Source organism: Nesterenkonia aurantiaca (assembly GCF_004364585.1).
GTDB classification, from domain to species: domain Bacteria; phylum Actinomycetota; class Actinomycetes; order Actinomycetales; family Micrococcaceae; genus Nesterenkonia; species Nesterenkonia aurantiaca.
Window position 1 is genome coordinate 1 of record NZ_SOAN01000006.1, and the last position, 225,281, is coordinate 225,281.

A 225,281-nucleotide genomic window follows, 5' to 3' on the forward strand; every position below is an offset into this window, starting at 1 on the left:
ACACTGGAGTGTGTGGGAGAGTAGGTCGCCGCCGGACACTATTTGGTAGAGAGGGTTCAAGCCCGGTCCCTTCGGGGACCGGGCTTGACCTGTATCCAGAGCAATTTCGCCTCTTTTGGTCGGGGGCGCAGTTCCTGGATAGGATGAACTTCTGCGCGGTGGAGGTCAACGGCCTCCGCAACGCAGGACCACGGGGTGTGGCGCAGCTTGGTAGCGCGCGTCGTTCGGGACGACGAGGTCGCAGGTTCAAATCCTGTCACCCCGACCAAAGAGAAATCAGGGCCGTTGACACTACAGAAATGTAGGGTCAGCGGCCCTGAGTCGTCTCCCCTCAAGTGCAGTCCGGGTCTTGTGTTCCAGGCGGCGGGGTTCCCCGGTCTCTGCCCGGAGCATGCGGGCTCCACTCGGCGTCCGTGCGTTCAACCCCTACCTGACCCCTCGTCCAGAGTCTGCCCATCCCCGCGATATATCCTTGAGTGATACCCAGCAGCATGAGCAGGAGGTCGTCATCGGCTCTGAACTCTCACGCGGTGAGCACCAGGGCACCGACGCCCAGCGCCGCATGCACCTCGCACTGCCCCTGCTCGCGTTCCTGCTGGGGTTCGGCCTGATGCTGCTCATCATGTTGCCCAACCTCTGGGCGCTTCTTGCCGGCACGATGGTCGGGGGTGCCGCCGCCGCGGGCACCTATGGGGCCGTGGTCGGGCGTGCGCAGAGCCGTCTGCGTCTGTCCGAGCGTCTCGATGACGATCGGGAGCGGCTGAACACAGAACTGGCGGAGATCAGTGCCACTGTGCGGAACCGGTCCGCACAGCTGCCGCCCTCGACCCAGGGGCAGCTGCGGATGATGGTGGTCGGACTTGAAGAGATCGTGGACCACTGGGACTCCCTGTCCCGCTATCCCGAACACCAGGATGCGGTGAACCGGACCATCCACCGGCACCTCCCGCGCACCCTGGAGCTGTTCCTGGGTCTGCCTGACAGCGAGAAGCCACGCCATGCGGCGGAGTTCAAGGCCCAGATCGGCCTGTTGGCCGAGGGGGTTGCCAAGACCCGTGACACTCTGGTCTCTAAGAACCTGCAGGCGCTGCAGACCAATCGGTGGCTGATCGAGGAGTCCACGACAGATCCGGATGAGAAGCTCTTCCGGGACAACGGCCTGTAGCCTCGGCTCGGCCCGGCTCACCGGTCGTGGCGCGTGCGACTTCCCAGCCCTGACCCCCCGTCCCAGACGCCCCAGCACCGTCGCCCCGATTCTCCCCTGATCCCGTGAGGACCTGACACCCTTGGCACTCTCCTTGGAGCTGATCACCGCGACTGCACGGTCGCTGCTGGTCCAGTACGGTCTCCAGGACGTCTCGATGCGTCGGTTGGCCAAGGAGCTCGACGTCGGCCCTGGGGCCCTGTACTACCACGTGGCCAGCAAGCAGGAGCTGCTGCGCAGCGTGGCCCACGAGATCCTCTCGCCGCTGCAGCACGAGCCCGGTGATGCACTGGAGCTGATGCTGCGCTTCCGAGAGCTGGTGCTGCCGCTGCGCGATGTGGGCGATCTGCTCCTGCTGGCCTACGCCTTGGACGAGAATCTCCCACCGGCGCGACTGCTGCCTGAGCGTCTGATGGCTGAGGGTTGGCCGCAGAGCTCGGCCGAGGAGACCTCTGCGGTGGTGATGCGCTTCGCCCTGGGTGCTGTGGCGACCGAGCAGAATCAGGCCCTGCTGCAAGGCCCGGCGGCGATGCCCACTCAGGCGCCGGACGCGCGGCAGGCCACGGCGGCAGAACAGATCTACCGCCGTGGCCTGCAGAAACTGCTGATCAGGGCATGAGCTCATAGGCCGGCAGGGTGAGGAAGTCGATGTACTCCTCATCCAGGACCAGCGCGCGCACGATCCCGGCCGCAGGCTCGAAGAACTTCGAGAAGGTCTCGGCATCCTCGATCTCTCCGCGCAGCCGCTCGATCTCTTCATCGAGCAGCCGGGAGACCAGCTCTGCTGTCACTTTGACACCGGTATCGGCGGTGACGGTGCCGTTGTGGATCTGCTGCCAGACCTGAGAGCGTGAGATCTCGGCGGTCGCGGCATCCTCCATCAGGTTATGGATCGCCACGGCACCATTGCCGGAGAGCCAGATGGCGGTGTAGTAGACCGCGACGTAGAGGTTCATCCGCACCCCCGCCTCGGTCACATCGCCCTCGGCGGCGGCGACGTCGAGCAGATCCGCGGAGGAGACGTCCACGTCCTCGCGCTGCCGGCCGAGCTGGTTCGGCTTGTCCTTGAGCACCGCGTCGAACTCCTCACGGCAGAGATCGACCAGGTCCGGGTGGGCGACCCATGATCCGTCGAACCCGTCGGCAGCTTCTCTCGACTTGTCATCGCGGACCTTCTCGATGGCCTGCGCGGTGACCTCGGGTTCACGGCGGTTGGGGATGAACGCCGCCATCCCGCCCATGGCGAAGGCGCCGCGCTTGTGGCAGGTCTTGACCAGCAACTCGGTGTAGGAGCGCATGAAGGGCTGGGTCATGGACACCTGCGCGCGGTCTGGCAGCACGAACTGCTCACCCGAGGCCCGGAAATACTTGATCAGCGAGAACAGGTAGTCCCAGCGTCCGGCGTTGAGCCCGGAGGCGTGGTCGCGCAGCTCATAGAGGATCTCCTCCATGTGGAATGCGGCGGGCAGCGTCTCGATCAGGACCGTGGCGCGGACCGTGCCGTGGGGGATCCCGAGCTTCTCCTCGGCGAAGCTGAAGACCTCGTCCCAGAGCCGAGCTTCCTTATAGTGCTCCAGCTTGGGCAGGTAGTAGAACGGTCCGCGGCCCTGTTCTGTGAGCGTCTTCGCGTTGTGGAAGAAGTGCAGCCCGAAGTCGACCAGGGCGCCGATGGTGGGAGTTCCGTCGAGCTGGAGATGCTTCTCCGGCAGGTGCCAGCCGCGTGGGCGCACCACCACTGTGGGGGTCTCGACATCCTCGCGCAGCCGATACTGCTTGCCCTCGGGGGAGGTGAACTCCAGGGTCCCCGAGGCGGCGCCGGCGAGGTTGCGCTGTGCATCGATCACGTTGAACCAGTTCGGGGCCAACGCGTCCTCCAGGCAGGCCAACCAGACCTTGGCGCCGGAGTTCAACGCGTTGATGGCCATCTTGGCCGGGGCCGCCGGGCCGGTGATCTCCACCCGGCGATCCTGCAGCGCGGCGGGGTGCTCCGCGACCGACCAGTCGGAGTCCCGCACCTGCGCGGTCTCGGCGGGGAAGTCCACGGTGCCGGAACTCGCGGCGGCCGCCTGGGCGGTGCGCCGATCCTCCAGCAGCTCGTTCCGGGTGCCGGCGAACCGGGTGTGGAGCTCTTCCAGGAAGGCCAGAGCCTCCTCGGTGAGGATCGCCTCGGTGCCCGGGACCTCGTAGGGGGCGTGGATGCTGATGCTCATGCGCTGCTCCTTTGCAGGGATGACGAACGTGGACGCTGGAGAACCCTGTGAGGCTGAAGACTATGCCTTGGTGCTCTCGCTCACACCATTCTTGGCATAGAGTTCGCATCATGGAAGCCACTGTCCGCGATGCGGACTCTCAGCGGGTGCAGGTGGTGGAACGCGCCTTCAACCTGCTCAACGTGCTGGCCGGCCTCGGCGGGTGCGCCACGGCCGGGGAGCTCAAGGCCGCGACCGGCCTGGCCGGACCTACGGTGCACCGGCTGCTGCACACCCTCACGGGCCTTGGGGTGGTGCACCAGCTCAGCGACCGGCGATACGCCCTGGGGGCGAACTTGGTGCCGCTGGGGGAGTCCGCCACCCGACAGCTGGGCGGACCCGCCGTGCCGCAGATGCAGGCGCTGGTGGCCGAGCTGGGCGAGAGCGTGAACCTGGCGGCCATGGAGTCGGAGATGATCGTCTACATCGGCCAGGTCCCCTCGCCGCATACGATGCGGATGTTCACCGAGGTCGGGCGACGGGCGCACCTGCACTCCACCGGCGTCGGCAAGGCGCTGCTGGCCGGAATGGACCCGGCGCGGGTTCGGGAGATCCTCACCGCCACAGGGATGCCCTCGCTGACCGAGAAGACCCTGACCCGCCCGGAGGCGCTGCTGGAGCAGCTGCCACGGATTGCCGCGCAGGGCTACGCCCTCGACGACGAGGAGCAGGAGATGGGGGTGCGCTGTCTCGCGGTCGTCGTCCCACACGGACCCTCGCCCATGGGCCTCTCGGTGTCTGGGCCGACGGGGCGGATGCATGACGGCTTCGTCCGGCACGCGGTGCCGCTGATGCGCCGCACCGCGGTGGAGATCGGGCGCCGGATGAGCCGGCTCAGCCCTCGCCGCGGTTGAGCCGGTCCAGCTGGTCGATGACGTCCCCGGGGGGATCGATCATCAGCGTCGCCTCATCGCGCAGGCCCTTGAGCTCCTCATCGATGAAGGAGGGAAGAGCCTGCTCCAGACCGATGTCGCGGTGCTCCCGCTCGGAGAGCCGCCAGCGGTGATCGATGAGCTGGTGCATGATCTCCGCGGGTTCGAGCTTATTGCGCAGCTCCTTGGGAATCTGGGAGATCAGCGGCTGAAAGACCTGCTGGGTCCACATATGGGCCGCCACCGCCTCGTCCCCGTGCGGATCGGTCTGGGCTCGGTAGGCGTCGATCGCGCCGAGCAGCCGCCGCGCCTGGTTCTCCTGCACGTCGAGTCCGGTGAGGTTCATCAGACGCCGCTGGTGGTGACCGGGGTCGACCACCTTGGGGCGCAGCAGCAGCTTGGAGTCCTCACGCACGGTGCGGATGTCGTACTCCTCGACGTCGAAGCCGAGCTCGTTGAGCCGTCGGATCCGCTCCTCGATGAGCCACTGCTGGTCCGGGTTGAAGGCGGTGTCCCCGGTGAGCTCCTGCCACAGCCCCCGGTAGGCGTCGATGAACTGGTGCGAGGTCGCGATCGGGTCCACGTCCTCATCCACCATGCCGCCCTCCATGAGGTCCATCAGCTCTCCGGCGATGTTCACCTGGGCCACGTCCAGGTCGTACTCGCGCTGACCGGTGGAGAGCTTCGGGTGGATCTCACCGGTCTCGGCGTCCACGAGGTAGGCGGCGAAGGCGCCGGCGTCACGCCGGAAGAGCGTGTTGGACAGCGAGACGTCGCCCCAGTAGAAACCGATCAGGTGCAGCTCCACCATGAGCAGCGCCTGGGCGTGGATCAGCCGCAGCAGCGTCTCCTTGCGCATCATCTGGTTGAACACCGCACGGTAGGGCAGGGAGAAGCGCAGGTGCCGGGTGACCAGGGCCGGGGAGAGCTCCTCGCCCTCCGGAGTGGTGCGCCCGGTGACCTCTGCCACGGGCTTCACGCAGGGGGCGCCGAGCTTGCCCAGCTGGCGCAGCATCCGGTACTCATGCCGGGCCGCCCGCTCGGAGGTCTCCTTGACCGCGATCACAGACCCGCCCAGGTAGGCGAACCGCACGATGTGCCGGGAGATGCCGCGCGGCAGGGCGGCGATGACATCCTCGGGCCATTCCTCCAGCGGGAGGTGCCAGGGCAGATCCAGGAGCTCCTGAGGGATGGTTCCTGAGGCGGTGAGTCCGAGACCGGGGAGCGTCGTCATGAGCAGTCCTTAGGAGGTCGGGCGGGTTTCCGAGCGGGCGGCGCTGCGCTGCTGCGCGATGAGGTGCAGCACACCGGCGAGATCCTTGGGCTCAGCGATCCGGTGGCCGGCGGCGGTCTCGCCCTCGCCCACCTTGATCCCGAGATCTTCACCGTGAAGGACCGCGAAGCCGTGTTCATCGGTGACGTCATCACCGGCGAAGAGCACCGCATCCGGGGAGGTGTGCGCGCGCAGATCGGTGATCCCCTCGCCCTTGGTGGCCAGGACGACGACGGACTCCAGCACCTTCTTGCCATTCTTCAGATAGGCGCCGTCGATCAGCGACAACGCTGCCCGGCCATGTTCGAGGACCCGTTCACCCAGCTCATCTCCCTCGACGTTGCGCACATGCAGCGCGGCGCCGGCGGGCTTGTGCTCCACCCAGGCGCCTGGGGCGTCGGCGGCCACCTCTTCCAGGGTGGAGATGATCTGTCCGCGAGACATGGTCTCGGTGGTGCTCAGCTCCAGGCCGGGGGCGTCCTCGCCGAGGTCCTTCTCCGCACCGTGGGAGCCGATGAGCAGCGCGCCCTGCGGCGGCTGCGCCAGCTCACGCAGCGATTCCAGGGAGCGCCCGGAGACGTAGGCCACGTCGACTCCGTCGAGGCCTGCCAGGGCGGCGATGGCCGCGGCGTTCTCCGGGACCGGCCGCGCGTCGGCGGCATTCGAGACCAGTTCGGCCACACAGCCGTCGAAGTCCAGGGCGATCAGAATTTGCCGGTGATCGGCAAAGCGCTCCAGTGCGCGACGCAGGGCCTCATCCATGTCCAGTGACGGCTCCATGCTCAGCCCTTCACGCTCGGGGAGCCGGTGAGCTCGCCCAGCCGGTCCAGGAAGTCGGTGGCCCAACGGCGGACATCGTGGTGGACCACCTGACGGCGCAGATTCTCCATCCGGGCGCTGGCGTCGTCACTGTCCATGGTGGTCGCGCGCAGGATGGCGGCCTTGAGCTCGTCCACGTCATGCGGATTGATCAGCAGCGCCTGACGCAGCTGATCGGCGGCGCCGGTGAACTCCGAGAGCACCAGCACGCCGTCGTCGCCGCGCCGTGCCGCCACGTATTCCTTGGCCACCAGGTTCATGCCGTCGCGCAGAGCGGTCACCAGCATCACATCGGCCGCCATGTAGAGCGCGACCATCTCCTCGATCGGATAGGAGTGGTGGAGGTAGCGGATGGCCGGGTGTGAGAGCGTGTCGAACTCCCCGCTGATCCGGCCCACGGTGCGTTCGATCTCCTCCTTGAGCAGCCGGTAGCTCTCCACGCCTTCGCGGGAGGGGCTCGCCACCTGGACCATGCAGACCTGGCCCACGGTCAGCGAGCCGTTCTGGAGCAGCTCCTCATAGGCCTTCATCCGGTGCCGGATGCCCTTGGTGTAGTCCAGCCGGTCCACTCCGAGCAGCACGGTCTCCGGGTTGCCCAGCTCCTCCCGGATCTTCTGGGAACGGGCGATGATGTCCTCGCGCTTGGCCAGCGCGGTGATCGTGGCAGTGTCGATGGAGATCGGGAACTCCTTGGCCTCCACCAGGCGGGCGGCTCCGCTCGGCGGGGCGCTCTTGACCCGCACCGCGGTGCCGCGGTCGGCATCGGCGTTGAAGCCGACCAGCGGGGAGCCGTGATCCGGGGCCTGGGTCTGCAGCGGCACGTGGATCATCGCGTCCTCCACGTAGTAGCCCATCCGATTGTGCACCGCCCGGCGGAAGTTCGAGGCGTCGGAGGCGCGCTGGAAGCCGATCAGGTCCGCGCCGAGCAGCCCGCGCAGCACCGAATGGCGCCAGGGCAGCTGCGCGAACAGGCCGGGAGGAGGGAAAGGGATGTGGTTGAAGAACCCGATGGTCAGATCTGGACGCAGGTCCCGCAGCATCGCAGGCACCAGCTGCAGCTGGTAGTCCTGGACCCAGACGGTGGCCTGATGGGCGGCGACTTCTGCGGTGTGCTCGGCGAAGCGCTGGTTGACCCGCCGGTAGGCCTCGAACCAGTGCCGGTGGAAGTCCGGACGGGCGATCACGTCATGGTAGAGCGGCCAGAGCGTGCCGTTGGAGAACCCCTCGTAATAATCCTCGATGTCATCGCTGCTCAACGGCACCGGGACCAGGTGCATGTCGCCGTGGTCGAAGGGCTCCAAGACGTCATCGGCGGCGCCGTGCCAACCGACCCAGGCGCCCTCGGAGCTCTCCATCAGGGGGGCGAGTGCTGTGACGAGGCCACCGGGGGAGCGTTCCCAGCCGGTGGTCCCGTCCTCGTTCGTGACGTGGTTGACCGCCAGACGGTTGGCCACCACCACAAAGTCATAGCCGTTGCCGTTCTCGGTATTCTCTGGCACGTGACACACCTTTCATGCGTAGCTGCAGACACCCCCTGGCGACAGCGATGCCGTCGTCATGAGCCTATACCCTGGCATCGCGCCCAAGCCTGACCCTGTATCTTGAGCACTGCCGCTCTCGATCACGGCACCATCACGACCACAGCCACACCGCGATCACGGTCTGCGAATCCCACCAGGCGTGATCCAGATCAGTCACCGGAGAACACCATGGCTCGCAGCTCAGATTCCACCCGCAGCGCCACCGCGCGCGAACAGGCCCGCAAGATCCAGCAGGAGCAGGAGCGCAAGCAGAAGCTCACCTCGGTGCTGCTGCGCGTGGGCGTCGTCGTAGTGGCTCTCGCCGTCGTCGTGGGGCTGACCCTCTTCGTGCTCAACCGCGACGACTCCGGCGCGGCGCCCAGCGAGGGCCCGGCCCCGGCTGCGGCCAATGAGCAGGGCGGGTTCGTGCTGACCTCTTCCACGGAGCTCGCGGAGGGCGACGAGCTCGGCCAGATCGATGCCTCCAATGTGGAGGACCCCGAGTCCGAGCTGCCCCCCGGCGTCGCTGAGCGTGAAACAGGTGAGGTGCCGCACATCATCATCTACACCGACGCCTTCTGCATCCACTGCGCGAACTTCGAGGCCGAGCACTCCGCGCAGATGAACGAATGGCTCGACGAGGGCCTGGTCACGGTGGAATACCGCTCGGTCTCCTACCTGAGCTCCTCCACGAACTACCCGGCCCGTGCGGCCAATGCCTTCGCCTGCATGGCCGAGGAGTCCCCGGAGAGCTACAGCGGCTACGTCGGGCAGGTCACCGCGAACCGGGTCAACAACGACGAGATGTCCAACGACCAGCTCACCCAGCTGGCCAGCGAGAGCTTCGACGCCGACCTCGGTGAGTGCATCGAGGACGGCACCTACCGCGCCTTCGCCAGCTACACCACCCGGCACGCTCAGGCCGCCGGCATCCAGGGGACGCCGAGCGTCTACGTGGACGAGGTCTCCTGGGCCGACTCCGAGCGCCCGTTCCGCGAACTGGTCGAGGAGCACATCGAGGAATACCAGTCCGAGAGCTGACGTTGAGGAACTGATACCATCAGTGACTGGCGCCCCGCCCTGCGGGGTGCCGTGCCTCCTTAGCTCAGCTGGTAGAGCAGCTGTCTTGTAAACAGCAGGTCGTCGGTTCGAACCCGGCAGGGGGCTCTGAAAACCCCAGAGTGGTATCACCCCAGTGGTGAACCGCTCTGGGGTTCTTTAGTGTTCTATGGAGGATCCGTGCCCGCTTCACCCAATACCGTCTCACCGCAGGTGAAGGCCCAGAGTGCCGGGCCGGCGCGCGAGGACGGCAAGCTGCCTTCGGCCGACAAGCTCACCATCGGCGCGCTGCTGGTCTCCACCTTCGTGATGATCCTCAACGAGACCCTGATGAACGTGGCGCTGCAGCCCCTGATGGTCGAGTTCCAGGTCACGGAGCCGACCATCCAGTGGCTCACCACGGCCTTCATGCTCACCCTCGCCACCGTGATCCCGATCACCGGCTTCCTGATGCAGCGCTACAGCCTGCGCGCGGTCTTCACCGCCGCGATGGGCCTCTTCATCCTCGGCACCGCGCTCGCCGCGGCCGCCCCGGGCTTCGAGGTCCTGCTGGCCGGCCGGGTGGTCCAGGCCAGCGGCACCGCGATCATGCTGCCGCTGATGATGACCACCGTGCTCACCCTGGTGCCGCTGCACCGCCGTGGTGTGGTCATGGGCAACATCTCGATCGTGATCTCGGTGGCTCCGGCCACCGGACCGGCGCTCTCGGGGCTGATCCTGCATCTGGCCGACTGGCGCTGGCTGTTCCTGGTGATCCTGCCCATCGCGGTGATCGCCCTGTTCCTGGGCCGGCCGCGGTTGAACAAGGATCCCGGCACGGTCGGCAAGCGGCTCTCCATCCCCTCGCTGCTGCTGGCGGTTCCCGGATTCGGCGGCGTGGTCTACGGCATCAGCCAGATCGGCGGCGGACACGGCACCCAGGAGGTCTCTGCAGACGCAGCGCCCGGCGTGGACCCGGTGGCCATCGCCGTGCTGATCATCGGTGTGTTCTGCCTGATCGGCTTCGGGCTGCTGCAGGTGAAGCTGCAGAAGACCGACTCTGCGCTGCTGAATCTGAAGCCCTTCGCCTTCACCATGTACACCCGGGCACTGGGGATGATGCTGCTGATGATGATCGCGCTCTTCGGTGCCCTGATCCTGCTGCCGCTGTTCCTGCAGACCATCCGCGGTCTGGACACGCTGCAGACCGGCCTGATCATGCTTCCCGGCGGACTGCTGATGGCACTGATGGCTCCCTTCGTGGGGCGCCTCTACGACCGGGTGGGGCCGAAGCCGCTGGTGATCCCGGGCGCCTCGATCCTGATCATCGCGCTGTTCTGCATGAGCCTGCTCTCGCCGACCACCCCTGTGGCGATGGTGCTGAGTCTGCACCTGCTGCTCTCCTCCGGGCTTGCGCTGCTGTTCACCCCGGCCTTCACCACGGCGCTGAACCCGTTGCCCAAGGCGCTGTACTCCCACGGCACCGCCGCGCTGAACACCCTGCAGCAGCTCGCCGCGGCCATCGGCACGGCCGCGCTGGTCGCCGCCGTCGGCCTGGGCACCGCCGCCGCAGTGAACTCGGGGATGAACCCCGAGGATGCCGCCGTCGAAGGCTTCCGGGTCGCGTTCCGGCTGGCCGCGGCGTTGAGCATCGGCACGCTGATCCTGGCCACGACCCTGCGAGCCACCCCCGCTGCCGACCCCGAGGTCACTGCCTCGGTCTCCCGCGGAGCCGCCCCGACGGTTGCAGACACCGATATCGAGGACCGCGCGCAGGCCAGCTCCGAGGCCGTCGTCCCGGAGGCTGCGGACACCGATATCGAGGACCGCGCGCAGGCGGGTTCGAGCACCCCGTCCTGAGCACTGGGCGCTGATCGCCTCAGCCCCGGCGAGCCCCGGTCGGCCTGCAGCTGCAGGTCCACCGGGGCTCGCCGCGTCTGGCTCCACAAGGGTGGCGCCTGATGCAGCTCCACCGGTGACCCGTCTGAGTCACCCCAGGGCGCGGATTCCGGCGGCGGCGCCGGCCCCGACCAGCACCACCACGATGAACGGGGCGCGCAGCAGCAGCGCGAGCGCCGCTGCCAGCAGTGCGCCGAGCCGGGCGTCTATGGTCACCGACGCTTCGGCGGAGAAGGTGTTCATCGCGACCAGGGCGGCGAGCAGGCCGATGGTGAGCATCGCCGAGACCCGCCCCACGGCGGGATGGACCAACCAGCTCTGCGGCACCAGGTAGCCCAGCAGCTTGGTGGCGTAGACCGCGGCACAGGCCGCCAGCACCCAGAACCACAGGCTCATGAGCGGGCCCCCTTGGACGTGAGTCCCCACACCACGGCCACGACGGCGGCGGCCAGCACCGGGATCCCGGGCGCCAGCAGCGGCATCGTGACCGTGGTGACCAGCGCGGCCAGGACCGCCAGCGCCCAGGCGTCCAGCGACTTCAGCCGCGGCCACAGCAGCCCCAGGAACGCGGCGACGACGGCGCCGTCGAGCCCCAGCGCCTCGGGCTCGGCGATCACATCACCGAGCAGCGCGCCCAGCACCGTGGCGAGGTTCCAGAAGAGGTAACAGGCGATGCCGGCGCCCCAGAAGCCCCGGCGCCGCTCCAGCGGATCTGGGGCCGACATCGCCACCGCCGCGGACTCATCGATGGTCAGCTGCGCGGCGGCGAGCCGCTTGAACCCCCGCGGGTTCAGCAGCGCCTTCATCTGCACCGCGTAGATGGTGTTGCGCCCGCTGAGCAGCGTGGCCGCCCCCAGTGCCGCCGCCCCGGTGCCGCCCGAGGCCAGGATGCCGATGAAGGCGAACTGTGAGGCGCCGCTGAAGAGCAGCGCCGAGAGCGCCACCGTCTGCCACAAGGTCATGCCAGCCGCGGTGGAGAGTGCCCCGAAGGACACCCCGTAGAGCGAGATCGCGGTGGCGATGGACAGCCCGGTCCGCAGGGCAGGGGAGCGGCGCAGCGGCACGGGCGCTGCAGGGATCATCGGCGGGGGCGGGGCGGGCACGCCACACAGTCTAAGGAATAGTGCAGTCGCGCAGACGTTGTGAGAGGAGAGCCGCCGGAAGCACCAAGATCCGGCGGACCCCGATTTGAACAGGCAACCCCTGATCGCGAAGGAGAACACCATGGCTGAATCCCAGCGCGTCGTCATCATCGGCGGCCACGGCAAGATCGCACTGCTGGCAGCACCGAAGCTGGTCGCGGCCGGCTTCAGCGTCGAGTCCCTGATCCGGGGCCCGGACCAGGCCCAGGACGTTACCGAGGCCGGCGCTGCCCCACGGGTCCTCGACATCGAGTCCGCCGACTCCGCAGAGCTGGTCGAGGCCTTCACCGGCGCGCACGCCGTCGTCTTCTCCGCCGGTGCCGGCGGCGGCGATCCCGCCCGGACCAAGGCCGTGGACCACGAGGCCGCGGTCCGCAGCATGGATGCCGCGCTCGAGGCCGGAGTCTCGCGCTACGTGATGGTCTCCTATGCCCGCAGCGAGACCGACATCAACACCGTGGACCCGACGAGCTCGTTCTACCCCTACGCGCTGGCCAAGCACCAGGCGGACAGGCACCTGCGCGGCACCAGCCTGGACTACACCATCCTGGGTCCGGGCGCGCTGACCCTGGAGCCGGCCAGCCAGAAGATCACGGTGCTCGACCCGGCCACCGCCGGCGAGGTCATGTCTAACGAGGACGCCTCCAAGGACACCTCCCGGGAGAACGTCGCAGAGGTCATCACCGAGACCCTGCGCAGCGGCTCCGCCGTGCGCGCCACGGTGAACTTCCTCGACGGCGAGACCGCGATCCCGGAGGCTCTGGCTTCGGTTTCGTCCTGAGTCTGAACAGGTGGTAATCTTCTGAGGCACGTGAACGCGGAATACCGCGTGCAGGTGCCTCAGGATCTGTAGCTCAGTTGGTTAGAGCGCTCGCCTCACACGCGAGAGGTCGATGGTTCGAGTCCATTCAGATCCACTTTCTTCGCCTGCACTCCAGGCAACATCACTCACACACCCCGCTAGGCCCCGGCATCTGCCAGGGTCCTTTTGTGGTTCTGTCGCCTGCGAGGAGGGTTCGTGGCATCCGAACACACGGAACGGCACCCCACGGGGGGCTACGTCGCCGAGGCGATCGACCCGGTGCGCTCAGAGCCCAATGCCGATGTCACTCATATCCCGGTGGTCCACTCCACCCAGGAGATCCTGGACGAGACCCCCACCGGATTCGTGCAGACGCTGCGCAGCTCCTTCGCCTCCTCCTGGCACGCCTCTGCCGAAGCCGAGGCGGCGCTGGAATGGGAGGAATACGACGCCGAGGCGGTGGCGCGCGCGGCGGAGCAGGACGAGAACGAAGCGGCCCGGCACGAGTATGTCGCCGACCCCAGCTTCGAGCAGTCCTACACCACCCCGCACAGCGCGACCGAGCCCACGGACCACTACGCCTTCCCGACCACCGGTGACTGGCACCAGACCGATGCGCTGGGTCCGCAGATCCCGACCGGCCCGCAGGAGACCACGACCTCGCATGCCCAGCGGACCGGCGCGCGGCAGGAGCCGGAGAGCTCGGGACTGATCAGCCTGCCGCACAGCGCGCCGGGCGCGCCGCTGCGGCAGTCCCCGCTGAGCCACTCCCCGCGGCGCCACGCCGTGCTGCGCCCCTCCTGGCTGAAGTCCCGGCTGGGCGGCTCGGGCCGACGTGACCCCGACTTCGACCCGGCGGTCTTCGACCGCAGGCCACGCTCGCCCCAGGTGCTGCGCCGCATCATGCAGGCTGAGCGTGCGGCGACCGGGACGGTGCCGATCATCGATCGGCTCGCCGGCACCCCGTTCGAGAACCCGTATCAGGCCGAGGCGCACGTGGAGACCGACGAGCTGGCCACGATCGCCTTCGTGCTGGACCTCGGTGAGGCGCTGTTCCGCTACGGAGCCGGCGCACTGGAGGTCGAGACCTCCATCATCGCGGTCACAGCGGCCTTCGGCATGAAGAACACCGACGCCGACATCACCAACCAGTCGATCAGCCTGAACTGGGCGCCTGACGGGAAGATCCCCTACTCCCGGGTGCGCGTGGTGCGGTCCTGGTCGAACAACTTTCGGGCGCTCGCCTCGGTGCATCAGCTGGTCACCGACATCATCTCTGGACGGCTCACGCGCAGCGACGCCGAGGCCCGGCTCCGCGAGATCATCCGGGAGCCCAAGCCCTATCCGCGCTGGATGGTGACGATCTGCGGAGCGATCTTCGCGAGCTTCTTCGCCGCATTCCTCGGGGCCCCGATCCTGGACGCCTCGCTCGGCTTCGCCGCGACGATCCTGGTGCTGTGGACCGTCCGGCTGCTCGCCACCCGGCGAGTCCCGGAGTTCTTCTGCCTGGCCGCGGGTGGATTCGTCGCGACCTCCTTCGCCATGGCGGCCTTCGCGATGGAGATGCCGATCCGCCCCTCCATGGTGGTGGCCGGCGGGCTGATGATCCTGCTGCCCTCCGCGCGGATCGTCTCGGCGATCCAGGACGGGATCAACGGCTTCCCGATCACTGCGGCCGGTCGCCTGATGTCCACGATGATCGCCTTCGCAGGAATGACCTCCGGGATCATGGCCGCCGTGACCATCGCCAACATGCTCGGCGCCCCAGAGATCGACCCGGCGGTGGGTCTGACGCGGATCTATCATCCCGCGGTCCTGGTGGCGCTGGTGTTCCTCGCGGCGGTGGCCGCGGCCGTCGTCGAACAGGCGAGCTGGCGGATGCTGCTGCCCATCGGTGCGGTCTCAGCCCTGGGGTTCTGCGCGTACTACGCCGCAGAGATCATCGGGCTGGGCGAACGGGTCACCCCGGTCTTCGGCGCCGTGGTCGTCGGTGCGCTCGGCCGGGTCCTCGCCCTGCGGATGGGATCGCCCCAGCTGGTGGTCGCCGTGCCGGCGATGATGTTCATGCTGCCCGGGTTGATGGTCTTCCGCGGGATGTATCAGATCGCCATCGAGTCCACCACGGTTCGCATGATGGACGGCCTCACGGAGCTGTTCAACGCCATGATCATCGTCATGGCGATCGCTGCCGGAATCGTGCTCGGGGATGTCCTGATGCGACCGTTCACCGCCGGTCTGCAGTCTCACGAGCGTTCCCGGACCCGACGCCGCTGACCGGTCTCGTCCCGGTGCACCCGGCTGCCCGGCACACCCCGGCCTGCGCGGCCCTGCCACCCGGCGGCCTGCGCGGCGCGGAGCCGATCAGGCCGCCGGGTCCAGTCGCCAGTCCACCGGTTCTGCGCCGAGTCGGCGCAGCGCCTCGTTGGCCTGCGAGAACGGTTGCGAGCCGAAGAACCCTCGCCGGGCGGAGAGCGGTGAGGGGTGCGGGCTGGTGATCACCGCCGTGTGCGCCCCGCGATCCAGCAGCGGGGCCAGCTTGCGGGCGTCGGCGCCCCAGAGGATCGAGACCAGCGCGGTGCCGCGCCCCACCAGAGCCTCCAGCGCCGCCTCGGTGATCGGCTCCCAGCCGATGCCGCGATGCGAGGCCGGTGCGCCCGCGCTGACCGTGAGCACCCGGTTGAGCATCAGCACCCCCTGCCGCGCCCAGGCCGTGAGATCCCCATGGGGGCTGCGTGGGATTCCCAGGTCCGACTCGAGCTCGGTGAAGATGTTGCCCAGGCTGCGGGGCAGCGGACGGACCTCGGGGTCCACCGCGAAGGACATGCCGATGGCGTGGCCCGGGGTCGGGTAGGGGTCTTGGCCCAGGATCAGCACCTTCACCGCGTCGAAGGGCTGCCGGAACCCGCGCAGCACCAGCTCCGGAGCCGGAAGCACCTGCTCCCCGGCCTCGCGGCGGCGGGTCAGCTCCTCGCGGACGGTCTCGAAGTGCGCGGACTGCCCAGCCAGGGCGCGCTGCCACCCTGCTTCCAGGGGGGCGATCAGTTCAGTCTCAGATGTCATCGCCTCCACGATAGGGCGCTCAGCCGGTTCAAGACACCGTCGGGTCCGTGCGCGTCGATATTCCGGCAATGCGCGCCGCCCAGCCGTAGGATGACGGTGAGATGATCACTGAACAGGAGAAGAAGATGCTCGACCTGGAGCGCCAGTGGTGGAAATACGCCGGCGCGAAGGACGAGGCCATCACCGAGACGCTCCAGATGTCAGCCGTGGCCTACTACCAGGCGCTGAATCGGCTGATCGACACGGAGGCGGCGCTGGTCCACGACCCGATGCTGGTCAAGCGTCTGCGCCGGCAGCGCGACGCCCGGCATCGCGCCCGTGCGACCCGCCGCTGAACGCCGTCGAGCATCGCAGCACCGAGCATCGCTCCCGCACCTTGAGGACAGGACCTATGAGCCAGCACCCGCACGACGAGTTCGACGACGTCCCGCCGTATCAGACGGGGGAGGCCGGCAAGCACCGGGCTCCAGGCGCAGCCGGAACGGGCGGGACCGGTGGCAGCGGTCTGCGCTGGATCGGACTTCTGGCGGTGTTCGTGCTTCTGGTCGGGGCCTTCGCCTACTTCATCGTGCCGAGGTTCTCAGACCCGGATGTGGACACCACCGCCGAGGACCAGGACGCGGTGACCGAATCCGAAGACCAGGCCGAGGGCGCGGCCGAGGGCGAGGATGCTGCCGAGGGTGACGCAGACCCGGAGGAGGAGCCGGCAGCCCCGCAGCCGGCCAGCGACACCGAGACCCCGGTCCAGGTGGCCAACTACCAGGGCGTCGAGGGCGGCGAGGCGTCGATGAGCGCGGAGCTCGAGGAGCTGGACTACAACGTGGTCTGGAACGGCGACTGGAACTTCGAGGAGCGCGCCGAGACCCCCGCCGTGGTCTACCCCGAGGACTCCGGAGAGGCCGAGCAGGCGATCGCCGCGGAGCTCGCCGAGAGCTTCGGGGTCGAGAACGTCGAATCCCACGACCAGGCCAGCTTCGTCACCCTGATCATCGGCGACGAGTACGAGGGCTGAGCGCCCCGGGGCGGTCCGGCAGGCGATGGATCGCTGAGACGGGCGTGCCCCGTCTCAGGTCCTGCGGTGCGGTGCGAAGGCGGAGACCCCGGTGAGTTCACGTCCGGCGATCAGCAGGTTGATGCTGTGGGAGCCTTCATAGGTGTAGATCGCCTCGATGTCGCCCGCGATCTTGGCCGCCTCGTGGTCACTGAGGATCCCGTTTCCGCCGAAGATCTCCCGCGCCGCGGAAGCAGACTCTCGTGCCAGCCGGGTCAGCGTGGCCTTGCCCAGCGAGGCATGCATCATGCTCAGCCCGCGGTCGGTCTGCAACCGGGTGAGCTCTGCCATGAACGAGGTCGAGACCGCCAGGTTTCCTGCCACCTGACCCAGGGCGGCCTGAATGAGCTGGAACGAAGCCAGCGGCACGCCGAACTGGTCGCGCTGCAGCGCATAGTCCCGCGCGATGTCCAGCAGGGCCTGCTGGGCCCCGACCGCCTGCCAGCCCACCCAGGCTCGTGAGTTGCGCAGCCCGTTGTTCGCAGCGGCGAACGAGGTCGCCCCCGGCAGCAGCGCATCCTGCGGCACGATGACATCGAGTTCGATGTCTGCGTTGGGCATGATGCGCAGACCGGTCTTGTGTTCGATCTTCTGGGCCCGGTACCCCGCACTCGACGTGGGCACCAGGAAGCCCTTGACCTGCCGGTCCGCGGTGTCCCGAGCCCAGACCAGAGCGACGTCGGCCGCCGTGCCCATGCCGATCCAACGCTTGGATCCCTGGATGCGCCACTGCCCGCCGCGCAGGGTCGCCGAGGTGGCCAGTCCGCCGGCCACGTCCGAGCCGTGGTCGGGCTCGGTGAGGCAGAAGGCGCCGAAGGACCGCAGCTCGCGCAGCGCCGGAAGCCATTCCTCGCGCTGACGCTGCGAGCCCAGGGCGTGGATCATGCCGAGGATGAGCTCATTGTGGATGCCGATGACCGCAGAGATCGAGACGTCGGCGCGGGCCAGTGAGGCGTGGGCAAGCCCTCGGAGCAGCGGCGAGGAGCCGTCGAGGTGCAGTTCGCCCAGCCCGATGCTGCCCAGTCCGGCAAGCATCTCGAGCGGAAGGCGACCCTCGTTCCAGGGTTCGAGAGACTGGCGTCGAATGTTGCGCTGCGCGTACTCGTCGATCACGCTCAGCCGGTCCCGCTCTGCCGGGCTCAGGTGGCGGGCCAGCTGCATCAGGTCCGGGTCTTCAGAGATGAGGTCTGCGGCGCCCTTGGCTTCCTGCATGGTCATCGAGGTCTCCTTGTCGTGCGGCGGATCCGGTCTGGGAGGTCCGAGGCATATCTCACTGCATGTACAACTGCATCTTTACCGACTATATGACTTCCAAGTATATTCTAGAGTGACCGGCATCACGTACACCTCGAGGAGGACCACCATGACAGTCACCGAAGAGTTCCGTGCGGCGCGGGACCAGCTCGTGGGTGCTCAGCAGGACTGGGAGCGCGCTCGACGGGATTTCGTCTGGCCCCGGTTCACCCACTTCAACTTCGGCTTCGACTGGTTCGATCAGGTGGCAAGGAGCCCCGAGCGATCGGGGCAGGATGCGCTGGTGATCTTGGAAGAAGACGGATCACGGCTCACCCGCAGCTTCGCGCAGCTGAGTGAGGACTCCAACCGGGTGGCCAACTGGCTGACCGGTATCGGGGTGCGACGAGGAGACCGGATCCTGCTGATCCTGGGGAATCAGGTCGAGCTGTGGGAGACGATGCTCGCCGCGATCAAGCTCGGCGCCGTGCTGATCCCCACCACGACCCAGATGGGTCCGCATGACCTGCAGGACCGGGTCAGCCGGGCCGAAGCGAGCTGGGTCGTAGGGGACTCCGAGACGCTGCGCAAGTTCACCGAGGTCCAGGGTGACTACGCGCTCCTGCACGTGCCCGGCGTGTACGCCGATCGGCAGCAGGCGCAGCGGCCGGAGGTTCCGGGGCGCACCGTGCATTCCTATCAGGAGGCCTACGCGGCCTCACCCGAGCTCGAGCAGCTCGTGCCGACCGCCGCCGATGAGACGATGCTGCTGTACTTCACCTCCGGCACGACGTCCAGGCCGAAGCTGGTCGAGCACACGCATACCTCCTACCCGGTGGGGCACCTCTCCACGCTGTACTGGATCGGGCTGGAACCCGGGGACGTCCATCTCAACGTCTCCTCACCGGGCTGGGCCAAGCACGCATGGTCGAACTTCTTCGCACCGTGGATCGCGGAGGCCACCATCTTCCTGTACAACTTCAGCAGGTTCGATCCTGCCGCCCTGATGCGGTCCATGGAGTCCGCCGGCGTGACCAGCTTCTGTGCGCCTCCCACGGTCTGGCGGATGCTGATCAAGGCGGATCTGGCGCAGCTGAGTCGGCCACCGCGGGTCACGGTCTCAGCCGGAGAGCCGCTGAACCCCGAGGTCATCGAGCAGGTGCAGCGGGCGTGGGGGCGCACGATCCGCGATGGCTTCGGCCAGACCGAGTCCTCGCTGCAGATCGCCAACACTCCGGGTCGCCGGGTGAAGTTCGGCGCCATGGGCGTCCCACTGCCGGGATTCGACGTCGCCCTGATCGATCCGGTCTCGGGAGCTGAAGCGGATGAGGGAGAGATCTGCCTCGCCCTGGACCCACGGCCGGTCGGTCTGATGAAGGGATACTACGGCGACGAGGCGAAGAACGCGGAGGTCTTCCGAGGCGGGTACTACCACACCGGTGATATCGCCTCCCGGGACAGCAACGGGGTGATCACCTACGTGGGGCGCGCCGATGACGTCTTCAAGTCCAGCGACTATAAGGTCTCACCGTTCGAGCTGGAGTCGGTGCTCATCGAACACCCGGCCGTGGTGGAGGCCGCGATCGTGCCGGCACCGGATGAGCTGAGGCTGGCGGTGCCCAAGGCGTATGTGACGCTGGCCTCCGGGTGGGAGCCGAACGAGGCCACTGCGGCGGAGATCCTGCAGTTCGCGCTGACCAGACTTGCGCCCTATCAGCGGATCCGACGCATCGAGTTCTCTGAACTTCCCAAGACGATCTCGGGCAAGATCCGGCGAGTGCAGCTGCGCCAGACCGAGGAGCAGCGCGCCGAGGCCGGGGCGGCACGGGAGGGATTCGGGGTGGAATACCGCGAGGCCGATCTGGGACTGAAGCGTCCATGAGGTGGCCTGCTGGGCGGGGCACCGGGGTCATGGTGCGGTCCGCAGGCTTGTAGCACGTCCGACCGTTGGTGATTCCCGGATAAACTCCGGTGCATCCAGAGAATGCTCGGACCGAGCACGAAAGAGGAGACGCCCTTCATGCACCCCCCGCTTGCGAAGGACCCGATCGCCGAGATCCAGAAGAACTGGGAGCTCCAGGGATGGACGGCTGCGGCCGCTCCGGCGGCGGCGGTGACCGCCATCATGCGGACCCAGCAGATCCTCCTGGGGCGAGCGCGGGACATCCTGAAACCGTTCAAGCTGACCTTCGCCCGCTACGAGGTGCTCGCACTGCTGGGGTTCTCCCGCGAGGAGCGGCTGCCGATGAACAAGGCGAGCCAGTTGCTGCAGGTCCATCCGACGTCGATCACCAATGCCGTGGACCGGTTGGAGTCCGCGGGTCTGGTGCGCCGGGAGCCGCACGACTCCGACCGACGCGCCATGCTCCTGGTCCTCACCCCGGAGGGCAAGCAGGTGGCCGAGCAGGCGACCAGGGCGCTCAATGAGCAGCTCTTCGAGCACACCGGGTTCGAGGCGCAGGAGATCGATCAGTTGAACACCATCCTGGCGAACTTCCGCCAGCGAGCAGGCGACTTCCCCTCCTGAGCCGCTGGGTCAGCGATGCCGCCACTGCGGTTCCCGCTTCTCGCGGAACGCGCGCATGCCTTCGGACTGGTCCTCCAGGGAGAACATCGCATGGAACATCCGCCGCTCGAGCGTCAGGCCCTGATGCAGCGTGGAGTCGAAGGCTGCACCCACGGCCTCCTTCGCCATCTGCGCGGCAGGCTTGGACTTCGAGGCGATCAGCTCCGCGACCTTCGTGGCCTGCGCGAGCGTGTCTTCATCGGCCACGACTCGGGAGACCAGACCGATGCGCTCGGCCTCCTCGGCATGGATGCGCCGGCCGGTGAGAATCATATCCATCGCCTTGGCCTTGCCCACCGATCGGGTGAGTCGCTGTGAGGCGCCCATCCCGGGGATCACCCCCAGGTTGATCTCGGGCTGACCGAATCTCGCGCCCTCCCCGGCCACGATGACATCGGCCATCATCGCCAGCTCACACCCCCCGCCCAGCGCGTAGCCGTTCACCGCGGCCACGATCGGGGTGCGCAGCCGGGTCAGGTCGTCCCAGCGGCGGAACCAGTCCGCCGCATACATCCCCTGATGGTCCTGCTCCGCCATCTCTGTGATGTCGGCGCCGGCCGCGAACGCCTTGTCCGAGCCGGTGATCAGGATCGCTCCGATCTCGGGGCTGGCGTCGAGCTCGGTGGCGGCGCGGACCACCTCCTCCATCATCGTGGTGTTCAGAGCGTTCAGGGATTCCGGCCGGTTCAGCGTGATCTTGCCGACCCGCGCGTCGGTGGAGACCAGGATCGTGGAATATTCGGTCATGCCTCAGGCTCCTGGGTGGTGGGAGTTGTCTCGGATGGTCTCGATGATGCCGGAGAAGTCCTGCCGCGCCCCGGGGCCCTGGGCGAACTCGGAGAAGATGGCCGCGGCGAGTCGTCCCAGCTGCGCGTCGACGCCTTGGTCCTGAAGCGCGTTGGTCGCGAGGGTGAGATCCTTGGCCATCAGGGCGCCGGCGAAGCCCGGCGTGAAGTCCCGGTTCGCCGGGGAGCTCGGCACCGGCCCGGGGACCGGGCAGTTGGTGGTCAGCGCCCAGCACTGGCCCGATGCGTTGGAGACCACATCGTAGAGCGCCTGGTGGTCCAGCCCCAGCCGCTCGCCCAGGACGAAGGCCTCCGCCACGGCGATCTGGCTGACGCCCAGGATCATGTTGTTGCAGAGCTTCGCCGCCTGGCCCAGGCCGCTGCCGCCGCAGTGGACCACTCGACCGCCCATGATCTCCAGCAGCGGGCGGATCTCTTCGAAGACCTCCGGCCGGCCCCCGGCCATGAAGGCCAGGCTTCCGGCCTCCGCGCCCACCACACCCCCGGAGACCGGCGCGTCGGCGGCCCGGAATCCGGCGCGCTCAGCCAGCTCCGCGGCCTGCTGCGCCTCGGAGATGTTGATCGTGGAGCAGTCCAAGAAGATCGTCCCCGGCCGGGCCGCGGAGAGCAGACCAGGGGAGTCCTGGTAGGCCGAGAGCACGTGCTGCCCGGAGGGGAGCATCGTGAGCACCACGTCCGAGGTCGCCACGGCCTCGAGGGGGTCGGTGACGGTCTCGATGCCTTTGGAGCGGGCGATCGCCACGGCTTCGGCGCTGAGGTCGAAGCCGGAGACCGCCACGCCCGCCTGGACCAGATTCGCCGCCATCGGGCCGCCCATGTTCCCGAGTCCGATGAACGCCACGCTGGGGTGCGCTGGGGTTCCGCTGGTGGTGCCGCCCATGGAAATGCCTCCTGGGTCGATTGCCATGGCTCAGCTCCCCTCAGGCATGGTGAAGCTGGCGCCCTCTTTGGTGCCCGAGGGCCACCGCGTGCTGACCGTCTTGGTCTTGGTGTAGAACTTCAGCCCATCCTCGCCGTGCTGATTCAGGTCACCGAACCCGGAGGCCTTCCAGCCGCCGAAGGTGTAGTAGGCGATGGGCACCGGGATCGGCACGTTCACCCCGACCATCCCCACCTCCACCCGGGAGGTGAAGTCTCGGGCGGTGTCGCCGTCGCGGGTGAAGATCGCCACCCCATTGCCGAACTGGTGCTCCGTGGGCAGCCGGAGGGCCTCCTCGTAGTCGCGAGCCCGGGCGATGCACAGCACCGGACCGAAGATCTCCTCCTGATAGATGCGCATCGCTGGCGTAACGTGGTCGAAGAGCGTGGCGCCGATCCAGTACCCGTCCGGGTGGCCCTCGACGACGACGCCGCGCCCGTCCACCACCAGCTCGGCACCCTGCTCGACGCCGAGCCCGATATAGCTCTCGATCCGCTGTTTCGCGTCCGCGCCGACGACCGGTCCGAAGTCGCTGGAGGGGTCCAGCGAGGGCCCGACGACGAGCTTCTCGATGCGCTCCAGGAGCTTGGCGCGCAGCGCCTCAGCCGTGGCCTCCCCGACAGGTACCGCGACGGAGATGGCCATGCATCGCTCACCGGCGGAGCCGTAGCCGGCACCGATCAACGCGTCGGCGGCCTGATCAAGGTCGGCGTCGGGCATGATCACCATGTGGTTCTTCGCGCCGCCGAAGCACTGGGCGCGCTTTCCCTGCGCGGCGGCCGCGGTATAGATCGACTGGGCGATCGGGCTGGACCCGACGAATCCGATCGCCTTCACCCGGGGGTCCTCGATGAGCGCGTCCACCGATTCCTTGTCCCCGTTGATCACGTTCAGCGTGCCCGGCGGCATGCCGGCCTCCAACGCCAGCTCAGCCAGGCGCAGCGGCACCGAGGGGTTGCGCTCTGAGGGCTTCAGCACGAAGGTGTTGCCCGCCGCCAGAGCGGTACCGGCCTTCCAGAGCGGAATCATGGCGGGGAAGTTGAACGGGGTGATCCCGGCGACGACCCCGAGGGGCTGACGCAGACTGTGGACGTCCATGCCGGTGCCCGCATCGTGGGAGAACTCGCCCTTGAGCAGATGGGGTGCTCCGGCGCCGAACTCCACGACCTCCACGCCGCGCTGGATGTCGCCCTTGGCGTCCTCGAAGGTCTTTCCGTGTTCGTCCGAGAGCGTCTCGGCAAGCTCATCACGGTGGGCGCTGATCAGCTCCACCCATTTGAGCAGGATGCGGCCGCGCCGCTGGGGGTTCATCGCCGACCACTCGCCGAAGGCGGCCTGGGCCGAGTCGATGGCCTGGGAGACCTCCGCGGCGCTTGCCAGGGGCACGTGGGAGGTGACCTCGCCGCGGACCGGGTTGAAGACCTCGCGGCTGCGCCCCGAGGTGCCGGCCACGTGTCTGCCATGGATAAAGTGGGTCAGATCCGTCATGGAGGTGCTCCTTCGCGTCGGGATCAGCCTCGGGGCTGCCTGCCCAGGTGCTGATCGACCTGGTGGCGCATGTGATTCAGCTCTCACCGTGTTAGCCTAAGCTCAACTTATTGGATGTGCAACTATCGCTCGTGCGACCGGTATCTGGGCCGGTGCGGCTGGAGCAACTCGAGGAAGAGGGAGATGGGAATGGAGCTGTCTGGAGCCAGTGCAGTCGTCAGCGGAGGCGCCTCGGGCCTTGGCCATGCCACCGCCCAGGCCCTGATCGCCGCCGGCGCACACGTGGTCGTCGTGGACCTGCCCGACGCCGGGTCCAGCACGGCGCGTGCGGATGCGGTGGCCTCGCTCGGCGAGCGCGCCAGCTTCTGGCCCGGAGACATCACCGATCCCACCACCTCCCGCCAGGCTGTGGCGGCGGCGGTGGAACAGGGGCCGCTGCGGATCGCGGTGAGCTGCGCCGGGGTGGCCACCCCGGGCAAGCTGCTCGGCCGGGACGGCCCGCTGTCTCAGTCGCAGTTCATGGGGGTCCTGGCCATCAACGTCGGGGGCACGGTGAACCTGATGAGCCAGGCGGCCGCCGCGATGCAGGACAACGAGCCCTCGGCCGGTGAGCGCGGGGTGCTGATCAACACCGCCTCGGTGGCGGCCTTCGAGGGCCAGATCGGACAGATCGCCTACGCGGCCTCCAAGGGCGCCGTGGCCTCGCTGACGCTTCCCGCGGCCCGGGAGCTCTCCCGCCACGCGATCCGGGTGATGACCATCGCGCCAGGTCTCTTCGAGACCCCGATGATGGCGGGTCTTCCCGAGGAGGCCAAGGAGTCGCTGCGTGCCAAGACGCTGCATCCGGCTCGACTCGGTGCGCCCGAGGACTATGCCCGGCTGGTCATGCAGATCGTGGCCAACCCGATGCTCAACGGCGAGACCATCCGGCTCGACGGCGCGATCCGGCTGGAGCCGAGATAGCCCAGGCGCTCGCGGTCCGGACAGGCCTCGAGCCGCCCGAATGCGCCCGCCCTTCGGAGGCTCAGTCGCTCCATCCGGTGTAGGAGTCCGCGAAGTAGGCCTGCCCGTGCACCGAGCCGGTGATCGCGTCGAACTCGCCGCGGCGTCGTCGGTGGGTGAAAGGGTTCTCCTCGGGGTGGCGGTGCAGCAGGTTCGTCGCCCAGTAGGAGAAGTTCTGCGCCTTCCAGACCCGGTCCAGCGCGGTGCGCGAGTAGCGGCGCAGCGCCGCCGGGGTCTCGATGACTGAGACGGATTCGCCGGACCCAGGCGCGCCGGACCCGGGCGCGCCGGACCCGGGCGCGCCGGACCCGGGCGCGCCGGACCCGGGCGCGCCGGACCCGGGCGCGCCGGACCCGGGCGCGCCGGACCCGGTCTCCGCCCGGCCGGCGCGCAGCTCGGCGATGAACTCCTCCACACACGGAACCAGCGCCCGCACATCAGCGAAGGCCAGATTCAGTCCCTTCGCCCCGGTCGGCGGCACCGTGTGGCCGGCATCCCCGGCCAGCGCCAGTCGACCATGGCTGAGCGGGTCACAGACATAGGACCGGAAGGGCAGCACGGTCTTCTCGATGATCGGTCCGCGCTTGAGCTGGACCCCGCCCTCATGGCCCAGCACCGCCTGGATGTGGTCGAAGATCGCGTCCTCGGACCAGCTCTGCGGATCGGTGTCCGGGTCGCACTGGAAGTACATCCGCTGGACCGTCTCATTGCGCTGGGAGATCAGCGCGAAGCCGAGTTCGGAGTTCGCGTAGATCAGCTCCGGGGCGGTCGGCGGGGCCTCGCACAGGATCCCGAACCAGGCAAAGGGGTAGGAGATGAAGTGATCGGTGCGGACCTGCTCGGGGATCAGCTTCCGACACATGGAGCGGGACCCATCGGTGCCGACGATCAGATCGGCCTCGATGCCGCGCTCCTGGCCCGCCGCATCGGTGAAGCTGATCCGCGGAGCCGCAGTCTCCACGTCATGGACCTGGGTGTCGGTGACGGCCCAGTGGATCTCCCCGCCCTCGCGCTCCCAGGCGTTGGCCAGGTCGAAGAAGACCTCGTTCTGCGGGTAGAGCCAGACCGAGCGTCCGACCAGGGCCTGGAAGTCGATGCGGTGCGCTTCGCCGTCGAAGCTGAGCACCGTGCCTTCATGCTCATGGCCCGCCGTCAGCACGCGGGACCCGACCTCGGCGTCCACCAGCATATTCACCGTGGCGGCCTCGAGGATCCCCGCACGCTGGGTGTGGTGGATCGTGTCCTTCGTGCGGGTCTCGATCACCGCGGCCGAGATGCCCCGACGCTTCAGCAGCAGCGCGGTCATCAGCCCCGCCGGGCCGCCGCCCACGATGCCGACGTCGACTCGAGTTCTATGTTCGGTCATGGGTCTCCCTCTCGATGGGCCGCCGCGGTCCAGGCGTCTTCCGGTCCCGACGGTTCGGCCCGATGCAGACCAGTCTGCTCAGCCGATGTGCTCGGCGCCACAGGAATCCCATTGAATGCGATGAGTGAAGGGATCCTGGGTCATGTCCTGCCGCTGATCTCACGCTGGATGCCCCGCGCGGCGATCTGCAGCATCTGCACCCAGGGTGCGGGGCGGCGGGCGACGTCGTCGTCATCGGTGACCACGCCCAGGGCGGCCACCACCGAGCGGCCGCGCTGCCGGATCGGCACCGCGACTCCGGTGACCTCACGCTCGATCACCCCGGTCTGCGCGCAGTAGCCCTGCTGGCGCACCTGCTCCAGCCGGTCCTCGGAGATGATCTGCGAAGGCGCGGCCTCCTGATGGTGGGTGCGGTAGAAGGTGCGGTAGAAGGTGCGGAACTCGGGCGAGGCATGGGCCAGCAGCACCAGGCCGGTGGCTGAGACATGCAGCGGCAGCCGGCCAGCCACCCCGCCGTGGATGCGCGGGGCCTCCCGAGCCGAGAGTCGATCCACGAAGAGCACCTCATGGCCTTCGATCACACCAAGCTGCACATGCTGGCCCATCACGGTGTGCACATCGGAGAGATAGGGCCGAGCGCGCACGGCGAGCTTCATGGTCGGCGCCGAGCGGTTGGTCATCTCCCAGAGCCGGGTGCCGACCATGTATCCGGCCGGCAGCGACTCCAGCCAGCCCAGCTCGGCCATGTCGCGGCAGAGCCGGTGCGCGGTCGCCGGCGGCAGGCCGGTGCGCCGGGCGATCTCCGCAGCGCTGAGCAGGCTGTCGGCCGCCGAGAAGGTCGAAAGCACCCGGTCCAGCCGGGCCAGGACCGAATCACCGGTGGGGGAGTTCGCCATGGATCACATGCTAGCTTCCACGTCCGGGCTCGACCCCGGTGCGGTCCCGCTCAATCCCGGACCGCGAGCGCCTCGGCGCGCAGCTCGCTCGCCGTGCGCTGGTGCAGCGAGATCCGCAGCACGACGACGGCGGCCAGCGCGACGATGAGCCCGGCAGCGGTGTAGCGCAGCCGCGGCGCGTAGGTCATCGGGGCGATCGTGTAGATGCCCGAGATGCAGCCATTGATGATCATGCCCAGCAGCACCCCGGCGACCAGCGCCGCCGGCAGCCAGGCGGTGGCGTTGATGAAGACGATGAACATCACCCCGGAGCCCACGGCGAAGACCGCCTGGACTCGACGCACGTCCCAGCGGGAGGCGAACACGCCGTAGAGGACCGCGCCGATGGTGCCGCCGATCATCAGCATGATCCCGCCCATGATGCCCTCGTCGGGTTGGACGCCAGCCCCTCGTGACCCAGGGCACAATCCCAGCCTGAAGTTGGCCCCTGGTGGCTCATTGAATGAGATCAGCCTTGCCCTTCCGGGTCGCGGCTAGGCTTGGGCCATGGCAAACTCGCCCAGCGGTGATGCGGTCCTGGATCGCGCGATGCGCATCCTCGCAGCACTCGAGACCCGGCCCAGCCTTCCTGCCGGGGAGCTCATCGACGCGGCCGGGCTGCCCCGGACCACCGGATATCGACTGCTGCGCACCATGCGCGCCCACGGACTGCTCGCCACCGCGGCCTCCGGGGAGCTGGTCCTGGGCCAGCGGCTCTGGGAGATCGCGCAGCGCGCCCCGATCAGCCGGACGCTGCGCACCTCGGCGCTCCCCTTCATGCATGACGTCAACGCGGTGGTCCGGCAGACCACCCAGCTCGCGGTGCTCGATGAGCACGGGGTGCTGATCGTGGAGCGGATCTCGCGCCACGGGGCGGTGGTCAACCCGGCGGAGGTCGCCACGACCATGCCGGCCCACCTGACCTCGATGGGGCACGTGCTGCTCGCTCATTCTCCGGCCCATGTGGTGGATCACTGGTGGGCTCCGAGGCAGCAGCTGATCGCCGAGTCCCGTCCGCAGCTGCGCCGGGAGCTCGCCGAGGCGCGGACCCGTGGCCATGCCCAGCTGAGCGGGATGATCAACGCCGAGACCACCGGGGTCTCGGTGCCGGTGCTGGGTGCCGATGGCCACGCGGTGGCCGCGCTGACCGTGGTGGTGCCGCGCGGCTCCCGCGAGATCCCGCAGTTCCTGATGGCGCTGCAGACCGCCGGGCGCGGAATCAGCCGCGCCCTGGACGGGCTGAGCCATTGAATGGCAATCGTGTGGCGGGTCGAGTCGTCCAGCCCGCAGACTGAACGAGAACCACGTCACACCTCGGCGATGTCCGCCGCGGATCCCCCTCGAGGAGCGAGAGCCCCATGGCCGAGAAGAACACCGACCCGGACGCCGCCGTCCTGTCTCAGGCGGAGATCGACGCGGAGATCGCCGCCATCCACGCGGAGTATCGAGCTCAGCGCGACGCCGGCGGTCCGGTGGAGACCAATGCCCGGCTCAACTTCGCCCCCTACCGCAGCTCGCTGCTGCGGCACCCCACGAAGTCCCTGCACCACGCGGACCCCGAGGACATCGAGCTGCACAGCCCCGCCTTCGGCCACCGCGACGTCTCCGCGCTGGAGTCCGATCTGACGATCCAGCACAACGGCGAGCCCATCGGGGAACGGATCATCGTGACCGGCCGGGTCCTCGACGGCGAGGGCCGCGCCGTCGCCGGCCAGCTCGTGGAGATGTGGCAGGCCAACGCCGCAGGACGCTACATGCACAAGCGTGACCAGCACCCCGCTCCGCTGGATCCCAACTTCACCGGGGTGGGACGCACCCTGACCGGGCCCAACGGCGAGTACAGCTTCACCACCATCAAACCGGCACCTTATCCGTGGAAGAACCACAACAACGCCTGGCGCTCGGCGCACATCCACTTCTCGCTCTTCGGCACCGACTTCACCCAGCGGATCGTGACCCAGATGTACTTCCCCGGGGACCCGATCTTTGCTCTGGACCCCATCTACCAGTCCATCACCGACCAGGCGGCCCGCGATCGCCTGGTCGCGACCTATGACCACTCGGTCTCCCAGCATGAATGGAACACCGGTTACCGTTGGGACATCGTCCTCTCCGGAAGCAACCGCACCTGGGCCGAGCAGGAGGAGGAGCACTGATCATGAAACTCACCCCGACCCCCGGCCAGACCGTGGGCCCCTTCTTCGGCTACGCCCTGCCCTACCCCGGCGGCGAGGCTCTGGTGGACCGCTCGCACCCGGGTGCCGTGCGGCTGCACGGCACGGTCTACGACGGCGACGGCGGGCCCGTGCCCGATGCGCTGCTGGAGATCTGGCAGCCGGATGAGCTCGGAGCAATCTCCCAGCAGCCAGGATCCCTGCACCGCGACGGCTACACCTTCACCGGGTGGGGCCGCGCCGCCGTCGACGGCGTGGGTCACTACAGCTTCACCACGCTGGAACCCGGCAGCACCGGTTCCGAGGTCGCGCCCTACGTCCTGGTCACCATCTTCGCCCGCGGACTCATGGACCGCCTCTTCACCCGGGCCTACCTGCCCGCCGACCCGGCCACGCTGGAGCGGGACCCGCTGCTGAGCTCGGTGCCCGCGGAGCGCCGGCACACGATGCTGGCCACCCGCGAGCCCGACGGCAGCCTGCGCTTCGACATCCATTTCCAGGGCGAGGATGAGACCGTGTTCCTGACCTATCCCAACACCCCGCAATTCACCGGCCCCGTGGATTGACCGACAGGAGCGAACCCCCCGCCATGACTGGACCCTATGGAATCCTCAGCCCGGTCTGGGCCGGCACCCCGACGGCGCGGCTGATGTCCGAGGAGTCCATCCTGCGGGCCATGCTGCGCGTGGAGGCCGCCTGGGCCCAGGCGCTCGCCGATGCTGGTGAGGCGCAGGCGGAGAGCGCCGCCGCCATCGCGGCGATCAGCCAGGACCCGGAGCGGGCCGGGATCAACGTCGAAGACATCGCGTCCCAGAGCCCCGGCGGCGGGAACCCGGTGATCCCGATGCTGGGTGCCGTGCGCGGTGCGCTGGCAGCGACCGGTGACTCCGACGCCGCGCTGCACCGGGGAGCCACCAGCCAGGACATCCTCGACACCGCCCTGATGCTGCTGTGCCGGGAGGCCGCAGCGGTGCTTCTGACCGATGCGCGCCGGGCGGGCGCAGCGCTGAGCCGGCTCAGCCAGGACCATCGCGGCACGCTCTGCGTGGCCCGCTCGCTGACCCAGCACGCGCTGCCGACCAGCTTCGGGCTGCGCTGCGCCGGCTGGCTCGACGGGCTGACCCATTCGATTCGACGACTGGAGCTCGCGGCGGCGGCGCTGCCGCTGCAGTGGGGCGGCGCCGTCGGCACACAGGCCGCACAGAGCGACGCGCTCGGCGCACAGCAGACCGCCGCGCTGAGCACCGATCTCGCCGCCCGCCTGGGGCTGTGCCCGATGCCGCGCCCCTGGCACACCCAGCGCCAGGTGATCCTTGACCTCGGCTCGGCCCTCGCCGGCCTGCTCGCCGCGCTGGGGAAGCTTGCTGGAGACGTGCTCACCCTGCAGCGCCCCGAGATCGCTGAGCTGCGGGAGCCGGCAGCGCCCGGCCGGGGAGGATCTTCTGCGATGCCGCAGAAGCAGAACCCGGTGCTCTCGACCCTGATCCGTTCCGCCTCCCTGGCCGGTCCCGCCCAGCTGAGCACGCTCTACCTCGCGGCCGCGGCGGCGGAGGATGAACGCCCAGCGGGGTCCTGGCACGCCGAATGGCCGAGCCTGATCGAGCTGACCCGGCTCAGCGGCGGCGCCGCCGCCCGGGCCGCCGAGCTGTTCGAAGGTCTCGTGGTGCGCCCCGATGCTATGGCGGCGAATCTGCGGCTCAGCGGCGACGCCGTGCTCAGCGAGCGTGTGATGGCCCGGCTGGGCGGCTCCTTCCCCGGCGGCAGGCCGGCGCTGCAGGATCTGGTGCGACGCAGCGCCGTCGAAGCTGTGCCGCTGCGAGGTCTGCTGCAGGAGAGCCTCGGTACCGCGATCACCGCGGCGGAGCTCGATCAGCTGCTCGACCCGCACCAGTACCTGGGCCGGGCGCAGGAGTTCATCGATGCCGCAGTCAGCGACTTCCATCGGCACGACGGTACTCAGCACGACACCACCCACCCGGACACCGCTCACCCCGACACCACTCACCCCGACACCACCCGGACCGCCGCGCCGTCGGAAGGACCCATCGATCATGCCTGAGCCCACCCTGCCTGAGCCCACCCTGCCTGAGCCCCCCGAGCCTGAGCCCACCGAGCCCGGGTCCGCCCTGAGGCTCGTCCCGCAGCTGCTCTGCGGGTCGGTGGAGGACCTGCGCAGCGGAACCCGCCCGGTCCTGGTGCTGGGGCCCTCCCTGGGGACCAGCGTCGCGGTCCTGTGGGAGGGCGCCCTGGAGCATCTGCAGCAGAGCTTCACCGTCATCGGCTGGGACCTGCCGGGGCACGGGGCCGCCGCGCCCTACACCGCGCCCTTCGAGATCGCCGACCTCGCCGACGCGGTGGAGGAGCTTCTCGCGCAGCTCACGAAGACCCACGGGATGCCGGAGGATCTCCCGGTCTACGCCGCCGGGGTCTCGATCGCGGGCACCGTCAGCCTGACCCTGGCGCTGCGCCCGCAGACCCGGTTCACCCGGCTGGTCGCGCTGTGCACGGCCGCGAAGATCGGTGACCCGCAGATGTGGAGCGAGCGCGCCGAACTGGTCGCCCAGGCGGGGACGCCCACCATGGTCGAAGGATCGGCCCAGCGCTGGTTCGCCCCGGGGTTCATGGCCCGTCAGCCTGCCGTGGTCACCGGGCTGCTGCGCTCGCTGCAGCACACCGATCGACACTCCTATGCCCAGGCCTGCCGGGCACTGGGGCGCTATGACCTGACTGCCGAGCTTGCCGGCGTCGTCCGACCGCTTCTGGTGATCAGCGGGGCGCAGGACCCGGTGTGCCCACCCTCGGCGGTCCAGGACCTCGCCGCCGCCCCACATACAAGGACCGCAGTGCTGGACGGCGTCGCTCACCAGGCGCCGGCCGAAGCCCCTGAGGCCACCGCACGACTGCTCAAGGAGTTCCTCAATGACTGATCCCAGCTACCAGGAGGGCATGAAGGTGCGCCGTGAGGTGCTCTCCGATGCCCATGTGGACCGCGCCGAGGCGAAGAAGGACAGCTTCACCGAGGACTTCCAGGAACTGATCACCAACTACGCCTGGGGATCGATCTGGACCCGTCCCGGTCTGGACCGGCCCACACGCTCGGTGATCACGCTCACCGCGCTGATCGCCGGCGGCTACTGGGAAGAGCTGGAGATGCACATCCGCGCGGCGCTGCGCAACGGGCTCACCGAGGACCAGATCAAAGAGGTCTTCCTGCAGTGCGCGATCTACTGCTCGGTCCCCGCCGCGAACACCGCATTCAGCATCGGCCGTCGGGTTCTGGAGGAAGAGCGCAGCGGCGCCTGAATGAGCTGACGGGACCGGCTCAGCGCCGCGACATGTACAGGTTGAACGCCTTGGCCAGCAGCGGATTGACCGGGTAGTCCCATTCGCCGAGGGTCTGGACCACATCGGCGCCCATGGTCGTCTTGAACCGGGTCAGCCCGGCCAGCGGGTACTCCGGGTCCAATGAGGGGCTGAGTCCGCCGAGGTCATACCACCGGCAGCCTGCGGCGAGCGAGTCTTCGATCTGGCGCAGCTGCAGCGCGCGGGGCGCATAGCGCTTGCGCTCCTCGGAGGATGACGCGCCATAGACGTACCAGGCGAACTGGCCCTGCCGGACATAGATGGCCGCAGCCAGGAGCTGATCCTGGAAATGCGCCAGGTAGAGCGTGCATTCGCTCAGCGGTGAGGCGTTGAGCTCGCGGTACATGTCTTGGAAGTAGGAGAGCGGCCGGCCGGTGAAGTCATCACGGTCGGCGGTCTCGGAGTAGAGCGCGTGCCAGGCGGCGAGGTCGGACTCGCCGCCGACGCTCACCTCGAGCTCGGAGCGGGTGGACTTCTTGGTCTGGCGGCGCGAGGACTGATCCATCCGGGCCAGCACGTCCTCGATGGGCAAGACGGCGCCGGCGTCGTCGGTGAGCGGGATGCGGGCCTGGAACTGCGGCTGTCCGGCCTCGAAGTCGGTGCTCGGCGCGGGTGCCTTGAAGCCCAGCGCGCGCAGCTCTCGCTGCCACTTCTCGGCCTGAGCGGCACCGGCCGGATCAATCTCGAGCGGGTCAAGCTCCTCGATGCTGGTGTTCTCCCCGGCGGCCAGGGCGCGACGGACCTCCTTGGCCTCCCAGCGACGCAGCACCGAGGGCAGGCCCATGCGGATCAGGAAGGCTCCGGAGGTCTTCAGGTAGGCGATCAGCGGCGGGAGCAGCAGCTCAAGGTCGACGACGACCGGGTCCATGACCGGGCCCTCAGCGAGATAGGCGAGCCGCTTGTTCCCGAGCAGCGGCACAGCGGCGGGGACCGGGAGTCGACGGAAGAGCACCAGCGTCGCGGCCACCGGCGCGGAGTCCGGCCCGGCGTCGGCGTCGAAGACTCCGAGGCTCTGGGCCTGCCACTCCTGCTTCACCGCGGGCCAGCGCGGGTTCTGCAGGAACGACGCGGTCTGATGATCAGCGAGGAAGCGGGTGTGCTCCTCGGGGCTGATCGGGCGGACCTGGTACACGGCGGCGACGCCTGAATCTCTATGCTCCATCACGCCTCAAGGGTACCGTCTGGTTCCTGCGCCGCTGGGAGATCAGGTTCAGGCCCGGTTGTGCTCCGTCACCCATACGCGGCGCCGCTGCGCAAGGGCGGCGGCACAATCTGCCCTCGGCGCAGAGGTTTGCACTCGGTAGGGGAGAGTGCTAAAAATTGGTTTAGCACTCTCGTGTCGAGACTGCTAGAGGAACCTGAGCAGGTGAGGCCATACAGAAGTTCCCGGTGACGCGGGAACGGCCGTCCGTCGCGGGCACCTGGAATGGTTCGACCCAGCAGACGCGAACACGTCTGAAAGTCACACACCACGGCTTGAGATCAGCCGAGTCCAGGAAGGACACGCGCCACTATGGCAAAGACTATTGCATTCGATGAAGAGGCACGCCGCGGCCTCGAGCGCGGACTGAACGTCCTCGCCGATGCCGTCAAGGTCACCTTGGGTCCCCGCGGCCGCAACGTCGTGCTGGAGAAGTCCTGGGGTGCCCCCACGATCACCAACGACGGCGTCTCCATCGCCAAAGAGATCACGCTTGAGGACCCCTACGAGAAGATCGGCGCTGAGCTGGTCAAGGAGGTCGCCAAGAAGACCGACGACGTCGCTGGCGACGGCACCACCACCGCCACCGTCCTCGCACAGGCCCTGGTCAAAGAAGGCCTGCGCAACGTCGCCGCCGGCGCCGATCCGATGGCGCTCAAGCGCGGCATCGACATCGCCGTGGAGTCGGTCACCGCGGAGCTGTTCAAGTCCGCCAAGGAGATCGAGACCACGGAGCAGATCGCTGCCACCGCCTCCATCTCCGCCGGTGACCCGCAGATCGGCGCACTGATCGCTCAGGCGCTGGACAAGGTCGGCAAGGAAGGCGTCATCACCGTCGAGGAGTCCAACACCTTCGGTCTGGAGCTCGAGCTCACCGAGGGCATGCGCTTCGACAAGGGCTACCTCTCCGGCTACTTCGTCACCGACGCCGAGCGCCAGGAAGCAGTCCTGGAAGATCCCTACATCCTGATCGCGAACTCCAAGATCTCCTCGGTCAAGGACGTCATCGGCGTCCTGGAGCAGGTCATGCAGTCGGGCAAGCCGCTGCTGGTCATCGCAGAGGACGTCGAGGGTGAGGCCCTGGCCGCACTGGTGGTCAACAAGCTCAAGGGCACCTTCAAGTCCGTGGCCGTCAAGGCCCCCGGCTTCGGTGACCGCCGCAAGGCCATGCTCGCCGACATCGCCATCCTCACCGGTGGCCAGGTCATCGCCGAAGAGGTCGGCCTGAAGCTGGAGAACACCACTCTGGAGCTGCTCGGCACCGCCCGCAAGGTCGTGGTGACCAAGGACGAGACCACCATCGTCGAAGGTGCCGGCGAGGCCGACGAGATCGCCGGCCGCGTGTCCCAGATCAAGGCCGAGATCGAGAACTCCGACTCGGACTACGATCGCGAGAAGCTTCAGGAGCGTCTGGCCAAGCTCGCCGGAGGCGTGGCAGTCATCAAGGCCGGCGCCGCCACCGAGGTCGAGCTCAAGGAGCGCAAGCACCGCATCGAAGATGCCGTGCGCAACGCCAAGGCCGCTGTGGATGAGGGAATCGTCGCCGGCGGCGGCGTGGCCCTGATCCAGGCCGGCGCCCGCGCCTTCGCGACCCTGCAGCTCAGCGGAGACGAGGCCACCGGCGCGAACATCGTGAAGTTCGCCGTGGAGGCCCCGCTGAAGCAGATCGCCATCAACGCCGGCATGGAGGCCGGAGTGGTGGCCGAGAAGGTCCGCGGACTCCCCGATGGCCATGGCCTCAACGCCGCCACCGGTGTCTACGAGAACCTGCTCGAAGCAGGCGTCAACGATCCGGTGAAGGTGACCCGCTCTGCACTGCAGAACGCCGCCTCCATCGCCTCGCTGTTCCTCACCACCGAGGCCGTCGTCGCCGACAAGCCGGAGAAGCACTCCGCCGGCGCCGGCGCCGAGGGCATGGACCCGATGGGCGGCATGGGCGGCATGATGTGATCAGCTGACCCGCTGATTCCTCGCGCCCCGCCGCTAGGGGAGAACCCCGTCGCAGACCTGGTCTGCGGCGGGGTTCTCTGTTCAGCGGAGCCTCCATCATGGACGCTCGCGCTGGACGCTTGCGATGGGCACGGCGAGGTCGTGGACGCAGGCTCCGTGGACGCAGGCTCAGTGCCCGAACATCCGGGTGTTCGCCGACTCGGTCTCCTCATACTGGGTGGAGGCTGCCGCCATCGCCTGACGCACGCTGGCCAGCGACTGCTCCACCTGGGCCTGAGTGCCCCGCCATTGGGTCAGCACATCCTGGAACGCAGTGGAGGCTGCGCCCTTCCAGGACTCCTGGAGCTGGCGCAGCTGAGATTCCATCGAACTGACATCGGTCTGGATGCGGCCCAATGTGGCTTCCACGGTCTGGCTCTTGGCCAGCAGCTCCGCGGTGTCGATCTGAAGTATCGCCATGGTTCTCTCCTCGGGTGACCGGCACCGTCGGTGCAGATCGGGTGCGGGCGGGGCCCGGTGCCCTGCCCTGGTCCGAGCCACCGTACCCAGGGCCGCGGCGGCGCAGCGCCGCCGGAGAGAAGCTGTGGAACGCCCGAGCCCTTCCCGGGTGCCCGGCCGAACTGGGGAAGACCTCGGGGGTGCTCTCGGTGCCGGCTCCGAGGCTCACTCGGGGGTGTGATGCTCCCGAGCCGCCGCGCGCAGCTGGTCCAGCTCGTCTTCGTCGATGTCGGTCTCATGATCGCTCTGATCATCGAGGGCCACCATGGGCAGCCGCAGCGTCATGGTGGCTCCGCCGCCCTCGGTGCTGCTGTGGCGCACGGTGCCCTGGTGCTGCGCGGCGATGGCGGCGCAGATGGCCAGTCCAAGGCCGGTGCCACCGGTCTCGCGCTGCCGGGAGTTGTCCGCCCGGTAGAACCGCTCGAAGATCTTCGCGGCGTCCTCGGCAGCGATCCCTTCGCCGTGGTCGCGGACCTCCAACACGGCGTCGGTCTCACCGTCGGCACCCTCCTGGGTGCCCACCGCGATCTCCAGCGGAGTCCCCTGCGGCGTGTAGCGCAGCGCATTGGTCACCAGGTTCATCACGATCTGGCGGATCTTGCCCTCGTCGCCCACAGCAGGGGCCGCTGCCGGGGAGCCGCCGTCGAGGCCGACGACCCGGGTCTCGCGATCGGGGGCGTTGACGGCCAGATCCATGATCGAGTCGTGGGCGATCAGGTTCAGGTCCAGCGGTGCCTTCTGCAGCGGCCGCTGCTCATCCAGGCGGGCAAGGGTCAGCATGTCCTCGACCAGCTGGCCCATCCGTTTGGCCTCGGACTCGATCCGGCCCATGGCCATGCCCACGGCCTCAGGGTTGTCGCTGACCCCGCCCTGGCGGTAGAGCTCGGAGAATCCACGGATGGTCACCAGCGGGGTGCGCAGCTCGTGGGAGGCATCCTGGATGAACCGACGCATATTCTCCTCCGAGGTGCTCTTGGCCTGGAAGGCGGTCTCGATCTGCTCCAGCATGACGTTGAGCGAGCGCGAGAGCCGGCCGATCTCGGTCTCCGGTGGAGCGGTGGTCTCGACGCGCTTGGAGAAGTCGCCGGCGGCGATCTCTGCGGCGGTCTTCTCCACGTGGAAGAGTGAGCGGAAGGCCCGGGTGACCAGTGCGTAGGCGATGGTGGAGGCGCCCAGGGTGGCCATCAGCCCGATGGTGGCCACCAGGAACGTCGCACGTTCCACCGAGGTCTCCACCTGTTCCAGCGGCAGGGCGACCGCCAGGCTGTCCTCTCCGTTCTCCAGCGGCATCACGTGCACGCGCCAGCCGCGGGAACCCTCCTGGGTGCCGGCCACATCGAGGACCTCGCCGTCCTGCCAGAGCTCGAAGACCTCGTCGAAGGTCATGCTGGGGATCTGTGGGATGTCGCCGCCGGAGCCGGCCGGTTGGGTGGAGGTGGCCTGCAGCAGCTCCCCCTCTGAGTCCATCAGGATCCCGTAGAAGCGCAGGATGGACTGGGTTTCACCGATCTCGGGGGCGCTGCGCCGGGTGAGGAACATCGAGACGTTGTTCGCGTTGGAGTAGATGTCCTCGTCGAGGTTGCGCAGCAGCTCCTGGCGGAACAGCGAGGCGGAGACGAAGGTGGTCACGAACAGGGTCAGCACCAGCAGTCCGGACATGATCAGCACCAGCTGGGTCCGCAGTGAAGCCTTGCGCCAGGTCTGGGTCACGGAGCTGAACGGGCGCATACCCAGACCTTACGTGCCGCAGGGGGTCAGGGTGGACACCCGCACAGCGTCACTCAGTCTGTTACAGGCCCTGCGAGCGCTGGCGGCGCTCCCAGGTCTGGAGCACATAGCCGACCCCGCGCTTGGTCTGGATCATCGGGGCGCCCTCGGAGCCGGACTCGATCTTCCGGCGCAGGTAGGAGATGTAGGACTCCACGATGGAGGCGTCGCCGTTGAAGTTGTACTCCCAGACGTGATCGAGGATCTGCTGCTTGGAGAGCACTCGATTGGGGTTCATCATCAGGTAGCGCAGCAGCTTGAACTCGGTGGGGGAGAGCTCCACCATCTCGCCTCCGCGGCGGACCTCGTGGGCGTCGTCGTCGAGCTCGAGGTTGTCCACCACGATCACGGCGTCCTCGTCCTCGAACGGCGCGGTGCGGCGCAGCACGGCCCGGATCCTCGCGACGACCTCATCGAGCGAGAAGGGTTTCGTGACGTAGTCGTCGCCGCCCACGGTGAGGCCGGTGATCTTGTCATCGGTGTCATCGCGTGCGGTGAGGAAGAGCACAGGGAAGTGCTTGCCGGCGGCGCGCAGCCGTCGGGTGACGGTGAAGCCGTCCATATCGGGCAGCATCACGTCCAGGACCGCAAGGTCGGGCTGGAAGGTCTCTGCGGTCTCCAGCGCCTCACGACCGTTTCCGGCCGCGGCGACCTCGAATCCGGCGAACCGCAGCGAGGTGGCCAGCAGTTCTCGGATATTGGGCTCGTCATCGACGACGAGGAGCTTGGCTTCAGGAGTCTTATCAGTCACCTGGTCAGTCTGCTCCCGGTATCTGGGAGATCGCTGGACACTTCCTGTTTGTTGAGTGGTGCTTCGGTTCTGTATCGCAGGCTGAGGGCTCGGTGGGTTCAGACGATGTCTTCGGCGTCGAGGATCGAGTACCCGTAACCCTGCTCGGAGAGGAACCGCTGGCGGCGGGCCGCATACTCCATGTCCACGGTGTCGCGGGTGACCACCGAGTAGAAGTGCGCCCGCTTGGGATCCTCGCCCTCGACGGCATTGCCGGGACGCAGCAGCCGTCCAAGGCGCTGCGCCTCCTCCTGGCGGGACCCGAAGGTGCCGGAGACCTGGATCGCCACGGAGGCCTGGGGCAGGTCGATGGAGAAGTTCGCGATCTTCGAGACCACCAGGACCTCCAGCTCGCCGGCGCGGAAGGCGTCGAACTGCTTCTGCCGGGCGGCCACGGAGGCCGATCCGGTGAGCACCGGAGCCCCCAGCTGCTCGCCGAGGCGTTGAAGCTGCTCCACGAACTGGCCGATCACCAGGACCTGCTCGCCCAGATACCTGTGGCGGGCCACCAGCCGGGCGACCACGGCGTCCTTGACCTCGGCCCCGGCAGCCAGCCGGTGCCTTTCCTTGTCTGCGGCGGAGGCATATTCCATCCGCAGGCTGCGCGGCATGTCGGTGCGCACCTCGATGCAGGTCGCAGGGGCGATCCAGCCCTGGGCCTCCATCTGCTTCCAAGGCGTGTCATAGCGTTTGGGTCCGATCAGCGAGAACACCTCGCGCTCCCGGCCGTCCTCGCGGACCAGCGTCGCTGTCAGGCCGAGCCGGCGGCGGGCCTGGAGGTCCGCGGTCATCCGGAAGATCGGGGCCGGCAGCAGGTGGACCTCGTCGTAGATGATCAGTCCCCAGTCGTGGCCGTTGAGCAGCTCCAGGTGGGTGAAGAGCTCGTTGCGCCGGGCCGCGAGCACCTGGTAGGTGGCGATGGTGACCGGACGGACCTCTTTCTTGGCACCAGAGTATTCGCCGATCTCCTCCTCGGTGAGCGAGGTGCGCTTGAGCAGCTCCGCCTTCCACTGCCGGGCGGAGACGGTGGAGTTCACCAGGATCAGCGTGATCGTTCCGGAGGTGGCCATCGCGGCGGCCCCGACCAGCGTCTTGCCGGCACCGCAGGGCAGCACGACGACGCCGGAGCCGGCCTGCCAGAAGTTGTCCACCGCCTCCTGCTGATATCCGCGCAGCGCCCAGCCCTCCTGGCGCAGCGCTATCGGGTGGGCGGTGCCGTCGACGAACCCGGCCAGGTCCTCGGCGGGCCAGCCGAGCCGCAGCAGCTGCTGCTTGAGCTCGCCGCGGGCCTGTCCGTGCACCGCCACGGTGTTCTCATCGATCTCGGGCCCGAGCAGCGAGGTCAGCGTCTTGGCGTGGCGCACCTCGCTCAGGATGCCGGGTTCCTGGCTGCGCAGCACCAGTCCATGGACCGGGTCCTTCTCCAGGCGCAGCCGCCCGTAGCGGCTCATCGTCTCGGCGATGTCCACCAGCAGCGCGTGCGGCACTGGGAATCGGGAGTGGTTGAGCAGGGTGTCGACCACGTATTCGGCGTCGAACCCGGCGGCGCGAGCATTCCAGAGCCCCAGCGGGGTGATCCGGTAGGTGTGGATGTGCTCCGGTGCGCGCTCGAGATCCGCGAAGGCCGCAACGGCTCGCCGGGCGGCATCGGCCGCGGGGTGATCGACCTCCAGCAGCACGGTCTTGTCCGACTGCACGATCAGCGGTCCATCAGCCATTGCTCTCCTCTAGGTTGCCTGGGTGCTCTGCAGATGCCTGCATGGAGCCCCCTTGCGGTGGGGTCTCTTGCGACGTGGTCTCCTCGACGGCGGCGATGCGGTGCAGCATCACCGTGGCATCGCCCTGATCGTCTCGCACCCGGATCCTGACCCGCCCGGCGTTCATCCCGGTGGGCACTCCGGTGAGCCGGTGCGTGCTGCCCTGCGGGGAGACCCGGATCAGCGTCAGCTCGCGCCGGCCGGCCAGTGCCGAGCGCAGCGTGCCGATCACGTCCTGGGTCGCGGCGGAGTCCGAGGACGACGACGGCGCAGCCCGCCCGGCCTGCCGCAGCGCGGCAGCAGTGGCGCGCAGCAGGTTCTCATCCTGCTCGCCCGGCTCCGCGCTGGTGATCCGCACCGGAGACTGCTCCCAGGGGGAGGTCTCCAGCGCCCAGGACGCGGTGTGCTCGGCCGATGTGCCCGCGGGCTCGCGGCGGTGACTCTCGGGTTCCGCCTCGGTGTGGCGCGCGGTGTTGAAGCCGGCCTCGGTCAGCGCCTGTTCCATCGCCTTAACGGGGGCTCGGCAGATCAGGATGTCCTCGGCCAGGACCTGCAGTCCGAGTCCGTCGAGCACCGGATGTGCCAGCATCGCCGCACGCTGGTCCGCGTCGGTGACCCGCAGCCAGGCGCCGGCCTCTCCGATCTGCACGCCGCGCCAGGTGCGCGCAGCATCTTCGACCTGGGTCCGCAGCGCGGCTGGCACCTCGGTGAGGCTGTGCGACTCGAGCCAGGTCAGCATCCCTGCCCCGGTCCATCCCCGGGTGAGGCCGCGGTGCAGCGATTCGGGGCTGAACCGGAAGGTCGGCACGGCCCCGTGTCCCTCGCGCTGGGCGAAATCGGCCAGCGCCGCGGCGCTGTCGGGGGAGAGCGCGCCGGTGGCGATCGCGGTCAGGTCCGACTGGACCAGGATGGTGTCCACCTGGGCAGGCATGGTGGATGCCAGCCGCTCGGCGAGGCGGCTGAGACCCGGTCGCCAGCGCGCGCCGGCGCTCGGCGCGGGGTCTTGGCGCACAGCCTCCCGCGGCAGCGAACCCTCGAGCAGCGCATCCCCTGCGGTGCTCAGCGTCCCCACGGCGAAGAGGCCCAGCCGTTCGGCCTCGCGCATCAGCCAGGGCAGAAGGTGCATGACGCGCGCGCTCAGCAGCGGCCGCCGCGCGGCGAGTCGGCGTGGCAGCGCGCCGGTCAACGCGTCGGGGCCCGGCAGGTCATCCTCGGGCAGGTTCAGCGCGTAGAGCTGTCCCTCAGGTCCGGAGGGCTCCTCGATGAGCCCTCTTGCGGTCTCCAGCAGCGCGCGCCGCAGCTGCTCGGCGTCCCCGCGCTGGCGGTCCAGGCCCAGCGTCGGGGCGATCCGACTGCTGGGGTGGGGTCCGCGCAGGAGCATCGGCGCGCGGGGTGCCAACAGCCATCCGGAGACCAGCAGCTGGTGCTGATGCTGGCGCGCCGCGGCTCCCCATTGCTGCGCGAACCGCCCCGGGGACCAGGACTGCCCGTCGGCGAGCTCGATGAGTCCGCAGGCGGCCGTCAGCTCCAAGAGCCAACCGATCTCTCCGACGCTGGCATCGGTGCCGGTCAGAGCCCCGAGGGTGCCCGCGCTTGTGCGGCCTCGGGCGGAGCTCGAGGAGACGGGAGGTCCCCAGCGCGCGGAGGCTGCGGCGATTCGGCGCAGTTCGCGCATGCCGACCCCACCGGTGCGCAGTGTGGTGGCGGGGGAGGCGGCGAGCAGCGCAAGCAGCTCCGCGACGTCGTCGAGCAGCTCGGTGATGGCGGCCAGCGACGCGTTCTCGATCACGGCGGCCGAGGCGCTGGCCGGACTGGGCCTCGGCGCGGAGTCAGCCGCGAGGGTGCCGGCGAGCTCCGGAAGATGCGCGGTGAGCGAATCGATGATGTGCGGAAGCCGAGCCGGTGTCGCCAGGCTCTGCGCCGAACCGATCTCGCTGAAGAAGAGTCCCGCGGCGTGCAGAGCCTCCACGGCGGCAGGGTCTGGTTCCTGCCCCGGGTCTGCCTGCGCCAGGTCTGGAGCCTGCGCCGCGGCGCGGGCGAGGGTCACGGCGGCGCCGAGCGTCGCGGCATCCAGGCGCTGCAGATGGGTGCGGATGCTGGCCTCAGACCCCACCCGCACGGCCAGCGTGGTCAGATCCTGCGGGCTGGGCGCCAGCAGGTCAGGGCGAAGCCGCAGCAGCCTCGCCAGGCGGTCTTCGTCCCAGGTCTCAAGGCGCGCAAGCAGGGCTTCCAGGCTGAGCAGGGACACTTCAGCCGATGCCGGTGCCGCGGCGGCGCCGGTTCACCGAGAGCAGCAGAAACGCGATCAGCAGCGCGAACCCCAGCGGAAAGCCCCAGAGAGCTGCGACATAGAACGCCGGGTGCGGATCGGTCTCCATGAAGTACAGGCTCAGGATGACCAGCAGGGCGATCCCGGACAGTGCGGTGATGAGCACCCCGGACCAGAGCAGCGCCTGGGCCGGACGGGAGCCGCTGCGCCGGTGCGCGCCATGAGCGGCGCTCGTCGTGGAGGACATGCGGCGATTCTACCGCGCAGCTCCGGGAGTCCGGCGCCCAAGTTCGGGCTCCAGCACGGACGGCGGTACTCTAGAGGCCTTGATCATCAGTATCCGTCTCCAGCGATTCATGAGGTAAGCGCACCGTGCCAACCGGGAAAGTGAAGTGGTTCGACGCCGAGAAGGGCTTCGGGTTCCTGACTTCAGATGACGGCCAAGAGGTCTTCCTGCACTCTTCTGCCCTGCCGGCGGGAGTGCCCAGCGTCAAAGCGGGCGCACGCATGGAGTACGGCATCGCCGACGGCAGGCGCGGCAAGCAGGCGCTGTCGGTGCGGCTGCTCGAGGAGGCTCCCTCCGTGGCCCGCGCCACCCGCAAGCCTGCCGACGAGATGGCCGAGCTGGTCCAGGATCTGGTCAACGTCTTGGAGAACTCAACTGGAGCGCTGCGCAACGGGCACTACCCGCAGACCGCGCAGTCGAAGAAGATCGCTGCGATGCTGCGCCGCGTGGCCGATGAGTTTGACGCCTGATCATGACTGAACAGACCCCCGAGCCGGCCACCGGCGAGCAGTCCGGTCCCGAGCAGTCCAGTGCAGATCACACCGCCGCCAAGCAGTCCAGCGCGGTGAAGACCAGGCCCGAGCCGGCGGCCCGGACGCGCCGTCCCGGCAAGCCGAAGCTGGATGCGCTCCTGGCTGAGGCCGTCGACCTCGCCCACGACGCGCTCTACGAGATCGCCGACCCCGAGCAGGTGGGAGCTCACCTCGGGGTCACCGCCGAGGGGGACCGGCTGCTCACGCACCGCTTCGCCGCGGAGAAATCTGGATACCGAGGCTGGGAGTGGTTCGTCACCGTGGCCCGCGCACCCCGTGCCAAGCTGGTCACCGTCTGCGAGATCGGTCTGCTTCCGGGCGAGGACGCGCTCATCGCTCCCGAATGGGTGCCCTGGCTGGAGCGTATGAACGACGAGGAGCGGCAGGCTCACAAGGCGGAGCAGGCCGAAGCCGACGAGGCCTGAGCCTGCCCCGCTTCGATGAATCGGGTCAGTGACCCAGCACGTGGTCGATGCAGTGAAGCAGCCGAGTCACGTCCTCGGGCTCGATGGCGGTGAACGTCGCGATGCGCAGCTGATTGCGACCGAGCTTGCGGTACGGCTCGACGTCGACGATCCCGTGGGCGCGCAGCGTCTTGGCCACTTCGGCGGCATCCACCTCTTCGGCGAAGTCCACCGTGGTGATCACATTCGAGCGCTCCGCCGGATCTGCGACGAAGGGCTGGGCCAGCTCATGGGCTTCGGCCCAGGCGTAGACCCGCCCCGCGGAATCTGCCGTGCGGGCGGCGGCGAAGTCCATTCCGCCGAGCTCGTTGAGCCAGCGGACCTGCTCATTGAGCGTGACCAGCGTCGCCAGGGCCGGGGTGTTATAGGTCTGGTTCTTGCGTGAGTTCTCGATCGCCGTGCTCAGCTGCAGGAATTCCGGAACCCAGCGGGCGGCCGCAAGCTTCTCGGCGCGCTCCAGGGCCGCTGGAGACATCATGGCCAGCCACAGCCCGCCGTCGGAGGCGAAGTTCTTCTGCGGACCGAAGTAATACGCATCGGTCTCGGTGACGTCTACCGCCAGCCCGCCGGCGGCGGAGGTCCCGTCGATGAGCACCAGTGCGCCGTCGTCGGCCCCCTGGACCCGTTTGACCGGGGCCGCGACTCCGGTGGAGGTCTCATTATGCGGCCAGGCGTAGGCATCCACGCCCGGCTCCGCCACCGGCGCGGGCAGGGTCCCCGCCGCGGAGGTGAGGATGCTGGAGGCGTCGAGGAAGGGGGCGGTGTCCGTGGCCTTGGCGAACTTGGAGCCGAACTCGCCGAAAGACAGGTGCTGAGCCCGCTTCTCCACCAGGCAGAAGGATGCGATGTCCCAGAAGGCTGTGGAGCCGCCCACGCCGAGGATCAGCTCATAGCCCGCCGGGGCGCCGAAGAAGGTGTGCAGCCCCTCACGCACCTCACCGACCAGCTTCTTGACCGGGGCCTGCCGGTGGGAGGTGCCCAGCAGCTCCCGGCCGGCCGCTGAGAGCGCCTCGACCTGCGCGGAACGCACCTTGGAGGGCCCGGCGCCGAAGCGGCCGTCCTGCGGAAGCATCTCGTGCGGAATGGTGACGCGCTGGGACATGGGAGACTCCTAGATCGGTGAGCGGCGGTGGGCCCAGGAGCTGGCCTGGGCGGTCGCATCGGTCAGCGTCGTTGCCGAGGGGTTCCGGTGCGGAACTATGCTGTACAGCAGCTGCTTCCACCAGGACGAACAGCGCCGAGGCTCACGTTATCAAGGCTCGGCGCAGGAGAGTGAGTCACACGTGACCGATCTGATCGACACCACCGAGATGTATCTGCGCACGATCCTTGATCTCGAGGAAGAGGGGATCGTGCCGCTGCGTGCCCGGATCGCCGAGCGGCTCGAGCACTCCGGGCCCACGGTGTCCCAGACGGTGGCGCGCATGGAGCGTGACGGGCTGCTGGTGCTCACCACGGACCGTCGACTGCAGTTCACCGAGTCCGGCCGAGACCTCGCGGTGCAGGTGATGCGCAAGCATCGACTGGCCGAACGCCTGCTCTCCGACGTGATCGGACTGGAATGGCAGTACATCCACGAAGAGGCCTGCCGCTGGGAGCACGTGATGAGCGAGCGAGTGGAACGTCGACTGGTGGAGATCCTGCAGTCACCGGTGGAATCGCCCTACGGCAATCCCATCCCTGGCCTCGACCAGCTCGGGGTGGTGCTCTCGGAGCAGCCCCCGGTGCCGACGAAGATCACTATGCGCCACGCGGCCGAGGCAGATCCGGAAGGGCGAGACGATTCGCTGTGGATCGTCAAGCGCCTGGCGGAGTCGATCCAGATGGAGCCCGAGGTCCTGGAGCAGCTGCTCGAGGCGGGACTGCGCCCCGGCGGGGCCCTGCGGCTGCGAGGGGTGAATCAGGCCTACGTCATGCTGGAGGTCGTGATCGCGCCCGACGAGCAGCTGGAGGTCGAGCTGCCGCTGGAAGTCGCCCAGCACCTGTTCGTGGAAGTGTCATCGACCTCCTGAACGCCCTCCCGGGGCCTTCCAACACGGCAATGTCACGGTGAGATGACGCACATTGTCACGAAATGACATACGCCGCTTGGACTCGTCGTGTCCTGTCGAGGATCCCGATATTCGTCTCTGACAAGGGATTATAAAGAATTTCGAGGCATCCCTCAGGTGTGGCGACCTGTGTCTCATGCCGGGTCCTCAGTAGTTTTCTGCACCGACCGTGACCTGAGCGTGACAATTTTATCGATCTGTTATAACGTCGTACTCGTGTTCGCGGCCGATGTCCGAAGTCGCAGCGCCTCCGTCAGATCTTCTCCTGCCGCTGACCGGAGCACGAAAACTACCGCAAGGCAGGGTGCGGGGCATCGCGGTCGATCGAGACCTGAAGAACGTGAGCTTCCCGGCTTGCACTTCACTGAGGCGGCCCCGCAACTACAGGGAGAGGTTTCCAGAAAAGTGACAGACATGACTTTCGTCTCACGCCGTGACCGGCGCCGCCAGGCCAAGCCTTCACTGGCCAAGGCCGTGGCATCCAACGCCGGCACCTTCGGGCGCGGCGCGGCAGCTGCCGTCGCAGCATCCGGCCTGGTGATCTCCTCGGGAGTCGCCGCGAACGCCGGCACCGACATCCAGACCCCCGAGGTCACCACCCTGGACGTGAACGCCTCCGGCCTCAGCGTGGAGCGCGCCAGCACCACCTCCGCCGTCACGGTGTTCGCAGCCCAGGACGCCAAGCTTTCCTTCGACCGTCCCGTCGTGACCTCCACTCCGGCACCTGAGCCTGCACCGGCTCCCGCTCCGGCACCTGAGCCTGCACCGGCTCCCGCTCCGGCACCTGAGCCTGCACCGGCTCCCGCTCCGGCACCTGAGCCTGCACCGGCTCCTGAGCCCGCACCGGCACCTGAGCCTGCACCGGCACCGGCACCGGCTCCTGAGCCTGCACCGGCACCGGCACCGGCACCGGCACCGGCTCCTGAGCCTGCACCGGCTCCTGAGCCCGCACCGGCACCTGAGCCTGCACCGGCACCGGCACCCGAGCCTGCACCTGAGCCTGCACCGGCTCCCGCACCGGCACCTGAGCCTGCACCGGCACCCGAGCCCGAGACCCAGCAGGCGCAGTCCAACACCGGTCAGCAGTCCCAGGGCAACACCCAGGTCGCCTCCACGTCTTCCGCACAGAACGACGCCCCGGCATCCTCCAGCGGCGGCAACGGCTCGATCGTGGGCGCAGCCTACGCCGGCCTCGGCAACCCCTACTCCTTCGGTGGCACCTCACCTACTTCGGGTTGGGACTGCTCCGGCTTCATCAACTGGGCCTACAACCAGGCTGGCGTCTCGGTTCCCCGCAGCACCTACGCCATGATGGGTTCCATGCGCCAGGTCTCCTCGCCCTCCCCGGGCGACATCGTCATCCAGAACGGCGGCAGCCACGCTGCGATCTACGTCGGCAACGGCCAGCTCATCGGCGCGAACAACCCTCGCGTGGGCACCATCCAGTACCCGCTGGACTCCCCGTACTGGTCCAACACGATGTACCTCAGCGCCAACTGACGCTTCTGCCGCCTAGGCGGTGCAACACACCTCGGCCGCAGGGCGCGATCCTCATCGGGATCGCGCCCTGCGGCGTTCGTGTCCCCGGACGCCACGTCATCAAGTGGGCATCATGCTCGCCACGGTCTATATTGAGCCTGTACAGGCAGAGCAGAACGCTGTGGAACCCTGTGAGGACCGCGCCGAGAAGCGCGCTGAGGCGCACCGACCGGCAGCACGACGAGCAGGGGTGAACGCACGGGAGCCCCGATATGCGAACACTGGTGCTCAACGCAGGCTACGAGCCGCTGAGCGTGGTCACCTCACGCCGCGCCGCCGTGCTGGTCATGCACGGCAAGGCCAGCGTGCTTGCCGAGGACCACGCTCCGATCACCACCCCCTCCTCGCTGGTCCCACGTCCGGCGGTGATCCTGTTGCACCATTACGTCAGAGTCTCCCGCCGGCGACCTGCGGCGCCGTCACGAAGAAGCATCCTGCGCCGCGACGGTCGTCAGTGCACCTACTGCGCCCGGCCCGCCGCCACGGTGGACCATGTGATTCCGCGGGCCCGCGGCGGAGACTCCAGCTGGGAGAACCTGGTCGCCTGCTGTGGGACCTGCAACGCGCGCAAGGGCAGCAAGACCCTGGATGAGCTCGGCTGGACCCTGGGCATCACGCCCCAGGCACCCCCTCATCACGTCTGGATGCCGGTGGAGCTCGACGCACCCCGGGACGCTTGGATGCCATTCCTGAGCCATGCCTCCTCGCACTGAGCTTCGCCCCGGCGCAGCCGCGGCCGCGGGGTCTGCGATCTCCGCGATCCTGCTCGCCGGAGGACGCGGGAGCAGACTGGGCGGGGTGGACAAGGCTCTGCTCCGTCGCGGAGCTCAGACTCAGATCGAACGTTGGATCCAGGAGCTCCAGGGTCGAGACATCGCCACCGTGGTGGTGGGCCCACCGGCACTGGAACCGCTGATCCCTGGCTCGGTCCCGCTGGTGCGCGAGGCCCCCGGCTTCGCGGGGCCGGCCGCGGGAGTCCTCGCCGGAGCCGCCGCGCTGCAACGCCTCGGGCCAGACCCGGAGTCCGTTGGCAGCGCCGGGTCTGCCAAGAGTGAAGGTGCAGGCGCTGTCCCTACCCGATGGACCCTGCTGCTGGCGGTCGACCTGACCGAGCCTGCCGCTCTTCTGGACTGGCTCCTCGGCGAGCTCGAGAAGCCCGACGTCGAGAAGACCCATTCCGAGAAGCTCGACGTCGACGCGCCCATCGCGGTGCTGCCCCGTGATGCTTCGGGTCGGCAGCAATACCTCAGCAGCGCCGTGCCCACCGACTGGCTTCTCGGCCGGGTCGCAGCGCTCTCACCCTCCGAGGCCGAGGACCGTCCGCTCCGATGGTTGCTGCAAGGCCTGGAGGAGGCCGCGACGCTGCGCCGGCCGGTGGCCCCGCCCGAAGTCAGCGAGGACGTGGACACGCTTCATGACGCCCAGCGGCTCGGAATGCGCCTGCCCTGAGGTGCTCGGTTGTGAGACTCTGGGAGCAGTGTCAATCAAGGAGTCGCCATGTCGGCAGAAGCAGCGCAATCGCATGAGTCCATCGAGCTCTGGATCAAGGAGCTCGCGCATCACCTCGAGGTCGACGGCATCGAGATCGACATCGACGCCGTCCTGGCCCTGGCCGGCCAGGCGGCGCACACCGTGGTCCGCCCTGCGGCGCCGGTGACCACCTACCTCATCGGCTACGTCGCCGGGTTGGCCGAGGCCACCGGGCAGGCAGATTTCCAGACCGCCTCCCGCGCCGCCTCCCGGGTCGCGGCACAGCTGCTCGAACGCCGATCCGGAGCTGTGGGTTGACACAGCCCCGCACCGCGATGATCACTTTGACGCAGGCTCGGGAGCGAGCGGCCGCCGCTGGTCCGCTGGCCGCTGACCGGCTGAGCCTCCAGGAGGCCATAGGCGGCGTGCTGCTGGACCCGGTCCGGGCGCTGCAGGACATCCCGCATGCCTCAACCTCCGCCATGGACGGATGGGCACTGGCCGCAGACCCGCTGCGAAGCTCGACCGGGGGGCCCGAGTGGGCGCTGCGCCCCGAGCAGGCACAGAGCCCCGCAGACCGACCGGCCCCGCTGCTGCCAGGAGAAGCCACCGAGGTGCTCACCGGCTCCGTGGTCCCAACGGGGACCCATGCGGTGCTGCGCACCGAGCACGGGATCACCGACGGGCCTCGGCTCCGAGCCCTGAGCACCAGCCCCGACACCGCCCCGCAGCGTAATGTCCGCCCCGCCGGTGCGGAATGCCGCGCCGAAGACCAGTTGGTGCCAGCTGGGGCGGTGCTCACCCCGGCGCGAGCCGCCGTCGCCGCCGTCGCCGGACATGACCACGTCACGGTCATCCGCCGCCCACGCGTGCACCTGGTGCTCACCGGCGCGGAGGTCACCACCAGCGGGATGCCGGCACCCGGTGAGGTGCGTGACGTCTTCGGTCTGGCGCTGCCACAGATGCTCCACGAGATGGGAGCCGCCGCGGTGACAACCCAGCGGCTCGGCGACGATCCCGAGACACTTGCCGCCACACTCCGGCAGATCTCCGAGGTCGGGAGCGTCGACCTGATCGTCACCAGCGGCGGCACCGCGCACTCCCGCGCGGATGCGCTGCGACCGGCCCTGCACGCCCTCGGCGCCGAGCTCACCGTGGACTCCGTGGATATGCGTCCAGGTCACCCGGTCCTTCTGGCTCGACTGTCCCGCCGCAAGGAGCCCCTGTACCTGCTCGGTCTGCCCGGGAACCCGTTGGCCGGATTCTCCGCGCTGACCGCGCTGGGAGTGCCGCTGCTGCGTGCACTGCGCGGAATCCCCGCCGCGGAGCGCACGCCCACCGTGGGCCTCACCGCGGGAGCCCGGCTCCCGGCGGCGCGGCGCGGCGTCCGGCTGTTGCCCGTGCGGCGCGGCCCCAAGGGCGTGCTGCCCGCCGGCCACAGTCGCTCTCACATGATGCGCGGCCTGGCCCAGTCAGAGGCACTGGCGATCGTGCCCGAAGGCGGACTGGCACCCGGGGATCCGGTGGACTGCCTCTTGGTGCCTGGACAACGAGGAGAAGATTTCGAATGGGACGACTGACCGATCGCCGGCGCGTGATCACCCTGCGTGCGGGCGGCACCCGCAGCAAGGTCGACCTGCTCGCTGTGGAAGAGCCGCTGGAGCTGCGCCTGGCCGGGGAGTCCTTCACCGTGACCATGCGCACCCCCGGGCATGACTTCGAACTGGTCGCCGGGTTCCTGGTCGCCGAGGGGATCATCAGCTCCCAGGACCACCTGCGCAGCCTGCGCTACTGCGCCGGCACCGACGAGCAGGGGAATCAGACCTATAACGTCATCGACGCCGAGCTCGATCCCGCTCTGGCCCCGACCTCGCTGCTGCGCACCCGCAATGTCCTGACCACCTCCGCCTGCGGGATCTGCGGAACCACCTCCATCGACGCGGTGGAGAAGACCCTGCCGCCACGCATGCCCGAGATGCTGCAGCTCAACCAGGAGACGCTGCTCGCGCTGCCAGAGCTGATGCGCGAGAGCCAGGCGCTGTTCGGCAAGACCGGGGGAGTCCATGCCGCCGGGCTGTTCGACGCTGCGGGCACGCTGCTGTGCCTGCGGGAGGATGTCGGGCGGCACAACGCCGTGGATAAGGTGGTCGGATGGGCCCTGACTCAGGGCCGGCTCCCGCTGAGCGGCACCGTGCTGCAGGTCTCCGGGCGGGCTTCCTTCGAGCTCGTGCAGAAGGCGGCCCTGGCCGGGATCGAGATGCTCAGCGCGGTGGGGGCGCCGTCCTCGTTGGCGGTGGACCTCGCCGACCGCTCCGGGCTGACCTTGGCCGGGTTCTCCCGCGGCGGGTCCATCAACCTCTACGCCCACTTCCAACGCGTCGAGATGCCGGACGAGCAGCCATGACCACGGCGCGCAGGCCGGATCACGAGCCCTCATCGAGACCGGTAGTGACCCCAGCCGATTATTAGCGTAGGCTGACGGAGTACTACAAGGGCTTCTACACCTATGCGGTCGCCCAAGTGGTCACCGCAATCGACCGGCCAGGTTGACTGCGGAACATGCATCGTGAGATCGATGCGTAGCAAGAGCAAGTATATTAAGGAAACATCATGGCTACAGGCACAGTTAAATGGTTCAACGCTGAAAAGGGCTATGGTTTCATTGCCCCCGAAGACGGTTCAGACGATGTCTTCGTGCACTTCAGCGCGATCACCACTTCCGGCTTCCGTTCCCTCGAGGAGAACCAGAAGGTTGAGTTCGAGACCGCCCGCGGCCCCAAGGGTCTTCAGGCTGAGAACGTCAACCCCCTCTGAGCTTCACTAAGTTCGCTGAGGATGGCTGCATAGCCTTCTGAAGCTGAGCATCTCGGGTTCGATGAACAGAACCTCACAGAGACCGGCCCCCTGAACTCGCATCAGCGAGATCAGGGGGCCGGTCTTCTTGCATGCCCGGGGTCTGCGCGGTCGACGGCGAGCAGGCCGGCGTCTCCGATGCGCTTCTGTGCACTAGATCACAGGGGCATGGCAGACTTGAGCCATGACCTCGCTGTTCACCGCCCCGGCACCTTCCCGCAGCTATGACCCGAGTCTGGCGCACCGCCGGTCCCAGACCACGCTCACCCTCAGCGACGCCACCGGTGCCCCGCTCGCCGACCGGGACGTGTTGGTGCGCCAGCGTGACCACGCCTTCGGGTTCGGCTGCATCGGGTTCGAGCTGATCGACTGGATCAATGGACGCTCCCAGGATGCCGCCGCGGACGCCGCGGTCGCCCAGCGCTGGCTCGCGCTGTTCAACAGGGCCACGCTGCCCTTCTACGGGGGCCGGTTCGAAGCGGTCCGCGGCGAACCGAAGACCGCCGAGCTGCTGGCGGCCGCGCGATGGTTCAAGGACCGCGGCATCGGAGTCAAGGGCCATCCGCTGCTCTGGCACACGCTGAGCCCGCCGTGGCTGATGGAGCTGGAGGTCGAGGAGATCGACCAGGCGCTGCGTGATCGGATCCGCCGCGAGGTCCGGGACTTCGCCGGGGTGATCGACACCTGGGACGCGATCAACGAGGTCGTCATCATGCCGGTGTTCCCCGTGGAGCCGAACGGGGTGACCACACTGGCCCGCCAGAAGGGGCGAGTGGCGATGATGCGGCTGGCCTTCGAGGAGGCGCGGGCGGCCAACCCAAACATCACGCTGCTGCTCAATGACTTCGACATGTCCACCGCCTACGAGTGCCTCATCGAGGCGGCCCTGGAGGCAGGGATCCAGATCGACCGGCTAGGTCTGCAGTCTCATATGCACCAGGGCACCTGGGGGGAGGAGCAGACGCTGCGCGTGCTGGAGCGCTTCTCCCGCTACAACATCCCGATCCACTTCACCGAGACCACGATCCTCTCCGGCACCCCCGTGCCCGCCGACATCTCTGACCTCAACGACTGGCAGGTCTCGCCTGAAGCGTGGCCCTCCACCGAGGAGGGCGAGGCGCGCCAGGCCGAAGAGGTCGAGGCCCACTACCGCCGTCTGCTGGGGCATCCGTCTGTGGAGTCACTGACCTACTGGGGTCTGCCGGACAAGGACATGTGGCTCAATGCGCCCGGCGGTCTGCTCCGCCGGGACGGCACCTCCAAACCGGCCTATGACAGGCTGCACCAGCTGATCAAGGGGGAGTGGTGGATGCCCGAGACGCCGCTGCGCACGGATGAGGCAGGGCGCCTGCAGTTCGAAGGGTTCCTCGGCGACTACGAGGTCGAACTCGACGGCGCCATCGCCCCGCTGACGATCCACGCGCCGGGTGCGGCGCACCTGGGTCTGCGCCTGCCACTCGCCTGAATCACCTGCGCCCAGGTCTGCGCGGGTCAGTTCTTCAGGGTCGCGTCTTCCAGCGCCGGGTAATCGGTGTAGCCGCGCTCGCCGCCCACGTAGAACGTGGTGGGATCGGGCTGGTTCTCCTCCAGCCCCAGCTCCCAGCGCCGGGCCAGATCCGGGTTGGCGATGGCGGAGCGGCCCACGCCCACCGCCTCGGCCAGATCCTGCTCCACCAGCCGGACGGCCTCGTCCCGCGTGGTCTGCACGCCGAAGCCGGAGTTGGCGATCAGCGGGGCGCCGGAGACCGTGCGGATCAGCTGCACGATCTCGCTCGCGGGGTCCGCGTTGAGCACATCGATGTGGTTGAGCCCGAGTGGGGCGAAGCCTTCGGCCATGGAACGGTAGGTGGCCAGCGCGTCCTGGTGGTCCTCTTCCATCGCGCCCTGGATGTTGTGCTGCGGGGAGAGCCGGATGCCGGTGCGGTCCGCGCCGATCGCCTCAGACACCGAGGCCGCGACCTCCACCGAGAGCCGGGCCCGGTTCTCCGGGGATCCGCCGTAGCCGTCGGTGCGGGTGTTGGAGCCCGGGGCGGTGAACTCGTGGAGCAGGTAGCCGTTGGCACCGTGGAGCTGCACCCCGTCGAAGCCCGCCTCGATGGCGTTGCGCGAGGCCTGGGTGAAGTCGGCGATGGTCTGTGCGACCTCCTCGGCGCTCAGCGCATGCGGCACCGGGTGCGGCGCCTTGCCCTCAGGCGTGCGGATCTCGCCAGGGGCGGCGAGAGCGCTGGGCGCAACGACGCGGCCGGTGCCCGAGATCAGCTCATGACCGATCCGCCCGCCATGCATGATCTGGGCGATGATCTTGCCCCCGGCGGCGTGCACCGACTCGGTGACCTTGCGCCAGCCGGCGACCTGCTCGGCGGTCTCCAGGCCGGGCTGCCCGATCCAGGTGCGGCCCTCCATCACCGGGAAGGTGCCCTCGGTGACGATCAGGCCGAGCGACGCGCGCTGGGTGTAGTACTCGACCATCATCTGGTTGGGCACCCCGTCCTCGCCGGCGCGGATGCGGGTCAGCGGAGCCATCACAAGCCGGTTGCGCAGCTCGATGGCACCGAGGGAGAGCGGCGAGAAGAGCTGGTCCTGCACCTGGCTGGCCTGGGCGGAAGAAGTCATGGAGCGGGTCCTTGTCTGCGAGGTTCTCGGCGCGGTTCGTTCCAGAGCCGCCCGATCTGTTCTTCCCAGAGCAACCGCGAGCGGAGGGCTTCGATTCCTGATCCGGGGCAAGGTCACATTCGACGGCGATATCCCGGGCCCATGGATCCCTGCCCCCGGCGGCCCTATCGATCCCGCCGCTAACAGACGGTGACCAGGCTGCAGGCAGCGCTGAGCGATGCCGGGATCGAGGCCGGTGATCACAGCATCGACGTGCTGACCGGCTTTGCCCTGGAGCCGAACGGTCGCGTCGTGACCATTCCGGCCAGACCGGGCCATGCGTGGAGGGGCCTGAAGATGGCACGCCCGGAGGAATGCTCCCGGCCTACCGGCTGATCGGGCGAGCCGAGCGGGCAGAGACGCTGCAGCGCCATCTCGGCCTCTGATCTGGGACGCCCCGGGAGGAATCGACCCTGTGCACACGTGATTCGAGGAAAGGTGCATCTCTGGTGCCGTCAGGACATGCGAGAGGGCCGGTCATCAGGGCCGGCCCTCTCACCAGATCTACAGCAATACACCAGTACCCACGCTGTTGCGTGACTCAGCCTCGAGTCGTGTAGTCCGTGTGTTCGTCTCCCAAGCCCTGCTGGTAGTTCTTGACCAGACGTAGTTCGCCTTCGAGTCTCTGGATCGACTCTTCCAGCGACCGAAGCTTGTGCAGGACCTCATCCTGGAAATTGGTCTCGGACATGTCGCTCTCCTCTAGGTAGCCCCGGTCCTGAGCGGGCCGGCTAGGTCTACTGTAGATGTGTTCTGCGACACTGCACCCGCTCGGAGGTCTCCGGATGGTCTGCGTGCCACCGGTGAGGAATCCTGGCCAGGCGAACCCTTGACCGACAAGCTGTGCCGTCGTCTTTCACGTCCAGGGTGGAGTCGGCCACCTGAATCAGAGGCGAAGAGCGGTCAACTCGGTGACACAAGGCGCTGACCAGTGGTTCTTCTGGTCCCCCCGGCAGGATTCGAACCTGCGACACCCGCTTTAGGAGAGCGGTGCTCTATCCCCTGAGCTACGGAGGGCTGCGCGGTGAGGATCACCGGCGGATGCCGTGAGTCCAGCGCGGCACCGCACCATCCTACCTGCGGCGCCGGGTCTCTGCGGCTGGCCTGGGCCTAGGGTCGTTCCAAGCCCCGGCGGAACAGGCTCATCACTACGGCACTGATCACCACGGCCCCCAGAATGATCAACAGCGCCCAGCTGGCCATGGTGAATCCCGAGGCGACCGCCACGAGGCCCTCATCCAGCGGCTGCATGGTGAGGATCCGATCGATCAGGAAGTTCTCGATGATGTCCAGCGCCGCGAAGAGCGCCGCGCCGGTGAGCACGAACCAGCGGAAGACTCCGCGGCGCATGACCAGCCCGACCACGGCCCAGCTGCAGAGCAGGAAGGACAGTGGGAACAGGATGCCTGCGGTGCGGTGCAAGAAGCTGAGCTGACCGGTGGCGTCGGAGTCCATGACGTTGCGCAGCCGCTCGATGTCATCCACCGAATAGCCGAACAGGCGGCTGTCCGGCATCGAGAAGCCGCCGGCGAAATAGTTCATCTGCGGCAGCGCATAGAGGTGCAGATAGGCGAAGAGGAAGACCGTCAGCCCCAGGAGCGCGTAGAGCAGCAGGTGCGGGTTGGAGTCGGTGCCCTCACCGGCGCGCTGACTGGCCGCACTGAGGTACCCGTCCTGGACGTCGTCGCGACGCTTCGGCGTCACGGAGAGGTCTCGACCCTCGCGGCGTGCCTGACGAAATGCCCGAAGCCCGCCCGGAGCTCCAGGGGCTCCTGAGGATTCCTGCTCCGTGACCTCACGTGCAGGGTTGCCCCGCACCTTCTTGCGCCGCTTGGACATGACCCTCCTGGATAGATCCGCTTCACCTCCAGTCTGGCAGAGGTTCGCCCGCCCTCGCGCCGAGTCGGTGTCAGCTCCGACGCTTAGACTGGGGCCACCATGGATTTCCTCTTCACCCCGCCGAAAGCCACGTCCGCCGATCGTCCGCGCCGGCCCACCGGCCCCAGCGCTGCAGCCAGCTCCGCCGCCCAGGACGACGGCGGCCCCGCTGTGCTGCAGCAGGACCAGGCGCCTGCCGCGCCGGCCCCCGCCGATGCGGTGGCCGAGTTGAACCCGGAGCAGCAGGCGGCCGTGCTGCACTCGGGCTCCCCGCTGCTGATCGTCGCCGGAGCCGGCTCCGGCAAGACCCGGGTGCTGACCCGCCGGGTGGTGCACCTGCTGCGCAGCGGGTCCGCCCGCCCGCACGAGATCCTGGCGATCACCTTCACCAACAAGGCCGCCCGAGAGATGAAGGACCGTATCGCGGAGATGATCGGGCCGCCTGCTGAGCGCATGTGGATCTCCACCTTCCACTCCTCCTGTGTGCGCATCCTGCGCGCGGAGGCCGCCCATCTGGGGCGCCGAACCACATTCACGATCTACGACAGCGCCGATTCGCTGCGGCTGATCACCACCATCGCGAAGTCCCACGACCTGGACCCGAAGCGGTTCGCCCCGCGGGCGCTGAAGAACAAGATCTCCGCGCTGAAGAACGAACTCATCGACGCCGACCAGTTCCAGTCCACCGCGGCCCACGAGCCGTTCTCCGAAGCGGTCGCCACCGTCTACCGGGAGTACAGCGAACGGCTTCGCGCGGCCAACGCCTACGATTTCGACGACCTGCTCGCCGAGACCGTCTACATGTTCGACGCCTTCCCGCGGATCCTGGACAGCTACCGTCGGCGATTCCGCCACGTGCTGGTCGATGAGTACCAGGACACCAACCACGCCCAGTACCGACTGGTCCGCCAGCTCACCGGCCCCACCAGTCCTGCCGGCTCCACCGAGACCACCGCGGACGCCATGGCCCAGGTGCCCACGCCCGGGGCGGAGCTGACCGTGGTGGGTGACTCGGACCAGTCCATCTACGCCTTCCGCGGCGCCGATATCCGCAACATCGTGGAGTTCGCGCGTGACTACCCCGACGCCACCACGATCAAGCTGGAGCAGAACTACCGCTCCACGCAGACCATCCTCAACGCCGCGAACGCGGTGATCTCGCAGAACCCGAACCGGACCGAGAAGAAGCTCTGGACCGCGCTCGGCGAGGGCTCTCCGGTGGTGCTTCACGTGGCCCCCTCGGAGAACGATGAGGCCGAGTGGATCGCGCGCACCATCGACTCGCTCGGTGACGAGCACGGGATCAGGCCCTCAGACGTCGCCGTGTTCTACCGGACCAACGCGCAGTCGCGCTCGCTGGAGGAACGGCTGATCAACCGCGGCATCCCGTATCGGGTCATCGGCGGCACTCGGTTCTACGACCGCAAAGAGATCAAGGACGCGCTGGCCTACCTGCGGGTGGTCAACAACCCCGACGACGACGTCAACCTGCGCCGGATCCTCAACGAGCCCAAACGCGGGATCGGGGAGCGCGCCGAGGGTGCCGTGGCCACGCTGGCCACCCGGGACCGCACCACCTTCCTGGAGGCGCTGCGCCGAGCCGAGGAGGCCCCCGGGATCGCGACCCGCTCGCTGAAGGCGATCGCCTCCTTCGTGCGGATGATCGATGACCTGATCCAGCTCAACCAGGACGGCCGGCCCTCGGTGGTGCTCGAAGCCGTGTTGGAACAGTCCGGCATGCTCGAAGCGCTGCGCCAGTCCAAGGACCTCCAGGACGAGTCCCGGGCGGACAACCTCGGCGAGCTGGTGGCGGTGGTCAAGGAGTATGAGACCGAGGCCGCCGCGGCTGACTCGGCGAGAGACACCGCCGGGGACACCGCCGGGGACACCGCCGGGGGAGTCGTCCAAGGTGATGACTTCCTCGAGACCGAGGCCGGGTCCACGGCGCAGGGCGAGGCAGGTCTCGCCGGGGCAGAGCCGCAGGAGGGCCCCGGTGCACTGGCGAACTTCCTGGAGCAGGTCTCCCTGGTCGCCGACGCCGACGCGATCCCCTCGGCCGGTGACGAGGAGTCCCAGCGGCTAGCTGTGGAGCAGGGACAGGTCACCCTGATGACCCTGCACACCGCGAAGGGCCTCGAGTTCCCGGTGGTCTTCCTCACCGGCATGGAACACGGGATCTTCCCGCATTCGCGGTCGATGTCAGATCCCGAGGAGCTCGCCGAGGAGCGCCGGCTGGCCTACGTGGGTCTGACCCGCGCCCGGCAGCGGCTCTACCTCTCACGAGCCGAGTCCCGGCACCTGTGGGGCCAGCACCAGTTCAACCCGCCGAGCCAGTTCCTCGGAGAGATCCCCGAGGAGCTCATCGAGGTCAGCGCCGGGTCCTCCACCTCCTCGCGCGGCCCCCGATTCGGCTCCCCAGGGTTCGGCGGTTCCATCCAGGGTGGCGCGGGCAGCCTCAGCGGCGGCTGGGGCTCGGGGTCGAATTCCTACGGCGCCGGTGCACCGCGGTCCGGCGCGACCATCTACGGCGCGGCCGACAGCTCGAAGACCTCCTCCTCGCTGCCCGGGGCCACCCGTGGCGCGGCGCCGAGCCAGGTGGATCCGGATCGTGAGATCCCCAGTCTGAGCCCCGGAGACCGGGTCAGCCACAAGCGCTTCGGGGTCGGTGAGGTGCTCGCGGTCGAAGGAACCGGCGCCAAGACCGTGGCCAAGGTGAGCTTCGCCGGGTCCGAGAAGCGACTCCTCCTGCGATATGCTCCACTGGAGAAGGTCAGCTGAGCGCTGCGCGTGAAGCGCGCCGCGCCGTCGGCCTTCACATGTAGAGATGACTTCGACGTAGAAGGACACACACGTGGACCTGTATGAGTACCAGGCGCGCGATCTCTTCGAGGCACACGGTGTTCCCGTGCTGGCCGGAATCGTGGCGCAGACCCCGGAAGAAGCGAAGGCGGCCGCCGAGAAGATCGGTGGCGTCGTCGTCGTCAAGGCTCAGGTAAAGGTCGGAGGCCGCGGCAAAGCCGGCGGCGTCAAACTTGCCAAGAGCGCCGATGAAGCGCAGCAGCATGCTGAAGCCATTCTGGGCATGGACATCAAGGGGCACACCGTGCACCGCGTGATGATCGCCCAGGGTGCAGACATTGCAGATGAGTACTACTTCTCGATCCTGCTGGACCGCGCCAACCGCGACTACCTCGTCATGTGCTCCAAGGAGGGCGGCGTGGAGATCGAGCAGCTCGCCGTCGAGCGCCCCGAGGCGCTGGCCCGGGTGAGCGTCGATCCGAACACCGGCATCGATGCGGCCAAGGCCAAGGAGATCGCTGAGCAGGCCGGATTCCCTGAAGACCAGCACGAGCAGCTGAGCCACGCGTTCATCCAGCTGTGGAACGTCTTCTCCAAGGAGGACGCCACCCTGGTCGAGGTGAACCCGCTGGTGAAGACCGGCGACGGGCAGATCATCGCGCTCGACGGCAAGGTCACCATCGACGAGAACGCCGAGTTCCGTCAGCCGGCACACGCGGAGCTCGTCGACGAGCAGACCGAGGACCCGCTGGAGGCCAAGGCCAAGGCCAACGATCTGAACTACGTCAAGCTTGACGGTCAGGTCGGCATCATCGGCAACGGCGCCGGTCTGGTCATGTCCACCCTGGACGTCGTGGCCTACGCAGGCGAGGCCCACGGCGGCGTGAAGCCCGCGAACTTCCTCGACATCGGCGGCGGCGCCTCGGCCGAGGTCATGGCCAACGGCCTTGACGTCATCCTCGGTGACGAGCAGGTCGAGTCCGTGTTCGTCAACGTCTTCGGCGGCATCACCTCCTGCGACGCTGTGGCCAACGGCATCGTGAAGGCCCTGGAGATCCTCGGGGACTCCGCCACCAAGCCGCTCGTGGTCCGCCTCGACGGCAACAACGTGGAGGAGGGACGCCGCATTCTCGAAGCGGCGAACCACCCGCTCGTCACCACCGCTGACACCATGGACGCCGGCGCCGACAAGGCCGCCGAACTTGCGCACTCCGCGCGGACTGACAAGTAAGGACCTGCTCACACAATGTCTATCTACCTGAACAAGGACTCCAAGGTCATCGTCCAGGGCATCACCGGCGGCGAGGGCACCAAGCACACCGCCCTGATGCTCAAAGCAGGCACCAACATCGTCGGTGGAGTGAATGCTCGCAAGGCCGGCACCGCCGTGTCCCACAAGGACAAGGCCGGCAATGATGTCGAGCTGCCCGTGTTCGCCTCCGTGGCCGAGGCCATGGAGAAGACCGGCGCCGACGTCTCGGTGGCCTTCGTGCCGCCGAAGTTCGCCAAGGACGCCGCCGTGGAGGCCATCGAAGCCGGCATCGGCCTGCTCGTGGTCATCACCGAGGGCATCCCGGTGCAGGACTCCGCGGAGTTCTTCAACCTCTCGCTGACCAAGACCGGTGCCGACGGCAAGCCCGTCACCCGGATCATCGGCCCGAACTGCCCCGGCATCATCACCCCGGGTCAGGCGCTGGCAGGCATCACCCCGTCCAACATCACCGAAGCCGGGCCCATCGGTCTGGTCTCGAAGTCCGGGACGCTGACCTACCAGATGATGTACGAGCTTCGCGACATCGGCTTCTCCACCTCCATCGGCATCGGCGGTGACCCAGTCATCGGCACCACCCACATCGATGCGCTGGAGGCCTTTGAGAACGATCCGGAGACCAAGGCCATCGTGATGATCGGCGAGATCGGCGGCGACGCTGAAGAGCGCGCAGCCGACTACATCAAGGCTCATGTCACCAAACCCGTCGTGGGCTACGTGGCTGGCTTCACCGCACCCGAGGGCAAGACCATGGGCCACGCCGGCGCCATCGTCTCCGGCGGCTCGGGCACGGCTGAAGGCAAGAAGGAGGCACTGGAGGCCGCAGGGGTGAAGGTCGGCAAGACGCCGTCCGAGACCGCTGCGCTGCTTCGCGAGGTCTTCAAGGGCTGAGGCCTGATCCACACCGCAGTGCGGGGCCGTTCCTGATCATCAGGGGCGGCCCCGTCCTCGTCTGTGCGCCCTGCCGGAGCGGGCCAGGTGTCGACCCCGGCCTCAGCCGCCCTCGGAGCCCTCGCCCAGCTCCCGCTCGGGATGCTCGCCGAACTGGAAATGCCGGCCGCTGATCTCCTCGGGACGGATCCGCACGAAGAAGTCCTTGATGGTCGGGACCCAGGGCTTCAGGTTCAGCTCCTCGGCCGCCTCCCGTTCGGCGGAGGTCTCCAGGCGGGTGGCCGTGCCGCGCAGCACCACGGACCAGGCCTGATCGGAGAGGATCCCATCGGCCTCGAAGACCACGCTCTCATTGACCGCCATCTCGGCGAGCTTCGAGCCCGGCGCGGTGCGCAGCACGATCGAGCGGTCCTGGACCGCGCAGTTGACCGGGAAGATATCGGCCCGCCCGCCCACCACGGTCACCAGGCGGCCATGCGCAACGCGTTCCAACAGACTCCAGCACTGGTCCTCGCTCAGTACCAGGACCGGTTCGCCCTCAGGGTGTTCAAACATCGTCGCCGCCTTCCAGCCGGTGATGCACCTCACTGTGCACCACCGAGTCTAGACCGTGTCCACAGCGCGCAGCAGAGTCGGCCGGGACCGGATCAGGCCATGGATCCAGCGCTGAGGAGCCCATTGATCAGACCACGGTGACCCCGAGGAGCGAACCCAGGAGATACGTCACTGCGGCTGCCCCGAGGCCGATGCCCAGCTGGCGCAGCCCGCGCTTGACCGGTGAGGCCCCGGAGAGCAGCCCCACGATGGCGCCGGTGCCCAGCAGCGCGACCCCGACCAGCGCACTGGCGATGATGATCGCGGAGGCCCCTTCGGCTCCCAGGAGATACGGCAGCACCGGAATGGTCGCCCCGACCGCGAAGAAGACGAAGCTGGACCCTGCGGCGTGCCAGGCCGAACCGACGGCGGCGTGGGCATCGGCGGGCTCCCCCGGATCGTGGGAGAGCTCGGGCTTGCAGTCACAGGCGAAGACGTCGAGCCGCTCGAGCGCACGGTGCTCGGCGTCGGCCTCGCTCATGCCGCGGGCCCGATAGACCAGGATCAGCTCGTTGTGGTCGAAATCGAGGTCCGGAGCGGCGCGCAGGGTGACCTGAGTGGGTCGGGTGGCGTCGAGCAGCTCGCGCTGGCTGCGCACCGAGACGTACTCACCGGCGGCCATCGAGAGCGCCCCGGCCAGCAGCCCCGCGATACCGGTGAGCAGGATGACGCCGGTCCCGACGCCGGTCCCGCCCATGCCCACGATCAGGGCCAGGTTCGAGACCAGGCCGTCGTTGGCGCCGAAGACCGCCGCGCGGAACCCCCCGGAGAGCTTCTCCCGGCCGCGGGTGGCCAGGGCCCGGACGACCTCCTCATGAATGGCCTCATCGGCGGCCATCCGGGCGGTCGCGTCGTCGTCGTCGTCATAGGGTGAGCCGCCCTCGGCGCGCTGGGCCAGCGCCAGGATGAACACCGACCCGAAGATCCGCGCCATCCAGCCCAGCAGCACCCGGTGGGCCGAGGGGGCGGGCAGCCGTTCGGCGTCGGGTCCCAAGAGCTCCCGCCAATGCAGCTCATGGCGCTTCTCCGCAGCGGCCAGGCCAAGCAGGATCTGGCGCTCCTCACCGCGCTTGCGCTCCGCGAGAGCGGTATAGAGCCGCCCCTCGGCCTGCTCATCGGCGAGGTATCTACGCCACCGGCGGATCTGCCGCGGGGTCGGGGCGGGGTTCTGCGTGTGTGACGCACTCGGGTCAGCCGAGTGGTCTGCGGGATCGGGGGAGCTCATTGAGCTCAGTCTTCCCGATCTTCGGTCGCCGCGGACCTCGCGACCGCCTGTGACGAAGTTCAGGAATGGCTAAACCGACGACGCCGCGCGCTGGCCTCACCGATCAGTCGACGGGCGAGGGCGGAGTCCACTCCGGGGCCCAGCCCCAGATAGTCCGGTGCCAGATGGTCGGGGGTGCGCCCGGCGGGCTCAGCATCACGGCCGAAGGCCAGATAGGTGCCGCCGGCGCGGCGGAGGATGAGCATCCCGGCTGCGATGTCCCAGGGCTTGGTGTCCACGCCGAGCACCACATCGTTCCATCCGGCGGCCGCATGGCAGAGCTCCAGCGCCCCGGAGACCACCCGGCGCACCGTGGAGAAACCCGTGACCATCTCGCCGAAGGCCTCCAGCGCAGGGGCTCCCTCTCGGGCCAGGACCTCCGCGGAGGGGTAGCTGGTCATCAGGTTCAGCTGGGCGCCGGAACGTGTGGCGCTGCCGCTGGTGGACCCCAGCCGGGTCTCGTGGCGCTGGGCCGAGCTGAGATAGGCGCCGTCGTCGTCGGCGGAGAAGCTGAGCTGGTTGACCGGGTCGTGGACCACCCCGGCGATGACCTCCCCGGCGAACACCGCGGCGATGGAGATCGAGAACATCGCGAAGCCGTGCGCGAAGTTGCTGGTCCCGTCGATGGGGTCGACGATCCATTCCAGCGCGCCGCGCCCGCGGGCACCGGATTCCTCGCCGGTGATCCAAGAGTCCGGGACCGCTGCGGTCAGCGCGGCGGCCAGGGCATCTTCGGTGGCCCCGTCATGGACCGTGACCAGATCATGGGTGCTGGTCTTGGTGGTGACCGCCATCCCCGGCTGCCGGGGGTCGGCGCGGAAGGCCTGCACCAGGGGCGCCCCGGCCGCCTGTGCGGCCTGAAGGGCGATCCCGCGGAGCTGGCGCGGGTCAGGGTGGGAGGCGATGGTGTGCGGCACGGGTTCACCCTACCCACCCGTGGGCTGCGGCAGTGGCCCAGCACACCAGCCGGTATGATCGAGCCGATGACGAACTCAGAGCCCACTGAGGTTATTCAGGACAATGCCGCCGTGCGGTCCCACTATCGCGATCGCACCCGGAACCGGGTGATGAAGGCCGAGGACGGCTGGCACCAGTTCCGTCTCGGCCTGGCACGCAGGCGTGGACTCAACGTCACGATGCTCGCGATGACCGGCTACGGCTGCCGACGCTGGGTCCGCGTGTTCTCCCGGGTGGTGATGGCCCCGGACTCCGATTTCGAGAACGGACTCCGTGTGGCCAAGGTCATCGCCGATGGGGTCCGTGGCTGGCGCAACTTCGTCTCGGCCCCGGTGCCCTTCGCGGAGATCACGGTGGAGATCGCCGGTCGTGAGTTCGAGGTGGTCGCTGACCGCGGCGGGATCGTGGACGCGGTGATCGAAGTGGACCTGGAGCCCGGCTGGCAGCAGGTCACGCTGCACGCCCCGGGCAGCGAGTCCACCACCGCCGAGGTGCACATCATTGATGACTCCACCGTGACCGGGGTGGTCTGCGACATCGATGACACCGTGGTGGTCACCACGCTGCCCCGACCGCTGCTCGCGGCGTGGAACTCCTTCGTGCTCGATGAGCACGCCCGCACCCCGACCCCCGGCATGGCGGTGATGATGGAGCGGCTGATGGGCAGCTTCCCCGGCTCCCCGGTCATCTACATCTCCACCGGCGCCTGGAACGTGGCGCAGACGCTGACCCGGTTCCTGACCCGGAATCTCTACCCGCGGGGGCCGCTGCTGCTCACCGACTGGGGCCCGACGGCGGACCGCTGGTTCCGCTCCGGGCAGCAGCATAAGGCGGAGCAGCTGGAACGGCTGGCCCAGGACTTCCCCGAGATGTCCTGGGTGCTGATCGGTGACGACGGTCAGCACGATCCCAGCATCTACGCCGACTTCGTCCGCCGCCACCCGGAACATGTCACTGCGGTGATCATCCGTGAACTGACCTACTCCGAGGCGATGCTGGCCGGTGGCCGCGCCGAGGACCCGGTGGGCAACGATCTGCTCAACTACGGCGACCCGACCGAACCGGCCGACGCGGTCCAGCTCGCCGGTGATCGGCGGATCCCCTGGATCTATGGTCCCGACGGCAAGGACATCGCGGCGAAGCTCTCCCAGCACGGTCTGCTCCGCAGCTGAGGCGGTTCCACAGTTGAGACGGTTCCACAGGTGAGCCTGCTCGGCCGCCTCGCAGATTCAACTGCAGAGCCTCAGCTGCAGGGCCTCAGCTGGTCGAGCTGGCTTCGGCAGCGGCCCCGGCCGAGGACGCGAAGCGTCGCGGCCGGGGGTGCATCGTGCGGACCCGCCGGTTGACCTCCACGGCGCGGGCATAATGCCCGATCAGCTCGTTGGACAGCGCCTCCCAGGTGCGGTCCTGCACGCTCTCGTGTGCGCGCCGCCCGAAGTCCCGGCGAGCCGCATCGTCGCCGATCAGGTGTTCCACCGCCGAGCGCAGACCGGTCAGGTCACCAGGCCGGTAGAGCCAGCCGGTGCGTCCGACGTCGACCAGGTCCAGCGGACCGCCCCGACCTACCGCGACCACCGGCACCCCGGCGGCCATGGCCTCCTGGATGGTCTGGCAGAAGGTCTCGGCCTCCCCGGGGTGGACGAAGACATCCAGGCTCGCCACATGGGCGCCCAGCTCCTCGCCGGACTGGAAGCCGGCGAAATGCGCGCGAGGCAGCGCCCGGCGCAGCGCGTCCTCCTGCGGCCCCGAGCCGATGATCACCAGGCGGGTGCCCGGCAGCGCATCGAGCACCGCCAGATCCTGCACCTGCTTCTCCGAGGCCAGCCGCCCGACGAATCCGATCAGCTTCTCGTCGGGGGCTGAACCGCTCCCGCCGGGCGCGGCCGCCCAGCCGCTGATCTGGGCCCGCAGCGCCTGACTGCGCCGTTCCGGGGAGAATCGTCGGGTGTCCACGCCCCGGCGCCAGGTCTTCAGCCGCTTGATGCCGCGCCGGGTGAGCTGCTCGCGGCAGAAGGAGGACGGCACCAGGGTCAGCGTGGACGCCGAATGCATCCGATCCACGTGCTGCCAGAGCAGCTCCGCCGCCCAGGGAAGCCCATAGCGCGCCGCGTAGGTCGGGACCTCGGTCTGATAGATCGACACGGTGGGCACCCCCAGCGCGCCCGCCGCCTGGATCGCTCGCCAGCCCAGCACGAAGGGCGAGGCCACATGGACCACATCGGGACGGATCTGTTCGAGCAGATGGCGGATCCGGGTCACGAAGCCCGCCGCGACCCGAACCTTCGGGTAGTCCGGCAGCGGCAGCGAGGGCACCCGGATCACCGGGAAGCCTTCACAGAGCTCCCTGACCGGGCTGCCGGGCTCGGTGCGAGCCACTGCGTCGAACATGGTGTCGGAGGGGGCGATGACGGTGACGTCATCGCCGCGGCGACGTAGGTGGGCGAGTACATGAAGCACGGAGTTCGTCACGCCGTTCATGTGGGGCAGGAATGATTCAGTCACCACGACAACTCTCACGCCCTCAGGCTAGGCAGGCCGGGCCAGCGTGGGTCGTCGTCCTCGTGACCGCACCGTGAACGCTGCTCAAACGTTTTCCTGCCCAGCGGATAAGGTGACCAGGTGGAAGTCCTGATACCGCTCGCCGTCGTCGGCCTGGTCCTGCTCGCCGCCGTCATCCAGCGTCTGGTGGGGCTCGGCTTCGGGATGGTCATGGCCCCCTTCCTCGTCGTGCTCATCGGAGCCCACGAGGGCGTGATGCTGGTGAACTTCCTGAGCATCTTCGCGCCGATGCTGGTGCTGCCGCGGATCTGGAGCGACATCGAATGGCGCAAGGTGCTCTGGCTGGGCCTGCCCGCGCTCGCGGTGATGCCCGCCGCCGCCTGGATCTCGGTGAACTCCTCGGCCGGTCCGCTCTACGTGGTGGTCGCGGCCCTGGTGATCATCGGTCTGATCACCTCGATGCTGCTGAGCCGGATCACCTTCGAGGCCGACGGCGCCGCCACCAGGGTGATCGCGGGGATCGGATCCGGAGCCGGCACCGTCATCGCCGGGGTCGGCGGCCCCGCGGTGACGATCTACGCGGTCCTCTCGCGCTGGCCGATCATGTCGATGATCGCCACGCTGCAGCCGATCTGGATCATGCTCTCGCTGGGCTCCTTCGGGATCAAGTGGTCCTTCGACGACGGCGCGCTGCCCGGTCTGCCCTGGTGGGCCTGGGCCGGATCGGTGGTGGCGATCGTGCTGGGGATCGTGATCGGGGAGTGGCTGCAGCGCCGCATCGACGAGGCGCTGGTCCGTCGGCTTGTGCTGATCCTGGCGTTCATCGGCTCGATCATGGCACTGATCACAGGTCTGCGACTGATGATCGGCTGAGGCCTGTTGCTCCAGCCGAAGACCAGGACCTGCTGGCACGATAGGACCGATGGCCACCACCGACACCGAATCCAGCACCGCCGCGAATCCCGCTGCGAAGTCCCCGTTGCGCGCCCGGCGCCGATTCAGCCTGCCCACCCCTCCGCTGTGGCTCATCGGGCTGGTCGAAGCTGCGCAGATCCTACTGATCACGGTCCTGCTGGTGGGCCTGCCGGTGCTGGTGATGAGCCTCGCGGGCGGATTCTCCGGTTTCAACCTGGACTTCGTGGTCTCCCTGGCGGCGCAGCTCTGGCTGGTGCTGCACGGGACACCGGTCGAGCTGGTGGTCACCCTCGACCCCGGCGCCCTGGGCGGGGCCCTCGACGTCCCGGGCGGAGGCTGGTTCCACCTGGTGCCGCTGGGCTTGACCCTGATCCCGCTCTGGCTGGGATGGCGGGCCGGCGGACGGATCGCCCGCGGCTCCTACTCCGATCAGCTCTGGCAGGGTCTGCTTCCGCTGGTCCTGGGCTATGCGGCCGGGGCGGCCGGCATCGCCTGGGTGGCGCAGGCGGAGGCCTTCCAGGTGATGCCCTGGCTGGCAGCGCTCTGCGCGGCAGTGCTGATGAGTCTGGCGGCGCTCGCCGGATGCTACGCCGAGGCGCGCAGCGCCGCACGGATGATCGGCACAGACCTCGAGGCCCGGATCGACGAGCTCTCGCAGCGGCTGCGCTGGGCCGGCTCCTACGCCTGGGCTGTGACCCGGGCTGGACTGGTCGGCTTCGTCGCCGCCTGCGGGCTGGCGGCGCTGCTGCTGGCCGGGCAGCTGGGCGTGCAGTGGATGCAGATCGCCAATGTCTATGAACAGCTGAACCCGGGGATCGTCGGGGTGCTGGGGCTGACCATTCTGCACCTGGGCCTGGCGCCGAACCTGATCCTGTGGGCCCTGGCCTACTCCACCGGGTCCGGCTTCGCGCTCGGCTCTGGCTCGGTGGTCTCCCCGCTGGGCACCGATCTGGGCGCGGTGCCAGCAGTGCCGGTGCTGGCCGCGCTGCCGGTGGAGGCCCACGCCTACGGGATCTTCGTGCTGGGTCTGCCGGTGCTCGCGGGTGTGGTCGCCGGCTGGTGGCTGCTGCGCGAGGGGGAGAACCACCTGGACGACTGGTTCACGCTGCGGATCTCCTGGCGCCCGCTGGCCGGGGTCCTCTCCACCCTCGCGCTCGGGATCCTCACTGGGCTGGTCACCGCGCTGCTCGCCGTGGGGCCGCTGTGGCTCTCACACATCTCCCTGGGAGTGGGACGAATGACCGATATCGGCCCCAATGCGCTGCTCAGCGCCGGGATGCTCGGAGTCTGGGTCGCGCTCGGGGTGATCCTGGGCTACAGCGTCTCGCTGCTGGGGCAGCGGCTCCGCCGCCGCTTCACCGGCTGAGCGGGACTCGCGTCGAGCGGATCTCAGCGTCCGAAGCCCGGGATCGAGCTCATCATTCCATCCTCGTACTCGAGCAGGCAGCGCTCCATCGAGCGTTCGGTCAGTGCGCTGGCCTGGCAGTCGTCGAACTCCGCCGTGGCCTGCCAGAAGATGGCCTGCGAGCCGGCGGTGAAGGTGAAGACTCCACAGCACAGCAGCGCCGCGATCGCACTGATGTGCATCATCAGCGGCAGCCGCTTGCGGAAGCATTGGACGAGCAGGATGATCCCGCCGGCGAAGCCGACCAGGCCGGCGACCACGGCGAGCAGTCTCCACGGCAGCGGCAGCTGCAGACCCAGATAACTCAGCAGCAGCGCCAGCACGAGCCATCCGGTGAACCGGCCGTAGAAGCGGAACGTCGACTCATCAAGGTCAGTGGCGCGGCTCCGGCCTGGTGATGGGGTGCTCATGGTCCACCACCCTATCCGGGTCCCCGCCCGGGGCGGGACTGCTGAGCCGCAGAACCCGCAGTAGGCTGGCGGTCATGCGAATAGTGGTCCTGGTCTCCGGTTCGGGGACGAATCTCCAAGCTGTCATCGATGCGGTGCAGGGCGGTGAGCTGGACCTCGAGATCGCCGCCGTGGGCTCCGACGTCCCAGACTGCGGCGGGCTGGTCCGCGCCCAGGCCGCGCAGATCCCGACCTTCGCGGTGCCGCTGGTCAAGGGCGGAGACCGCTCCGCGTGGAACATCGACCTGGCCGAAGCCGTCCGGTCCCACACTCCAGATCTGGTGGTCTCCAGCGGTTTCATGCGGATCCTGGGTGGGGAGTTCCTCGACGGCGTGGGGGCCGCGATCATCAACACCCATCCGGCGCTGCTGCCCAGCTTCCCCGGCGCACACGCGGTGCGCGATGCCCTGGCCCACGGGGTCAGGATCACCGGCTGCACCGTGCATCAGGTCGACGCCGGCGTCGACACCGGGCCGATCCTGGCGCAGGAGGCCGTGCGGGTCCGGGAGGACGATGACCAGGACTCGCTGCATGAACGGATCAAGGCCGAGGAGCGACGGCTGCTGGTGGACACGCTGCGAGCGATCGCCTCCGGCAGGATCACCGTGGGGTAGATCCGCCATAGGGGTTGTCCTGCGGGCTCTGCGGGGGCGGGCCCTGCTGAGGCGGAGCCTGCTGGTAGGGGTTGGCCTGATAGGGGCCCGACTGCTGCTGCGCCCAGCCCTGAGTACTCGGTGGCCCAGGCTGACCGGGCCCTCCATAGGGGCTTCCCGGTCGGGAGTGGTCCTTGAAGGCCTTGCGATCGCGCACATAGGTGTTGCTGGGGGGCAGCCAGAGTGCTACCAGCGCGGCGAGGCTCAGTCCGGTCACGATCAGGAACCCGCCGCCGAAGAGGATCAGGAACACGCTGCCGGCCAGGAAGATCGTCGCGAGGATCCGTCCGACGTTGCCGGTCATGGTGCCCACGAAGGCGAAGACCGTGTAGAGCGCAGCCAGGATGATCCCGCCCAGGATCGCCATGACCCCGAACCCGAGCATCAGGTCCTCGACGCTGAGCTCTTCGGGGCCGGGCCCCTGCTGGGTCTGAGACTCTTCCACCACCTGGGACCAGAAGGGATCCACGTCCTGGGGATCCATGGAGGTGAAGTCGAGGAAGCTCAGAACGCTCAGGGTGAGTGCCGCGGCGCCGGCCAAAAGCATCAGCACCATGGCCAGGATCAGCGTCAGCGGTCGCTTCGGCTTCCTGGTGGGAGCGGCTGCCGGGCCGAGGTCGCTCTGGCGCCCGGGGCCGGGTTGGCCGTAGCCGGGCTGAGGCTGGCTCTGCGGCTGTCCATAGCCGTACGGTCCCGCGCCAGGCTGGCCGGAGCCCGATTGGCCGTAGCTCGGGGGCTGGCCATACCCGGCAGACTCGCCATACCCGGCAGACCGGCCGTAGCCCGAGGACGGAACCTGGCCCTGATGTGGCGCCTGGCCTGGGGGAGATCCCAGGTCGGGAGAAGACCCCGGGTCTGGCTGCGGGTTCGGGACCGAGCCCTCGGGTCGGCGCTGACCCCAACGGGGCTGCTCCGGCGGGCGACTCTCTTCGGGTGTGCTGCTCATGCTGTGCCTCCTCTGCGTCCGGTCCTGGGCAGCGCGCTCACGGCGCCCGCAGGACGCGCGACGCTGCCACGGTCCGATCTCAGCACTACTGTATCGGCGGCCGGGTTCGCGCCCCACCCTGGGAGCTCTCAGAAGTGCGGCCTCCGCGCAGATCTCTGCAAGACTGTGCCCCATGACACCTCGGGATATGACGGATTCGTCCACAGCACCTCGTATCGGCTCCACGGTGCACCTGGTCCGACACGGTGAGGTTCACAATCCAGACAAGGTGCTCTATGGACGGCTGCCCGGATTCGGACTCTCTGAGCTGGGGCGGCAGATGGCGGACGGGATCGCCGACTACTTCCAGGAGCGTGCCGAGGCGGGCCGGGAGGTCCATATGCTGGCCGCCTCACCGCTGCAGCGGGCCCAGGAGACGGTGGCACCGATCTCCGCACGACTGGGACTGAGCGTCACAGTGGAAGATCGGGTGCTGGAGGCCGAGAATGCCTTCGAGGGCCTGGCCCAGGTCAAGCAGCAGCTGAAGAACCCGCGCTGGTGGCCGCTGCTGGTCAATCCGCTGCGTCCCTCCTGGGGTGAGCCGTATAAGGCCCAGGTCGCCCGGGTGCTCGCCGCCGTGAAGGACCTCTCCGAGGAGGCCGTCGCCACCCACGGTGAGGGCGCCGAGGTCGTCGTCGTGTCCCACCAGCTGCCGATCTGGGTGACCCGGCTCTGGGCCGAAGGCCGCCCGCTCTTCCACGACCCGCGTGACCGGGAATGCTCGCTGACCTCGGTGACCTCCCTGCACATCGGAGCCGACGGTGTGGAATCGGTGAGCTATGCCGAGCCCAACCATGAGCTCCTCAAAGACGCCGCCAACCTCCCCGGCGCATGACGCCCGCCGACCTCAGCGACTGAGCTCAGCGCCGGACCTCGGCGTAGTCCCGGAGTCCGACGTGGCGTCGGATCGGTCCATCGATCCCGTTGTGTGACTTCTGGCCCGGGGGTACTTCTACGGACTGTAGAATTGGTGCTCGGCTGACCCTGACTCCCTCTTCAGATCTGGACACCGCAGCGCATGACCCTCCACGACAAGCCAATCTCCCGGACATCCCTCCGACGCGCGCTCGCCGCGGTGGGACTGGCCTCTGCCCTGGCGCTGGCCGGATGCAGCTCCGCCAATGACGAGCTGAGTCAGCGAGCGCAGAATGACGGGACCAACTACGTCGCCGGTGACGGATCGGTCCAGGAGCTGGCCCCGCAAGACCGCGGCGAGCCGGTGCAGTTCGAATCCACGCTCTTCGACGGCACAGCCGTGGGTCCAGAGCGCTGGGAGGGGGAGGTCACCGTGATCAACTTCTGGTATGCCGCCTGCGCCCCCTGCCGCGTGGAAGCACCCGATCTGGCCGACCTGCACGAGGAGTTCAGCGAGGAAGGTGTGCAGTTCTACGGGGTCAACACCCGAGACACGCAGCCCACGGCTGAAGCCTTCGAGCGCACCTTCGGCATCGAGTACCCCTCTATGGAGGACCGCACCGGCGAGGTCATGCTCGCCATGACCGACTACGTCCCGCCCTCCGCCGTGCCCACCACACTGGTCCTGGATAAGCAGGGTCGTGTCTCCGCACGGATCCTGGGGATCGCCGAGCCCGGCACGCTGCGCGCCCTGATCGACACCGCCCTGGACGAGGACTCCGCCTCCGCCTCCAACGCCGAGGACTCCAACGCCTCGGCCTCCGGCGACGCCGCCCGGGCCTCCGCAGCGGCCGCCAGCCTCGACGCTCCCACCATGGAGCCAGCGCGACGGTGACGGACACACTGGCCCTCGCGGCGCCGCTGGCCGGCACCGCCGACAACCGCTTCGCCGAGATCGTCTTCGACGGCTCGCTGCTGATCTCTGCCCCGGTGGCGCTGCTCGCCGGGCTGGTCTCCTTCCTCTCACCCTGCGTGCTGCCGCTGGTGCCCGGCTACCTGGGCTATGTCACCGGACTCTCCGGAGTGGAGCTGCATGAGCGGCGTCGCTCCCGGATGGTGCTCGGCGCCTCGCTCTTCGTGCTGGGCTTCTCCGTGGTCTTCGTGCTCATCGGCGTGGTCTTCACCCAGGCCATGGTCTGGCTCCGGGTGGAGGGAGGCTGGCTGACCCAGGTGCTGGGCGGCGTCGTCGTCATCATGGGGCTGGTCTTCATGGGGGCCTTCACCTTCTTCCAGCGCGAGCGCAAGATCGAACGTCGCCCGCCCGACGGCCTGCTCGGAGCGCCGCTGCTCGGTGCCACCTTCGGCATCGGCTGGGCGCCGTGCATCGGCCCGACCCTGGCCGCCGTGCTCGCCCTGGCCACCCCGATGGGCGGAGACCCCGGCCGCGGCGTCTTCTTGATGTTCATCTACTGTCTGGGACTGGGCATCCCGTTCATCCTGATCAGCCTGGGGCTCAAGCGCGGGATGACCACTCTGGCGTTCTTCACCAGGCATAAGGTCGCCGTGATGCGCTTCGGCGGCGCCGTGCTGATCCTGGTCGGGCTGCTGATGCTCTCCGGGATCTGGAACACCTGGGTCTTTGCTCTGCAGGACTGGTTCGCCAATGAAGTGAGGCTGCCCATCTGATGGCCGAAAAACGTGAGAACACCTACATGCCGGCTGGGCACCGTGACGCGCCCGAGGCCGCCGAGAACGACCCGCGCAGCCCTGGCGGCGACAAGGCTCAGGTGAGCCCCCCGGCGCTGGGGGTCAAGGGCATGATCCGTTGGGCATGGACCCAGCTGACCTCGATGCGCACCGCCCTGATGCTGCTTCTGCTGCTCGCCGTGGCCGCCGTGCCCGGCTCGATCTTCCCGCAGCGGGTACAGGACTCCTTCGCGGTGGCCACCTGGATCGAGGACAACCCCGGGGTCGGTGAGGTGCTGGACTTCCTGCAGTTCTTCGACGTCTACTCCTCCATCTGGTTCTCCGCGATCTACCTGCTGCTGTTCATCTCGCTCATCGGCTGCATCCTGCCGCGCGCGAAGAAGCACTGGCAACAGGCCACCTCCGCCCCGCCGCGGACTCCACGCCGGCTCGAGCGGCTCCCCGAATCCGGAGCGCTGGAGCTGCAGTCCTCCGCCGCCGGGGACGCCCAGGACGGTCCTGCCGCGGAGGCGGCCCTGCAGGACGCCGCGGCGATCCTCAAATCCCGCCGCTACCGGGTCGAGGTCCGCGAGACCTCGGTGGGCGCCGAGAAGGGCTACCTCAAGGAGACCGGCAACCTGCTCTTCCACGTGGCGCTGGTCGGCGTGCTGATCTGCGTGGCACTGGGCTCGATGTTCAGCTACCGGGGGCAGAAGGTCCTGGTGGAGGACGAGAGCTTCGTCAACGCCCTGGTCGCCTATGACAACTTCTACCCCGGGGCATACTTCAGCGAAGACCAGATGCAGCCCTTCTCGGTTCGGCTCGACGCCTTCGAGCGGGTCTTCGATCGGGAGTCGACCACGCACTTCGGTCAGGCGCTGGACTTCACCGCCGACGTCACCACCCGGCTCGGCGCCGACGGTGAGCCGCAGACCGAGGAGCTCAAGGTCAACCAGCCGCTGACCATGGACGGTGCCCGGGTCTTCCTGGTCGGCAACGGCTACGCCCCGGAGGTCACGGTGCGCGACGGCGACGGCGAGGTGGCCTTCTCCGGACCCGTGGTCACCCGTCCGGAGGACGAGGTCTACACCTCCATGGCCGTGATCAAGGCCCCCGACGCCGCACCCGAGCAGCTCGGCTTCGTCGGGCTGTTCCTGCCCACCTCCCAGGACGCCGGGGACGGGCTGGCCGTCTCGGTGGACCCCGAGCTGGGCAACCCCGAGCTGCAGCTGAACTCCTACTACGGCGACCTCGGTCTCGATGACGGGCTCGCCCAGAACGTCTACGTGCTGGACACCGAGTCCCTCGAGACGTTGAACTCCCGAGAGCTCGACGCCGGCGGCATCGTGCTCTCCCCAGGCGAGACCTACGATCTCCCCGAAGACATGGGCTCGATCAGCTTCGACGGGGTCCAGGACTACATCGCCATCGACATCCACTACAACCCAGCGCAGCAGGGAGTGCTGATCTTCGCGCTGACCGCCCTGGGCGGTCTGGTGCTCTCGCTGTTCCTGCGCCGTCGTCGCGCCTGGGTGACCGTGGAGACCACGCCGGCCGGACGCACCCTGGTGCGCTACGGCCTGCTCTCCCGCGGTGAGGACTTCCGGCTGCGAGATGAGAACATTGCCCTACGTGCCCAGTTCGAGAAGAAGTGGCCGGTGCGCGCCCCAGAGAAGGAATCCTGATGCAATCCATCAATATGGAACTGGCTCAGTACAGCGAGCTGTTCATGCTGATCGCCGCGTTCATCTACACCGGCGCGTTCATGCTCTTCGCCGTCGACATGATCCGCAGCTCCGCGACCATCCGCCGGGTGGAGGCCGAGCTCGCCGCGGAGAACGCCGCCGAGCGTGAGCTGGTGGGGGCAGGGTCTGCCTCCGGCGCGGTCGCCGCCGAGGGCGCCGACGCGGCAGCCGGGCCCGGCCCGGACCAGCCGATGGCAGCCCCCGCCGATGAGCTGGTCGACGAGGAGATGGCCTACCTGGGCACCTCCCGACCGTTCGCCAATGTCGCGGTGGCCCTGACCGTGTTGGGCGTCGCCGCCCACGCCTTCGCCGTGGCCGCCCGCGGCATCGCGGCGAACCGGGTTCCCTGGGCGAACATGTACGAGTTCCTGGCCACCGGCGGCCTGGTGGTCGCCGCGGTGTACCTGCTGGTGCTCACCCGCAAGGACGTCCGCTTCCTGGGGACCTTCGCGCTGGGTCTGGTGGTCACCATGATGGCCGCGGCCACGATCGGGTTCCCCACCCCGGTGGCCCACGTCCAGCCCGCACTGCAGAGCCCCTGGATCGCGATCCATGTCTCGCTCGCGGTGCTGGCGATCTCGCTGTTCACCCTGACCTTCGCGATGAACGTGCTGCAGCTGATCCAGCACCGCCGCGAACTGGCCCAGGCCGCCGGGGAGACCACCCGGGGCAGCGGCTGGCAGTTCCTGCGGCTGGTGCCCTCCGCGACCTCGCTGGAGAACTGGGCCTACCGGATGAACGCCGTGGGCTTCGTGTTCTGGACCCTGGGCCCGCTGATCACCGGCGCGATCTGGGCCGAAGAGGCCTGGGGCCGGTACTGGGGCTGGGACGTCAAAGAGGTCTGGACCTTCGTGATCTGGGTGGTCTACGCCGGCTACCTCCACGCTCGCGCCACCCGCGGCTGGACCGGCAACCGCGCCGCCTGGCTCTCGATCATCGGCTACGGCTGCATCATCTTCAACTACGCCGTGGTCAACATCTACTTCCCCGGGCTGCACTCCTACGCCGGTCTGCCGGAGTAGCCCGCCCGGTCTGACTACCGGGGAGACTCGGTGGCCGGGCCGGGGTCCTCGGCGCTGCGCTGCTGCGCGCGGAGCTGCTCCTGGGTGAGGTGGAAGTCCTCCGCCAGCGCGTCTTCCGCCTGGTTGTCGTCGAGCTCCGTGCTGCCCAGTTTCCGGTCTCCGCCGAAGCGCCGCGCCAGCTCCTGGCCTGCCTCAAGACGAAGCCGGTTGAAGAACAGGTAGCCCAGCGCCCAGGACACGACCAGCCCGATGACCAGGGCGAAGAAGATCGTATATTGGCCCAGATCCAGCAGCAGGCAGGCGGCGAAGACGATGAAGAAGGCACCTAGGCGGAGCAGGGAATATTTCAGCACAGACATGACCCCAGTCTAGGTCTGCTCGCTGGTGAATCCGAGCTCACGGATCAACTACGCTGGAGAGATGATCAGGTTAATTATCGGCTTGGGAATCGTGGGGCTGGGGCTGTTGATCTACAGCCTGGTCGAATGCCTGCAGACCCCACGGCATCGGATCCGGGTCATGCCGAAGGTGGCATGGATCGCGGTGATCGTGCTGCTGCCGATCATCGGCGCCAGCCTCTGGCTGGGCTTCGGACGTGTGCGCTCCCCGAAGCGGGGCGGGCAGGCCCCGCGCCGGCCCCGTTCACCCGATGACGACCCCGATTTCCTGCGCCAGGTGGAGATCCAGCGGCGCCAGCGCCAGCGCGCGGAGGAACAGCGCCAGCGCGAGGCAGAAGCCCGCCGCAAGGAGCGAGAGCTCAACGACCGCAGCAAGGACGAGCGGGAGAAGGAGCTCGGCGACGCAGCCGATGCGGCCGCGGCCGGCGAGGGCTCCTCCGGGACCACGCCGAAGCCCGGCTCCCAGGACGGCGACTCGAGCAACGGTCGCCCCAGCAATGGTCGCCCCACGACTGGGGAGACCGGTGAGAGCCGGAAGAAGTCCTCAGATGACGACGGCGACGACGCCGGCCCTCGGCCGGCATCGCGGAGCTGAAGCCCAGAGTCGAGCTGCTGCGTTGAGCTGCTGCACCGAGGTTCAGGGCCGAGGTTCAGAGCCGAGGTTCAGAGCCGCAGTTCAGGGCTGAGGTCTTGCGCCGGAGTGCTGCGCCGGAAGGTCATCCGGCCTGAAGCCAGTGGGGGCGACCTCAGCTGAGGATGAGCGCCGCCGAGTAGGTCAGCGCGAAGGCCATGCCGATCAGGCTGGTCAGTTGCAGCACCTTGATCAGCGCGGGCCCCTTCTTCTCGGGTGAGAGTATGATCCGCGTCGGCCCCAGCGCCAGCGGCCAGGCCAGCAGCACCAGCAGGAACCACCAGCTGTGCACCAGGAGTGCCAGCGGCAGCAGCAGGGCGACGCCCACCATGGCGACATAGCCGAACCGGGCGCGGCGTTCCCCGAGCCGGACGGCCAGCGTCACCTTCCCGGCCTCCCGATCCGTGGGGATGTCCCGGACGTTGTTGGCCATGAGCAGCGCCGCGGCGATCAGTCCCGATCCGACGGCGCCGATCCCGGCGCCCACGCTCAGCTCGGTCGCCATCGCCCAGGTGGTGCCCAGGGTGGCGACCAGTCCGAAGAAGACGAAGACCATGATCTCGCCGAGTCCGCGGTAGCCGTAGGGCCGAGATCCGCCGGTGTACCACCAGGCGGCCAGCACGCAGGCGGCTCCCACGGCGAGCATCCACCACTGTGCGCTCAGGATCACGATGATCAGCCCGGCGAGCGTGGCCAGCCCGAAGCTGAGGAAGGCGGCGTCCTTGACCTGCCGGGGCTCGGCCGCCTTGGATCCGGTCAGGCGCATCGGGCCCACGCGCACATCATCGGTGCCGCGGATGCCGTCGGAGTAGTCATTGGCGTAGTTGACGCCGACCTGCAGCGCCAGCGCCACCACCAGAGCGAGCGCGGCGATCAGCAGATCGAAGCTCTCGATGGCGTGCGCGGCGGCGGAGCCGATGATCACCGGAGCCACCGCCAGCGGCAGGGTCCGCGGCCGCGCTCCCGCGACCCATTCCTTCACAGTTGCCACATCGTGTCCTCTCGTTGCTGTCTTCTTACGCGTTGAAGCGCGGTTCTGTCGGTATTTGATCCTCGGTAGTCCCGTGTCGGGCCGCTGCACGGGCTCCCGACGGCGCCCCCGGGTCTTCGAGCGCCATCCCGGTCTTCGGCGGACGCCGCGGCAGATCGACTCAGGACGGCGGCGCACCGAGCAGCCGCAGCAGCGTCTGCCGGTCCGGCTTGCCGCTGACCAGCAGCGGCAGCTCAGGGAGGATCAGCACTCGCTTGGGCGTCGCCGTCCGACCCAGGGAGCCCCGGACCAGCTGCTGCAGCTCTTGATGGATCACCTCGGCACCGGGCCTTCCCGTGAGCACGACGGCAGCGCTGATCGTCTGTCCCCAGTCGGGGTCCGGGACGGGGCCGACGAAGGCCTCACGGACCTGCGGGTGCTCCAGCAGGACCGAGCGGACGCGTTCCGCGGAGACCTTAATCCCACCGGTGTTGATCACGTCATCGGCGCGGCCCGCGATGCGCAGCATCTGACCCGAGGCATCGGTGCGGACCTCGCCGAGATCATCGGTGAGGAAGCGAGGCTGCCCGGACTCGGGGCTGATGTCGAAGTGCGCCGCGGTCAGGTCCGCGTCCTCGAGGTAGCCTGCGGCGACCATGGGCCCGGAGATCTGCACCCGTCCTGCGCCTGGGTCCGCCGAGCCCTGCGTCTCAAGCCGGACACCGGGCAGCGGCCGGCCATCATAGACGCAGCCGCCACAGGTCTCGCTCATCCCGTAGGTGCGCACCACGGTCAACCCGTGTGTGGCGGCGCGTTCGAGCAGCTCCGGGGCGGCGGCGCCGCCGCCCAGCAGGATGGCGTCGAAGCGAACCAACGCCGCGGCGAGCGCCGCATCCTGAGGGGCGTGGTCCAGCAGGCGCTGCAGCTGGGTGGGGACCAGGGAGACGTACCGGCGCTCTGCCGTGAGTCGACTCGCGGCACCGGTGAAGGCCGACGGGTCGGTGGTGTGCTGCAGCAGCGGCTCCGGAGCGGTGCCGGCGGCGAGGCTGCGGGCGAGCACGGCGAGCCCGGCCACATAGCTGGGCTGCAGCGTGAGCAGCCACTGCCCATGCCCGCCGAGCGCCTCCGCGGTGGCTGCGACCGAGGCGTGAAGGGCGGCAGCGGGAAGCAGCGTCTGCTTCGGGGTGCCGGTGGATCCGGAGGTGCGCACAATCACCGCTGCGAGCTCGGGCGGGACATCGTGACGTGAGGTCCAGCTGGGAATGCCGGTCGCGGCGGCGGGTTGAAACTCCAGCGGGGGAGCGGCGGGCTCAGCGCCGGTGGAAAGGTCGGCGGGCTGTGCGTCTTTGTGCAGGTTGGTTCCGATGTTCGCGGGCGAACCCAGGGCGGCGTCCAGCGCGCTCAGTGCTGCAGTGACCCAGGAGTCGTTCGGCGGGGCGGTCTCAGGCACCTGCGCTGCCGCCGTCGTCCTGCTTGTCTCGGTCATCTCGTCTGCGCTGCTCCAGCTCTTCCAGGCGAGCCTCGAGCATGTCCAGGCGCCAGCGGTCCTCTGCAGACATATTGTCCTCGGACTTGGTGGGGATCTTCGGTGCCTCGAGTTCGCCCTTGTTCTCCTTCTCCAGCTTCTTCAGCCTTTTGCGCAGCGCCTCGATCTCTTCCTCCGCGTCCGAACCCCAGGGCAGGGGTCGTCCGGTGGCCATGCTCACGATCTGGGTGACGCCGAAGACGACGATGGCGATTATGGCGATCCACGCGAACCAAGGCAACATGGGCCAAGATTAGCAACTGTGCTCCTCAGCTTGGCAGAGCTGGGAGCTCTCAGGCGTGCACGGGGCTCGGGAGCTAGCCCCGAGCCTGCCGCCACCAGCGGCCGTACGGGTCCCCGGCGGCGACCTCGCTCCGGTGCCCCTGGTGCTGGGCCGGGTCTTCCTCGCCTCCTGGTTGACCTGCGGGCTTGTCGAACTTACTGCGCAGGGCGACCACCACGCCGAGGACGGTGGCGACCGTGGCAAAGCCGCGCACCGTCTGGTCCTCCGCGCCCAGCACGCTCAGGGTGAATCCGCTCATTCCGAGCAGGAGCACGATGGCTGTCCAGAACTTCTTGCTGGTCTCTCCCATCGGGGGAGTCTATTGATTGCAAAAGACTGCCGCTACCCATAGTGATTCTATTGGGTCGATTGGGTCCATTGGCGACGCCGGATTGCGTAGTCTGTGTGAGCAGTGAAGTCACCAGAAATACTATTCCAGCGGCAAAGATAGAGAATGCGAGTGCGAGCAGAGTCGCCTCCCCCGATGTCCCCGGGCAGCCTGCCGAGCTGTCGTCGATCTCTGGGCACGACCGCCACGGTTTGAGGAACACCACGAAGCCACCGATCATTCCGGTGAGGGTCAACGGGATTCCCGTCACCGCGTAGGCGCGTCCCTTGGTCGTAGTCATGCTGTATCGAACCACGAGAGGGGCGGATCGGCCGGGGGAAACCACCGGAAGTCTGCTCAGGCCCCTCGGTGCGTGCCACGCAGCTGTTCGGCGCGCAGCTGTTTGTCGCGCAGCTGTTTGTCGCGCAGCGATTTGTCGCATGCCGATGCCAGGTCCCACGGCTTTGAACAGAAATAGCGATGGGACATGGCATGGGCATGCGACGGATCCGTGCGGAGGGGGTCCGGTACGGAGGGGGGTCCGGTACGGAGGGGGTCAGCTGCGGATCCTGACGCGCGGGGTGCGGCAGATTTCAGAGGAAGTACTCCTCAGGGGGTGACGGGGGCCTGCTGGTCGGACACAATGCAGGTACCCGATCGAGACGCCAGACGCTCTAGGACGCGCCGGATGGTGCGAGGCAAGGAAGTGGCCCAGTGACGCTGACGAGCAGGCCCGACATCGCCCACGAGCTGGTCCATGAGCTGACCCGTGCGGGAGTCTCGCAGGTGGACGCCTCCGTGCTGGCCCGGAGCATGTACTCCTCCGACGCGAGCCTGTACCGGGTGGTGCCGGAGGTGGTCGTCCGGCCTCAGCACGTCGAGGAGCTCCACGCCATCCACGAGGTCTCACGCTCAGCGGGAGTGCCGGTCACCATGCGCGGAGCCGGCACCTCGATCGCCGGCAACGCCGTGGGCGAGGGGATCGTCGTCGACACCCGGGACCTGAAACGGATCATCTCCATCGACCCGGACGCCCGGACCGCCAGGGTCCAGCCGGGGGTGGTGCACGCGGATCTGCAGCGAGCGGCGGCGAGGCATGGTCTGCGCTTCGGCCCCGACCCTTCGACTCATTCCCGGTGCACCATCGGCGGAATGATCGGCAATAATGCCTGCGGGTCACGCGCGCTGGGGTACGGGCGCACCGCGGACAACGTCGAGGCGGCCACCGTGCTCTTCGGCAACGGCGAGCTGGGCAGCTTCGATTCGCGCAGCGGATCGGCCCGGGGGGCGACGGCGGAGCACCTGCTCGGGCTCGCTGGGCGCAATCTCGGACATGTCCGCACGCGATTCGGGCAGTTCAGCCGCCAGGTCTCCGGCTACAGCCTCGAGCATCTGCTGCCGGAGAACCGCGGTCGGATCGAACGGTTCCTGGTCGGCAGCGAGGGCACCCTGGCCTCGGTGCTCGAGGCTGAGGTGCGGCTGGTCCGTGACGACCCGCACCGGCTCCTGCTGGTGCTCGGATATGGCACGGTCAGCGAGGCCGCCGACGCGGTCCCGCACATCCTCGACGCGGTCCACGGCGAGTTCGGCCCGAACAGCCTGATCGCCTGCGAAGGGATGGACTCCCGGCTGGTGGCGCTGGTCCGCTCGGCAGGCAAGCCGGTGCCGCAGCTTCCCCGAGGCCAGAGCTGGCTCTTTGTCGAAGCCGCAGGAGATGCGGCGAATGCGGTCATCGAGACGGTCAAGTCCGCCTCCGCCGCGCTCGATACCCGTTTCATCGAAAGTCCCGCCGAGGCGGCCGCGCTGTGGAAGATCCGGGAGGACGGCGCCGGACTGGCCGGGATCAGTCTGTCCACCCCGGCGCATTCGGGGTGGGAGGACTCTGCCGTGCCGCCGAAGCACCTCGGGGCCTGGATGCGCGACTTCGAGGCGCTGCTGAAGGAATTCGGACTGCAGGGCTACCCCTATGGCCATTTCGGCGACGGGTGTATCCACTGCCGCATCGACTTCCCGTTTCACCATGGAGATCCTTCCAGCACCGGGGTGTTCCGGGAGTTCATGCTGGCCGGCGCCGAACGACTCGCGGTCTACGGCGGATCGCTCTCCGGCGAGCACGGCGACGGCCGAGTGCGCTCAGAGCTGCTGCCCTTCATGTACGACGAGACTTCCCTGGATCTCTTCGCCCAGGCCAAGCGGATCTGTGACCCCGAGAACCTGCTGAACCCTGGGATCATCACCGGCCCGGAGCTCCAGGGAGCCCGAGCCGGTCACCCTGGAGGCACCGGAGCGCAGGTCAACACCGAGGACATCCGCCCCACCCGACCGAAGCAGACGCTGCCCTGGCCCGGGCTGCTGATGCCGCACGACGACGGCGACTATGGTGCCGCGGTGCACCGCTGCTCCGGCGTCGGGCGTTGTGTGGCGCCCAAGACCACCGGGGTCATGTGTCCCTCCTATCTGGCGACCACCCAGGAGAAGGACTCCACACGGGGGAGGGCTCGGGTGCTTCAGGAGGCCATGGACGGGACGTTGGTGCACGGCCTCAGTGACCCCGCGGTGCACGAGGCCCTGGACCTGTGCCTGTCCTGCAAGGGCTGCGCCTCCGACTGCCCGGCCGGGGTGGACATGGCCGCCTATAAGGCGGAGGCGCTGCACCAGAAGTACGACCGGGACTCCGAGGGTCGTCCACGGCGCCGGCTCCGTCCGCGCAGCCACTACGTCCTGGGACGGCTCCCGGTCTGGGCGAAGCTCGCCGCCCCGGTGGCGCCGCTGGCAAACCTGATGATGACCCTGACCCCGCTCGCTGCGGCGGCGAAATGGGTGGCCGGGATCGATCAGCGCCGGTCGGTGCCGAAGTTCGCATCCCGGACGCTGCGCCGAGCTGCGAGGAGGCTGAACACCGCCAGCTCCTCCAGCGCGGTCGAAGCTGCCACCGGGAACAGCGGGCAGCCTGATGTGTGGGTCTGGGCGGATTCCTTCACCAACCACTTCTTCCCCCAGTCCGGTCTGGCCGCGATCGAATACCTGCAGGCCCAGGGGCTCGAGGTCCGGCTGATCCAGAAGGAGGGCTGCTGCGGGCTGCCGTGGATCTCGACGGGTCAGCTTGACCAGGCTCGGCGGAGGATCACCCAGGCCGTGGAGGTGCTCGCGCCCTATATCAACTCGGGCGTGCCGGTGATCGGTCTGGAGCCCAGCTGTCTGGCCACGCTGCGCAGCGACGCGCTTGAGCTCTCCGACAGCGAAGAGGCCAGGATCGTGGCCGCGGGAGTGCTCACCTTTGCTGAGCTGCTCACCCGTCTGGAGGAGGAGGGCCGGGTGCGGCTGCCCGACCTCACCGGGGTCGACGTCGTGGCCCAGCCGCACTGCCACCAATCAGCCATCATCGGGTGGGAGGCCGACCAGGCGCTGCTGAAGAAGGCCGGCGCCGAGGTCACCAAGGTCGCCGGATGCTGCGGGCTCGCCGGGAACTTCGGCGTGGAGAAGGGTCACTATGAGACCTCCGTCGCGGTGGCCGAGACCTATCTCATGCCAGCCGTGCGGGACCAGCGGAAGCGTGGCGGGGACACCGTGGTGCTGGCGGACGGTATGTCCTGCCGGATCCAGCTCGATGACCTCGCCGATGTCCCCGCGATGCACCTGGCGGAGCTGTTGAACCTGCGCACCTGAGGTCTGCGTCATCACCTCACGCAGGGTCCCGATGGCATCGAGTCCGGTGCCGTGGACACCTTCCGAGGCCTGACGCCGCGTCCCAGATGTTCGCGCTGAGGGCGGAGTCGAACTGGACCGTCGCCTCGGCGTGCCCCCGTCCGGCCTTGGGCAGGGGCATGAATCGTGGTTCCATCGGTGTGCTGTGACCCTTGGTCTAGATGCTGGCAGGCACCTCGCGTAGCATTCGATCCACGGACCAGTTCCGTTGCAGGCAGCTTGAGACCACCCACTGTGGGGGGCATTGCCTGAAGCCCGTCACGAACTCTGTCGCCCCGAGAAGAAGGGACCGTCGCCGTGAAGATTGCGACCACCGAAGATACCTGTGTTGCGGCCGGGCAATGTGTGCGCTCAGCACCGAACGTGTTCGCACAGGGTGCCGACGACGGCAAAGTGGAGCTGCTCCATGAGAGTCCTCCCGAAGCAGAACACGACCTTGTCCGAGAAGCTGCGGACTTCTGCCCCTCGGCGTCCATCCACATAGAGGAGTAGAACCTAGAGTTCTGTGGGCTCGGCAGATCCATCTCGACGCTCGCGATGGGTGCAGCCTCGGGTGACATGGTGTGCCAGATCGATCTGGCCGCCAGCACATCGAGCAGACTAGGGTGAGGCCATGTCTGCGCCTCAATCCGGTCCTTGGCATCGCCTGGGAGCGATGTCGGTCCATGCCTATACCGCACTGGGTGTGGTCCTTGCGCTGCTGATGGTGCACATGTCCTATGCCGGTGAAGTCGAGATCGTGCTGTGGCTCTTCCTCGCCGCAATGATCATCGACGGCTCTGACGGCTTTCTGGCACGCCGCTTCCGCGTCAAGGAGGTGGTGCCGGGCTTCGACGGTGCGCTGCTGGACAACATCATCGACTACATCACCTACGCCTTTGCGCCGATGGTGCTCCTGTGGAGCGCAGGCTATCTGCCGGGCGGCTGGCTCGGCGGCGTGGTGGCTTCCATCCCCCTGCTTGCCTCCTGCTATCAGTTCTGCCGCAGCGACGCGAAGACGGACGACCACTTCTTCGTCGGATTCCCCAGCTACTGGAACATCGCGGCGTTCTACCTCATCGTGCTCGGGGCGAGCACTGCCGCGACCACCACCACGCTGCTTGCCCTGACAGTGCTCATCTTCGTTCCGATCAAGTACGTCTACCCCTCCCGCACCGAGACCGCGTGGTGGTTGACCATGACGCTGACCACGCTGTGGTTGGGCCTGTACGCGCTGATTCTTGTGCAGTACCCCGCACCGAGCCTGTGGCTGATCGTCTTGTCCGGCGGCTACATGCTCTACTACGCAGCCCTGAGCCTGCGCCTGACGTTGAATCGACGGAATCAGATCAGGGACGCGGCCGGCTCAGCCAGTGCTGCGGACAGCTCCTCCGCTGTGGTCGGCGATGAGGCTGTTCGGCAGTGCCCGCACTGCGCGGCGGAAGTCTGAGCGAGGCCGCGGTCCTCGCCTGGCATGAGGGGTTCCGAACGGGGACAGAGGTCCCATTCTCGTCCCGGGCGACCACGACGGTGATGCAATTCGTCGTCTGGGTCGGATGCCCGTTCCGCAGTGGTGACGGTTCGTGGTTCAACGCGCAGTCCGCGGCCCCACCCGTAACGTTGCACCTCCGAACCCCCTGAAACCTCGGCCTGACCAGAGACGCAATCACACCGGGGGCAGTGCATGACGTATCCCATATCTGTATCGTGAGTCACAATGGCGGAAGTAGGACCACTGCACGACAAGTCAAGGCTCAGAAGGGATGCTCATGACTCGCTCCAATCCACCCGTGGAGGAAGCTGACGAGAACGATCTCGAAGTCGACAAGCCCAAAGACTGGGCGGCCGGAATGCCGGGCGTCTACCACTCGATGCAGCCAGCACTCAAACACATGGGGGCCGAGCGGACCGCTCGCACGCTGCTGACGATGAACCAGAAACAGGGATTCGACTGCATGAGCTGCGCGTGGCCGGACCCATCCGGGCACCGGAGCAAGTTCGAGTACTGCGAGAACGGGGCGAAGGCAGTCACCTGGGAGGCCACACCGGTGACGGTGGCCTCCGAGTTCTGGGCCGAACATTCGATCAGTGAGCTGCGTGAGCGCTCCGAGTACTGGCTGGGGATGCAGGGTCGACTCACCGAACCCGTCTACAAGGCAGCCGGTGACGACTACTATCGGCCCGTCGACTGGGACACCGCCATCAAGATCGTTTCTGACAAGCTCAAGGGTCTTTCCTCTCCCGATGAAGCTGCGTTCTACACCAGCGGCCGCGCGTCGAACGAGGCGGCGTTCGCCTATCAGTTGTTCATCCGTGGCTTCGGAACCAACAACATGCCCGACTGTTCAAACATGTGCCACGAGTCCTCCGGTGTGGCGATGAGCGAGACCATCGGGGTCGGCAAAGCCACGGTCGCCTACGACGACTTCCTCACCACGGACCTGATGATCGTGATCGGTCAGAATCCTGGAACCAATCATCCGCGCATGCTCAGCGCGATGGAGCAGCAGAAGGAGAACGGCGGCCAGATCGTCGCGGTCAATCCTCTGCCCGAGGCTGGTCTGCGCCGGTTCAAGAATCCACAGAAGCCCAAGGGCGTCGTGGGCCGAGGCACCGAGCTCGCCGATCAGTTCCTGCAGATCCGCGCCGGAGGCGACATGGCGCTGCTCCAAGCTGTGTCCAAGCGGGTGCTTGAAGCCGAGGACAACAACCCGGGCAGCGTGCTCGACCATGAATTCATCGCCGAGCACTGCGAGGGGCTGGACGCGCTGCGCGAACACCTCTCGCACCTGGATGAGCAGACCGTGCTGGAGGCGACCGGGCTGCGTGCGGCGGAGATCGACGAACTCACCGATCGGTATATCAATGCTGAATCGGTCATCATCACCTGGGCGATGGGGGTCACGCAGCAGAAGAACGGTGTCGGCACGATCAAGGAGATCATCAATCTGCTCCTGCTGAGGGGAAACTTCGGCCGGCCGGGAGCTGGCGCCTCGCCGATTCGCGGGCACTCCAACGTCCAAGGTGACCGCACGATGGGCATCTGGGAGCAGATGCCCGACTCGTTCCTGGACGCGCTCGGGCGTGAGTTCTCCTTCGAGCCTCCGCGCGAGCACGGTGTCGACTCGGTCGACGCGGTGCGTGGCATGCGCGACGGCGCGATCAAGTTCTTCCTCTCACTGGGAGGCAACTTCGTGGCCGCGATGTCTGACACGGCAGCCACCGAGGCGGCGATGCAGAATCTGGAGATGAACGTGCAGATCTCCACCAAGCTGAACCGGTCCCACACCGTGGTCGGTCAGGAAGCGCTCATCCTGCCGACTATGGGCCGCACCGAGATCGATGTTCAGGCCTCCGGGCCGCAGTTCGTCTCGGTCGAAGACACCGTCAGCGCCGTGCACTCCTCCGAAGGCCGGGTCGACCCGGTGGCGCCGAACCTGCTCTCCGAGGTCGCCATCGTCAGCCGTATCGCCCACGCGACCCTGGGCAGCCGGATTGCAGCCGACTGGGAAGGGTTCGAGGACAACTACGATCTCATCCGCGACCACATCTCCCATGTCGTGCCGGGGTGTGAGAACTACAACCAGCGCATCCGAGAGAAGGACGGTTTCCTGTTGGCGAACGGGCCGCGGGACTTCCGCAGGTTCGACACCCCGAGCGGCAAGGCCGTGATGACGGTGAACGAGCTGGACCTCATCGACTGCCCGCCGAATCGTCTGATTCTGCAGACGATGCGTTCACATGACCAGTTCAACACCACTATCTACGGCTACAACGACCGGTACCGCGGGATCAAGAAGGGCCGACATGTGCTCTTCGTGAACCCTGAGGATCTGGTGCAGCTGGGCTTCAGCGATGGTGACCTGGTGGACGTGCATGGAGAATACGCAGACGGCAAAGACCGCGTGCTGCGCAAGTTCCGGGCGGTGGCCTATCCGACCGCCCGGGGCTCCGCCGCTGTGTACTACCCGGAAGGCAACGTTCTGGTGCCGCTCGACGACACCGTGGCCGGCAGCAATACTCCGGTCTCGAAGGGCGTGATCATTCGACTCGAGCCGGCCGGGGACGGCCCCGCCGGGGGCAGCAGCGAGGAGAACAAGCAGGAGAACATGCCTGCCACCGTCTGATCCCTGGAGAGTCGACCTCGCAGCCTGAGGTCGGCTCTCCACTCGGGTGAGAGGTCCCCCACAAGGCGTGGATCACAAAGGCCGGGCTGCTCCAGCAGGAGCAGCCCGGCCTTTGTGTGCCCGATCCAGGCGACGGGAAGCGTGTGGACTCAATTGGTGAACAGCTGAGCTCCGTTGATGATCGTGTAGATGAACCCATAGGCGATCGGGGTTCCGACGATGACCCAGGCGACAGCAACGGGGACCGGGGGCGGTCCGGCAGGTGTCACAGTCGTGTCGCGACTGGGATCCTCCTGCGGCTTCCGGGTGTCGACGCTGTCGGATGAGGGTGAGTGTTCCACGGAGAATTTTTCCTTGACGGGGCGAACCAGCAGGTTGGCGATGAAGCCGACCGCGAGCAGCCCGACCATCGTGTACAGCGCGGGGCGGTAGTCCGAGGCGGTCAACGTGCCGGGCTCGCCGCCGGCGGCGTCGAGGAAGCTGTTGACGATCAGCGGTCCGGCGATACCGGCGCAGGCCCAGGCGGTAAGCAGGCGGCCGTGGATGGCCCCGACCTGCAGAGTGCCGAACAGGTCACGAAGGTAGGCGGGAATCGTGGCGAAGCCGCCTCCGTAGAAGGACAGGATCACACCTGCCAGGACGACGAACAGCGCCATGGAGACGTTCCCCCAGGCGGCCAGGGAGAAGTACAGCAGGGCTCCGAGACCCAGGTAGACCATGTAGATCTGTTTGCGCCCGATCTTGTCCGAGGTCGACGCCCAGATGAACCGTCCCAAGGTGTTGGTCAGGGACAAGAAGGCGACGAATCCGGCGGCAGCGGCCGCTGCGATCACGGTGCTGCCATCATCACCGCGGAAGAAGTCTCGGACAAAGGCGTTGGCCTGCTCAAGGATGCCGATTCCCGCGGTGACGTTCACGAACAAGACAATCCACAGCAGCCAGAACTGCGGGGTCCTGATCGCCATATTTGCCGTCACGTTGCGTTGAGAGATCATCGAGGACTTCTTGGAATTCGAGGGCTCGAAGCCACTCGGAGCCCAGCCCGCTTCGGGAACGCGGACGATCCAGGCGGCGAAGAGCATCATCACCAGATACAGGCCAGCCAATGTGAGGAAGAGAAAGCCCACGGACTGTCCGGAGTGCACTTCGCCGCTCTCCGGAGCTCCGCCGTTGTAGAGGTTCATGAAGAACGTCGAGAGCGGGGAGGCGACCATCGCGCCGACGCCGAATCCCATGATTGCCATACCGGTGCCCATGCCGGGGCGGTCCGGGAACCATTTGATCAACGTCGAGACCGGAGCGATGTAGCCGATGCCGAGCCCGATGCCGCCGATGACGCCATAGCCGAGGTAGACCACCCACAGCTGAGATGTGAAGATGCCCACCGAGCCGATCACGAAGCCGGAGACCCAGAAGACGGTGGAGGCCAGGATGGCGCGGCGAGGGCCGTTGCGGTCCACCCACGTGCCGAACAAGGCCGCTGAAAGGCCGAGCATCACGATCGCCAACGAGAAGATGATGCCGATCGCGGTGTGGCTGGCGTCGAAATGCACCTGGATCGCGTCGCGGTACACGCTGCTGGCGTAGACCTGCCCGATGCACATGTGGATAGCCAGCGCCGCAGGCGGGACGAGCCAGCGACTGAAGCCGGGTTGAGCCGTGACTCTCTGTACGGGACGAGAGCGGGCGGGCGCTGCTGTGGTCATGGCTGATCGACTCCTTGATCTCGGGTAATGCAGATCACACGCTAGCACCCGGGTCCACTCCCGCCGGACGCGCAGACCTCAGGCAGCGCGAGATCTCGAGCTCTGACCGGCATGTGAACCACTCTGGGCGGCTCCATCCTCGCCTGGGGGTCGAACTTCTGGGGCTCCTTCCGCGTGGTGCATCCCCATCGACCTATCCGGTGTCTCCAGCCCGGTCATCGTCTACGGTCGCGGAGCGTCGTCGGGATGCCCCGCGGGCTTCTCCGATTGAGCATCGTTCAGGAGGTGGTCAGGGAGACGACTGCCAGGGGCGCGGCTCCGGATCTCCAGCAGGGTGCGGGTATGCGTCCAGAGCTCACGGTCCTCCTCCGTGACTGGCTCCCACGGAGGAACGGGGACAGAGGTCCCGTTCTCGTCGCGGGCGACCATGATGGTGATGCAATTCGTGGTCTGGGTGAGTTCCCCGCCCTTGGGGTCTCCTGAGCGGACCTCCACGGCGATATGCATGCCCTTGTTGCCGGTGTAGATCAGTCGGGCCTCCACCTCGACGAGGTCCCCGATGTGCACCGGACGTGTGAAGCGGATCCCGCCGGAGAACACCGCCACAGTGTCTCGGCCGCAATAGCGGGAGGAGCAGAGGTAGGCGGCGGTGTCGATCCACTCCATGACCACGCCTCCGTGGACCTTGCCGCCCCAGTTCACGTCCGTGGGTTCTGCCAGGAAACGCAGCGTGACGCGTTCGGCGGTGCCTGCGTCCGTGTAGCGCTGGCTCTTCAACGCCGCCGTGATGGCGTCGCGGATGGGGATCCTGGACATGGCGTAGTCGTGGTCGCGCTTCTGCTCCGGGGTGTGGGGGACGAGTTCCGGCACCGGCGTGGCGTAGCCGTCCGCGTCCACCGCCACGAAGATGACGAGGCAACGGGCGCGCTCCTCGAGGTGGCCCGTCTTGGGGTCGCCCGAGCGGACCGTCGTTTGGATATGCATCGAGGTCCGGCCGGTGTAGCGCACGGTGCCGGTGACCTCCACCATCTCGCCGACCTGGACCGGATCGTGGAAGTGGATGTTGCCGACGTAGGCGGTCACGCAGTAGCTGCCGGACCAGCCGGTGGCCGCAGCGAAGGCCGCCTTGTCCACCCATTCCAGGACCCGACCGGCGTCGACGGTCCCGGCCTTGCCGCGGTCCGTGGGCGCGGCAAGGAATCGCAGGGTGACCTCGTGACGCTGGCCGCTGCCGCTCGTCCGGGTCGCCATCTCTGAGGGGTCCGCTCCGACCCGCACCGAGCCCGGGTGCGGATCTGTTCCGTCGGGGTTGAGGCTGGGATTCGAGCTCATCTCAGGCCGGTCTCCTGTCCGCGCAGCAGCGCATTGAAGGCCATGACTCCCTCGTCCATAGGCCTGATCTGGAGTCTATTCGTTGCCGGTTCGATCGTCTCCGGTCCTCGACGCCCGGCGTGCTCCCAGCAGCGTCAGGAGGCACCGGTATGCAGAAATGACCTGAATCAGTAGTAGTACGGGAACTCGGACCAGTCGGGCTCGCGCTTGGCCAGGAAGGCGTCGCGGCCCTCCACCGCCTCATCGGTCATGTAGCCCATCCGAGTGGCCTCCCCGGCGAACACCTGCTGGCCGGCGAGGCCGTCGTCGGGGGCGTTGAAGGCGAACTTCAGCATCCGGATGGCCTGCGGGGACTGCCGGGCGATGTCGGTGGCGTAGCCCAGTGCGACCTCTTCGAGACGCTCGTGGTCCACGGCCTCGTTGACCGCGCCCACGGCGACCATCTCTTCGGCGGAATGCTCCCGAGCCAGGAAGAAGATCTCCCGGGCCTTCTTCTGGCCCACCTGGCGGGCCAGCAGGGCCGAGCCGTAGCCGGCGTCGAAGGAGCCCACGGTGGCGTCGGTCTGCTTGAACTTTCCGTGCTGCAGCGAGGCGATGCTCAGATCGGCCACCACGTGCAGCGAGTGCCCGCCGCCGGCCGCCCAGCCGTTGACCACGGCGATCACCACCTTGGGCATGGTGCGGATCAGCCGCTGCACCTCCAGGATGTGCAGCCGGCCGGCGCGCGCCGGGTCGATGGTCTCGGCGGTGTCGCCCTCGGCGTAGCGGTACCCGTCGCGGCCGCGGATCCGCTGATCCCCGCCGGAGCAGAAGCTGTGCCCGCCGTCCTTGGCGGAGGGGCCGTTGCCGGTGAGCAGCACGGCGCCCACATCGGGGGTCATCCGGGCGTGGTCCAGCGCGCGGTAGAGCTCATCCACGGTGCCGGGCCGGAACGCGTTGCGCACCTCGGGGCGGTCGAAGGCGATGCGCACCGCCGGCAGATCAGCGGTGATCGTGCCGGCCTCGTCGCGCTGCACACGCCGGTGGTAGGTGACGTCGGTGAAGTCGAACCCTTCCACGGTGCGCCACTGCCAGGGGTCGAAGATGTCGGAGACCTTCGTGGGCAGGCTGGGGACGGTCGGGCTGCTGGGGGTATCTGATCCGGTCACAGGCCCGAGTCTACCGAGGAGCCGGGGTCGTCGTCGGGCTTCGGTTCGACCAGGTTCACGACCCTCTAGGATGTTTTTGGGACAGAGCAGATCTGGATAACCGTCAAAGCCGCTGATCAGGCGGTGCTGGAGAGGCAGAGCATGAGCGCGAGACGATTCACCGAGGAAGCCTGGGCGAGCACGGAGGAGATCCGTGCGCGGATCGAGACCCTGCCGTTCCTGGAACAGCTCGAGGCCGGGTCGCTGCCACGGGAGATCTTCGATAACTACATGGGCCAGGACGCGCTGTACCTCACCGAGTACGCCCGGGCGCTCGCCGCCTGTGCCACGCAGTCCACCGACCCGGAACACATCATGTTCTGGTCCCGGGCCGCGGCCGGAGCGATCGAGGAGGAGCGCGCGCTGCACTCGACCCACGTGGTCGACTTCTCCGCGGTGGATCCCTCACCGACCACCGTGGCCTACACCTCCTACGAGCTGGCCCTGATCTCGGCAGGTTCGCTGCCGGTGCTCGCGGCCTCGGTGCTGCCCTGCTTCTGGATCTACGACGACGTCGGCACCCGGCTCAAGGCCAGGGTTGAATCCCTCGAGGAGCACCCCTACGCGGACTGGATCAGCGCCTACGGAGACCCGGAGTTCCACGAGCTCACCGAGACGGCGAAACGGGTCGTCGATGAGCTGGCCGCCACGGCCAGCGAGCAGACCCGAGCCGCGATGCACGCCGCCTACCGCCGGGCGAGTCAGTACGAATGGATGTTCTGGGACTCGGCATACCGGCAGGAACGCTGGCCGGTCGGCTGAGCGGCCGAGCCGGGGAATTGACGAGCCGATGAGTCGCCGAGGTGCCGAGTTCTTGACCGAGGGGCCCGAAGATGCGTGAACTGCCCGGGCTCGACGCCCAGGACGAGGCGGCCATCGAGGAGCTTGCGACCTACTACCGGCATTTCGCCCAGGTGGAGGCGGCCGGGGTCTCACCCCGTTACGCCGACTGGGCCCTCGGGGTGGCGCAGGATGAGGAGCTGCTCTCGCGGCTGGCCCAGCTCCCAGCCGCCAAGCGGCAGGCCAACCTGCTCTTCGCCGCGGCCCGGCTGCATGGCGTCGAAGCCGCAGCGTGGCCGGAGGCGAACTCACTTATCGGCGCGCGCTGGTCACAGATCGAGGCCACCATCCGTGAACGCGCCACACAGACCAATGAACCCGGACGGATCGCCACGCTGAATCTGGCCTTCGCGCAGATCCAGGCGCAGGAGAAGGCCCCGCTGGCGCTGATCGAGGTCGGCGCTTCCGCGGGGCTCTGCCTATACCCCGACGCCTGGCCCGTGCGCTACCGCAGCGAGGACGCCACCGAGGTGCTGCTCAGCCCGGCGGAGGACCAGCTGCGCAGCACCGTGGAGCTGACCTGTGAGCTCAGGGGGCTGAAAGCCCCGGAGGTGCTTTCACGGGTGGGTCATCGCGCGGGGATCGATCTGAACCCCCTGGACGTCACCGCGCAGGAAGATCTGCGCTGGCTGGAGGTGCTGATCTGGCCCGGCATGGAACACCGGATCCCGAGGCTCGCCGCCGGCGCGGCTCTGGTGGCCGCAGACCCGCCGGCGCTGCACACCGGTGACCTCAACGAGCGACTCGCCGAGGTCCTGGCCCAGGTGCCGGCCTCGATGACCCCGGTGGTCTTCCACACCGCGGTGCTGGCCTACCTGAGCCGGGCCGACCGGCTGCGGTTCCGCCGCCAGGTGGAGGCCGCGGGCGCCCGATGGGTCAGCAACGAAGGCCTGCAGGTGGTGGAGGGGATCGCGGAGCAGCTCCCGGACGAGACCGACACCGAATCAGGTTTCGTGCTCAGCCTCGACGGCGAGCCGCTCGCCCGCACCGCCCCGCATGGGCAGTCCGCCCGGGCGCTGCGACGCTGATCAGCTCCTGCCGCTGAGCTGATCCAGCCGATGAACAGGTCCTGTCGATCAACGAGTCTCGCCGTGGACCTCAGCTGGGCTTCTGGACCAAGAAGATCATCTCGGGGGAGTCCTCGGTGAGCTCCTCGCGGTCCCAGTCGCCCCAGATCTGCACCTCGCGGAACCCGGCGGCGCTCAGCGTCTCGCGCAGCACCGGAAGCGGCCGGTAGCGCAGCGTCTCCTCGGCGAGGATCTCGCGGGAATCCGGCAGGAGATTATGCGCTCGGGCGGTGATCAGCGCGCCCTCGGCGGGGTCCTCGGTGACCCGCACGATCTCCATCCAGGAGGTGAACTCGCCACCGTCGGGGTGCGGCTGGGTCTCCCGAGTGGACTCCGGATCCCAGGCGTCGAGCTCCAGCGCCGCCGGATTGCGCACCTCGAAGGCCAGGTGGCCGCCGGGCTTCAGCGCCCGGAAGGCATGGCCCAGCACGGCCTCCCAGTCGGCGCGAGCCAGGAAGTACTGCGCCACATGGCCCTCCATCACGGCCAGGTCCGCCGCCTGCGAGGTCAGCTGATCGGCGAAGCCGTGGATCCAGCGCGGCTGCGGGTTCAGCCTCGCCGCGGTACCGGCGCCGCTCCGGGAGCGGGCGACGTCGATCATCGCCGCCGAAGGGTCCACCCCGGTGACCTCGATGCCGTGCTCGGCCAGCAGGATCCCGAAGACCCCGGTGCCGCAGCCGATGTCGGCCACATGCTCGGCGCCGAGCTCCTCGGCCAGCTCGAGGTAGAACTCGTGGTCCCAGCCGCCGGAGTTCTCCACGTCATAGATCGCCACCAGCTCCGGGTCGCTCACCCAGGCGAAGGCCGGATCGACCTCGGGGACTGAGCGCTGGCCGGGACCGACCGGGCTGTCCGGGCTGTCCGAATCGCTGGAGATCGGCGCATCGGCAGCACTCACCGGCGCGGCTCGCTGGCGCTGAGATCCTGACCGGCGCTGAGACCCCGACCGGCGCTGAGATCCTGACCGGCACCGAGGTGATGCGCGATGAACGCGTAGTCCCAGGCCCGTTCCTTCCAGGTCTCGTACCGACCCGAGGCGCCGCCGTGGCCGCCGTCCATCTCGATCTTCATCACCACCGGGGCTTCGCCGCGCTGGGCCTCGCGCAGCACCTGCACCCATTTCGCGGGCTCCACGTAGAGCACCCGGGTGTCGTTGAGGCTGGTCACCGCCGCGATCGCCGGGTAAGCCACCTCTCGCACATTCTCGTACGGCGCGTAGGACTTCATATAGCGGTAGACCTCGGGGTCGGTGATCGGGTTGCCCCACTCCTCCCACTCCAGCGCCGAGAGCGGCAGCTCCGGGTCCAGGATGGTGGTCAGGTTGTCCACGAAGGGCACCTGGGCCAGGATCGCGACGTACTTCTCCGGGGCGAGGTTGGCCACCGCGCCCATCAGCAGCCCGCCCGCGGAGCCGCCGAGCGCCGCGACCCGCGCCGGATCCGCCCATCCGGTGCTGATCAGGTGATCGGTGGCGGCGATGAAGTCGGTGAAGGTGTTGGCCTTCTTCAGCTTCTTGCCGTCCTCGTACCAGCCGCGGCCCAGCTCGCCGCCGCCGCGGACATGCGCGATCGCGAAGACGATCCCGCGATCCAGCAGCGAGAGCCGCGGGATCCCGAAGCTGGGATCCATGCTCATCTCATAGGAGCCGTAGCCATAGACCAGTGCGGGGTTCGTGCCGTCGGCGGAGACGTCCCGGTGGTGCAGCACCGTGACCGGGATCTCGATGGCCGAGCCGTCCGCGCGGGTGTCCCCGCTGGGAGCCCAGATCCGGGTGGCGCGGTAGGCGTCGAGGTCCACGTCGTTGACCGGGGTCTCCCGGCGCAGCACCGGCTCCGCGGTGCGATGCTCGATGTCATAGATCCGGGTCGGGGTCAGCCAGGACTCATACGCCACCCGGAACAGCGGCGCCTCATACTCCGCGGCGATCACCGCGCAGGTGTAGAGCTCCTCGTCGAAGGCCGGGCCGGGCAGCGTAGAGGTGGGCACCGGTTCGGCCCCGGCGAGCGCCGCGCGCAGCGCATCCAGGGAAAGCAGCTGGATGGACTCGATGGTGTCCCGGCGGGCGGCGACGATGATCTGCGCGGCTGTGACGCTCACGCCTTCAAGCTTGACCGTCTCCTCGTGCGGCAGCACCGGCTTGCCCAGGTCCAGCGGCTGGTCACCGCGCGGGTCCTGAGCGGTCAGCGCCGCGGCGGTGGTCACCGCCAGGGCGTTGTTCGGCCCGGACTGGTTGTGCGTGATCAGCAGCAGCCGCTCGCCGTCGACCTCGATCGGGTCGATGCTGTGCAGCAGCCTCCGCTCGGCGCCGATCAGGAGCACCGGCTCGGCCTGCGGGTCGGTGACATCCAGCAGCCGGGACTCGTCGTACTCGGAGTTCCCGGAGATGATCACCAGTTCGCGCTTGTCCGCGGAGAGCCCGACGCCGGTCCAGAGCTGCTCGTCGCTGATCTCCAGGATCAGCCGGTCCTGCTCGGCCGCGGTGCCCAGGGTGTGCATGTAGAGCCGGTAGGGCCGCCAGGCCGCATCGGCCACCATGTAGTAGGCCCGGGTTCCGGTGGGCTCCAGCACGGGCCCGCCGTGGACGTTGCTGATCTCCTCGGGATGGTTCTCCCCGGTCCTCAGGTCGCGGAAGCGCACGGTGTAGTGCTCGTCCCCGGAGGTGTCCTCGGAGTAGGCAAGCAGGGTCCCCTCGGCGTTCAGCGACATCCCGCCGAGCTGGTAGAACGGATGCTTCGCGGCCTCGGCGTTGGTGTCGAAGAAGGTCTGCTCGCCCTCCAGGGCGACGCCGGCCTCGACCTGCGGCGGGGTCCAGGACCCGGGCTCGCCGTCGGGCTGCTCGGCTTCGGTCGCGATCGCACTTGAATCTGCTGCGGGGGCGGCGGGGACCCGGCAGTACACCGGGTGCTGCTCACCCTCGATGGTGCGGGTGAAGTACCACCAGTCGCCCCGGCGGGAGGGCACCGAGAGGTCGGTCTCCACGGTGCGGTGCTTGATCTCGTTGAAGATGCTCTCGCGCAGCGGCTTCTGCGCCGCGGTCACCGCCTCGGCGTAGGCGTTCTCGGCGTGCAGATGCGCCAGGACCTCGGGGGAGTCCTTCTCCCGCAGCCATTCGTAGTGATCCACGAAGGTGTCCCCGTGGTGGGTGCGTTCGGTGGGGACCTTCTTGGCCTGCGGGGCGGTGGATTCAGACATGCGGCCATTCAACCAGACTGCCGGTGCCCGGCTCACGCCGCGCAGCGGGCCCCGGGCTCACTCCCCGGCGCGCACCAGCCCGCATTCATAGGCGTAGACCACCATCTGGGTCCGGTCCCGCAGTGCCAGCTTGGTCAGGATCCGTGACACGTGGGTCTTCACGGTCTGCTCGGCCAGGAACAGGTCGGCAGCGATCTCCGCGTTCGATCGTCCTCGGGCGACGGCGGTCATCACCTCCTGCTCCCGCTCGGTGAGTTCCCCCAGCAGCCGCGACGGCACCGGGGTCGCCGTCGGACGGGCCGCGTAGTCGGCGATCAGGGTGCGGGTGATCTTCGGCGAGAGCAGCGCGTCACCCTCGGCCACGACCCGGACCGCCTGGACCAGCTCCTCGGGGGTGGCGTCCTTGAGCAGGAAGCCGCTGGCCCCGGCGCGCAGCGCGTCGAAGACGTACTCGTCGGCGTCGAAGGTGGTCAGCATCAGGATCCGCGGCGGAGTCCCGTCCATGCCGAGGATCTGCCGGGTGGCCTCCAGACCGTTGACCTTGGGCATCCGGATGTCCATCAGCACGACGTCGGGGGTGGTGCTGCGCACCACCTCCTCGATGCCCTCTCCATCGGCGGCGGTGCCGGTCACCGTGATGTCCACCTGGGCGTCGAGCAGGGCGGCGAAGCCGGCGCGGATCATCGACTGGTCATCGACGATGAGCACCCGGATCGAGGCAGGGGCGAGCGGGGCCGAGGGGTCGGCGGAGTCGGCGGCGGGCATGGTTCAACGCTACCCCGGTACCGCGCTCGCCGATGCCTATGGTGTGATGAGGTCACCATGCCCTTCAGCCCAGGATCCTCCACGTGCACAGCCCTGCCCCTGAATCCCTGACCCGACGGCTCGTGCGCGACAGCGCCTACGTGCTCCCAGGGCTGCCGATCGCGCTCTTCGGGGCCAGCCTGCTGCTGAGCCTGCTGGCGGTCTCCATCGCGACCGCGCCGCTGTGGGTGGGGGCCCTGGTGCTGCCGCTGACCCTGGTCACCGCCTCGGAGTTCGCGGAGCTCTCCCGGCGTCGGCTGCGAATCTGGGGCGCGCTGCTCGATCCGGTCGGCTACCGTCCCCGGGACCCAGGTCTGGCCGGTCGGCTCCGACCGGTGGCGGACCCGCGCCGCTGGCTGGACCTGATCTTTGAGATGATCCTCGCGCTGCCGGTGCGGCTGGTGACCTTCGTGGTGGCGGCCCTGTGGATCCTGATGGGCCCGGTCGGTCTCACCTACTTCTTCTGGTCTCGATTCATCCCCGGTGAACGTGGCCTGATCCGCCTCCTGGAGCTCATCGCGCCGGCGCTGGTGCCGGCCAGCGGATTCTGGCAGTACGTGCTGGACTCCGGGGTGTTCTTCCTCCTCGGCGTGGTCTTCCTGGTCACCCTGCCTGCCGTGATGCGCGGTCTGGCCGCGCTGGACGCGCTGCTGGCCACGAGCCTGCTCGGCGCCGGCGGCCGGGGTCGGCTGATCCCGCTGGAGCACCCGCAGGCGCATCCGCTGGAGCGCACGCTCTCTCGGGTCGCCGGCGGACGACCGGGGGGCCAGGTCGAGGACTCCTCGGCCACCTTCAGCTCCGCCGCCTGGTCCTGGATCGGGATCTGCTTCGCCGCGGTGGTGCTCTTCGCGGTGGCCTGGCCGCTGACCACCACGGTCTATGGGATCCACCCGGCCCTGGGCCTGGTGCTGACCCTCGCGCACTGCCTGAGCCTTGTGCTCACGCTGAAGTTCCCCTGGGCCGGCATCGGCGCCTCGGTGCTGGTCTCAGCCGGGCTGATGGGCGCCACCGCGGAGGCCGGGGTCGGGATCTGGCCCTGGCCGGTCACCGCCATGCTCATCCAGTGCGGGGTCATCCTGGTCGCGGCGCTGCGCGAGCCCTGGTACTGCGCGGCCAGCGGCTGGGCCGCCAGTGCGCTGCTCACCTTCGCGGCCATCGTCATGGCGGCTCCGCAGCTGCCCGACGGCGCGGTGAGCACCGGCATCGTGTTCTCCTCGGTCGGGGTCGGCGTCGCAGTGCTCGGAAGCCTGACCCGGCAGTGGATCCGCGACGCCGACCGGCTCGAGGTCTCCGAACGCACCAGCGCGCAGCAGAGCCGACGACGTCGGGAGCTGGAGGAGCGCAACCGGATCGCCCGCGAGCTCCACGACGTGGTCGCCCACTCGATGTCGGTGATCAGCGTGCAGGCCGCGACCGCCCGCTACCGGCTCAGCTCCATCACGCCCGAGGCGCAGCAGGAGTTCGAAGAGATCGCCCGATCCTCCCGCCAAGCACTGGGCGAGATGCGGATGCTGCTGGGCACGCTGCGCAGCGAGGAGGAGCCCCCCACCGGACCGACCCCGGGCCTCGCCGAGATCTACTCCCTGGTCGAAGCCACCCGCGCTTCGGGCACCCCGATCCGGGTCACCGGGCTTGACGTCGTCGAGGCGTCCTCCGCGGTCGGCCTCGCCGCCTACCGGATGGTCCAGGAGGGACTGAGCAACGCGCTGCGTCATGCGCCCTCCTCCACGATCGAGGTCAGCGCCGAGCTGCTCGGGGAACGGTCCGAGGCTTCGAGCTCAGCAGACACCGAGCACCTGCTGATCCAGGTGCGCAACACCGCTCCGCCGCACCCGGTCTCAGTGCCCGCCCCGGGCGCCGGGCTGGGACTGGAGGGCATCCGGGAGCGGGTCAGCGCGGTCGGGGGGACCGTGGAGACCGGAGAGACCCCGGACGGCGGGTACTTCATCCGGGCCTCCTTCCCGCTGTGAACCCCGCCCACCCCCTACCCGGGTAGGGGGTCAGGTTGGCTCCGCCGGGTGACGCGGCGCAGATCTCAGCTCGATAACGTGGAACCATGACAATCACTGAGACACGGTCGGAGGCCGCCCAGGGCCGCGCCGAGCGAGTGCGCCCAGCCGGTAACAAACAGGTCAACGAATTCTTCGAGCTCGCCCAGCGGGTCAAGGACGAGGGCCTGATGGACCGCGGCGCCTCCAGCTACGTGCTCCGGGTGATCGTGCTGACCCTGGCCTTCGCCGGCGCCTTCGTGGCGATGTTCACCCTCGGTGACAGCCTCTGGCAGCTCGGCCTCGCCGCGCTCTTCGGGATCCTGTTCACCCAGGTCGCCTTCCTCTCCCACGACGGCGCCCACCAGCAGGTGTTCCGCACCGGCAAGCGCAACGAGTGGTTCGGCCGGGTCACCGGCAACCTCATCGTGGGTCTGTCCTACGGCTGGTGGACCAAGAAGCACGGCAAGCACCACGCCAACCCCAACACCATCGGCAAGGACGGCGACATCGCCCCCGGCGCCCTGGTCTTCGTCGCCGAGGACGCTGCGCAGCGCACCGGCTTCATGGGTTGGCTCGCCCGCCGGCAGGGCTGGATGTTCTTCCCGCTGCTGACCCTCTTCGCGATCGCACTGCACTACAACGCGCTCAAGACCATCTTCACCGCCAAGAAGCTCAAGCGCCGCAAGACCGAGCTGGCCATGCTGGCCGTGCGCCTGATCGGCTTCCCGGTGCTGATCTTCCTGGCCATGAGCCCCGGCCTGGCGCTGGGCTTCCTGGCCATCCAGCTGCTGGTCTTCGGCGTCTACATGGGTGGCAGCTTCGCCCCGAACCACAAGGGCATGCCGATCATCCCCAAGGACTCCGACATGGACTTCCTGCGCCGCCAGGTGCTGACCTCACGCAACATCAAGGGCGGCCGGGCCATGGACGTCGCCATGGGCGGACTGAACCTGCAGATCGAGCACCACCTCTTCCCGCGGATGCCCAGCCCCAACCTGCACAAGGTGAAGCCGATCGTCGAGGAGTTCTGCGCCGAGAAGGGCATCAGCTACACCGCCACCGGGCTGATCACGTCCTACGGCATGGTCGTGACCTACCTGAACCGTGTGGGTCTGGGCTACGCCGATCCGATGGACTGCCCGATCATGAACCAGTACCGCGCCCGCTGACCCGCTCCGGGTCACGCCGAACCCGTGATCACGGGGCGCTGCGCCCCGCGATCTCCCGCCCGGTCCACTTCTTGTGGACCGGGCGGTTCTGCGCGCGGGACGTGCGGGTCAGCGCGGAGGTCAGCGCGCGCGGGAGGTGCGGGTCAGGTGTCGGGTCTCGCTGGAGAACAGCGGGATCAGGACCGCGCTGAGCAGGAACGCCGGGGCGGAGGACAATGCGGCCCCCGCCATGAACAGCCACGGGCTGGGTGAGGCTGTGGCCTCTGCCAGGCCATGGCGCGCCACCGGTCCCAGCAGCGCGGCGAGCCCGATCGCCGTGCCGATCACTCCGAGCGTCAGGCAAAGGCCCGCCTGTCGGCCTCCCGGGATTCCAGGCTCGGCCGGCAGCGGCGCGAGCTGCGGGTCGCTGGCCTCCACGTGGTGCACCACGGCGCCGCCGAGCAGCGTCCAGGCCGCCACCACCAGATAGGCCGCCAACATGTCGCTGGGCAGGTGCCAGCCCTCGATGTAGATATAGCCGCCCCACCCGGCCGCCCAGACTCCGGCCAGGACGCCCCAGAAGGCGCGGTCTCGGGGCCGGCAGATCAGGAACACCGCCGCTGCGGCACCTGCGGCCATGGTCGTATGACCGCTGGGCAGGGAGTTCATCGGCCATTCCTGGCTCAGACTCACCAGCGCAGGACGCGAGGACCAGACCAGCTTGATCAGCTGCGTAGTGATGTTGGACCCCAGCGCCACCGCGGCCCCGCAGAGCAGGACCAGCCACCGCTGGTGGGATCCGCGCTGATGACCCAGCGCCAGGCATGCCAGCGCCGGGGGCAGCAGGATCCACACGGTGGCCCAGGTCCTGTGCGTATTCAGCTCAGGCAGTGGGTTCCAGGTGCCTGCGGCGGTGCGCTGCATCATCTGGTCCAGCAGCTGGCCCGGCCCGGTGCGGACCGCGCCGAGGTAGAGCACCCCGAAGAGCACCACACACAGCAGAAACCCGGCCACCCACCGCTCGAGGTGGAAGGCCGGGTTTCTCTGGTGTTGGGGCATGCGGCCATTCTGCCGCACGGCTTCAGCGACGGGGAGCTTGGACTCCGGTTGTGTTTCGACAGCAACGACCTAGCCGGCATCATTTCAACCCGCGCGGAATTCAGTCGTGAATGATTACTTTCGTGCCCAATTAGCTATGTGAGCGAGAATCAGCGAAATCTGAGGTGAACACCTTGATCCCTATGAACGAAGCGTGCTACGAATTAGATATGAATAAAAAGTCTATATTAAAGAGAACAGTTGCTTCTATCGGCGTCATGGGTGTTGCAGCAGCGGGAGGTCTCCTCGGCGCCGCGCCCGCATCGGCGAGCGTGGCCCTGCCGGCATCTTCCGTAGGTTGCCAGTCAATCTCGAATCCGCCGATGAACTGTGAAGTGCGCGAAATCGACGAGCAGCAGGCACGGAAGCAGCTGCAGTGCTACTCCGCCACAGGGATAGGCACGGTGTTCGGCGGCCCCAAGGCTGGCATCGCGGCTGGTCTGACCTGCGCCTCGGGTCACCTCTTCAGCTACTGAAAGAGTGACAACTTTGGCCCGGCCGAATTAGGAATCAGCCTCCGTGACTACGTCTCCAGGTAGTTGTCAATCTGAATACGGCCCGCATCGATTCTCTACCGCGTGGGGTACCTGAATTTGTCTGCGATGTCGACGGCAGATGGCGTCAGATCGTGACAGTCTAGAGTCGCCATTGCGATTCCGGAATCCGCGGCGATTGACGCTGCCGGTCACGACGCCCCAAAGATCCTCCCAGGCTGTGTGCGGATGGTGAGGCAGAATGGGGGAAACTCCGGTTTCACAGAAGGTGATCATGATGGACCACGCTCCCGAATCCGCGCACTTCCGCCGCCTGGAGGACCACGTCTTCCTCGCCGAACGGGGCGGCCCCCCGCCGCTCAACGTCGGGCTGATCCTGGGGGAGGACGCCGCCGTCCTCATCGACCCGGGACCGGCCGGGGGCGACCATACGGCTCTGCTGGCCGCGGTGCGTGAGCTCAGCTCCGCGGAACTGATCGTGGTCAACACCCACGGCCACCCCGACCACGTCGGGGCCAATGACTTTCTGCGCCGTCAGGGCGTGCATCGGATCCTCGCCCATGCAGACGCCGGCGTGGAGACCGCGACCGATCTGGTCGCCGCCGAACCGGTGACGCTGCCCCTGGGCGGCGGCGTCGAGGTGGTCCTGGAGCACCTCGGTCGCGGCCACACCCAGGGCGACCTGGTGGTCGGGGTCCGTGCCGAGGGCTCCACCGGGGTCATGTTCTGCGGTGACCTGGTCCGGGAGGGTGATGACCCGGAGTTCCACGACTCCTACCCCAAGGAATGGGTCCGCGCGCTCGGTCGGCTGTGGTCCATGGCCGGAAGCTACAGCCGCTTCGTCCCCGGCCACGGCCACGAGGTCGACGCCGACTTCATCGCCTCGATGCGCCGGCGGATGCAGCAGGGCTACAACGTCTCCTCCCAGGCCATCCGGGAGTCGGTCAATGACGCCACCAAGGCGATCCCGATCGTGCCCTATGGCCCCGGGGAGTCCCGCGAGCTGATCACCCGGCTGCGCGGCCGCTGAGCTGCGCGGGTGAGCCGCCGCAGCTGGGGGCGGCTCAGATGCAGCTGTGGGCGTCCCGGATGCGGGTCGGGACGACTCAGACCCGGTAGAGCTCGCTGAACTCCGGCGGGATCGGGTAGCGCACCGTCTCACCCTTGGGGGAGGGGACCGGTGCGCCGCGCTGGCGCCGGCCGGTCTCGGCGCCGAAGAGGTTGATCCCTGCGGCGGCCATCAGGAAGCCCGGGCCGATGGAGAAGAACAGCCCGGCGAACCAGTGCCAGAGGCTGGGCTCCTCTCCGGCCAGCGCGATCCCGCTCCAGCCGCCGGAGAAGAGGAAGCACAGGACCGCCACCACGGTCAGGGTCACCCCGAGGAACCAGGCGAGGCCGGCCAGCGGCGCGGTCTCAGGCTCGTAGTCCACCACCGCGGTGTTCCACTCGGGGCCGGTGCGCATGACCAGCCAGCCGCCGATCAGGGCCCAGACCGCCACCACCAGGTAGGCCGCGATCACGTCGGCCGGGCGGTGCCAGGTCTCGGTGAAGGTATAGGCCCCGACCAGTCCGGCGTAGAAGGCGGCCAGCACGGCGACGAAGGGACGCTGCCGCGGGGAGCTGACCAGGAAGACCGCCACGGCCATCGAGGCCGCCAGGGTGGTGTGTCCGGAGGGCAGCGAGTTCCCGGTCCAGTAGGGGACGCCGTTGTCGAGGTCGGGGCGCTCGAGCCAGAGCGTCTTGAGCACCTGGGTGGAGAGGTTCGCTCCCACCACGGTGCCTGCCGCGATCAGCGCGGCCAGGAAGCGCTGCCGGGCCAGCACGATCACCAGGAAGATCACCGCGGGCAGCGCGATGATCACCGGACTCAGCCACCAGAGGTCGAAGCCCCGTTCGGAGAGCGAGGTCACCCGCTCCGCCGCGGCGTCGAGCATCGCGTACTCCACCCACTGCCCGGAGTTGGAGCGGACGAAGTATTCATAGACCGCGATGAAGACCGCGCAGCAGAGCAGGATTCCGATGATCCACAGGCCTGTGCGCCGGGCCGGGGGACGAAGTGCGCGGGCAGCTGACATGTGCATCAGTATCGCAGGTTCACCCCTGCCTAGACTGAACGTCATGGACGATCACCCCGCGGGCCGCGCAGGCCGCAACCTCAGCTGGCAGCTCCCCGAGGTGGAGGAGATCCTGGTTCAGGCGCACGTGGTCTCGCTGCCGCTGCGGACCCGCTTCCGCGGACAGACCCGGCGGGAGGCGATGCTGTTCCGCGGGCCTCTCGGCTGGGGAGAGTTCTCGCCGTTCCCGGAGTACCAGGCGGGCGAGTCCGCACAGTGGCTGCGCGCCGGGATCGAGGCCGGCTGGCAGGGTTGGGGCGAGCCGCTGCGCCGGCACATCCCGATCAACGCCACCATGCCGGCGGTGCCCCCCGAGCAGGTGGAATCCGTGCTGACCCGTTTCGGCGCCGTGGACTCCATCCCCGCGGTCAAGATCAAGGTGGCCGAGCCCGGGCAGACCCTTGAGGACGACGTCGCCCGGTTCCGCGAAGTCCGCAGGCTGGTTCCTCATGCCGGGCTGCGCGCCGACGCCAACGGCGGCTGGAGCCTCGCCGAAGCGGTGCCTGCGCTGGAGCGCCTGGCCGAGGTCGCCGGCGGGAACTTCGAGTACGCCGAACAGCCGGTCGCCGGGGTCGAGCCGCTGGCGCAGCTCCGGGAGGCGCTCGCCGACGCCGGCGTCAGCTCCTCGGGGTCGCCGCTGCGGATCGCCGCAGATGAGGCGGTGCGTAAGGCCGAGGATCCGCTCCGGGTGGCCAGGCTCGGCGCAGCAGACCTGATCGTGGTCAAGGTCCCCCCGCTCGGCGGGGTGGAGCGTGCGCTGCAGATCGTGGAGCAGGCAGGCCTCGATGCGGTGGTCTCCTCGGCGCTGGACACCTCGGTGGGCCTGGCCGCCGGGCTCGCGCTGGCCGCACGGCTGCCGCACCTGCCCTACGCCTGCGGACTCGGCACCGCCGCATTATTCGAACACGACGTGCTGGAGGATCCGTTGATCCCGTCCGCCGGGCTGTTGGCGGTCCCCGGTGCGGTGGAGCCCTCGCCGGAGATGCTGCGGCGGCACCGGGTCAGTCCCGAGCGTGAGCAGTGGTGGATCGCCCGACTGCGCGCCGCCCACCAGGTGCTCGCCGCAGAGCTTCTAGGATTGAGGGCATGACCACACCCAGGCGCCCGTTCCGCGAGTTCGACGACGCCTATGACGTGGAGTCCCTGCGGCTGGCCCGGCGAGTGATCCGCGGGCTGACCATGACCATGCGGCATATCGTGCTGGCCCCGGGCTCGCGCTCGGCACCGATGGCCTATGCCCTGCGTGAGGCCGAGGAGCTCGGCGCGATCACCGTGCACGTGCGCATCGATGAGCGCTCCGCGGCGTTCACCGCGCTCGGGATCGCGATGGCCACGAAGTCCCCGGCCGGGGTCGTGACCACCTCCGGCACCGCGGCGGGGAACCTGCTTCCGGCGATGATGGAGGCGGACCTCTCCGGGATCCCGTTGGTGGCGATCACCGCGGACCGGCCCGAGGAGATGCACGGCACCGGGGCGAACCAGACCACCTGGCAGCAGGGAATGTTCGCCGGTCGGGTGCGCGATGAGATCCATCTGGAACAGGGCGAGGCACGGCTGGAGCCGGAGTCGCGCGATGACATGCTTGCCGCCGAGACTCAGGTGGGGCTGCTGCTGCGCGTCGCGACCGGGCCCGCCCCCGGTCCGGTGCACCTGAACATCGGCTTCCGCGACCCCCTGGTCCCCGCCGCCCCGGGGGAGGGGCAGCGAGCCGGCGCCCAGCGCTGGGCCCGCACCCCCTTCGTCCCGCGCCGCCGAGTCACCGACTCCGCCGAGCAGCTGCGCGCCGAGATCATCGGCAGCGAGATCCTGGGCGGCCCCGCCGCGCAGGGCCCCTCTGTCGCGCAGGGGTCCTCCGCCGGGACGCCCGCTGAGTCCCCAGCCGGTTCTCCCACCGGTTCTCCCGCCGATTCCGAGGCGAGCTCCGAATCGGGCGCTGCGACCGAGTCCTCGGCGAAGATGGCGGGGGAGTCCTCGGCGGAATCCCCTGCGGAGTCTGCGGCGGAGTCTCCGGCAGAGGCGGCGGCACGGTTCGAGGCCGAGCTGGGCACCGCACGCACCGTCTTCGTCATGGGCGCCGATGCCCCCGCCGAGGCCCGCGAGCTGGCTCGACGGCTCGGGCACCCGCTGCTCGCCGAGCCCAGCAGCGATGCGCGCTGGAGCGATCTGGGCACCATCCAGGGATACCGGCTGATCCTGCAGGCACCGGAGGGTTCCCCCGCCAGCGTCCTGGCGGGCAGCGTCGAGCGCGTCGTCGTCGCCGGCCGGCCCACGCTGACCCGGCCGGTCCAGCAGCTGATCCACCGGCAGGACGTGGAGGCTGTGCAGTACGCCCCCGGGGGAGAGGCCTGGTTCGACCACCGACTCGACCGCCGGCAGATCCACGATGTCCTCGCCCTGGCGCAGTTCGCCGCGATGGCGCCTCCGGGCTGGCAGGACTCCTGGACCGAGCGCGGGCTCGCGGCTCAGCGACTCATCGATGCCGCGCTCACCGAGCAGGAGGCCCTGGCCCAGGGCGAGCTCTCCTCGGTGCGGGTCGCGCAGTACGTGGCGGAGACGGTCAAGACCCCGCTGCTGCTGGGCTCCTCCTCGGTGATCCGCGACGTGGACCTCGCCGCAGTGCTCAACCGCACCGTCCTGGGCACCCGCGACGACGCGCGTCGGGTCTACGCGATGCGCGGCCTGGCCGGCATCGACGGCAACCTCTCGGCCGCCTCGGGGGTCGCGCTGGCTCGCAGCACCCGGGTCACCGCGCTGGTGGGGGACCTGACCTTCCTGCATGACATCAACGCGCTGCTGATCCCGTCCACCGAGCGCGAGCCCGACCTGGACATTGTGGTGGTCAACGACTCCGGCGGGGCGATCTTCGACCAGCTCGAGCACGGCGCGGTCGGTCGCCGGGAGGGCCAGGCCGAGGCGGTGGAGCGGTTCTTCGGCACACCACAGACCGTGGACATCGAGGCGCTCGCCGATGCCTATGGCCACGACTACCACTTCGCCGAGGACCTCGACTCGCTCGGGGAGGGGCTCTCCGGACTCGAGGACCGGGTCGGCATCCGGATCATCGAGGTGCGCACCGATCGGAGCGTGCTGCGTGACTTCCACGCCAGACTCCGCGCCGCCGCCGCTGAGCTCTAGCCCTCAGCCTCGACGCCGGCTCAGGGCTGGCGAACGCCGAGGGCGCCGAGCATCGGGCGCATCTTTGCCCAGGTCTCGGCGAGCTCCTCCTCGGGAACGGACCCGGCCACGATCCCGCAGCCCGCGAAGAGCCGGATCGCGGTGCCCTGCTCCTCCAAGATCCCGCCGCGCAATGCGATGCCGAAGTCGGCGTCGCCGTTCGCGTCGATCCAGCCCACCGGCCCCGAGAACGCCCCGCGGTCCAGCTCCTCCAGGGTGGAGATCAGCTCGGCGGCAGTGGCCGTGGGGGTGCCGCAGATCGCGGCGGTGGGGTGGGCTCGCTCAGCCACCAGCAGCGCCGGGGTCTGCGCGGTGAGCTGGCCGGTCACATCGGTGGAGAGGTGGAAGACGTTGGGCAGCTGCAGCACCGACGGGGGGTCCTGAGCCTGCAGATGCTGCGCCACCGGGGCGAGCTGATCCAACAGCGACTGCGCCGCCAGCCGGTGCTCGTCGCGCTGCTTGGGGTCCTCCAGCAGCATCTCCCGCGCCTGCTCCAATCCGGCTCGACCGTCCACGGTGCCGGCCAGCACCCGTGCGGAGAGCTGGCGGCCGCGGATCTTCACCAGCATCTCCGGGGTCGCCCCCAGCACGTCCCCGGCGAGGTAGGTCCAACAGTCGGCATAGTCCGCGGCCAGCGCGGCCAGCACCGGACCAGGGGCCAGCGGGGCGTCGGCGGCGACGACGACGTCGCGGGCCAGCACCAGCTTCTCCAGCCGGCGGTGCCCGATCGCGTGGACCCCGGCACGGACCGCGCGCAGATAGTGCTGCTCCGAATGGGTGCCCTGGATCAGCGAGGTGGCCGCGCTGCCGCTGGACCGACCCGCTGCCGCCCCGCGCTGCGAGGGGACCAGGCTCAGTCGGCGGCCCTGAAGCTGCAGCGAATGTTTCGCTAAGAGACCCTGGACCCGACGCAGCGTCGCGTCGTCGTCGTCAGCCTCGAAGGTCTCATCCAGCGCCGAGGCCCGGAACACCGCGGTGATCCACGCGGTGCCCTCGAAGGCACCCAGGGTCAGCTCGGGCAGGATCAGGTGCGAGTCCGCGGCCGAGGCCGAGGAGTAGGTGATCGAGGTCAGCGCCACCGGGCCGGCGCCGGGGATCCTGCGCAGCTCCTGGGGAAGCCGGGAGGCCCGGGCCAGCGGCGCCAGATGCTGCTCATGCCACTCGGCCAGCTCGGCGAAGCGCTCAGCGCCCCGGGTGCGGACGTGCGCGGCGGTGCCCAGACCGATCAGTCCCTCGCCGCGCAGCAGCCAGACGCCGCTGGGATCCAGGTCCGGCAGCAGGTCAGCCAGCGTGGTTGACTCCGGAAGATCCACCACCAGCGTGGTGGCGTCGAGGGAACCGGGGAGCGCTGTCATGGCTGGACAAGTCTAGGACATGGCGGCGGGGGTGATCCGCGCATGTGGGAGAATGCCAAGGTGAATCGCCCCAGCACCGGAAGCCGCGCCAGCCTCGCGAAGAAGCCCGAGGACGTCGCCTCGATGTTCGACGAGGTCGCCGACCGTTATGACCTCACCAACGACGTGCTCTCGCTGGGCCAGACCAGGCGCTGGCGCAAGCAGCTCGTCACCGCGCTCGACGTCGCCCCAGGTGAGCGGGTCCTGGACCTCGCCGCGGGCACCGGAAGCTCCACCGAGCCCTTCCACGACGCCGGTGCTGAGGCAGTGGCCTGCGACTTCTCCTCAGGCATGCTTCAGGTGGGCAAGCGGCGCCGCCCGGACATGACGTTCATCGCCGGGGACGCGATGAACCTGCCCTTCGCCGACGACACCTTCGAGGCCGTCACGATCTCCTTCGGACTGCGTAACATCGTGGACCCGCTGGCCGGGCTGCGCGAGATGCTCCGGGTCACCGCGCCCGGTGGACGGCTCGCCGTGATGGAGTTCTCCGACCCGGTGAACAAGGTCTTCAACACCGTCTACAACGAGTACCTGATGCGCGCGCTGCCGCCGGCCGCCCGGGCGGTGTCTTCTAACCCCGAGGCCTACGTGTATCTGGCCGAGTCCATCCGCGCCTGGCCCGACCAGGACCACCTGGCCGCGGAGATCTCCGCGGCCGGATACGACTCGGTGCGGTACCGGAACCTCAGCGGTGGAATCGTCGCGATTCATCACGCCACCAAGCCCAGCGCCCTCCCCGCCTCCTGACCCTGGATAGGCTAGACACCGATGACTGAATCCGCAGCTGATCCCCTGACCACGAAGCTTCCGGCCGGGTTCGACGTGCTGGCCGACGACGTGGCGCTCGCCACCGAGGTCGCCGAGGCCCTGACCCAGGTGGAGGAGGAGCTCCTCGGCTCCCTGGCCAGCGCCGACGAGCTGGTCAACGCCTCCGCACGCTACCTCGCCCAGGCCGGCGGCAAGCGGGTCCGCCCGCTGCTCACGGTGCTGACCTCGATGCTCGGCAACGGAATCGATGACCGGGTGCGCCGGGCTGCCGCGGTCATGGAGATGACCCACCTGGCCACGCTGTATCACGACGATGTGATGGACTCCGCGCCGGTGCGCCGCGGGGCGCCCGCCGCCCACCAGGTGTGGGGCAACTCCGTCGCGATCCTCACCGGAGACCTGATCCTCGCTCGGGCCTCACGGCTGATGTCGGAGCTCGGCGTGGAGGCCTCGGAGATCCAGGCCCAGACCTTCGAGCGCCTGGTCATGGGGCAGCTGCACGAGACCGTGGGCCCGCGGGAGGATGAGGACGCCTACGCCCACTACCTGCGCGTGATCGGGGACAAGACCGGCTCGCTCGTCGCGGCGGCCTCCCGGCTCGGCGCGCACTTCGGGGGCTGCTCGGCGCAGACCATCGGGATGCTCCAGGAGTACGGCGAAGCGGTCGGGGTGGCCTTCCAGCTCGCCGATGACGTCATCGACCTCACCGCAGACGCCGAGTCCTCCGGGAAGACCCCGGGGACCGATCTGCGCGAGGGCGTGCCCACGCTGCCGCTGCTGCTTCTGCGCCAGCAGGCCCAGGACGCCTCCGCACCGCAGGACCAGCAGGCCGCGGCCGCGCTGCTGAGCATGATCGACGCCGACCTCAGTTCCGACGAGGCGCTGGCGCAGGCGGTGGCCGCCGTCGTCGCCCATCCGGTGACCGAGCAGTCCTGGCAGGTGGCGCACAGCTGGGCCGAGCGGGCCAAGCAGGCGATCGCCGAGCTCCCGGAGTCCACCGTGAAGTCGGCGCTGATCGCCTTCGCCGATGCGGTGGTCGAGCGCGAGGGCTGAGTTCAGCCGCTCGATCTCCCCGCGAGCCTCAGCTGCCGCCGGCCAGCACCTGTTGCAGTGCCGCGCGCAGCTCCAGCGCCTTCTCTGCGCGCACCGCGACCTCGACCGGGTGCCGGACCTGCCGGTAGAGCATGTCATCGGCGTAGCGCGGGAACACATGCAGGTGGTAGTGCCACACGTGCTGGTTCCCGGCCGGCTCGTTGTGCTGCCGCACCGAGGTGCCCTCCGGGTCCCAGGCCAGCTTCATCGCCTTGGAGACCTCGCGGGACATGATCGCGATCTTTCCCAGCAGCGCGTCGTCGAGGTCGTAGAGCGCCTCGCGGTGCTGCACCGGGGAGATCATCGCGTGACCCTCGTGCGGACCGAACCCGTCACAGGCCATGAAGACCATCAGGTCATCATCCTGATAGACCAGGTCGCTGAGCTCGCACCGGTTCGCGGGGTCCTCCACCTCGCCGCGGGCCAGCCCGCAGAAAGGGCAGCTATACCCCGGCGGGGCGTGAGAGCTCCACAGATCCGCCAGATCCGAGACGCTCACGGCGACTCCTCCTCGAAGGAGAACTCCAGCAGGTCGAAGATGAACTCGCTGACCGTCGCGCCCTCGTCGTTCCACATGCCGGAGTTGCTGCTGCGCCGCACGATCAGCGGGTCCGGGACATCCAGGGTGTCCACGTCGACGCCCCAGGCCCAGCGCTCCTCCTCATCTTCGAGGAAGAGCAGGTGTCCGTCCTCGACGACGAGCTCATCGGGGTCGAAGAAGAAGTGGTAGGCCTCCATGATCTCCTCGCAGCGGCCCAGCGCCAGGTAGAACTCCTCGAGCACCTGGGGCAGCCGTGGTCGCGCCTTGAGGTCGTCCGGCAGCTCGGAATCGGCGATCATCTGGCGCAGCTCTTCGACGGTGAGCCCCTCGGCGGGGGTCCACTTGGCGTCGAGATAGGCGGGCACCAGGGAGCGGAACTTGTCGAGGAACATATCAGGCATAGCCTCAGTCTAGAAGACCGGGAACAGAGTCATTCGCCGCCGACGTTCACCCCAATACGGCATACTGTGCTGAGTTAATCAATCAGAAGGAACCCACCCGTGTCCCAGAATTCCTCGCAGCGGCCAGCAGACCGGGCGATCCGAATCGCCGTCATCGGCGCCGGCCCCGCAGGCGTCTATGCCTCCGACATCCTGGCCAAGGCGCAGAAGAAGAGCGACTTTGAGTTCAGCATCGACCTCTACGACCGGTATCCCGCGCCGTTCGGGCTGATCCGTTACGGCGTCGCCCCTGATCATCCGCGGATCAAGGGCATCGTGAAGGCGCTGCACAAGGTGTTGGACCGCGGCGACATCCGGCTGATCGGCAACGTCGAGATCGGCAAGGACCTCACTCTGGAGGACCTGCGTCGGCACTACGACGCCGTGATCTTCGCCACCGGCGCGATCAAGGACGCCGAGCTGGACATCCCCGGCATCGAGCTGCAGGGCAGCTTCGGCGCCGCCGACTTCGTCTCCTGGTACGACGGCCACCCTGACTATCCCCGCGAGTGGCCGCTTACCGCGGAACGCGTGGCAGTGATCGGCAACGGCAACGTCGCTCTGGACGTGGCCCGGGTGCTCTCCAAGCACGCCGAGGACATGCTCACCACCGAGATCCCGGAGAACGTCTACAACGGGCTCAAGACCTCACCGGTCACCGATGTCCACGTCTTCGGACGGCGCGGCCCGGCCCAGGTGAAGTTCACCCCGCTAGAGCTGCGCGAACTCTCGCACAGCCGCGACGTCGACATCGTGCTCTACGAGGAGGACTTCGACTTCGACGCCGGCTCCGATGAGGCGATCAAGACCAACAACCAGGTCAAGACGATGGTCAACACCCTGGGCAACTGGCTGGTGGAGCAGGAGGAGCGCGAGGCCGAGGCCTCCCGCAAGCTTCACCTGCACTTCCTGCTGCAGCCGGTGAAGATCCTGGAAGGCACCGATGCCTCCGGTCAGGGCACCGGCGCCGTCGCGGGCATCCGCTTCGAGCGCATGGAGCTCGATGGCACCGGCAAGGTGCGCGGCACCGGCGAGTTCCAGGACTTCGACGTCCAGGCCGTCTACCGCGCGGTGGGCTACCTCGGCTCCGCGATCCCCGGGCTGCCCTTCGACGAGCGGCGCGGCGTGCTGGTCAACGAGGCCGGACGGGTCACCGAGCAGGACGGCGCCCACGTGAACGGCATCTACGCCACCGGATGGATCAAGCGCGGACCGGTCGGGCTGATCGGGCACACCAAGGGTGACGCCCTGGAGACCATCGGCTGCCTGCTCGAGGACCTGCACCACCTGCCGGTGGCCCCGGAGCCCGCCGAGGACGCGGTGATCGAGCTGCTGGAATCCCGCGAGGTGGAGTACACCACCTGGGACGGCTGGCAGAAGCTCGACGCCCACGAGGTCTCGTTGGGTGAGGCCTACGGTCCGCTGCCCGACGGCGGCGCCAGGGAACGGGTCAAGGTCGTTGAGCGCGAGGACATGATCCGGATCTCCCGGGAGGGCTGAGTCCCGCAGGGAACCCTCCTGACACAGCAATGCCCCCGAGCCGTCTGGCGCGGGGGCATTGCTGTGTCCGAGCGCCTCAGCTGGGGCTGTGCCCGGCCATCGCCTCGAGCCGGGCGATTCGCTCCGGCATCGGCGGATGGGTGCTGAAGAGCTTCTTCGCCCGAGCCCCGAAGGGATTGGCGATCATCATATGGGCGTGCGCGTCGTGCTTGGGGTCCTCCTTGAGCGGGTAGCGCGAGATGCCGCGCTCCAGCTTGTCCAGCGCCGAGGCCAGCGCCAGCGGGTCTCCGGTGAGTGCGGCGCCGTCGGCGTCGGCGTCGTACTCCCGGGTCCGGCTGACCGCCATCTGGATCAGGCTGGCCGCGATGGGCATCAGGAAGACCGCGACGATCGCGCCGACCAGCGCCAGCGGGTTGCCGCCCTGGTTGTTGCCCCGGCCGCCGCCGAAGAGCAGGAAGAACTGGCTGATCGTGGTGAGGAACCCGGCCACCGCCGCGGCCACCGAGGAGATCAGGATGTCGCGGTTGTACACGTGCATCAGCTCGTGGCCGGTGACCCCGCGCAGCTCACGCTCGTTGAGCAGGTTCAGGATGCCCTCGGTGAAGCAGACCACGCCGTTCTCCGGGTTGCGCCCGGTGGCGAAGGCATTCGGCGTGGGCGCCGGGGCGATGAAGATCCGCGGCGCGGGCTGCTGGGCGCGCTGCGCGAGCTCCTCGACCATCTGGTAAAGCTGGGGCGCCTGCTCCCGGGTCACCGGGTAGGCCTTCATCGCCTTCAGCGCGATCTTGTCCGAGTTCCAGTAGGAGTAGGCCACGGAGACCAGGCCGATCAGCCCGAAGACGAAGATCAGTCCGGGGGTCTGGGTGGCGTAGGCGATCACGGCGCCGACGAGCAGGAGCATCGCGAAGAGGAACGCGAGCAGACCTGCGGTGCGCAGCCGTCCGTGGTGCTGGTGCATTGACTCTCCTCAGAGGGGTTCAGGGGTGAAGCCGGCCCGCTTGTGACCAAGGACATTCTACTCTGGCCGGGTTTCGACGGATCGTTCACCTGCAGTTCACCTTCCCGTGTGACGCTCGTCAGGCACGCGGTGCACAGTGTTCTACGGCCCTTCATCCGGCAGTGGTAATCACCCCTGTGATGCACCTCGCGCCAGCTGCGCGGACCGGATCCAGGCAGTGCCAGCGCCACCACTTCAGCAGGCTCACCAACGCTCGTGTTCCAAGAGGAGATTGCATGTCCGCACCGTCGATCCAGGCCCCGCAGCGGGTCGCCGGCACCGTAGACGAAGCACCCGCCAAGCGACCCGTCAGCCCCTTCGAACGGTTCGGACTCTCCGGTCGCACCCTGGACGCCGTGAACTGGCTCTCCGTGGCTCTGGCCATCTACGTGCTGATCACGGCGGTCAACGTCATCGGCACCGGTTTCGGCATCGCCACCGGGGACCAGGCCGAGAGCCTCTTCGCCTTCGCGACCAACCCGATCATCGGGCTGATGATCGGCATCGCGGCCACCGCGCTGACCCAGTCCTCCTCCACCACCACCTCGGTGACCGTGGGCCTGGTCGCCGGCGGGCTGCCGCTGGGGGTCGCGATCCCGATCATGCTCGGCGCCAACATCGGCACCACCCTGACCAATACGCTGGTCAGCCTGGGCATGGTGCGCGAGCAGGAGTCCTTCCGCCGCGGGTTCGCCGCCGCGACCGTGCATGACTTCTTCAACCTCATCGCCGTGGTGATCTTCCTGCCGCTGGAGATGATGTTCAGCCTGCTCGAGCGGCTCTCCACGTTCTTCGCCGGACTTGCCGTAGGGACCGACGGCGGCCCGGTCGCCTATGTGCTGGCGGGAGTGGGTTCCACCATCAAGGCCGGCACCAAGCCGCTGGCGAACCTGATCGAGGACACGCTGAGCTTCATCCCGGGCAGCTGGCACGGGGTGGCGATGATCGTCGTCGCCATCGTGCTGATCCTGCTGGTGATCAACTTCATCGGCAAGCTGCTCAAGGTGCTGCTGGTCGGCAAGGCCAAGCAGGTGCTGCATGCGGCCATCGGGCGCGGTCCGATCGCCGGCATCGGCTCCGGCGCGGCGGTCACCGTGATGGTGCAGTCCTCCTCGACCTCCACCGCACTGATCGTGCCGCTGGCCGGTTCAGGTGCCTTCACGCTCAAGCAGCTCTACCCCTTCACCCTGGGCGCCAACATCGGCACCACGGTCACCGCCCTGATCGCGGCCTTCGCCTTCGACGGTCCCGCCGGTGAGATCGCGCTGACCGCGGCGCTGGCCCACCTGTTCTTCAACGTGTTGGCCACCCTGCTCATCTTCTGCACCCCCTGGCTGCGGGACCTCCCGCCGCGCGGAGCCACCTGGCTCGCCGACCTGGCCGCCGAGAAGAAGGCCTTCGCCTTCGCCTGGGTCCTGGGCGTGTTCGTCGTGATCCCGCTGGCGCTGATCGGCCTGAGCATCATCTTCTGACCCGCGCTCCACGAACAAAGACCCCGCCAGTCGAGTTCTCTGGTCGATACGTATCGACCGGAGAACTCAACTGGCGGGGTCTTTGGTGTCTGGGGGAGGGTCAGCGCATGTTGACGAACTGCAGGTCGGCGTCCTCGAAGTTCTTCAACATCGCGATGACCTCCTGCAGGTCGTCGCGGGACTTCGAGGTCACGCGCAGCTCGTCACCCTGAATCGTGGCCTTCACGGTCTTCGGGCCCTCGTCGCGGATCAGCTTGGTGATCTTCTTCGCCGTGGGCTGGTCGATGCCCTCCTTGATCTCGCCCTCGATCCGGAACTCCTTGCCCGAGGCGTAGGGCTCTCCGGAGTCGAAGGACTTCAGTGAGATGCCACGCTTGACCAGCTTGGAGCCGAAGACATCTTCCACTGCTTTGGCGCGCTCCTCGGAGTTGGCCTTGATCAGGAGCTTCTCCCCGGAGTAGTCGATCTCCGCGCCGGTGCCCTTGAAGTCATAGCGCTGGGCGATCTCCTTCTGCGCCTGGTTCAACGCATTGGCGACCTCCTGCTTGTCCACCTTCGAGACGACGTCGAACGTCGAGTCCTTAGCCATGAGTACCTCCTGATCGGCATGGATATGTGCCGCCGAGTCTAATCGTCATGGCCTGTCGAGTGGCGCGCTGAGCCCGCCCGCGGGAGCGTTCTGGCCCTGCGGCGTCTCCGGTGAGGTCCCATGCCGCCCAATCTGAATCCATGGGAGACGACTCCAGGGTCGACCCGGATGGGCCGACCCTGGAGTCGTGGATCACGCGAAGTTCCTCAGACGAAGGTGGAGTTCAGCCCATCCTCGGTGGCGCGGAGGATCAGCTGAGCCAGACCGTCGAGAAGCTCCTTGTCCTCGGGCAGCTGGGCGCAGGAGATCCGCAGCAGACCGGTGGGCTGTTCGGTCATGTGCGAGCTGCTGCCGACGTCGGTGATGACGCCCTGGGCGCTGAGCGTGAGCGCCGCGGTGCGCTCGTCGGGCACCTGGACCCAGATCGCCCAGCTCGCCGGGCCCGCGTGGGCGGTGAGGCCGACCTCGGCGAGGGCCTCCAGCGCCATCCGACGCCGGTTCGCGTAGCGGGTCCTGGCACTGTTGAGCCGGCGCCCGGCGCTTGGATCGCGCAGCAGGAAGGCCAGCGTGTTCTGCAGGATGCGGCTGTTTGAGCTGACCCCACCGGAACGCTCGGCGATCGCCCTGTTGATGAGCTGTTTGGGTCCGGACATCACAGCGGTGCGAAGGTCCATGCCGTAGGCGCGTTCGAAGCCGATGACGCGCAGGGTGCGTTCAGGCAGCAGGACGTCCAGTGAGTGCGCGAAGGGATCCACCTCGGCGAGCGGGCCCAGTGGGTCCTCCTCGATGATGACGGTCTCGGGGGAGGACTCCAGCACCCGCGCGAGCTCCTGGGTGCGCTCGGCGCTCAGCAGGTGGCGCGGCGAGAAGGCTCCGCCGGGGCTGTGCACGAACGCCACGGCGCCGGCGTCGAGGGCTCGCTGCAGCGCCTCGGGGACCGGGCCGTGCTCATCGACCGGGACCCCGATGGTGCGCAGCCCGAGGCTCTTGGGCACCGAGAGGTAACCGGGGGAGGCTGGTTCCTCCACTGCGATCAGGTCCCCGCCGCTGGTCACGGACTTGGTCGCGAGCCAGAGCCCCTCGGTGGCGGAGGAGATGGCGGCGAAGCTGCGTGTCTGGGTGCTCTCGGCCTGCTGGCCGAGCTTCTTCTCCACGGCGCGCTGCAGCTCGGGCAGGATATGTTCCCGGCTCCAGCTGTGCAGCTGTGGCTGCTTGAGGCTGCGCACCATGGCCTCCTCGAGGGAGGGCAGCAGCCGCGGGTCTGGGCTGCAGTGCAGCAGGTCGACGCCAGACCAGCTGCGGAAGTTGGGCCCGCCGACGTCGCCGGGCTCCACGATGCGGGTGCCGCCGCGGCGGCGAGTCTCCACCAGGTTGGACTCGCGCAGCAGGCTCCAGGCCTGGGCGATGGTGCCGACGCTGACTCCTATCTCCGTGGCGAGGTCGCGGACGGTGGGCAGACGCATACCGCCGCTGAGCGTGCCCGCGCTGATCAGCTCGCGCACCTGCTCGGCGAGGCCGCTGGGGCTGCGTTCGCTCAGGTGTCGTGCCAGTGTCTCGGCCTCGATATCGGCCACAGTGCTCCTTGAGGGTGGGTGCTGGGTAGGGGCATGCATCAGTGCGGAGGAACTGAACGGGACCGTCCCACACGCAAGCGTGGTTGAGGCCAACCTTACTCCTTGTTCAACAAACGGATTCGAAAATTTCCGGTGTTGTCGCTAAGGTAATGGGGTGCCTCATACGGGGCGCCGAAAACTCCTCCGGGAGCATTCGTGTGGTTGCACGGCAGATTACCCGAGCGGCCAAAGGGGGCTGACTGTAAATCAGCTGGCATCGCCTACGGGGGTTCGAATCCCTCATCTGCCACCACGTCGTTCTAGGGCGGTTCGGATCTCAAAGATCCGGACCGCCCTTTTTCGTGTGTCCGTGGCTGGTTCCGCTGGGCGCTTAAGTGGGCCCGGGCCATCGGGGGAGAGGCCGACAACGCGGCGCTCCTCGCGTAGGGTGGCGAGGCATGGCTACCACTGATCTGACCACAACAGACTTCCAGCAGACCCTCGAGGACAGCGACATCCTGCTCGTTGACTTCTGGGCCGACTGGTGCGGCCCCTGCAAGCAGTTCGCTCCGGTGTACTCCCAGGTCTCCGAGCAGCACCCCGATGTCACCTTCGGCAAGGTCGACACAGAGGCCGAGCGTGAGCTCGCCGCCGCTGCGAACATCACCTCGATCCCGACCCTGATGGCCTTCCGCGAGAAGGTCCTGGTCTTCTCCCAGCCCGGCGCGCTGAACGCCGAGCAGCTCACCGAGGTCATCACCGCGGTGAAGGACCTCGACATGGCCGAGGTGCATAAGCAGATCGCCGAGGACGCGGCCGAGCAGGACACCAAGCCCCAGGGCTGAGTCCGCCCGGGCCTGATCCCTGGGCCTGCTCATAAGCCCCGGCCCGCCCGGTCCCAGCCGCTCAGCGGCCCCGGTGATCGGCCGGGGTCAGCTTCGGCCCGTACTTCTGATCTCGGAAGCCCGAGAGCTTCAGCAGTCGGATGATGCGCTGTCGGTGCGGGGCATAGGGGCTCAGCAGACGCAGCATGCCCGCGTCGTCGGTGCGCGCACCGGTCATCGCGGCTCCGACGAAGTTGCTCAGGTGATAATCCCCGACGGAGGGCAGATCTGCCGCTCCGTGCGAGCGTTGCAGCGCCTCGGCCACCGTCCACTCTCCGGTCCCTGGAATCGAGCGCAGTCGCAGACCCAGTTCGGCCACCGACTCCGTGTCCACGCCGGTGTCCGCGCTGAGCCTATGGATCGTGAGGGCGCGTTCAGCCAGCCGCTGGATGGTCTTGGACAAGGCCGGCTGGACCCAGAGCTGATGCCATTCCCAGGAGGGAATCCGGCGCAGCTGGGCCCCGGTCAGCGGCAGCCGCATCCACTCAGGAGTCGGTACCAGGGCCGAAGCCGGGGGCGCCTGCCCATGGCGGCGCAGCAGCTGGCGCCAGCCCGTGCGCGCCTGATCGTGGGTGACCTTCTGCTCGAAGGTGGCCGTCACCAGCTGGTCGAAGAGTCCTCCGGTGGCCGGCAGGCGCACTCCCGGATGCCGCCGTCGTACCCTGACCAGAGCGTTGGAGAGCTGATCGCCGAGGGCATCGAGCAGAAGCTCGGTCTCCAGCCAGCTGTCCTGGACCCCCAGGATCTGCGCTGCTCGCCGCGCGGCGAGATCGGCCACCACCTCGGCGGTGATGCCCGGACCAGCCGTGGCCACGCGCACCCGCACGGTGGCGGCGCGGATCTGGTCGAAGCGCAGAGTCGCAGCGCCGAGCTCCGTCCCGGTCGGATCATGGATCCGTTGGCACATCCATGCCCCGGCTCCGGGAGTTCCGCGAGGGCCCCCGGTCATCGACCTTGCGCCGGGGTCCACCCGGATGCTCGGGTCAGCGGCCCCGCGCTGCAGCACCGACAGCGTTCGGGGCAGGTCCACCGGGCCGCCGAAGTCCAGCAGCACCTCCTGCTGGTGCGCCCCCGTGCTCGCCCCGATGCTCGGTCCCGTGGTCATGCATCCACTGTGGCACAGGCCCAGGGACGGTGCAGCCGGGCGCAGATCAGCCGGGCGAAGTTTCGTCAGAAGACGGAATCTGACTGATCTGCTCGGGCATCGGTAGAGTTGGCGGCATGAAATATGCCCAGTCCGTCGTCGAGCTGATCGGCCGCACCCCCCTGGTGAAGCTGAATCGGATCACCGAGGGCGTCTCTGCCACTGTCCTTGTGAAGCTCGAATACCTCAACCCCGGTGGATCCATCAAGGATCGCATCGCGCTGAAGATGATCGAGGAGGCCGAGTCCGCCGGTCTGCTCAAGCCCGGGGGAGTGGTGGTCGAGCCGACCTCAGGCAACACCGGCGTCGGTCTGGCCCTGGTGGCGCAGCAGAAGGGCTACCGGGCGGTCTTCGTGACCGTTCCCAAGGTGGCCCAGGAGAAGCGCGATGTGCTGCGCGCCTATGGCGCGGACGTCGTCGTGGGACCCGCCGGGGTGCCGGCCGAGTCCCCGCTGTCCTACTACGGGATCTCCGACCAGCTGGCAGCCGAGATCGAGGGCGGCTATAAGCCGGACCAGTTCTCCAACCCGGCCGCGCCGAACTCGCACTACGAGACCACCGGCCCCGAGATCTGGGAGGACACCGAGGGCAAGGTCACCCACCTGGTGGTCGGTGCCGGCACAGGTGGCACCGTCACCGGCTCCGGACGCTACCTCAAGGAGGTCTCCGCCGATCGCGAGGGCGGGCCGGTGCGCGTGGTGGTCGCTGACCCCGACGGCTCCATCTACTCCGGCGGTGAAGGTCGCCCGTACTTCGTGGAAGGCGTCGGGGAGGACATCTGGGTCAAGAACTACGACGCGTCCATCCCTGACGAGCACCATGCGATCTCCGACGCCGAGTCCTTCGCCATGGCGCGACGCCTCGCCACCGAGGAGGGTCTGCTGGTCGGCGGCTCCTCCGGCACCGCCGTGGTCGCGGCGCTGCGGATCGCGAAGGACCTGGGCCCCGAGGACGTGGTGGTCGCGGTGCTGCCCGACTCGGGTCGCGGCTACCTGGGCAAGATCTTCAACGACCAGTGGATGATCGACCACGGCTTCGGTGCAGTGGTCTCGAACTCCACCGGTGTCGAGATCAGTGTGAAGAGCTCCGAGGAGCTCAGCGAGGCGGTGGACACTGGACTGATCGGGGCCGACCCGACCGCTGATCATGCCGGCGGGTCCACGACCCAGGGCGCCGCCGCCGCGCCCGTCACCGCCTCCGACGTGCTGCTGGCCAAGAGCTCGCTGTTCTCCTCGGCGATGCCCGAGGTGGTCTCGATCTCGCGGCACACCACGCTGCGCGAGGCGGTCTCGGTGATGAACCGCTACGGCATCGACATCGTCCCGGTGATCGACCAGCCCGGCCGGGTGGCCCGGATCGGGGAGGTCTACGGAGTCGTCGATGTCGCACACCTCTCCGAGGACCTGATCGTCGGGCACGCCACCCCCGACGAGCTGGTCGCCGACCACCTCTCCATCGATCTGCCGCTGGTGGGGATCACCGAGACCCTCCCGCAGATACTGAAGAAGCTCAGGAGCAACCCGACGCTGCTGGTCGCCGAGAACGGCGACATCGTCGGGGTGCTCACCCGCAATGACCTGCTTGCTCACCTCTCAGGTGCCCAGGAGAAGGAGACCCGATGACCGAGAACCGCCACGGATTCGCCACCGACGCCATCCACGCCGGACAAGAGATCGATGAGGTCTTCGGAGCAGTGGTGCCGCCGCTGCACTTCTCCACCACCTACGCCCCCGACGGAATCGGCAACCTGCGCCGCGGCTACGACTATGGCCGCGCCGGCAACCCCACCCGCACATCGCTGCAGACCCAGCTGGCCGCGCTGGAGGGCGGACGCCATGCGTTCAGCTTCGGCTCCGGGCTGGCCGCCGAGGATGCGATCATCCGCGCGGTGACCCGGCCCGGGCAGCGGATCGTGATGGGCAACGACGCCTACGGCGGCTCCTACCGGCTGATCAGCCGGATCCACGGCGACTGGGGCATTGCGAACACCCCGCTGGATCTCACCGACCTCGACCGGGTCGAGGCCGAGCTCTCCAAGCCGGACGCCACGCTGCTCTGGGTCGAGACGCCCTCGAACCCGCTGATGGCGATCACCGACATCGCGGCCCTGGCCAAGATCGCCCACGCCAACCAGGCGCTGCTGCTGGTGGACAACACCTTCGCCAGCCCCTACCTCCAGCAGCCGCTGGCGCTGGGGGCGGACATCGTGGTGCACTCCACCACCAAGTACATCGGCGGGCACTCCGACGTCGTCGGCGGCGCCGTGATCACCTCCGACGACGAGCTGGCCGCCTCCATCGGCTTCCAGCAGTTCGCCGTGGGCGCGGTCTCCGGCCCGCTGGATGCCTACCTGACCACCCGCGGGCTCAAGACGCTGGCGGTGCGGATGGACCGGCACTGCAGCAACGCCCAGGCGATCGCCGAGCACCTGCTGGACCACCCCGCCGTGGAACGGGTGCTCTACCCGGGCCTCCCGGACCACCCGGGCCATGAGCTGGCGAAGGCGCAGATGAGCGGCTTCGGCGGCATGGTCTCGATCCAGCTCGCCGGCGGCGAGGCTGCGGCCCGGAAGGTCGCCGAGGGCACCCGACTGTTCATCCTCGCGGAGTCCCTGGGCGGGATCGAGTCGCTGATGAACTACCCGCATGAGATGACCCACGCCTCGGTGCGCGGCACCGAGCTCGCCGTCCCGGAGAACCTGCTGCGCCTCTCGGTGGGAATCGAGGATGTGGCGGATCTGATCAACGATCTCGACACCGCCCTCGCCGGGCTCTAGACCGGTGACAGAAGCCTCGCCGACCTGCCTGGCCGGCGCCGCGGACCGGCTGGGACTCACCGGCACGGTGGATGCGGTCTGCGTGGTGCACCAGCTGATCGACGACCACGCCGGCTCGGTCGGGGTCAGCGGGATCGACAAGCGCCCGGTCTCCGGCCCGGTCCGGGTGCGGCCCCTGGGGCTCCATGGTGACGTGCAGGCCGACCGGAAGCATCACGGCGGGACCGAGAAGGCGGTCTACGCCTACGCCGCCGAGGACGCCCAGTGGTGGGCGGCCGAGCTGGGCCGGGAGCTCCCGGCAGGCAGCTTCGGGGAGAACCTGAGACTCTCCGGGATCGATCTCGACGGCGCCCACCCCGGAGAGCGCTGGCAGATCGGAGATCAGCTGGTGCTCGAGGCCACGGTTCCGCGGATTCCGTGTGCCACCTTCGGGCGCTGGCTGGATCAGCCCGGCTGGGTGAAGCGATTCCTCGCGGCGGGCCGGCCCGGCACCTACTTCAAGGTCATCACCCCCGGCAAGGTGCAGGCGGGGGACCGCGCCGCCGTGATCGCCGTCGCGGAGGCCCCCGGTACGAGCATTCGAGAGACCGCGTGGCGATACGGCCCGGAACGGGCTCGGCCGAACGACTGAAGGTCCAGCTCAGCGTCCCGGGAGTGAGCTTCGTCTCCAAAGGCGACAGTCAGGGCCCACCTGGGCTAGACTGAACAGGCATTCTCCGGATATTCCCGTTTTCTCTTGCTGACTCCGAGCGTGCCTCATCCACATGGGGCCGGAAGCTCGTTGAGGGTTGTGTGTATCCACGGGTCGACTCCGGAGCCGACAAGCCGGCCGAGTCCCTGTGACTGATCCAGTCCCGTCCTAGAACCTTAAGCAACCTGCCCTGCCCATGCAGATGCTGCGTGCAGTGCCCTTCGGCATGCCCAGCCTCTTCGAGCAGCGGTGGTTGATTGCGCAGGTCTTCTGGGACTGGATCTTCAGCGGGTCCTCTCGGTCGCATGACATGTGACGAGGAGTCAACATGACGATCCAGGACCACAACTCCGCAGAGCCGAACCCGGCCGAGGCCGAGACCGCCGCTGCAGCCCAGGCCGCAGCCACCACCGAGTCTGGCGCGACGCAGACTCCGGAGACTGCCACCCCCTCTGAGTCGGCCCCGGCCGAGGCCGAGGCTGCGCCGATCGTGACCGAGGCTCCGGTCACGGTCGCTCCCGCAGCTCCCGCAGAGCAGGCCCCTGCCGAGGAGGCTCCCGCAGCTCCCGCGGAGCAGGCCCCTGCCGAGGAGGCTCCCGCAGCTCCCGCGGAGCAGGCCCCTGCCGAGGAGGCTCCCGCAGCTCCCGCAGAGCAGGCCCCGAAGGCCGCTGAGCAGGCGCCCAAGGCCGAGGAGGAGCCGACCGGCCCGAAGTTCTCCGAACTGGGCCTGGACGCCCGAGTGCTGCAGTCGGTGACCAAGCTCGGCTACGAGACCCCTTCCCCGATCCAGGCACAGACCATCCCGCTGCTGAGCCAGGGTCGCGACGTCGTCGGCCTCGCCCAGACCGGCACCGGCAAGACCGCGGCCTTCGCGCTGCCGGCGCTGTCCCACATGGCTCGCGCCAACGACGCCGGAGAGCTGGGGAACTCCCCCTCGACCCTGGTGCTCGCCCCCACCCGTGAGCTGGCCATCCAGGTCGCCGAGGCGTTCGCCACCTACGCCCAGGGCGTTCCAGGCATCACCGTGCTGCCGATCTACGGCGGCTCCCCCTACGGCCCGCAGCTCGAGGGCCTGCGTCGCGGCGCCCACGTCGTCGTCGGCACCCCCGGCCGCGTCATCGACCACATGACCCGCGGATCGCTGAACCTCTCCACGATCAAGCACCTGGTGCTCGATGAGGCCGACGAGATGCTGCGCATGGGCTTCGCCGAGGAGGTGGACCAGATCCTGGCCCGCACCCCGAAGACCAAGCAGGTCGCCCTGTTCTCCGCCACGATGCCCAAGGCGATCCGCCGGATCTCCGCGGACTACCTCAACGATCCGGTCGAGGTCTCGGTCAAGTCCAAGACCTCCACCGGCACCAACACCCGCCAGCGCTTCGTGCTGATCAAGCACTCGGCGAAGAACGAGGCGCTGAACCGCATCCTCGAGACCGAGCCGCACGACGCCGCGATCGTCTTCGTGCGCACCCGCTCGGCCACCGAGGAGGTCTCCAACAAGCTGGCGGCCCGCGGATTCCGCACCGCGGCGATCAACGGTGACATCCCGCAGAACCTGCGCGAGAAGACCGTGGAGAACCTCAAGTCCGGACGCATCGACATCCTGGTCGCCACCGACGTCGCCGCCCGCGGACTCGACGTCGAGCGCATCACCCACGTCTTCAACTACGACATCCCGCTGGACACCGAGTCCTACGTGCACCGCATCGGACGCACCGGCCGTGCGGGCCGCTCCGGCGACGCCGTGCTGTTCGTGACGCCTCGCGAGAAGCGGATGCTGCGCTCCATCGAGAAGGCCACCCGCCAGCCGGTCGAGCAGATGTCCATGCCGACCATCGCGGACGTGAACTCCTCGCGGCTGGATCGCTTCTCGGAGCGGATCACCCAGACCCTGGCCTCGGAGGAGCTCGAGGAGTACCGCGGACTGGTGGCCTCCTACACCCATGAGCACAACACCCCCGCCGAGGATGTGGCCGCCGCCCTGGTCGCCATGGTCCACGACGGACGCCCGCTGCTGCTCGATGAGAAGCGCGACGACGAGCTCGTCCGCGAATCCAAGCGCGAGGTCGGCGAGGACCGCGGCGGAGATCGCCCCGAGCGTCCGCAGCGTGATCGTGGTCCGCGCACCGCGGGTCCGGGCAACGCGATGTACAAGATCGCGGTCGGCCGTCGCAACGGGGTGAACCCCGGGCACATCGTCGGGGCCATCGCCAATGAAGCCGGGCTCAGCGCCCGCGAGATCGGCGGCATCGACATCCGGCCCACGCACTCCCTGGTGGAGCTGCCCGAGAAGCTCTCCTCCGAGCAGTGGGCCGCCCTGGCCAAGACTCGCATCGGTGGCGAGCTGCTGAAGATGGAGCGCGACACCGGTGCTCCCTCCGGCGGCACCGAGTCCCGCGGCGGCTACGGCGAGTCCCGCGGCGGCTACGCCGGCAAGCGCGAGGGCGGCTCGAGCGATCGAGGCGGCCGCGCAGGCTCCGGCGACAGCCGATTCGGCAACAAGGATCGCAAGCCCCGCTGGAAGTGATTCGTCCCCCGAAAGGGGGTCCGGTCTCCGCCGCCAACGGTCTCGATCCGAGGCGGCGGAGACCTCCGGTCAGGGAGAGGCAGCTCACGCTGACCGGTTTTTGAACGGCGCTGGACTGATGGTAGAGTTCAGTGCTGTTGCCCCAATAGCTCAGTGGTAGAGCGCAGTCTTGGTAAGACTGAGGTCGCGGGATCGATTCCCGCTTGGGGCTCTGATTGAGAGCCCGCGCAGCGCAGCAAAATGCGCGGCGCGGGTGTTTCTCATTCACACCGATCTTCCTCCCGCGCAGCGGGGTGGAGAACCGGGGATGGCGGTGTAGCTCAGCTGGTTAGAGCGCACGACTCATAATCGTGAGGTCGGGGGATCGAGCCCCCCCACCGCTACCGAGAACGCCGCACAGGCGAGAGAAACACTTCGGGCCCCCACGCTTCACAGCGTGGGGGCCCGAAGTGTTTCTGGCAGCGGGTCCGGTCCGAGGCCTCCGCCCGCTTCTGGCGCGGGCGGAGGCCTCGGGCCTCAGTCCTCCTGGCCGCCGGCCCGCTCGCCCAACGCATCTTCGAGGAGCGTGACGAGCGCCTCGAGCTGCACGTCTGCGGAGTCAGGGATCTCCTGGTCGTCCCCGTCGAGCGCCCGGGCGGCCAGCCCCGCCTTGGCGTCGATGAGTTCGGCGATCCTCGTGTCGAGGGTCTGCGCGGCGATGATCCGCCATGCGGTCACCGGCTCCTCCTGCCCGATGCGGTGGATCCGGTCGATGGCCTGGGTCTGCTCGGCATCGGTCCAGGACAGTTCCGCGAGCACCATGTTCGAGGCGACCTGCAGGTTGAGGCCGACGCCGGCGGCCGTCAAGGAGCACACCGCCACGGCGACCTCCGGGTCATTGGTGAATGCGTCGATGTGCTTCTGCCGCGCCGATGCGCTCTGGTCGCCGCGGATCGAGGCGTACCGGATGCCCCGCTTGGCGAAGGTCGCCTCGGCGGTGTCCATCACATCGATGTGTTTGGCGAAGAAGACGACCTTGCCGGCGCTGCGGGCGAGCTGCGCGGCGTAGTCGGCCGCGAGGCCTGCCTTCGCCTGCCCGATGCGCCGCGTCATGGTGAACACGTTCTCGCTCGACTTCTTCGTGGACTTGCTGGCACGCTCCTGTGCGGCGACCTGGCGCACCAGGACGTGGTCGATGCCCTCGCCGGCGGGCCGCGCCGCCAGCGCCCGGTCATAGCGCGTGAGGAGGCGACGCGCGAGGCTCTGCTCGGCGGCCCGGATGGAGCGCCCGGCCTCATCGTCGATCTCGACCGGGACGTCGGCCACGCGGCGTGCGGGCAGGTCGGCGGCCACGTCCACCTTGCGCCGCCGCACGATGCCGCGGTCGATGACGGCCGCACGGGCAGCGGGGGAGAAGCCGCGGTCAGCCGGGGTCAGACCGATCTTCTCCAGCGCGCCCATCAGCTCACCGATCGGCTTGGTCTCGTCGACCCAGCCGAGGAACTGCCAGATCGCCCGGAAGTCCTCGATGTCGTTGATCAGCGGCGTGCCGGTGAGGGCGATCAGCAGCGGGTCGGCGATCCGGGTACGGATGCGCTCGGAGAGGTGAAGCACGTTCTGCGACCGCTGCGATTTCCGGTTCTTGATGTAGTGCGCCTCATCGACCACCATCCCGCGCAGCCCCAGGTCCTGCAGCCAGCCCGCGTGCCGATCCAGCACCTCGTAGTTGACGATGATGATGTCGGCGAAGCCGTCGATCCGCTCGCCGTCGCCGTGGACCACGGTCGCGGGGTGGTTGGGCGTCCACAGTTCGGCCTCGCGCGCCCAGTTCATCTTCACGACGTTGGGCACCACGACCAGCAGCGGGTAGGCGTTGGCCGCCTCGGCGGCGAGCAGCGCCTGTGCCGTCTTGCCCAGGCCGGGTTCGTCGGCGAGCAGGAACGTCCGGTGCCCTCCCGCTGCGGCGGCGACCAGCCTCCCCTGGTGGGGCATGAGATCCAGCGCCCGGGTCGCCCGAGTGGTGGCCGGTTCCGGCAGGTCCATGCAGGCCAGCGAGCCGCCGTCGGCGAAGGATTTCATCAGCGGCTCGATGAGCTCCCAGCCCACGAGGCGACGGGGCTGCGCGGTGCGCTTGGCGACCGCGGAGTAGTCGGGCTCCAGGAAGGGATTCGCCAGCTGGCGGGACTCCACCGACACGGGCACCACGCGGCGCTGCAGGTCCGGCTTGGGCGCGGCCGGCTCAGGTTTTGCAGCAGGCTCCTCCGGCGCCTCGCGGCCAGCGGACTCGAGGAGCTCGCGGCGCAGCGAGCGTGCACGGTCGGAGAGGACCGCGTCCTCGGCGAGCAGCCCCAGCAGGGAGGTGTCGCGGGCGGCCGTCGTCGCCAGGATGGTGGCGATGCCGTCGAGGCGCTTCAGGTCTTCGGCCCCCCGGGATCCCGTCTTGGCCTCCACCGCCTTGAGCCGGGTGCGCTCCTCGCGGGTGAGAAGCGCCGCGACCTGGAACTTGGTCCGGGTCGAGGGCAGGTCGGTGCCACGCTGGACCGCGGATTCGACCTCGCGGACGAGCTTGGCGAGCAGCGCGATGATGCCGCCGTCGTCGTGCCGGCGGGGTCGCCGGCGGGTGCGCGTGCGTGCGCCGTTCTGACGCTGGGCTCCTCGAGCCACGGAGTCCTCCTCGGAGCGATGGATCATTCATAGCGGCGGGACGGTGCCCGCACTGCACCCGCGGCGGGGCGAGGGACGTCCGAGCAGTCTCGGCAGAGACGTCCCGGCGCACATGCTGGTCCAGCGGATCCGCAAAGAGATCGACGCGTCGGACGTACCCAGCCGGGAGGGCCCCGCCAGCGTACCGCGTGCTGGGCGAATCTCAGCCCTCGGGCGGGCGTTCATGACGCTGACCACACCCGAACAGGTCCATCGTCTCGTGGACATCATGGTCAGGCCGAAGGGTCAGTCGGGCGGAGCGTGCTCACGAGTGGAGCGTAGGGCAAGCGCTTCAGCCCTCTGTGTCAGTCTCAGCCAGGACCTGTCGAAGAAGCGCAGCGTAGTCCTCTGGCCGCTCGAAGGACGCCCGGTGGCTCGAGGCGGGGAACTCCACCCATGTCTTCTCGGGAGCCTCCAGCTGGTCGAACCATTCTCGTGCCGGTCCGACCCGGCCGCGCGCCTCATGTTCGCCCATGACCACGTAGATCGGGACCTCAAGCCGGGGTGCCTCCTGGCGCAGATCCAGGTCCTGCAGCTGCGGGTACAGCAGTGAGTAGGTGTCCAGCAGGCCGCGGATCGCGTTCACCCGGTCCATGAAGGTGTTCTCCGGCACCCAGATGGTCGCGGTCATCTCGGTGGAGCCGTCGAACTCCGGGTAGGCGTAGATGGCTCGCTCGGTGCCGACGATCGCTGTGTAGTCGAGCATGTCCGAGTACGGCGGAGGGCCCTGCGCCTCCAGCTGCGACTGAAGCTCCTGGTCCCCTGTCACACCCGCCCACTCCAGGCTCTCGTCGTAGAAGATCTGGTCGGTCTCGCGGATGTCGACCATCTGCCCGGTCCCGACGAAGGCCCGATAGCGCTCCGGATGCTGCTGCACCGCCAGCACCCCCGGGAGTGTGCCCCAGGACTGGCCGGTGAGCACGATGCGGTCCTGGTTGAACCGATCGCGCAGGTATTCGGTCACCTCGAGCGTGTCCTGCGTGACCCGCTGCAGCGTCATGTCCTGGACCGGATCGATAGCGGAGTAGGACTTTCCGGTGCCCGGCTGGTCCCAGGTGGCCACCAGGAAGTCCTCTTCCAGGGACGGATCCAGCCGCATCGCCCCCAGGTCGGTGCCTCCCGGCCCGCCGGCAAGGTGTAACAGGAGTGGGTTCTCAGCGCTTGCCCCGCGGATCATCAAGGTCTGCTCCGACCCACCTACCGAAATGGTGACCAGCTCCGCGATGCTCCCCGCGGCTGGGTCGCCGTCGGTGTCGAGGATCGGCGCCGTCGAGGCGGGGCGGGCGATGAGCGCGGCAAGTGCCAAGACCGCCACGCCCACCAGCAGCACCCCGGCCCAGCCCCATTTCGTCATCCGGGCGGCACTCTCGGAGCGGCGGCGCGCTGCGACCTCGACACCGAGACGGCAGCCCAGGACCATGGGCACCAGGACCAGCAGTCCGTGGACGCCGCGCCCGGACACGAAGCCGAGCGCGCCGATGATGGAGTCCAGGCGGATCTCCTCGACGGTGGCCCCGGTGGTGCCGAGCCGGGCGAGCTCGAACACGATCAGGAAGGTCACGGGGGTCACCAGCATGCTCCACCGGCTGCGCAGCAGGGCTCCGGCGAGCATGCCGACCCCGAGAGCGCCGAGCATCGACCACAGCACCTGCGCGGCGCTCAACGGGCCGCGGGGAGTGGCCCAGGCAGCCAACAGCCCGGCTGCGGCCACCAGAAGCACGGCGAAGAACACCGACCGAACGGTGAGGGGCCGGTCGTCCCGAGCACCATGAGCTGGTGGTGCGAGCCGGTCTGCGGCTGCGCTGTCGCGGGGCGCAGGCTGAAGGCCCGGCCCTTCCCCGGCGCGCATGTCACCCATGGCAGACCCTCATCTCTGCACCACGAGTCCGGAACGACCTCGCCAGTACACGATCACCGTACGACCGTGCAGAGGCCACCACCAGTGACCAATGGCCCTGTCCGGCGGTGTCAGCGCACAGCCGGCGAGGCTGGTGACAGCGCGCTCAGCCCTGCGGCGAACCGGTCCAGGATGATCTCCACCAGCTCCTCCGGCGCCTGGGTCGAACCCTGCGGCAGCAGGGAGCTGGTGACCAGATCGGCGCCTGCGCGCTGCAGGAGGTTCTGGAAATACCCCGGGGCCAGCAGATAGCTGATCAGCACGACCCGTCCCTGCGTGGTCTCCCGGGCCTGCGCCACCGCGGTCTTCACCGAGGGCTGCGCGAAGGAGAGGTAGGCGTCCTGGACCGGGTGGCCCAGTCTCGTCTGGAGCCGAGCCGCCATGTCCTGGCAGTCCCGCACGGCCGAGCTGTCCGAGGAGCCGGCGGCGGCGAAGATCAAAGTGTCTCGAACGGGGTCCACCCCGGATTCCTGCATCCGACGCAGCTGCAGATCCACCAGCCGGTCATCGGGGCCCAGCGCGCCGCCGACGGTCACCGGACGGTCCAGGTCGGCGGTGTCCTCCCTGAGGTCCACATTGACGTGGAACCCGGCGGAGAGCAGCAGCGGCACGACGACGGCGGCCAGCTCCTCGGGCAGTGCCGCCAGGCTGGTGGGGACGTCGGGCTGCTGCACATCGACGTGTCCGAGCCTGACCAGATCCTCCTGCCCTCGCGCGGCGGCGACCTCGCGGACCCGGTCCGCGAGCTGCGCGACCAGGCGCTGACCCTCGGGGTTGGACGTGCCGTGGGAGATCGCCAACAGCGCGGCCGTTGTTGGTGCGGCGTGGGTCATCCAGGACACCTCAGACCTTCACCTCGACGAATCCGGCCTCGACGCGCACCGGATAGGACTTCAGCTGCAGCGCCTCATCGCTGAGGCACTGACCGGTGGCCAGGTCGTAGGGCTGCTTATGGATCGGTGAGGCCAATGTGGGCCTGCCAGCCTTGGACCCGACGATACCCCGAGACATCACATTCGCGCGGGCGTAGGGATCCCACTGGGACACCGCGTGCACGGTCTCACCCTGCAGCCGGACCAGTGCGATCTGCGTGCCCTCGACCAGCGCGGCCTCTCCCCACATCGGCTCCAGGTCTGCCACGCGGCACACTCGATGCCAGTCGGGCTCGGCGCGGTGGGTGGGCGTGGCTGAAGGTGTGGTCCCAGGGCTCATCCTCCCAGCGTAGGCCGGACCGGTTTCGCTCGAAACGCCAGTGTGTAAAGGCCTGATGACACTGATCTCACGGGCCCTGAGATCACGATGAGAACTTCGTCACATTGGTGTTACAAATGCGACACCGCGTAGAAACCGCGTGTTCCTAGGCTGAAGCGAACCCTCGACGGTCTGGCGGACCCTGTCGAACACCGAGCACCTCCGCCCGATCGACGTGAAGGCATATCGCACTCATCGTCTACCGCGAAGGTGAACCCCCATGGACGCATCCACACACTCGGCCCCGGCCGGGACCAAGCGGCACATCGCCGTCGTCGGAGGCGGCCCCGCCGCGCACCGGCTGACCGAGGCGATGATCTCCCGAGACCCGGCGGGTCTGCGGATCAGCGTGTTCACCGAGGAGACGTCGGCGCCGTACGACCGGGTGGCGCTGTCCCGGCGCTTCGCGCAGTTCGACGATGAGCTGCTGCTGGGGGACCCGGCGCTCTGGGAGGACCCCCGGGTGGAGCTGCACACCGGCACCGCGGTGACCGAGCTGGATGCGAAGGCCAAGACGCTGCGCACGGCGGCTGGTGAGCTGATCAGCTTCGACGAGCTGGTGCTGGCCACCGGATCCTCCGCGCCGCGCCCCCCGATAGAGGGCAGCGAGCATATCGCGGTCTACCGCACCCTGGACGACGTGGACTGGCTGCGCCTGCGGGCCGCCGAGCTCAGCGCCGAGCTGGGCCGCCCGGCCCGCTGCGCGGTGATCGGCGGTGGTCTGCTCGGCCTGGAGGCCGCCGGAGGGCTGCGCGGCCTCGGCGCCGAGGTCACCGTGGTGCATTCCCGCCCTTGGCTGATGAACGCCCAGGTCGACGAGTACGGCGGTCGCACCCTGAACCGGCTTCTGCAGCAGGAGGGGTACCGGCTGCAACTGGGCCACCGGCCGACCCGCATGGCCGTGGACCCGGAGGCAGGCCCCGATCGCAGCCGCTACACGCTGGAGTTCGCGCAGACCGAAGACCTCCCGGCCGACCTCGTCGTCGCCGCCATCGGCATCACCGCTCGTGACGAGCTCGCCGCCGCGGCAGGACTCGACTGCGCCGAGAGCGGGGGAGTCGTCATCGACGAGACCTGCGCCAGCTCGGCGCCGAACATCTGGGCGATCGGTGAGGTCGCGAGCTACCAGGGCATCTCCATGGGCCTGGTCGCCCCGGCCAACGCCATGGCCGAGGTCGTCGCCGACCGGCTCAGCGGTGGCCAGGCCGCCTTCGTCGGGTTCGACACCGCCGCGAAGCTCAAGCTCGCCGGGATGGACGTAGCCTCCTTCGGCGACGCCTTCGCCGAGACCCCCGGGGCGCTCGAGGTGGTCTACGCCGACGCCGTCGGCGGGATCTACCAGAAGATCGTGGTCACCGACGACGCCACCACCCTGCTCGGCGGGGTCTTCGTCGGCGACGCCAGCCCGTATTCCTCACTGCGCCCGCTGCTGGGCCGGGAGCTCCCCGCCGCCCCCGGCGCCTTCCTCTCCGCCGCCGGCGGGGCAGAGCTGGACCTGGAGCTGCCCGACGACGCCCAGGTCTGCTCCTGCAAGGACATCTGCGCGGGCCAGATCCGGTCCGCCGTCGCCGGGGACGCCACCACACCCGGCTGCACCGATATGGCCGCCATGAAGAGCTGCACCAAGGTCGGCACCCAGTGCGGCTCCTGCATCCCGATGGTGAAGAAGATCATGGAGCGTCAGATGCTCTCCCTGGGGCTGGAGGTCTCCAAGGCGCTGTGTGAGCATTTCGGGCACTCCCGCGCCGAACTCTTCGAAGCCGTGCGCGCCACACAGCTGAGAACCTTCACCGAGATCGTCGAGCGGTTCGGCAGCCCGGCGGACGCGCAGCGCAACCTCGGCTGCGACATCTGCAAGCCCGTGGTGGCCTCGATCCTGGCCGCCCAGCACGGCGCCGAATACATCCTGGAATCGGGCCGCGGCTCGCTGCAGGACACCAACGACCGGGCGCTGGCGAACATGCAGAAGGACGGCAGCTATTCGGTGATGCCGCGGATCCCCGGCGGGGAGATCACCCCGCAGAAGCTGAAGGTCATCGCCGAGGTCGCAGCCGACTTCGATCTCTACACCAAGATCTCCGCCGCGCAGCGGGTGGACATGTTCGGCGCCCGGCTGGAACAGCTGCCGCAGATCTGGCGCAGACTGGTCGACGCCGGCTTTGAATCCGGACAGGCCTACGGCAAGGCGCTGCGCAACGTGAAGTCGTGCGTGGGTTCGAGCTGGTGCCGCTACGGGGTCCAGGACTCGGTGGCCATGGGCATCCGGCTGGAGAACCGGTACCGCGGACTGCGCTCGCCGCACAAGATGAAGTTCGGCGTCTCCGGCTGCGCCCGCGAGTGCGCAGAGGCCCGGGCCAAGGACGTCGGCGTGATCGCCACCAGCGACGGCTGGAACATGTACGTGGGCGGCAACGGCGGGGCCACACCGGCCCACGGCCAGCTGCTGGCCAAGGACCTCGACGACGAGGCGCTGCTGCGCTACATCGACCGCTACGTCATGTACTACGTGCGCACCGCGGATCGGCTCCAGCGCACCGCCCGCTGGATCGAGGAGCTGCCCGGGGGAGTCGAGCATGTCTACGACGTGGTGGTCAAGGACTCGCTGGGCATCGGAGAGGACCTGGAAGCGGCCATGGCCCAGCACGTGGATGGTTACGAGGATGAATGGGCCGCCACGCTGCGCGACCCGGAGCGGCTGCGTCGTTTCCGCAGCTTCGTCAACGCCCCTGACGCCCCCGACACCGGACTGGCCTACGTGCTGGAACGCGGCCAGCGTCGCCCGGCCACCGAGCAGGAGAAGGCCGAGGCCGCCTCCGGAGACGGCCCGGTGCTGCTGACCGGGCCGCGGATTCCGGTGCGCGAAGAGATGGCCCGAGAAGACGCAGCGCATCAGGCGGCAGTGCGGGCGCGGGAGGGTGCTCCGGCCCCCGTCAATATGGCACCGGCGGAGGGAAGCTCATGATGGATCTGGGAGAGGTCACACTGATCGGGGGCGGACCTGGAGCCGCCGACCTGATGACCGTGCGAGCCCGCGACGCGCTGGCGATCGCTGACGTGGTCTTCTACGACCGGCTCGCACCCACCGAGGGGCTGCGCGAATGGGCCCCGGCCGCGGAGCTCTTCGACGTGGGCAAGCGTCCGGGCCATCATCGGGTGACCCAGGAGGACATCCAGTCGATGATGACCGACGCCGCGCGCCGGGGCCGCCGAGTGGTGCGGCTCAAGGGCGGTGACCCGTTCGTCTTCGGACGCGGCTGCGAGGAGGTCGCCGCCTGCCGCGACGCCGGCATCCCGGTGACAGTGGTCCCGGGCATCACCTCGGCGATCGCGGTGCCCGCCGCGGCCGGCATCCCGGTGACCGCCCGCAACGTCTCGAAGTCCTTCACCGTGATCTCCGGACACGACCCGCTCGGGGAGCAGGAGCTCGCCGGGCTGGCCGCGCTGGGCGGCACCGCGGTGATCCTGATGGGCGTGGGCACGCTGGGACACACCATGACCGGGCTGCAGCGCCACGGGCTCACCCGGGATACCCCGGTGGGCATCGTGGAGCGCGGCTTCAGCCCCGACCAGCGGGTGCTCATCGCACCCCTGGGCGAAATCCTCGGCGTCGCGGCCGAGGCCAGGCTGCGCTCGCCGGCGGTGCTGGTCATCGGGGAGGTGGTCCGGCTGGCCGCGACCGAGCCCTGCTCCGGTGAGGCGCGCACCGACACCGACTCCTCCCCGGCGGTCGCTGGGGAACAGGTCATCCGCGCCATGGCCGGGGCGGTGCTCTGATGACCACGGTGAGCTCCTCCAGCGCCTCGATGCCCGCCGGTCCCGCTGGGGAGGCCACGGCCTCCGTGCCGCAGACCCTGGCGGGCTTCCGGATCGGGGTCACCTCGGACCGACGCAGCGAGGACCTGATCTGCGCCTTCCGACGTCGCGGGGCCGAGGTGATGCATGCCCCTGCGCTGCGGATCGTCGCGCTGACCGAATCCGTGACCCTGCAGCAGGACACCCGCAGGGTGATCGAGGCCGCACCGGACTTCGCGATCATCACCACCGCCTACGGGATGCGCCGCTGGTCCGAGGCGGCCGACACCTACGGGCTGAGCACCGAGCTCTTCGAGACCCTGGAGAAGGCCACGATCCTGGTCCGCGGTCCCAAGGCGCGCGGCGCGGTCCGGGCGGCAGGGCTCGACGACGACGGCTCCGCCGAGGACGAGCGCACCGCCACCGTGGTGGAGATGCTGCTGACCCGGGACGTGCGGGACAAGACCGTGGCGCTGCAGCAGCACGGGGCCAGTGATGACTCCCAGATCCACCGGCTGAAGGCGGCCGGCGCCACGGTGGTCACCGTGCTGCCCTATACCTGGACCAAGCCCGATGAGGATTCAGACCTGCTGCGCATGATCGACGCCGTGATCGAACGCCAGCTCGATCTGGTCACCTTCACCGCCGCCCCGGCCGTGGAGGCGTTCCTCTCGGTGGCCCGGCAGTACGGCAGGTTCGAGGCGCTGGTGGCCGCGCTGCGCGGAGACGTGGTCTCGGTGGCGGTGGGCGCCGTGACCGCTGGACCGCTCTACGACGCCGGGCTCAGCCCGATCATCCCCTCCCGCTGGCGTCTGGGCGCGATGATCAAGCTGGTCTGCGACCACCTGGAGGAGCACCAGACGCTGCGGATCTCCACCCGGCACGGCCCGGTGGAGTTGCGCGGCTCCGAGGTGCGGGTGCCGCAGGTCACCGACGAAGCGGTGCGTCTGCCGCCGGGCCCGCTGTCCTTGATGCGAGCGCTGGTCAAGGCCGAGGGGGCGGTGCTCTCCCGCGACCATCTGATGCAGGTGCTGGGCCAGTGCGATTCGGAGCACGCCCTGGAGATGTGGGTCTCCCGGCTGCGCAAGTCGCTGCCGGTCACCGGACTGGTGAGCACCGTGGTCAAGCGCGGGTACCGGCTTGCGGTCTGAGCGGCCGACCTGCCGGTCCGCCCCGCGGTGCTCAGGCGTGCACCGCTTTGGGCAGCTGTTCGGGGGTCTCGGCGGCGAGCACCTGCTCGATGCGCACGTGGCAGGTGCCGCAGCCGGTGCCGGCCCGGCAGGCTGCCCCGACCTCCTCCACGGTGCCGGCGCAGGCGGCGGCATCCTGCACCTGGGCCAGGGTGGCCCCGGCGCAGCGACACAGCACATCCTGCGGGCCCAGCTGGGCCTCACGGGTGGCGTGCTCGGCGGCCAGCAGTGCGGTGCGGTCGGTCACCGGGAGTGTGCCGCGTCCGGCATGCATGGCCAGCTCGGCGGCCGAGCGCGGCATGCCCACCGAGACGAACCCGAGCATCCGGTCCGCCTCTGAGACGATGCGCAGGTACTGGCCACCCTTGGGGTCTGACCAGGTGGACACGGTGGGCGACTCGGGGTCCCAGGGGTCCACGTCGGTGCTTCCGGCGCAGGCGACGTTGAGCGTGTGGGACTTCAGCAGGATCACGTCCAGCCCGGTCCGGGCCTCCAGGTGCACCGGGGCGCCGGCGGCATCGCGTTCGAGCGCCTGCTCCAGCTCGAGGTCCTCGCGCAGGGCCCGGGCGGCGGTCGCGGCGTGCTCCCAGCCCGGGGTGATCAGTCCTGCGGAGACCTTCCCGTCCACGGTGGCGCAGTCACCGATCGCGTAGATCCGCGGGTCGGTGACGCTGCGGCATGCCCGATCGGTGAGCACCCCCCAACGGGTCAGGAGGCCGGCCGCCGCGGCGAGCCGGTCCCGAGCGCGGACTCCGATGCAGGTGACCAGCAGCGAGGCGGACAGCTTCTCTCCCAGGGAGGTTCGCACGGCGCACAGGCTGCCGGATTCGGCGATGACTGTGGTGATGTCTGCCGCCGCCCGCATCTGGACCCCGGCGTGGATCAGCTCGCGGCGCAGCAGCATCCCGGCATCGGTGTCCATCTGCCGACTCATCGGCACGTTGCCGCGGTGGACCAGGGTCACCGGGGCGCCGACCTCAGCGATGGCCAGCGCGGCTTCGACGCCGAGCACGCCTCCACCGAGCACGATCACCGGCTCGCCGCGACGCACGACCTCGGCCAGGCGCAGCGCATCACCCATCTCGCGCAGCGCCAGGATCCCCTCCGGCAGTCCGCTGGGTCTGACCTCCGCGTCGATGGATCCCCCGCGTCGGGACTCCACCTCGAAGCTGGGCGTCAGCGGCTCCGCACCGGTGGCCAGCACCAGCCGGTCGTAGGAGAGCGTGCCGCCGTCCTCGAGCGTCACCTGGCGGTGCTCTCGGTCGATTTCGGTGGCGGACACCGCCGTGCGCACCTCGACGCCGGCCGCACGCAGGGTCTCAAGGTCGGTCAGCGCGAGGTCGGCCGGCCGGATCCGGCCCACGGAGACGTCTCCGATGCGGATGCGCTGATAGGCCGGGTCGGTCTCGGCCCCGATCACGGTCAGGCGCAGCCTTCCTGCGGTGACCTCCCCGAGGAGCTCATCGATGAGTCGGGCCGCGACCGGGCCGAAGCCGAGCACCAGCAGGTGCGGAATTCTCTGGCTCATGCGGCGGCCTCCAGAGCTGTGGCGGGGCGGATCCGCACCGGGGTGTTCTTGAACTCCGGCATCTTCGAATCCGGGTCGGTCAGGCCCCGGGTGAGCAGGTTGGCGGCACCTCGGCCGCCGAAGTGGAAGGGTGAGAAGATTGTGTCCGCGCGGATCCCGGCATCGAGGACGACCTTCGCGGTCAGTGCTCCCTGGGCGTTCTCCACCACGGCCAAGCCGTGCTCGGTCAGCCCGAACTGGCGCGCGGTGGCCGGGTGGACCTGAACCGTCACCTGCGGGTGCGCGGCGTCCAGGGCCGGCACCCGCCGGGTCTGGTTGCCCGACTGATAGTGCTCCATGAGCCGGCCCGTGGTGAAGGTCAGTTCCGCTGCGCCCGGCGCCGCCTGGCCGCGCGGTCGGATTCCACGCAGCGCCGCCCGGCCATCGGGGTGCGCGAAGCGCGAGGTGAACATTCGAGGGGTCCCGATGATCGGCTCCCCGGTGCTGGTGAGCTCGGGCCCACCCGGCCTGCCGGTGTCTGCGGATGGTTCACCGGTCGTCGGGTGCGGCCAGTAGCCTGCGTGGCCGGTGTCCAACAGCTCCCAGCTCATGGCGGAGTAGTCGGCGCTCGCTCCTGCGGTGGCCCGGCGGATCTCTTCGAACACCTCAGCCGGGTCGGTGGGGAAGCCGGTGGGGGTTCCGAGTCGGCGGGCCAGCTCGGCGAAGATCCATAGTTCGGAACGAGAGCCCGGGGGCGGGTCCACCGCCCGACGGCGGCGCAGCAGCCGGCCTTCGAGGCTGGTCATGGTGCCCTCTTCCTCGGCCCACTGCAGGACCGGCAGGACGACGTCGGCCTCGGCGGCCGTCTCGGAGAGGAAGAAGTCGGCCACTACCAGAAGGTCCAGTGCGCGCAGGTTCTGCAGCACCCGGGAGCTGTCCGGCGCGGAGACCGCCACGTTCGAGCCATGCACTAGCAGGGCGCGGATCCCTTCAGGCCCCTTCTCGGTCCGAGTCCCCATGGTGTGCAGCAGCTGGGTGGCTGGGGTCCCGGGGCCGGGGATCGAATCCGGGGCCACGCCCCAGACCTCGGCGATGTGCGCCCGGTCGGTGGGCGAGGTGATCGAGCGCAGGCCAGGGAGCTGATCAGACTTCTGTCCCAGTTCACGGCCGCCCTGCCCGTTGCCCTGCCCGGTCAGGGTCCCGTAGCCGCCACGGCCGCCGGGCAGACCCAGGATCAGCGCGAGGCTGATCGCCGCCCGGGCGGTGTCGGTGCCGTCGCGGTGCTGCTCCACTCCGCGCCCGGTCAGGATGAACACCGGGTCCCCGCCGTGGCGGGCGCGCACGGCGGCCGAGCCCAGTCGGCGAGCGATGAAGCGGATCTGGTCCGCGCCGACGCCGGTGGCGGCCTGAGCCCGCTCGGGCCACCACGCGGCGGTGGACCTGCGGAACTCCTCGGTGCCGCTGACCCGCTGCGCGAGGTAGCGCTGATCGGTGTAACCCTCCTCGAAGAGCACGTTGGCCAGCGCGAGCAGCAGCACCAGGTCCCCGCCGGGCGCCGGGGCCACATGTAAGCCGGCACCCTCGGCGGTGAGCTCAGCGGTGGTGCTGCGCCGCGGGTCCACCACGATCAGCCCGCCCTTGGACCGGGCCCCTTCGAGGTGCTGCACGAACGGCGGCATGGTGTCTGCCACGTTGGAGCCCAGCAGCAGGACCGTGCAGGCGGCGTCGAGATCCGTGAGTGGAAACGGCAGTCCGCGGTCGAGTCCGAAGACCTCGGTGGAGGCCTTGGCCGCCGAAGACATGCAGAACCTGCCGTTGTAGTCGATCTGGGCGGTCCCCAGCGCGACTCGGGCGAACTTCCCCAGCGCATAGGTCTTCTCATTGGTCAGGCTGCCGGAGCCGAACACCCCGACCGCGTCCCGGCCGTGGGCGGCCTGGATGCTGCGCAGCCGGTCCGCGATGTGATCCAGCGCCTCCTCCCAGGAGGCCTCGCGAAATCCGCGCTCACCCTCGTCGTCGGTCTCTGCGATCAAGGGGGAGCGGAGCCGGTCGTGGCGGGAGCTCAGCAGCTCCGCGGCGGTGCTGCCCTTGCGGCACAGTCGCCCCCGGTTGGTCGGGAACTCCGCGCCCTGGACCGTGATCTCTGGAGAGGCCGGCCCGGCGCCGTCCACCGTCACCGCGCCGTTGGGTCTCTCGGTGATCTGCAGCGTCATGGCGCACTGCAGTGCGCAGTAGGGGCAGTGGGTCCCGACCTCGCGGGTGGTCTTGTGCGCCGGCATCAGACGTTGGCGCGAGCGAAGACGGTGCCGGGGCGCATGTAGACGAACCAGGTCAGTCCGGCCAGGGCGATGTAGCCGGCGGCGAAGACCCAGAAGGCGATGTCGAAGGATCCGGTGGACTCGTTGGAGATCCGCAGGATCTGTGGAATCGCGAACCCGCCGTAGGCCCCGATCGAGCCGATCAGACCCAGCGCCGAGGAGGCCTTGCGCTCGTGCCCCACCCGGTCGGCCGGGTCGACCGAGAGCTTGAAGACCACCGGGATCATCCGGTAGCTGGACCCGTTGGCCACGCCGGTGAGCGTGAACAGCGCCAGGAACAGCAGCAGGTAGATCCAGAAGTTCGCCATCGAGAGCGTCAGCACCACGGCAGCGGTGACGCCCGCCATGGCCAGGAAGCTGGTGATGGTCACCCGGGCGCCGCCGATCCGGTCGGCGAGCTTGCCGCCATAAGGTCGGGCCAGGGAGCCCACCAGTGGGCCGAGGAAGGCCAGCGAGAGCGCGGCGCCGAGGACCTGGATGCTGGAGAACTCGGGGAACTGGATGTTGATCAGGGTCGGGAACACCGAGCCGAAGCCCATGAAGGAGCCGAAGGTGCCGATGTAGATCAGCGAGATGATCCACAGATGCTTCTCCTTCAGCGCCGAGAGCGAGCCTTTGAGGTCGTTCTTGGCGTGGGAGAGGTTATGCATGTACTTCCGCGCACCCCAGGCGGCGAGCAGGATGAACGGGATCCAGAACAGCCCGGCGGCGGGCAGGTTCGGCTGCAGCGCGCCGAAGGCGAATGCGGTGACCACGATCGGCACGGTGAACTGGGCGACGGCGACCCCGAGGTTGCCGCCGGCGGCGTTGACGCCCAGCGCCGCGCCCTTCTCCCTGGCCGGATAGAAGTAGGTGATGTTGGCCATCGAGGAGGAGAAGTTGCCGCCGCCGAACCCGGCTGCCGCCGCGATGGCGAACAGCGCCCAGTTCGGGGTCTCCGGGTTCCCCAGGGTCAGCGCCATCGCCACGGTGGGGATCAGCAGCAGCAGCGCGGAGATGATGGTCCAGTTGCGTCCGCCGATCATCGCCACCATGAAGCTGTAGGGGACCCGCAGCGTTGCTCCCACCAGCGGTGGCAGCGACACCAGCCAGAACTGCTCGGAGGTGGTCAGATCGAAGCCGACCAGGGGCAGGAAGACCACCGTGACCGACCAGAGCTGCCATACGGCGAACCCGAGGAATTCGCAGAACACGCTCCAGATCAGGTTCCGCCGTGCCGTCGGGCGGCCAGGCCCCTCCCAGAATTCGGCGTTCTCCGGCTGCCAGTTGGTGATCCAGCGACCCTCTTCGACGACCAGCCGGTCGGTCGGCGCGGCGGTCTCGGCGGTCGGACTGTGGTGTTCAGCCGTGGCGGTGGAGCTCTGGGGGTTCATCGCGATGTCCTGCTTCCTGGCGTCTCGCGGGGCTGGGCCGCACGGTGACCCTTCGGGGTCCGGTGGTCCGGTGATGGTGCTCCCACTCTGACAAGACCGTGTTTCCGACAGTGGAGCGGGGAGTTTCGGCTGCGATAAACCAGGCTCATACTCCGCGCCGGGCGCTGTGAGGTTTTTCGAGCTCGCCCCCTCGGTCCCTGTAAGCTGGCGGCCGTGAGCACTCAGTCCTTTGACCCGTGGAGCAGCGGGACGCGCGCCTACCGGGTCACCCTGGTCCTGGGCATGGCCTCCACCGCCGTGGGCGTGATCCTGGTGGTGCTGGCGGCGCTGCTCGATGCCGAGGAGATGACCGGCGCGCTGCAGCGCACCGGTCTGGTCTTCCTGGGCGCCGGAATCCTGAGCCACCTGATCGCCATCGGACTGCGCCGACGCCAGGCCGCCCAGATCCTCTCCCGCCGAGCGAAGGACGACTGAATGATCAACCCAGAACGCCAGGGCCACCAGTACCCTCCCGCCGCGCCGTTCCAGGTCAGCCGCGAGGCGATCCGCGAGTTCGCGCTCGCCGTGCAGGCCGAGCACCCGGCGCACCACGACGTCGAGGCCGCCCGGGAGCTGGGTCACCGCGATCTGGTCGCACCGCCGAGCTTCGCGGTGGTCATCGCACAGCGCGCCGAGGCGGCCGTGGTGAACGACGCCGAGGCCGGCATCGACTTCTCCCGCGTGGTCCACGCCGAGGAGCGCTTCACCCACCACAGCCCGATCCTGGCCGGAGACACGCTGAGCTCCCAGGTCACCCTGGAACGGATCCGCACCATGGGTGCCGGCGCGATGGTCACCACAGTGGTGCAGATCAGCGCCGAGGACGGGTCTGCGCGGACCACCGTGACCTCCAGCCTGCTGGTCCGCAACTCAGGAGATGACACATGAGCACGCCGGTCTTCGAAGAGCTCGAGAAGGGCCAGCAGATCGGGACCCGTGAGCTGAGCTTCTCCCGCGCGGACCTGATCCGCTACGCCGCCGCCTCCGGCGACCACAACCCGATCCACTGGAACGACCGCTTCGCCCGGGAGGTCGGGCTCGACGGGGTCATCGCCCACGGCATGCTCACCATGGGATCAGCCGTGGACCTGGTCAGCGTGTGGGCGGGCGACCCGGGTGCCATCGTGGACTATCAGTCCCGGTTCACCAAGCCGGTCCCGGTCCCGGATGCGGCCTCGGGGTCCCCGGAGACCCCGACCGCGCGGCTGCAGCTCAGCGGCAAGATCGGCGCGGTGGACGCCGAGCAGCGCCGGGTCCGGATCGATCTGAGCGTGGAGCTGCTGACCGAACCGGCCGCCGAGGAGGAACCGGGTAGGGGAGCGCACCCAGACCCGGTCCGCACCAAGGTGCTCGCGAAGTCCCAGGCCGTGGTGCAGCTCTAGGACCTCGCCGCGTTCCAGGCCTGGCGCTGTCCCGTGCCGTCTGGAATGCTGAGGCAGCTGCGGGTCTGCCGGGCGGACACGCCGTCAAGCTCTCGCACCGCTGACATAGGGCGGGGACACAGCCTCACCGTATACTCGCGGAAACCGCCTGATGTCGGTTTCTGCTGATCAACCTAAGGATCCCAACATGCCCATGCACAAGACCGCGGCCAAGGCCGTAGGCGCCTCCGCGCTGGCAGCACTTCTGCTGACCGCCTGCGGCGACAGTGAAGAAGGTGGCGAAAGCCTCGAGGCCGAGCCGCAGAACGAGATCACCGTGGATCTCGATCTCGGCGAGGTCGAGCTGAACAACGAGGGCACCCTGCAGGTCTGCTCCGACGTTCCCTACCCGCCCTTCGAGTACTACGACGAGGACGGCGCCGTCGTCGGCTTCGACATCGACATCGCCGAGGTCATCGCCGGCGCGCTGGACGCGGAGCTGGAGGTCGTGCAGACCGGCTTCGAAGGCATCCAATCCGGGGTGGCGCTTGACGCCGGCACCTGTGACCTGGCGATCTCCGGCATGTCCATCACCGAGGCGCGCGCGGGCAACATGCTCTTCTCCGAGCCCTACCTCGATGACAACCTGGGCCTGCTCGCCGTCACCGAGGCCGACGTCAGCTCACTCGACGACCTCGAGGGCCTCACCGTGGGGGTGCAGACCGAGACCACGGGCTCCGACTTCGCCGAGGAGCAGGGCTATGAGGTGCGCGAGTACTCCGATTCCGGCCTGCTGATCCAGGGCCTGGAATCCGGCCAGGTGGAGGCTGCCATCGGCAACATCTCCATCCTGGGCTACCAGGCCGGCGAATCTGACACGGCGGAGTTCATCGAGGAGATCGACACCGGCGAGCAGCTCGGGATCGCCGTGGCGACCGGCAACGATCAGCTGATCGACGCGGTCAACCAGGTCCTTGCCGAGCTGGACGCCTCCGGCGGCATGGAAGAGCTCGAGGACCGCTGGTTCCGCGAGGGTGACACCCCCGAAGAGGGCGAAGGTGCCGAGGACGAGGCTTCCGACGAGGCTTCTGAGGAGGAGCCCGCCGAGGACGCCGCCACCGAAGACGAGGGTGACGAATAACCCTCATGGCAATGACAACCCGTGACCGAGCGCGACTGAGCCTCGGGATCCAGGCAGGGATCTTCCTTGCAGTCGTGATCGTGCTGGCCATCCTGATCGACTGGACCGCGATCCGCGGCAGCTTCTTCGCCTTCGAGAACCTGGGACCGATGTTCCCGGAGATCATCACCGTCGGACTGTTCAACACGGTCCAGTACACGGTGGTGGGCTTCGTCTTCGGTCTGCTCGGCGGAACGCTGCTGGCGCTGATGCGCATGTCCTCGTTCCCGGTGTACCGGTGGGTGGCCACCGCCTACATCGAGTTCTTCCGAGGCATCCCTGCGATCCTGGTGTTCATCGCGCTCGGCTTCGGTGCGTCGCTGGCCTTCGGGTGGAACCTCTCCACCTTGCAGATCGCCGGCTCGGCGCTGGCCATCGTGGCCAGCGCATATATCGCCGAGACCCTGCGCGCCGGCCTGCAGGCCGTCCCCAAGGGACAGCTCGAGGCGGCCCGCGCGCTGGGCATGCCCGCCTGGCGCGCCATGGTCACCATCCAGATCCCGCAGGCCTTCCGGATCGTGCTGCCTCCGCTGACCAATGAGGCGATCCTGCTGACCAAGGACTCCTCGCTGATCTTCGTGGTCGGCATGGCCGGCGGTGCCGCCGAGCTGACCAAGATGGGCCGCGACGGCATCAACATCTACCAGGCGGGACTGACCCCGCTGGTGGTGGCCGGATTCTGCTACCTGCTGCTGACCGTGCCGCTGTCGCTGCTGGCCCGCCGCATGGAGCACCGCAACCCCCGCACGGCGAAGAAGTAGAGATGGACGCGAACATGAGCCAGAGCCAGAGCCAGAGCCAGAGCGACGCAGCGAGGACCCCGCGCCCTGAGACCACCGCGGCCAAGGGCACCGGTGTGCCCGGCGGCCACGGCACCTCCGCGGCCGGGGTGACCATCACCGGGCTGCACAAGTCCTTCGGGGACAACGAGGTGCTCAAAGGCATCGATATGAGCGTGGCGCCCGGCGAGGTGGTCTGCCTGATCGGCGCCTCCGGCTCCGGAAAGTCCACGCTGCTGCGCTGCGTGAATCGGCTGGAGACCCCCAACGCGGGCACGATCACCGTGGGCGAGCACGAGGCCACCCACCCGGACGTCAACCTCGACGCCATGCGCCGGCAGATCGGCATGGTCTTCCAGCAGTTCAACCTGTTCCCGCATCTGAGCGTGCTGGAGAACTGCACCATCACCCCGCGCCGGGTGCTGGGACAGTCCAAGGCCGAGGCGGAGACCGAGGCGCTGGCCCAGCTCGACGCGGTCGGGCTCGAGCACCTCTCCGAGCGCCGGCCCGACCAGCTCTCGGGCGGACAGCAGCAGCGGGTGGCCATCGCCCGGGCGCTGACCATGAAGCCTCAGCTGATGCTCTTCGACGAGCCGACCTCCGCGCTGGACCCCGAGACCGTGGGCGACGTGCTCGCCAGCATGCGCAAGCTCGCCCAGGCCGGGATGACCATGCTCGTGGTGACCCATGAGATGGGCTTCGCCCGCGAGGTGGCGGACCGGGTGGTCTTCATGGACCAGGGCCTCGTGGTCGAGGAGGGCCCCGCCGCTGCGGTCATCGGTGACCCCCAGCAGCCGCGCACCCAGGACTTCCTGCGGCGAGTGCTGCACCCGCTGGGCGAGTAGTCAGCACCTGCGCGGCGCGCAGATGACCATTTCAGCGACGCCGGGTAGGCTTCTGGGCTGTGACCAGTGTTGAAACCTCCCCCCGCGTATCGCTGCGCCGCTTCAGCGATCACACCACGGCCCGGGTCGGCGGACCCGCTGACCGGTGGGTCCGCGCAGAGACCCCCGAGCAGGCGCTGGAGGTGCTTCGGGAGCACCCGCTGCCAGACCACGCCGCACGTGAGCGCGGCGAGGACACGCTCATCGTGCTGGGCGGCGGATCGAACCTGCTGGTCACCGAGAACGGCTTCCCCGGCACCGTGCTGCAGCTGGCGTTCAACGGGATCAGCACCGAGTTCCACGGCGACCGTGAGGTCCTGGTCTCCGTCGCCGCCGGGCACAACTGGGACGACCTGGTCCGGTTCAGCGTGGCCCGCGGCCTCACCGGACTGGAGGCGCTCTCCGGGATCCCCGGCGCCACTGGAGCGGTCCCGGTGCAGAATGTGGGCGCCTACGGCGCCGATGTGGCCCACACGATCAAGGACATCCAGGCCTGGGACCGAGAGCACGGCGAGCTGGTGCGCTTCAGCAACGCCGAGCTGGGATTCGGCTACCGCGACTCGGTGCTCAAGCAGACCACCGTGCACGGTTCACCCCGTTACGTGGTCACCCAGGTCCGCTTCCTGCTGCAGAACCGCCCCGACGGGCTCTCCGCCCCGGTGCGCTACGGCGAGCTGGCCCGGACCCTGGGACTCGACGCCGAGAGCGCGGACCACGAGCGCCGCGCCCCGCTGAAGGAGGTCCGCAGCACGGTGCTGCGGCTGCGCGAGGGCAAAGGCATGGTGCTGAGCGAAGGCGACCATGACACCTGGTCCACCGGTTCCTTCTTCACCAACCCGATCGTCCCGCGCGAGGTCGCCGCAGCGCTCCCTGCCGGGGCGCCGCGGTTCTCCGCCGGGGTCGACGAGGCGGGTGCCCCGCTGGTCAAGCTCTCCGCGGCCTGGCTGATCGACAACGCGGGCTGCGGGAAGGGCTTCGGACTGCCCGACGGGCCGGTGGCCGGGCGCGGGGCGCAGGGAACCGGCATCGCCGAGGGCCGGGCCTCGCTCTCCACCAAGCACACGCTGGCGGTGACCAACCGAGGCTCAGCGACCACAGATGACCTGCTCGCCGTGGCCCGGGCTGCCCGGGAACAGGTCAGCACGGCCTTCGGCATCACGATGCATGAAGAACCCGTGCTGATCGGCCACGCGCTCTAGCCAGACCTCAGGTCGGCCCGGCCGGCTCCGGGGTGCCCCGGAGCCGGTCCAGAAGCTCTACAGCCCTGGGATCAGAGCTTGCCCACCGTGATCAGCAGCATCCGGCGCAGCGGCTCGGCGGCGCCCCAGAGCAGCTGGTCTCCGACGGTGAACGCGGAGATGTACTCCGGACCCATCTCCAGCTTGCGGATCCGCCCCACCGGGATCTCCAGCGAGCCGGTGGCCGCCACCGGGGTCAGCCGTGCCACGGTGGCTTCCTTCTCGTTGGGGACGAAGCTGGACCACTCGGTGCCCGAGGCGACGATCTGCTCGATCTCGGCCAGCGGCAGGTCTTCGCGCAGCTTCAGCGTCAGCGCCTGCGAGTGTGAGCGCAGCGCGCCCACCCGCACGCAGAGCGAGTCGAAGGGCACGGCCTCGCCGCGGGAGGTCACCCCGGGGGCGAGGTTCTCACCGCGGCCCAGGATCTTGTTCGTCTCGACCCCGGCCTTCCATTCCTCCTTGGCCACGCCATTGCCCAGATCCGCGTCGATCCAGGGGATCAGCGAGCCGGCCAGCGGGACGCCGAACTGGGTGGCGTCGAGGTCGTTGCGCTGGGCGTCGAGCACCGCGCGGTCGATGTCCAGGATCGCCGCGGCGGGGTCGCTGAGGTCCTCGGCGACCGTGGAATGCAGCGTGCCGAACTGGTTCAGCAGCTCCCGCATATGCTTCGCGCCGCCGCCGGAGGCCGCCTGATAGGTCATGGCGGTGCCCCACTCGACCAGGTCATTGGTGAACAGCCCGCCCAGGCCCATCAGCATGTTCGAGACGGTGCAGTTGCCGCCGATGAACTCCTTGACCCCGGCGGCCAGACCGGCGTCGATGACCTCGCGGTTGATCGGGTCCAGCGCGATGATCGAGGTCTCGGCCATGCGCAGGGTGGAGGCGGCATCGATCCAGATCCCGTCCCAGCCGGCCTGACGCAGCTTCGGGTAGACCTCAGAGGTGTAGTCCCCACCCTGGGCGGTGACGATGATCGGCAGCTTGATCAGCGTGTCCAGATCGAAGGCGTCCTGCAGGATGGTCTCCTCAGGCGTGACGCCCTCGAAGCTCGGTGCCTGGCCCCCGGCGTTGGAGGTGGAGAAGAACACCGGGTTGATGTGCGCGAAGTCCCCCTCCTCGAGCATCCGGTTGATCAGCACCGAGCCGACCATGCCGCGCCAACCGATCAGACCCACCGAGGGGGTCTCACCGGGCACGGCGGAGAGGGCAGGGGACACGGAGGAATTCACGGCAGAAGTCATGCCTCCAGGGTAGCGGAGTCGGCTCAGCGCGTCAGAGTCAGCCCCTGGCGCCGGGAGTCTCCGGGCTTTCCGTGGAGCCTCTGGCCTCCTTGATCTCCTGGAGCAGCCGACGGCGCTTCAGATGCGCCCACAGCCCTCCGGCAACCCAGAGCTGGGCGACGAATAGGAAGGCCAGACCGGGCAGGATCCGGTCATTGAGCACCAGGACGAAGCCGAGGGTCACCGTGAACAGGGCCAGGAACGGCAGGATCAGATATCCGCCGAGGCCCAGCATCATCAGATTCGTGGAGGTCGCCTGGGAGGCCTGGTCCGGGCTCTGCGACGCGCCCTGAGGGGTGGCCTGAGAGGCGCTCTGCGGCATGGCCTGCGGCGCGGACTTCGGCGCGGCCTGGGCGGTGTTCGGCGCGGCTGGCTGGGCCTCGGTGGCGCGGGAGGTCTCGGTCATCTCAGGCTTCCGTCGGTGGGTCTCGATGTGGTACTGAAGTCCGTTGGCGCCCTGATGCGTGCCCACGGCGGGATCGCGTCGGGTCAGCTCCCAATCGGCGGTGAGCGCCGGGGCCGAGGTGTCACCGGAGGCTGGGCTCTGGATCACGGTGATCACCGCGAGGTCCGCGATCCCGCGGGTCACGGTCTCGGAGTAGACCTGGCCGCCGCCGATGACCCAGATACGCTCCGTCGCGAAGCCGGAGGCGAGCTCGAGCCCTTCGTCCAGGCTTGCCACGGGGTGGCCGCCCCGCTCGTGGATCTGCTCGGCGGCGTGCGCATCAGTGGTGATCACGATGTTCTGGCGGCCAGGGAGTGGTCGGTACTTCTCCGGGAAGGATTCCCAGGTCCGTCGTCCCATCACCACCGGAGCGCCGCGAGTGGTGGTCTTGAAGTGCGCCAGGTCCTCGGGCAGGTGCCAGGGCATGGCCCCGGCATCGCCGATGACACCGGTGTGGGTCTGCGCCCAGATCATGCCGATCTCAGTGGTGGCCGAGCCGCCGCTCATACGGCCACGGAGGCTTTGATCGCGGGGTGGTGCTGGTAGTCGCGGACCTCGAAGTCTTCGAACTCGTAGTCGAAGATCGAGTCCGGGGTGCGCGTGATCGCCAGGGTGGGCGCCGGGTAGGGGGTGCGCGAGAGCTGCTGCTGCACCTGCTCCACGTGATTGTCATAGATATGGCAGTCCCCGCCGGTCCAGATGAACTCCCCCGGGGTCAGCCCCACCTGCTGGGCCACCATCCGGGTCAGCAGCGCATAGGAGGCGATGTTGAAGGGCACACCGAGGAACATGTCGGCGCTGCGCTGGTAGAGCTGGCAGGAGAGTCGACCCTCGGCCACGTAGAACTGGAACATGATGTGGCACGGGGGCAGCGCCATCTGATCGATCTGCGCCGGGTTCCATGCGCTCACCACGTGGCGCCGGGAGTCGGGGTCCGTCCTCAGCGAGCTGATCAGCTGCTCGATCTGATCGATGTGTCCGCCGTCCGGCGTCGGCCAGGAGCGCCACTGCACCCCATAGATCGGGCCGAGCTCGCCGTCCTCGCCAGCCCATTCGTTCCAGATCCGCACACCGCGCTCCTGAAGCCAGCCGGCGTTGGAGTCCCCGCGCAGGAACCAGAGCAGCTCCAGCGCCACGGACTTGAAGTGCACTCGTTTGGTGGTGATCAGAGGGAAGGACTCCGCGAGATCGAACCGGATCTGACGCCCGAAGACACTTCTGGTGCCGGTTCCGGTGCGGTCAGACTTGGCGGTGCCGGTGTTCAGCACGTCTGCGAGCAGGTCCTCGTACGGGGTGGGGATCGGCGAGTTCACGGCATCAGCATACCGGTGGCGGCCGAGGGTCTGTCAGGAGGCCCGTCAGCGGGCCCGTCGGTCCCTGGGCTCAGGAGAAGGTGGCCTGCAGGGAGCGGTATTCGGGGTACCGGTGCAGATAGGCGTCCACGTAGGTGCATTCGGAGGCGAAGAGCCGGCCCTCGGTCTGGAGCTGGTCCAGCAGCAGGGTGACCAGGCAGCGGGCGTAGCCCTGCCTGCCGTACTGCGGGTGCACGATGGTGTGCTGCAGAAGGGTGACCTCCTGGCCGCGCAGGGTTTCGGGGGTGAAGCCGATGAACCCGATGAACGTGCGCCTCCCGTTGATGGTGTCCCAGAGCTCGGCCCGGCCCCGGTCCTCGTCGATGTTCAGCTCGGCGGTCGGGTGGACGTTCTTGGGCGCACTCATGTATTGAGACTACCGTCACATCCTGCCGATGTCAGGAGTCCCGCCGCGGCTCAGTCTTCGAAGGGCTCGTAGACCTCGATCGAGACGATCTCTCCGTCGCGGTCCATGGCCTGCTGGGCCACCAGCACCGCACCTGGGCGCAGGTAGGGGTCCTCGTCCGGGATCGCTTGGAACAGCTGGGGGTCCTGCAGCCAGCCGCCCATGGTGTCCAGGATCAGCGGCAGCACCGGGCGGTGGCTGCAGATCAGCGTCGGCAGCAGCAGCTCCAGGCAGCGTCGGACCCGGGTCCGGGTCCGTTCGGGGTGGGCCTCGGCGCGCTTCTCGGTGAAGGACTTCCGGTAGGTGGCTCGGCTCCGGTGGGCCTTGACGTAGGGGGCGATGGTCTCGGCGCAGCGTCTCCACGGGCTGGACTCCAGGTGGCGGGGCCGCCAGCAGATCAGCAGCCGCTCCACAGATCGGGCCTGGCGCTTTCCGGTGGCCGCCAGCGGACGCTCGGATTCGGCTCGGGACCAGGAGGAGCGCGGTTTGGCCTTGGCATGGCGCAGCACGACGAAGGGCAGGGTGTGCAGCCGGCGGTCTGCGTTCAGGCGGGCCAGCTCGTCCAGCGGCAGCACGTCGCCGCGATTGGTCAGCAGCTCCCGAGCCCGGTCCACGCTGACCCAGGCGGTCTCGTCGACCTCCTCGCCGTCGGGGATCGGGGTGCCCTCAGCGACCTGGGCGGCCCAGTACCAGACGGCCTTATCTTTACGGCCGTTGCCGCCGTTGCCGCCGTTGCCGTTCTTGGCCCCGCGCGCCTTGCCCACGGAGTACCGCGTGATCGGCAGCGGCATCCCGAGCCGGACCTTGAGCCCGATCTCCTCGCGGACCTCGCGGACCGCGCACTCCGGGAGGGTCTCACCCTCGTCGAGCTTCCCCTTGGGGAAGGACCAGTCGTCGTAGCGGGGGCGGTGGATCAGCAGGACCTCGAGCTCCCCGCGGCGGAGGCGCCAGCACAGGGCGCCTGCGGCGAGTATCTCGGCATCCGGCCCGTCATCGGAGACCGTGACAGTTCTGCGGCGGGGGACCTTGCTCATGGTCTCGGAGGAGCTCACGAGAGACCAAGATATCAGGCTGGTTCGGCGTCGGGCTCCACGGTCGGGGCGTACATCGTGTCAGCATCCCATTTGGTGAAGCCGAGCTTCTTGTACAGCTCCACCGCGGCGGTGTTGTCCGCGTCGACATAGAGCATGATGGCGGCCAGCCCGGCCCGGTGCAGATGTTCGATCCCGGCCAGGGTGAGGCTGCGGCCCAGGCCCCGCCCGCGGGCGTCAGGCACGACGCCGACCACGTAGACCTCGCCGAGCTCGGCGCCCTGGACCTTGGTCCAGTGGAACCCGAGGAGCTCCTCGCCCTCCCAGGCCAGCAGGAATCCCTCCGGGTCGAACCAGTCCTCGGCCATCCGGGCGTGCAGGTCCTCCAGGGTGAGCCGGCCCTGCTCGGGGTGATCGGCGAAGGCCGCCGCGTTCGCGGCCAGCCAGGCCTGGTCGTCGACGCCGGGGCGGAAGCCGCGCAGGGTGACGGTCTCCGGCAGCTCGGGGGCGGGCGCCTCGTCGAGGTCGGTGAGCCGCATCCGCCAGAGCTCCCGGACCGGGGTCCAGCCGTAGCGTCGGGCGAGCCGGGCGGCGGCGTCGTGCTCGCCATGGGCCCAGGCCCGCTGCACGCGACCGGCTTCGGGGGAGAGCGCGTTCGTGGTGAGCGCCTCGGTCAGGGCGGTGCCGATCCCACGCTGCCGGCAGTCGGGCCGGACCACCATCTCGAGCACGTCAGGAGCGTCGTCCTGGCCCTCGACGACGACGCCGGCCCCGGCGAGCAGTCGCGAGTCGGGTCGCGCGTCGGTCCAGGCGTAGGCGATGCGCAGCGGAGCCCGACGCGCGGACTCGGTGGCGGCTGAGCCGGTGGTCACTCGCTCGGCGGCGCGGTGCAGCTCCACGAGCGTCTGTTCCGAGAACGGCGGATTCGCGTCCGCCTCGGTGGCGACGGCGGCGAGCTCCAGCAGCGCGTGGTGCAGATCGGCATCGGGTGCGCCCTCGCTGAGCTCGACCACGGCAGACTCGACAGCTTCGGGGGTGACATCGCCTGGTTTCATAGGCTCACTGTAGTCGAGCCGAACCCTCAGGTCACCGGCTCAGGCGGCGTCCGCTCCGTCGTCGCGCCGGTCGTCATCGCTGGGACTTGCTGCCTCTATGCCGCTGATCACCAGGCGGTATCCCACGTTGCGCACGGTGCCGATCAGGGACTCGTGATCGGGTCCGAGCTTGGCGCGCAGACGGCGGATGTGCACGTCCACGGTGCGGGTGCCGCCGAAGTAGTCATAGCCCCAGACGTCGTGGAGCAGCCGGTCTCGGGTGAAGACCTGGCCCGGGTGCAGAGCCAGGTGCTTGAGCAGCTCGAACTCCTTATAGGTCAGGTTCAGCAGGCGCCCATTGATGGTGGCCATATACGTGGTCTCGTCGATGGTGATCCCGCCGGCGCGGATCTCCCCGACCGGGGTCTCCTCCACGGCCTCCACCGCGGCGAGCCGGATGCGGGCGTCGATCTCGCCCGGGCTGGCCTCGCCGAGGATGAAGTCATCGGCCTGCCAGGACTCGTTCAACGTGGCCAGTCCGGCCTCGGTGACGATCACCAGCACCGGGGAGAGCATCGAGGTCTTCACCAGCTGGCACAGCGAACGGGCGTGGGCGAGCTTGGTGCGTGCGTCGATCAGCGTGACATCGACATTGGGGGCTCGCACGATCGAGGAGGCCTCGGCGGGGAAGCTGCGGATGCGGTGGGTGAGCAGATCCAGGGACGGCAGTGCGTCGTCGGGGGTGTCTGAGAGCAGCAGAACTTGAGCCATGCATGACTCCTTCCCCTTGGGTCACGATCTTCACCGGGTGCGGCAGGGTCATCAGCGGTGATTACAGTCTTCGACGCCGGTGATTTCACAATGCGGAAACACCATTCAGCGATCTGCAGATGAGTATATGCGACGTCCGAAGCGTGGACCTCTAGGATGGCCTGTTGTGAAGTACATCCCAGTGGCAGCCTCCGCCCTGCTCGCAGCCACAGCGCTCGCCCTGGCCTCCTGGGCCGGGACCATCGCGATGACCCTGGTGGTCTGCGGGCTCTCGATCCTGATCGCGCTGGGCTGGCCCCAGCTGATGGGCGTCGCGGCTCGGCGCTCGCTCTCCGCCGTCATCGCCTGCGCCGGAGTCATCGCGGCCCTCGGAGCCGGGATCGTGGAGACCGCCGATGAGCTCTTCTTCTGGTCCTCCGTGGCCCTGGCCTTCGGGGTCATGGGGGTCTTCCTGATCCAGGTGCTGCGCGGCACCGGTCGGCCGCATCGGCTGGAGTCCACCATCGGGGCTTGCGCCGGGGTGCTGATCGCCACCACCGGCGCCGGCTGGGTGGCCGGACTGCGCTACCCCGTGGAGCTCGCCGACGCGACCGGGAACGGGGTCCCCGGGGGACTCCTGGCCGTGCGCGGCCTGCTGCCGTTGGAGGACACCACGCTGCTGGCGGTCACCGGAGCCTCGGGGGAGCTTGCCGTGGTGACGCTGGCCGCGGGCACCCTGATCGTCGCGACGCTGTTGGCCGCGATTCCGCTGCCCAACGCATGGGCGATGCTCCTGGTGGTCCTGGGAAGCGTCGGGGCCGCCATCGGCATGACCTTGGCCTGGGGGGAGCTCACCCTGCTCTTCGCCGGGACGCTCGGGCTGGTGGCCGGACTGCTGCTGGCCTCCTTCCGCAGATTCCTGCTCGCCCAGGGTCCGCCGCAGGGGATCCTCTCCGGGATCGCGGTCGGCACAGCCCCGATCGCGGCCATGGGCGCGCTGACCTACTTCACGGAGCGCCTTCTGCTGGTGTGAAGTTGTACACTTTGCTCCATGAACTTCGCACTGCAGAACGTCTCGCTGCTCGCACTGGAGATCTTCTTCATCGGGCTGCTGGTCCTGGTGACGCTGATGATCGCCGGGATCTCCTGGACCGTCATCTCCCGGTTGTACAAGGGTCAGCGCTGATCCGCCCGGACCGTCCCACGGCACACGCCGGTGTCACCTGCGCGCTGAGGAGCTGAGCCCATGGCCCCGATCGAGCTTCCCACCGACCTGACCCCGGAGCTGGCCCCGCTGTACTGGCTGCTCGGCAGCTGGCGCGGCCAGGGACGCCTGGGCTCAGGTGAGCAGGATGATCCGATCTTCACCCAGGACGTCACCTTCCGGGACACCGGACTGGAGTTCGTGGAGTACCGCGCCGAGACCTGGCTCGCCGACGAGGCAGGGGCGCGGCTGCGACCGCTCACGGTGGAGACCGGCTTCTGGTCACTGGACCGTGCCCGGACCGACGCCGACGTCGGTCCCGGACTGGCGCCGGCAGACCTGGTCCCGGCGTACCGTAGCGCCGCCGACGTCGACCAGCTCGCGCAGCCGGACGGCGCCTTCGCCATCACCGCCACCATCACCCACCCGGGCAGCATCTCCGAGCTCTACTACGGCAAGATCAAAGGCCCGCAGCTGCAGCTCGCCACCGACGCCGTGATGCGCGGCGAGCATGCCGCGGAATATCCCGGGGCCTCCCGCATGTTCGGACTGGTGAACAGCCAGCTGTTCTGGCGCTGGGACCTTCGCGCCGCCGATGGGGAGATGCTTCCCCATGCCTCCGCAATCCTGGACCGCACGGCCTCCGCAGAAGAGGTCAGCGCCAAGCGCACCGCCTGAGCCTGCCGCTCGCCCGACCCGCGGCAGGACCCCCGCGCCGTGCGCCCAGCGCACGCGCCGCACCGATGAAGGAGTCCGCCCGTGGATGAGAACTCGAAGTCGCCCCTGCTCGACCGCAATGGTGCAGTGGCTGACGGCGGAGATGATGCCGCCGTCGCCGCCCACTACGGGGACCCCACCCGCGAGCAGCGAGCCCTGGCCCGCGGCGCCGCCGTGGTCGATCTCTCCCACCGCAGCGTGGTCACGGTCTCCGGGCCCGACCGGCTGACCTGGCTGACCACCCTGTCTTCCCAGGAGGTCGCCGGGCTGAAGCCGGGGGAGTCCACCGAGCTGCTGCTGCTGGACATCTCCGGACGCATCGAGCACGACGCGGCGGTGGTCGACGACGGCGAGACCGTCTGGCTGATCACTGAGAACTCCCACGGCGGGGTGCTGGCCCAGTGGCTGGACTCGATGAAGTTCATGCTTCGCGTGGAGATCACCGATCGCACCGCCGACTACGCCGTGCTCGGATCCACCGCCGCTCTGCCTGCTCCAGCCGCCGCCGAGGTCGTCGTCGGCTGGGACGACCCGTGGCCGCAGCTCGGCCCTGGCGCGGCCAGCTACGCCCAGGTCGCCGAGGCAGACCACCCCGGTGTGGATTGGTCCTGGCGGCTGAGCGTGGTCCCGCGGACCGCGCTGGAAGCCACGGTCGCCGGACTGGAGCAGGCCGGCTGGAACCTGGCCGGCACCATGGCCGCAGAGGCGCTTCGGGTGGCCGCCTGGCGCCCCCGGCTGGCCCGCGAGGTGGATCAGAAGACCATCCCGCATGAGCTGGACCTGATCCGCACCGCCGTGCACCTGTCCAAGGGCTGCTATAAGGGCCAGGAGACCGTGGCGCGGGTGCACAACCTCGGCCACCCGCCGCGCCGCCTGGTCTTCCTGCACCTGGACGGCAGCGAACACACGCTTCCGGCCCTCGGGGCCGACATCCTGGCGGCCGACCCCTCGGCGACCCCGGAGGAGCTGGCCCAGGAGCGTCCGGTCGGGAAGCTGACCTCGGTGGCTCGCCACCACGAGATGGGTCCGATCGCGCTGGCCCTGGTCAAGCGCAAGGTGGATCCCACGCTGCAGCTGGTGGTGCGCGACGGCGACGCCGACTCGGCGACCTACTATGCCGCGGCGCAGGAGGTCATCGTGCGGCCCGACGCCGGCCAGGCCGTAGGACGCCCGCAGGGCGACTTCCTGCGCGGCCAGCGCCGCTGATCCGCGGCGGCTGAGCAGGCTCGTCTAGACGCCAGACGCCAGACGCTAGACACAGGGCTCAGTCGAAGACCACGGTGATCTGTGCCCCCGCGGGGCTGAACCCCAGCGCTGCGGCGATGCGCAGGGACCCGAGGGACTCGGTGCGGGCGCGCCACTGCGGAATCAGCCCCTCGGTGAAGGCCTCCTCCGCCGCGACCGCGGCCAGGTGCAGCCCGACCCCGCCGCGGCGCTGCTGCGGCACGGTGAGCACCCCGAGGTGGCCCAGCATCCCGGCCCAGAGCTCACGCCCGGCGGCGCCGAGCACCGTCCCGGTGTCCTCGTCCACCAGGGCGGCGGTCCAAGGGGCCTCCGCGATGCCGGAGGCCAGCACGTCATCCGCCGGTGACGCCGCGAGCGCCGCGCCCACATGCCTCGGATCGAAGGAGACCGCCCCGCGCTGCGCAGCGTCGAGGGCAGGCGGCTCCTCCGCGTAGAGCAGCCTCGCGGCACCCAGGCTGCGCGTGCCCACGGCATGCCGGTGGCAGATCTCTAAGAGGCGACGCTCCTCGGCCAGCTCGCCCGGCGCGAGCCTGCGAGCCTGGCGGAGCACCTCGGTGGGCGCGCTGAGCACCGTGTGATCGAAGAGCTGCAGGAACGTCGCCGAGGAGCCGTCGGAGGTGACGACCTCATGATGGGATCCCTCGCCGAGCAGGGCTTCGTCCTCGAGGCCGAGCATCCGAGACCAGGACAGCGCGATGATGCTGCGCGTATGGTCCGCCAGGCTCATCCGGTGCGCCCCCTCTCTGGGGGCCGGCCTGGGGGAGCTGTCGGGTTCGTGGTCCGCGGCACCGGTTCAGCGGCCGAAGAGGATCTGGGCCTCTTCATAACGCTCCTGCGGCACGGTCTTGAGCCCGTCCAGCGCCTCGGCGAGATCGACCTTGACGATCTCGGTGCCGCGCAGCGCGGCCATATGGCCCCAGGCCTGCTCGTGCACCAGGTCCAGGGCGCGGATGCCGAATCGGGTGGCGAGCACCCTGTCATAGCCGGTGGGGTTGCCGCCGCGCTGGATGTGGCCCAGGGTCGTGTTTCGGGACTCGATGCCGGTCTTGGCCTCGATCTGGTGGGTCACCCACTCCCCGATGCCACCCAGCCGGGGGCGTCCGTCGGATTCCTCGCCCTTGCCCGCCAGTGCGGACTCGGCGTCCTCGGGGATGAAGCCCTCGGCGACGACCACCAGCGGTGAGCGTCCGCGCGAGTGGACCTGCTCGACCCATTCGCAGACCTGGTCCATGGAGACCTTGTGCTCCGGGATCAGGATGGCGTGGGCCCCGGCGGCCATGCCGGAGTGCAGCGCGATCCAGCCGACGTTGCGGCCCATGACCTCGGCGACCATGCAGCGGTGGTGGGATTCGCCGGTGGTGCGCAGCCGGTCCATCGCGTCGGTGGCGATGGAGATCGCGGTGTCGAAGCCGAAGGTGTAGTCGGTGGCCTTGAGATCATTGTCGATCGTCTTGGGCACGCCCACCACAGGGATCCCGTCGTCGGCGAGCCGCTTGGCGCCGGCGAGGGTGCCCTCGCCGCCGATGGCGATGACAGCGTCGATGTCATGGCGCTTGAGCTGCTTGGCGATGTTCTCCGGCCCGCCGCCCGGGTGGTTGTAAGGGTGGGTGCGGGAGGTGCCGAGGATGGTGCCGCCCTCGCGGGAGAGTCCACGCACGGACTGTCGGGGAAGGTCGATGTAGTCGCCCTCGATGAGCCCTCGCCAGCCTCCCTTGAGGCCGACGAACTCATCGCCATAGCTCTTGATGCCGTGCAGCACGGCGGAGCGGATGACGGCATTGAGGCCGGGGCAGTCGCCGCCGGAGGTGAGCAGTCCGATGCGCATGGTGATTCAGCTCGTCCCTTCATGGATTTCAGGAAAAATCTCAGGCCTGACTTCCTCGGCAGGTTGCTTCGCCTCAGTCTATGGGGTGCAGCGGAATCCGCAGAGGCCCGGGCCAGCCGGGTCTCTGCGGCGAGGGGGATCAGCCGAGCAGGTCCTGCAGCCGGCGCAGCCCCTTGGCCAGGTCCTCGTCACCCAGCGCGTAGGAGAGCCGCAGAAATCCGCTGGGTCCGAAGGCCTCGCCCGGGACGACGGCGACCTTCGCCTCCTCCAGGATCAGCTCGGCCAGCTCTGCGGTGGTCTGCGGGGTGCGACCGGCGATCTCGCGACCGAGCGCCTCGCGGACATCGACATAGGCGTAGAAGGCGCCCTCGGGTGTGGGGCAGGAGAACCCGGTGATCTCATTGAGTCCGCTCACGATGGCGCGGCGGCGCCGGTCGAAGGCGGTCTTCATCTCCTCGACCGCGTCCAGCGGGCCTTCGACGGCGGCCAGCGCGGCCATCTGTGAGACGTTGGCGACGTTGCTGGTGGCATGGGACTGCAGGTTCGCCGCCGCCTTGATGATGTCGGTCGGGCCCACCATCCAGCCCACACGCCACCCGGTCATCGCATAGGTCTTGGCGACACCGTTGAGGATCACCACCTGATCGGCCAGCTCCTCGATGGCGGCGATCGAGGTGAACTCGGCCTCGTCGTAGGTGAGGTGCTCATAGATCTCATCGGTGACCACCCACAGGCCCTTCTCCGCGGCCCAGCGGCCGATCTCACGGACCTCTTCGGCGGAGTAGACCGCGCCGGTGGGGTTGGAGGGGGAGACGAAGACCAGCACCTTCGTCGCTGGGCTCAGCGTCTGCTCCAGCTGCGCCAGGGTGACCTTGTAGCCCTGCTCGGGTCCGGCGAAGACATCCACCGGCACGCCGCCGGCCAGCTTGATCGCCTCGGGGTAGGTGGTCCAGAACGGAGCCGGCAGGATCACCTCGTCCCCGGGATCCAGCAGCGTGGCGAAGGTGTTGTACACCGCCTGCTTGCCGCCGTTGGTGATCAGCACGTTCGCCGGTTCCAGCGCCTCGCCCTTGATCCGGTAGCCGGAGTCCCGGGTGGTCTTCTGTGCCACCGCGGTGCGCAGCTCCGGCAGCCCGGCGGCGGGGGAGTAGCGGTGGAACCGGGGGTTCAGCGCCGCCTCACGCGCCGCCTCGACGATGTATCCCGGGGTGGGGAAGTCCGGCTCGCCTGCACCGAACCCGATGACGTCCTCACCTGCGGCCTTCATCGCCTTGGCCTTCGCGTCCACGGCAAGGGTGGCGGACTCGGCGATGGAGCCGATACGGTCGGAGATGCGGGAGCTCGGAGCAGTCATGTCTGGGGGATCCTTTCGGGATTCATGGACTGATCCAAGCCTACCGGTTTGTCCCCCACCGGGCCGAGGGCGTAGAGTGATCGTTCGGTGTCTCAGGCACCTCCGATCCATCGTGCCCCGAAACCGGTGCTCCGGTTCTCGATGCGGTAATGTGGCGGAGGGTCAGTTTCCCCTAGGGCAGTGGCGCAATTGGTAGCGCAACGGTCTCCAAAACCGTAGGTTGCAGGTTCGAGTCCTGTCTGCCCTGCTAGGCACCCGCCTTAACCGTGAACAGATGGAGTCTTCGTGTCCCAGTCGCCTTCGACGCATGATCAGGGCTCCACGCCTGCCGGCGGCGATCCGAAGGGCCCGTTCGGGAAGCTGTGGCTGTTCCTTCGCCAGGTCATCGACGAGCTCCGCAAGGTGGTCGTACCGACCCGCCGGGAGCTGACCAACTACACGCTGGTGGTGCTGGTCTTCGTGGTCATCGTGATCGGAATCGTCACCGGTTTCGACGCGATCTTCAGCCGAGGCGCCGAGGCGCTCTTCGGGTCCACCGGAGGCGTCGAGCAGCCAGTGGAGCCGCCCGCCGGAGTCGACGGCGGCGCCGAGGACTGAGCCGGGCCTGCCAGATGACCATGACGAGATGCCGCAGCCAGGCATCCACCACGTGAACGAGAGCTCGCCGTGTGTCGGTGAGCACCACGGAAAGCAGGAGAACAGTGTCTGAACAGGATCTTTCGCAGCAGACCGAAGAGGTCGACGCCGCCCAGGATGCCGCCGCCGATTCAGCAGCGGGCACCGATGCGGCCGAGGAGACCTCAGCCGCTGTCGAGACGGCCGAGCAGACCGAAGCCGGGACCGACGAGGAGTCCGCGGACGCCGATGTGGCCGCCGAGGAGACCGAGGCGCAGACCGATGCCGACGTCGAAGCCGACTCTGAGGCTCACGCCGAGGCTGAGGCTCCCGCCGAGGCCGAGGTTCCCGAGGAGGAGAAGTCCTACGAGGAGCGCGCCGCCGCACTGAAGTCCACGCTGCGCCGCCAGCTCGGCGACTGGTACGTGGTGCACACCTACGCGGGCTACGAGAAGCGCGTGAAGTCCAACCTGGAGACCCGGATCCAGACCCAGGACATGGAGGACCACATCTTCGAGATCGAGGTCCCCATGGAAGAGGTCGTGGAGATCAAGGGCACTCAGCGCAAGGTCGTCAGCCGGGTCCGCATCCCGGGCTATGTGATCGTGCGCATGGAGCTCACCGACGCCTCATGGGGCGTCGTGCGCCACACCCCGGGGGTCACCGGATTCGTCGGCAACGCCCACGACCCGCACCCGCTGAGCTCCGAGGAGGTCTTCGACATGCTTTCGGATCACCTCCTGGGCAAGCCCGATGCGCCCAAGCACGGCGAGGACGGCTCGGCCGCTCCGGCGGCCTCCGATGTCAAGGTGGACTTCGAGATCGGTGAATCGGTCACCGTCACCGATGGCCCCTTTGCCACGCTGCCGGCCTCGATCTCGGAGATCCACGCAGACTCGCGCCAGCTCGTGGTCCTCGTCTCGATCTTCGAGCGCGAGACCCCGGTGACGCTGAACTTCAACCAGGTCGAGAAGATCTACTGAGGTTCACCAGCATGGCCGGGCCGACGACGTCGTGGGTCCGGATCGTGCGAAAACTCAAGACTTTCGATGCCGCAGGTGGCTTTGGCCGGCGGCGTCGAACCGGTCATCACGCCATGATGGCCACCCCCCTGCGTCACGCTCCTGTGGCACAGGGACACCAGGTGAGGGTTCAAGCCCCACGCGCCGCTTTCGGCGGCGCGAGAGCTTGAGGCCACCACGCAAGCAAAGGACGCTTAAACATGGCCCCGAAGAAGAGAGTCTCCGGCCTGATCAAGCTGCAGATCAAGGCAGGTGCCGCTAACCCGGCCCCGCCGATTGGTCCCGCACTCGGTCAGCACGGTGTCAACATCATGGAGTTCTGCAAGGCTTACAACGCCGCGACTGAGGCTCAGCGCGGCAATGTGATCCCTGTGGAGATCACGGTCTACGAGGACCGCTCCTTCACCTTCGTCACCAAGACCCCGCCGGCCGCCGAGCTGATCAAGAAGGCAGCAGGCGTGGCCAAGGGCTCGGGCGTGCCGCACACCGAGAAGGTCGGCAAGCTCAGCCAGTCACAGGTCGAAGAGATCGCTCAGACCAAGATGGAGGACCTCAACGCGAACGACCTCGCCTCGGCCTCCAAGATCGTCGCCGGAACTGCCCGCTCCATGGGCATCACGGTCGAAGGCTGAACCGGGCTCACGCCCACCATCAACTGACAAACAGTCCGGCCCATGAGTCGGACGGTGGGAAGGGTCGAGCGCGACCCGCGTACCACGACTGCTAAGGAGAACACGCAGATGGCAAAGCGCAGCAAAGCTTATGAAGCAGCGGCACAGAAGGTCAACGAAGATGCCCTGTACTCCCCGGCCGAGGCGCTAGCCCTGGCCAAGGAGATCAACCCGTCGAAGTCCGACGCGACCGTCGAGGTCGCCATGCGGCTCTCGGTGGACCCGCGCAAGGCCGACCAGATGGTCCGCGGCACGGTCATCCTGCCCAACGGCACCGGCAAGACCTCCCGCGTCGTGGTCTTCACCCAGGGTGACAACATCGCCAAGGCTGAAGAGGCCGGGGCTGACTACGTCGGCGGCGATGAGCTCATCGCCAAGGTCGCCGATGGCTGGACCGACTTCGACGCCGCCGTCGCCTCGCCCGACATGATGGGCAAGGTCGGTCGCCTGGGCAAGGTCCTGGGTCCGCGTAACCTGATGCCGAACCCGAAGACCGGCACGGTGACCCCGGACGTCGCCAAGGCCGTCAACGAGCTCAAGGGCGGCAAGATCACCTTCCGCGTGGACAAGCACTCGAACCTGCACTTCATCGTGGGCAAGACCAGCTTCGACGCGAAGGCGCTGGCGGAGAACTACGCCGCAGCCCTGGAAGAGATCCTGCGCCTGAAGCCCTCGGCCTCGAAGGGTCGCTACATCGCCAAGGCCACTGTGACCACCACCTTCGGCCCCGGCATCCCGGTGGACCCGAACGTGACCAAGGTGCTCACGGACTGACACCTCGCACTTCACGCAGCACCCTTTGAGGCCCTCGTCCACACGGACGGGGGCCTCATCGGTTCACCCCGTTTTGCGCGGAGGATGATCCGCGTGTACCGTGAGTGTTGACCAAAGACCGCCGGTCGTTGTTCTCGTGCGCAGATCATTGGCTGATCTGCGTGGTCAGCAGACATCATGTCTGTGAGGCGATGCAACGTAAAGACCCGAATCGGGCGACCTGCGCAGGACACGATCAGCTCTTCTTCTATGAAGTTGCTCGCGGTGAAACGCGGCCAGCCTCACGTCGGAAGCCTTGCCCCGTGCCTTGCGCAGCGGGGCATTTTTTATGCCCCAGCTCGAGGGTGGTGACCGGCTTACATGATCGGAAGGAGTGCCATGGCGAATCCTGAGAAGGCTGCCGCCGTCGATGAGTTGAAGGAACTCTTCAACAACTCGACTGCCGCAGTGCTCACGGAATACCGCGGCCTCTCCGTGGGCCAGCTGCAGACTCTGCGCCGGTCCGTGCGAGAGAACGCACACTACGCTGTGGTGAAGAACACGCTCACCGAGATTGCGGCCCGGGAAGTCGGCATCGACGCCTTTGAAGGCAAGATGTCCGGACCCTCCGCAATCGCCTTCGTCCACGGGGACCCCGTGGACGTGGCCAAGGCGCTGCGTGACTTCGCCAAGAGCAACCCTGAGCTCATCGTCAAGGGCGGCTACATGGATGGCGTAGCCCTCGATGAGGCAGGAATGAAGAAGCTCGCGGATCTTGAATCCCGTGAGGTTCTGCTCGGCAAGATGGCTGGTGCCCTCATCGGCGTCCAGTCCAAGGCTGCTGCACTGTTCCAGGCGCCGCTGTCGAAGGCCGTTCGCACGGTCGAGGCGCTGCGCGAGAAGCAGGAAGCTGCCTGAGCTCGAGCTCACCACAGATCCGCAAGCAACACCCCCTAAACACTTAGAAGGAGCGCCCCCATGGCGAAGATGAGCAACGACGAACTGATCGAACAGTTCAAGGACATGTCCCTGATCGAGCTCTCCGAGTTCGTCAAGGTCTTCGAGGAGACCTTCGACGTCACTGCAGCTGCTCCCGCAGCAGCCGCAGCAGCTCCCGCAGCAGCCGCTGAGGAAGAAGAAGAGCAGACCGAGTTCGACGTGGTCCTCGAGGCCGCAGGCGAGAAGAAGATCGGTGTCATCAAGGAGGTGCGCGGTCTGACTTCCCTCGGTCTCAAGGAGGCGAAGGACGTCGTCGATTCCGCTCCCAAGGCCGTCCTGGAGGGTGTCGACAAGGCAACCGCCGAGAAGGCGAAGGAGACCCTGGAGGCCGCAGGCGCCACCGTCACCCTCAAGTGATCGGGGCGGCGAGAGCCGCATCCAGGCAGTCTTGACTGCATACAGAGATCCCCCGGAAGGCTTCCTTCCGGGGGATCTCTGTATTGCTGGATCTCTGTATTGCTGAAACTCCGTGTTCCAGAAACTCCGTGTTCCCGAGACGCTGGATGTCTGATCAGAGTCGGCTGCCAGGCTTGGGCATCAGCCCGGTCGCGACCAGGGCGAGCCCGGCCAGGGCGAAGACTCCGAGAGCCACGATGAGCCAGTCGATGTAGATCCCCAGCACGGTGCTCGCCAAGACCCACAGCGCCAGGGCCACCGCGATCGCGGCATAGATGGCCCCGGAGATGCGGGGTCCCTGGATCGACCTGGAGTCCGCTCGGCCGGAGGTCGCCGCCAGCGGACCCTTCGCAGCGGGGGCCGCCGCTGTGCCGGTCGGGGGAGCGGTCCCGGCGCTGAGCGCCGCCTCCGCCTCGGCGCGCTCGAACCAGCGGGGGCCGCGCTCGGGCTCCTTCCAGGTGAAGTCTCGTTCGCTCTGCGCCCGCAGCGACTCAGCCAGCAGCTCGTCGACTTCGGCCGGCTCGGGCGGAAGCGGCCGGGTGGGGTGGGTGCGCGCGTCCTGCTCGGGGTGCTCTGCGGTCATCGCTGCTCACCTTCCTGCTCGTAGGTGGTGGAGTCATAGATCGTGATGTTGCCGAAGGCGGAGTTGAGCTCCAGATGGATCTGATCCTCGGAGTCCTCGGGTCCTATGACCAGGTCCCCGCCGGAGATGCCCGAACGCTCCAGGCCGTCGTCCTGCGTGGCGATCTCCAGGTTGCTCAGCGCCTGCCCGTTGCTGAGGAGGACCTGGGTCTCGTCGGGGACGATCACCGTGGTGTTGGAGAAGGCCTGGTTGACCTGGGCGTCCCAGACGACGGGATCAGCCGGTCCGCTCAGCGCCTCAAGGTCGCGCAGGTCCACCGTGGTGTTGGCGAAGACGCTCTGCACCTGGGTCTCCGTGGTGGTGTAGTCGCCGAAAGCGTGGTTCGATCCGCCGCCGAAGCCGGAGGCGCTCTGTCCGGCAAAGAGCACCAGCATGACCGCAGTGCTCAGCGCGAGCAGCCCCGGAGTGCCGGGGCGCCCGCGCAGCGCCGCCGTGAAGTGGGTCAGCCCGAGTACCAGCACCAGACCGGCGGTGGCCGCGATGGCCACGGTGGTGCTGGAGAGCCCGAGTCCTCCGCCGAACCAGGCGAGTCCCACGATGACCGGCAGGGCCAGCATCGCCAGACCCCAGCTCAGCTGACGGCGACGACGCCGGGCGGCCTGCTCTCGGAACGAGGGCTGCGGGCGGGGCTCCCGGGTCCTGGCGGACACGGAGCTCGCCGGGGCCGCAGCGGAAGCAGCAGGGGAGGCGTGAGCGGCCGGGCTCGGTGTGGCTGAATCTTCCTTGGGATACCAGGCCGGTTTCCCGTCCGCACGCGGCGGCTTCGAGTTCCCGGCCTCAGCTTTTCCCGCGCTGCCCTGACCTGAGGCGTCGAAGCGGCCCGGGGTCGACCGGCCCGCGGCGCCGGAGGCTGATCCTTGCGTGCCTGCTGTGCTCGAGCGCCGCCGATGATTGCGAACCATCACGTAGATGGCCCAGCCCACTGCTGCCAGGATGACCAGGTTCAACAGCACCGCGAGCGGTCCAGCGATGCTGACCGGGGTGAAGATGTTCAGTGCGCCGATGACCGTGAGGACGGCACCGCCGATGAATCCCGAGGTGTAGTCGCCACGCACCGCCTGCTGCGCATGGATCCTTCCCTCGCGATCTGGGATGAACATCCACGCCAGCCCGTAGAGCAGTGCCGCGGGGGAGAAGAAGATGATGAAGGCGACGACGCCGAGCCCCCGCACCAGGGCGGCGTCCCATCCCACCTTGAGTGAGATTCCGGCGAAGATTCCCCCGAGCCAGCCTTCTTCGGGGCGAACGAGTCCTGTGGTGCGCATCCAGTCGAAGAAGCGGCGGCCTGTCTCAGGCTTCTGATTGTCCATGCCTCCAGTCTCCGCCGGGCGCGCCTCTCTCCGCTATTGGGGGGCACCCTGATTGAACCCTGAATCCTGGCCCCGGGCCCCCGATATGGGGCTCAGACCATCGAAGTGCACCGGTCTGCGTGGCAGTATGGAGAACATGGACAGCGCCAGCCAGACGCCCCCGGCGCAGAACAGCGCGCGCCCGCAGCGGCCTCCGCTGCTGCGCGCCGCGCAGACCCCGCTGGCAGGGGTCTGCCTGGGCCTGTCCCGTCACCTGGGGATCTCGGTGACCTCGGTGCGCACCGTCATGATCGGACTCAGCATCGCCGGCGGTATTGGCCTGCTGCTCTACTGCTGGCTCTGGATCTTCGTCCCACTCCAGGACGAGCCGCGACCCGATGCGGCAGCCCGGGGCCTCAGCGGCCCTGCAGTCGAGGGCGGCGACACCACGGGTCAGGAGAGCACCGGAACGCAGGGGAGTGCCGCCAGCGGCATCGATCCCAAGGCGGAACCCGCGCAGTACTGGAGCACCCGAGGACGCGAGCTGCTCCATTCCCTGACCAGCTCCCCGCAGGTGCTGCTGGGCGGAGCGCTGCTGGGCGGGGCCGGGCTGATCGGGCTGCAGCTGCTGGGCGCACAGATCAACTGGTGGCTCATCGGACCTCCGCTGATCCTGGGGGTCGGGGTGCTGCTCGCCTGGTCCCAGGTGGACGCCATCGGCCCCAGCACCGCGGACCAGACACCAGGCCAGCGTGCCCCCGGGGCTCGGTCCCGGCAGGCCATCCTGTGGCAGTTCGCCATCGGGGCGCTGCTGGTGATCCTGGCACTGCTGCTCCTGGCCGGTGGTTTCCTGCCCGCGGCGGACCTCCTGCTGGGACTGATGGTGGCGGCGATGCTGCTGGCCGGCGTCGCCCTGGTCACCGCGCCGTGGCTGATCCGGCTCTACCGCACCTCCAACACCGAACGTGCCCGCGCCGCCGCAGAGGCCGAGCGCGCCGACATCGCGGCCCACCTGCACGACTCGGTGCTCCAGACCCTGGCCATGATCCAGAAGCACCGCCACGACCCCGCATCCGTGGAACGGCTGGCCCGGCGACAGGAGCGGCAGCTGCGCGGCTGGCTCTACAGCCGGGACAGCCCCGAGACCGGAACCCTGAAGGAGCAGCTGACCAGCGTCGCCGCCGAGCTCGAGGAGCTGCACAGCGTGCCCGTGGAGGTCGTCGCCGTCGGGGAATCGCAGCGCAGCGATCACCGGGTCCTGGTGGCCGCGGCCCGGGAGGGCATCGTCAATGCGCTCAAGCATGCCGGTCCTGCCTCGGTGTACCTGGAGTCCACTGCTGCCGAGGATGCGGTGTTCATCCGCGACCGCGGGACCGGATTCGACCCCGGCGGCATCGAGTCCGACCGGCTGGGCGTGCGCGAATCGATCATCGGACGCATGAACCGGGCCGGCGGGTCGGCGAGGATCCGCTCGGGCGAGACCGGCACCGAGGTCCAGATTCGCATGCCCGTGACCGCGACGACCGCCCCGGAATCGGCCACCGAGACGATGCCTCAGCGCGAGGAGACCTATGGATGAGCAGTCGACCGGCGATCTGCGCCGGGTGGTCATCGTCGATGACCACGGGATCTTCCGCGCCGGACTGAAGTCGGAGCTCTCGGGCCGGGTCGAGGTCATCGGCGAGGGCCACGACGTCGAGTCCGCGATCGCCGCGGTCCGGGCCGGACGCCCGGAGGTGGTGCTGCTCGACGTGCACCTGCCCGGCGGGACCGGCGGGGGAGGGGCCGAGGTCGTGCGGGCCTGCCGCGACCTCCCCGAGGTGCGCTTCCTCGCGATCAGCGTCTCTGACCAGGCCGAGGACGTGGTCTCGGTGATCCGCGCCGGGGCCCGAGGCTACGTCACCAAGACCATCAGCACCGCCGACCTGGTCCAGGCCGTGCAGGACGTCGCCACCGGAGACGCGGTGTTCTCGCCACGCCTGGCAGGATTCGTGCTCGACGCCTTCGGCACCGGGGGAGTCGAGGACGTGCGTGACGAGGAGCTGGACCGACTCTCGGCCCGCGAGGTGGAGGTGATGCGGCTGATCGCGCGCGGCTACACCTACCGGGAGATCGCCGGCGAGCTGTTCATCTCGATCAAGACCGTGGAGACCCATGTCTCCAAGGTGCTGCGCAAGCTGCAGCTCTCCTCGCGCCACGAACTCACCCGCTGGGCGGAGCGGCGCCGAATCGTCTGACGCCTGACGCCTGAGGCCTGACGCCTGAGGCCTGACGCCTGACGCCTGACGCCCGACACCCGGCGCCTGCCGCCCGACACCCGGCGCCTCATCCCCGGCGCGCCGGGGGTGTGTCCCATCGCACGTCCTGTGCACGCAGGCTGGTACAGTTACTGCCCAGAAAGCCCGGAGCCCCTTTAACACTCTCCGCCGGCCTTCCCATTCGGCGTCAGGCACAGCCCTCGCGTCTCATGCCCCAGTGGCTTCATCTTGCCTTGGGCTGTCTTCGTGGTCTATTCTGTACTTTTGCGCATCTTCTCTACATCAGTGCCTTCAAATAGCGGTGGGCAGTTGAATTTATGCGTGATTCCTACGGAAGCTACGAAGGTCTGTGGAAGGATCCAACTTGGTCGCCTCGAGCACCTCAACGACTCAAACCGCTGCCTCGGCCCGCACTGCTGAATACGCAGGCCGACTCTCATTCGCAAAGATCCACGAACCCCTCGATGTCCCAGAGCTGCTGGCTCTGCAGATCGACTCCTTCGACCGCCTCATCGGCAACGACAGCTGGGCTGCTCGCGTCGAGGAGGCCCGGCAGAAGGGCATCAAGGGCGTTTCCGAAACCTCCGGACTCTCCGACATCTTCGAAGAGATGTCACCGATCGAGGACTTCCAGGGCACCATGTCCCTGAGCTTCTCGGATCCTGAGTTCGCCGACCCCAAGATGCCGGTCGCTGAGTGCAAGGAGCGGGACACCACGTATTCCGCTCCGCTGTACGTCAAGGCCGAGTTCATGAACCACAACACTGGTGAGATCAAGCAGCAGACCGTGTTCATGGGCGATTTCCCGCTCATGACCGATCGCGGCACGTTCATCATCAACGGCACCGAGCGCGTGGTCGTCTCCCAGCTGGTCCGTTCCCCGGGCGCCTACTTCGAGCGCACCCCGGACAAGACCAGCGACAAGGACATCTACACCGCCAAGGTCATCCCCTCACGCGGTGCCTGGTTCGAGCTCGAGATCGACAAGCGCGATCAGGTCGGCGTGCGCCTGGACCGGCGCCGCAAGCAGCCGGTCACCGCGCTGCTGAAGGCCCTGGGCTGGAGCGAGTCCCGGATCCTGGAAGAGTTCGGCGAGTACGACTCGATCCGCGCCACCATGGAGAAGGACGCCTTCGAGACCCAGGCCGACGCGCTGATCGACATCTACCGCAAGCTGCGCCCGGGCGAGCCGCCGACCGTGGAGGCCGCCGAGTCGCTGCTGCGCGGGCTCTACTTCACCCCGAAGCGCTACGACCTGGCCAAGGTGGGCCGCTATAAGCTCAACCGCAAGCTCGGCGTGGACAAGGCGTTCACCGACGCCGACGCCTCGGTGCTCAACGAGGCGGACATCGTCGCGATGATCCACTACCTCGCCGCGCTGCATGCCGGCAAGGAGAGCATCAAGGGCGTCCGCGACGCTGAAGAGATCGACGTGCACGTCAGCGTCGATGACATCGACCACTTCGGCAACCGCCGCATCCGTGCGGTCGGCGAGCTCATCGAGAACCAGGTCCGCACCGGCCTGTCCCGCATGGAGCGTGTGGTCCGTGAGCGGATGACGACTCAGGACGTCGAGGCCATCACGCCGCAGACGCTGATCAACATCCGCCCCGTCGTCGCCTCCATCAAGGAGTTCTTCGGCACCTCCCAGCTCTCGCAGTTCATGGATCAGAACAACCCGCTGGCCGGACTGACGCATAAGCGTCGCCTCTCCGCGCTGGGCCCGGGCGGTCTCTCCCGTGATCGCGCCGGCATGGAGGTCCGTGACGTCCACCCGTCGCACTACGGCCGCATGTGCCCCATCGAGACCCCGGAAGGCCCGAACATCGGCCTGATCGGCTCGCTGGCCACCTACGGGCGGATCAACGCCTTCGGCTTCATCGAGACCCCGTACCGCAAGGTCATCGACGGCGTGGTCACCGAGAAGATCGACTACCTCACCGCCGACGACGAGCTGGTCTCCCAGATCGCCCAGGCCAACGCGCCGCTGAACGAGGACGGGACCTTCGCTGAGTCCACCGTGCTCTGCCGCGGCCGCGCAGACGGAACCGGTGAGCAGGGCGAGCCCGTGCTGACCATTCCGGACGCGATCGACTACATGGATGTCTCACCGCGCCAGATGGTCTCGGTCGCCACGGCGCTGATCCCGTTCCTGGAGCACGACGACGCCAACCGCGCACTGATGGGCGCCAACATGCAGCGCCAGGCTGTGCCGCTGCTGGAGTCGGAGTCCCCACTGGTCGGCACCGGCATGGAGAAGTTCGCCGCGATCGACGCCGGAGACTCGGTCACCGCGGAGAAGCCCGGCGTGGTCACCCGCGTGGCCGCCGACATGGTCACCGTGCTCAACGACGACGGCACGCAGATCCATTACCCGATCATGAAGTTCCAGCGCTCGAACCAGGGCAACGCCTACAACCAGCGGGTGCGGGTCTCCGAGGGGGATCGCCTGGAGCGCCAGTCGATCATCGCCGACGGACCCTCCACCGAGGCCGGCGAGCTGGCCCTGGGCAAGAACCTGCTGGTCGCGTTCATGTCCTGGGAGGGTCACAACTTCGAGGATGCGATCATCCTCTCCCAGCGGATGATCCAGGACGATGTGCTCACCTCGATCCACATCGAGGAGCACGAGGTCGATGCTCGCGACACCAAGCTCGGTGCCGAAGAGGTCACTCGTGACATCCCCAACGTCTCCGAGGAGATGCTCGCCCAGCTCGACGAGCGCGGCATCATCCACATCGGTGCCGAGGTCTCTGCAGGCGACATCCTGGTCGGCCGCGTCACGCCCAAGGGCGAGACCGAGCTGACCCCGGAGGAGCGCCTGCTGCGCGCCATCTTCGGTGAGAAGTCCCGCGAAGTGCGTGACACCTCGCTGAAGGTCCCCCACGGCGAGTCCGGCACCGTCATCGGCGTCCGGATCTTCGACGCGGAGGAGGGCGACGATCTGCCCCCCGGCGTGAACCAGCTGGTCCGCGTCTACGTGGCTCAGAAGCGCAAGATCACCGACGGCGACAAGCTCGCCGGCCGCCACGGCAACAAGGGCGTCATCTCCAGGATCCTTCCTGTGGAGGACATGCCCTTCCTGCCCGACGGCACCGCGGTGGACATCGTGCTGAACCCGCTGGGTGTGCCCGGTCGTATGAATATCGGCCAGGTCATGGAGGTCCACCTCGGGTGGGCAGCCAAGCAGGGCTGGAAGATCGAGGGCGAGCCTGACTGGATCAAGAAGCTCCCGAACCTGCCCCGCGAGACCGGACCCACCAAGGTCTCCACCCCGGTGTTCGACGGCGCCGAGCCGGCCGAGCTGACCGGCATCCTGGAGTCTGTGAACCCGTCTCGCGACGGCGAGCAGCTCGTGGGTGCCAACGGCAAGGCGCAGCTCTTCGACGGTCGCTCCGGCGAGCCGTTCCCTGAGGGCGTCGCGGTCGGCTACATGTACATCCTGAAGCTGCACCACCTGGTCGATGACAAGATCCACGCACGCTCCACCGGACCGTACTCGATGATCACCCAGCAGCCGCTGGGCGGCAAGGCGCAGTTCGGTGGACAGCGCTTCGGTGAGATGGAGGTCTGGGCCCTGGAGGCATACGGCTCCGCCTACACCCTGCAGGAGCTGCTGACGATCAAGTCGGATGACATCCACGGTCGTGTGAAGGTCTACGAGGCCATCGTGAAGGGCGAGAACATTCCGGAGCCTGGTGTTCCGGAGTCGTTCAAGGTGCTCATCAAGGAGATGCAGTCGCTCTGCCTCAACGTGGAGGTCCTCTCCGCGGACGGCAGCAAGGTCGAGATGCGTGACTCGGAGGAAACCGGGTTCAGCGCTGCGGAGGAGCTCGGCATCGATCTCTCCCGCGCAGAGCCCAGCTCGGTCGAAGAGGTCTGAGGGCCTCACCGATGCACCTTCACTCCGTCACGAATCTTTAGAGAAAAGAGAGATACCGGACTATGTCCCAAGAATCCTCATTCGGCACAATGCGTATCGGGCTTGCCACCGGTGACGAAATCCGTGGTTGGTCCTATGGTGAGGTCAAGAAGCCTGAGACCATCAACTACCGCACCCTGAAGCCCGAGAAGGACGGACTCTTCTGCGAGAAGATCTTCGGCCCGTCCCGGGACTGGGAGTGCTACTGCGGCAAGTACAAGCGCGTGCGCTTCAAGGGCATCATCTGTGAGCGCTGCGGCGTCGAGGTCACTCGCGCCAAGGTGCGCCGTGAGCGGATGGGTCACATCCAGCTCGCCGCCCCGGTGACTCACATCTGGTACTTCAAGGGCGTGCCCTCGCGCTTGGGCTACCTGCTGGACCTGGCGCCGAAGGACCTCGAGAAGGTCATCTACTTCGCCGCCTACATGATCACCGAGGTCGACACCGACCGTCGCCACGACGACCTGCCGAACCTGCAGGCCGAGATCGACCAGGAGCTCAAGCACCTGGCCGATCAGCGTGACTCCGACATCGCCGCGATCTCCAAGGACCTCGAGGGTGACCTCGAGCGTCTGGAGGGCGAGGGTGCCAAGGCTGCCGAGAAGAAGAAGGCACGCGACACCTCCGATAAGCAGATGTCGCAGGTGCGCAAGCGCGCCGACGCCGAGATCGAGCAGCTCGAGCGGGTCTGGGATCGCTTCAAGAACCTCAAGGTCTCTGACCTCGAAGGTGATGAGGCGCTCTTCCGCGAGATGCGCACTCGCTACGGCCAGTACTTCGAAGGTGCCATGGGCGCCGAGGCGATCCAGCGTCGCCTGGCCACCTATGACATGGAGGCCGAGGCCGAGCGGCTGCGCGAGATCATCGCCACCGGCAAGGGGCAGCGCAAGACCCGTGCCCTGAAGCGGCTGAAGGTGCTCAACGCGTTCCTCGCCAACGGCACCACCCCGCGCGGCATGGTGCTCGAGGCCGTCCCGGTGATCCCTCCGGAGATCCGCCCGATGGTTCAGCTCGACGGCGGTCGCTTCGCGACCTCGGACCTCAACGACCTCTACCGTCGTGTGATCAACCGCAACAACCGTCTGAAGCGTCTGCTGGATCTCGGTGCCCCCGAGATCATCGTGAACAACGAGAAGCGGATGCTCCAGGAGTCCGTGGACTCGCTCTTCGACAACGGTCGTCGCGGTCGTCCGGTCACCGGACCGGGCAACCGTCCGTTGAAGTCGCTCTCTGACATGCTCAAGGGCAAGCAGGGACGCTTCCGGCAGAACCTGCTCGGCAAGCGCGTGGACTACTCCGGGCGTTCGGTCATCGTGGTCGGACCGCAGCTTCAGCTGCACCAGTGTGGTCTGCCCAAGCAGATGGCGCTGGAGCTGTTCAAGCCCTTCGTGATGAAGCGCCTGGTGGATCTGAACCACGCGCAGAACATCAAGTCGGCCAAGCGCATGGTGGAACGTCAGCGTCCCCAGGTCTGGGATGTTCTCGAAGAGATCATCACCGAGCACCCGGTGTTGCTGAACCGCGCACCCACCCTGCACCGTCTGGGCATCCAGGCCTTCGAGCCGCAGCTGGTGGAGGGCAAGGCCCTTCAGCTGCACCCGCTGGTCTGCTCGGCGTTCAACGCCGACTTCGACGGTGACCAGATGGCTGTCCACCTTCCGCTGTCTCCCGAGGCTCAGGCCGAGGCGCGCATCCTGATGCTCTCCTCGAACAACATCCTGAAGCCCTCGGACGGCCGCCCGGTGGCGCTGCCCTCGCAGGACATGATCATCGGTCTGCACCACCTGACCACCAGGCGTGAGGAGGAGACCGGCGCAGGCCGCGCCTTCTCCTCCATCGGTGAGGCTCAGATGGCCTTCGACCTGCGCGAGCTGCACATCAACGCGCCGGTGAAGATCACCGTCGAGGGCTACACGCCGTCGGCGGCGGTTCCTGCTCCCGAAGGCTGGGAGCCCGGAACCCCGGCCACGCTGACCACCACCATGGGCAAGGTGCTCTTCAACCAGCTGCTGCCGGAGGGCTACCCCTGGCAGGACTCGGTGGCGGACAAGGGCCAGCTCTCGAGCCTGATCAATGATCTGGCCGAGCGCTACCCGAACAACGTCACCGCGCGCACCCTGGACAACCTCAAGGATGCCGGCTTCTACTGGTCCACCCGCTCGGGCGTCACCGTCGCAATCTCGGACGTGACCTCGAACATGGACAAGAAGAAGATCATGGACGTCTACGAGGATCAGGCCGCCAAGGTCCAGTCCCAGTACGACATGGGTCTGATCGGCGACGACGAGCGCCACGCAGAGCTGGTCGAGATCTGGACCAAGGCCACCGACGAGGTGGCCGCAGCGATGCAGGCCGGCATGGATGAGCACAACAACATCAACCGGATGGTCACCTCCGGCGCCCGAGGCAACTGGCTTCAGGTCCGGCAGATCGCGGGCATCCGTGGTCTGGTGACCAACCCCAAGGGTGAGATCATCCCGCGGCCGATCAAGTCCTCCTACCGCGAGGGCCTCTCGGTCCTCGAGTACTTCATCGCCACCCACGGTGCCCGCAAGGGCCTGGCGGACACGGCGCTGAAGACGGCGAACTCGGGCTACCTGACCCGTCGTCTGGTGGACGTCTCGCAGGACGTCATCGTGCGTGAGGCAGACTGCGGGACCTCCCGCGGGCTGACCGTCACGATCGCGGTGGCCGACGACAACGGCGAGCTGAAGCTGCATGAAGAGGTGGAGAACTCCGCCTACGCCCGCACGCTGGCCGTGGATGTGCATGACGCCGAGGGCAACCTGCTCGCAGAGGGCGGATCCGACGTCGGCGATGTGCTGATCGACAAGCTCTTCGCCGCAGGCGTCTCCGAGATCAAGATCCGCTCGGTGCTGACCTGTGAGTCGGCCGTGGGCACCTGTACCCGCTGCTACGGCCGCTCGCTGGCCACCGGACAGACCGTGGACATCGGCGAGGCTGTCGGCATCATCGCCGCGCAGTCCATCGGTGAGCCCGGCACGCAGCTGACCATGCGTACCTTCCACACCGGCGGCATCGCCTCGGCAGATGACATCACCCAGGGTCTGCCCCGTATCCAGGAGCTCTTCGAGGCCCGCACCCCCAAGGGTGTGGCGCCCATCGCGGAGGTCGCCGGACGGGTGCACCTGGATGATTCAGAGAAGCAGCTGCGCCTGGTGCTGACTCCTGATGACGGTTCCGAGGAGCACGCCTACCCGATCCTGCGCCGTGCGCGTCTGCTCGTCTCCGACGGTGAAGCCGTCGAGGTCGGTCAGCAGCTGGTGGCAGGCGCCGTGGATCCCAAGCAGGTGCTTCGAGTGCTCGGCCCCCGCGCCGCACAGAAGTTCCTGGTCTCCGAGGTCCAGGACGTCTACCAGTCCCAGGGCGTGGGCATCCACGACAAGCACGTGGAGGTCATCGTCCGGCAGATGCTGCGCCGGATCACCGTCATCGACTCCGGCGGCACCAAACTGCTGCCGGGCGAGCTGGCGGACCGGTTCCGCTTCACTGCCGCCAACCGCAAGGCTGTGGCAGAGGGCGCGCAGCCGGCCTCGGGACGTGACGAGCTGATGGGCATCACCAAGGCCTCACTGGCCACGGATTCCTGGCTCTCGGCGGCCTCCTTCCAGGAGACCACCCGGGTGCTCACCCAGGCGGCGATGGAGTCCAAGTCCGATCCGCTGCTGGGCCTGAAGGAGAACGTGATCATCGGCAAGCTGATCCCGGCCGGCACCGGTCTGGATCGGTACACCCAGTCCACGGTGGAGCCCACCGAGGAGGCCAAGGCCAACCTGTTCACCGGCCCGAGCCTCTACGGCTCGAGCTTCGACTACGCAGGAGCCGAGGGCGACGGCGAGTTCCATGCCATCCCGCTCGACGACTACAACACCGACGTCGACTTCCGCTGAGCGGAGCTGACACGACGTTCCGCTGAGGCCCCGAAGATCGGGGGCTGAGGATGGAGCGGCAGGCAAGGCCCGGGGGAGCGATGCTCTCCCGGGCCTTGCCTCGTCTGAAGCGTCCTCGGGCCCGTTCGCGCTCCGAGGGCACAGCTGTTAGTGTTAACGTGATTGTTTCTGATGTGGCAGAGGGACTCGGTCCGGGTTGCGGGGAAGTTGCGCAACACATGCCACATTTTTGCACGCCTGGGGACCAGTACCCGCGGACCGTGTCTAGAACTCTCGACCGCGGGCAGACCTCAAACCTCTGCTTCCCTCACTACACGTATGGAGAACGCATAGTGCCTACTATTCAGCAGCTTGTGCGCAAGGGGCGTCATCCCAAGCGCACCAAGAACAACACCCCTGCACTGCAGGGCAGCCCGATGCGTCGTGGCGTGTGCACCCGTGTGTACACCACGACCCCGAAGAAGCCGAACTCGGCTCTGCGCAAGGTGGCCCGTGTGCGCCTCGGCGGCGGCGTCGAAGTCACCGCCTACATCCCGGGCGAGGGTCACAACCTGCAGGAGCACTCGATCGTGCTCGTGCGCGGTGGTCGTGTGAAGGACCTTCCCGGTGTCCGTTACAAGATCGTCCGCGGCGCCCTCGACACCCAGGGTGTCAAGGGTCGCGGTCAGGCTCGCTCCCGCTACGGGGCCAAGAAGGAGAAGAAGTAATGCCACGTAAGGGACCCGCACCCAAGCGCCCTCTCGTCCAGGATCCGGTCCACGGATCACCCTTGGTCACGCAGCTGATCAACAAGGTCCTGGTCGACGGCAAGAAGTCCACCGCAGAGCGCATCGTCTACGGCGCGCTCGAAGGTGTCGCGAAGAAGTCCGGCGATGACCCGGTGACCACGCTCAAGAAGGCCATGGACAACGTCCGCCCGGCACTGGAGGTCCGCTCCCGCCGCGTCGGCGGCGCGACCTACCAGGTCCCCGTGGAGGTCAAGCCCGGTCGCTCGACCGCGCTGGCCCTGCGCTGGCTGGTCGGCTACTCCAAGGACCGCCGCGAGAAGAGCATGACGGATCGCCTGATGAACGAGATCCTCGACGCCTCCAACGGTCTTGGTGCCGCTGTGAAGCGCCGCGAGGACACTCACAAGATGGCCGAGTCCAACAAGGCCTTCGCCCACTACCGCTGGTAATAGAAAAGGGGAATCACCGTGGCACAAGACGTGCTCACTGACCTCAAGAAGGTCCGCAACATCGGCATCATGGCTCACATCGATGCCGGTAAGACCACCGCAACCGAACGCATCCTGTTCTACACCGGCATGAACCACAAGATCGGTGAAACTCACGACGGTGCGTCCACGACGGACTGGATGGAGCAGGAGAAAGAGCGCGGCATCACGATCACCTCCGCCGCGGTGACCTGCTTCTGGGGCGACAACCAGATCAACATCATCGACACCCCCGGGCACGTGGACTTCACCGTCGAGGTGGAGCGCGCGCTGCGCGTCCTCGATGGCGCCGTCGCCGTGTTCGACGGCAAGGAAGGCGTGGAGCCGCAGTCTGAGACTGTCTGGCGCCAGGCCGATAAGTACAACGTCCCGCGCATCTGCTTCGTCAACAAGATGGACAAGCTCGGCGCCGACTTCTACTACACCGTGGACACCATCAAGTCCCGGCTGGGTGCAACACCTCTGGTGATGCAGCTGCCGATCGGCTCTGAGAGCGAATTCGTCGGCGTCGTCGACCTGCTCCAGATGAAGGCCCTGGTGTGGCCCGGTGACTCCAAGGGCGATGTGACCATGGGTGCTCAGTATGAGACCCAGGAGATCCCCGAGGACATGAAGGAGCAGGCCGAGGAGTACCGCAACACGCTCATCGAGCAGGTTGCCGAAGCTGACGATGTGCTGATGAACAAGTACCTCGAAGGCGAAGAGATCTCCAACGACGAGCTCAAGGAAGGCGTTCGCAAGCTCACCGTGGCTTCCGCCGCCTACCCGGTCTTCTGCGGCTCTGCATTCAAGAACCGCGGCGTCCAGCCGATGCTCGACGCTGTCATCGACTACCTGCCCACCCCGGCAGACGTCGAGGCCATGGAGGGCCACAAGCCCAACCATGAGGACCAGATCCTGACCCGCCGCCCGAGCAAGGACGAGCCGTTCTCCGCTCTGGCGTTCAAGATCGCCTCCCACCCGTTCTTCGGGCAGCTCACGTTCATCCGCGTCTACTCCGGCAAGCTCAACGCCGGTGCGCAGATCGTGAACTCCACGAAGGGCAAGAAGGAGCGCATCGGCAAGCTCTTCCAGATGCACGCCAATAAGGAGATGCCGGTCGACGAGATCCAGGCCGGCCACATCTACGCGGTCATCGGGCTCAAGGACACCACCACCGGCGACACCCTGTGCGATCCCAACGAGCAGATCGTGCTCGAGTCGATGACCTTCCCGGAGCCTGTGATCTCCGTGGCCATCGAGCCGAAGTCCAAGAGTGACCAGGAGAAGCTCTCCACGGCCATTCAGAAGCTGGCCGCCGAGGACCCGACCTTCACCGTCACCCAGAACGACGAGACCGGTCAGACCGAGATCGGCGGCATGGGCGAGCTCCACCTGGACATCCTGGTGGACCGCATGCGTCGCGAGTTCAACGTGGAGGCCAACGTGGGCAAGCCCCAGGTGGCCTACCGCGAGACCATCAAGAAGCGTGTGGAGAAGGTCGACTACACCCACAAGAAGCAGACCGGTGGTTCGGGCCAGTTCGCCAAGGTGCTCATGAACTTCGAGCCCCTCGACACCGCGGACGGCGAGATGTACGAATTCGCCAACCTGGTGACCGGTGGACGCATTCCGCGCGAGTACATCCCCTCCGTGGACGCAGGCATCCAGGACGCCATGGGTCTCGGCGTCCTCGCCGGCTACCCGATGGTCGGAGTGCGCGCCGAGCTGACTGACGGCGCCTACCACGACGTCGACTCCTCGGAGATGGCGTTCAAGCTCGCCGGCTCCCAGGTGTTCAAGGAAGGCGCACGCCGGGCCAACCCTGTGCTGCTCGAACCGATGATGTCCGTCGAAGTCCGTACTCCCGAGGAGTACATGGGCGAGGTCATCGGTGACCTGAACTCCCGCCGCGGTCAGATCCAGTCAATGGATGACGCAGCAGGTGTGAAGGTCATCAAGGCACTCGTGCCGCTGTCCGAGATGTTCGGCTACATCGGTGAGCTGCGCTCGCGCACTCAGGGCCGTGCAGTCTTCACCATGTCCTTCAACTCGTACGCCGAGGTTCCGAAGGCCGTGGCCGAAGAGATCATCGAGAAGAACCGCGGCGCCTGATCCACCACTCGGCTCCCCGGTCCGCCGAGTCCGCTCGGCGGACCGGGATCGAGCCAGGCGGCTCGGCAATGCTTCGAGGAAGCGAGGTCTCCGAATGACCTCCACCGCTCCTCACGCAGCACCATTCGGAAAATTTCACCAAATACCTAGCGATTAGTAGACTTGCATGAGTTTCAGCCTCGTTGACAGTGCGGCTGGAGTAAGTCTTCTTACCTGAACAAGTTCTATAGGAGGAACCTGTGGCCAAGGCAAAGTTTGAGCGTAACAAGCCGCACCTGAACATCGGCACCATCGGTCACGTTGACCATGGAAAGACCACCCTGACCGCCGCGATCTCGAAGGTCCTGGCAGATAAGTTCCCGGACCTGAACCAGGGCCGCGACTTCGCCTCGATCGACAACGCTCCCGAGGAGCGCGAGCGCGGCATCACGATCAACGTCTCCCACGTGGAGTACCAGACCGACAAGCGCCACTATGCACACGTGGATGCCCCCGGTCACGCTGACTACGTGAAGAACATGATCACCGGTGCCGCTCAGATGGACGGTGCGATCCTGGTCGTCGCCGCCACTGACGGCCCGATGGCGCAGACTCGCGAGCACGTGCTGCTGGCCCGCCAGGTGGGCGTGCCCTCCCTGCTGGTCGCACTGAACAAGTCCGACATGGTCGAGGACGAAGAGCTCCTGGACCTCGTCGAGATGGAGGTGCGCGAGCTCCTCGATTCACAGGGCTACGACGGCGACAACGCACCGGTCATCCGCACCTCGGGCCTGAAGGCTCTCGAGGGCGACGCCGAGTGGGTCAAGACCGTCGAAGAGCTCATGGAAGCCGTGGATACCTTCATCCCGGAGCCGGAGCGCGACAAGGACAAGCCGTTCCTGATGCCCATCGAGGACGTCTTCACCATCACCGGTCGCGGCACCGTGGTCACCGGTCGCGCCGAGCGCGGCACGCTGAAGATCAACTCCGAGATCGAGATCCTCGGAATCCGTCCGAAGCAGAAGACCACCGTCACCGGCATCGAGATGTTCCACAAGCAGCTCGACGAGGCATGGGCCGGCGAGAACTGTGGCCTGCTGCTTCGCGGTCTGAAGCGCGATGACGTCGAGCGCGGCCAGGTCGTGGCAGCTCCCGGCTCCATCACCCCGCACACGCAGTTCGAGGCCAACGTCTACATCCTCTCCAAGGATGAGGGCGGTCGCCACAACCCCTTCTACACCAACTACCGTCCGCAGTTCTACTTCCGGACCACCGACGTCACCGGCGTCATCTCGCTGCCCGAGGGCACCGAGATGGTCATGCCCGGTGACAACACCGAGATGACCGTGGAGCTCATCCAGGAGATCGCCATGGAAGAGGGCCTCGGCTTCGCCATCCGCGAGGGTGGACGCACCGTTGGTTCAGGTCGCGTCGTGAAGATCCTGAAGTAATATTCGGATCTCTCGCATGACCCAGGTGCTGGGGCAAGAACCCGGCAGCTGACATGAGGCAATAACACGAGACCCCGGTGGCATTAGCCACCGGGGTCTCGTGTTTGTCATGGGTCCCTATCTATGTGAGAATAGACAGGTTGCTCACGGGCCCTGTGCCCCGGTGTGCCCTCGGGTCCACCGTGTGGAGCGAATACCAAAAACTTATAGGCCGACACCCGCTCAGTGTTTTGCTGTGTGCAGGATCCCTGCTCATATAAGCGACACGCCCGACCGCGGGGGTCGGATGCCCGTCAGCCCGAGGAACCCGTCGAGGCCTGCTTCACGCAGGGTTCGCCCGGACGGATTCGGACTGTTCGGGTCGTGCATCTTCTCCACGCATCGTCAGACTCGGGAGACCGAGCGGATGCTGGTGCGGGTGCGCAGCCCATAACTGCAGAAGGTCAGCACCGCCTGCCCCGCGAGGGAGCCAGCGCTGATGCCTCTCTGGGAGCCCCCATGGCTCCGTCACAGTCTTGGGCTGCGACGTAAGACGAATGTCAGAACACCAGAAAGAGGCTCAACGCATGGCGGGACAGAAAATCCGCATCCGGCTGAAGTCGTATGACCACGAAGTCATCGACACCTCGGCCCGGAAGATCGTCGACACGGTCACACGTGCTGGTGCAACGGTTGTCGGCCCAGTGCCGCTGCCCACCGAGAAGAACGTGTATGCCGTGATCCGGTCGCCCCACAAGTACAAAGACTCTCGCGAGCACTTCGAGATGCGCACTCACAAGCGCTTGATCGACATCGTGGACCCGACGCCCAAGGCCGTCGATTCCCTGATGCGACTCGACCTGCCTGCAGACGTCAATATCGAGATCAAGCTCTAGCAGGGAGGTGCTGAGAACACTATGACCAATATTTCCCGCGTTGAACTGAACGTCAAGGGACTGCTGGGCACGAAGCTCGGCATGACCCAGGTCTGGGACGAGAACAACGTTCTCATCCCAGTCACTGTTGTCCAGGCCGACTCCAATGTCGTGACCCAGGTCCGCACCATCGACAGCGACGGATACAACTCCGTCCAGATCGGTTTCGGGCGCATCGATCCCCGCAAGGTGACCAAGCCGCTGGCAGGTCACTTTGAGAAGGCCGGCGTGACCCCACGCCGCCACGTGGTGGAGATCCGCACCGGTGACTCCGGCTCCTACGAGCTCGGACAGGACCTGACCGTCGAGTCCTTCGAGACCGGCCAGAAGGTCGATGTCATCGGCAAGACCAAGGGCAAAGGCTTCGCCGGCGTCATGAAGCGTCACGGCTTCGCCGGTGTGGGCGCCTCGCACGGTTCGCACAAGAACCACCGCAAGCCAGGCTCCATCGGCGGCGCATCCACCCCGGGCCGCGTCTTCAAGGGTCTGCGCATGGCAGGTCGGATGGGCGGCGTCCGTCAGACCACCCATAACCTGACCGTCCACGCAGTGGACCCCGAGAAGAACCTGCTGCTCATCAAGGGTGCCCTTCCGGGTGCTCGCGGCCAGGTCGTCCTGGTCCGCACTGCAGTGAAGGGAGCATGATCCACATGGCCAACAAGGTTTCTGTCGACTTCCCCGCCGAAGTATTCGACGCCAAGACCAACGTCGCGCTGATCCACCAGGTGGTCGTCGCTCAGCGAGCTGCGGCTCGCCAGGGTACCCACAAGACCAAGACTCGTGCAGAGGTCTCCGGCACCGGCGCCAAGCCGTTCCGGCAGAAGGGCACCGGTCGTGCCCGTCAGGGCTCGCTGCGCGGACCCCACATGGTCGGCGGCGGCGTGGTCCACGGACCGCAGCCCCGCGACTACTCCCAGCGCACGCCCAAGAAGATGAAGGCCGCCGCCCTGCGCGGTGCCCTCTCGGACCGGGCACGCAACGACCGCATCCTCGTCGTGGACTCACTGGTCACCGACCAGGCCTCGACGAAGGCGGCCAAGGCGGCGCTGGCAGGACTCGGCGGCGCTAACCGCAACTGGCTGGTCGTGATCGACCGCAGCGATGACATCGCCGCGCTGTCGACCCGCAACCTGCCGCACGTCCACACCCTGTATGCCGATCAGCTGAACACCTACGACGTCATCGTCTCTGATGACATCGTGTTCACGCAGGCCGGCTATGACGCCTTCCTGGCACAGGGCACTGCGAAGGAGGAGACCAAGTGAGCGTCCTGACAAGCAAGGACCCGCGCGACGTCGTCATCGCACCCGTCGTGTCGGAGAAGTCCTACAGCCTGATCGATGAGGGCAAGTTCACCTTCCTGGTGGACCCCCGAGCCACGAAGTCCGAGATCAAGTACGCGGTGGAGAAGATCTTCTCCGTGCGCGTCGCCTCGGTCAACACCATCAACCGAGCTGGCAAGCGCAAGCGCACCAAGTTCGGATGGGGCTCACGCACCGGTAACAAGCGTGCGATCATCACCCTCAAAGAGGGACACAACATTGACATCTTCGGAGGATCCGCAGCCTGATCGGCTGATCGGAACCACTTGATCGAGGAAGAAGAATATGGCTATCCGTAACCTCAAGCCGAACACACCGGGCCAACGCGGCTCGTCTGTGGCCGACTTTGCAGAGATCACCCGGGACACCCCGGAGAAGTCCTTGCTGCGTCCGCTGTCCAAGACCGGCGGCCGAAACAGCTCGGGCAAGATCACCACACGTCACAAGGGTGGTGGCCACAAGCGCCAGTACCGTGTGATCGATTTCCGTCGCGCAGACAAGGACGGAGTGCCGGCGAAGGTCGCTCATATCGAGTACGACCCGAACCGCACCGCTCGTATTGCGCTGCTGCACTTCATCGACGGCACCAAGCGCTACATCCTGGCCCCGGCCAAGTTGGAGCAGGGTGCAGCCGTGGAGTCCGGCCCCAACGCCGACATCAAGCCCGGCAACAACCTGCCGCTGCGCAACATCCCACTCGGCACCGTGGTGCATGCAGTGGAGCTGCGTCCAGCAGGCGGCGCCAAGCTCGGCCGCTCCGCAGGCGCAGGCATCCAGCTGGTGGCCCGCGAGGGCAAGTTCGCCCAGCTGCGTCTGCCCTCCGGCGAGGTCCGCAACGTCGATGTTCGCTGCCGCGCGACCATCGGTCAGGTGGGCAACGCCGAGCAGTCCAACATCAACTGGGGCAAGGCTGGACGCATGCGCTGGAAGGGCGTTCGTCCGACCGTCCGCGGTGTTGTGATGAACCCGGTCGACCACCCGCACGGTGGTGGCGAGGGCAAGACCTCCGGCGGTCGTCATCCGGTCAACCCGAATGGCAAGCCGGAAGGGCGCACCCGCCGTCCGAACAAGGAAAGCGACAAGCTCATCGTGCGTCGCCGTCGTACCAAGAACAAGCGATAGGAGCCTGGAGACATGCCACGCAGCTTGAAGAAGGGCCCCTTCGTAGATCAGCACCTGTACCTCAAGGTCGTCGCTGAGAACGAAAAGGGCACCAAGAATGTCATCAAGACATGGTCCCGCCGTTCCATGATCATCCCCGACATGCTCGGCCACACTCTGGCTGTGCACGACGGACGCAAGCACATCCCCGTGTTCATCACTGAGTCGATGGTCGGGCACAAGCTCGGCGAGTTCGCTCCGACGCGTACATTCCGCGGCCATGTGAAGGACGACAAGAAGGGCAAGCGCCGCTGATCGCTTCCTCCTCCGAGGAACGATCTGCGAGCTTGTACTTCGTGTCACAAGACGAGAGAAGGAAAGCAATGGAAGCCAAGGCAATTGCGCGCTACCTGCGTGTGACGCCTATGAAGGCCCGGCGCGTCGTCGACCTTGTCCGCGGCAAGCAGGCCAACGAAGCACTGGCAATTCTGAAGTTCGCCCCTCAGGGCGCTACAGAGCCGGTGGCCAAGGTGGTCGCTTCTGCGCTGGCGAATGCTCGCCAGCACGCAGACAAGGAAGGAGTCGCCTTTAACGAGGACGCCTTCTTCATCACCGAGGCACGCGTCGATGAAGGCCCGACCATGAAGCGGTTCCGTCCCAGGGCTCAAGGCCGGGCGTTCCGCATCAACAAGCGCACCAGCCACGTGACCATCGTGGTCGGCGCCGAAGAGAAAGGTGGGGATCAGTAGTGGGACAGAAGATCAACCCCAATGGTTTCCGTCTGGGCATCACCACTGACCACGTTTCGCACTGGTACGCCGACTCGACCAAGGCCGGTCAGCGTTACAAGGACTTCGTGAAAGAGGATGTCCAGATTCGTGAACTCCTGGCCAAGTCCGTGGAGCGCGCCGGCATCTCGAAGGTTGAGATCGAGCGCACCCGCGATCGTGTCCGGGTGGATATCCACACGGCACGGCCAGGCATCGTCATCGGTCGCCGCGGCGCCGAGGCGGACCGGATCCGCAGCGAGCTGGAGAAGCTCACCGCCAAGCAGATCCAGCTGAACATCCTCGAGGTCAAGAGCCCCGAGACCGATGCTCAGCTGGTCGCCCAGGGTGTTGCCGAGCAGCTCGCCGCTCGTGTGGCGTTCCGCCGCGCGATGAAGAAGGTCATCACCTCGGCGATGCGTTCAGGGGCAAAGGGTATTCGTATCCAGTGCGCCGGACGCCTCGGCGGTGCAGAGATGTCCCGCTCCGAGTTCTACCGCGAAGGTCGCGTTCCGCTGCACACCCTGCGCGCGAACATCGACTTCGGCAAGCACGAGGCCAAGACCACCTTCGGCCGCATCGGCGTGAAGGTCTGGGTCTACAAGGGCGATCTCACCGCCAAGGAGCTCGCCGCGCAGCAGGCTGCACAGCCTTCAGGTCGCGGTGGAGCCCGTGGTGGTCGTGGTGGACCCCGCGGAGGCGGCGAAGAGCGTCGTCGTCGTGGCCCGGGCCGCGGTCGTGAAGCTGGTGCCCAGGCACCCGCCGAAGCCGGATCTGGTGCTGAGGGAGGGCAGAACTGATGTTGATGCCCCGCCGAGTCAAGTACCGCAAGCCGCACCGGCCCAAGCGCCGCGGGCGGGCCAAGGGTGGAACCGAGCTCGCCTTCGGCGAGTACGGCATCCAGGCCCTTGATCCCGCCTACGTGACGAACCGCCAGATCGAATCTGCGCGTATCGCCATGACCCGCCACATCAAGCGTGGCGGCAAGGTCTGGATCAACATCTACCCGGACCAGCCGCTCACAAAGAAGCCTGCCGAGGTCCGCATGGGCTCCGGCAAGGGTTCCCCTGAGTGGTGGATCGCCAACGTCAAGCCCGGACGGATCATGTTCGAGCTGTCCGGTGTCACGGAGGAAGTCGCCAAAGAGGCGCTCCGCCTGGCAATCCACAAGCTGCCCATGAGGGCACGCGTGATCAGCCGAGAGAGTGGTGAGTGACAATGGCAGTTGGAACCAAAGAGCTGACCGTTGAGAAGCTCGCAGAGATGGACTCAGCAGGCCTTGCAGAGGCGCTGCGCTCTTCCAAGGAAGAGCTGTTCAACCTCCGCTTCCAGTCCGCCACCGGCCAGCTGGAGAGCTCCAGCCGGTTGAAGGACATCAAGCGCGACATCGCCCGGATCTACACCGTGGTGCGTGAGCGGGAGCTGGGCATTCGTGAGAATGTCGATGCCGCTTCGGACTCCTCGGATTCGGCTGATGAGCAGAACGAGAAGAAGACTGAGGACTGAGCATGAGTGAAGCAACTGCAGAGACCCGCAATGACCGCAAGACCCTGCGCGGCGTCGTCGTCTCCGACAAGATGAATAAAACCATCGTCGTCGAGGTCGAGGACCGTCGTAAGCATGGTCTCTACGGCAAGATCATGAAGCGGCACACGAAGTTCATGGCTCACGACGAGACCGAGCAGGCAGGCATCGGCGACACCGTGGTGATCGCCGAGACCCGTCCGCTGTCCGCAGCCAAGCGCTGGCGGCTGGCCGAGATCGTCGAAAAGGCCGAGTGATCCCACGCCGAAGCGGATCGGCAGCAGCTGCTGCCGCTCCGCTCGGCGTGCACCACTACGCGTGCCGTCAAGGGCCCGACTCCTGCACCCCCGGTGCAGAAGTTGGGCCCTTGGCGTCTCTCGTGTAGGATATTGAGGCTGTGCGCCCTTGTAGATGAGGCTATCCACCTCAGAGGACAGCGCACGTCCCCGAAAGGGCCTCCCGAGGCCCCGGGAAACGCCGCCTCGGCCATGCATTCAACTGCCCGTCCCTCACGGGATGGAGAGTGTGTGGGTAAGCGGCCAGGGGACTTGTCAGGTAAGTCGGACCACAGGCCTGCAGCGGTTTGATCGCCGCAGCGGGTGTCCGACTCAGGCTAGAAGTTCCACAAGGCTCGGCACGAGTCCGAGAACCAGTGAGACGACAGGAGAAAACAAGTGATTCAACAGGAATCGCGGCTCAAGATCGCCGACAACACCGGTGCCAAGGAAGTCCTTGTCATCCGGGTGCTCGGTGGATCGGGACGCCGCTATGCAGGTATCGGCGACACATTCGTCGCCACCGTCAAGGACGCAATTCCGGGCGGCAACGTCAAGAAGGGCGACGTCATCAAGGCTGTTGTCGTGCGCACCAAGAAGAAGATCCGTCGTAACGACGGGTCCTACATCAGCTTCGACGAGAACGCTGCTGTGATCCTCAAGGGTGAGACTCCTGAGCCGCGCGGAACCCGTATCTTCGGGCCCGTCGGTCGCGAGCTGCGCGAGAAGAAGTTCATGAAGATCGTCTCGCTCGCTCCGGAGGTGCTCTGACTCATGGCCAAGATCAAGAAGGACGACCTCGTCCAGATCCTCACCGGTAAAGACAAGGGCAAGCAGGGCAAGGTCCTGCAGGTCCTGCCAGCCAAGGAGCGCGTCCTCGTCGAGGGCGTCAACCGCGTCAAGCGCCACCTCCGTGCCGGCCAGTTCGGCAGCACCGAGGGCGGCATCGTGGAGTCTGAGGCTGCTATCCACATCTCCAACGTCGCTGTGGTCGACCCCGAGACGGGCAAGCCCACTCGCGTCGGCTACCGGCAGGAGACCGTGGAGCGGGATGGCGTCAGCAAGACCGTGCGCATCCGCTTCGCCAAAGCTTCCGGAAAGGACCTGTGATGACTGAGGTTCAGAGCGAGACTGAGAAGACCACCCCCCGGCTCAAGGGCAAGTACCGCGCAGAGATCCGCTCCACGCTGCAGGAGGAGTTCGGATACTCCAACGTCATGGAGGTCCCCGGCCTGGTCAAGGTCGTGGTCAACATGGGCGTCGGCGAGGCGGCTCGTGACTCCAAGCTCATCCAGGGCGCCATCGAGGATCTGACCAAGATCACCGGTCAGAAGCCCAAGGTGACTCGCGCCCGGAAGTCCATCGCCCAGTTCAAGCTGCGCGAAGGACAGCCGATCGGCACGCACACCACGCTGCGCGGCGATCGCATGTGGGAGTTCGTGGACCGCCTGGTGACCCTGGCGCTGCCCCGTATCCGCGACTTCCGCGGACTCAGCGGCAAGCAGTTCGACGGCAACGGCAACTACACCTTCGGTCTGACCGAACAGTCGGTGTTCCACGAGATCGATCAGGACAAGATCGATCGGCCTCGCGGCATGGACATCACCGTGGTGACCACCGCAAAGACTGACGAGGAAGGCCGCGCGCTGCTCAAGGCGCTGGGCTTCCCCTTCAAGACCGAATAACAGCAACTACGCCGCAGGTCCTTTCACCAAAGGTTCCGACTCCTTCCGATTCATCTCGGAGGATCGAGTTCCTTCGGAGATCTGAAACCACGGCGAGGAAGGGCAGAAGCCCCTCATGACAATGACTGACCCCGTCGCAGACATGCTGACCCGTCTGCGCAATGCCAACTCGGCTTTCCACGATCAGGTCTCAATGCCCAGCTCCAAGCTGAAGGTTCGCTTGGCTGACATCCTGAAGGCGGAAGGCTACATCTCCGAATGGCGCGAAGAGGAGGCCGAGGTCGGCAAGACCCTGGCCATCGACCTCAAGTTCGGCCCGAACCGTGAGCGTTCGATCGCCGGCCTGCGCCGCATCTCCAAGCCCGGTCTCCGGGTCTACGCGAAGTCCACGAACCTCCCGCACGTCTTGGGCGGCCTCGGCATCGCGATCCTGTCCACGTCCTCCGGTCTCCTCACAGACCGGCAGGCAGCCAAGAAGGGTGTAGGTGGGGAAGTCCTCGCCTACGTCTGGTAACCGGAAGGAGTCGAAGCACTATGTCACGCATCGGTCGTCTTCCGATCACCATCCCTGCCGGCGTCGAGGTCAAGCTGGAAGGTCGCCAGGTCTCCGTCAAGGGGCCCAAGGGCGAACTCTCCCGCACGCTTGCCGAAGGCATCACCGTCTCAGAAGAGGACGGCACCCTTACGGTGTCCCGTCCCAACGATGAGCGCGAATCGCGCTCACTCCACGGCCTGACCCGCACCCTGATCAACAACATGATCATCGGTGTCACCGAGGGCTACTCCAAGAAGCTCGAGATCGTCGGCACCGGTTACCGCGTGCTGGCGAAGGGCTCGGACCTGGAGTTCGCACTCGGCTACTCGCACCCGGTTCCGGTGAAGGCCCCTCAGGGCATCACCTTCGAGGTTGCGAGCGCCACCAAGCTGTCTGTCAGCGGAATCGACAAGCAGCAGGTCGGCGAGGTCGCCGCCAACATCCGCAAACTGCGCAGGCCTGACCCGTACAAGGGCAAGGGCGTGCGTTACGAGGGCGAGCAGGTTCGCCGCAAGGCTGGAAAGGCAGGTAAGTAAACCATGGCTATTGGTATCAAGGGCAAGTCCAAGTCCGCTGCCCGCGGCCGCCGCCACCTGCGCCTGCGCAAGAAGCTCAACGGCTCCGCCGAGCGTCCGCGCCTGGTGGTCAACCGCTCTGCTCGTCACATGGTCGCTCAGGTCGTCAACGACCTCGAGGGCACGACCCTGGTCTCCGCCACCACTATGGAGGCAGACCTGCGCAGCTTCGACGGCGATAAGACCGCCAAGGCGAAGAAGATCGGCGAGATGGTGGCCGAGCGCGCCAAGGCTGCCGGCATCGACGCTGTGGTCTTCGACCGCGGCGGCAACAAGTACCACGGTCGCGTGGCAGCCGTCGCCGACGGAGCCCGGGAAGGTGGTCTGAAGCTGTGAGTGAGAACGCAAACAACCCTGAGAAGGACTCGTCTGTGACTGAGGCCAAGGAAACCGCCGCTCCCGAGACTGCATCGCAGACTCAGGCCGCCGGCGAGAAGAGCAATGCTGCCGGCGGTGAGCGTGGCGGCCGCGGTGACAACCGCGGCGGTCGTGGTGCTCGCAGCGAAGGCGGCGGCCGCGGTCGCGGTCGCGGCGGTCGCGAAGAGGAGAAGGACAAGTTCCTCGAGCGCGTCGTGACCATCAACCGCGTCTCCAAGGTCGTCAAGGGTGGTCGACGCTTCAGCTTCACCGCCCTGGTGATCGTCGGAGACGGCGACGGCATGGTCGGTGTCGGCTACGGCAAGGCCAAGGAAGTCCCGGCGGCCATCGCCAAGGGTGTGGAAGAGGCCAAGAAGAGCTTCTTCCGCGTCCCGCGCGTCGGCTCCACCATCCCGCACCTGGTCAAGGGTGAGGATGCTGCCGGCGTCGTCCTGCTTCGTCCGGCCTCACCCGGTACCGGTGTGATCGCCGGCGGTCCGGTCCGCGCAGTCCTGGAGTGCGCAGGCATCCACGACGTGCTGACCAAGTCCATGGGCTCGGTGAACGCCATCAACATCGTTCACGGCACCATCGATGCTCTCAAGCAGCTCGAAGAGCCCGAATCCGTGGCAGCCCGCCGCGGCAAGGCTCTCGACGAGATCGCACCGGCCCGGATGCTGCGCACCATGGCGGCTGACCGCGAAGCCCGTGCACAGAAGGCAGGTGCATGACTTTGCGCAGTACCGTCAATTACAACACCGCGCGCAACCTGAAGGTCGGCGATCACAAGCTCGCCGTCACTCAGGTGAAGTCCCTGATCGGCGCCAACCCCAAGCACCGCGAGACTGTTCGCTCGCTTGGTCTCAAGCGGATCGGCCACACCGTGGTCCGTGAAGCCGACGCCGTGACCGTGGGCATGCTCAACAGTGTGAAGCATCTAGTGCAGGCTGAGGAGGCGAACTAAGGATGCCAGAGAACACCGCTGAAGATTCCAACGTCCTCAAGGTCCACGATCTGCGTCCAGCACGCGGCGCCAAGAAGTCCCGCACCCGTGTGGGACGTGGTGAAGCCTCCAAGGGCAAGACCGCAGGCCGTGGTACCAAGGGCACGAAGGCCCGTTACCAGGTCCGCGCCGGCTTCGAGGGTGGTCAGCTTCCGCTGCACATGCGCCTTCCGAAGCTGCGCGGCTTCAAGAACCCGTTCCGCGTGGAGTACTCGCCGGTCAATCTGACCAAGCTCGGCGAGATGTTCCCCGAGGGCGGCAACGTCGACGCCGATGACCTGATCGCCAGGGGGGCTGCTCGCAAGGGCCGCCCGGTGAAGGTCCTCGGCTCCGGAGAGATCTCCGTGGCCGTGACCGTGAAGGCTCACGCCTTTTCGGCCAGCGCCGAGGAGAAGATCAAGGCTGCCGGTGGTTCCACCGAGCAGCTCCCGCTGAAGGCCGCCTCCAAGCAGGCCTGATCGGCTCTCCATGATCAAGACCCCCGTGGTTCCCACGGGGGTCTTGTCATATCCGGACCGATCCCGGTCCCAGGATTCTTTCCCCGTGCGCACCGCGCGTTAGTATGACTGACTGTGCGGCCGAAGGCCGCGCAACGGCAATTCACGCTTCAGGAGGCCGCTTGTTCAGCGCGATCGCAAGGGTGTTCAAGACACCCGACCTGCGTCGAAAGATCTGGTTCACAATCGCGATCATCGCGATCTACCGCATCGGCGCATTCATCCCGGCACCCGGGGTGGACTACTCAGCAGTGCAACAGTGCCTGGCATTGGGAACCACTGAGGGTGGCCTCTATTCGTTCGTGAACATGTTCTCCGGCGGAGCCATGCTCCAGGTGTCCATCTTCGCGCTGGGGATCATGCCCTACATCACCGCGGCGATCATCGTGCAGCTGCTGCGCGTGGTCATCCCGCGCTTCGAGAACCTCCAGCGAGAGGGCGCACAGGGTCAGTCCAAGCTCACCCAGTACACCCGTTATCTCACCATCGCGCTGGCGCTGCTCAATGCCACCACCCTGGTCTCCATGGCCCGCACCGGAGCCCTGCTGGGCTGTGACATCCCGATCATCACCAACGACGTGCTTCCGGTCGTGCTGCTGATGATCCTGGCGATGGTCACCGGTGTCGCGCTGATCATGTGGCTCGGTGAGCAGATCACCGAACGCGGCGTCGGCAACGGCATGTCCATCCTGATCTTCGTCTCCATCGCCGCGGGCTTCCCCGGCGCCATGGGCGAGATCTGGACCACCCAGGGATGGCGGACCTTCGGCATGGTTATGCTGATCGGTCTGGTCACCATCGCCGCAGTGGTCTTCGTCGAGCAGTCCCAGCGCCGCGTGCCGGTGCAGTACGCCAAGCGCCAGGTGGGCCGGCGCACCGTCGGCGGGACCTCCACCTACATCCCGATCAAGGTCAACATGGCCGGCGTCATCCCGGTCATCTTCGCCTCCTCGGTGCTGATGCTTCCCTCGGTGCTGGCACAGTTCAACCAGCCCGGACCCGGCGACGAGCCCTCGGCGTTCATCCAGTTCATCCAGACGTACTTCGTCGGCGGCACCCATCCGCTGTACATGGCCGCGTTCTTCCTGATGACCATCTTCTTCACCTACTTCTACGTCACGATCACGTTCAACCCGAACGAGGTCGCCGAGAACATGCGCAAGTTCGGCGGGTTCATCCCCGGCATCCGCGCGGGCAAACCCACCGAGAGCTACCTGGCCTATGTGATCTCCCGGATCACCTTCCCCGGCGCGCTCTACCTGGGCCTGATCGCGCTGATTCCGCTGATCGCCTTCGTGCTGATCGGTGCGAACCAGAACTTCCCATTTGGCGGCACCTCGATCCTGATCATGGTCGGCGTGGGACTCACCACGGTGAAACAGATCAACGCACAGATGGAACAACGGAACTATGAAGGGTTGCTGCGATGACGCGCATGTTGATAGTTGGACCCGCCGGTTCAGGCAAGGGCACCCAGTCGAAGCGGATCTCCGAGGACCTCGGGATCGTCGCCATCTCCACCGGTGACATCTTCCGAGTGAACATCAAGGAGCAGACCGAGCTCGGACGCGAGGCTCAGCGCTACGTGGACGCCGGCGACCTGGTGCCGGACTCCGTCACCAATCGAATGGTCGAAGATCGCCTCACCTGGGCGGACGCCAAGAACGGCTTCCTGCTCGACGGGTATCCGCGCAACCGCACGCAGGTCGCCGCACTGGACGAGATGCTCTCACGTCTCGACGTGAGCCTCGACGTGGTCCTGGAGCTCACCGCGGACCGCGAGGAGCTGATCCTTCGGCTCAAGAAGCGCGCGGAGATCGAAGGCCGAGAGGACGATGCGGACGAAGCCGCCATTCGTCGTCGACTGGAGATCTTCGAGTCCGAGACCGCGCCGATGATCGCGGAGTACGAATCACGCGGACTCGTGCGCCGAGTCGACGGGCTGGGTCCGATGGACGAGGTCAACGCACGCATCATGGAAGCCCTGAAGCCCTGATGTTCTCGCGCACCCGCATCGAGCTGAAGTCCGAGGAGCAGCTGCGCCATATGGCCGCCGCAGGTGCGATCCTCAACGAGGCTCTTGAGGCCACGCTCGCCGCGGCCGCCCCGGGGGTGAGCACCGGCGCGCTCAATGACGTGTTCGCCGAGATCATCACCGCCCGTGGCGCGAAGCCGAACTTCTTGAACTACCACGGGTTCCCCGGCTATATCTGCGCCTCCGTCAACGAGGAGGTCGTCCACGGCATTCCGGGGGAGCGGGTCCTCGCACCCGGGGATGTGCTCAAGATCGACGGCGGGTGCATCATCGAGGGCTGGCACTCGGACTCGGCGCGCACCCGCATCCTGGGCTCATCCCAGGAGGGCACCGCAGATCCCGAGGACGAACGGCTCTCGGCGGTCACCGAGGCGGCGATGTGGCGTGGGATCGCGGCCTTCGCGACCGCCAAGACCACCGGAGAGATCGGCGAGGCCATTGAGGACTATGTGTCCGCCCAGCCCGGCAAGAAGCTCGGCATCCTGGAGGACTACGTGGGCCACGGCATCGGCTCGCAGATGCACATGCCCCCGGATGTGTTCAACTACTCCACCGGCACCAAGGGCACGAAGATCCGCGCCGGCATGGCGCTGGCCATCGAGCCGATGCTCACCCGTGGTGGCATCGAGACCAAGGTCCTGGACGATGACTGGACCGTGGTGACCAGCGACGGCTCCCGAGCCAGCCAATGGGAGCACTCGGTGGCCCGCCACGAAGAGGGCATCTGGGTGTTGACCGCCGCAGACGGCGGGGCCGCTGCGCTGGGACCCCTGGGCGTGACGCCCGTGCCGCTGCCCGCGGCCTGAACCGGTCCGGAGCCTCGGCGCAGTCCGAGGTCCGGTGTGGCAGGATCCCGAAGTTGTCCAGGGCGAACCCGTCCTGTAGGCTTTACTGCTGGTTGTCTCTGTCGTTCTGCGTGCCTGCATCCAGTGCCTGTACGCGGAAGTCTGAGACGCCGCAGCAATCGAATCAGACCCCTGGGTCGCCCGAGATGGCACTGCGCCGCAGTGTCGGCATCGGAGGCCTCGGGGGTCGCGAACGGTATGTGGAGCATATGGGTAAAAAAGAAGGCGTCATCGAAGTAGAGGGCCGGGTTTCTGAAGCTCTGCCGAATGCAATGTTCCGCGTACGTCTGGAGAACGAGCACGTCGTCCTCGCGACCATTTCGGGCAAGATGCGCCAGCACTACATTCGCATCCTCCCCGAGGATCGCGTAGTGGTGGAGATGAGCCCGTATGACCTCAACCGTGGGCGCATCGTCTACCGCTATAAGTGAGCAGACGAACGCGTCGGTCAACGTAAAAACCTGTCGCACGCGACCGAATAAGAGGAGAACCCATGAAGGTTCAGCCGAGCGTGAAGCAGATCTGCACCGACTGCAAAGTCATCCGCCGCAGCGGCGTGATCCGCGTGATCTGCAAGTCAAACCCACGCCACAAGCAGCGCCAGGGCTGAGTCCTTCACTTACACCTGTAAGTGAGGGCGCACCCGCGCTGGACAGCTCACATCATATGCAGTGCAGCCCGTCACTGAGCTGGACGGGCACACCCCCGGTTTCCGAAGGCCGGGGACCCGCTGATGACATCACCTCCGATGTCGGACCACACCGGTCCCAGAGGGAATTGCACTGCTGAAGACCTTCGGAATACAACAAGGAGGACTGCCACTGTGGCACGTCTGGCAGGTGTAGACATCCCGCGCGAAAAGCGCACGGTGATCGCACTCACTTATATCTACGGCGTCGGGCGCACCAGCGCCGAAGCAGCCGTTGAAGCAACCGGTATCGAAGCAGGTACCCGCGTGAAGGATCTGACTGATGATCAGCTGATCTCTCTGCGTGACTACATCGAGAGCAATCTCACCGTCGAGGGTGACCTTCGTCGTGAGGTCGCTGCTGACATCCGCCGCAAGGTCGAGATCGGCTCCTACGAAGGTATCCGCCACCGTCGCGGCCTTCCGGTCCGCGGTCAGCGCACCAAGACCAACGCTCGTACCCGCAAGGGCTCGAAGAAGACCGTCGCAGGTAAGAAGAAGTAGTTCAGCAGCGCCGACTCGCAGCGAGTCAGCAGTTGATCCGAAGAACTTAGTCACGGAGAAGAAATGCCACCAAAGTCACGCGCAGCGGCACGCAAACCGCGCCGCAAAGTCAGCAAGAACATCACCCAGGGTCAGGCTCACATCAAGTCGACCTTCAACAACACCATCGTCTCCATCACCGATCCCCAGGGCGCCGTCGTGTCCTGGGCGTCCTCAGGTGAGGTCGGATTCAAGGGTTCACGCAAGTCCACTCCCTTCGCCGCACAGCTGGCCGCAGAGCAGGCCGCCAAGCGGGCACAGGAGCACGGGATGAAGAAGGTCGAGGTCTTCGTCAAGGGACCCGGTTCGGGACGCGAGACCGCGATCCGCTCGCTGCAGGCCGCAGGCCTCGAGGTCGGCTCCATCTCGGACGTCACCCCGAGCGCGCACAACGGCTGCCGCCCGCCCAAGCGCCGTCGCGTCTGAGCGAGAACTTCTTTACAAGACATTAGAGCCTGCCCCCGGCCGCAACGCCGGGGGCAGGCCGAGCATCATTACTCAGTGAGAATGCGTCATATAGCGGACGCACTCTGAAAGGAACAATCAGTGCTCATTGCACAGCGCCCCACGCTGACCGAAGAAGTTGTCGCCGACAATCGCTCCCGCTTCGTCATCGAGCCCCTCGAGCCGGGCTTCGGCTACACCCTCGGCAACTCCATGCGCCGCACCCTGCTCTCCTCCATCCCCGGTGCGGCCGTCACCAGCGTCCGGATCGACGGTGTGCTCCACGAGTTCACCACCATCGCCGGCACCAAGGAAGACGTCACCGAGCTCATCCTGAACGTGAAGCGGCTCTCGGTCTCTTCCGAGCATGACGAGCCCGTGGTCGCCTACCTCCGCAAGGAGGGCCCCGGTCCTGTGACCGCGGCCGACATCACTCCGCCAGCAGGCGTGGAGTTCCACAACCCGGAGCTGCACCTCGCCACGCTGAACGAGCACGGCAAGCTCGACATGGAGCTGACCGTGGAACGCGGCCGCGGCTACGTCTCGGCGGCACAGAACAAGATGGCTGACGCCGAGATCGGCCGGATCCCGGTCGACTCCATCTACTCCCCGGTCCTGAAGGTCTCCTTCAAGGTCGAGGCGACTCGTGTGGAGCAGCGCACCGACTTCGACAAGCTCACCGTCGACGTCGAGACCAAGCCGTCCATGGAGCCCCGCGATGCCCTGGCATCGGCAGGCACCACCCTGGTCGAGCTGTTCTCGCTGGCTCGCGAGCTCAACGTGGCCGCCGAGGGCATCGAGATCGGCCCCTCGCCGACCGACGCCGCACTGGCCGCCGACATGGCTCTGCCCATCGAGGATCTGGAACTGACCGTGCGGTCCTACAACTGCCTCAAGCGCGAGGGCATCCACAGCGTGGGTGAACTCGTGGCTCGTTCCGAGGCCGATCTGATGGACATCCGCAACTTCGGTGCCAAGTCCATCGACGAGGTCAAGGACAAGCTCGTCGAGCTTGGCCTGAGCCTCAAGGACTCCCCGGCAGGCTTCGACCCGACCGCGGCTCGCTTCCAGGAAGCTGGCGACGAGGACTACGTCGAAGAAGAGCAGCAGCGGTTCTGAAGAACTGCGGCCCACGACAACTATTCGCGCTGACGTTCAACTGAACTGACTGCGCACCACTCAAGGAGAACCAGACCATGCCTACCCCCACCAAGGGTCCGCGCCTGGGCGGCAGCCCGTCGCACGAGAAGATGATGTTGGCGAACCTTTCCGCCAACCTGTTCGAGCACCGCTCGATCACCACCACGCTGACCAAGGCCAAGCGCCTGCGCCCCTATGCGGAGCGTCTGATCACGATGGCGAAGCAGGGCGACATCGCCGCCCGTCGCCGCGTGGTCGGCAAGATCAGCGCCAACAGCGCGACCAACCAGGCGATCGTCCACGAGCTGTTCACCGTCATCGCCCCGGCCATGGCCGAGCGCGAAGGCGGCTACACCCGGATCGTGAAGATCGGCAACCGCAAGGGCGACAACGCCCCGATGGCTGTCATCGAGCTCGTCATGGAGCCGGTCTCGCCGAAGCAGGCAGTGGTCAAGGAGGCCGAACAGGCCACCGCGACCCCCGCCCAGAAGCCGGCCGAGGCCACTGAGGCCGAGACCACAGAGGCTGAGGCCACAGAGGCTGAGGCCACAGAGGCTGGGGCCACTGAGGCCGAGACCACTGAGGCTGAGGCCACTGAGGCCGAGGGCCAGAAGTAGACCTCACAGCACGCACCGCTCAGGCGCCCCCGATCTCACCGATCGCGGGCGCCTGACGTGTCTGTGTCCAGATCCACACCGCATTCAACCGCGAATCTCGCATGGACAGAGGGGAGCCCATGAGCCTGCGCGAAGACCCCCAGGCCCCGACCATGCGGGTGCGCCTGGACATGGCCTATGACGGAAGCGCCTTCCACGGGTGGGCGATGCAGCCTGGGCTGCGCACCGTCGAAGGTGCCCTGCGCTTGGGGCTGGCGACCCTGCTTCGACGCGAGGTGCCGCTGATCGTGGCCGGGCGCACCGACGCCGGCGTCCACGCTCGAGGCCAGGTGGTCCACCTGGACCTGACCGAAGCCGAGTACGCCCAGCTGGGTCGAGATCATTGGATCGCCCCGGAGGAAGCGCTGGTGCGGCGGCTGACCGGGGTGCTGCACGGTGAGCGCGGAGCCGTCGTCGTCTTCGCCGCCGCCGTCGTGCCGCAGGACTTCGACGCCAGATTCTCCGCGCTGAGCCGCACCTACCGCTACCGGATCGCTGATGCTCCGGCCCGCCGGGACCCGCTGCGCCGGGTCGACACGGCCTGGCACCGGGTGCCGCTGGACGCCGAGCTGATGCGGCTCGAGGCGGCCTCAGCGGCCGGGCTCCTGGACTACGGAAGCTTCTGCCGGCCTCGGGAGCGCAGCACCACGATCCGGGAGCTGCATGACTTCAGCATCCGCCGCGACGTCGACGGGGTGATCATCGCCGAGCTCACCGCCGATGCGTTCTGCCACCATATGGTGCGCGCCCTGATGGGGGCCTGCCTGGACGTGGGGGAGGGGCGCCGGGCCCCCGGCTGGCTGATGCGCCGGCTCCAGGAGCCGATCTGGGACCAGCGGGTCCGACTGGCCCCACCAGGTGGCCTGGTCCTGGAGTCCGTCGCGTATCCGCCAGACGAGCAGCTGGGCCGCCGTGCGGCGCAGACCCGAGCGCGCCGGCAGCGCGCTGAACAGGACGATTAGCCCAGCCCTGATGTGATCTCAAGCACAGCAGGATATCGTGTCAGACAGGTCGTTGCACCCCGGATGCCCTGTCAGTGCTGGGCGGGGGAGCCGTCTCACGGCTACCCTCGCAGCCTGCGGCAGAGTCCCGGGGTGGCGTGGAACACGGTTGAGGGCCATACTCATTCGGGCTCGCCTTCACCGAAGAAGGCCCTCATCCCTGACCTGCAAAGGAACCAACCACAGATGAGCACCACCTCTCGTTCGCAGGACTCCGGCATCGGCGGCGTCGCGTGGGTCGTCCTGGTCGCCGCGTTCGGCGGCTTCCTCTTCGGCTTCGACACCGCTGTGATCAATGGGGCCGTGGGTCCCATCCAGGCCCAGTTCGGCCTCTCTGACATCGCGGTGGGCTTCACCGTCTCCTCCGCACTGCTGGGCTGCATGATCGGCGCCTGGGCCGGTGGCAGCCTCTCGGACCGGATCGGCCGCCAGCGGGCCATGATGGTCGCCGCGGCGCTGTTCTTCATCTCAGCGATCGGTTCAGGGCTGGCCTTCGGCTCCGTGGACCTGGTGCTCTGGCGCGTGCTCGGCGGCATCGGCGTCGGCATGGCCTCGGTGATCGCCCCGGCCTACATCGCCGAGGTCGCCCCGACCCACCTGCGTGGACGCCTCGGCTCCACCTGGCAGCTCGCCATCGTGGTCGGCATCTTCATGGCCGCCTCCTCCAATGCCTTCATCGCCAATGTCGCCGACGGCGCGGCGGAAGAGCTCTGGTTCGGACTGGAGGCCTGGCGCTGGATGTTCCTGCTCGAGGCCGGACCGGCGCTGCTCTACGGCCTGCTGGCCTCCTCGATCCCCGAATCGCCGCGCTACCTGATCTCCCGTGGCCGGGAGAAGCAGGCCGCGAAGGTGCTCGAAGAGATCGTGGGCGTTCGGGGGGAAACGGCGATCGCGCAGAAGATCAAGGAGGTCCGGGAGACCATCAACCTCGAGGCGCGGCAGAAGTTCCGTGACCTCATCGTCAGCGGCAAGCTGACCCCCATCGTCTGGGTCGGTCTGGGTCGGTCTGGGCCTGGCGGTCTTCCAGCAGTTCGTCGGCATCAACGTCATCTTCTACTACTCCAACACCCTCTGGCAGGCCGTGGGCATCGCGGAGGATCAGGCCTTCCTGGTCCAGATCATCACCACGAGCGTGAACATCGTGGCCACCGTCATCGGCATCATCATCGTGGACAAGGTGGGCCGCCGGATCCCGCTGGCCGTCGGCTCGGCCGGCATGGCCCTGGGTCTGGGCATGATGGCGGTGGCGTTCAGCCAGGCCATCATCACGATCGGGGCCGACGGCGAGGAGCTGGTCTCGCTGCCGGGCGCCTGGGGCATGATCGCGCTGGTCTCCGCGAACGTCTTCGTGCTCTTCTTCGGCGCCACCTGGGGGCCCTTCATGTGGGTCCTGCTGGGGGAGATGTTCCCCAACCGGATCCGTGCGGTGGCACTGGGCGTCACCGCCTCAGCAAACTGGGCCGCGAACTTCCTGATCTCGATGCTGTTCCCCGAGATGGCGGCGTTCTCGCTGGTCTTCGCCTACGGCTTCTACGCCGCCTCGGCGCTGCTCTCGATGTTCTTCGTGCTCAAGTGGGTGCCCGAGACCAATGGGCGCGAGCTGGAAGACATGTCAGACGGCGCCTATGAGAAGGCTCCACGGGCCACAAAGGCCCGCTGAGCCAGCGCTGGGTCCCGCCCCGGATGGGGCTGAAGCCTCGCCTGGATAAGGGTTGAAGCCTTGCCAGGATCGGAGCTGAAGCCCCGCCAGGATGGGGGCTGAAGCCCCGCGGAGAAGCACCGCCCCCGCCCGGAGCGAGGGTCACCGCCAGTCGATCTGGAGGGTGACTTTGCTCAAAGGCGGGGGCGCTCTGTATAGTTGTTGGTTGTTGTGCGTGTCCACCCTTGCGTGGGTTCGTGTCGAGGCGGCTCAGTTGCATGGTCGTCAGCCTCCGCGGACTGCAGGGGAACTCACGGGCCCGGTCTTTTCCCAGTCCTCACCTGGGAATCCGGATGTCGCACTCGCGAAGAAACAGTCACTGACACTCGGTGCCTCTCACACACCAGAGAGTCCAGTGCACTGAACCGTAGAACATCGACCGAAGGCATACCAACGTGCGTACGTACACCCCGAAGCCTGGCGACGCCGACGCCCAGTGGCACGTCATCGACGCGACTGACGTCGTGCTGGGCCGGCTCGCTTCCCAGACTGCCGCGCTGCTGCGCGGCAAGCACAAGCCGACCTTCGTCCCACACCAGGACATGGGCGACTTCGTCATCATCATCAACGCCGAGAAGGTCGCCATGACTGGCGACAAGGCCGAGAAGAAGCGCTACTGGCGCCACTCCGGCTTTCCCGGCGGCATCAAGTCGCTGACCTTCAACGAGATGGTCGAGCGCTACCCCACCCGCGCCGCCTACCAGGCGGTCAAGGGCATGTTGCCGCATAACAAGCTCGGAACGGCTCAGCTGAAGAAGCTGCGCGTCTATGCAGGTGCAGAGCACCCGCACGTCGCGCAGCAGCCGAAGCCGTTCGACATCTCCCAGGTCACTCAGTAGTCCTGGCCACCCGACACTAGAATTTTCAAGGAGAATCGTGGCTCAGAACACTGAAGAGCTCACCGAAACCGAGGAGCTTTCAAGCTACACCTCGGAATCAACCCCCACCGAGGAGACCGCCGGCGAGTCCGAGCGTGCACCGTTGACCGTCGGCGGAGCCGCCATCGGTCGACGCAAGCGCGCACGTGCTCGTGTCCGCATCACCCCGGGCACCGGCACCTGGACCCTCAACGGTCGCAGCCTGGAGGAGTACTTCCCCAATAAGCTGCACCAGCAGGAAGTGAACGATCCCTTCACCCTGCTCGATCTCAAGGGCGCCTACGACGTCATTGCCCGCATCGACGGCGGCGGCCCCTCGGGCCAGTCCGGCGCGCTGCGGCTCGGCATCTCCCGGGCGCTGAACGAGATCGACCGCGACCACAACCGCGCGGCACTGAAGAAGGCTGGATTCCTGACTCGCGACGCCCGTGCGGTGGAGCGCAAGAAGGCCGGTCTGAAGAAGGCTCGCAAGGCACCGCAGTACTCCAAGCGCTGATCACCCAGCACTGTTTCCAGTGCTGACCCCAGCTGCTCGAAGAACCCCGCCGGAGACTCTCCGGCGGGGTTCTTCGCGTCTGTGCGGGATCTGCCCAGTAGACTGACCGTCATCATGGCACGACTTTTCGGCACTGACGGCGTGCGCGGTGTGGCCAACGAGCTGCTCACCGCTGAACTCGCCCTCACCCTCTCCCAGTCAGCAGCAACCGTCCTCGGTCACCAGCAGGTGCCCCCCGGCACCCGGCCCACCGCAGTGGTGGCGCGGGACCCTCGCATCTCCGGGGAGTTCATCTCCGCCGCGGTGCAGGCCGGCATCGCCAGCAGCGGGGTCGATGTCTTCGACGCCGGCGTGCTGCCCACCCCGGCAGCAGCCTTCCTGGTCGCCGACATCGGGGCGGACTTCGGCGTGATGATCTCCGCCTCGCACAACCCGGCCCCGGACAACGGCATCAAGTTCCTGGCCCGGGGCGGCCACAAGCTCGACGACGCCGCCGAGGACGCCATCGAGACCGAGATGGGGCGCACGCCCCCGCGGCCCACCGGAGCCGACGTCGGGCGGATCAGCCGGTTCGCCGACGCGGAGGACCGATACCTGGTGCACCTGCTTCGCTCGCTGAACGGCGTCAGCCTCAAGGGGCTCAAGATCGTGCTCGACTGCGCCCACGGTGCTGCCGCCGGGGTCTCGCCCCAGGCCTTCACCGATGCCGGGGCCGAGGTGGTCGTCATCGGGGCCGAGCCCGACGGTCTGAACATCAACGAGGGCTACGGCTCCACCCACCTGGGCCCGCTGCAGGACGCGGTGCGCGAGCATGGAGCCGACCTGGGCATCGCCCACGACGGCGACGCCGACCGCTGCCTGGCCGTGGACCACACCGGAGAGATCATCGACGGTGACCAGATCATGGGGGTCTTGGCGATCGCGCAGCAGGAAGCCGGCACCCTGGTCGATGACACCCTGGTCGTCACGGTGATGTCGAACCTCGGCCTGAAGCTCGGCATGGAGGCCGCAGGGATCAAGCTGGTGGAGACCGCGGTCGGGGACCGCTACGTGCTCGCCGCGATGCGCGCAGCGGGTTACAACCTCGGAGGCGAGCAGTCGGGGCATCTGATCTTCGCGGACTACGCCACCACCGGTGACGGACTGCTCACCGGGCTGCAGCTCGCCGCCCGGGTAGCGGCCACCGGCAGGTCGGTCCGGACCCTCGTGGCAGAGTCGATGACTCGGCTTCCACAGGTGCTGATCAACGTCAAGGGCGTGGACCGGACTCGGGTCAAGACGCACCAGTCGGTGCAGGAGGCCGTCGCGCAGGTCGAGGCCCGACTGGGCGCCACCGGCCGGGTGCTGCTGCGTCCCTCGGGCACGGAGCCGGTGGTCCGGGTCATGGTGGAAGCCCCGACGGCAGACCTCGCCCGCGCCGAGTCCGAGGCGCTGGCCGACATCGTGAAGGCCGAACTCGCGCTGTGACCCCATAGCCCCAGCGAGGGGCAGTGCCCTTCTCCGTCGAGGGGCGGTGCCCCTCAACGTGGGGTGGGGTTCAGTCCTTGCCCCAGACCACGTCTTTGGCCTTGCCGAGCACCGAATGGCGCCTGGGCCCCTGGGTGCTCTGCTGCTCCGCGTCCTCGGCCGCCTGCCGCTGGGCCTCGGCCAGGGAGGCGAGGAACGCGGGATTGGTGACCTCGGTCTGGGCCTTGAGCTGATCCCGGATCTCGCGCAGCAGCGAGATGTTTTCATCCTCCGCCTCCGGCGGAGCAGCCTGTGAGCGGCGCTCCCTGGCCTCGATCATGCGCGTCATCGGCGCAATGATCACGAAGTAGACGGCGCCGGCGATCAGCAGGAAGTTCACCAGGGCGGTCAGCAGCACCCCGAAACGGATCGGAGTGTCGTTGAGCATCACCACCGCGAAGTCATCGAAGTCGGGGGTGCCCACCAGCGCGGAGATCAGGGGCATCAGCACGCTCTCCACCAGTGCGGTGACGACTGCGGTGAACGCGGTGCCGATGACCACCGCGGTGGCCAGGTCCACGACGCTTCCGCGCGTGATGAAGAGTCTGAATCCCTTGAGCATGGAAGAAGTCTAGGACACCGAGAACCCGCTGACCGGGTCGGCATCGGGCGCCCCCGGGGTGCTCAGCAGGGGCTCACGGTGCGCCTCAGGGCAGGGCAGGCTCGGCGTCGTCGTACTCCGCAGCCGCCGGCTGGTCCCAGTACTCCTCCAGGGTGAGTCCCTCGGCGGAGACCTCCTGCGCGGTCTCCTCACCGACATAGCGCAGATGCCAGGGCTCAAACTCGTAGCCGGTGATCTGTTCGGCCCCTTCCAGATACCGGATCACGAATCCATGGTCTGCGGCGTGCTCCGCCACCCACTGGCCCTCCGGGGTCTCCGCGAAGCAGTGCCCCTGGATGCATTCGGGGTTCTCGATGCTGATCACATCGGCCGCCAGCCCGGTCTGGTGCTCCGAGTAGCCGGGCCGAGCCACGAGCTCGTCGGTGGCTTCGGTGCCCACAGACGCGTGGCGGTTCGCATACAAGCTCACCTGCGCGTCATAGGACCGGTAGCCACTGGTCATGGCGAGGACCTGGCCATCCTCCGCCGCGGCGGCGATGAGCTGCTCGAGCGCCTCGGCGGCGGGTTCGCGCAGCATCAGCTGGTTCTCGGTGGTCGTGCGGACCTCCGGAACCTCCAGGTCTGTGGGGGCGTAGTCCTCGGGCTCCAGCGGATTCTGCGGGTTCACCAGGACATGGATGGAGTCCGGGTCCCAGGAGGGCTCGCTGGCGCGCTCCGGGGACGGCTCCGGAGAGGGCTCTGGGCTTGCCTCTGGAGCGGGCTCGGGGGTCTGCTCGGAGTCCGGAGACGCGTCCTGGGCATCCGGGACCTGGTCCCCGCGCACCTCGGAGAGCGTCTGGTCCACGTCCAGCGCGGCACGCACCCCGTCCCAGGCCCGGGGCAGCAGGAAGACGGTCAGCGCGAGCGCGCCGAGGAGCAGCAGAGCCACCAACACGCGACGTCGCCGGTACATCCGGGCGCGGCGGGCCTGCTGCTGCTGCCATTGACGACGCCCGTCCGGGCTCAGCCGTGCTTTCGACATCAGGCGCCCCCTCGGCAAGGACTGGGCAGCATGCGGGCGGCGGTGGAGGTGTAGACGAAGCGGGGCAGAACCATGTTCGAGGCGTCAGACCTTGCGCAGCAGGACGCGGGAGACCGAGTGATCCTCACCCTTGGCCATCACCAGCCGGGCTCGGGAGCGGGTCGGGGCGATGTTGGCGCGCAGGTTCGGACCGTTGATCCGGTTCCAGATCTCGGAGGCGCGCGCCTGCGCCTGCTGGTCGTCGAGGAAGGAGTACTGGTGGAAGTAGCTCTGCGGATCGGCGAACGCGCCGTCGCGCCAGCGCATGAACCGGTCCACGTACCACTGCTCGATGTGCTTGGGCTTGGCATCGACATAGATCGAGAAGTCGAAGAAGTCGCTCAGCGCCAGACCGGTGGTGCCGTCCTCGCGCACCCGTGCCGGCTGGAGCACGTTGAGGCCCTCGACGATGAGCACATCGGGCTGGCGAATCACCACTTCACGGTCCGGGACGATGTCGTAGACCAGGTGGGAGTACCACGGGGCGCGCACCTCGGGCTTGCCGGACTTCACCTCGGAGACCATGCGCAGCAGCGCCCTGCGGTCGTAGGCCTCCGGGAAGCCCTTGCGGTCCATCAGGCCGCGGCGCTGCAGCTCGGCGTTGGGATACAGGAAGCCGTCGGTGGTCACCAGCTCCACCCTGGGGGTCGAGGGCCAGCGGCGCAGCATCTCCTGAAGCACGCGGGCGGTGGTGGACTTGCCCACCGCCACCGATCCGGCCACCCCGATGACAAAGGGGGTGCGCAGGGTCTGCTCGCCGAGGAACTCGTTCGCCGCAGAGCGCAGCTGCGCCGCAGACTCCACATAGATCGAGAGCAGCCGACTCAGCGGCAGGTAGATCTGCTCGACCTCGTTGAGCGAGAGGTGCTCACCGATGCCGCGCAGCCGGTCCACGTCGTCCTGGTTCAGCGGCTGTTCGATGGTGTCGGCCAACCGGGCCCAGGCCTGGCGGTCAAGCTCCGCGAAGGGCGAGTGCGAGGTGTTCGGCTGATCCGGCTTGTACGGGGAGCCCGCCCAGGGTGCGGTGCCCGCCACCAGGGCCGGCAGCGGTCCCGTGGAGGCGCGCGGATGAGGATCTTCGGATGGGCGTTCAGACACGTTGACACGATACGCTATCCCTCATGTGTGGAATCGTCGGCTATATAGGCCTGCCCGAGAAGACCAGTCAGCACTCAGCACTTGATGTGCTCCTAGAGGGCCTCCGCCGTCTGGAGTACCGCGGATACGACTCCGCGGGCGTGGCGACCGTGACGGCCGGGAGCGTCTCGACGCGGAAGAAGTCCGGCAAGCTCGCCAACCTCCTGGCGGAGATCGACGAGGCCCCGATGCCCGAGGCTTCGGTGGGCATCGGTCACACCCGCTGGGCCACCCACGGCGCGCCCAACGACGCGAACGCACACCCGCACCTGGCCGACGACGGCAAGCTCGCAGTGATCCACAACGGCATCATCGAGAACTTCGCCCAGCTCAAGGCCAAGCTCGTCGCCACCGGCGAGGAGTTCAGCTCCCAGACCGACACCGAGGTGGCCGCGAAGCTGATCGGTCAGTACTTCACCGGCTCGGCTGCGGGGGACCTGACCGAAGCGATGCGCCTGGCCGCCAGCGAGCTCGAAGGCGCCTTCACGCTGCTCGCGGTCCACGCCGACCAGCCTGACCGCGTGGTCGCCTCGCGCCGGAACTCACCGCTGGTGGTGGGCCTGGGCGAGGGGGAGAACTTCCTCGGCTCCGACGTCTCCGGCTTCATCGACTTCACCCGTGAGGCCGTGGAGCTCGAGCAGGACCAGGTCGTGACCATCACCACCGAGGACGTCGCGATCATCAACTTCGACGGCACCCCCGCGGAGGGCAAGCGCTTCTCGGTGAACTGGGACGCCGCCGCCGCCGAGAAGGGCGGCTACGGCACCTTCATGGAGAAGGAGATCCACGACCAGCCCAAGGCCGTGGAGGACACCCTGCTGGGCCGCACCGACGCCTCCGGCCGCCTGGCGCTCGACGAACTGCGCATCGACCCTGAAGAGCTCAAGGGCATCTCCAAGATCATCGTGCTGGCCTGCGGCACCTCCGCCTACGCCGGCATGGTCGCGAAGTACGCCATCGAGCACTGGGTGCGCGTGCCCGTGGAGGTGGAGCTCAGCCACGAGTTCCGCTACCGCGACCCGATCATCGATGACTCCACACTGATCGTCTCGCTCTCCCAGTCCGGAGAGACCATGGACACCCTGATGGCGGTCCGCTACGCCAAGGAGCAGGGCGCCCGGACCCTGGCGATCTGCAACACCAACGGATCCACCATCCCGCGTGAATCCGACGCGGTGCTCTACACCCACGCCGGACCCGAGATCGCGGTGGCCTCCACCAAGGCCTTCCTCGCCCAGATCACCGCCTCCTACCTGCTGGGCCTCTACATGGCGCAGCTGCGCGGGAAGCTCTTCCAGGGCGAGATCGAGGACATCCTGGCTGATCTGCACAAGATCCCCGCCAAGATCCAGGAAGTCCTGGACGGCGGCGAGCAGATCCGCGAGCTCGCTCGCGAGATGGCCCAGGCCCCCTCGGTGCTCTTCCTCGGACGCCACGTCGGCTACCCGGTGGCGATGGAGGGCGCGCTCAAGCTCAAGGAGATCGCCTACATCCACGCCGAGGGCTTCGCCGCCGGCGAGCTCAAGCACGGTCCGATCGCGCTGATCGACGAGGGCCAGCCGGTCTTCGTGGTGGTCCCCTCTCCGCGCGGCCGCGACTCGCTGCACGCCAAGGTGGTCTCCAACATCCAGGAGGTCCGCGCCCGCGGCGCCAAGACGATCACCGTGGCCGAGACCGGCGACGCTGACGTCGTGGACTACTCCGAGACGGTCTTCTACGTCCCGGAGACCCAGCCGCTGCTGATGCCGCTGCTGACCACCGTCCCGCTGCAGATCTTTGCCTGTGCTCTGGCCGCCGAGAAGGGCTACGACGTCGACCAGCCGCGCAACCTGGCCAAGTCGGTCACCGTGGAGTGACCATCGATATTGAAGTGACCCGCTGCGCGGCGCGAGCCGCACAGCGGGGGTGCCCCTGCAGCTGAGCGTGATCCCGCGGAAGAAGGAGCAGCACATGATCGTCGGAATCGGCGTCGACGTGGTCCTGGTGACCAGGTTCGAACATCAGCTGCGCCGAACCCCGGCTCTGCGGCAGCGACTCTTCGTCCCGGCCGAGCGTGAGCTCAACACCCGCTCGCTCGCCGCGCGCTTCGCGGCGAAGGAGGCGGTGGCCAAGGCGCTGGGCGCCCCGGCGGGCATGAACTGGCAGGACTGCCAGGTGGTCATGGACTCCTCCGGAGCACCGCATGTCAAGGTCTCAGGGACCGTGGAGCAGGTGGCCGAGTCCAAGGGTGTCAAACGCTGGCACCTCTCGCTCTCCCACGACGGCGACGTGGCCACCGCCATGGTGGTCGCAGAGGGCTGATCATGACCGCAGCCTTGCTTCCGCTCTACTCCGGCACCCAGGTTCGCTCCGCCGAGCTGCCCCTGCTCGAGGCCGGCCAGGGTCCCGCCCTGATGCGGCGGGCCGCCTACGGCCTGGCCAGCCAGGTGCTGGATCTCTTGCGCCGCGCCGACGGGATCTACGGCGCCCGAGTCGTGGGCCTGATCGGCTCCGGAAACAACGGCGGCGACGGACTCTACGCGCTGGCCGAGCTGCGTTCCCGCGGCGTCGACGCACAGGCGGTGCTGGTGGCCGAGCGCGCCCACCCGCAGGCGCTGGAAGCCTTCCTCCGTGCTGGGGGACGACTGCGTGCGGATGTCCCGCCGAATACCACGGTGCTCATCGACGCGATCCTGGGCACCGGCGCCCGCGGCGGGCTCAGCCTCCCGGAGGTCCCAGGGCTGAGCGCCGCGGCCAGCACCAGCACAGTCGTCGCCTGCGACATCCCCTCCGGGGTCGAGGCGGACACGGGCCGCTGCCCCGGTGACGCGATCCCCGCCCAGCACACCGTCAGCTTCGGTGCCGCGAAGCTGGGGCTGCTGCTGGGGGAGGGAGGCCTGCTCAGCGGGGAGATCCGCACCGTGGACATCGGGCTCCAAGACCAGCTGCCAGGCCCCGCCGCCTGGGAGCTGACCGGTCCCGAGCTCAGCGCTCCGCGACCGCGACCGGGGGACCACAAGTACAGTCGCGGAATCCTTCAGGTGGTGGCCGGCTCCGCGCAGTTCCCCGGAGCCGCGGAGCTGACCGTGGGTGCGGCCATCACCTCCGGGGTCGGGATGGTCCGGCTGAAGGCCGAGCCCAGCGTCTCCTCCGCGGTGCTGCAGTCCTGGCCCGAGGCCGTGATGAGTCAGGGCCGGGCCGAGAAGGCCATCGAGGGCGCCACCGCCGCCGCGATCGGGCCGGGCCTCGGACGCGACCGCTCCCGCCAGGTGGAGGCCGAGACCATGCTGCGCGCCACCGTGGAGGCCCAGATGCCCTGCGTGCTCGACGCCACCGGTCTGGAGCTGCTCCGCGGCGATCTGCTCAGCTCCGGCGGACTCGGCGCTCAGCTGATCCTGACCCCGCACCTGGGCGAGGCCCGCCGGATTGCCGAGGCGTTGGAGGACCAGCCCCTGCAGCGGCTGCTCGCCGGGGAGCCTGACACCCTGGAGTCCGCCCGCGCGCTGGCCGCGACCCTCGGCGCCACGGTCCTGCTCAAAGGACCCAGCACCGTGGTGGCAGGACCCGACGGCGCGGCACCGCTGATCGTGCGCTCCGCGACCCCCGGTCTGGCCACCGCCGGCACCGGCGACGTTCTGACCGGGATCATCGGGGCGCTGCTGGCCACCGCGTCGAGCGTGCAGGACCTGGACTTTTCCCGGATCGCCGCCGAGGGCGCCCGGCTCCACGCCGCCGCCGCTCAGCGTCTGGATCCCCACGGCCGGGGACACTTCGGAGCCAGCGCGCTCATCGGCGCGCTGCGCGAGTAGCCACCGCGCCGCACCTGTGTCCGCGGCTCTCGATAGGGTGGTTCCATGAGCATCATCGGCGACCCCCGCGCCACCCCCCGTCTTCCCGAGGCCGTCGAGCGCGCGGCCGTGATCGACCCCGCCGCGATCCGGCACAACGTGCGCACCATCGCCTCCTACGTGCATCCGGCCAAGGTGCTGGTAGCTGTGAAGGCCGAGGGCTACGGGCACGGAGCGGTCACCGCGGCCCGGGCCGCGCTCGAGGGGGGAGCAGACTGGCTGGGCACCGCCCATGTCAGCGAGGCGCTGGTGCTGCGCGCAGCCGGCATCGAGGCGCCGATCCTGGCCTGGCTCCATACCCGCGGGACCGACTTCGCCGCGGCCATCACCGAACACATCGATCTGGGCATCTCCGGCTGGGAGATCCACCACGTGGCCCGCGCGGCAGAGGCCCTGCAGAAGCCGGCCCGCGTGCACCTGAAGATCGACACCGGACTGGGCCGCAACGGCTGCACCGTGGAGCAGTGGCCCGAGCTGCTGAGCCTCGCCGCGCAGTGCCAAGAGCGCGGTCTGATCAGCGTGGAGGGCATCTTCACCCATCTCGCCGTGGCCGACGAGCCTGACCGCCGGGAGACCGATGACCAGCTGGAGGTGTACCGCCACGCGCTCGAGGTGGCGCAGGAGCACCGGATCGTGCCGGACCTTCGCCATGTGGCGAACACGCCGGCCGCCTTCTCTCGCCCGGACGCACATTTCGACATGGTGCGTGTCGGAGTCGGGGTCTACGGGCACAGCCCCTTCGCCGACCGGACCGCAGAAGACCTGGGACTGCGTCCGGCGATGGAGCTGCGCACCACCGTGGCCAACGTCAAGCAGGTCCCGACCGGCCAGGGGATCAGCTATGGACTCACCCACCGGGTGGACCGGCCCACCAGCCTGGCGCTGGTTCCCCTGGGCTACGCCGACGGGATCCCCCGGGTGGCGGTCCACGCCCCGGTGTGGATCAACGGCCGGCGCTACCAGTCGGTGGGCCGGGTGGCGATGGACCAGTTCGTGGTCGACCTCGAGGAGCTTGACACCCCGGTCCAGGTCGGAGACGAGGTGGTGATCTTCGGGGGAGACTCCGGGATCGAGGCCGCGGACTGGGGCAGCGCGGCCGGAACGACCAACTACGAGATCATCACCCGGATCGGGGAACGCGTGCCGCGCGTGGTCCTGGACTCCGAGCAGGCCCCCTCCGCCGCCACCCCGCAGCAGGGCTCCGCATGAGCGGCCTGCAGAGCCCGGCCGCACCCCTGGAGGGGCAGCTGTGGAGCATCGAAGTGGTCCTGGAAGACCTGGAGGCCACGGCCAGGTTCGCCGCAGATCTCGCCGGACTGCTCAGGCCGGGTGCGCTGCTGGTGCTCACCGGAGGTCTCGGGGCGGGCAAGACCACCTTCACCCAGTCCCTGGGCGGCGCACTGGGAGTCAGCGGGATGATCAGTTCCCCGACCTTCATCCTCAGCCGCATCCACCGGGCGCAGGGCCTGGGGCCCGACCTGGTGCATGTGGACGCCTACCGCACCGACCCGGAGGGCCTGGAATCTCTGGATCTGAGCTCCACCATGGCCGATTCCGTGACCGTGGTGGAATGGGGCCGCGGAATGGTCGAGGCGGCACTGGTCGGAACGGCGGGATCCTGGCTGGACCTCGAGTTGATCAGGGATTCGCAGGCGGAGGCCACCCCGCAGGATTCCCCCGGGAATGCCGGGATCATCACCGACTTCTCCGAGACCGAGGCCGATCTGCTGGGGTCCCGACGGCGCGCCGTGCTGCGCGGCTACGGGCCTGCCTGGGTTCAGCCCCCGCAGCTGTGAGGAACTACCATGGAGGGGTGATTCTTGCGATCGACTCCTCTGCCGGCGCCTCCGTGGCCGTGCTCGACGCCGGTGGGGTGCGCGCCCAATGGCGCACCGCTGAGACGACGACCCATGCCGAGGTGCTCGCCGAGGCGGTGGCGCTCACGATGCGCGACGCCGAGGCGACCGGTGCCGGGCTGCGCGGCGTCGTCGTCGGAGTGGGCCCGGGCCCGTTCACCGGACTGCGGGTCGGTCTCGCGCTGGCGCAGTCGCTCGCCGAGGTCTGGGGCGTCGCGCTCTATGGAGTGTGCAGCCTGGACTCCTTGGCGCAGCGCGCCGTGAACCAGCCGGCTGAGTCGGGAACCTCGGCATCGGGAGAGTTCCTGGTCGCCAGCGACGCCCGCCGCCGCGAGGTCTACTGGGCCCGCTACCGTGCCGACGCCCACGGGTTCGCCGAGCTGCTCGAGGGCCCCCGGGTCAGCGCCGCCACCGAGCTGCCCGAGCTCCCGGTGGTCGGGGTGGGTGCCAGTCTGTATCCGCAAGACCTCACTGCTCGTGGGGCGGCGGAATCACACTGGCTGCCCGATGCGGTGGAGCTGGGCCAGCTCGCCCAGCGTCAGCTGGGGCAGATCCCAGAGCCGCAGCGCAGCGGGGAACCGACGGCTGCTGCCGCCGGGACGGGGCTGCGCGAGCCGCTTCCGCTGTACCTGCGCGAGTCCGACGCCAAGGTCCCGGCCCAGATGCGCGCGAAGCAGGCGTCATGACCGGCACGACCCCGCCGCCGGACCCCAATACCTCGCCGTCCCCACCGGACCCCAATACCTCGCCGTCCCCACCGGACCCCAAGACCCCGCCGCCCACGCCGTCCCCCGCGGCCGAGGCTTTCGGCCTCACTCCGATGACGGCCCTCGACGTGGACGAGGTGCTCGCGCTGGAGCACCGGCTCTTCCCGCAGGACGCCTGGCCGGAGAGCTTCTTCTACGACGAACTGGCACACACCGCCTCCGGCCCGGGGGCCGAACCCACCCGTCGATACTGGGTGGCCCGGGACGCCGGGGGCCGGCTCGCCGGCTACGCCGGCATGATGTGCGTGCTGCCGCTGGCCGATGTGCAGACCCTGGCAGTGGCCCCCGAGTCCCAGGGTCACGGACTCGGCACCCGTCTGCTGGGCCTGCTGATCAGCTCGGCCCGAGAGCAGTCCGCCGAGCAGATCCTGCTCGAGGTCCGTTCGGACAACCCGGGGGCGCAGGCGCTGTATCGCCGTGAGGGCTTCAGCCACATCCATACCCGGGCGCAGTACTACCCGGACGGCGAAGATGCGTTGATCATGGCGAAGCCGCTGATCGACCTCACCGCACCCAGCTCGGCAGCAGATCTCAGGAGTCCCTTCACATGAGCGAGACCTTCTCAGCCCGCAGCGCCCCGCTGGTGCTCGGCATCGAGACCTCCTGCGACGAGACCGGGATCGGGATCGTCCGCGGGACCGAACTGCTGGCGAACACCGTCGCCTCCTCTATGGAGGAACACGTCCGCTTCGGCGGCGTGATCCCGGAGATCGCGGCCCGCGCCCACCTCGAGGCCTTCCTCCCGACGCTGCGTGAGGCGCTGGAGACCGCCGGGATCGAGCTGCACGAGGTGGACGCGATCGCCGTCACCTCCGGCCCCGGGCTCGCCGGAGCGCTGATGGTCGGGCTCTCCGCCGCGAAGGGGCTCGCCCTGGCGGCGGACAAACCGCTCTACGGAGTCAATCACCTGGTTGCCCACGTCGGCGTCGGGCTGCTGGACCCCCACGAGAATCCCTCCGGTGGCCCTGCCCAAGAGCCCTCCGGGCACCGCGCCGGCAACCCCGGCGCTGAGCCCGACGCTGAGCCCGACGCTGAGCCCGAGGCTGGGCCGCGAGGCATGCGCAGGCTGCCGGAGAACACCGGGGCGCTGCTGGTCTCCGGCGGCCACACCGAAATCCTTCGAGTCGGCTCGCTGACCAGCGACGTGGAGCTGCTGGGCTCGACGATCGACGACGCTGCCGGTGAGGCCTTCGACAAGACCGCCCGGCTGCTGGGACTGGGCTACCCCGGCGGGCCAGCGATCGACGCCGCCGCGGTGGCCGGGGACCCACACGCCTTCCGCTTCCCGCGCGGCCTGACCATGCCGAAGTTCGAAGGCTCCGCGCAGAACCCGGGGAAGCATCGGCACAACTGGTCCTTCTCCGGGCTCAAGACCGCGGTGGCGCGCGCTGTGGAGCAGTTCGAGGCCTCCGGCCGGCCGGTCCCGGTGGCAGACATCGCCGCCAGCTTCCAGGAGGCGGTGGTGGATGTGATCACCGCCAAGGCGGTGCGCGCCAGCCTGGAACACGGCATCACCACGCTGATGCTGGGCGGGGGAGTCGCGGCGAACCAGCGGCTGCGCGAGCTGCTGGCGCAGCGTTGCGCCGCCGCCGGCCTCGAGCTTCGGATCCCGCCGGTGAGCCTGTGCACCGACAACGGTGCCATGGTCGCTGCCCTGGGCGCGCAGCTCGTCGCCGCCGGAGTCACGCCCTCCTCGCTGCAGATCCCGGCCGATTCCTCCCAGCCGGTGCAGCAGATCAGCGTCTGATCAGACCCGCCGCGGACCGTTGATCGACATCCGGGTCCTGGCGGCCGCGTCGAGCACCACCTGCCGCAGATCCCCCTGGTGGGTCTCCGCGACCTGGCGCTGACGGATATAGCCGGCGCCTTCGCGCATCATCTGCTCGACCAGGGCGAGCTCATCGGCGCAGCCGAGCTCCTTGGCCACCGGTTCCAGCCGGTTCAGCTCCTGCTGAAGGTGATCGGTGACCAGCATCTCGTCACCTTCGGCGTTGAGGATGATCTCGGCGTCCAGGCCGTAGCGCGCGGCGCGCCATTTGTTCTCCTGCACGAACCATGGCGGCATCGAGACCACCTTGCCGCCGTTCTCCAGGTCCTTGACCGTGGAGTGCACGATGCACTGGGTGAGCGCCGCGACCCCGGCGATCTCTTCGAGCGTGGCGAGACCGTCACAGACCCGCAGCTCCACGGTGCCCAGCCGCGGCACGGCACGCACGTCCCAGCGCACCTCGGTGACATCTTTGATCACGCCGGTGTGCTCCAGGTCGCTGACGGCCCGCTCATAGCCGGACCATTCCTCGAACTGGAAGGACGCACCGGCGGTGGGCAGCTGCTGGAAGACCAGCGCCCGCTGCGAGGCGTATCCGGTGTCCTCACCCGACCAGTAGGGCGAGGAGGCGGTCAGCGCCTGGAAATGGGCGTTGTAGTTGCACAGGGCGTTGACCGCCGGCATCGCCTGGGCCACGTCATCGAGGCCCACGTGCACGTGTACCCCGTAGATCACCATCTGCCGGCCCCACCACTGGGTGCGCCGGATCAGCTCCGCGTAGCGCTCTTTATCCGTCACCTCCTGCTCGGTGGGTGCGGCGAAGGGATGGGAGCCCTGGCAGTAGAGCTCGACGTCGAGCGGCTCACAGTGGCGCATCACGTTGCTGGCGGTCTCGCGCAGCTGATCCACCCCGGTGTTCACATCCGGGCAGACATCGGTGATCAGCTCCACGGTGTTGGTCAGCAGCTCCTGCTTCACGTAGGGGTGCTCGTCCTCCGGGCCCAGATCCGGCAGGTCCTCGTGACAGGACCGCAGGATCTGGTCCGCCACGGACCGGAGATCTCCGGATTGCCGATCCACCAGGGCCAGCTCCCACTCGAGGCCCAGGGTGGAACGTCGTGACTGCGCGAAGGGTAGTTCCAACTTGGCTCCTCAGGGTGTCAGGGCCGGCGGCCGCATCAACACACAGAATACTGCCCCGGCTGGACGATTCCCGATACCCGGCCCGGAGTTCCCCTGGAGGTCGGGACTCTCAGGACTCGCGTCCGAGGTCCGGCCCAGCTGTCCAGGCGGCGCGGATATCCTGGCTGACATGTCTTCCGCCGGTTCCTCACGTCCTCGCCCCCTCGTGGCGGCGGTGCTGCTGTCTTCCCTGCTGCTGAGCTCCTGTGCCGGGGGCGCCGATCCGGATGCCTCCGGGGATCCGTCGGAGCCGAGCGAGCAGAGCGCCGAGGATGCCGCGGCGGAGGCCGAGGAGCAGCGCCGCGCCGAGGCCGAGCAGGCCCAGGAGGCCGCGCTCGCCGGGCCCGCTGAGGAGCACCAGGAGCGGGCCGCCGAGATCGTGGCCGAGTACTCGCTCAGCGAGCTGGCCGGATCCGTGCTGGTGGGGGAGTACGCGACCCCCGATGCCTCCGGCATGGTTGCCCTGATCGAGGAGCTGCACCTGGGCGGTGCCATCATCATGGGCGCCAACGTCCCTGTCGCCGAGGGAGGTGTCGACACCCAGGAGCTGGCCGCCGCGCTGAGCACGCTGGGCGAGGCCGGCGGCGAGCGCGAGGTGCCCCCGATGATCAGCGTGGACCAGGAAGGCGGCCTGGTCACCCGGGTCGGCGCCCCGCTCACCGAATGGCCCACCCCGATGGCCTACGGAGCGGCCGGCCCAGGGCAGGCTGATTCCGGGCAGGACGATCCTGAACAGGAACAGCCGGAGGTGGACGCGCAGGACGACGACGGCGCGCTCACCCGGACTGGACACCGCTTCCTCGCCGCTGAGCTGGCTGACCTGGGGTTCACCACCAGTTTCGCGCCCAACGGCGACGTCACAGTCGGTGCCTCCGATCCGACCATCGGCTCCCGGTCCTTCGGCTCGGACGCCGAGGCCGTCGCGGAACTGACCATGGAGGGCATCCGCGGCCTCGCCGAGGGCGGACTTGCGGGCTCGGTCAAGCACTTTCCCGGGCATGGTTCCGTGACCGAGGATTCCCACCAGACACTTCCGGTCCAGGGCGCCAGCCTCGAGGAGCTGCGCGCCCGCGACTGGGCACCCTTCGCCGAGGCCGCCGAGGCCGGTGTCCCGATGATCATGATGGGCCACATCGAGGTGCCTTCGCTGGAAGCAGACGTCCCCTCTTCACTCTCCGCCGCCGCCTACACCGAGCTGCGGGAGCTGGGTCACGACGGCGTGGTGGTCACCGACGCGCTGAACATGGGCGCCATCGTCCAGGGCTATGGCGGGGACCAGGCCGCCGTGACCGCGTTGAGCGCAGGCGCGGACCTGCTGCTGATGCCCGCCGACCTCCGCGGCGCCCACACCGGCATCGTCACGGCGGTGGAGTCGGGCGAGCTCGACCGCTCTCGCCTCGAGGAGGCGGCCGAACGTGTCGCCGCGCTTCAGCTCTGGCAGGCCGAGCTGGCCGACGGAGAGCTCGCCGCGGGGCCCGGCGCCCAGCTGCCCGAGCAGCTGCGCGGCGAAGATGCGCAAGGAGACGCCGACCAGGAATCAGAGTCCGGCAGTGCAGAAGAGACCGCGGCGGAGCTGAGTGAATCCGCGGTGACTCTTGTCGCTGGAGAGTGTGAGGCCGACCTGGCCGACGCCGGCATCACCATCCTCGGCGGCACCGACCAGGACCGCGCCCGGCTGACCTCAGCCGCCGAGGCTGCCGGCCTCACCGTGGGAACCGGCGCGGTGGTGAACCTGGTCGGGGAGTCCAGCGCCGCCGGTGGTGACGTCGCCGTGGCCCTGGACCGTCCCGAGGTGTTGGCCGAGGCCGACGCCCCCACCCAGATCGCGCTCTACGGCCGCACCCAGGAATCCTTCCAGGCGCTCGCCGCGGTGCTCGCCGGAGCCCAGGCCCCTGGAGCGCTTCCGGTGAAGGTGGGCGAGCTGCCGCGCGGCCACTCCGCCTGCTGAGCGGCTACAGCGGCTCCACCACGGCGAAGACCCGCTCCTCGCCCAGCCGGGTGATCACCACGGTGGCCCGGTGCCGGGGTCCCTTGGTGCGCTTCTTCGGCAGGACCTGCTGGCGGAGCTGTTCCGGGACGACGTCGACCCCGCGCTTCTTGATCTCCAGACTGGTCACCCCGGAATCGGCCACCCAGGCCTTGAGCGACTTGACGTTGTAGGGCCTGACCTGGAGCACCCGGAACTGTCGGGAGAGCCGATAGGCGGGGTCCCCCACGGGCTCATCGGCGCAGAAATAGGCGATGTGCTCATCGAGCAGGTGAGCATCCAACGAGTCGGCGAGCTCGGCGACGAGCCCGGAACGGATCACAGCCGGGTCCGGCTCATGCAGCACCCCGGAGAGCCCGGCTCGCCCCTCGGGTTCCAGCTGCGCGCCGGATCCGAAGTCGGTCTCGCTGATCAGCTCCACGGGCGTGGCGCCGTCGCTGGGCAGCAGTGTGGCGGCCCGGCGCACCCCGGGGCGGGCCAGCGCATTGAACCAGAGCACCACTTCCACCAGATCTCCGTCCACAGAGACCCATTCGGCCTCACAGTCGGCCGGGATCAGCTCATGCGGCAGCCCCGGACCCAGCTTGACCCCCATCGGGGTGCCGGTGCTCGCCAGGGCGGTCACGAAGCTCAGCGGAGGGGAGAAGGACTCCGGGTCCCAGAGCCGAGAAGGCCCGGTCGAGGCGGAGTCCTGGGCCGCATGCGGATCGCGGCGTGCCGGATCCAGCCACAGGCCCCAACCTGGGGGAGCCCCGGTGCCGAGCAGATCAAAGGTCACGGCGAAGTCCTCGGCCGTGCCGTGCTGGACCGCCGCCTCCGGGAAGGGGTGCAGGTTCATCGTGGCCGCTGCGGCGATGCGCTCATCCGCCTCCACCGCCGTCACGGCCAGTCCCAGCGAGGCTGCCGCCATGGCATCTCCCCCCAGGCCGCAGCCGAGATCGATCACCCGATCCAGACCGGCGGTGCGGAAGCGCTGGGCATGACGCGCCGCCACCGGCAGCCGGGTCGACTGCTGCAGGCCCTCGTGGGTGAAGAGCATCTGCCCGGCGAACTCGCCGAACTTCTTCCGCGCCGCCGCGCGAAGCCGGGACTGCGTCAGGGCCGCCGCCACCCGATCCGGCGGGTGGCCGGCCTCGCGCAGCCGAAGGTTCAATCCGAAGGCCGCCTCCTCGTCATAGGGCGGCAGCGAGTTCAGCAGCTCCCACCCCTCCGGGGTGAGGACTGGGGAGAGAGGATCAGCGGCGGGGGAGGACACTTCTCCTACGGTACCGGTAGCTGCCCGCCGATCCGGGCGAATCCGCATGCTGGAGACCCCGCCACGAACAATACATCACGAACTGATGACCGAATCACACCTTCCCGACATATAGGGCACCCTATTTGCGCTCAATTAGATAAGTCTGTAGCTTCTATTTAGCTTAGGGGACACTAAGTCTTAATCTTCTTCCGGGAGTACCCGGAGCAATCACCGTGAAAGGCAGGGCCATGCCCACTGAAGACTTCGCACCCGAGGGCACCGCCTCCGAGAGCACTGCGCCCAAGCGCCCCCGGCTCGGGGCCGCAGGCCCTGAGTCCATTGCGCGCAGCTCGGCGCCGACGCCGCGCTCCCGGACCGCGGGTGCGCTCTCCCTGGGCCTCATCGCGATCTTCGCCCTGGGGGCCTGCGGCTCGCAGGCCGAGGCAGAAGAGCCCGAGGCCACCGAAGCGGAAGCAGCTGAAACGGAAGACGCCGAGGGTGAGGCTGAGGGTGAAGACGCTGCCACGGTCACCATCGAGGATGACCACGGCACCCACGAGGTCTCCACCGATCCCCAGAGCGTCGTCGTCACCGACAACAGGTCCTACCGGACTTTAGAGGCTTTCGGCGTCGAGCCCACTGCCGCCGCGCGCAGCCTGATGGACGCCCAGACCCATGACTGGGCTGAGGATGAGTCCATCCTGGATCTGGGCAATCACCGTGAGCCGGATCTGGAGAACATGGTTGCGGCGGAGCCTGATCTGATCATCAACGGGCAGCGCTTCCAGCAGTATTACCAGGACCTCGGAGGTCTTGCGCCCGAGGCCACCATTCTGGAATTCGAGCCGCAGGAGGACGCCGACCTGGTCGAAGAGCTGATCCGGAAGACTGAATCACTCGGCGAGGTATTCGGTGAGGAGGGTGTCGCCACCGAGCTCGTCGAAGAGCTCGAGGCCGAGATGGCGCGGGTCCAGGACGCCTACGACGGCGAGTCCACGGTGATGGGCCTGCTCACCTCCGGCGGTGACATGAGCTACGTGGCGCCAGGGCCTGAGGGCCGGTCTATCGGACCGGTCTTCGACACCTTCGACCTCACCCCCGCACTGGAGCAGGAGGGGGAGAACGAGTCCCACGGCGATGACATCTCTGTGGAGGCCATCGCCACCGCGAACCCAGACTGGCTGCTCGTGCTGGACCGCGAGGCCCGCCTCTCCCTGGACGAGGGCGAGGAGTACAGCCCCGCAGCCGAGATCGTCGAGGAGTCAGCCGCACTGGCCAACGTCTCCGCCGTGGAGAACGACCAGATCGTGTACCTGCCGGAGAACTTCTACCTCACCGAAGACATCCAGGCCTACACCGAGTTCTTCCGCGACTTCGCAGACGCACTCGAAGCCGCGGAATGACCGCAGTTCACTCTCTTGCCAGTCGGTGAATGATGGTCGCCCGACGGTCCCGCGCAGGCCTGGACAACCTGCGCGGGACCGTCTCCAACACGAAATACCTGTATTAGCTATTCAGGTCCACAGCGGGCGGACTATGCGGACCACTGCATAGCTCCAGCTCATCATGGAAAGCCCCTTCGATGCCTGACACCCCCTCTGCAGCGAGGAGTCGCGAGGACCTCGCGACTCCGGTCGCACGTGGCCCCCGAGAGACTCGCAAGCAGCGACTCCTCACCCCCGCGCTGCTGATCGCCGTGCTGATCACCTCAGGGCTGCTGATGCTCTCGCTGACCACCGGAGCGTACGACGTCTTCTCCGCAGACGGGTTCTGGATGTTCGGCATCACCCGGGTACCGCGCACCATCGCACTGGTGCTGGCCGGCGCTTCGATGGCCATGTGTGGACTGATCATGCAGCTGCTCACACAGAACCGCTTCGTGGAGCCCACCACCACCGGCACCACCGAGTGGGCGGGACTGGGGCTGATCCTGGTGCTCTGGCTCTTCCCAGGAGCCTCGATGCTCGCTCGGATGGGCGGGGCCGTGACGATGGCCTTCATCGGCACCGTCATCTTCTTCCTCTTCCTGCAGCGGGTCACCCTGAAGTCCTCCCTGATCGTGCCGATCATCGGGATCATGCTGGGCGCCGTGGTCAGCTCCTTCACGACCTACATCGCGCTGATGACCGACCACCTGCAGACCCTGGGCATCTGGTTCGCGGGCTCCTTCACCCGAGTGGTCGAGGGGCGCTACGAGCTGATGTTCCTGGTGCTGGGGGTGACCATCCTGGTGTTCATCACCGCCGACCAGTTCACGGTCGCCGGACTCGGCAAGGACATGGCCACCAACGTGGGCCTGAACTACACCGCCGTGCTCTTCATAGGCACCGCCATGGTGGCGGTGGCCACCGGGGTCACCGCCACGGTGGTCGGCACACTGCCCTTCCTGGGGCTCGTGGTGCCCAATATCGTTTCGCTCTTCCGCGGCGATGACCTGCGCAGCAACCTGCCATGGGTCGCGCTGCTCGGGATCGCGACCGTGACCGTCTGTGACCTGATCGGTCGCACCATCCGCGCACCGTTCGAGATTCCTGTCGGGCTGGTCCTGGGCCTGGTCGGCGCGGTGGTGTTCGTCGGGCTGCTGCTGCGGCAGCGCAAGAAAGGAGGGCTTCCCGCATGACCGCACAGCTCGATCGCGAACACCGCGCCACATCTGGCCCGGCCGGGGATGCCGGGTCACCGGGAGTCAGGTCGCCACATCGGGACGGTCGGCGCTCCGGGGCGATTACCACCAGGCGCCACGGCCTGCGCTACTGGGGCATCATGGCGCTGCTCGCCGGTCTCTCGGTGCTCTTCACCGCGGGGATCCTCAGCTACGAGAACCCGATGCCCGTGGGCTCCGACGGGTACTGGCTGATCGCAAAGATGCGCGCGGAGACCGTGCTGGTCATCGGCGTCGTCGTCTTCTGCCAGGCGATGGCCACGGTGTCCTTCCAGACCGCGACCAACAACCGGATCCTCACGCCCTCGATCATGGGATTCGAATCGCTGTATGTGGCGATCCAGACCGGTGCGGTGTTCTTCTTCGGCATCGCCGGGGTCACCCTGGTCACCGGGCTGCCGCAGTTCCTGATGCAGGCCGGGGCGATGGTGCTCTTCGCGACGATCCTCTACTCCTGGCTGCTCAGCGGGAAGTTCTCCAACATCCACATCATGCTGCTGGTGGGCGTGGTGATCGGCGGGGGACTGGGCTCGCTGTCGACCTTCATGCAGCGGGTGCTGACCCCCAGTGAGTTCGACGTGCTCACCGCGCGGCTCTTCGGCAATATCGGCAATGCCCGCGGGGAGTACCTGCCCTACGCGATCCCGATCGCGCTGGCGGCCGCAGGGGTGCTGTGGTGGCGGGCGCGACGGCTCAACGTGGTCGCGCTGGGACGTGACACAGCGGACAACCTCGGGGTCCACCACAGGCGCGAAGTGCTGATCATCCTGGCGCTGGTCTCGGTGCTGATGGCGATGAGCACCTCCCTGGTCGGCCCGATGACGTTCCTGGGCTTCCTGGTTGCGACCCTGGCATACCAGTTCGCCGACACCTACTCCCACCGGATGCTGTTCCCGATGGCCATACTCATCGGGTACGCCGTCCTGACCGGGGCGTACTTCATCATGCGCAACATCTTCTACGCCCAGGGCGCGGTGACCCTGATCATCGAGCTCATCGGCGGCGTCGTCTTCCTGATAGTCCTGATGCGAAAGGGTCGCCTGTGATCAGCCTTACCGAGGTCGCCAAGAACTACGGCACAGAAGGGGCCAGCGACACCGTGGCCATCGGCCCGGTCAGCGTGGACATCGCCGCCGGCGGCATCACCGCCCTGGTGGGCCCCAACGGTGCCGGAAAGTCCACCATCCTGACCATGATCGGGCGGCTGCTCGATGTGGACGCCGGGCGGATCGAGGTGGCCGGGCACGACGTCGTGAGCTCGCCCTCGAAGACCATCGCCAAGATCCTCTCCATCCTGCGCCAGGAGAACCACTTCGTCACCCGGCTCACGGTGCGCCAGCTGGTGGGCTTCGGCCGGTTCCCACACTCCCGGGGCCGGCTCACCCTTCAGGACGAGCGGCACATCTCCGAGGCCATCGACTTCCTGGACCTCACCGCACTGGAGGGCCGCTACCTGGATCAGCTCTCGGGTGGTCAGCGGCAGCGGGCCTACGTGGCCATGGTGCTGGCCCAGCACACCGACTATGTGCTGCTCGATGAGCCGCTGAACAACCTGGACATGCAGCATGCGGTGCAGATGATGCAGCAGCTGCGCCGCGCCGCCGACGAGCTGGGCCGGACCGTGGTGATCGTGCTGCACGACATCAACTTCGCCGCCCGCTACTCGGACAGGATCCTGGCGATGAAGGATGGCGTAGTGGTCGAGCACGGAACCCCTGCGGAGATCATGCAGGATGCGGTGCTGACCCGAGTCTTCGATACTGAGGTCACCGTGATCGAGGGTCCGCGCGGGCCGCTCGCGGTGTACTACTGAGAGCTCTCGTTGATGAGTGATCGCGTGGCGATGTTCGACAGGAGCGGCCTTGAACCGCAGAGGACGAAGATCTCTACTCACGCCATGCGCACGGTGGACCCGGATCTGGGCACTCCGGTGCTGAACCCGGAACTGAGTGGATCATCCGGTCCCGTCGGCACCGCTGCGGAATCTGACCCTGACCGACAGCGGCACCGAAGCATATGACGCTCGTGTGCAGGGGGCTCGTGGATGCGATGCAGTCGTTGTGCGGTGATAGGCAACGGTGACTGAAGCAACCTTCACGAGCCATCGATGACCAGGGCGGGTCCGCAGCCGATACCGCAGGCCCGCCCTGGCGCACCACGTGTCAGCTGCCCCGCACGTCCTGCGCCGAGGACTTCGCGGAGTCT

The 225,281-nt window shown here is 68.0% G+C and carries 213 protein-coding genes, 8 tRNA genes and 3 pseudogenes; 147 read left to right on the forward strand and 77 right to left on the reverse strand.

Annotated elements, in window-relative coordinates; genetic code table 11:
- The first annotated feature begins 191 nt into the window (after positions 1–191).
- From EV640_RS08315 to EV640_RS08325, 3 genes are all read left to right on the forward strand, one after another.
- A tRNA-Pro gene (locus EV640_RS08315) sits at positions 192–268 on the forward strand.
- A gap of 204 nt (positions 269–472) precedes the next feature.
- Positions 473–1,165 (forward strand): hypothetical protein, encoded by a 693-nt coding sequence (locus EV640_RS08320; protein WP_036473059.1) that lies wholly within the window; start codon positions 473–475, stop codon positions 1,163–1,165.
- Between the two features lie 121 nt (positions 1,166–1,286).
- Positions 1,287–1,823: a TetR/AcrR family transcriptional regulator gene (locus tag EV640_RS08325; RefSeq protein ID WP_051500736.1), complete on the forward strand. Its 537-nt coding sequence runs from the start codon at positions 1,287–1,289 to the stop codon at positions 1,821–1,823.
- Here the strand turns inward: EV640_RS08325 and aceB are convergent.
- A complete protein-coding gene (aceB, locus tag EV640_RS08330) occupies positions 1,813–3,414 on the reverse strand; it encodes a malate synthase A (RefSeq protein WP_133726268.1) in 1,602 nt (533 codons plus the stop codon). The two genes, EV640_RS08325 and aceB, sit on opposite strands and share 11 nt — an antisense overlap.
- Before the next feature lie 110 nt (positions 3,415–3,524).
- On the opposite strand from aceB, the gene EV640_RS08335 reads away from it, so the two are divergent.
- A complete protein-coding gene (locus EV640_RS08335) occupies positions 3,525–4,307 on the forward strand; it encodes an IclR family transcriptional regulator (RefSeq protein WP_133726269.1) in 783 nt (260 codons plus the stop codon).
- On the opposite strand, the gene EV640_RS08340 is transcribed toward EV640_RS08335, so the two are convergent.
- Genes EV640_RS08340 through EV640_RS08350 form a run of 3 tightly spaced genes read right to left on the reverse strand, consistent with a single transcriptional unit; the run spans position 4,288 to position 7,916 of the window.
- Positions 4,288–5,559, reverse strand: a complete 1,272-nt coding sequence (locus EV640_RS08340; protein WP_051500738.1) for a DUF4032 domain-containing protein — start codon at positions 5,557–5,559, stop codon at positions 4,288–4,290. The two genes, EV640_RS08335 and EV640_RS08340, sit on opposite strands and share 20 nt — an antisense overlap.
- Positions 5,560–5,568: 9 nt before the next feature.
- Positions 5,569–6,378 (reverse strand): trehalose-phosphatase, encoded by an 810-nt coding sequence (gene otsB / locus EV640_RS08345; RefSeq protein ID WP_133726270.1) that lies wholly within the window; start codon positions 6,376–6,378, stop codon positions 5,569–5,571.
- Positions 6,379–6,380: 2 nt separating this feature from the next.
- Positions 6,381–7,916 (reverse strand): alpha,alpha-trehalose-phosphate synthase (UDP-forming), encoded by a 1,536-nt coding sequence (locus tag EV640_RS08350; protein WP_036473066.1) that lies wholly within the window; start codon positions 7,914–7,916, stop codon positions 6,381–6,383.
- A gap of 210 nt (positions 7,917–8,126) precedes the next feature.
- On the opposite strand from EV640_RS08350, the gene EV640_RS08355 reads away from it, so the two are divergent.
- The 3 genes from EV640_RS08355 to EV640_RS08365 all read left to right on the forward strand — a co-directional run bounded on the left by EV640_RS08355 (position 8,127) and on the right by EV640_RS08365 (position 10,835).
- Positions 8,127–8,978 (forward strand): DsbA family protein, encoded by an 852-nt coding sequence (locus EV640_RS08355; RefSeq protein ID WP_133726271.1) that lies wholly within the window; start codon positions 8,127–8,129, stop codon positions 8,976–8,978.
- Between the two features lie 53 nt (positions 8,979–9,031).
- Positions 9,032–9,104: transfer RNA gene (locus EV640_RS08360), tRNA-Thr, on the forward strand.
- Positions 9,105–9,176: 72 nt separating this feature from the next.
- Entirely contained in the window at positions 9,177–10,835 is a 1,659-nt protein-coding gene (locus tag EV640_RS08365) for an MDR family MFS transporter (protein ID WP_243832276.1), read from the forward strand.
- 129 nt (positions 10,836–10,964) lie between these two features.
- Here the strand turns inward: EV640_RS08365 and EV640_RS08370 are convergent, their stop codons facing one another.
- Together EV640_RS08370 and EV640_RS08375 are read right to left on the reverse strand one after the other, a co-directional pair.
- Positions 10,965–11,270: an AzlD domain-containing protein gene (locus EV640_RS08370; RefSeq protein WP_133726272.1), complete on the reverse strand. Its 306-nt coding sequence runs from the start codon at positions 11,268–11,270 to the stop codon at positions 10,965–10,967.
- On the reverse strand, positions 11,267–11,977 hold the full coding sequence (locus tag EV640_RS08375) for an AzlC family ABC transporter permease (protein ID WP_243832277.1): 711 nt from the start codon (positions 11,975–11,977) through the stop codon (positions 11,267–11,269). The genes EV640_RS08370 and EV640_RS08375 overlap by 4 nt, the downstream gene beginning before the upstream one ends.
- Positions 11,978–12,098: 121 nt before the next feature.
- On the opposite strand from EV640_RS08375, the gene EV640_RS08380 reads away from it, so the two are divergent.
- The 3 genes from EV640_RS08380 (at position 12,099) to EV640_RS08390 (ending at position 15,092) form a co-directional block, all read left to right on the forward strand.
- Positions 12,099–12,797: an SDR family oxidoreductase gene (locus EV640_RS08380; protein WP_133726273.1), complete on the forward strand. Its 699-nt coding sequence runs from the start codon at positions 12,099–12,101 to the stop codon at positions 12,795–12,797.
- Positions 12,798–12,859: 62 nt separating this feature from the next.
- A tRNA-Val gene (locus EV640_RS08385) sits at positions 12,860–12,933 on the forward strand.
- A gap of 101 nt (positions 12,934–13,034) precedes the next feature.
- Complete coding sequence (locus EV640_RS08390) at positions 13,035–15,092, forward strand: threonine/serine exporter family protein (protein ID WP_051500740.1); 2,058 nt, start codon at positions 13,035–13,037, stop codon at positions 15,090–15,092.
- A gap of 87 nt (positions 15,093–15,179) precedes the next feature.
- Here EV640_RS08390 and EV640_RS08395 read toward each other — a convergent pair whose 3' ends face one another.
- A complete protein-coding gene (locus EV640_RS08395) occupies positions 15,180–15,878 on the reverse strand; it encodes a uracil-DNA glycosylase (RefSeq protein WP_036473077.1) in 699 nt (232 codons plus the stop codon).
- A 101-nt stretch (positions 15,879–15,979) separates the two neighbouring features.
- Between EV640_RS08395 and EV640_RS08400 the strand changes: the two genes are divergently transcribed.
- Together EV640_RS08400 and EV640_RS08405 are read left to right on the forward strand one after the other, a co-directional pair.
- Positions 15,980–16,213 (forward strand): DUF3263 domain-containing protein, encoded by a 234-nt coding sequence (locus EV640_RS08400; protein WP_051500741.1) that lies wholly within the window; start codon positions 15,980–15,982, stop codon positions 16,211–16,213.
- Between the two features lie 56 nt (positions 16,214–16,269).
- The gene (locus EV640_RS08405; RefSeq protein ID WP_133726274.1) at positions 16,270–16,890 is read left to right on the forward strand and encodes a LytR C-terminal domain-containing protein; all 621 of its coding nucleotides are present in this window, start codon (positions 16,270–16,272) and stop codon (positions 16,888–16,890) included.
- Between the two features lie 54 nt (positions 16,891–16,944).
- Here the strand turns inward: EV640_RS08405 and EV640_RS08410 are convergent, their stop codons facing one another.
- Positions 16,945–18,147, reverse strand: a complete 1,203-nt coding sequence (locus EV640_RS08410; protein WP_243832278.1) for an acyl-CoA dehydrogenase family protein — start codon at positions 18,145–18,147, stop codon at positions 16,945–16,947.
- Between the two features lie 145 nt (positions 18,148–18,292).
- Between EV640_RS08410 and EV640_RS08415 the strand changes: the two genes are divergently transcribed.
- Together EV640_RS08415 and EV640_RS08420 are read left to right on the forward strand one after the other, a co-directional pair.
- Entirely contained in the window at positions 18,293–20,044 is a 1,752-nt protein-coding gene (locus tag EV640_RS08415) for an AMP-binding protein (RefSeq protein WP_036473088.1), read from the forward strand.
- A gap of 138 nt (positions 20,045–20,182) precedes the next feature.
- Positions 20,183–20,689: a MarR family winged helix-turn-helix transcriptional regulator gene (locus EV640_RS08420; RefSeq protein WP_036473091.1), complete on the forward strand. Its 507-nt coding sequence runs from the start codon at positions 20,183–20,185 to the stop codon at positions 20,687–20,689.
- Positions 20,690–20,698: 9 nt separating this feature from the next.
- On the opposite strand, the gene EV640_RS08425 is transcribed toward EV640_RS08420, so the two are convergent.
- Genes EV640_RS08425 through EV640_RS08435 form a run of 3 tightly spaced genes read right to left on the reverse strand, consistent with a single transcriptional unit; the run spans position 20,699 to position 23,941 of the window.
- Complete coding sequence (locus EV640_RS08425; RefSeq protein ID WP_036473092.1) at positions 20,699–21,475, reverse strand: enoyl-CoA hydratase-related protein; 777 nt, start codon at positions 21,473–21,475, stop codon at positions 20,699–20,701.
- A 3-nt stretch (positions 21,476–21,478) separates the two neighbouring features.
- Entirely contained in the window at positions 21,479–22,414 is a 936-nt protein-coding gene (gene mmsB, locus EV640_RS08430) for a 3-hydroxyisobutyrate dehydrogenase (RefSeq protein ID WP_051500742.1), read from the reverse strand.
- 30 nt (positions 22,415–22,444) lie between these two features.
- On the reverse strand, positions 22,445–23,941 hold the full coding sequence (locus EV640_RS08435) for a CoA-acylating methylmalonate-semialdehyde dehydrogenase (protein WP_036473093.1): 1,497 nt from the start codon (positions 23,939–23,941) through the stop codon (positions 22,445–22,447).
- A 189-nt stretch (positions 23,942–24,130) separates the two neighbouring features.
- Here EV640_RS08435 and EV640_RS08440 point away from each other — a divergent pair, with 189 nt between their 5' ends.
- A complete protein-coding gene (locus tag EV640_RS08440) occupies positions 24,131–24,904 on the forward strand; it encodes an SDR family NAD(P)-dependent oxidoreductase (RefSeq protein ID WP_036473417.1) in 774 nt (257 codons plus the stop codon).
- 61 nt (positions 24,905–24,965) lie between these two features.
- Here EV640_RS08440 and EV640_RS08455 read toward each other — a convergent pair whose 3' ends face one another.
- The 3 genes from EV640_RS08455 to EV640_RS08465 all read right to left on the reverse strand — a co-directional run bounded on the left by EV640_RS08455 (position 24,966) and on the right by EV640_RS08465 (position 27,624).
- Entirely contained in the window at positions 24,966–26,309 is a 1,344-nt protein-coding gene (locus EV640_RS08455; RefSeq protein WP_243832279.1) for a 4-hydroxybenzoate 3-monooxygenase, read from the reverse strand.
- Between the two features lie 140 nt (positions 26,310–26,449).
- Positions 26,450–27,205, reverse strand: coding sequence for an IclR family transcriptional regulator (locus EV640_RS08460; protein ID WP_133726275.1), 756 nt, complete (start codon positions 27,203–27,205; stop codon positions 26,450–26,452).
- Between the two features lie 50 nt (positions 27,206–27,255).
- Positions 27,256–27,624 (reverse strand): MFS transporter, encoded by a 369-nt coding sequence (locus EV640_RS08465; protein ID WP_036473097.1) that lies wholly within the window; start codon positions 27,622–27,624, stop codon positions 27,256–27,258.
- Between the two features lie 127 nt (positions 27,625–27,751).
- Between EV640_RS08465 and EV640_RS08470 the strand changes: the two genes are divergently transcribed.
- The 6 genes from EV640_RS08470 (at position 27,752) to pcaC (ending at position 32,721) form a co-directional block, all read left to right on the forward strand.
- On the forward strand, positions 27,752–28,495 hold the full coding sequence (locus tag EV640_RS08470; RefSeq protein WP_036473100.1) for an IclR family transcriptional regulator: 744 nt from the start codon (positions 27,752–27,754) through the stop codon (positions 28,493–28,495).
- A 107-nt stretch (positions 28,496–28,602) separates the two neighbouring features.
- The gene (gene pcaH / locus EV640_RS08475) at positions 28,603–29,400 is read left to right on the forward strand and encodes a protocatechuate 3,4-dioxygenase subunit beta (protein ID WP_036473103.1); all 798 of its coding nucleotides are present in this window, start codon (positions 28,603–28,605) and stop codon (positions 29,398–29,400) included.
- 2 nt (positions 29,401–29,402) lie between these two features.
- Positions 29,403–29,984, forward strand: coding sequence for a protocatechuate 3,4-dioxygenase subunit alpha (gene pcaG, locus EV640_RS08480; RefSeq protein ID WP_036473106.1), 582 nt, complete (start codon positions 29,403–29,405; stop codon positions 29,982–29,984).
- A 23-nt stretch (positions 29,985–30,007) separates the two neighbouring features.
- The gene (locus tag EV640_RS08485; protein WP_084479271.1) at positions 30,008–31,477 is read left to right on the forward strand and encodes a lyase family protein; all 1,470 of its coding nucleotides are present in this window, start codon (positions 30,008–30,010) and stop codon (positions 31,475–31,477) included.
- Positions 31,470–32,345, forward strand: a complete 876-nt coding sequence (locus tag EV640_RS08490; RefSeq protein ID WP_084479272.1) for an alpha/beta fold hydrolase — start codon at positions 31,470–31,472, stop codon at positions 32,343–32,345. Before EV640_RS08485 ends, EV640_RS08490 begins: the two co-directional genes overlap by 8 nt.
- Positions 32,338–32,721 (forward strand): 4-carboxymuconolactone decarboxylase, encoded by a 384-nt coding sequence (pcaC, locus tag EV640_RS08495; RefSeq protein WP_036473108.1) that lies wholly within the window; start codon positions 32,338–32,340, stop codon positions 32,719–32,721. Before EV640_RS08490 ends, pcaC begins: the two co-directional genes overlap by 8 nt.
- A gap of 19 nt (positions 32,722–32,740) precedes the next feature.
- On the opposite strand, the gene EV640_RS08500 is transcribed toward pcaC, so the two are convergent.
- Positions 32,741–33,943 (reverse strand): lipid II:glycine glycyltransferase FemX, encoded by a 1,203-nt coding sequence (locus tag EV640_RS08500; protein WP_051500743.1) that lies wholly within the window; start codon positions 33,941–33,943, stop codon positions 32,741–32,743.
- A 351-nt stretch (positions 33,944–34,294) separates the two neighbouring features.
- Between EV640_RS08500 and groL the strand changes: the two genes are divergently transcribed.
- Positions 34,295–35,932: a chaperonin GroEL gene (gene groL / locus EV640_RS08505; RefSeq protein WP_036473112.1), complete on the forward strand. Its 1,638-nt coding sequence runs from the start codon at positions 34,295–34,297 to the stop codon at positions 35,930–35,932.
- 168 nt (positions 35,933–36,100) lie between these two features.
- Here groL and EV640_RS08510 read toward each other — a convergent pair whose 3' ends face one another.
- The 6 genes from EV640_RS08510 to EV640_RS08535 form a co-directional block, all read right to left on the reverse strand.
- Positions 36,101–36,391 (reverse strand): WXG100 family type VII secretion target, encoded by a 291-nt coding sequence (locus EV640_RS08510; RefSeq protein ID WP_036473115.1) that lies wholly within the window; start codon positions 36,389–36,391, stop codon positions 36,101–36,103.
- 204 nt (positions 36,392–36,595) lie between these two features.
- Positions 36,596–38,158 (reverse strand): sensor histidine kinase, encoded by a 1,563-nt coding sequence (locus EV640_RS08515; protein ID WP_051500744.1) that lies wholly within the window; start codon positions 38,156–38,158, stop codon positions 36,596–36,598.
- A gap of 61 nt (positions 38,159–38,219) precedes the next feature.
- Positions 38,220–38,948, reverse strand: a complete 729-nt coding sequence (locus EV640_RS08520; protein WP_036473118.1) for a response regulator transcription factor — start codon at positions 38,946–38,948, stop codon at positions 38,220–38,222.
- A 98-nt stretch (positions 38,949–39,046) separates the two neighbouring features.
- On the reverse strand, positions 39,047–40,705 hold the full coding sequence (locus tag EV640_RS08525) for a DNA repair helicase XPB (RefSeq protein ID WP_036473120.1): 1,659 nt from the start codon (positions 40,703–40,705) through the stop codon (positions 39,047–39,049).
- The gene (locus EV640_RS08530; protein ID WP_133726277.1) at positions 40,698–42,992 is read right to left on the reverse strand and encodes a helicase-associated domain-containing protein; all 2,295 of its coding nucleotides are present in this window, start codon (positions 42,990–42,992) and stop codon (positions 40,698–40,700) included. The genes EV640_RS08525 and EV640_RS08530 overlap by 8 nt, the downstream gene beginning before the upstream one ends.
- Before the next feature lies 1 nt (position 42,993).
- On the reverse strand, positions 42,994–43,260 hold the full coding sequence (locus EV640_RS08535; RefSeq protein ID WP_051500745.1) for a hypothetical protein: 267 nt from the start codon (positions 43,258–43,260) through the stop codon (positions 42,994–42,996).
- A 125-nt stretch (positions 43,261–43,385) separates the two neighbouring features.
- Here EV640_RS08535 and EV640_RS08540 point away from each other — a divergent pair, with 125 nt between their 5' ends.
- Positions 43,386–43,769 carry a cold-shock protein gene (locus tag EV640_RS08540; protein WP_036473128.1) on the forward strand — a complete coding sequence of 128 codons (384 nt, stop codon included), beginning with the start codon at positions 43,386–43,388 and terminating at the stop codon, positions 43,767–43,769.
- Positions 43,770–43,771: 2 nt separating this feature from the next.
- Positions 43,772–44,257, forward strand: a complete 486-nt coding sequence (locus EV640_RS08545) for a DUF3027 domain-containing protein (RefSeq protein WP_051500746.1) — start codon at positions 43,772–43,774, stop codon at positions 44,255–44,257.
- A 25-nt stretch (positions 44,258–44,282) separates the two neighbouring features.
- On the opposite strand, the gene serC is transcribed toward EV640_RS08545, so the two are convergent.
- Positions 44,283–45,398, reverse strand: a complete 1,116-nt coding sequence (gene serC, locus EV640_RS08550) for a phosphoserine transaminase (RefSeq protein ID WP_036473130.1) — start codon at positions 45,396–45,398, stop codon at positions 44,283–44,285.
- Between the two features lie 181 nt (positions 45,399–45,579).
- On the opposite strand from serC, the gene EV640_RS08555 reads away from it, so the two are divergent.
- From EV640_RS08555 to EV640_RS08595, 9 genes are all read left to right on the forward strand, one after another.
- Positions 45,580–46,308, forward strand: a complete 729-nt coding sequence (locus EV640_RS08555) for an iron-dependent transcriptional repressor DtxR (RefSeq protein ID WP_036473132.1) — start codon at positions 45,580–45,582, stop codon at positions 46,306–46,308.
- Positions 46,309–46,761: 453 nt separating this feature from the next.
- Complete coding sequence (locus EV640_RS08560) at positions 46,762–47,847, forward strand: C40 family peptidase (RefSeq protein ID WP_133726278.1); 1,086 nt, start codon at positions 46,762–46,764, stop codon at positions 47,845–47,847.
- A 251-nt stretch (positions 47,848–48,098) separates the two neighbouring features.
- Positions 48,099–48,599, forward strand: a complete 501-nt coding sequence (locus EV640_RS08565) for an HNH endonuclease (protein WP_036473135.1) — start codon at positions 48,099–48,101, stop codon at positions 48,597–48,599.
- The gene (locus tag EV640_RS08570) at positions 48,583–49,335 is read left to right on the forward strand and encodes an NTP transferase domain-containing protein (protein ID WP_051500748.1); all 753 of its coding nucleotides are present in this window, start codon (positions 48,583–48,585) and stop codon (positions 49,333–49,335) included. The genes EV640_RS08565 and EV640_RS08570 overlap by 17 nt, the downstream gene beginning before the upstream one ends.
- A 48-nt stretch (positions 49,336–49,383) precedes the next feature.
- On the forward strand, positions 49,384–49,674 hold the full coding sequence (locus EV640_RS08575; RefSeq protein ID WP_036473138.1) for a DUF6457 domain-containing protein: 291 nt from the start codon (positions 49,384–49,386) through the stop codon (positions 49,672–49,674).
- 17 nt (positions 49,675–49,691) lie between these two features.
- A complete protein-coding gene (locus tag EV640_RS08580; protein ID WP_133726279.1) occupies positions 49,692–50,936 on the forward strand; it encodes a molybdopterin molybdotransferase MoeA in 1,245 nt (414 codons plus the stop codon).
- Positions 50,924–51,760 (forward strand): formate dehydrogenase accessory sulfurtransferase FdhD, encoded by an 837-nt coding sequence (fdhD, locus tag EV640_RS08585; protein ID WP_133726280.1) that lies wholly within the window; start codon positions 50,924–50,926, stop codon positions 51,758–51,760. The genes EV640_RS08580 and fdhD overlap by 13 nt, the downstream gene beginning before the upstream one ends.
- Positions 51,761–51,966: 206 nt before the next feature.
- On the forward strand, positions 51,967–52,170 hold the full coding sequence (locus EV640_RS08590) for a cold-shock protein (RefSeq protein WP_036473143.1): 204 nt from the start codon (positions 51,967–51,969) through the stop codon (positions 52,168–52,170).
- A gap of 223 nt (positions 52,171–52,393) precedes the next feature.
- Complete coding sequence (locus tag EV640_RS08595) at positions 52,394–53,674, forward strand: endo-1,4-beta-xylanase (protein ID WP_133726281.1); 1,281 nt, start codon at positions 52,394–52,396, stop codon at positions 53,672–53,674.
- 26 nt (positions 53,675–53,700) lie between these two features.
- On the opposite strand, the gene EV640_RS08600 is transcribed toward EV640_RS08595, so the two are convergent.
- From EV640_RS08600 to EV640_RS08610, 4 genes are all read right to left on the reverse strand, one after another.
- A complete protein-coding gene (locus EV640_RS08600) occupies positions 53,701–54,822 on the reverse strand; it encodes an alkene reductase (RefSeq protein ID WP_133726282.1) in 1,122 nt (373 codons plus the stop codon).
- A gap of 580 nt (positions 54,823–55,402) precedes the next feature.
- The gene (locus tag EV640_RS13590; protein WP_166645895.1) at positions 55,403–55,552 is read right to left on the reverse strand and encodes a hypothetical protein; all 150 of its coding nucleotides are present in this window, start codon (positions 55,550–55,552) and stop codon (positions 55,403–55,405) included.
- 250 nt (positions 55,553–55,802) lie between these two features.
- Positions 55,803–55,878 (reverse strand) — tRNA-Arg (locus tag EV640_RS08605).
- Positions 55,879–55,971: 93 nt separating this feature from the next.
- A complete protein-coding gene (locus tag EV640_RS08610; protein WP_133726283.1) occupies positions 55,972–56,700 on the reverse strand; it encodes a hypothetical protein in 729 nt (242 codons plus the stop codon).
- A gap of 99 nt (positions 56,701–56,799) precedes the next feature.
- On the opposite strand from EV640_RS08610, the gene EV640_RS08615 reads away from it, so the two are divergent.
- The 3 genes from EV640_RS08615 to sucD all read left to right on the forward strand — a co-directional run bounded on the left by EV640_RS08615 (position 56,800) and on the right by sucD (position 61,699).
- Positions 56,800–59,517, forward strand: coding sequence for an ATP-dependent helicase (locus EV640_RS08615; protein ID WP_133726284.1), 2,718 nt, complete (start codon positions 56,800–56,802; stop codon positions 59,515–59,517).
- Between the two features lie 73 nt (positions 59,518–59,590).
- A complete protein-coding gene (sucC, locus tag EV640_RS08620) occupies positions 59,591–60,769 on the forward strand; it encodes an ADP-forming succinate--CoA ligase subunit beta (RefSeq protein WP_036473148.1) in 1,179 nt (392 codons plus the stop codon).
- A 15-nt stretch (positions 60,770–60,784) separates the two neighbouring features.
- Positions 60,785–61,699: a succinate--CoA ligase subunit alpha gene (gene sucD, locus EV640_RS08625; RefSeq protein ID WP_036473150.1), complete on the forward strand. Its 915-nt coding sequence runs from the start codon at positions 60,785–60,787 to the stop codon at positions 61,697–61,699.
- A 102-nt stretch (positions 61,700–61,801) separates the two neighbouring features.
- On the opposite strand, the gene EV640_RS08630 is transcribed toward sucD, so the two are convergent.
- From EV640_RS08630 to EV640_RS08640, 3 genes are all read right to left on the reverse strand, one after another.
- Positions 61,802–62,254: a pyridoxamine 5'-phosphate oxidase family protein gene (locus tag EV640_RS08630; RefSeq protein ID WP_036473154.1), complete on the reverse strand. Its 453-nt coding sequence runs from the start codon at positions 62,252–62,254 to the stop codon at positions 61,802–61,804.
- A 127-nt stretch (positions 62,255–62,381) separates the two neighbouring features.
- A complete protein-coding gene (locus EV640_RS08635) occupies positions 62,382–63,518 on the reverse strand; it encodes a VIT1/CCC1 transporter family protein (protein WP_036473156.1) in 1,137 nt (378 codons plus the stop codon).
- Positions 63,519–63,577: 59 nt separating this feature from the next.
- A complete protein-coding gene (locus EV640_RS08640) occupies positions 63,578–64,474 on the reverse strand; it encodes an inositol monophosphatase family protein (protein ID WP_235180892.1) in 897 nt (298 codons plus the stop codon).
- Positions 64,475–64,540: 66 nt separating this feature from the next.
- On the opposite strand from EV640_RS08640, the gene EV640_RS08645 reads away from it, so the two are divergent.
- Entirely contained in the window at positions 64,541–65,686 is a 1,146-nt protein-coding gene (locus tag EV640_RS08645) for an App1 family protein (protein ID WP_036473157.1), read from the forward strand.
- 85 nt (positions 65,687–65,771) lie between these two features.
- Here the strand turns inward: EV640_RS08645 and EV640_RS08650 are convergent, their stop codons facing one another.
- Entirely contained in the window at positions 65,772–67,031 is a 1,260-nt protein-coding gene (locus EV640_RS08650) for a glycosyltransferase family 4 protein (protein WP_051500753.1), read from the reverse strand.
- 102 nt (positions 67,032–67,133) lie between these two features.
- Here EV640_RS08650 and EV640_RS08655 point away from each other — a divergent pair, with 102 nt between their 5' ends.
- Positions 67,134–67,886, forward strand: coding sequence for a sulfite exporter TauE/SafE family protein (locus EV640_RS08655; RefSeq protein ID WP_036473161.1), 753 nt, complete (start codon positions 67,134–67,136; stop codon positions 67,884–67,886).
- Between the two features lie 49 nt (positions 67,887–67,935).
- Positions 67,936–69,294, forward strand: a complete 1,359-nt coding sequence (locus EV640_RS08660; RefSeq protein WP_084479273.1) for a cell division protein PerM — start codon at positions 67,936–67,938, stop codon at positions 69,292–69,294.
- A gap of 23 nt (positions 69,295–69,317) precedes the next feature.
- Here the strand turns inward: EV640_RS08660 and EV640_RS08665 are convergent, their stop codons facing one another.
- Complete coding sequence (locus EV640_RS08665) at positions 69,318–69,743, reverse strand: hypothetical protein (protein ID WP_036473163.1); 426 nt, start codon at positions 69,741–69,743, stop codon at positions 69,318–69,320.
- 74 nt (positions 69,744–69,817) lie between these two features.
- Between EV640_RS08665 and purN the strand changes: the two genes are divergently transcribed.
- Complete coding sequence (purN, locus tag EV640_RS08670; protein ID WP_036473165.1) at positions 69,818–70,396, forward strand: phosphoribosylglycinamide formyltransferase; 579 nt, start codon at positions 69,818–69,820, stop codon at positions 70,394–70,396.
- Here the strand turns inward: purN and EV640_RS08675 are convergent.
- Positions 70,383–71,381 carry a hypothetical protein gene (locus tag EV640_RS08675; protein WP_133726285.1) on the reverse strand — a complete coding sequence of 333 codons (999 nt, stop codon included), beginning with the start codon at positions 71,379–71,381 and terminating at the stop codon, positions 70,383–70,385. The genes purN and EV640_RS08675 overlap by 14 nt on opposite strands.
- Before the next feature lie 172 nt (positions 71,382–71,553).
- Between EV640_RS08675 and EV640_RS08680 the strand changes: the two genes are divergently transcribed.
- From EV640_RS08680 to ccsB, 5 genes and pseudogenes are all read left to right on the forward strand, one after another.
- Positions 71,554–72,255, forward strand: coding sequence for a histidine phosphatase family protein (locus tag EV640_RS08680; protein WP_235180893.1), 702 nt, complete (start codon positions 71,554–71,556; stop codon positions 72,253–72,255).
- 183 nt (positions 72,256–72,438) lie between these two features.
- Positions 72,439–73,050: pseudogene (locus EV640_RS08685) on the forward strand (TlpA family protein disulfide reductase); the annotation flags it as partial.
- A 116-nt stretch (positions 73,051–73,166) separates the two neighbouring features.
- A complete protein-coding gene (locus tag EV640_RS08690) occupies positions 73,167–73,961 on the forward strand; it encodes a cytochrome c biogenesis CcdA family protein (protein ID WP_235180894.1) in 795 nt (264 codons plus the stop codon).
- Positions 73,961–75,646 carry a cytochrome c biogenesis protein ResB gene (gene resB, locus EV640_RS08695; protein WP_424991613.1) on the forward strand — a complete coding sequence of 562 codons (1,686 nt, stop codon included), beginning with the start codon at positions 73,961–73,963 and terminating at the stop codon, positions 75,644–75,646. The genes EV640_RS08690 and resB overlap by 1 nt, the downstream gene beginning before the upstream one ends.
- Positions 75,646–76,728 (forward strand): c-type cytochrome biogenesis protein CcsB, encoded by a 1,083-nt coding sequence (gene ccsB / locus EV640_RS08700; RefSeq protein ID WP_036473171.1) that lies wholly within the window; start codon positions 75,646–75,648, stop codon positions 76,726–76,728. The genes resB and ccsB overlap by 1 nt, the downstream gene beginning before the upstream one ends.
- Before the next feature lie 14 nt (positions 76,729–76,742).
- Here ccsB and EV640_RS08705 read toward each other — a convergent pair whose 3' ends face one another.
- Positions 76,743–77,087 (reverse strand): DUF4229 domain-containing protein, encoded by a 345-nt coding sequence (locus EV640_RS08705; RefSeq protein WP_051500755.1) that lies wholly within the window; start codon positions 77,085–77,087, stop codon positions 76,743–76,745.
- A 61-nt stretch (positions 77,088–77,148) separates the two neighbouring features.
- On the opposite strand from EV640_RS08705, the gene EV640_RS08710 reads away from it, so the two are divergent.
- Positions 77,149–77,721: a PLD nuclease N-terminal domain-containing protein gene (locus EV640_RS08710; RefSeq protein WP_243832280.1), complete on the forward strand. Its 573-nt coding sequence runs from the start codon at positions 77,149–77,151 to the stop codon at positions 77,719–77,721.
- 151 nt (positions 77,722–77,872) lie between these two features.
- On the opposite strand, the gene EV640_RS08715 is transcribed toward EV640_RS08710, so the two are convergent.
- From EV640_RS08715 to EV640_RS08730, 4 genes are all read right to left on the reverse strand, one after another.
- Positions 77,873–78,748, reverse strand: coding sequence for a 1,4-dihydroxy-2-naphthoate polyprenyltransferase (locus EV640_RS08715; protein WP_133726287.1), 876 nt, complete (start codon positions 78,746–78,748; stop codon positions 77,873–77,875).
- 160 nt (positions 78,749–78,908) lie between these two features.
- Positions 78,909–80,213: an AMP-binding protein gene (locus tag EV640_RS08720; RefSeq protein ID WP_133726288.1), complete on the reverse strand. Its 1,305-nt coding sequence runs from the start codon at positions 80,211–80,213 to the stop codon at positions 78,909–78,911.
- Positions 80,170–80,496 carry a hypothetical protein gene (locus EV640_RS08725; RefSeq protein WP_036473174.1) on the reverse strand — a complete coding sequence of 109 codons (327 nt, stop codon included), beginning with the start codon at positions 80,494–80,496 and terminating at the stop codon, positions 80,170–80,172. Before EV640_RS08725 ends, EV640_RS08720 begins: the two co-directional genes overlap by 44 nt.
- Positions 80,497–80,569: 73 nt before the next feature.
- Positions 80,570–80,845, reverse strand: a complete 276-nt coding sequence (locus EV640_RS08730; protein WP_133726289.1) for a hypothetical protein — start codon at positions 80,843–80,845, stop codon at positions 80,570–80,572.
- Positions 80,846–81,577: 732 nt separating this feature from the next.
- On the opposite strand from EV640_RS08730, the gene EV640_RS08735 reads away from it, so the two are divergent.
- The 4 genes from EV640_RS08735 (at position 81,578) to EV640_RS08750 (ending at position 88,674) form a co-directional block, all read left to right on the forward strand.
- Positions 81,578–84,529 carry an FAD-binding and (Fe-S)-binding domain-containing protein gene (locus tag EV640_RS08735; protein WP_243832281.1) on the forward strand — a complete coding sequence of 984 codons (2,952 nt, stop codon included), beginning with the start codon at positions 81,578–81,580 and terminating at the stop codon, positions 84,527–84,529.
- A 336-nt stretch (positions 84,530–84,865) separates the two neighbouring features.
- Positions 84,866–85,060 carry a ferredoxin gene (locus EV640_RS08740; RefSeq protein WP_133726290.1) on the forward strand — a complete coding sequence of 65 codons (195 nt, stop codon included), beginning with the start codon at positions 84,866–84,868 and terminating at the stop codon, positions 85,058–85,060.
- A gap of 121 nt (positions 85,061–85,181) precedes the next feature.
- Positions 85,182–85,997, forward strand: coding sequence for a CDP-alcohol phosphatidyltransferase family protein (locus EV640_RS08745; RefSeq protein WP_133726291.1), 816 nt, complete (start codon positions 85,182–85,184; stop codon positions 85,995–85,997).
- 319 nt (positions 85,998–86,316) lie between these two features.
- Positions 86,317–88,674, forward strand: a complete 2,358-nt coding sequence (locus tag EV640_RS08750) for an FdhF/YdeP family oxidoreductase (protein WP_133726292.1) — start codon at positions 86,317–86,319, stop codon at positions 88,672–88,674.
- A gap of 149 nt (positions 88,675–88,823) precedes the next feature.
- Here EV640_RS08750 and EV640_RS08755 read toward each other — a convergent pair whose 3' ends face one another.
- The 3 genes from EV640_RS08755 to EV640_RS08765 form a co-directional block, all read right to left on the reverse strand.
- The gene (locus EV640_RS08755) at positions 88,824–90,380 is read right to left on the reverse strand and encodes an OFA family MFS transporter (protein ID WP_133726293.1); all 1,557 of its coding nucleotides are present in this window, start codon (positions 90,378–90,380) and stop codon (positions 88,824–88,826) included.
- Positions 90,381–90,602: 222 nt separating this feature from the next.
- A complete protein-coding gene (locus EV640_RS08760) occupies positions 90,603–91,631 on the reverse strand; it encodes an acyl-CoA thioesterase (RefSeq protein ID WP_133726336.1) in 1,029 nt (342 codons plus the stop codon).
- A gap of 248 nt (positions 91,632–91,879) precedes the next feature.
- Positions 91,880–92,860: a 1,4-dihydroxy-2-naphthoyl-CoA synthase gene (locus EV640_RS08765; protein WP_235180896.1), complete on the reverse strand. Its 981-nt coding sequence runs from the start codon at positions 92,858–92,860 to the stop codon at positions 91,880–91,882.
- 141 nt (positions 92,861–93,001) lie between these two features.
- On the opposite strand from EV640_RS08765, the gene EV640_RS08770 reads away from it, so the two are divergent.
- Together EV640_RS08770 and EV640_RS08775 are read left to right on the forward strand one after the other, a co-directional pair.
- Positions 93,002–93,661 carry a TenA family protein gene (locus EV640_RS08770; protein WP_036473182.1) on the forward strand — a complete coding sequence of 220 codons (660 nt, stop codon included), beginning with the start codon at positions 93,002–93,004 and terminating at the stop codon, positions 93,659–93,661.
- 71 nt (positions 93,662–93,732) lie between these two features.
- Positions 93,733–94,767 carry a DUF2332 domain-containing protein gene (locus EV640_RS08775; protein WP_133726294.1) on the forward strand — a complete coding sequence of 345 codons (1,035 nt, stop codon included), beginning with the start codon at positions 93,733–93,735 and terminating at the stop codon, positions 94,765–94,767.
- A gap of 70 nt (positions 94,768–94,837) precedes the next feature.
- Here EV640_RS08775 and EV640_RS08780 read toward each other — a convergent pair whose 3' ends face one another.
- The 3 genes from EV640_RS08780 to EV640_RS08790 are packed head-to-tail and all read right to left on the reverse strand — an operon-like array spanning position 94,838 to position 98,763.
- Positions 94,838–95,704: a class I SAM-dependent methyltransferase gene (locus tag EV640_RS08780; RefSeq protein WP_166645896.1), complete on the reverse strand. Its 867-nt coding sequence runs from the start codon at positions 95,702–95,704 to the stop codon at positions 94,838–94,840.
- Positions 95,701–97,998 (reverse strand): S9 family peptidase, encoded by a 2,298-nt coding sequence (locus tag EV640_RS08785; protein ID WP_133726296.1) that lies wholly within the window; start codon positions 97,996–97,998, stop codon positions 95,701–95,703. Before EV640_RS08785 ends, EV640_RS08780 begins: the two co-directional genes overlap by 4 nt.
- A 57-nt stretch (positions 97,999–98,055) precedes the next feature.
- On the reverse strand, positions 98,056–98,763 hold the full coding sequence (locus tag EV640_RS08790; protein ID WP_133726297.1) for a response regulator: 708 nt from the start codon (positions 98,761–98,763) through the stop codon (positions 98,056–98,058).
- Between the two features lie 83 nt (positions 98,764–98,846).
- Between EV640_RS08790 and EV640_RS08795 the strand changes: the two genes are divergently transcribed.
- Together EV640_RS08795 and EV640_RS08800 are read left to right on the forward strand one after the other, a co-directional pair.
- Positions 98,847–100,772 (forward strand): sensor histidine kinase, encoded by a 1,926-nt coding sequence (locus EV640_RS08795; RefSeq protein ID WP_084479278.1) that lies wholly within the window; start codon positions 98,847–98,849, stop codon positions 100,770–100,772.
- Between the two features lie 86 nt (positions 100,773–100,858).
- Complete coding sequence (locus EV640_RS08800; protein WP_133726298.1) at positions 100,859–101,962, forward strand: fatty acid desaturase family protein; 1,104 nt, start codon at positions 100,859–100,861, stop codon at positions 101,960–101,962.
- Between the two features lie 120 nt (positions 101,963–102,082).
- Here the strand turns inward: EV640_RS08800 and EV640_RS08805 are convergent, their stop codons facing one another.
- On the reverse strand, positions 102,083–103,000 hold the full coding sequence (locus EV640_RS08805) for a phosphatase PAP2 family protein (protein ID WP_084479279.1): 918 nt from the start codon (positions 102,998–103,000) through the stop codon (positions 102,083–102,085).
- A 164-nt stretch (positions 103,001–103,164) separates the two neighbouring features.
- On the opposite strand from EV640_RS08805, the gene EV640_RS08810 reads away from it, so the two are divergent.
- Complete coding sequence (locus EV640_RS08810; RefSeq protein WP_133726299.1) at positions 103,165–103,515, forward strand: hypothetical protein; 351 nt, start codon at positions 103,165–103,167, stop codon at positions 103,513–103,515.
- Between the two features lie 292 nt (positions 103,516–103,807).
- On the forward strand, positions 103,808–104,563 hold the full coding sequence (locus EV640_RS08815) for an MBL fold metallo-hydrolase (RefSeq protein WP_166645897.1): 756 nt from the start codon (positions 103,808–103,810) through the stop codon (positions 104,561–104,563).
- Between the two features lie 76 nt (positions 104,564–104,639).
- Here the strand turns inward: EV640_RS08815 and EV640_RS08820 are convergent, their stop codons facing one another.
- The gene (locus EV640_RS08820) at positions 104,640–105,608 is read right to left on the reverse strand and encodes a phosphatase PAP2 family protein (protein WP_051500761.1); all 969 of its coding nucleotides are present in this window, start codon (positions 105,606–105,608) and stop codon (positions 104,640–104,642) included.
- Between the two features lie 43 nt (positions 105,609–105,651).
- Between EV640_RS08820 and EV640_RS08825 the strand changes: the two genes are divergently transcribed.
- Positions 105,652–106,737, forward strand: a complete 1,086-nt coding sequence (locus EV640_RS08825; protein WP_051500762.1) for an o-succinylbenzoate synthase — start codon at positions 105,652–105,654, stop codon at positions 106,735–106,737.
- Complete coding sequence (gene menD, locus EV640_RS08830) at positions 106,734–108,782, forward strand: 2-succinyl-5-enolpyruvyl-6-hydroxy-3-cyclohexene-1-carboxylate synthase (RefSeq protein WP_133726301.1); 2,049 nt, start codon at positions 106,734–106,736, stop codon at positions 108,780–108,782. Before EV640_RS08825 ends, menD begins: the two co-directional genes overlap by 4 nt.
- A gap of 20 nt (positions 108,783–108,802) precedes the next feature.
- Here menD and EV640_RS08835 read toward each other — a convergent pair whose 3' ends face one another.
- Positions 108,803–110,176: an isochorismate synthase gene (locus EV640_RS08835; RefSeq protein WP_051500765.1), complete on the reverse strand. Its 1,374-nt coding sequence runs from the start codon at positions 110,174–110,176 to the stop codon at positions 108,803–108,805.
- Positions 110,177–110,236: 60 nt separating this feature from the next.
- Between EV640_RS08835 and EV640_RS08840 the strand changes: the two genes are divergently transcribed.
- Together EV640_RS08840 and EV640_RS08845 are read left to right on the forward strand one after the other, a co-directional pair.
- Entirely contained in the window at positions 110,237–110,965 is a 729-nt protein-coding gene (locus EV640_RS08840) for a demethylmenaquinone methyltransferase (protein WP_255342455.1), read from the forward strand.
- 21 nt (positions 110,966–110,986) lie between these two features.
- Positions 110,987–112,039 (forward strand): polyprenyl synthetase family protein, encoded by a 1,053-nt coding sequence (locus tag EV640_RS08845; RefSeq protein WP_036473188.1) that lies wholly within the window; start codon positions 110,987–110,989, stop codon positions 112,037–112,039.
- Positions 112,040–112,067: 28 nt separating this feature from the next.
- On the opposite strand, the gene EV640_RS08850 is transcribed toward EV640_RS08845, so the two are convergent.
- Positions 112,068–112,577, reverse strand: coding sequence for an HIT family protein (locus EV640_RS08850; RefSeq protein WP_084479282.1), 510 nt, complete (start codon positions 112,575–112,577; stop codon positions 112,068–112,070).
- Positions 112,574–113,020 carry a hypothetical protein gene (locus EV640_RS08855; protein WP_036473190.1) on the reverse strand — a complete coding sequence of 149 codons (447 nt, stop codon included), beginning with the start codon at positions 113,018–113,020 and terminating at the stop codon, positions 112,574–112,576. The genes EV640_RS08850 and EV640_RS08855 overlap by 4 nt, the downstream gene beginning before the upstream one ends.
- A 99-nt stretch (positions 113,021–113,119) precedes the next feature.
- Between EV640_RS08855 and EV640_RS08860 the strand changes: the two genes are divergently transcribed.
- Positions 113,120–114,559 carry an FAD-dependent oxidoreductase gene (locus EV640_RS08860; RefSeq protein WP_133726302.1) on the forward strand — a complete coding sequence of 480 codons (1,440 nt, stop codon included), beginning with the start codon at positions 113,120–113,122 and terminating at the stop codon, positions 114,557–114,559.
- A gap of 76 nt (positions 114,560–114,635) precedes the next feature.
- Here EV640_RS08860 and EV640_RS08865 read toward each other — a convergent pair whose 3' ends face one another.
- A complete protein-coding gene (locus EV640_RS08865) occupies positions 114,636–115,517 on the reverse strand; it encodes a M48 family metalloprotease (protein WP_036473194.1) in 882 nt (293 codons plus the stop codon).
- A 275-nt stretch (positions 115,518–115,792) separates the two neighbouring features.
- Here EV640_RS08865 and EV640_RS08870 point away from each other — a divergent pair, with 275 nt between their 5' ends.
- Positions 115,793–117,028, forward strand: a complete 1,236-nt coding sequence (locus tag EV640_RS08870; RefSeq protein WP_133726303.1) for a Na/Pi symporter — start codon at positions 115,793–115,795, stop codon at positions 117,026–117,028.
- Between the two features lie 100 nt (positions 117,029–117,128).
- On the opposite strand, the gene EV640_RS08875 is transcribed toward EV640_RS08870, so the two are convergent.
- Positions 117,129–117,617: a YajQ family cyclic di-GMP-binding protein gene (locus EV640_RS08875; RefSeq protein ID WP_036473196.1), complete on the reverse strand. Its 489-nt coding sequence runs from the start codon at positions 117,615–117,617 to the stop codon at positions 117,129–117,131.
- Between the two features lie 206 nt (positions 117,618–117,823).
- On the reverse strand, positions 117,824–119,191 hold the full coding sequence (locus tag EV640_RS08880) for an aminotransferase-like domain-containing protein (protein WP_166645898.1): 1,368 nt from the start codon (positions 119,189–119,191) through the stop codon (positions 117,824–117,826).
- Between the two features lie 207 nt (positions 119,192–119,398).
- On the opposite strand from EV640_RS08880, the gene EV640_RS08885 reads away from it, so the two are divergent.
- Positions 119,399–119,483: transfer RNA gene (locus EV640_RS08885), tRNA-Tyr, on the forward strand.
- Between the two features lie 145 nt (positions 119,484–119,628).
- The gene (gene trxA, locus EV640_RS08890; RefSeq protein WP_036473198.1) at positions 119,629–120,015 is read left to right on the forward strand and encodes a thioredoxin; all 387 of its coding nucleotides are present in this window, start codon (positions 119,629–119,631) and stop codon (positions 120,013–120,015) included.
- Between the two features lie 61 nt (positions 120,016–120,076).
- On the opposite strand, the gene EV640_RS08895 is transcribed toward trxA, so the two are convergent.
- Complete coding sequence (locus EV640_RS08895; protein ID WP_243832283.1) at positions 120,077–121,159, reverse strand: DNA-3-methyladenine glycosylase family protein; 1,083 nt, start codon at positions 121,157–121,159, stop codon at positions 120,077–120,079.
- A 116-nt stretch (positions 121,160–121,275) separates the two neighbouring features.
- Between EV640_RS08895 and EV640_RS08900 the strand changes: the two genes are divergently transcribed.
- From EV640_RS08900 to EV640_RS08925, 6 genes are all read left to right on the forward strand, one after another.
- Positions 121,276–122,820, forward strand: a complete 1,545-nt coding sequence (locus tag EV640_RS08900) for a pyridoxal-phosphate dependent enzyme (RefSeq protein ID WP_036473199.1) — start codon at positions 121,276–121,278, stop codon at positions 122,818–122,820.
- A complete protein-coding gene (locus EV640_RS08905; protein WP_036473200.1) occupies positions 122,817–123,974 on the forward strand; it encodes a cystathionine gamma-synthase in 1,158 nt (385 codons plus the stop codon). The genes EV640_RS08900 and EV640_RS08905 overlap by 4 nt, the downstream gene beginning before the upstream one ends.
- Positions 123,975–123,978: 4 nt before the next feature.
- Positions 123,979–124,605, forward strand: a complete 627-nt coding sequence (locus EV640_RS08910) for an MOSC domain-containing protein (protein WP_084479284.1) — start codon at positions 123,979–123,981, stop codon at positions 124,603–124,605.
- A 388-nt stretch (positions 124,606–124,993) separates the two neighbouring features.
- The gene (locus EV640_RS08915; RefSeq protein WP_133726305.1) at positions 124,994–127,192 is read left to right on the forward strand and encodes a DEAD/DEAH box helicase; all 2,199 of its coding nucleotides are present in this window, start codon (positions 124,994–124,996) and stop codon (positions 127,190–127,192) included.
- Positions 127,193–127,331: 139 nt separating this feature from the next.
- A tRNA-Thr gene (locus EV640_RS08920) sits at positions 127,332–127,403 on the forward strand.
- Positions 127,404–127,501: 98 nt separating this feature from the next.
- Positions 127,502–127,575, forward strand: a tRNA-Met gene (locus EV640_RS08925).
- 133 nt (positions 127,576–127,708) lie between these two features.
- Here EV640_RS08925 and EV640_RS08930 read toward each other — a convergent pair.
- From EV640_RS08930 to nirD, 4 genes are all read right to left on the reverse strand, one after another.
- On the reverse strand, positions 127,709–129,862 hold the full coding sequence (locus EV640_RS08930; protein WP_133726306.1) for a DEAD/DEAH box helicase: 2,154 nt from the start codon (positions 129,860–129,862) through the stop codon (positions 127,709–127,711).
- A 304-nt stretch (positions 129,863–130,166) separates the two neighbouring features.
- Complete coding sequence (locus tag EV640_RS08935; RefSeq protein WP_036473504.1) at positions 130,167–131,606, reverse strand: alpha/beta fold hydrolase; 1,440 nt, start codon at positions 131,604–131,606, stop codon at positions 130,167–130,169.
- A gap of 236 nt (positions 131,607–131,842) precedes the next feature.
- Positions 131,843–132,604: a sirohydrochlorin chelatase gene (locus EV640_RS08940; protein ID WP_036473507.1), complete on the reverse strand. Its 762-nt coding sequence runs from the start codon at positions 132,602–132,604 to the stop codon at positions 131,843–131,845.
- 10 nt (positions 132,605–132,614) lie between these two features.
- Positions 132,615–132,983, reverse strand: a complete 369-nt coding sequence (nirD, locus tag EV640_RS08945; protein WP_051500769.1) for a nitrite reductase small subunit NirD — start codon at positions 132,981–132,983, stop codon at positions 132,615–132,617.
- A gap of 259 nt (positions 132,984–133,242) precedes the next feature.
- On the opposite strand from nirD, the gene nirB reads away from it, so the two are divergent.
- The 3 genes from nirB to EV640_RS08960 are packed head-to-tail and all read left to right on the forward strand — an operon-like array spanning position 133,243 to position 137,965.
- On the forward strand, positions 133,243–135,984 hold the full coding sequence (nirB, locus tag EV640_RS08950) for a nitrite reductase large subunit NirB (RefSeq protein ID WP_084479286.1): 2,742 nt from the start codon (positions 133,243–133,245) through the stop codon (positions 135,982–135,984).
- Entirely contained in the window at positions 135,981–136,796 is an 816-nt protein-coding gene (gene cobA / locus EV640_RS08955) for a uroporphyrinogen-III C-methyltransferase (protein ID WP_133726307.1), read from the forward strand. The genes nirB and cobA overlap by 4 nt, the downstream gene beginning before the upstream one ends.
- On the forward strand, positions 136,796–137,965 hold the full coding sequence (locus EV640_RS08960) for a uroporphyrinogen-III synthase (RefSeq protein WP_084479287.1): 1,170 nt from the start codon (positions 136,796–136,798) through the stop codon (positions 137,963–137,965). The genes cobA and EV640_RS08960 overlap by 1 nt, the downstream gene beginning before the upstream one ends.
- Positions 137,966–137,996: 31 nt before the next feature.
- Here EV640_RS08960 and EV640_RS08965 read toward each other — a convergent pair whose 3' ends face one another.
- The 3 genes from EV640_RS08965 to EV640_RS08975 are packed head-to-tail and all read right to left on the reverse strand — an operon-like array spanning position 137,997 to position 143,202.
- The gene (locus tag EV640_RS08965) at positions 137,997–139,532 is read right to left on the reverse strand and encodes an FAD-dependent oxidoreductase (RefSeq protein WP_133726308.1); all 1,536 of its coding nucleotides are present in this window, start codon (positions 139,530–139,532) and stop codon (positions 137,997–137,999) included.
- Entirely contained in the window at positions 139,529–141,790 is a 2,262-nt protein-coding gene (locus tag EV640_RS08970; RefSeq protein WP_036473206.1) for a molybdopterin oxidoreductase family protein, read from the reverse strand. The genes EV640_RS08965 and EV640_RS08970 overlap by 4 nt, the downstream gene beginning before the upstream one ends.
- The gene (locus tag EV640_RS08975; RefSeq protein ID WP_133726309.1) at positions 141,790–143,202 is read right to left on the reverse strand and encodes an MFS transporter; all 1,413 of its coding nucleotides are present in this window, start codon (positions 143,200–143,202) and stop codon (positions 141,790–141,792) included. Before EV640_RS08975 ends, EV640_RS08970 begins: the two co-directional genes overlap by 1 nt.
- Positions 143,203–143,415: 213 nt before the next feature.
- On the opposite strand from EV640_RS08975, the gene EV640_RS08980 reads away from it, so the two are divergent.
- The 7 genes from EV640_RS08980 (at position 143,416) to EV640_RS09010 (ending at position 148,644) form a co-directional block, all read left to right on the forward strand.
- Positions 143,416–143,676 carry a hypothetical protein gene (locus EV640_RS08980; protein WP_036473208.1) on the forward strand — a complete coding sequence of 87 codons (261 nt, stop codon included), beginning with the start codon at positions 143,416–143,418 and terminating at the stop codon, positions 143,674–143,676.
- Positions 143,677–144,129 (forward strand): FAS1-like dehydratase domain-containing protein, encoded by a 453-nt coding sequence (locus EV640_RS08985; protein WP_133726310.1) that lies wholly within the window; start codon positions 143,677–143,679, stop codon positions 144,127–144,129. It begins immediately after the preceding gene.
- A complete protein-coding gene (locus EV640_RS08990; RefSeq protein ID WP_036473211.1) occupies positions 144,126–144,623 on the forward strand; it encodes a MaoC/PaaZ C-terminal domain-containing protein in 498 nt (165 codons plus the stop codon). Before EV640_RS08985 ends, EV640_RS08990 begins: the two co-directional genes overlap by 4 nt.
- 187 nt (positions 144,624–144,810) lie before the next feature.
- Positions 144,811–145,743: an ABC transporter substrate-binding protein gene (locus EV640_RS08995; protein WP_133726311.1), complete on the forward strand. Its 933-nt coding sequence runs from the start codon at positions 144,811–144,813 to the stop codon at positions 145,741–145,743.
- A gap of 5 nt (positions 145,744–145,748) precedes the next feature.
- Positions 145,749–146,543, forward strand: coding sequence for an amino acid ABC transporter permease (locus EV640_RS09000; protein WP_036473213.1), 795 nt, complete (start codon positions 145,749–145,751; stop codon positions 146,541–146,543).
- 14 nt (positions 146,544–146,557) lie between these two features.
- Complete coding sequence (locus tag EV640_RS09005; protein ID WP_084479307.1) at positions 146,558–147,406, forward strand: amino acid ABC transporter ATP-binding protein; 849 nt, start codon at positions 146,558–146,560, stop codon at positions 147,404–147,406.
- Positions 147,407–147,465: 59 nt separating this feature from the next.
- Complete coding sequence (locus EV640_RS09010) at positions 147,466–148,644, forward strand: UDP-N-acetylmuramate dehydrogenase (protein ID WP_243832284.1); 1,179 nt, start codon at positions 147,466–147,468, stop codon at positions 148,642–148,644.
- Between the two features lie 71 nt (positions 148,645–148,715).
- Here the strand turns inward: EV640_RS09010 and asd are convergent, their stop codons facing one another.
- The 8 genes and pseudogenes from asd to EV640_RS09045 all read right to left on the reverse strand — a co-directional run bounded on the left by asd (position 148,716) and on the right by EV640_RS09045 (position 155,002).
- Positions 148,716–149,924: an aspartate-semialdehyde dehydrogenase gene (gene asd, locus EV640_RS09015; protein ID WP_051500771.1), complete on the reverse strand. Its 1,209-nt coding sequence runs from the start codon at positions 149,922–149,924 to the stop codon at positions 148,716–148,718.
- Positions 149,925–149,961: 37 nt separating this feature from the next.
- Positions 149,962–150,369 (reverse strand): NF038396 family protein, encoded by a 408-nt coding sequence (locus tag EV640_RS14040; RefSeq protein ID WP_369797169.1) that lies wholly within the window; start codon positions 150,367–150,369, stop codon positions 149,962–149,964.
- A gap of 9 nt (positions 150,370–150,378) precedes the next feature.
- A pseudogene (locus EV640_RS14045) lies at positions 150,379–150,882 on the reverse strand (dihydrofolate reductase); the annotation flags it as partial.
- Between the two features lie 29 nt (positions 150,883–150,911).
- Complete coding sequence (locus tag EV640_RS09025; protein WP_036473215.1) at positions 150,912–151,721, reverse strand: thymidylate synthase; 810 nt, start codon at positions 151,719–151,721, stop codon at positions 150,912–150,914.
- A 70-nt stretch (positions 151,722–151,791) separates the two neighbouring features.
- Positions 151,792–152,127, reverse strand: coding sequence for a GNAT family N-acetyltransferase (locus EV640_RS09030; protein WP_036473216.1), 336 nt, complete (start codon positions 152,125–152,127; stop codon positions 151,792–151,794).
- 50 nt (positions 152,128–152,177) lie between these two features.
- On the reverse strand, positions 152,178–153,218 hold the full coding sequence (locus EV640_RS09035; protein WP_341802711.1) for an NUDIX hydrolase: 1,041 nt from the start codon (positions 153,216–153,218) through the stop codon (positions 152,178–152,180).
- 14 nt (positions 153,219–153,232) lie between these two features.
- Positions 153,233–154,252, reverse strand: a complete 1,020-nt coding sequence (mshD, locus tag EV640_RS09040) for a mycothiol synthase (RefSeq protein WP_133726312.1) — start codon at positions 154,250–154,252, stop codon at positions 153,233–153,235.
- 39 nt (positions 154,253–154,291) lie between these two features.
- Positions 154,292–155,002, reverse strand: coding sequence for a response regulator transcription factor (locus EV640_RS09045; protein WP_036473218.1), 711 nt, complete (start codon positions 155,000–155,002; stop codon positions 154,292–154,294).
- Between the two features lie 166 nt (positions 155,003–155,168).
- Here EV640_RS09045 and EV640_RS09050 point away from each other — a divergent pair, with 166 nt between their 5' ends.
- The 4 genes from EV640_RS09050 to ygfZ all read left to right on the forward strand — a co-directional run bounded on the left by EV640_RS09050 (position 155,169) and on the right by ygfZ (position 158,108).
- A complete protein-coding gene (locus EV640_RS09050; RefSeq protein ID WP_036473219.1) occupies positions 155,169–156,014 on the forward strand; it encodes a hypothetical protein in 846 nt (281 codons plus the stop codon).
- 18 nt (positions 156,015–156,032) lie between these two features.
- Entirely contained in the window at positions 156,033–156,167 is a 135-nt protein-coding gene (locus EV640_RS13970) for a hypothetical protein (RefSeq protein WP_255342456.1), read from the forward strand.
- A gap of 60 nt (positions 156,168–156,227) precedes the next feature.
- Complete coding sequence (locus EV640_RS09055) at positions 156,228–156,863, forward strand: nitrobindin family protein (RefSeq protein WP_036473221.1); 636 nt, start codon at positions 156,228–156,230, stop codon at positions 156,861–156,863.
- Between the two features lie 81 nt (positions 156,864–156,944).
- Positions 156,945–158,108, forward strand: a complete 1,164-nt coding sequence (gene ygfZ, locus EV640_RS09060) for a CAF17-like 4Fe-4S cluster assembly/insertion protein YgfZ (RefSeq protein ID WP_036473223.1) — start codon at positions 156,945–156,947, stop codon at positions 158,106–158,108.
- Positions 158,109–158,166: 58 nt separating this feature from the next.
- On the opposite strand, the gene EV640_RS09065 is transcribed toward ygfZ, so the two are convergent.
- The 3 genes from EV640_RS09065 to EV640_RS09075 all read right to left on the reverse strand — a co-directional run bounded on the left by EV640_RS09065 (position 158,167) and on the right by EV640_RS09075 (position 161,326).
- On the reverse strand, positions 158,167–158,874 hold the full coding sequence (locus tag EV640_RS09065) for a hypothetical protein (RefSeq protein WP_133726313.1): 708 nt from the start codon (positions 158,872–158,874) through the stop codon (positions 158,167–158,169).
- Positions 158,875–158,940: 66 nt separating this feature from the next.
- Complete coding sequence (locus EV640_RS09070; RefSeq protein WP_036473224.1) at positions 158,941–159,972, reverse strand: 6-phosphofructokinase; 1,032 nt, start codon at positions 159,970–159,972, stop codon at positions 158,941–158,943.
- A 139-nt stretch (positions 159,973–160,111) separates the two neighbouring features.
- Positions 160,112–161,326 (reverse strand): pyridoxal phosphate-dependent aminotransferase, encoded by a 1,215-nt coding sequence (locus EV640_RS09075; protein WP_036473225.1) that lies wholly within the window; start codon positions 161,324–161,326, stop codon positions 160,112–160,114.
- 174 nt (positions 161,327–161,500) lie between these two features.
- Here EV640_RS09075 and EV640_RS09080 point away from each other — a divergent pair.
- From EV640_RS09080 to rplL, 7 genes are all read left to right on the forward strand, one after another.
- Positions 161,501–161,573, forward strand: a tRNA-Trp gene (locus EV640_RS09080).
- 38 nt (positions 161,574–161,611) lie between these two features.
- The gene (gene secE, locus EV640_RS09085; protein ID WP_084479289.1) at positions 161,612–161,923 is read left to right on the forward strand and encodes a preprotein translocase subunit SecE; all 312 of its coding nucleotides are present in this window, start codon (positions 161,612–161,614) and stop codon (positions 161,921–161,923) included.
- A 104-nt stretch (positions 161,924–162,027) separates the two neighbouring features.
- Positions 162,028–162,924, forward strand: coding sequence for a transcription termination/antitermination protein NusG (gene nusG / locus EV640_RS09090; RefSeq protein ID WP_084479290.1), 897 nt, complete (start codon positions 162,028–162,030; stop codon positions 162,922–162,924).
- A 239-nt stretch (positions 162,925–163,163) separates the two neighbouring features.
- The gene (gene rplK, locus EV640_RS09095; RefSeq protein ID WP_036473227.1) at positions 163,164–163,595 is read left to right on the forward strand and encodes a 50S ribosomal protein L11; all 432 of its coding nucleotides are present in this window, start codon (positions 163,164–163,166) and stop codon (positions 163,593–163,595) included.
- A gap of 108 nt (positions 163,596–163,703) precedes the next feature.
- Entirely contained in the window at positions 163,704–164,408 is a 705-nt protein-coding gene (gene rplA, locus EV640_RS09100; protein ID WP_036473228.1) for a 50S ribosomal protein L1, read from the forward strand.
- 378 nt (positions 164,409–164,786) lie between these two features.
- On the forward strand, positions 164,787–165,305 hold the full coding sequence (gene rplJ / locus EV640_RS09105) for a 50S ribosomal protein L10 (protein ID WP_036473229.1): 519 nt from the start codon (positions 164,787–164,789) through the stop codon (positions 165,303–165,305).
- Positions 165,306–165,365: 60 nt separating this feature from the next.
- Positions 165,366–165,743, forward strand: a complete 378-nt coding sequence (gene rplL, locus EV640_RS09110; RefSeq protein ID WP_133726314.1) for a 50S ribosomal protein L7/L12 — start codon at positions 165,366–165,368, stop codon at positions 165,741–165,743.
- 154 nt (positions 165,744–165,897) lie between these two features.
- On the opposite strand, the gene EV640_RS09115 is transcribed toward rplL, so the two are convergent.
- Both EV640_RS09115 and EV640_RS09120 read right to left on the reverse strand, forming a co-directional pair.
- Positions 165,898–166,365, reverse strand: coding sequence for a hypothetical protein (locus EV640_RS09115; protein ID WP_133726315.1), 468 nt, complete (start codon positions 166,363–166,365; stop codon positions 165,898–165,900).
- A complete protein-coding gene (locus EV640_RS09120) occupies positions 166,362–167,735 on the reverse strand; it encodes a PspC domain-containing protein (RefSeq protein WP_051500773.1) in 1,374 nt (457 codons plus the stop codon). Before EV640_RS09120 ends, EV640_RS09115 begins: the two co-directional genes overlap by 4 nt.
- A 136-nt stretch (positions 167,736–167,871) precedes the next feature.
- Here EV640_RS09120 and EV640_RS09125 point away from each other — a divergent pair, with 136 nt between their 5' ends.
- From EV640_RS09125 to glmM, 43 genes and pseudogenes are all read left to right on the forward strand, one after another.
- Positions 167,872–169,293, forward strand: coding sequence for an ATP-binding protein (locus tag EV640_RS09125; RefSeq protein ID WP_166645899.1), 1,422 nt, complete (start codon positions 167,872–167,874; stop codon positions 169,291–169,293).
- Complete coding sequence (locus EV640_RS09130) at positions 169,286–169,951, forward strand: LuxR C-terminal-related transcriptional regulator (RefSeq protein ID WP_036473234.1); 666 nt, start codon at positions 169,286–169,288, stop codon at positions 169,949–169,951. The genes EV640_RS09125 and EV640_RS09130 overlap by 8 nt, the downstream gene beginning before the upstream one ends.
- Before the next feature lie 385 nt (positions 169,952–170,336).
- On the forward strand, positions 170,337–173,855 hold the full coding sequence (gene rpoB, locus EV640_RS09135) for a DNA-directed RNA polymerase subunit beta (RefSeq protein ID WP_036473236.1): 3,519 nt from the start codon (positions 170,337–170,339) through the stop codon (positions 173,853–173,855).
- A gap of 62 nt (positions 173,856–173,917) precedes the next feature.
- Positions 173,918–177,805 (forward strand): DNA-directed RNA polymerase subunit beta', encoded by a 3,888-nt coding sequence (locus EV640_RS09140; RefSeq protein ID WP_133726317.1) that lies wholly within the window; start codon positions 173,918–173,920, stop codon positions 177,803–177,805.
- 332 nt (positions 177,806–178,137) lie between these two features.
- On the forward strand, positions 178,138–178,512 hold the full coding sequence (gene rpsL, locus EV640_RS09145; protein ID WP_036473238.1) for a 30S ribosomal protein S12: 375 nt from the start codon (positions 178,138–178,140) through the stop codon (positions 178,510–178,512).
- On the forward strand, positions 178,512–178,982 hold the full coding sequence (gene rpsG / locus EV640_RS09150) for a 30S ribosomal protein S7 (RefSeq protein ID WP_036473239.1): 471 nt from the start codon (positions 178,512–178,514) through the stop codon (positions 178,980–178,982). Before rpsL ends, rpsG begins: the two co-directional genes overlap by 1 nt.
- An 18-nt stretch (positions 178,983–179,000) precedes the next feature.
- Entirely contained in the window at positions 179,001–181,115 is a 2,115-nt protein-coding gene (gene fusA / locus EV640_RS09155) for an elongation factor G (protein ID WP_036473240.1), read from the forward strand.
- A gap of 239 nt (positions 181,116–181,354) precedes the next feature.
- A complete protein-coding gene (gene tuf / locus EV640_RS09160) occupies positions 181,355–182,545 on the forward strand; it encodes an elongation factor Tu (RefSeq protein ID WP_036473241.1) in 1,191 nt (396 codons plus the stop codon).
- A gap of 566 nt (positions 182,546–183,111) precedes the next feature.
- Positions 183,112–183,420 carry a 30S ribosomal protein S10 gene (rpsJ, locus tag EV640_RS09165; protein WP_022871716.1) on the forward strand — a complete coding sequence of 103 codons (309 nt, stop codon included), beginning with the start codon at positions 183,112–183,114 and terminating at the stop codon, positions 183,418–183,420.
- Between the two features lie 21 nt (positions 183,421–183,441).
- Entirely contained in the window at positions 183,442–184,104 is a 663-nt protein-coding gene (gene rplC, locus EV640_RS09170) for a 50S ribosomal protein L3 (RefSeq protein WP_036473242.1), read from the forward strand.
- A gap of 5 nt (positions 184,105–184,109) precedes the next feature.
- A complete protein-coding gene (rplD, locus tag EV640_RS09175; protein WP_036473534.1) occupies positions 184,110–184,724 on the forward strand; it encodes a 50S ribosomal protein L4 in 615 nt (204 codons plus the stop codon).
- Complete coding sequence (gene rplW / locus EV640_RS09180) at positions 184,721–185,029, forward strand: 50S ribosomal protein L23 (RefSeq protein WP_133726318.1); 309 nt, start codon at positions 184,721–184,723, stop codon at positions 185,027–185,029. Before rplD ends, rplW begins: the two co-directional genes overlap by 4 nt.
- Positions 185,030–185,066: 37 nt before the next feature.
- Entirely contained in the window at positions 185,067–185,903 is an 837-nt protein-coding gene (rplB, locus tag EV640_RS09185) for a 50S ribosomal protein L2 (RefSeq protein ID WP_036473244.1), read from the forward strand.
- 12 nt (positions 185,904–185,915) lie between these two features.
- The gene (gene rpsS, locus EV640_RS09190) at positions 185,916–186,197 is read left to right on the forward strand and encodes a 30S ribosomal protein S19 (protein ID WP_036473245.1); all 282 of its coding nucleotides are present in this window, start codon (positions 185,916–185,918) and stop codon (positions 186,195–186,197) included.
- Positions 186,198–186,265: 68 nt separating this feature from the next.
- Positions 186,266–186,631 carry a 50S ribosomal protein L22 gene (rplV, locus tag EV640_RS09195; protein WP_036473246.1) on the forward strand — a complete coding sequence of 122 codons (366 nt, stop codon included), beginning with the start codon at positions 186,266–186,268 and terminating at the stop codon, positions 186,629–186,631.
- Complete coding sequence (gene rpsC / locus EV640_RS09200) at positions 186,631–187,449, forward strand: 30S ribosomal protein S3 (RefSeq protein WP_133726319.1); 819 nt, start codon at positions 186,631–186,633, stop codon at positions 187,447–187,449. Before rplV ends, rpsC begins: the two co-directional genes overlap by 1 nt.
- Positions 187,449–187,865, forward strand: coding sequence for a 50S ribosomal protein L16 (gene rplP, locus EV640_RS09205; RefSeq protein WP_036473248.1), 417 nt, complete (start codon positions 187,449–187,451; stop codon positions 187,863–187,865). Before rpsC ends, rplP begins: the two co-directional genes overlap by 1 nt.
- A gap of 2 nt (positions 187,866–187,867) precedes the next feature.
- On the forward strand, positions 187,868–188,155 hold the full coding sequence (gene rpmC, locus EV640_RS09210) for a 50S ribosomal protein L29 (protein WP_036473250.1): 288 nt from the start codon (positions 187,868–187,870) through the stop codon (positions 188,153–188,155).
- 2 nt (positions 188,156–188,157) lie between these two features.
- Entirely contained in the window at positions 188,158–188,430 is a 273-nt protein-coding gene (rpsQ, locus tag EV640_RS09215) for a 30S ribosomal protein S17 (protein WP_051500775.1), read from the forward strand.
- A 417-nt stretch (positions 188,431–188,847) separates the two neighbouring features.
- The gene (gene rplN / locus EV640_RS09220) at positions 188,848–189,219 is read left to right on the forward strand and encodes a 50S ribosomal protein L14 (protein ID WP_036473253.1); all 372 of its coding nucleotides are present in this window, start codon (positions 188,848–188,850) and stop codon (positions 189,217–189,219) included.
- A gap of 3 nt (positions 189,220–189,222) precedes the next feature.
- Positions 189,223–189,558 carry a 50S ribosomal protein L24 gene (gene rplX, locus EV640_RS09225; protein ID WP_036473254.1) on the forward strand — a complete coding sequence of 112 codons (336 nt, stop codon included), beginning with the start codon at positions 189,223–189,225 and terminating at the stop codon, positions 189,556–189,558.
- Positions 189,558–190,133, forward strand: a complete 576-nt coding sequence (gene rplE, locus EV640_RS09230) for a 50S ribosomal protein L5 (RefSeq protein ID WP_036473255.1) — start codon at positions 189,558–189,560, stop codon at positions 190,131–190,133. Before rplX ends, rplE begins: the two co-directional genes overlap by 1 nt.
- A 115-nt stretch (positions 190,134–190,248) precedes the next feature.
- Positions 190,249–190,647 carry a 30S ribosomal protein S8 gene (gene rpsH, locus EV640_RS09235; protein WP_036473257.1) on the forward strand — a complete coding sequence of 133 codons (399 nt, stop codon included), beginning with the start codon at positions 190,249–190,251 and terminating at the stop codon, positions 190,645–190,647.
- A gap of 20 nt (positions 190,648–190,667) precedes the next feature.
- Positions 190,668–191,204 carry a 50S ribosomal protein L6 gene (rplF, locus tag EV640_RS09240; protein ID WP_036473258.1) on the forward strand — a complete coding sequence of 179 codons (537 nt, stop codon included), beginning with the start codon at positions 190,668–190,670 and terminating at the stop codon, positions 191,202–191,204.
- 3 nt (positions 191,205–191,207) lie between these two features.
- Positions 191,208–191,579 (forward strand): 50S ribosomal protein L18, encoded by a 372-nt coding sequence (rplR, locus tag EV640_RS09245; protein WP_036473259.1) that lies wholly within the window; start codon positions 191,208–191,210, stop codon positions 191,577–191,579.
- On the forward strand, positions 191,576–192,331 hold the full coding sequence (gene rpsE, locus EV640_RS09250; protein WP_036473261.1) for a 30S ribosomal protein S5: 756 nt from the start codon (positions 191,576–191,578) through the stop codon (positions 192,329–192,331). The genes rplR and rpsE overlap by 4 nt, the downstream gene beginning before the upstream one ends.
- Positions 192,328–192,564, forward strand: coding sequence for a 50S ribosomal protein L30 (rpmD, locus tag EV640_RS09255; RefSeq protein WP_036473262.1), 237 nt, complete (start codon positions 192,328–192,330; stop codon positions 192,562–192,564). The genes rpsE and rpmD overlap by 4 nt, the downstream gene beginning before the upstream one ends.
- Before the next feature lie 2 nt (positions 192,565–192,566).
- Positions 192,567–193,061: a 50S ribosomal protein L15 gene (gene rplO, locus EV640_RS09260; protein WP_036473263.1), complete on the forward strand. Its 495-nt coding sequence runs from the start codon at positions 192,567–192,569 to the stop codon at positions 193,059–193,061.
- Between the two features lie 161 nt (positions 193,062–193,222).
- Positions 193,223–194,530 carry a preprotein translocase subunit SecY gene (secY, locus tag EV640_RS09265; RefSeq protein WP_036473264.1) on the forward strand — a complete coding sequence of 436 codons (1,308 nt, stop codon included), beginning with the start codon at positions 193,223–193,225 and terminating at the stop codon, positions 194,528–194,530.
- Positions 194,527–195,096, forward strand: coding sequence for an adenylate kinase (locus EV640_RS09270; RefSeq protein ID WP_036473265.1), 570 nt, complete (start codon positions 194,527–194,529; stop codon positions 195,094–195,096). Before secY ends, EV640_RS09270 begins: the two co-directional genes overlap by 4 nt.
- Positions 195,093–195,941 carry a type I methionyl aminopeptidase gene (map, locus tag EV640_RS09275; RefSeq protein WP_036473266.1) on the forward strand — a complete coding sequence of 283 codons (849 nt, stop codon included), beginning with the start codon at positions 195,093–195,095 and terminating at the stop codon, positions 195,939–195,941. The genes EV640_RS09270 and map overlap by 4 nt, the downstream gene beginning before the upstream one ends.
- A 248-nt stretch (positions 195,942–196,189) precedes the next feature.
- Positions 196,190–196,411 (forward strand): translation initiation factor IF-1, encoded by a 222-nt coding sequence (gene infA / locus EV640_RS09280; protein ID WP_036473267.1) that lies wholly within the window; start codon positions 196,190–196,192, stop codon positions 196,409–196,411.
- Positions 196,412–196,473: 62 nt separating this feature from the next.
- Positions 196,474–196,590 carry a 50S ribosomal protein L36 gene (gene rpmJ / locus EV640_RS09285; protein WP_036473268.1) on the forward strand — a complete coding sequence of 39 codons (117 nt, stop codon included), beginning with the start codon at positions 196,474–196,476 and terminating at the stop codon, positions 196,588–196,590.
- Positions 196,591–196,803: 213 nt separating this feature from the next.
- A complete protein-coding gene (rpsM, locus tag EV640_RS09290; protein ID WP_036473269.1) occupies positions 196,804–197,172 on the forward strand; it encodes a 30S ribosomal protein S13 in 369 nt (122 codons plus the stop codon).
- Between the two features lie 63 nt (positions 197,173–197,235).
- Positions 197,236–197,637, forward strand: coding sequence for a 30S ribosomal protein S11 (gene rpsK, locus EV640_RS09295; RefSeq protein WP_036473271.1), 402 nt, complete (start codon positions 197,236–197,238; stop codon positions 197,635–197,637).
- A gap of 120 nt (positions 197,638–197,757) precedes the next feature.
- On the forward strand, positions 197,758–198,774 hold the full coding sequence (locus EV640_RS09300; RefSeq protein ID WP_036473272.1) for a DNA-directed RNA polymerase subunit alpha: 1,017 nt from the start codon (positions 197,758–197,760) through the stop codon (positions 198,772–198,774).
- Between the two features lie 77 nt (positions 198,775–198,851).
- Positions 198,852–199,412, forward strand: coding sequence for a 50S ribosomal protein L17 (gene rplQ, locus EV640_RS09305; protein ID WP_133726320.1), 561 nt, complete (start codon positions 198,852–198,854; stop codon positions 199,410–199,412).
- 119 nt (positions 199,413–199,531) lie between these two features.
- Complete coding sequence (locus EV640_RS09310) at positions 199,532–200,413, forward strand: tRNA pseudouridine synthase A (RefSeq protein WP_133726321.1); 882 nt, start codon at positions 199,532–199,534, stop codon at positions 200,411–200,413.
- A gap of 225 nt (positions 200,414–200,638) precedes the next feature.
- A pseudogene (locus EV640_RS14010) lies at positions 200,639–201,337 on the forward strand (MFS transporter); the annotation flags it as partial.
- 163 nt (positions 201,338–201,500) lie between these two features.
- Complete coding sequence (locus EV640_RS14015; RefSeq protein ID WP_341802712.1) at positions 201,501–202,112, forward strand: MFS transporter; 612 nt, start codon at positions 201,501–201,503, stop codon at positions 202,110–202,112.
- Between the two features lie 434 nt (positions 202,113–202,546).
- The gene (rplM, locus tag EV640_RS09320) at positions 202,547–202,990 is read left to right on the forward strand and encodes a 50S ribosomal protein L13 (protein WP_036473275.1); all 444 of its coding nucleotides are present in this window, start codon (positions 202,547–202,549) and stop codon (positions 202,988–202,990) included.
- Between the two features lie 37 nt (positions 202,991–203,027).
- Positions 203,028–203,525: a 30S ribosomal protein S9 gene (gene rpsI, locus EV640_RS09325; protein ID WP_036473276.1), complete on the forward strand. Its 498-nt coding sequence runs from the start codon at positions 203,028–203,030 to the stop codon at positions 203,523–203,525.
- A 114-nt stretch (positions 203,526–203,639) separates the two neighbouring features.
- Complete coding sequence (gene glmM, locus EV640_RS09330) at positions 203,640–204,992, forward strand: phosphoglucosamine mutase (RefSeq protein WP_036473277.1); 1,353 nt, start codon at positions 203,640–203,642, stop codon at positions 204,990–204,992.
- Between the two features lie 70 nt (positions 204,993–205,062).
- On the opposite strand, the gene mscL is transcribed toward glmM, so the two are convergent.
- The 3 genes from mscL to coaA form a co-directional block, all read right to left on the reverse strand.
- Complete coding sequence (mscL, locus tag EV640_RS09335) at positions 205,063–205,593, reverse strand: large conductance mechanosensitive channel protein MscL (protein ID WP_084479291.1); 531 nt, start codon at positions 205,591–205,593, stop codon at positions 205,063–205,065.
- 85 nt (positions 205,594–205,678) lie between these two features.
- Positions 205,679–206,614 (reverse strand): M15 family metallopeptidase, encoded by a 936-nt coding sequence (locus EV640_RS09340; RefSeq protein WP_133726322.1) that lies wholly within the window; start codon positions 206,612–206,614, stop codon positions 205,679–205,681.
- 84 nt (positions 206,615–206,698) lie between these two features.
- Complete coding sequence (coaA, locus tag EV640_RS09345) at positions 206,699–207,688, reverse strand: type I pantothenate kinase (RefSeq protein ID WP_051500804.1); 990 nt, start codon at positions 207,686–207,688, stop codon at positions 206,699–206,701.
- Between the two features lie 86 nt (positions 207,689–207,774).
- Here coaA and glmS point away from each other — a divergent pair, with 86 nt between their 5' ends.
- The 8 genes from glmS (at position 207,775) to EV640_RS09390 (ending at position 215,987) form a co-directional block, all read left to right on the forward strand.
- Entirely contained in the window at positions 207,775–209,646 is a 1,872-nt protein-coding gene (gene glmS / locus EV640_RS09350) for a glutamine--fructose-6-phosphate transaminase (isomerizing) (RefSeq protein WP_133726323.1), read from the forward strand.
- A gap of 94 nt (positions 209,647–209,740) precedes the next feature.
- Positions 209,741–210,091, forward strand: a complete 351-nt coding sequence (locus EV640_RS09355) for a holo-ACP synthase (RefSeq protein WP_036473539.1) — start codon at positions 209,741–209,743, stop codon at positions 210,089–210,091.
- Between the two features lie 2 nt (positions 210,092–210,093).
- Positions 210,094–211,578, forward strand: a complete 1,485-nt coding sequence (locus EV640_RS09360; protein ID WP_051500777.1) for an NAD(P)H-hydrate dehydratase — start codon at positions 210,094–210,096, stop codon at positions 211,576–211,578.
- A 45-nt stretch (positions 211,579–211,623) separates the two neighbouring features.
- A complete protein-coding gene (gene alr / locus EV640_RS09365; protein WP_036473281.1) occupies positions 211,624–212,826 on the forward strand; it encodes an alanine racemase in 1,203 nt (400 codons plus the stop codon).
- Positions 212,823–213,413 (forward strand): tRNA (adenosine(37)-N6)-threonylcarbamoyltransferase complex ATPase subunit type 1 TsaE, encoded by a 591-nt coding sequence (gene tsaE / locus EV640_RS09370; protein WP_133726324.1) that lies wholly within the window; start codon positions 212,823–212,825, stop codon positions 213,411–213,413. The genes alr and tsaE overlap by 4 nt, the downstream gene beginning before the upstream one ends.
- Before the next feature lie 17 nt (positions 213,414–213,430).
- Positions 213,431–214,159: a tRNA (adenosine(37)-N6)-threonylcarbamoyltransferase complex dimerization subunit type 1 TsaB gene (tsaB, locus tag EV640_RS09375; RefSeq protein ID WP_036473283.1), complete on the forward strand. Its 729-nt coding sequence runs from the start codon at positions 213,431–213,433 to the stop codon at positions 214,157–214,159.
- Positions 214,156–214,791 (forward strand): ribosomal protein S18-alanine N-acetyltransferase, encoded by a 636-nt coding sequence (rimI, locus tag EV640_RS09385; RefSeq protein ID WP_243832285.1) that lies wholly within the window; start codon positions 214,156–214,158, stop codon positions 214,789–214,791. The genes tsaB and rimI overlap by 4 nt, the downstream gene beginning before the upstream one ends.
- Positions 214,788–215,987, forward strand: a complete 1,200-nt coding sequence (locus tag EV640_RS09390; protein ID WP_133726325.1) for a tRNA (adenosine(37)-N6)-threonylcarbamoyltransferase complex transferase subunit TsaD — start codon at positions 214,788–214,790, stop codon at positions 215,985–215,987. Before rimI ends, EV640_RS09390 begins: the two co-directional genes overlap by 4 nt.
- Here EV640_RS09390 and EV640_RS09395 read toward each other — a convergent pair whose 3' ends face one another.
- Positions 215,988–217,151 (reverse strand): glutamate--cysteine ligase, encoded by a 1,164-nt coding sequence (locus tag EV640_RS09395; protein ID WP_036473285.1) that lies wholly within the window; start codon positions 217,149–217,151, stop codon positions 215,988–215,990.
- Between the two features lie 169 nt (positions 217,152–217,320).
- Here EV640_RS09395 and EV640_RS09400 point away from each other — a divergent pair, with 169 nt between their 5' ends.
- On the forward strand, positions 217,321–219,138 hold the full coding sequence (locus tag EV640_RS09400; protein ID WP_243832286.1) for a glycoside hydrolase family 3 N-terminal domain-containing protein: 1,818 nt from the start codon (positions 217,321–217,323) through the stop codon (positions 219,136–219,138).
- Positions 219,139–219,142: 4 nt separating this feature from the next.
- Here EV640_RS09400 and EV640_RS09405 read toward each other — a convergent pair whose 3' ends face one another.
- Positions 219,143–220,432 (reverse strand): THUMP-like domain-containing protein, encoded by a 1,290-nt coding sequence (locus EV640_RS09405; protein ID WP_133726326.1) that lies wholly within the window; start codon positions 220,430–220,432, stop codon positions 219,143–219,145.
- A 230-nt stretch (positions 220,433–220,662) separates the two neighbouring features.
- On the opposite strand from EV640_RS09405, the gene EV640_RS09410 reads away from it, so the two are divergent.
- The 4 genes from EV640_RS09410 (at position 220,663) to EV640_RS09425 (ending at position 224,889) form a co-directional block, all read left to right on the forward strand.
- On the forward strand, positions 220,663–221,817 hold the full coding sequence (locus EV640_RS09410) for a siderophore ABC transporter substrate-binding protein (protein ID WP_133726327.1): 1,155 nt from the start codon (positions 220,663–220,665) through the stop codon (positions 221,815–221,817).
- A 179-nt stretch (positions 221,818–221,996) separates the two neighbouring features.
- Complete coding sequence (locus EV640_RS09415) at positions 221,997–223,034, forward strand: ABC transporter permease (RefSeq protein ID WP_133726328.1); 1,038 nt, start codon at positions 221,997–221,999, stop codon at positions 223,032–223,034.
- Positions 223,031–224,122: an iron chelate uptake ABC transporter family permease subunit gene (locus EV640_RS09420; RefSeq protein WP_133726329.1), complete on the forward strand. Its 1,092-nt coding sequence runs from the start codon at positions 223,031–223,033 to the stop codon at positions 224,120–224,122. Before EV640_RS09415 ends, EV640_RS09420 begins: the two co-directional genes overlap by 4 nt.
- The gene (locus EV640_RS09425; RefSeq protein WP_036473291.1) at positions 224,119–224,889 is read left to right on the forward strand and encodes an iron ABC transporter ATP-binding protein; all 771 of its coding nucleotides are present in this window, start codon (positions 224,119–224,121) and stop codon (positions 224,887–224,889) included. The genes EV640_RS09420 and EV640_RS09425 overlap by 4 nt, the downstream gene beginning before the upstream one ends.
- The last annotated feature ends 392 nt before the right edge of the window (positions 224,890–225,281 follow it).

Coding starts and splice junctions, on each gene's coding strand:
- EV640_RS08770 (WP_036473182.1), top strand. CDS start 93,002: ATGAGCGCGAGACGATTCACCGAGGAAGCCTGGGCGAGCACGGAGGAG.
- fdhD (WP_133726280.1), top strand. CDS start 50,924: ATGGGACGACTGACCGATCGCCGGCGCGTGATCACCCTGCGTGCGGGC.
- mmsB (WP_051500742.1), bottom strand. CDS start 22,414: ATGGGCGGCACCACCAGCGGAACCCCAGCGCACCCCAGCGTGGCGTTC.
- EV640_RS08570 (WP_051500748.1), top strand. CDS start 48,583: ATGCCTCCTCGCACTGAGCTTCGCCCCGGCGCAGCCGCGGCCGCGGGG.
- aceB (WP_133726268.1), bottom strand. CDS start 3,414: ATGAGCATCAGCATCCACGCCCCCTACGAGGTCCCGGGCACCGAGGCG.
- EV640_RS09270 (WP_036473265.1), top strand. CDS start 194,527: ATGACGCGCATGTTGATAGTTGGACCCGCCGGTTCAGGCAAGGGCACC.
- EV640_RS08805 (WP_084479279.1), bottom strand. CDS start 103,000: ATGCCCCAACACCAGAGAAACCCGGCCTTCCACCTCGAGCGGTGGGTG.
- EV640_RS09310 (WP_133726321.1), top strand. CDS start 199,532: ATGAGCCTGCGCGAAGACCCCCAGGCCCCGACCATGCGGGTGCGCCTG.
- EV640_RS08940 (WP_036473507.1), bottom strand. CDS start 132,604: ATGACCCACGCCGCACCAACAACGGCCGCGCTGTTGGCGATCTCCCAC.
- EV640_RS08600 (WP_133726282.1), bottom strand. CDS start 54,822: ATGACTTCTTCCGCCCAGGCCAGCCAGGTGCAGGACCAGCTCTTCTCG.
- EV640_RS08645 (WP_036473157.1), top strand. CDS start 64,541: ATGACGAACTCAGAGCCCACTGAGGTTATTCAGGACAATGCCGCCGTG.
- EV640_RS08845 (WP_036473188.1), top strand. CDS start 110,987: ATGACTGAATCCGCAGCTGATCCCCTGACCACGAAGCTTCCGGCCGGG.
- EV640_RS08410 (WP_243832278.1), bottom strand. CDS start 18,147: ATGACCATGCAGGAAGCCAAGGGCGCCGCAGACCTCATCTCTGAAGAC.
- EV640_RS08710 (WP_243832280.1), top strand. CDS start 77,149: ATGATCAGGTTAATTATCGGCTTGGGAATCGTGGGGCTGGGGCTGTTG.
- purN (WP_036473165.1), top strand. CDS start 69,818: ATGCGAATAGTGGTCCTGGTCTCCGGTTCGGGGACGAATCTCCAAGCT.
- EV640_RS08595 (WP_133726281.1), top strand. CDS start 52,394: ATGACCTCGCTGTTCACCGCCCCGGCACCTTCCCGCAGCTATGACCCG.
- EV640_RS13590 (WP_166645895.1), bottom strand. CDS start 55,552: ATGTCCGAGACCAATTTCCAGGATGAGGTCCTGCACAAGCTTCGGTCG.
- groL (WP_036473112.1), top strand. CDS start 34,295: ATGGCAAAGACTATTGCATTCGATGAAGAGGCACGCCGCGGCCTCGAG.
- EV640_RS08630 (WP_036473154.1), bottom strand. CDS start 62,254: ATGTTTGAACACCCTGAGGGCGAACCGGTCCTGGTACTGAGCGAGGAC.
- EV640_RS08665 (WP_036473163.1), bottom strand. CDS start 69,743: ATGAGCACCCCATCACCAGGCCGGAGCCGCGCCACTGACCTTGATGAG.
- EV640_RS08720 (WP_133726288.1), bottom strand. CDS start 80,213: ATGACCGAGACAAGCAGGACGACGGCGGCAGCGCAGGTGCCTGAGACC.
- EV640_RS09420 (WP_133726329.1), top strand. CDS start 223,031: ATGACCGCACAGCTCGATCGCGAACACCGCGCCACATCTGGCCCGGCC.
- EV640_RS09055 (WP_036473221.1), top strand. CDS start 156,228: ATGGCCCCGATCGAGCTTCCCACCGACCTGACCCCGGAGCTGGCCCCG.
- EV640_RS08820 (WP_051500761.1), bottom strand. CDS start 105,608: ATGTCAGCTGCCCGCGCACTTCGTCCCCCGGCCCGGCGCACAGGCCTG.
- EV640_RS08370 (WP_133726272.1), bottom strand. CDS start 11,270: ATGAGCCTGTGGTTCTGGGTGCTGGCGGCCTGTGCCGCGGTCTACGCC.
- EV640_RS09065 (WP_133726313.1), bottom strand. CDS start 158,874: ATGAGCCTGGCGGACCATACGCGCAGCATCATCGCGCTGTCCTGGTCT.
- rpmJ (WP_036473268.1), top strand. CDS start 196,474: ATGAAGGTTCAGCCGAGCGTGAAGCAGATCTGCACCGACTGCAAAGTC.
- EV640_RS08565 (WP_036473135.1), top strand. CDS start 48,099: ATGCGAACACTGGTGCTCAACGCAGGCTACGAGCCGCTGAGCGTGGTC.
- EV640_RS08995 (WP_133726311.1), top strand. CDS start 144,811: ATGCCCATGCACAAGACCGCGGCCAAGGCCGTAGGCGCCTCCGCGCTG.
- EV640_RS08975 (WP_133726309.1), bottom strand. CDS start 143,202: ATGAACCCCCAGAGCTCCACCGCCACGGCTGAACACCACAGTCCGACC.
- EV640_RS09140 (WP_133726317.1), top strand. CDS start 173,918: ATGTCCCAAGAATCCTCATTCGGCACAATGCGTATCGGGCTTGCCACC.
- EV640_RS08455 (WP_243832279.1), bottom strand. CDS start 26,309: ATGACCGAACATAGAACTCGAGTCGACGTCGGCATCGTGGGCGGCGGC.
- EV640_RS08485 (WP_084479271.1), top strand. CDS start 30,008: ATGACTGGACCCTATGGAATCCTCAGCCCGGTCTGGGCCGGCACCCCG.
- rplK (WP_036473227.1), top strand. CDS start 163,164: ATGGCCCCGAAGAAGAGAGTCTCCGGCCTGATCAAGCTGCAGATCAAG.
- rplC (WP_036473242.1), top strand. CDS start 183,442: ATGACCAATATTTCCCGCGTTGAACTGAACGTCAAGGGACTGCTGGGC.
- glmM (WP_036473277.1), top strand. CDS start 203,640: ATGGCACGACTTTTCGGCACTGACGGCGTGCGCGGTGTGGCCAACGAG.
- EV640_RS08545 (WP_051500746.1), top strand. CDS start 43,772: ATGACTGAACAGACCCCCGAGCCGGCCACCGGCGAGCAGTCCGGTCCC.
- EV640_RS08775 (WP_133726294.1), top strand. CDS start 93,733: ATGCGTGAACTGCCCGGGCTCGACGCCCAGGACGAGGCGGCCATCGAG.
- rplP (WP_036473248.1), top strand. CDS start 187,449: ATGTTGATGCCCCGCCGAGTCAAGTACCGCAAGCCGCACCGGCCCAAG.
- EV640_RS08400 (WP_051500741.1), top strand. CDS start 15,980: ATGATCACTGAACAGGAGAAGAAGATGCTCGACCTGGAGCGCCAGTGG.
- EV640_RS08515 (WP_051500744.1), bottom strand. CDS start 38,158: ATGCGCCCGTTCAGCTCCGTGACCCAGACCTGGCGCAAGGCTTCACTG.
- EV640_RS08425 (WP_036473092.1), bottom strand. CDS start 21,475: ATGACCGAATATTCCACGATCCTGGTCTCCACCGACGCGCGGGTCGGC.
- rplD (WP_036473534.1), top strand. CDS start 184,110: ATGGCCAACAAGGTTTCTGTCGACTTCCCCGCCGAAGTATTCGACGCC.
- resB (WP_424991613.1), top strand. CDS start 73,961: ATGGCCGAAAAACGTGAGAACACCTACATGCCGGCTGGGCACCGTGAC.
- rpsJ (WP_022871716.1), top strand. CDS start 183,112: ATGGCGGGACAGAAAATCCGCATCCGGCTGAAGTCGTATGACCACGAA.
- tsaE (WP_133726324.1), top strand. CDS start 212,823: ATGAGCGGCCTGCAGAGCCCGGCCGCACCCCTGGAGGGGCAGCTGTGG.
- otsB (WP_133726270.1), bottom strand. CDS start 6,378: ATGGAGCCGTCACTGGACATGGATGAGGCCCTGCGTCGCGCACTGGAG.
- serC (WP_036473130.1), bottom strand. CDS start 45,398: ATGTCCCAGCGCGTCACCATTCCGCACGAGATGCTTCCGCAGGACGGC.
- EV640_RS08960 (WP_084479287.1), top strand. CDS start 136,796: ATGACCACGGTGAGCTCCTCCAGCGCCTCGATGCCCGCCGGTCCCGCT.
- EV640_RS08970 (WP_036473206.1), bottom strand. CDS start 141,790: ATGCCGGCGCACAAGACCACCCGCGAGGTCGGGACCCACTGCCCCTAC.
- EV640_RS08535 (WP_051500745.1), bottom strand. CDS start 43,260: ATGTCCTCCACGACGAGCGCCGCTCATGGCGCGCACCGGCGCAGCGGC.
- EV640_RS08835 (WP_051500765.1), bottom strand. CDS start 110,176: ATGACAGCGCTCCCCGGTTCCCTCGACGCCACCACGCTGGTGGTGGAT.
- rplV (WP_036473246.1), top strand. CDS start 186,266: ATGGAAGCCAAGGCAATTGCGCGCTACCTGCGTGTGACGCCTATGAAG.
- EV640_RS08790 (WP_133726297.1), bottom strand. CDS start 98,763: ATGCCCGCCGCCGACTCCGCCGACCCCTCGGCCCCGCTCGCCCCTGCC.
- EV640_RS08580 (WP_133726279.1), top strand. CDS start 49,692: ATGATCACTTTGACGCAGGCTCGGGAGCGAGCGGCCGCCGCTGGTCCG.
- pcaG (WP_036473106.1), top strand. CDS start 29,403: ATGAAACTCACCCCGACCCCCGGCCAGACCGTGGGCCCCTTCTTCGGC.
- EV640_RS08380 (WP_133726273.1), top strand. CDS start 12,099: ATGGCTGAATCCCAGCGCGTCGTCATCATCGGCGGCCACGGCAAGATC.
- EV640_RS09045 (WP_036473218.1), bottom strand. CDS start 155,002: ATGGCTCAAGTTCTGCTGCTCTCAGACACCCCCGACGACGCACTGCCG.
- menD (WP_133726301.1), top strand. CDS start 106,734: ATGACCACACCCAGGCGCCCGTTCCGCGAGTTCGACGACGCCTATGAC.
- EV640_RS08490 (WP_084479272.1), top strand. CDS start 31,470: ATGCCTGAGCCCACCCTGCCTGAGCCCACCCTGCCTGAGCCCCCCGAG.
- EV640_RS09075 (WP_036473225.1), bottom strand. CDS start 161,326: ATGACTGCTCCGAGCTCCCGCATCTCCGACCGTATCGGCTCCATCGCC.
- EV640_RS08760 (WP_133726336.1), bottom strand. CDS start 91,631: ATGGCGACCCGGACGAGCGGCAGCGGCCAGCGTCACGAGGTCACCCTG.
- EV640_RS08680 (WP_235180893.1), top strand. CDS start 71,554: ATGACACCTCGGGATATGACGGATTCGTCCACAGCACCTCGTATCGGC.
- EV640_RS09410 (WP_133726327.1), top strand. CDS start 220,663: ATGCCCACTGAAGACTTCGCACCCGAGGGCACCGCCTCCGAGAGCACT.
- trxA (WP_036473198.1), top strand. CDS start 119,629: ATGGCTACCACTGATCTGACCACAACAGACTTCCAGCAGACCCTCGAG.
- nirD (WP_051500769.1), bottom strand. CDS start 132,983: ATGAGCCCTGGGACCACACCTTCAGCCACGCCCACCCACCGCGCCGAG.
- rplJ (WP_036473229.1), top strand. CDS start 164,787: ATGGCGAATCCTGAGAAGGCTGCCGCCGTCGATGAGTTGAAGGAACTC.
- EV640_RS08985 (WP_133726310.1), top strand. CDS start 143,677: ATGATCAACCCAGAACGCCAGGGCCACCAGTACCCTCCCGCCGCGCCG.
- rpsG (WP_036473239.1), top strand. CDS start 178,512: ATGCCACGTAAGGGACCCGCACCCAAGCGCCCTCTCGTCCAGGATCCG.
- EV640_RS08855 (WP_036473190.1), bottom strand. CDS start 113,020: ATGCCTGATATGTTCCTCGACAAGTTCCGCTCCCTGGTGCCCGCCTAT.
- EV640_RS08335 (WP_133726269.1), top strand. CDS start 3,525: ATGGAAGCCACTGTCCGCGATGCGGACTCTCAGCGGGTGCAGGTGGTG.
- EV640_RS09340 (WP_133726322.1), bottom strand. CDS start 206,614: ATGTCGAAAGCACGGCTGAGCCCGGACGGGCGTCGTCAATGGCAGCAG.
- EV640_RS09400 (WP_243832286.1), top strand. CDS start 217,321: ATGTCTTCCGCCGGTTCCTCACGTCCTCGCCCCCTCGTGGCGGCGGTG.
- EV640_RS09390 (WP_133726325.1), top strand. CDS start 214,788: ATGAGCGAGACCTTCTCAGCCCGCAGCGCCCCGCTGGTGCTCGGCATC.
- EV640_RS08415 (WP_036473088.1), top strand. CDS start 18,293: ATGACAGTCACCGAAGAGTTCCGTGCGGCGCGGGACCAGCTCGTGGGT.
- EV640_RS08525 (WP_036473120.1), bottom strand. CDS start 40,705: ATGGCTGATGGACCGCTGATCGTGCAGTCGGACAAGACCGTGCTGCTG.
- rplQ (WP_133726320.1), top strand. CDS start 198,852: ATGCCTACCCCCACCAAGGGTCCGCGCCTGGGCGGCAGCCCGTCGCAC.
- EV640_RS08615 (WP_133726284.1), top strand. CDS start 56,800: ATGGATTTCCTCTTCACCCCGCCGAAAGCCACGTCCGCCGATCGTCCG.
- EV640_RS13970 (WP_255342456.1), top strand. CDS start 156,033: ATGAACTTCGCACTGCAGAACGTCTCGCTGCTCGCACTGGAGATCTTC.
- EV640_RS08575 (WP_036473138.1), top strand. CDS start 49,384: ATGTCGGCAGAAGCAGCGCAATCGCATGAGTCCATCGAGCTCTGGATC.
- alr (WP_036473281.1), top strand. CDS start 211,624: ATGAGCATCATCGGCGACCCCCGCGCCACCCCCCGTCTTCCCGAGGCC.
- EV640_RS09115 (WP_133726315.1), bottom strand. CDS start 166,365: ATGACCGCAGAGCACCCCGAGCAGGACGCGCGCACCCACCCCACCCGG.
- EV640_RS08870 (WP_133726303.1), top strand. CDS start 115,793: ATGTCCGCACCGTCGATCCAGGCCCCGCAGCGGGTCGCCGGCACCGTA.
- EV640_RS09000 (WP_036473213.1), top strand. CDS start 145,749: ATGGCAATGACAACCCGTGACCGAGCGCGACTGAGCCTCGGGATCCAG.
- cobA (WP_133726307.1), top strand. CDS start 135,981: ATGATGGATCTGGGAGAGGTCACACTGATCGGGGGCGGACCTGGAGCC.
- rplO (WP_036473263.1), top strand. CDS start 192,567: ATGCCAGAGAACACCGCTGAAGATTCCAACGTCCTCAAGGTCCACGAT.
- EV640_RS09030 (WP_036473216.1), bottom strand. CDS start 152,127: ATGAGTGCGCCCAAGAACGTCCACCCGACCGCCGAGCTGAACATCGAC.
- EV640_RS08725 (WP_036473174.1), bottom strand. CDS start 80,496: ATGTTGCCTTGGTTCGCGTGGATCGCCATAATCGCCATCGTCGTCTTC.
- rplR (WP_036473259.1), top strand. CDS start 191,208: ATGGCTATTGGTATCAAGGGCAAGTCCAAGTCCGCTGCCCGCGGCCGC.
- pcaC (WP_036473108.1), top strand. CDS start 32,338: ATGACTGATCCCAGCTACCAGGAGGGCATGAAGGTGCGCCGTGAGGTG.
- EV640_RS08635 (WP_036473156.1), bottom strand. CDS start 63,518: ATGAGCTCCCCCGATCCCGCAGACCACTCGGCTGACCCGAGTGCGTCA.
- EV640_RS08865 (WP_036473194.1), bottom strand. CDS start 115,517: ATGCACCAGCACCACGGACGGCTGCGCACCGCAGGTCTGCTCGCGTTC.
- EV640_RS14040 (WP_369797169.1), bottom strand. CDS start 150,369: ATGACCGAGACCTCCCGCGCCACCGAGGCCCAGCCAGCCGCGCCGAAC.
- EV640_RS08675 (WP_133726285.1), bottom strand. CDS start 71,381: ATGAGCAGCACACCCGAAGAGAGTCGCCCGCCGGAGCAGCCCCGTTGG.
- rpsQ (WP_051500775.1), top strand. CDS start 188,158: ATGAGTGAAGCAACTGCAGAGACCCGCAATGACCGCAAGACCCTGCGC.
- EV640_RS08340 (WP_051500738.1), bottom strand. CDS start 5,559: ATGACGACGCTCCCCGGTCTCGGACTCACCGCCTCAGGAACCATCCCT.
- EV640_RS08800 (WP_133726298.1), top strand. CDS start 100,859: ATGACAATCACTGAGACACGGTCGGAGGCCGCCCAGGGCCGCGCCGAG.
- mscL (WP_084479291.1), bottom strand. CDS start 205,593: ATGCTCAAGGGATTCAGACTCTTCATCACGCGCGGAAGCGTCGTGGAC.
- rimI (WP_243832285.1), top strand. CDS start 214,156: ATGACCGGCACGACCCCGCCGCCGGACCCCAATACCTCGCCGTCCCCA.
- EV640_RS08560 (WP_133726278.1), top strand. CDS start 46,762: ATGACTTTCGTCTCACGCCGTGACCGGCGCCGCCAGGCCAAGCCTTCA.
- EV640_RS09360 (WP_051500777.1), top strand. CDS start 210,094: ATGACCGCAGCCTTGCTTCCGCTCTACTCCGGCACCCAGGTTCGCTCC.
- EV640_RS08405 (WP_133726274.1), top strand. CDS start 16,270: ATGAGCCAGCACCCGCACGACGAGTTCGACGACGTCCCGCCGTATCAG.
- rplB (WP_036473244.1), top strand. CDS start 185,067: ATGGCTATCCGTAACCTCAAGCCGAACACACCGGGCCAACGCGGCTCG.
- EV640_RS09130 (WP_036473234.1), top strand. CDS start 169,286: ATGGATGAGCAGTCGACCGGCGATCTGCGCCGGGTGGTCATCGTCGAT.
- EV640_RS08930 (WP_133726306.1), bottom strand. CDS start 129,862: ATGATCCATCGCTCCGAGGAGGACTCCGTGGCTCGAGGAGCCCAGCGT.
- nirB (WP_084479286.1), top strand. CDS start 133,243: ATGGACGCATCCACACACTCGGCCCCGGCCGGGACCAAGCGGCACATC.
- EV640_RS08420 (WP_036473091.1), top strand. CDS start 20,183: ATGCACCCCCCGCTTGCGAAGGACCCGATCGCCGAGATCCAGAAGAAC.
- EV640_RS09005 (WP_084479307.1), top strand. CDS start 146,558: ATGAGCCAGAGCCAGAGCCAGAGCCAGAGCGACGCAGCGAGGACCCCG.
- ccsB (WP_036473171.1), top strand. CDS start 75,646: ATGCAATCCATCAATATGGAACTGGCTCAGTACAGCGAGCTGTTCATG.
- EV640_RS09120 (WP_051500773.1), bottom strand. CDS start 167,735: ATGGACAATCAGAAGCCTGAGACAGGCCGCCGCTTCTTCGACTGGATG.
- EV640_RS08785 (WP_133726296.1), bottom strand. CDS start 97,998: ATGTCTGAATCCACCGCCCCGCAGGCCAAGAAGGTCCCCACCGAACGC.
- EV640_RS08435 (WP_036473093.1), bottom strand. CDS start 23,941: ATGACGGATCTGACCCACTTTATCCATGGCAGACACGTGGCCGGCACC.
- EV640_RS08355 (WP_133726271.1), top strand. CDS start 8,127: ATGGCTCGCAGCTCAGATTCCACCCGCAGCGCCACCGCGCGCGAACAG.
- rplX (WP_036473254.1), top strand. CDS start 189,223: ATGGCCAAGATCAAGAAGGACGACCTCGTCCAGATCCTCACCGGTAAA.
- EV640_RS08875 (WP_036473196.1), bottom strand. CDS start 117,617: ATGGCTAAGGACTCGACGTTCGACGTCGTCTCGAAGGTGGACAAGCAG.
- rplL (WP_133726314.1), top strand. CDS start 165,366: ATGGCGAAGATGAGCAACGACGAACTGATCGAACAGTTCAAGGACATG.
- EV640_RS08965 (WP_133726308.1), bottom strand. CDS start 139,532: ATGAGCCAGAGAATTCCGCACCTGCTGGTGCTCGGCTTCGGCCCGGTC.
- EV640_RS09070 (WP_036473224.1), bottom strand. CDS start 159,972: ATGCGCATCGGACTGCTCACCTCCGGCGGCGACTGCCCCGGCCTCAAT.
- asd (WP_051500771.1), bottom strand. CDS start 149,924: ATGACTTCTGCCGTGAATTCCTCCGTGTCCCCTGCCCTCTCCGCCGTG.
- EV640_RS08825 (WP_051500762.1), top strand. CDS start 105,652: ATGGACGATCACCCCGCGGGCCGCGCAGGCCGCAACCTCAGCTGGCAG.
- EV640_RS08440 (WP_036473417.1), top strand. CDS start 24,131: ATGGAGCTGTCTGGAGCCAGTGCAGTCGTCAGCGGAGGCGCCTCGGGC.
- EV640_RS08905 (WP_036473200.1), top strand. CDS start 122,817: ATGACCGAGAACCGCCACGGATTCGCCACCGACGCCATCCACGCCGGA.
- EV640_RS09125 (WP_166645899.1), top strand. CDS start 167,872: ATGGACAGCGCCAGCCAGACGCCCCCGGCGCAGAACAGCGCGCGCCCG.
- EV640_RS08510 (WP_036473115.1), bottom strand. CDS start 36,391: ATGGCGATACTTCAGATCGACACCGCGGAGCTGCTGGCCAAGAGCCAG.
- EV640_RS08660 (WP_084479273.1), top strand. CDS start 67,936: ATGGCCACCACCGACACCGAATCCAGCACCGCCGCGAATCCCGCTGCG.
- glmS (WP_133726323.1), top strand. CDS start 207,775: ATGTGTGGAATCGTCGGCTATATAGGCCTGCCCGAGAAGACCAGTCAG.
- EV640_RS08705 (WP_051500755.1), bottom strand. CDS start 77,087: ATGTCTGTGCTGAAATATTCCCTGCTCCGCCTAGGTGCCTTCTTCATC.
- EV640_RS08745 (WP_133726291.1), top strand. CDS start 85,182: ATGTCTGCGCCTCAATCCGGTCCTTGGCATCGCCTGGGAGCGATGTCG.
- EV640_RS08500 (WP_051500743.1), bottom strand. CDS start 33,943: ATGGAGCATAGAGATTCAGGCGTCGCCGCCGTGTACCAGGTCCGCCCG.
- EV640_RS08990 (WP_036473211.1), top strand. CDS start 144,126: ATGAGCACGCCGGTCTTCGAAGAGCTCGAGAAGGGCCAGCAGATCGGG.
- EV640_RS09355 (WP_036473539.1), top strand. CDS start 209,741: ATGATCGTCGGAATCGGCGTCGACGTGGTCCTGGTGACCAGGTTCGAA.
- sucD (WP_036473150.1), top strand. CDS start 60,785: ATGTCTATCTACCTGAACAAGGACTCCAAGGTCATCGTCCAGGGCATC.
- EV640_RS08915 (WP_133726305.1), top strand. CDS start 124,994: ATGACGATCCAGGACCACAACTCCGCAGAGCCGAACCCGGCCGAGGCC.
- EV640_RS08470 (WP_036473100.1), top strand. CDS start 27,752: ATGGCAAACTCGCCCAGCGGTGATGCGGTCCTGGATCGCGCGATGCGC.
- EV640_RS08590 (WP_036473143.1), top strand. CDS start 51,967: ATGGCTACAGGCACAGTTAAATGGTTCAACGCTGAAAAGGGCTATGGT.
- EV640_RS08895 (WP_243832283.1), bottom strand. CDS start 121,159: ATGACCACGGGACCGAGCATCGGGGCGAGCACGGGGGCGCACCAGCAG.
- EV640_RS08815 (WP_166645897.1), top strand. CDS start 103,808: ATGATGGACCACGCTCCCGAATCCGCGCACTTCCGCCGCCTGGAGGAC.
- EV640_RS08900 (WP_036473199.1), top strand. CDS start 121,276: ATGAAATATGCCCAGTCCGTCGTCGAGCTGATCGGCCGCACCCCCCTG.
- mshD (WP_133726312.1), bottom strand. CDS start 154,252: ATGAAACCAGGCGATGTCACCCCCGAAGCTGTCGAGTCTGCCGTGGTC.
- EV640_RS08730 (WP_133726289.1), bottom strand. CDS start 80,845: ATGGGAGAGACCAGCAAGAAGTTCTGGACAGCCATCGTGCTCCTGCTC.
- rpmD (WP_036473262.1), top strand. CDS start 192,328: ATGACTTTGCGCAGTACCGTCAATTACAACACCGCGCGCAACCTGAAG.
- EV640_RS08395 (WP_036473077.1), bottom strand. CDS start 15,878: ATGACATCTGAGACTGAACTGATCGCCCCCCTGGAAGCAGGGTGGCAG.
- rplE (WP_036473255.1), top strand. CDS start 189,558: ATGACTGAGGTTCAGAGCGAGACTGAGAAGACCACCCCCCGGCTCAAG.
- EV640_RS08610 (WP_133726283.1), bottom strand. CDS start 56,700: ATGTCCAAGCGGCGCAAGAAGGTGCGGGGCAACCCTGCACGTGAGGTC.
- rpsH (WP_036473257.1), top strand. CDS start 190,249: ATGACAATGACTGACCCCGTCGCAGACATGCTGACCCGTCTGCGCAAT.
- rpmC (WP_036473250.1), top strand. CDS start 187,868: ATGGCAGTTGGAACCAAAGAGCTGACCGTTGAGAAGCTCGCAGAGATG.
- EV640_RS08460 (WP_133726275.1), bottom strand. CDS start 27,205: ATGGCGAACTCCCCCACCGGTGATTCGGTCCTGGCCCGGCTGGACCGG.
- EV640_RS09415 (WP_133726328.1), top strand. CDS start 221,997: ATGCCTGACACCCCCTCTGCAGCGAGGAGTCGCGAGGACCTCGCGACT.
- EV640_RS08755 (WP_133726293.1), bottom strand. CDS start 90,380: ATGACCACAGCAGCGCCCGCCCGCTCTCGTCCCGTACAGAGAGTCACG.
- rpsK (WP_036473271.1), top strand. CDS start 197,236: ATGCCACCAAAGTCACGCGCAGCGGCACGCAAACCGCGCCGCAAAGTC.
- pcaH (WP_036473103.1), top strand. CDS start 28,603: ATGGCCGAGAAGAACACCGACCCGGACGCCGCCGTCCTGTCTCAGGCG.
- EV640_RS08750 (WP_133726292.1), top strand. CDS start 86,317: ATGACTCGCTCCAATCCACCCGTGGAGGAAGCTGACGAGAACGATCTC.
- EV640_RS08465 (WP_036473097.1), bottom strand. CDS start 27,624: ATGGGCGGGATCATGCTGATGATCGGCGGCACCATCGGCGCGGTCCTC.
- rplA (WP_036473228.1), top strand. CDS start 163,704: ATGGCAAAGCGCAGCAAAGCTTATGAAGCAGCGGCACAGAAGGTCAAC.
- rplF (WP_036473258.1), top strand. CDS start 190,668: ATGTCACGCATCGGTCGTCTTCCGATCACCATCCCTGCCGGCGTCGAG.
- rpsS (WP_036473245.1), top strand. CDS start 185,916: ATGCCACGCAGCTTGAAGAAGGGCCCCTTCGTAGATCAGCACCTGTAC.
- infA (WP_036473267.1), top strand. CDS start 196,190: ATGGGTAAAAAAGAAGGCGTCATCGAAGTAGAGGGCCGGGTTTCTGAA.